Annotated in this window: 221 protein-coding genes, 4 tRNA genes, 1 other RNA gene and 2 pseudogenes (2 of these 228 running past the window's edge); 122 read left to right on the top strand and 106 right to left on the bottom strand. The window is 72.1% G+C overall.

All coding sequences use genetic code 11. The annotated features are described in order from the left end of the window. The 3 genes from BLU82_RS30460 to BLU82_RS30470 all read left to right on the top strand — a co-directional run. Positions 1 to 290 carry the 3' end of an AfsR/SARP family transcriptional regulator gene (locus tag BLU82_RS30460; protein WP_092624600.1) on the top strand. Its footprint begins 2,602 nt before the window's first position, so 290 of the gene's 2,892 nt are visible here — the last part of the coding sequence; its start codon lies off the left edge, out of view; the stop codon is at positions 288 to 290. Then, positions 287 to 3,172, top strand: a complete 2,886-nt coding sequence (locus BLU82_RS30465) for a BTAD domain-containing putative transcriptional regulator (RefSeq protein ID WP_092624601.1) — start codon at positions 287 to 289, stop codon at positions 3,170 to 3,172. Before BLU82_RS30460 ends, BLU82_RS30465 begins: the two co-directional genes overlap by 4 nt. Positions 3,173 to 3,439: 267 nt before the next feature. Beyond that, positions 3,440 to 5,620: an Ig-like domain-containing protein gene (locus BLU82_RS30470; protein ID WP_157741358.1), complete on the top strand. Its 2,181-nt coding sequence runs from the start codon at positions 3,440 to 3,442 to the stop codon at positions 5,618 to 5,620. Positions 5,621 to 5,920: 300 nt separating this feature from the next. Here BLU82_RS30470 and BLU82_RS30475 read toward each other — a convergent pair whose 3' ends face one another. Further along, complete coding sequence (locus BLU82_RS30475) at positions 5,921 to 6,604, bottom strand: DUF1707 domain-containing protein (protein WP_092624603.1); 684 nt, start codon at positions 6,602 to 6,604, stop codon at positions 5,921 to 5,923. A gap of 76 nt (positions 6,605 to 6,680) precedes the next feature. Next, positions 6,681 to 7,115, bottom strand: a complete 435-nt coding sequence (locus tag BLU82_RS30480; RefSeq protein WP_197682576.1) for a (deoxy)nucleoside triphosphate pyrophosphohydrolase — start codon at positions 7,113 to 7,115, stop codon at positions 6,681 to 6,683. Positions 7,116 to 7,350: 235 nt separating this feature from the next. On the opposite strand from BLU82_RS30480, the gene BLU82_RS30485 reads away from it, so the two are divergent. The 3 genes from BLU82_RS30485 to BLU82_RS30495 all read left to right on the top strand — a co-directional run bounded on the left by BLU82_RS30485 (position 7,351) and on the right by BLU82_RS30495 (position 10,125). Then, positions 7,351 to 8,307, top strand: coding sequence for a CAP domain-containing protein (locus tag BLU82_RS30485; protein ID WP_092624605.1), 957 nt, complete (start codon positions 7,351 to 7,353; stop codon positions 8,305 to 8,307). A 55-nt stretch (positions 8,308 to 8,362) separates the two neighbouring features. After that, positions 8,363 to 9,406, top strand: coding sequence for a GNAT family N-acetyltransferase (locus tag BLU82_RS30490; protein ID WP_092626545.1), 1,044 nt, complete (start codon positions 8,363 to 8,365; stop codon positions 9,404 to 9,406). A gap of 110 nt (positions 9,407 to 9,516) precedes the next feature. Beyond that, a complete protein-coding gene (locus BLU82_RS30495) occupies positions 9,517 to 10,125 on the top strand; it encodes a TetR/AcrR family transcriptional regulator (RefSeq protein ID WP_092624606.1) in 609 nt (202 codons plus the stop codon). 345 nt (positions 10,126 to 10,470) lie between these two features. Here the strand turns inward: BLU82_RS30495 and BLU82_RS34520 are convergent, their stop codons facing one another. Continuing rightward, the gene (locus tag BLU82_RS34520) at positions 10,471 to 11,286 is read right to left on the bottom strand and encodes an alpha/beta fold hydrolase (RefSeq protein ID WP_157741360.1); all 816 of its coding nucleotides are present in this window, start codon (positions 11,284 to 11,286) and stop codon (positions 10,471 to 10,473) included. Between the two features lie 204 nt (positions 11,287 to 11,490). Here BLU82_RS34520 and BLU82_RS30505 point away from each other — a divergent pair, with 204 nt between their 5' ends. Further along, positions 11,491 to 13,479, top strand: a complete 1,989-nt coding sequence (locus tag BLU82_RS30505; protein ID WP_197682577.1) for a DUF2786 domain-containing protein — start codon at positions 11,491 to 11,493, stop codon at positions 13,477 to 13,479. A 259-nt stretch (positions 13,480 to 13,738) separates the two neighbouring features. Here the strand turns inward: BLU82_RS30505 and BLU82_RS30510 are convergent, their stop codons facing one another. Together BLU82_RS30510 and BLU82_RS30515 are read right to left on the bottom strand one after the other, a co-directional pair. Continuing rightward, positions 13,739 to 14,521, bottom strand: a complete 783-nt coding sequence (locus BLU82_RS30510; protein WP_092624607.1) for a hypothetical protein — start codon at positions 14,519 to 14,521, stop codon at positions 13,739 to 13,741. A gap of 183 nt (positions 14,522 to 14,704) precedes the next feature. Continuing rightward, the gene (locus tag BLU82_RS30515; RefSeq protein WP_092624608.1) at positions 14,705 to 15,415 is read right to left on the bottom strand and encodes a TetR/AcrR family transcriptional regulator; all 711 of its coding nucleotides are present in this window, start codon (positions 15,413 to 15,415) and stop codon (positions 14,705 to 14,707) included. 83 nt (positions 15,416 to 15,498) lie between these two features. Between BLU82_RS30515 and BLU82_RS30520 the strand changes: the two genes are divergently transcribed. Further along, on the top strand, positions 15,499 to 16,443 hold the full coding sequence (locus tag BLU82_RS30520) for an NAD-dependent epimerase/dehydratase family protein (RefSeq protein WP_092624609.1): 945 nt from the start codon (positions 15,499 to 15,501) through the stop codon (positions 16,441 to 16,443). A 41-nt stretch (positions 16,444 to 16,484) separates the two neighbouring features. Continuing rightward, entirely contained in the window at positions 16,485 to 16,847 is a 363-nt protein-coding gene (locus tag BLU82_RS30525; protein WP_092624610.1) for an MmcQ/YjbR family DNA-binding protein, read from the top strand. Here BLU82_RS30525 and BLU82_RS30530 read toward each other — a convergent pair. The 9 genes from BLU82_RS30530 to BLU82_RS30570 are packed head-to-tail and all read right to left on the bottom strand — an operon-like array spanning position 16,811 to position 24,250. Then, positions 16,811 to 17,245, bottom strand: coding sequence for a pilus assembly protein TadG-related protein (locus tag BLU82_RS30530; protein WP_157741361.1), 435 nt, complete (start codon positions 17,243 to 17,245; stop codon positions 16,811 to 16,813). The two genes, BLU82_RS30525 and BLU82_RS30530, sit on opposite strands and share 37 nt — an antisense overlap. A 4-nt stretch (positions 17,246 to 17,249) precedes the next feature. Further along, positions 17,250 to 17,819 carry a TadE/TadG family type IV pilus assembly protein gene (locus BLU82_RS30535; RefSeq protein WP_092624611.1) on the bottom strand — a complete coding sequence of 190 codons (570 nt, stop codon included), beginning with the start codon at positions 17,817 to 17,819 and terminating at the stop codon, positions 17,250 to 17,252. Beyond that, positions 17,816 to 18,190: a TadE family protein gene (locus BLU82_RS30540; protein WP_157741362.1), complete on the bottom strand. Its 375-nt coding sequence runs from the start codon at positions 18,188 to 18,190 to the stop codon at positions 17,816 to 17,818. Before BLU82_RS30540 ends, BLU82_RS30535 begins: the two co-directional genes overlap by 4 nt. Positions 18,191 to 18,195: 5 nt before the next feature. Further along, entirely contained in the window at positions 18,196 to 19,236 is a 1,041-nt protein-coding gene (locus BLU82_RS30545) for a type II secretion system F family protein (protein ID WP_092624613.1), read from the bottom strand. Continuing rightward, positions 19,233 to 20,102 carry a type II secretion system F family protein gene (locus tag BLU82_RS30550; protein ID WP_092624614.1) on the bottom strand — a complete coding sequence of 290 codons (870 nt, stop codon included), beginning with the start codon at positions 20,100 to 20,102 and terminating at the stop codon, positions 19,233 to 19,235. Before BLU82_RS30550 ends, BLU82_RS30545 begins: the two co-directional genes overlap by 4 nt. Then, positions 20,099 to 21,913, bottom strand: coding sequence for a CpaF family protein (locus tag BLU82_RS30555; RefSeq protein WP_092624615.1), 1,815 nt, complete (start codon positions 21,911 to 21,913; stop codon positions 20,099 to 20,101). The genes BLU82_RS30550 and BLU82_RS30555 overlap by 4 nt, the downstream gene beginning before the upstream one ends. Beyond that, complete coding sequence (locus tag BLU82_RS30560) at positions 21,910 to 22,734, bottom strand: hypothetical protein (RefSeq protein ID WP_092624616.1); 825 nt, start codon at positions 22,732 to 22,734, stop codon at positions 21,910 to 21,912. The genes BLU82_RS30555 and BLU82_RS30560 overlap by 4 nt, the downstream gene beginning before the upstream one ends. Then, positions 22,731 to 23,426 carry an SAF domain-containing protein gene (locus BLU82_RS30565; protein ID WP_092624617.1) on the bottom strand — a complete coding sequence of 232 codons (696 nt, stop codon included), beginning with the start codon at positions 23,424 to 23,426 and terminating at the stop codon, positions 22,731 to 22,733. The genes BLU82_RS30560 and BLU82_RS30565 overlap by 4 nt, the downstream gene beginning before the upstream one ends. A gap of 38 nt (positions 23,427 to 23,464) precedes the next feature. Then, positions 23,465 to 24,250: a sigma-70 family RNA polymerase sigma factor gene (locus BLU82_RS30570; protein ID WP_092624618.1), complete on the bottom strand. Its 786-nt coding sequence runs from the start codon at positions 24,248 to 24,250 to the stop codon at positions 23,465 to 23,467. A 253-nt stretch (positions 24,251 to 24,503) separates the two neighbouring features. Between BLU82_RS30570 and BLU82_RS35345 the strand changes: the two genes are divergently transcribed. Both BLU82_RS35345 and BLU82_RS30580 read left to right on the top strand, forming a co-directional pair. Further along, positions 24,504 to 27,575, top strand: coding sequence for a hypothetical protein (locus BLU82_RS35345; protein WP_157741363.1), 3,072 nt, complete (start codon positions 24,504 to 24,506; stop codon positions 27,573 to 27,575). Positions 27,576 to 27,597: 22 nt separating this feature from the next. Beyond that, positions 27,598 to 28,056, top strand: a complete 459-nt coding sequence (locus tag BLU82_RS30580) for an aminoacyl-tRNA deacylase (protein ID WP_092624620.1) — start codon at positions 27,598 to 27,600, stop codon at positions 28,054 to 28,056. Here the strand turns inward: BLU82_RS30580 and BLU82_RS30585 are convergent. After that, positions 28,046 to 28,909: an NAD-dependent protein deacetylase gene (locus BLU82_RS30585; protein WP_231947616.1), complete on the bottom strand. Its 864-nt coding sequence runs from the start codon at positions 28,907 to 28,909 to the stop codon at positions 28,046 to 28,048. The genes BLU82_RS30580 and BLU82_RS30585 overlap by 11 nt on opposite strands. A gap of 50 nt (positions 28,910 to 28,959) precedes the next feature. Further along, the gene (locus BLU82_RS30590) at positions 28,960 to 29,652 is read right to left on the bottom strand and encodes an NUDIX domain-containing protein (RefSeq protein WP_092624621.1); all 693 of its coding nucleotides are present in this window, start codon (positions 29,650 to 29,652) and stop codon (positions 28,960 to 28,962) included. A gap of 85 nt (positions 29,653 to 29,737) precedes the next feature. Between BLU82_RS30590 and BLU82_RS30595 the strand changes: the two genes are divergently transcribed. Beyond that, positions 29,738 to 30,742: an SPFH domain-containing protein gene (locus BLU82_RS30595; protein WP_092624622.1), complete on the top strand. Its 1,005-nt coding sequence runs from the start codon at positions 29,738 to 29,740 to the stop codon at positions 30,740 to 30,742. Beyond that, a complete protein-coding gene (locus BLU82_RS30600) occupies positions 30,742 to 31,635 on the top strand; it encodes an NAD(+)/NADH kinase (protein WP_092624623.1) in 894 nt (297 codons plus the stop codon). Before BLU82_RS30595 ends, BLU82_RS30600 begins: the two co-directional genes overlap by 1 nt. A gap of 6 nt (positions 31,636 to 31,641) precedes the next feature. Here BLU82_RS30600 and BLU82_RS30605 read toward each other — a convergent pair whose 3' ends face one another. Beyond that, a complete protein-coding gene (locus BLU82_RS30605) occupies positions 31,642 to 32,019 on the bottom strand; it encodes a MarR family winged helix-turn-helix transcriptional regulator (protein WP_092626560.1) in 378 nt (125 codons plus the stop codon). A gap of 60 nt (positions 32,020 to 32,079) precedes the next feature. Between BLU82_RS30605 and BLU82_RS30610 the strand changes: the two genes are divergently transcribed. After that, positions 32,080 to 33,591 (top strand): MFS transporter, encoded by a 1,512-nt coding sequence (locus tag BLU82_RS30610; RefSeq protein WP_092624624.1) that lies wholly within the window; start codon positions 32,080 to 32,082, stop codon positions 33,589 to 33,591. Positions 33,592 to 33,645: 54 nt separating this feature from the next. Here BLU82_RS30610 and BLU82_RS30615 read toward each other — a convergent pair whose 3' ends face one another. Then, entirely contained in the window at positions 33,646 to 34,524 is an 879-nt protein-coding gene (locus BLU82_RS30615; protein WP_092624625.1) for a phosphatase PAP2 family protein, read from the bottom strand. Positions 34,525 to 34,697: 173 nt separating this feature from the next. Here BLU82_RS30615 and BLU82_RS30620 point away from each other — a divergent pair, with 173 nt between their 5' ends. The 3 genes from BLU82_RS30620 (at position 34,698) to BLU82_RS30630 (ending at position 39,627) form a co-directional block, all read left to right on the top strand. Further along, positions 34,698 to 35,285: a TetR/AcrR family transcriptional regulator gene (locus tag BLU82_RS30620; RefSeq protein ID WP_092624626.1), complete on the top strand. Its 588-nt coding sequence runs from the start codon at positions 34,698 to 34,700 to the stop codon at positions 35,283 to 35,285. Positions 35,286 to 35,454: 169 nt separating this feature from the next. Next, the gene (locus BLU82_RS30625; RefSeq protein WP_092624627.1) at positions 35,455 to 36,432 is read left to right on the top strand and encodes a hypothetical protein; all 978 of its coding nucleotides are present in this window, start codon (positions 35,455 to 35,457) and stop codon (positions 36,430 to 36,432) included. 111 nt (positions 36,433 to 36,543) lie between these two features. Continuing rightward, positions 36,544 to 39,627, top strand: a complete 3,084-nt coding sequence (locus tag BLU82_RS30630) for a glycoside hydrolase family 38 C-terminal domain-containing protein (RefSeq protein WP_092624628.1) — start codon at positions 36,544 to 36,546, stop codon at positions 39,625 to 39,627. Here the strand turns inward: BLU82_RS30630 and BLU82_RS30635 are convergent. Continuing rightward, positions 39,563 to 39,745 (bottom strand): hypothetical protein, encoded by a 183-nt coding sequence (locus BLU82_RS30635; RefSeq protein WP_069110143.1) that lies wholly within the window; start codon positions 39,743 to 39,745, stop codon positions 39,563 to 39,565. The two genes, BLU82_RS30630 and BLU82_RS30635, sit on opposite strands and share 65 nt — an antisense overlap. A 152-nt stretch (positions 39,746 to 39,897) precedes the next feature. Between BLU82_RS30635 and BLU82_RS30640 the strand changes: the two genes are divergently transcribed. From BLU82_RS30640 to BLU82_RS30650, 3 genes are read left to right on the top strand one after another with little or no spacing between them, the layout of a single operon-like run. Continuing rightward, positions 39,898 to 41,022 carry an NAD(P) transhydrogenase subunit alpha gene (locus tag BLU82_RS30640; protein ID WP_092624629.1) on the top strand — a complete coding sequence of 375 codons (1,125 nt, stop codon included), beginning with the start codon at positions 39,898 to 39,900 and terminating at the stop codon, positions 41,020 to 41,022. Further along, positions 41,019 to 41,330, top strand: coding sequence for an NAD(P) transhydrogenase subunit alpha (locus BLU82_RS30645; protein ID WP_092624630.1), 312 nt, complete (start codon positions 41,019 to 41,021; stop codon positions 41,328 to 41,330). Before BLU82_RS30640 ends, BLU82_RS30645 begins: the two co-directional genes overlap by 4 nt. Next, positions 41,327 to 42,697, top strand: coding sequence for an NAD(P)(+) transhydrogenase (Re/Si-specific) subunit beta (locus BLU82_RS30650; RefSeq protein ID WP_092624631.1), 1,371 nt, complete (start codon positions 41,327 to 41,329; stop codon positions 42,695 to 42,697). Before BLU82_RS30645 ends, BLU82_RS30650 begins: the two co-directional genes overlap by 4 nt. A gap of 7 nt (positions 42,698 to 42,704) precedes the next feature. Here BLU82_RS30650 and upp read toward each other — a convergent pair whose 3' ends face one another. Further along, positions 42,705 to 43,346: a uracil phosphoribosyltransferase gene (upp, locus tag BLU82_RS30655; RefSeq protein ID WP_092624632.1), complete on the bottom strand. Its 642-nt coding sequence runs from the start codon at positions 43,344 to 43,346 to the stop codon at positions 42,705 to 42,707. Between the two features lie 104 nt (positions 43,347 to 43,450). Between upp and BLU82_RS30660 the strand changes: the two genes are divergently transcribed. Together BLU82_RS30660 and BLU82_RS30665 are read left to right on the top strand one after the other, a co-directional pair. Beyond that, positions 43,451 to 43,660, top strand: coding sequence for a hypothetical protein (locus tag BLU82_RS30660; protein ID WP_092624633.1), 210 nt, complete (start codon positions 43,451 to 43,453; stop codon positions 43,658 to 43,660). Between the two features lie 15 nt (positions 43,661 to 43,675). Beyond that, positions 43,676 to 44,149 (top strand): tRNA adenosine deaminase-associated protein, encoded by a 474-nt coding sequence (locus BLU82_RS30665; RefSeq protein WP_092624634.1) that lies wholly within the window; start codon positions 43,676 to 43,678, stop codon positions 44,147 to 44,149. A 3-nt stretch (positions 44,150 to 44,152) separates the two neighbouring features. Here the strand turns inward: BLU82_RS30665 and BLU82_RS30670 are convergent, their stop codons facing one another. Further along, on the bottom strand, positions 44,153 to 45,424 hold the full coding sequence (locus BLU82_RS30670; RefSeq protein ID WP_092624635.1) for a Glu/Leu/Phe/Val dehydrogenase: 1,272 nt from the start codon (positions 45,422 to 45,424) through the stop codon (positions 44,153 to 44,155). Between the two features lie 187 nt (positions 45,425 to 45,611). Here BLU82_RS30670 and tadA point away from each other — a divergent pair, with 187 nt between their 5' ends. The 4 genes from tadA to BLU82_RS30690 all read left to right on the top strand — a co-directional run bounded on the left by tadA (position 45,612) and on the right by BLU82_RS30690 (position 49,344). After that, entirely contained in the window at positions 45,612 to 46,043 is a 432-nt protein-coding gene (gene tadA / locus BLU82_RS30675; protein WP_092626564.1) for a tRNA adenosine(34) deaminase TadA, read from the top strand. Positions 46,044 to 46,162: 119 nt separating this feature from the next. Continuing rightward, positions 46,163 to 46,252: transfer RNA gene (locus BLU82_RS30680), tRNA-Ser, on the top strand. 154 nt (positions 46,253 to 46,406) lie between these two features. Next, positions 46,407 to 47,651, top strand: coding sequence for an amidohydrolase (locus tag BLU82_RS30685; RefSeq protein ID WP_092624636.1), 1,245 nt, complete (start codon positions 46,407 to 46,409; stop codon positions 47,649 to 47,651). 181 nt (positions 47,652 to 47,832) lie between these two features. Continuing rightward, a complete protein-coding gene (locus BLU82_RS30690; RefSeq protein ID WP_092624637.1) occupies positions 47,833 to 49,344 on the top strand; it encodes a potassium/proton antiporter in 1,512 nt (503 codons plus the stop codon). 10 nt (positions 49,345 to 49,354) lie between these two features. Here BLU82_RS30690 and BLU82_RS30695 read toward each other — a convergent pair whose 3' ends face one another. From BLU82_RS30695 to BLU82_RS30715, 5 genes are all read right to left on the bottom strand, one after another. Next, on the bottom strand, positions 49,355 to 49,915 hold the full coding sequence (locus tag BLU82_RS30695; RefSeq protein WP_092624638.1) for a LytR C-terminal domain-containing protein: 561 nt from the start codon (positions 49,913 to 49,915) through the stop codon (positions 49,355 to 49,357). An 86-nt stretch (positions 49,916 to 50,001) separates the two neighbouring features. Further along, on the bottom strand, positions 50,002 to 50,307 hold the full coding sequence (locus BLU82_RS30700; protein ID WP_053203958.1) for a type II toxin-antitoxin system VapB family antitoxin: 306 nt from the start codon (positions 50,305 to 50,307) through the stop codon (positions 50,002 to 50,004). 103 nt (positions 50,308 to 50,410) lie between these two features. After that, positions 50,411 to 50,935, bottom strand: a complete 525-nt coding sequence (locus BLU82_RS30705) for a hypothetical protein (RefSeq protein ID WP_092624639.1) — start codon at positions 50,933 to 50,935, stop codon at positions 50,411 to 50,413. 97 nt (positions 50,936 to 51,032) lie between these two features. Next, positions 51,033 to 52,331 (bottom strand): RNA polymerase sigma factor, encoded by a 1,299-nt coding sequence (locus tag BLU82_RS30710; RefSeq protein ID WP_231947619.1) that lies wholly within the window; start codon positions 52,329 to 52,331, stop codon positions 51,033 to 51,035. A 198-nt stretch (positions 52,332 to 52,529) separates the two neighbouring features. After that, positions 52,530 to 52,862, bottom strand: coding sequence for a YciI family protein (locus BLU82_RS30715; protein WP_370246342.1), 333 nt, complete (start codon positions 52,860 to 52,862; stop codon positions 52,530 to 52,532). 77 nt (positions 52,863 to 52,939) lie between these two features. On the opposite strand from BLU82_RS30715, the gene BLU82_RS30720 reads away from it, so the two are divergent. The 7 genes from BLU82_RS30720 to BLU82_RS30750 all read left to right on the top strand — a co-directional run bounded on the left by BLU82_RS30720 (position 52,940) and on the right by BLU82_RS30750 (position 57,575). Next, the gene (locus BLU82_RS30720; RefSeq protein WP_092624641.1) at positions 52,940 to 53,719 is read left to right on the top strand and encodes an alpha/beta fold hydrolase; all 780 of its coding nucleotides are present in this window, start codon (positions 52,940 to 52,942) and stop codon (positions 53,717 to 53,719) included. Between the two features lie 76 nt (positions 53,720 to 53,795). Then, positions 53,796 to 54,773: a hypothetical protein gene (locus BLU82_RS30725; RefSeq protein ID WP_092624642.1), complete on the top strand. Its 978-nt coding sequence runs from the start codon at positions 53,796 to 53,798 to the stop codon at positions 54,771 to 54,773. Positions 54,774 to 55,017: 244 nt separating this feature from the next. Then, positions 55,018 to 55,566 carry a hypothetical protein gene (locus tag BLU82_RS30730; RefSeq protein WP_157741365.1) on the top strand — a complete coding sequence of 183 codons (549 nt, stop codon included), beginning with the start codon at positions 55,018 to 55,020 and terminating at the stop codon, positions 55,564 to 55,566. Between the two features lie 282 nt (positions 55,567 to 55,848). Further along, on the top strand, positions 55,849 to 56,400 hold the full coding sequence (locus BLU82_RS30735) for a hypothetical protein (protein WP_092624644.1): 552 nt from the start codon (positions 55,849 to 55,851) through the stop codon (positions 56,398 to 56,400). Beyond that, positions 56,397 to 56,711 carry a hypothetical protein gene (locus BLU82_RS30740; RefSeq protein WP_157741367.1) on the top strand — a complete coding sequence of 105 codons (315 nt, stop codon included), beginning with the start codon at positions 56,397 to 56,399 and terminating at the stop codon, positions 56,709 to 56,711. The genes BLU82_RS30735 and BLU82_RS30740 overlap by 4 nt, the downstream gene beginning before the upstream one ends. 163 nt (positions 56,712 to 56,874) lie before the next feature. Then, on the top strand, positions 56,875 to 57,237 hold the full coding sequence (locus BLU82_RS30745) for a type II toxin-antitoxin system RelE/ParE family toxin (protein ID WP_092624646.1): 363 nt from the start codon (positions 56,875 to 56,877) through the stop codon (positions 57,235 to 57,237). Then, complete coding sequence (locus tag BLU82_RS30750; RefSeq protein ID WP_092624647.1) at positions 57,234 to 57,575, top strand: XRE family transcriptional regulator; 342 nt, start codon at positions 57,234 to 57,236, stop codon at positions 57,573 to 57,575. The genes BLU82_RS30745 and BLU82_RS30750 overlap by 4 nt, the downstream gene beginning before the upstream one ends. A gap of 286 nt (positions 57,576 to 57,861) precedes the next feature. Here BLU82_RS30750 and BLU82_RS34525 read toward each other — a convergent pair whose 3' ends face one another. Further along, positions 57,862 to 59,211, bottom strand: a complete 1,350-nt coding sequence (locus tag BLU82_RS34525) for a HEPN domain-containing protein (RefSeq protein WP_157741368.1) — start codon at positions 59,209 to 59,211, stop codon at positions 57,862 to 57,864. A gap of 1,045 nt (positions 59,212 to 60,256) precedes the next feature. Between BLU82_RS34525 and BLU82_RS34530 the strand changes: the two genes are divergently transcribed. Next, a complete protein-coding gene (locus BLU82_RS34530) occupies positions 60,257 to 60,964 on the top strand; it encodes a hypothetical protein (RefSeq protein WP_157741369.1) in 708 nt (235 codons plus the stop codon). A 228-nt stretch (positions 60,965 to 61,192) separates the two neighbouring features. On the opposite strand, the gene BLU82_RS34535 is transcribed toward BLU82_RS34530, so the two are convergent. The 3 genes from BLU82_RS34535 to BLU82_RS30760 form a co-directional block, all read right to left on the bottom strand. Next, a complete protein-coding gene (locus tag BLU82_RS34535; protein ID WP_157741370.1) occupies positions 61,193 to 61,846 on the bottom strand; it encodes a hypothetical protein in 654 nt (217 codons plus the stop codon). Between the two features lie 61 nt (positions 61,847 to 61,907). Further along, complete coding sequence (locus tag BLU82_RS30755) at positions 61,908 to 62,774, bottom strand: protein phosphatase 2C domain-containing protein (protein WP_092624648.1); 867 nt, start codon at positions 62,772 to 62,774, stop codon at positions 61,908 to 61,910. Continuing rightward, positions 62,774 to 63,619 carry an RNA polymerase subunit sigma-24 gene (locus BLU82_RS30760; protein ID WP_092624649.1) on the bottom strand — a complete coding sequence of 282 codons (846 nt, stop codon included), beginning with the start codon at positions 63,617 to 63,619 and terminating at the stop codon, positions 62,774 to 62,776. The genes BLU82_RS30755 and BLU82_RS30760 overlap by 1 nt, the downstream gene beginning before the upstream one ends. Positions 63,620 to 63,762: 143 nt before the next feature. Between BLU82_RS30760 and BLU82_RS30765 the strand changes: the two genes are divergently transcribed. From BLU82_RS30765 to BLU82_RS30795, 7 genes and pseudogenes are all read left to right on the top strand, one after another. Continuing rightward, positions 63,763 to 64,242: a hypothetical protein gene (locus BLU82_RS30765; RefSeq protein ID WP_092624650.1), complete on the top strand. Its 480-nt coding sequence runs from the start codon at positions 63,763 to 63,765 to the stop codon at positions 64,240 to 64,242. Further along, the gene (locus BLU82_RS30770) at positions 64,242 to 64,775 is read left to right on the top strand and encodes a hypothetical protein (RefSeq protein ID WP_092624651.1); all 534 of its coding nucleotides are present in this window, start codon (positions 64,242 to 64,244) and stop codon (positions 64,773 to 64,775) included. Before BLU82_RS30765 ends, BLU82_RS30770 begins: the two co-directional genes overlap by 1 nt. An 84-nt stretch (positions 64,776 to 64,859) precedes the next feature. Further along, on the top strand, positions 64,860 to 65,024 hold the full coding sequence (locus tag BLU82_RS34540; protein WP_157741371.1) for a hypothetical protein: 165 nt from the start codon (positions 64,860 to 64,862) through the stop codon (positions 65,022 to 65,024). A 723-nt stretch (positions 65,025 to 65,747) separates the two neighbouring features. Next, positions 65,748 to 66,848 (top strand): hypothetical protein, encoded by a 1,101-nt coding sequence (locus BLU82_RS30780; protein ID WP_172885736.1) that lies wholly within the window; start codon positions 65,748 to 65,750, stop codon positions 66,846 to 66,848. Further along, positions 66,845 to 68,422, top strand: a complete 1,578-nt coding sequence (locus BLU82_RS30785) for a replication initiator (RefSeq protein ID WP_197682580.1) — start codon at positions 66,845 to 66,847, stop codon at positions 68,420 to 68,422. The genes BLU82_RS30780 and BLU82_RS30785 overlap by 4 nt, the downstream gene beginning before the upstream one ends. A 17-nt stretch (positions 68,423 to 68,439) precedes the next feature. Next, the gene (locus tag BLU82_RS30790; RefSeq protein ID WP_092624654.1) at positions 68,440 to 68,670 is read left to right on the top strand and encodes a helix-turn-helix domain-containing protein; all 231 of its coding nucleotides are present in this window, start codon (positions 68,440 to 68,442) and stop codon (positions 68,668 to 68,670) included. Continuing rightward, positions 68,670 to 69,917 (top strand): annotated as a pseudogene (locus tag BLU82_RS30795) (tyrosine-type recombinase/integrase). Before BLU82_RS30790 ends, BLU82_RS30795 begins: the two are co-directional and overlap by 1 nt. Before the next feature lie 75 nt (positions 69,918 to 69,992). Here BLU82_RS30795 and BLU82_RS30800 read toward each other — a convergent pair. After that, positions 69,993 to 70,080, bottom strand: a tRNA-Ser gene (locus BLU82_RS30800). 85 nt (positions 70,081 to 70,165) lie between these two features. Between BLU82_RS30800 and ffs the strand changes: the two genes are divergently transcribed. From ffs to BLU82_RS30835, 7 genes are all read left to right on the top strand, one after another. Continuing rightward, positions 70,166 to 70,262, top strand: an RNA gene (gene ffs, locus BLU82_RS30805) — signal recognition particle sRNA small type. A gap of 46 nt (positions 70,263 to 70,308) precedes the next feature. Further along, positions 70,309 to 72,687, top strand: coding sequence for a DNA polymerase III subunit gamma and tau (locus tag BLU82_RS30810; protein ID WP_092624655.1), 2,379 nt, complete (start codon positions 70,309 to 70,311; stop codon positions 72,685 to 72,687). Positions 72,688 to 72,818: 131 nt separating this feature from the next. Beyond that, complete coding sequence (locus tag BLU82_RS30815) at positions 72,819 to 73,253, top strand: YbaB/EbfC family nucleoid-associated protein (RefSeq protein WP_231947620.1); 435 nt, start codon at positions 72,819 to 72,821, stop codon at positions 73,251 to 73,253. 12 nt (positions 73,254 to 73,265) lie between these two features. Further along, entirely contained in the window at positions 73,266 to 73,865 is a 600-nt protein-coding gene (gene recR, locus BLU82_RS30820; RefSeq protein WP_069110126.1) for a recombination mediator RecR, read from the top strand. Further along, entirely contained in the window at positions 73,858 to 74,460 is a 603-nt protein-coding gene (locus BLU82_RS30825; RefSeq protein WP_069110125.1) for a DUF5063 domain-containing protein, read from the top strand. Before recR ends, BLU82_RS30825 begins: the two co-directional genes overlap by 8 nt. A 104-nt stretch (positions 74,461 to 74,564) precedes the next feature. Beyond that, positions 74,565 to 75,839: an aspartate kinase gene (locus BLU82_RS30830; RefSeq protein WP_092624657.1), complete on the top strand. Its 1,275-nt coding sequence runs from the start codon at positions 74,565 to 74,567 to the stop codon at positions 75,837 to 75,839. After that, positions 75,836 to 76,900, top strand: coding sequence for an aspartate-semialdehyde dehydrogenase (locus tag BLU82_RS30835; RefSeq protein WP_092624658.1), 1,065 nt, complete (start codon positions 75,836 to 75,838; stop codon positions 76,898 to 76,900). The genes BLU82_RS30830 and BLU82_RS30835 overlap by 4 nt, the downstream gene beginning before the upstream one ends. Before the next feature lie 341 nt (positions 76,901 to 77,241). Here the strand turns inward: BLU82_RS30835 and BLU82_RS30840 are convergent, their stop codons facing one another. Genes BLU82_RS30840 through BLU82_RS30850 form a run of 3 tightly spaced genes read right to left on the bottom strand, consistent with a single transcriptional unit; the run spans position 77,242 to position 79,825 of the window. Beyond that, positions 77,242 to 77,868 carry a hypothetical protein gene (locus BLU82_RS30840; RefSeq protein ID WP_092624659.1) on the bottom strand — a complete coding sequence of 209 codons (627 nt, stop codon included), beginning with the start codon at positions 77,866 to 77,868 and terminating at the stop codon, positions 77,242 to 77,244. A gap of 2 nt (positions 77,869 to 77,870) precedes the next feature. After that, entirely contained in the window at positions 77,871 to 78,323 is a 453-nt protein-coding gene (locus tag BLU82_RS30845) for a GatB/YqeY domain-containing protein (RefSeq protein WP_092624660.1), read from the bottom strand. Positions 78,324 to 78,337: 14 nt separating this feature from the next. Next, entirely contained in the window at positions 78,338 to 79,825 is a 1,488-nt protein-coding gene (locus BLU82_RS30850; protein ID WP_172885737.1) for an MFS transporter, read from the bottom strand. 46 nt (positions 79,826 to 79,871) lie between these two features. On the opposite strand from BLU82_RS30850, the gene BLU82_RS30855 reads away from it, so the two are divergent. Both BLU82_RS30855 and BLU82_RS30860 read left to right on the top strand, forming a co-directional pair. Continuing rightward, a complete protein-coding gene (locus BLU82_RS30855; RefSeq protein ID WP_092624662.1) occupies positions 79,872 to 80,792 on the top strand; it encodes a metallophosphoesterase in 921 nt (306 codons plus the stop codon). A gap of 73 nt (positions 80,793 to 80,865) precedes the next feature. Next, positions 80,866 to 80,942: transfer RNA gene (locus BLU82_RS30860), tRNA-Pro, on the top strand. Between the two features lie 14 nt (positions 80,943 to 80,956). Here the strand turns inward: BLU82_RS30860 and BLU82_RS30865 are convergent. From BLU82_RS30865 to BLU82_RS30880, 4 genes are read right to left on the bottom strand one after another with little or no spacing between them, the layout of a single operon-like run. Continuing rightward, positions 80,957 to 82,216 carry a site-specific integrase gene (locus BLU82_RS30865; protein WP_092624663.1) on the bottom strand — a complete coding sequence of 420 codons (1,260 nt, stop codon included), beginning with the start codon at positions 82,214 to 82,216 and terminating at the stop codon, positions 80,957 to 80,959. Next, positions 82,216 to 82,494 carry a helix-turn-helix domain-containing protein gene (locus tag BLU82_RS30870; protein ID WP_092624664.1) on the bottom strand — a complete coding sequence of 93 codons (279 nt, stop codon included), beginning with the start codon at positions 82,492 to 82,494 and terminating at the stop codon, positions 82,216 to 82,218. Before BLU82_RS30870 ends, BLU82_RS30865 begins: the two co-directional genes overlap by 1 nt. Continuing rightward, complete coding sequence (locus BLU82_RS30875) at positions 82,479 to 84,053, bottom strand: replication initiator (RefSeq protein ID WP_092624665.1); 1,575 nt, start codon at positions 84,051 to 84,053, stop codon at positions 82,479 to 82,481. The genes BLU82_RS30870 and BLU82_RS30875 overlap by 16 nt, the downstream gene beginning before the upstream one ends. Further along, positions 84,053 to 84,382: a hypothetical protein gene (locus BLU82_RS30880; protein WP_157741373.1), complete on the bottom strand. Its 330-nt coding sequence runs from the start codon at positions 84,380 to 84,382 to the stop codon at positions 84,053 to 84,055. The genes BLU82_RS30875 and BLU82_RS30880 overlap by 1 nt, the downstream gene beginning before the upstream one ends. Positions 84,383 to 84,545: 163 nt before the next feature. Between BLU82_RS30880 and BLU82_RS30885 the strand changes: the two genes are divergently transcribed. Next, positions 84,546 to 85,322: a GntR family transcriptional regulator gene (locus BLU82_RS30885; RefSeq protein WP_092624667.1), complete on the top strand. Its 777-nt coding sequence runs from the start codon at positions 84,546 to 84,548 to the stop codon at positions 85,320 to 85,322. After that, complete coding sequence (locus BLU82_RS34545) at positions 85,319 to 85,642, top strand: hypothetical protein (protein ID WP_157741374.1); 324 nt, start codon at positions 85,319 to 85,321, stop codon at positions 85,640 to 85,642. Before BLU82_RS30885 ends, BLU82_RS34545 begins: the two co-directional genes overlap by 4 nt. A 58-nt stretch (positions 85,643 to 85,700) precedes the next feature. Here BLU82_RS34545 and BLU82_RS30895 read toward each other — a convergent pair whose 3' ends face one another. Further along, positions 85,701 to 89,408, bottom strand: coding sequence for a P-loop NTPase fold protein (locus tag BLU82_RS30895; protein ID WP_157741375.1), 3,708 nt, complete (start codon positions 89,406 to 89,408; stop codon positions 85,701 to 85,703). 671 nt (positions 89,409 to 90,079) lie between these two features. On the opposite strand from BLU82_RS30895, the gene BLU82_RS34550 reads away from it, so the two are divergent. The 3 genes from BLU82_RS34550 to BLU82_RS34555 all read left to right on the top strand — a co-directional run bounded on the left by BLU82_RS34550 (position 90,080) and on the right by BLU82_RS34555 (position 92,109). Beyond that, a complete protein-coding gene (locus BLU82_RS34550) occupies positions 90,080 to 90,802 on the top strand; it encodes a hypothetical protein (RefSeq protein ID WP_157741376.1) in 723 nt (240 codons plus the stop codon). A 216-nt stretch (positions 90,803 to 91,018) separates the two neighbouring features. Continuing rightward, positions 91,019 to 91,726, top strand: coding sequence for an MrcB family domain-containing protein (locus tag BLU82_RS30900; protein WP_092624670.1), 708 nt, complete (start codon positions 91,019 to 91,021; stop codon positions 91,724 to 91,726). A 20-nt stretch (positions 91,727 to 91,746) separates the two neighbouring features. After that, on the top strand, positions 91,747 to 92,109 hold the full coding sequence (locus BLU82_RS34555) for a protein NO VEIN domain-containing protein (RefSeq protein ID WP_231947861.1): 363 nt from the start codon (positions 91,747 to 91,749) through the stop codon (positions 92,107 to 92,109). Between the two features lie 38 nt (positions 92,110 to 92,147). Here the strand turns inward: BLU82_RS34555 and BLU82_RS30910 are convergent, their stop codons facing one another. The 5 genes from BLU82_RS30910 to BLU82_RS30930 form a co-directional block, all read right to left on the bottom strand. Continuing rightward, a complete protein-coding gene (locus tag BLU82_RS30910; RefSeq protein WP_197682584.1) occupies positions 92,148 to 92,525 on the bottom strand; it encodes a PIN domain-containing protein in 378 nt (125 codons plus the stop codon). Next, entirely contained in the window at positions 92,525 to 92,770 is a 246-nt protein-coding gene (locus BLU82_RS30915; RefSeq protein ID WP_157741377.1) for a type II toxin-antitoxin system prevent-host-death family antitoxin, read from the bottom strand. The genes BLU82_RS30910 and BLU82_RS30915 overlap by 1 nt, the downstream gene beginning before the upstream one ends. Before the next feature lie 169 nt (positions 92,771 to 92,939). Then, the gene (locus BLU82_RS30920) at positions 92,940 to 93,233 is read right to left on the bottom strand and encodes a hypothetical protein (RefSeq protein WP_157741378.1); all 294 of its coding nucleotides are present in this window, start codon (positions 93,231 to 93,233) and stop codon (positions 92,940 to 92,942) included. Then, positions 93,230 to 93,754 (bottom strand): hypothetical protein, encoded by a 525-nt coding sequence (locus tag BLU82_RS30925; protein WP_092624674.1) that lies wholly within the window; start codon positions 93,752 to 93,754, stop codon positions 93,230 to 93,232. The genes BLU82_RS30920 and BLU82_RS30925 overlap by 4 nt, the downstream gene beginning before the upstream one ends. 1,119 nt (positions 93,755 to 94,873) lie before the next feature. Then, the gene (locus BLU82_RS30930) at positions 94,874 to 95,356 is read right to left on the bottom strand and encodes a MarR family winged helix-turn-helix transcriptional regulator (protein ID WP_197682585.1); all 483 of its coding nucleotides are present in this window, start codon (positions 95,354 to 95,356) and stop codon (positions 94,874 to 94,876) included. Positions 95,357 to 95,412: 56 nt separating this feature from the next. On the opposite strand from BLU82_RS30930, the gene BLU82_RS30935 reads away from it, so the two are divergent. From BLU82_RS30935 to BLU82_RS36070, 3 genes are all read left to right on the top strand, one after another. Next, positions 95,413 to 96,294, top strand: coding sequence for a haloalkane dehalogenase (locus BLU82_RS30935; protein ID WP_092624675.1), 882 nt, complete (start codon positions 95,413 to 95,415; stop codon positions 96,292 to 96,294). After that, the gene (locus BLU82_RS30940) at positions 96,291 to 97,265 is read left to right on the top strand and encodes a zinc-binding dehydrogenase (RefSeq protein ID WP_092624676.1); all 975 of its coding nucleotides are present in this window, start codon (positions 96,291 to 96,293) and stop codon (positions 97,263 to 97,265) included. The genes BLU82_RS30935 and BLU82_RS30940 overlap by 4 nt, the downstream gene beginning before the upstream one ends. Before the next feature lie 121 nt (positions 97,266 to 97,386). Continuing rightward, positions 97,387 to 97,512, top strand: coding sequence for a hypothetical protein (locus BLU82_RS36070; protein ID WP_255367093.1), 126 nt, complete (start codon positions 97,387 to 97,389; stop codon positions 97,510 to 97,512). Between the two features lie 192 nt (positions 97,513 to 97,704). Here BLU82_RS36070 and BLU82_RS30945 read toward each other — a convergent pair whose 3' ends face one another. Both BLU82_RS30945 and BLU82_RS30950 read right to left on the bottom strand, forming a co-directional pair. Beyond that, positions 97,705 to 98,088: a DnaJ domain-containing protein gene (locus tag BLU82_RS30945; protein ID WP_092624677.1), complete on the bottom strand. Its 384-nt coding sequence runs from the start codon at positions 98,086 to 98,088 to the stop codon at positions 97,705 to 97,707. A 579-nt stretch (positions 98,089 to 98,667) separates the two neighbouring features. After that, positions 98,668 to 99,105, bottom strand: a complete 438-nt coding sequence (locus tag BLU82_RS30950) for an Hsp20/alpha crystallin family protein (RefSeq protein ID WP_092624678.1) — start codon at positions 99,103 to 99,105, stop codon at positions 98,668 to 98,670. 117 nt (positions 99,106 to 99,222) lie between these two features. Between BLU82_RS30950 and BLU82_RS30955 the strand changes: the two genes are divergently transcribed. Then, on the top strand, positions 99,223 to 99,834 hold the full coding sequence (locus BLU82_RS30955; RefSeq protein ID WP_092624679.1) for a hypothetical protein: 612 nt from the start codon (positions 99,223 to 99,225) through the stop codon (positions 99,832 to 99,834). A gap of 531 nt (positions 99,835 to 100,365) precedes the next feature. After that, complete coding sequence (locus BLU82_RS30960) at positions 100,366 to 101,910, top strand: HD domain-containing phosphohydrolase (RefSeq protein WP_092624680.1); 1,545 nt, start codon at positions 100,366 to 100,368, stop codon at positions 101,908 to 101,910. Between the two features lie 197 nt (positions 101,911 to 102,107). On the opposite strand, the gene BLU82_RS30965 is transcribed toward BLU82_RS30960, so the two are convergent. The 3 genes from BLU82_RS30965 to BLU82_RS30975 form a co-directional block, all read right to left on the bottom strand. After that, complete coding sequence (locus tag BLU82_RS30965; RefSeq protein ID WP_092624681.1) at positions 102,108 to 102,977, bottom strand: alpha/beta fold hydrolase; 870 nt, start codon at positions 102,975 to 102,977, stop codon at positions 102,108 to 102,110. A gap of 216 nt (positions 102,978 to 103,193) precedes the next feature. Then, entirely contained in the window at positions 103,194 to 104,069 is an 876-nt protein-coding gene (locus BLU82_RS30970; protein WP_092624682.1) for an LLM class flavin-dependent oxidoreductase, read from the bottom strand. Further along, entirely contained in the window at positions 104,066 to 104,635 is a 570-nt protein-coding gene (locus BLU82_RS30975) for a hypothetical protein (protein ID WP_197683140.1), read from the bottom strand. The genes BLU82_RS30970 and BLU82_RS30975 overlap by 4 nt, the downstream gene beginning before the upstream one ends. Before the next feature lie 106 nt (positions 104,636 to 104,741). Here BLU82_RS30975 and BLU82_RS30980 point away from each other — a divergent pair, with 106 nt between their 5' ends. Next, positions 104,742 to 105,629, top strand: a complete 888-nt coding sequence (locus BLU82_RS30980; protein WP_092624683.1) for a LysR family transcriptional regulator — start codon at positions 104,742 to 104,744, stop codon at positions 105,627 to 105,629. A 66-nt stretch (positions 105,630 to 105,695) separates the two neighbouring features. On the opposite strand, the gene BLU82_RS34560 is transcribed toward BLU82_RS30980, so the two are convergent. Continuing rightward, positions 105,696 to 106,439 (bottom strand): IclR family transcriptional regulator, encoded by a 744-nt coding sequence (locus BLU82_RS34560; protein WP_172885738.1) that lies wholly within the window; start codon positions 106,437 to 106,439, stop codon positions 105,696 to 105,698. An 88-nt stretch (positions 106,440 to 106,527) separates the two neighbouring features. Here BLU82_RS34560 and BLU82_RS30995 point away from each other — a divergent pair, with 88 nt between their 5' ends. The 25 genes from BLU82_RS30995 (at position 106,528) to BLU82_RS31105 (ending at position 130,345) form a co-directional block, all read left to right on the top strand. After that, entirely contained in the window at positions 106,528 to 107,811 is a 1,284-nt protein-coding gene (locus BLU82_RS30995) for an FAD-dependent monooxygenase (RefSeq protein WP_092624684.1), read from the top strand. Then, entirely contained in the window at positions 107,808 to 109,493 is a 1,686-nt protein-coding gene (locus BLU82_RS31000; RefSeq protein WP_092624685.1) for a thiamine pyrophosphate-binding protein, read from the top strand. Before BLU82_RS30995 ends, BLU82_RS31000 begins: the two co-directional genes overlap by 4 nt. A 53-nt stretch (positions 109,494 to 109,546) precedes the next feature. Further along, positions 109,547 to 111,382, top strand: coding sequence for an iron ABC transporter permease (locus BLU82_RS31005; protein ID WP_172885739.1), 1,836 nt, complete (start codon positions 109,547 to 109,549; stop codon positions 111,380 to 111,382). After that, entirely contained in the window at positions 111,379 to 112,488 is a 1,110-nt protein-coding gene (locus BLU82_RS31010; RefSeq protein ID WP_092624687.1) for an ABC transporter substrate-binding protein, read from the top strand. The genes BLU82_RS31005 and BLU82_RS31010 overlap by 4 nt, the downstream gene beginning before the upstream one ends. Next, complete coding sequence (locus BLU82_RS31015; RefSeq protein WP_231947622.1) at positions 112,485 to 113,543, top strand: amidohydrolase family protein; 1,059 nt, start codon at positions 112,485 to 112,487, stop codon at positions 113,541 to 113,543. The genes BLU82_RS31010 and BLU82_RS31015 overlap by 4 nt, the downstream gene beginning before the upstream one ends. Continuing rightward, complete coding sequence (locus BLU82_RS31020) at positions 113,536 to 114,555, top strand: hypothetical protein (protein ID WP_092624688.1); 1,020 nt, start codon at positions 113,536 to 113,538, stop codon at positions 114,553 to 114,555. Before BLU82_RS31015 ends, BLU82_RS31020 begins: the two co-directional genes overlap by 8 nt. Then, the gene (locus BLU82_RS34565; RefSeq protein ID WP_157741380.1) at positions 114,552 to 115,700 is read left to right on the top strand and encodes an ABC transporter ATP-binding protein; all 1,149 of its coding nucleotides are present in this window, start codon (positions 114,552 to 114,554) and stop codon (positions 115,698 to 115,700) included. The genes BLU82_RS31020 and BLU82_RS34565 overlap by 4 nt, the downstream gene beginning before the upstream one ends. Continuing rightward, positions 115,697 to 116,392 carry an RraA family protein gene (locus BLU82_RS31030; RefSeq protein WP_092624689.1) on the top strand — a complete coding sequence of 232 codons (696 nt, stop codon included), beginning with the start codon at positions 115,697 to 115,699 and terminating at the stop codon, positions 116,390 to 116,392. Before BLU82_RS34565 ends, BLU82_RS31030 begins: the two co-directional genes overlap by 4 nt. 7 nt (positions 116,393 to 116,399) lie before the next feature. Beyond that, positions 116,400 to 117,050 (top strand): RraA family protein, encoded by a 651-nt coding sequence (locus BLU82_RS31035; protein WP_092624690.1) that lies wholly within the window; start codon positions 116,400 to 116,402, stop codon positions 117,048 to 117,050. Next, positions 117,047 to 117,712: an RraA family protein gene (locus BLU82_RS31040; RefSeq protein ID WP_092624691.1), complete on the top strand. Its 666-nt coding sequence runs from the start codon at positions 117,047 to 117,049 to the stop codon at positions 117,710 to 117,712. Before BLU82_RS31035 ends, BLU82_RS31040 begins: the two co-directional genes overlap by 4 nt. Then, positions 117,705 to 119,144 carry an NAD-dependent succinate-semialdehyde dehydrogenase gene (locus tag BLU82_RS31045; protein WP_197682587.1) on the top strand — a complete coding sequence of 480 codons (1,440 nt, stop codon included), beginning with the start codon at positions 117,705 to 117,707 and terminating at the stop codon, positions 119,142 to 119,144. The genes BLU82_RS31040 and BLU82_RS31045 overlap by 8 nt, the downstream gene beginning before the upstream one ends. After that, a complete protein-coding gene (locus BLU82_RS31050) occupies positions 119,141 to 121,039 on the top strand; it encodes an FAD-dependent monooxygenase (RefSeq protein WP_092624693.1) in 1,899 nt (632 codons plus the stop codon). The genes BLU82_RS31045 and BLU82_RS31050 overlap by 4 nt, the downstream gene beginning before the upstream one ends. Before the next feature lie 22 nt (positions 121,040 to 121,061). Continuing rightward, the gene (locus BLU82_RS31055; protein ID WP_157741381.1) at positions 121,062 to 121,985 is read left to right on the top strand and encodes a malate dehydrogenase; all 924 of its coding nucleotides are present in this window, start codon (positions 121,062 to 121,064) and stop codon (positions 121,983 to 121,985) included. Further along, positions 121,982 to 123,094, top strand: coding sequence for a mandelate racemase/muconate lactonizing enzyme family protein (locus BLU82_RS31060; protein WP_092624695.1), 1,113 nt, complete (start codon positions 121,982 to 121,984; stop codon positions 123,092 to 123,094). The genes BLU82_RS31055 and BLU82_RS31060 overlap by 4 nt, the downstream gene beginning before the upstream one ends. 38 nt (positions 123,095 to 123,132) lie before the next feature. Beyond that, complete coding sequence (locus tag BLU82_RS31065) at positions 123,133 to 124,203, top strand: cupin domain-containing protein (RefSeq protein WP_231947623.1); 1,071 nt, start codon at positions 123,133 to 123,135, stop codon at positions 124,201 to 124,203. Next, positions 124,200 to 125,036 (top strand): fumarylacetoacetate hydrolase family protein, encoded by an 837-nt coding sequence (locus BLU82_RS31070; RefSeq protein WP_092624697.1) that lies wholly within the window; start codon positions 124,200 to 124,202, stop codon positions 125,034 to 125,036. The genes BLU82_RS31065 and BLU82_RS31070 overlap by 4 nt, the downstream gene beginning before the upstream one ends. Further along, positions 125,037 to 125,777, top strand: a complete 741-nt coding sequence (locus tag BLU82_RS31075; protein ID WP_092624698.1) for a maleylpyruvate isomerase family mycothiol-dependent enzyme — start codon at positions 125,037 to 125,039, stop codon at positions 125,775 to 125,777. 287 nt (positions 125,778 to 126,064) lie between these two features. Continuing rightward, a complete protein-coding gene (ctaD, locus tag BLU82_RS31080) occupies positions 126,065 to 127,723 on the top strand; it encodes a cytochrome c oxidase subunit I (protein ID WP_092626584.1) in 1,659 nt (552 codons plus the stop codon). A gap of 92 nt (positions 127,724 to 127,815) precedes the next feature. Beyond that, complete coding sequence (locus BLU82_RS34570; RefSeq protein ID WP_157741382.1) at positions 127,816 to 127,974, top strand: hypothetical protein; 159 nt, start codon at positions 127,816 to 127,818, stop codon at positions 127,972 to 127,974. Between the two features lie 89 nt (positions 127,975 to 128,063). Continuing rightward, the gene (locus BLU82_RS31085; protein WP_092624699.1) at positions 128,064 to 128,372 is read left to right on the top strand and encodes a TraR/DksA C4-type zinc finger protein; all 309 of its coding nucleotides are present in this window, start codon (positions 128,064 to 128,066) and stop codon (positions 128,370 to 128,372) included. Between the two features lie 40 nt (positions 128,373 to 128,412). After that, positions 128,413 to 128,616 carry a hypothetical protein gene (locus tag BLU82_RS34575; protein ID WP_157741383.1) on the top strand — a complete coding sequence of 68 codons (204 nt, stop codon included), beginning with the start codon at positions 128,413 to 128,415 and terminating at the stop codon, positions 128,614 to 128,616. 157 nt (positions 128,617 to 128,773) lie between these two features. Continuing rightward, a complete protein-coding gene (locus BLU82_RS31090) occupies positions 128,774 to 128,986 on the top strand; it encodes a hypothetical protein (protein WP_092624700.1) in 213 nt (70 codons plus the stop codon). Further along, positions 128,983 to 129,354, top strand: a complete 372-nt coding sequence (locus BLU82_RS31095; protein ID WP_092624701.1) for a DUF488 domain-containing protein — start codon at positions 128,983 to 128,985, stop codon at positions 129,352 to 129,354. Before BLU82_RS31090 ends, BLU82_RS31095 begins: the two co-directional genes overlap by 4 nt. Continuing rightward, a complete protein-coding gene (locus tag BLU82_RS31100) occupies positions 129,351 to 130,010 on the top strand; it encodes a metalloregulator ArsR/SmtB family transcription factor (protein WP_197682588.1) in 660 nt (219 codons plus the stop codon). The genes BLU82_RS31095 and BLU82_RS31100 overlap by 4 nt, the downstream gene beginning before the upstream one ends. Then, the gene (locus BLU82_RS31105) at positions 130,007 to 130,345 is read left to right on the top strand and encodes a hypothetical protein (protein WP_092624702.1); all 339 of its coding nucleotides are present in this window, start codon (positions 130,007 to 130,009) and stop codon (positions 130,343 to 130,345) included. The genes BLU82_RS31100 and BLU82_RS31105 overlap by 4 nt, the downstream gene beginning before the upstream one ends. A gap of 5 nt (positions 130,346 to 130,350) precedes the next feature. Here the strand turns inward: BLU82_RS31105 and BLU82_RS31110 are convergent, their stop codons facing one another. Both BLU82_RS31110 and BLU82_RS31115 read right to left on the bottom strand, forming a co-directional pair. Then, a complete protein-coding gene (locus BLU82_RS31110) occupies positions 130,351 to 130,809 on the bottom strand; it encodes a dihydrofolate reductase (protein WP_092624703.1) in 459 nt (152 codons plus the stop codon). Beyond that, positions 130,806 to 131,603 carry a thymidylate synthase gene (locus BLU82_RS31115; RefSeq protein WP_092624704.1) on the bottom strand — a complete coding sequence of 266 codons (798 nt, stop codon included), beginning with the start codon at positions 131,601 to 131,603 and terminating at the stop codon, positions 130,806 to 130,808. The genes BLU82_RS31110 and BLU82_RS31115 overlap by 4 nt, the downstream gene beginning before the upstream one ends. 80 nt (positions 131,604 to 131,683) lie before the next feature. On the opposite strand from BLU82_RS31115, the gene BLU82_RS31120 reads away from it, so the two are divergent. From BLU82_RS31120 to BLU82_RS31135, 4 genes are all read left to right on the top strand, one after another. Next, positions 131,684 to 133,354, top strand: a complete 1,671-nt coding sequence (locus BLU82_RS31120) for a hypothetical protein (RefSeq protein ID WP_157741384.1) — start codon at positions 131,684 to 131,686, stop codon at positions 133,352 to 133,354. Continuing rightward, positions 133,270 to 134,121, top strand: a complete 852-nt coding sequence (locus BLU82_RS31125; RefSeq protein WP_092624706.1) for a helix-turn-helix domain-containing protein — start codon at positions 133,270 to 133,272, stop codon at positions 134,119 to 134,121. Before BLU82_RS31120 ends, BLU82_RS31125 begins: the two co-directional genes overlap by 85 nt. A gap of 53 nt (positions 134,122 to 134,174) precedes the next feature. Continuing rightward, positions 134,175 to 134,528 carry a VOC family protein gene (locus BLU82_RS31130; RefSeq protein ID WP_092624707.1) on the top strand — a complete coding sequence of 118 codons (354 nt, stop codon included), beginning with the start codon at positions 134,175 to 134,177 and terminating at the stop codon, positions 134,526 to 134,528. 93 nt (positions 134,529 to 134,621) lie between these two features. Further along, entirely contained in the window at positions 134,622 to 135,284 is a 663-nt protein-coding gene (locus tag BLU82_RS31135; RefSeq protein ID WP_092624708.1) for a response regulator transcription factor, read from the top strand. Here the strand turns inward: BLU82_RS31135 and BLU82_RS34580 are convergent. Continuing rightward, on the bottom strand, positions 135,262 to 135,423 hold the full coding sequence (locus tag BLU82_RS34580) for a hypothetical protein (RefSeq protein WP_157741385.1): 162 nt from the start codon (positions 135,421 to 135,423) through the stop codon (positions 135,262 to 135,264). The two genes, BLU82_RS31135 and BLU82_RS34580, sit on opposite strands and share 23 nt — an antisense overlap. Positions 135,424 to 135,608: 185 nt before the next feature. On the opposite strand from BLU82_RS34580, the gene BLU82_RS31140 reads away from it, so the two are divergent. The 4 genes from BLU82_RS31140 to BLU82_RS31155 are packed head-to-tail and all read left to right on the top strand — an operon-like array spanning position 135,609 to position 139,384. Continuing rightward, a complete protein-coding gene (locus BLU82_RS31140; protein ID WP_092624709.1) occupies positions 135,609 to 136,034 on the top strand; it encodes a hypothetical protein in 426 nt (141 codons plus the stop codon). Between the two features lie 43 nt (positions 136,035 to 136,077). Beyond that, entirely contained in the window at positions 136,078 to 136,446 is a 369-nt protein-coding gene (locus BLU82_RS31145; RefSeq protein WP_197682589.1) for a response regulator, read from the top strand. A gap of 40 nt (positions 136,447 to 136,486) precedes the next feature. After that, a complete protein-coding gene (locus BLU82_RS31150) occupies positions 136,487 to 138,415 on the top strand; it encodes a GAF domain-containing protein (protein ID WP_172885741.1) in 1,929 nt (642 codons plus the stop codon). Between the two features lie 24 nt (positions 138,416 to 138,439). Continuing rightward, the gene (locus BLU82_RS31155; RefSeq protein WP_092624712.1) at positions 138,440 to 139,384 is read left to right on the top strand and encodes an aldo/keto reductase; all 945 of its coding nucleotides are present in this window, start codon (positions 138,440 to 138,442) and stop codon (positions 139,382 to 139,384) included. Here the strand turns inward: BLU82_RS31155 and BLU82_RS31160 are convergent. Next, on the bottom strand, positions 139,371 to 140,255 hold the full coding sequence (locus tag BLU82_RS31160; protein WP_092624713.1) for a serine hydrolase: 885 nt from the start codon (positions 140,253 to 140,255) through the stop codon (positions 139,371 to 139,373). The genes BLU82_RS31155 and BLU82_RS31160 overlap by 14 nt on opposite strands. Further along, complete coding sequence (locus BLU82_RS31165) at positions 140,252 to 141,118, bottom strand: LysR family transcriptional regulator (protein ID WP_092624714.1); 867 nt, start codon at positions 141,116 to 141,118, stop codon at positions 140,252 to 140,254. The genes BLU82_RS31160 and BLU82_RS31165 overlap by 4 nt, the downstream gene beginning before the upstream one ends. 84 nt (positions 141,119 to 141,202) lie before the next feature. Here BLU82_RS31165 and bla point away from each other — a divergent pair, with 84 nt between their 5' ends. Continuing rightward, a complete protein-coding gene (bla, locus tag BLU82_RS31170; protein ID WP_092624715.1) occupies positions 141,203 to 142,129 on the top strand; it encodes a class A beta-lactamase in 927 nt (308 codons plus the stop codon). On the opposite strand, the gene BLU82_RS31175 is transcribed toward bla, so the two are convergent. From BLU82_RS31175 to BLU82_RS31220, 10 genes are all read right to left on the bottom strand, one after another. Further along, positions 142,130 to 142,900 (bottom strand): sugar isomerase domain-containing protein, encoded by a 771-nt coding sequence (locus BLU82_RS31175; protein WP_092624716.1) that lies wholly within the window; start codon positions 142,898 to 142,900, stop codon positions 142,130 to 142,132. A gap of 4 nt (positions 142,901 to 142,904) precedes the next feature. Continuing rightward, complete coding sequence (locus BLU82_RS31180) at positions 142,905 to 144,125, bottom strand: hypothetical protein (protein WP_092624717.1); 1,221 nt, start codon at positions 144,123 to 144,125, stop codon at positions 142,905 to 142,907. Beyond that, positions 144,122 to 144,787, bottom strand: coding sequence for an N-acetylmannosamine-6-phosphate 2-epimerase (locus tag BLU82_RS31185; protein WP_092624718.1), 666 nt, complete (start codon positions 144,785 to 144,787; stop codon positions 144,122 to 144,124). Before BLU82_RS31185 ends, BLU82_RS31180 begins: the two co-directional genes overlap by 4 nt. After that, positions 144,780 to 145,727, bottom strand: a complete 948-nt coding sequence (locus BLU82_RS31190) for an N-acetylglucosamine kinase (RefSeq protein ID WP_092624719.1) — start codon at positions 145,725 to 145,727, stop codon at positions 144,780 to 144,782. Before BLU82_RS31190 ends, BLU82_RS31185 begins: the two co-directional genes overlap by 8 nt. Beyond that, a complete protein-coding gene (locus BLU82_RS31195; protein ID WP_092624720.1) occupies positions 145,724 to 146,593 on the bottom strand; it encodes a carbohydrate ABC transporter permease in 870 nt (289 codons plus the stop codon). Before BLU82_RS31195 ends, BLU82_RS31190 begins: the two co-directional genes overlap by 4 nt. Continuing rightward, positions 146,590 to 147,504, bottom strand: a complete 915-nt coding sequence (locus BLU82_RS31200; RefSeq protein ID WP_092624721.1) for a carbohydrate ABC transporter permease — start codon at positions 147,502 to 147,504, stop codon at positions 146,590 to 146,592. Before BLU82_RS31200 ends, BLU82_RS31195 begins: the two co-directional genes overlap by 4 nt. Before the next feature lie 3 nt (positions 147,505 to 147,507). Next, complete coding sequence (locus BLU82_RS31205; RefSeq protein WP_157741386.1) at positions 147,508 to 148,800, bottom strand: extracellular solute-binding protein; 1,293 nt, start codon at positions 148,798 to 148,800, stop codon at positions 147,508 to 147,510. Positions 148,801 to 148,846: 46 nt separating this feature from the next. Beyond that, positions 148,847 to 149,608 carry a GntR family transcriptional regulator gene (locus tag BLU82_RS31210; protein ID WP_092624723.1) on the bottom strand — a complete coding sequence of 254 codons (762 nt, stop codon included), beginning with the start codon at positions 149,606 to 149,608 and terminating at the stop codon, positions 148,847 to 148,849. 173 nt (positions 149,609 to 149,781) lie between these two features. After that, complete coding sequence (locus BLU82_RS31215; RefSeq protein WP_092624724.1) at positions 149,782 to 150,498, bottom strand: NIPSNAP family protein; 717 nt, start codon at positions 150,496 to 150,498, stop codon at positions 149,782 to 149,784. Between the two features lie 195 nt (positions 150,499 to 150,693). Continuing rightward, a complete protein-coding gene (locus BLU82_RS31220) occupies positions 150,694 to 151,560 on the bottom strand; it encodes an alpha/beta fold hydrolase (RefSeq protein ID WP_092624725.1) in 867 nt (288 codons plus the stop codon). Between the two features lie 64 nt (positions 151,561 to 151,624). Between BLU82_RS31220 and BLU82_RS31225 the strand changes: the two genes are divergently transcribed. Both BLU82_RS31225 and BLU82_RS31230 read left to right on the top strand, forming a co-directional pair. Beyond that, positions 151,625 to 153,568, top strand: coding sequence for a BTAD domain-containing putative transcriptional regulator (locus BLU82_RS31225; RefSeq protein WP_092624726.1), 1,944 nt, complete (start codon positions 151,625 to 151,627; stop codon positions 153,566 to 153,568). Further along, a complete protein-coding gene (locus tag BLU82_RS31230) occupies positions 153,565 to 154,947 on the top strand; it encodes a pyridoxal-dependent decarboxylase (RefSeq protein WP_092624727.1) in 1,383 nt (460 codons plus the stop codon). Before BLU82_RS31225 ends, BLU82_RS31230 begins: the two co-directional genes overlap by 4 nt. On the opposite strand, the gene BLU82_RS31235 is transcribed toward BLU82_RS31230, so the two are convergent. The 4 genes from BLU82_RS31235 to xylA form a co-directional block, all read right to left on the bottom strand. Continuing rightward, complete coding sequence (locus tag BLU82_RS31235; protein ID WP_092624728.1) at positions 154,937 to 157,117, bottom strand: hypothetical protein; 2,181 nt, start codon at positions 157,115 to 157,117, stop codon at positions 154,937 to 154,939. The two genes, BLU82_RS31230 and BLU82_RS31235, sit on opposite strands and share 11 nt — an antisense overlap. A 29-nt stretch (positions 157,118 to 157,146) precedes the next feature. Further along, a tRNA-OTHER gene (locus BLU82_RS31240) sits at positions 157,147 to 157,217 on the bottom strand. Positions 157,218 to 157,227: 10 nt separating this feature from the next. After that, positions 157,228 to 158,088 (bottom strand): arginase family protein, encoded by an 861-nt coding sequence (locus BLU82_RS31245; protein WP_092624729.1) that lies wholly within the window; start codon positions 158,086 to 158,088, stop codon positions 157,228 to 157,230. 8 nt (positions 158,089 to 158,096) lie between these two features. Further along, on the bottom strand, positions 158,097 to 159,254 hold the full coding sequence (xylA, locus tag BLU82_RS31250; protein WP_092624730.1) for a xylose isomerase: 1,158 nt from the start codon (positions 159,252 to 159,254) through the stop codon (positions 158,097 to 158,099). 150 nt (positions 159,255 to 159,404) lie between these two features. Here xylA and BLU82_RS31255 point away from each other — a divergent pair, with 150 nt between their 5' ends. Next, complete coding sequence (locus BLU82_RS31255) at positions 159,405 to 160,319, top strand: fumarylacetoacetate hydrolase family protein (RefSeq protein WP_092624731.1); 915 nt, start codon at positions 159,405 to 159,407, stop codon at positions 160,317 to 160,319. Then, on the top strand, positions 160,316 to 161,308 hold the full coding sequence (locus tag BLU82_RS31260) for a LacI family DNA-binding transcriptional regulator (protein ID WP_092624732.1): 993 nt from the start codon (positions 160,316 to 160,318) through the stop codon (positions 161,306 to 161,308). The genes BLU82_RS31255 and BLU82_RS31260 overlap by 4 nt, the downstream gene beginning before the upstream one ends. 362 nt (positions 161,309 to 161,670) lie before the next feature. Here the strand turns inward: BLU82_RS31260 and BLU82_RS31265 are convergent, their stop codons facing one another. Beyond that, positions 161,671 to 162,336: a haloacid dehalogenase type II gene (locus BLU82_RS31265; RefSeq protein ID WP_092624733.1), complete on the bottom strand. Its 666-nt coding sequence runs from the start codon at positions 162,334 to 162,336 to the stop codon at positions 161,671 to 161,673. A 33-nt stretch (positions 162,337 to 162,369) separates the two neighbouring features. On the opposite strand from BLU82_RS31265, the gene BLU82_RS31270 reads away from it, so the two are divergent. Both BLU82_RS31270 and BLU82_RS31275 read left to right on the top strand, forming a co-directional pair. Beyond that, entirely contained in the window at positions 162,370 to 165,024 is a 2,655-nt protein-coding gene (locus tag BLU82_RS31270) for a LuxR C-terminal-related transcriptional regulator (protein WP_172885742.1), read from the top strand. A gap of 153 nt (positions 165,025 to 165,177) precedes the next feature. Beyond that, positions 165,178 to 166,491, top strand: a complete 1,314-nt coding sequence (locus tag BLU82_RS31275; protein ID WP_092624735.1) for an FAD-binding oxidoreductase — start codon at positions 165,178 to 165,180, stop codon at positions 166,489 to 166,491. A gap of 113 nt (positions 166,492 to 166,604) precedes the next feature. On the opposite strand, the gene BLU82_RS31280 is transcribed toward BLU82_RS31275, so the two are convergent. Next, on the bottom strand, positions 166,605 to 167,579 hold the full coding sequence (locus tag BLU82_RS31280) for an o-succinylbenzoate synthase (RefSeq protein ID WP_092624736.1): 975 nt from the start codon (positions 167,577 to 167,579) through the stop codon (positions 166,605 to 166,607). Between the two features lie 56 nt (positions 167,580 to 167,635). Between BLU82_RS31280 and BLU82_RS31285 the strand changes: the two genes are divergently transcribed. Beyond that, the gene (locus BLU82_RS31285; protein WP_092624737.1) at positions 167,636 to 169,045 is read left to right on the top strand and encodes a lipase maturation factor family protein; all 1,410 of its coding nucleotides are present in this window, start codon (positions 167,636 to 167,638) and stop codon (positions 169,043 to 169,045) included. Positions 169,046 to 169,099: 54 nt separating this feature from the next. On the opposite strand, the gene BLU82_RS31290 is transcribed toward BLU82_RS31285, so the two are convergent. Then, entirely contained in the window at positions 169,100 to 169,387 is a 288-nt protein-coding gene (locus BLU82_RS31290) for a WhiB family transcriptional regulator (RefSeq protein ID WP_092624738.1), read from the bottom strand. Positions 169,388 to 169,608: 221 nt separating this feature from the next. On the opposite strand from BLU82_RS31290, the gene BLU82_RS31295 reads away from it, so the two are divergent. Further along, positions 169,609 to 172,056, top strand: a complete 2,448-nt coding sequence (locus tag BLU82_RS31295; RefSeq protein WP_092624739.1) for a transglycosylase domain-containing protein — start codon at positions 169,609 to 169,611, stop codon at positions 172,054 to 172,056. An 18-nt stretch (positions 172,057 to 172,074) separates the two neighbouring features. Beyond that, positions 172,075 to 172,518, top strand: coding sequence for a hypothetical protein (locus BLU82_RS31300; RefSeq protein ID WP_157741388.1), 444 nt, complete (start codon positions 172,075 to 172,077; stop codon positions 172,516 to 172,518). Here the strand turns inward: BLU82_RS31300 and BLU82_RS31305 are convergent. Genes BLU82_RS31305 through BLU82_RS31325 form a run of 5 tightly spaced genes read right to left on the bottom strand, consistent with a single transcriptional unit; the run spans position 172,515 to position 178,085 of the window. Further along, the gene (locus BLU82_RS31305; protein ID WP_092624741.1) at positions 172,515 to 173,669 is read right to left on the bottom strand and encodes an ArsA-related P-loop ATPase; all 1,155 of its coding nucleotides are present in this window, start codon (positions 173,667 to 173,669) and stop codon (positions 172,515 to 172,517) included. The two genes, BLU82_RS31300 and BLU82_RS31305, sit on opposite strands and share 4 nt — an antisense overlap. After that, positions 173,666 to 174,643: an ArsA-related P-loop ATPase gene (locus tag BLU82_RS31310; RefSeq protein ID WP_092624742.1), complete on the bottom strand. Its 978-nt coding sequence runs from the start codon at positions 174,641 to 174,643 to the stop codon at positions 173,666 to 173,668. The genes BLU82_RS31305 and BLU82_RS31310 overlap by 4 nt, the downstream gene beginning before the upstream one ends. 11 nt (positions 174,644 to 174,654) lie before the next feature. Next, on the bottom strand, positions 174,655 to 175,491 hold the full coding sequence (locus tag BLU82_RS31315) for a phosphatase PAP2 family protein (protein ID WP_092624743.1): 837 nt from the start codon (positions 175,489 to 175,491) through the stop codon (positions 174,655 to 174,657). A gap of 21 nt (positions 175,492 to 175,512) precedes the next feature. Then, positions 175,513 to 177,162, bottom strand: coding sequence for an ABC transporter permease (locus BLU82_RS31320; protein WP_092624744.1), 1,650 nt, complete (start codon positions 177,160 to 177,162; stop codon positions 175,513 to 175,515). After that, on the bottom strand, positions 177,159 to 178,085 hold the full coding sequence (locus BLU82_RS31325; RefSeq protein ID WP_092624745.1) for an ABC transporter ATP-binding protein: 927 nt from the start codon (positions 178,083 to 178,085) through the stop codon (positions 177,159 to 177,161). Before BLU82_RS31325 ends, BLU82_RS31320 begins: the two co-directional genes overlap by 4 nt. An 81-nt stretch (positions 178,086 to 178,166) precedes the next feature. Between BLU82_RS31325 and BLU82_RS31330 the strand changes: the two genes are divergently transcribed. Beyond that, positions 178,167 to 178,679 (top strand): GbsR/MarR family transcriptional regulator, encoded by a 513-nt coding sequence (locus BLU82_RS31330; protein ID WP_197682590.1) that lies wholly within the window; start codon positions 178,167 to 178,169, stop codon positions 178,677 to 178,679. On the opposite strand, the gene BLU82_RS31335 is transcribed toward BLU82_RS31330, so the two are convergent. Beyond that, positions 178,636 to 179,469 carry a DMT family transporter gene (locus BLU82_RS31335; RefSeq protein WP_092624747.1) on the bottom strand — a complete coding sequence of 278 codons (834 nt, stop codon included), beginning with the start codon at positions 179,467 to 179,469 and terminating at the stop codon, positions 178,636 to 178,638. The genes BLU82_RS31330 and BLU82_RS31335 overlap by 44 nt on opposite strands. A gap of 188 nt (positions 179,470 to 179,657) precedes the next feature. On the opposite strand from BLU82_RS31335, the gene BLU82_RS31340 reads away from it, so the two are divergent. Then, positions 179,658 to 180,164 carry a GbsR/MarR family transcriptional regulator gene (locus tag BLU82_RS31340; RefSeq protein WP_092624748.1) on the top strand — a complete coding sequence of 169 codons (507 nt, stop codon included), beginning with the start codon at positions 179,658 to 179,660 and terminating at the stop codon, positions 180,162 to 180,164. Here BLU82_RS31340 and BLU82_RS31345 read toward each other — a convergent pair. Genes BLU82_RS31345 through BLU82_RS31355 form a run of 3 tightly spaced genes read right to left on the bottom strand, consistent with a single transcriptional unit; the run spans position 180,147 to position 183,981 of the window. Further along, entirely contained in the window at positions 180,147 to 181,856 is a 1,710-nt protein-coding gene (locus BLU82_RS31345; RefSeq protein ID WP_092624749.1) for a 2-oxo acid dehydrogenase subunit E2, read from the bottom strand. The two genes, BLU82_RS31340 and BLU82_RS31345, sit on opposite strands and share 18 nt — an antisense overlap. Then, entirely contained in the window at positions 181,853 to 182,857 is a 1,005-nt protein-coding gene (locus tag BLU82_RS31350; RefSeq protein ID WP_092624750.1) for an alpha-ketoacid dehydrogenase subunit beta, read from the bottom strand. The genes BLU82_RS31345 and BLU82_RS31350 overlap by 4 nt, the downstream gene beginning before the upstream one ends. Beyond that, positions 182,854 to 183,981: a thiamine pyrophosphate-dependent dehydrogenase E1 component subunit alpha gene (locus BLU82_RS31355; RefSeq protein ID WP_092624751.1), complete on the bottom strand. Its 1,128-nt coding sequence runs from the start codon at positions 183,979 to 183,981 to the stop codon at positions 182,854 to 182,856. Before BLU82_RS31355 ends, BLU82_RS31350 begins: the two co-directional genes overlap by 4 nt. A gap of 113 nt (positions 183,982 to 184,094) precedes the next feature. On the opposite strand from BLU82_RS31355, the gene BLU82_RS31360 reads away from it, so the two are divergent. The 5 genes from BLU82_RS31360 to BLU82_RS31380 all read left to right on the top strand — a co-directional run bounded on the left by BLU82_RS31360 (position 184,095) and on the right by BLU82_RS31380 (position 186,680). Beyond that, positions 184,095 to 184,607: an Lrp/AsnC family transcriptional regulator gene (locus BLU82_RS31360; protein WP_092624752.1), complete on the top strand. Its 513-nt coding sequence runs from the start codon at positions 184,095 to 184,097 to the stop codon at positions 184,605 to 184,607. A gap of 24 nt (positions 184,608 to 184,631) precedes the next feature. After that, on the top strand, positions 184,632 to 184,790 hold the full coding sequence (locus tag BLU82_RS31365) for a DUF4177 domain-containing protein (RefSeq protein ID WP_074946573.1): 159 nt from the start codon (positions 184,632 to 184,634) through the stop codon (positions 184,788 to 184,790). Further along, on the top strand, positions 184,787 to 185,251 hold the full coding sequence (locus BLU82_RS31370; RefSeq protein WP_092624753.1) for a RidA family protein: 465 nt from the start codon (positions 184,787 to 184,789) through the stop codon (positions 185,249 to 185,251). The genes BLU82_RS31365 and BLU82_RS31370 overlap by 4 nt, the downstream gene beginning before the upstream one ends. A 104-nt stretch (positions 185,252 to 185,355) precedes the next feature. Beyond that, positions 185,356 to 185,922, top strand: a complete 567-nt coding sequence (locus BLU82_RS31375; RefSeq protein WP_255367133.1) for an NUDIX domain-containing protein — start codon at positions 185,356 to 185,358, stop codon at positions 185,920 to 185,922. A gap of 56 nt (positions 185,923 to 185,978) precedes the next feature. After that, complete coding sequence (locus tag BLU82_RS31380; RefSeq protein WP_092626596.1) at positions 185,979 to 186,680, top strand: MBL fold metallo-hydrolase; 702 nt, start codon at positions 185,979 to 185,981, stop codon at positions 186,678 to 186,680. A 22-nt stretch (positions 186,681 to 186,702) separates the two neighbouring features. On the opposite strand, the gene BLU82_RS31385 is transcribed toward BLU82_RS31380, so the two are convergent. Then, positions 186,703 to 187,380 (bottom strand): Crp/Fnr family transcriptional regulator, encoded by a 678-nt coding sequence (locus BLU82_RS31385; protein WP_069110059.1) that lies wholly within the window; start codon positions 187,378 to 187,380, stop codon positions 186,703 to 186,705. Between the two features lie 229 nt (positions 187,381 to 187,609). On the opposite strand from BLU82_RS31385, the gene nth reads away from it, so the two are divergent. From nth to BLU82_RS31400, 3 genes are read left to right on the top strand one after another with little or no spacing between them, the layout of a single operon-like run. Beyond that, complete coding sequence (nth, locus tag BLU82_RS31390; protein WP_092626599.1) at positions 187,610 to 188,314, top strand: endonuclease III; 705 nt, start codon at positions 187,610 to 187,612, stop codon at positions 188,312 to 188,314. Next, positions 188,311 to 188,982, top strand: a complete 672-nt coding sequence (locus BLU82_RS31395; RefSeq protein ID WP_092624754.1) for a CoA pyrophosphatase — start codon at positions 188,311 to 188,313, stop codon at positions 188,980 to 188,982. Before nth ends, BLU82_RS31395 begins: the two co-directional genes overlap by 4 nt. Beyond that, positions 188,979 to 190,172, top strand: a complete 1,194-nt coding sequence (locus BLU82_RS31400; protein WP_092624755.1) for a MarP family serine protease — start codon at positions 188,979 to 188,981, stop codon at positions 190,170 to 190,172. Before BLU82_RS31395 ends, BLU82_RS31400 begins: the two co-directional genes overlap by 4 nt. A gap of 83 nt (positions 190,173 to 190,255) precedes the next feature. Here the strand turns inward: BLU82_RS31400 and BLU82_RS31405 are convergent, their stop codons facing one another. The 5 genes from BLU82_RS31405 to BLU82_RS31425 all read right to left on the bottom strand — a co-directional run bounded on the left by BLU82_RS31405 (position 190,256) and on the right by BLU82_RS31425 (position 194,204). Then, on the bottom strand, positions 190,256 to 190,768 hold the full coding sequence (locus tag BLU82_RS31405; protein ID WP_092624756.1) for a GNAT family N-acetyltransferase: 513 nt from the start codon (positions 190,766 to 190,768) through the stop codon (positions 190,256 to 190,258). 131 nt (positions 190,769 to 190,899) lie between these two features. Continuing rightward, complete coding sequence (locus BLU82_RS31410; RefSeq protein WP_197682592.1) at positions 190,900 to 191,829, bottom strand: alpha/beta fold hydrolase; 930 nt, start codon at positions 191,827 to 191,829, stop codon at positions 190,900 to 190,902. Further along, positions 191,826 to 192,239: a phage holin family protein gene (locus BLU82_RS31415; protein ID WP_092624757.1), complete on the bottom strand. Its 414-nt coding sequence runs from the start codon at positions 192,237 to 192,239 to the stop codon at positions 191,826 to 191,828. Before BLU82_RS31415 ends, BLU82_RS31410 begins: the two co-directional genes overlap by 4 nt. A 122-nt stretch (positions 192,240 to 192,361) precedes the next feature. Further along, on the bottom strand, positions 192,362 to 193,645 hold the full coding sequence (nhaA, locus tag BLU82_RS31420) for a Na+/H+ antiporter NhaA (protein WP_197682593.1): 1,284 nt from the start codon (positions 193,643 to 193,645) through the stop codon (positions 192,362 to 192,364). Positions 193,646 to 193,727: 82 nt separating this feature from the next. After that, entirely contained in the window at positions 193,728 to 194,204 is a 477-nt protein-coding gene (locus BLU82_RS31425) for a pyridoxamine 5'-phosphate oxidase family protein (RefSeq protein ID WP_092626607.1), read from the bottom strand. Between the two features lie 64 nt (positions 194,205 to 194,268). On the opposite strand from BLU82_RS31425, the gene BLU82_RS31430 reads away from it, so the two are divergent. Continuing rightward, positions 194,269 to 195,234, top strand: a complete 966-nt coding sequence (locus tag BLU82_RS31430; RefSeq protein ID WP_092624758.1) for a YafY family protein — start codon at positions 194,269 to 194,271, stop codon at positions 195,232 to 195,234. Here BLU82_RS31430 and BLU82_RS31435 read toward each other — a convergent pair. Further along, the gene (locus BLU82_RS31435) at positions 195,140 to 196,138 is read right to left on the bottom strand and encodes a LysR family transcriptional regulator (RefSeq protein WP_092624759.1); all 999 of its coding nucleotides are present in this window, start codon (positions 196,136 to 196,138) and stop codon (positions 195,140 to 195,142) included. The genes BLU82_RS31430 and BLU82_RS31435 overlap by 95 nt on opposite strands. A 70-nt stretch (positions 196,139 to 196,208) precedes the next feature. Here BLU82_RS31435 and BLU82_RS31440 point away from each other — a divergent pair. Continuing rightward, a pseudogene (locus BLU82_RS31440) lies at positions 196,209 to 197,356 on the top strand (TDT family transporter). A gap of 27 nt (positions 197,357 to 197,383) precedes the next feature. Here BLU82_RS31440 and acs read toward each other — a convergent pair. From acs to BLU82_RS31465, 5 genes are all read right to left on the bottom strand, one after another. Further along, complete coding sequence (acs, locus tag BLU82_RS31445; protein ID WP_092624760.1) at positions 197,384 to 199,345, bottom strand: acetate--CoA ligase; 1,962 nt, start codon at positions 199,343 to 199,345, stop codon at positions 197,384 to 197,386. Between the two features lie 142 nt (positions 199,346 to 199,487). Continuing rightward, positions 199,488 to 201,104 carry a cation acetate symporter gene (locus BLU82_RS31450; RefSeq protein ID WP_092624761.1) on the bottom strand — a complete coding sequence of 539 codons (1,617 nt, stop codon included), beginning with the start codon at positions 201,102 to 201,104 and terminating at the stop codon, positions 199,488 to 199,490. Then, positions 201,104 to 201,391, bottom strand: coding sequence for a DUF485 domain-containing protein (locus BLU82_RS31455; RefSeq protein WP_092626611.1), 288 nt, complete (start codon positions 201,389 to 201,391; stop codon positions 201,104 to 201,106). The genes BLU82_RS31450 and BLU82_RS31455 overlap by 1 nt, the downstream gene beginning before the upstream one ends. 246 nt (positions 201,392 to 201,637) lie before the next feature. Continuing rightward, complete coding sequence (locus BLU82_RS31460) at positions 201,638 to 202,321, bottom strand: response regulator transcription factor (RefSeq protein WP_092624762.1); 684 nt, start codon at positions 202,319 to 202,321, stop codon at positions 201,638 to 201,640. Next, positions 202,318 to 203,604, bottom strand: coding sequence for a sensor histidine kinase (locus BLU82_RS31465; RefSeq protein ID WP_092624763.1), 1,287 nt, complete (start codon positions 203,602 to 203,604; stop codon positions 202,318 to 202,320). Before BLU82_RS31465 ends, BLU82_RS31460 begins: the two co-directional genes overlap by 4 nt. A 206-nt stretch (positions 203,605 to 203,810) precedes the next feature. Here BLU82_RS31465 and BLU82_RS31470 point away from each other — a divergent pair, with 206 nt between their 5' ends. Next, on the top strand, positions 203,811 to 204,503 hold the full coding sequence (locus BLU82_RS31470) for an ABC transporter ATP-binding protein (protein ID WP_092624764.1): 693 nt from the start codon (positions 203,811 to 203,813) through the stop codon (positions 204,501 to 204,503). After that, positions 204,500 to 206,878 (top strand): ABC transporter permease, encoded by a 2,379-nt coding sequence (locus BLU82_RS31475; protein WP_172885744.1) that lies wholly within the window; start codon positions 204,500 to 204,502, stop codon positions 206,876 to 206,878. The genes BLU82_RS31470 and BLU82_RS31475 overlap by 4 nt, the downstream gene beginning before the upstream one ends. Here BLU82_RS31475 and BLU82_RS31480 read toward each other — a convergent pair whose 3' ends face one another. The 5 genes from BLU82_RS31480 to BLU82_RS31500 form a co-directional block, all read right to left on the bottom strand. Next, entirely contained in the window at positions 206,879 to 208,606 is a 1,728-nt protein-coding gene (locus BLU82_RS31480; protein ID WP_092624765.1) for a cation acetate symporter, read from the bottom strand. Then, complete coding sequence (locus BLU82_RS31485) at positions 208,603 to 208,965, bottom strand: hypothetical protein (protein ID WP_092624766.1); 363 nt, start codon at positions 208,963 to 208,965, stop codon at positions 208,603 to 208,605. Before BLU82_RS31485 ends, BLU82_RS31480 begins: the two co-directional genes overlap by 4 nt. A gap of 4 nt (positions 208,966 to 208,969) precedes the next feature. Further along, entirely contained in the window at positions 208,970 to 209,704 is a 735-nt protein-coding gene (locus BLU82_RS31490; RefSeq protein ID WP_092624767.1) for a LytTR family DNA-binding domain-containing protein, read from the bottom strand. 50 nt (positions 209,705 to 209,754) lie between these two features. After that, positions 209,755 to 210,936: a sensor histidine kinase gene (locus BLU82_RS31495; RefSeq protein WP_092624768.1), complete on the bottom strand. Its 1,182-nt coding sequence runs from the start codon at positions 210,934 to 210,936 to the stop codon at positions 209,755 to 209,757. 380 nt (positions 210,937 to 211,316) lie between these two features. After that, on the bottom strand, positions 211,317 to 212,354 hold the full coding sequence (locus BLU82_RS31500; RefSeq protein WP_092626615.1) for a threonine/serine dehydratase: 1,038 nt from the start codon (positions 212,352 to 212,354) through the stop codon (positions 211,317 to 211,319). Between the two features lie 74 nt (positions 212,355 to 212,428). Between BLU82_RS31500 and BLU82_RS31505 the strand changes: the two genes are divergently transcribed. Then, entirely contained in the window at positions 212,429 to 213,463 is a 1,035-nt protein-coding gene (locus BLU82_RS31505; RefSeq protein WP_092624769.1) for a LysR family transcriptional regulator, read from the top strand. Here BLU82_RS31505 and BLU82_RS31510 read toward each other — a convergent pair. The 4 genes from BLU82_RS31510 to BLU82_RS31525 all read right to left on the bottom strand — a co-directional run bounded on the left by BLU82_RS31510 (position 213,450) and on the right by BLU82_RS31525 (position 217,841). Next, positions 213,450 to 214,256 carry an ABC transporter ATP-binding protein gene (locus BLU82_RS31510; protein ID WP_069110038.1) on the bottom strand — a complete coding sequence of 269 codons (807 nt, stop codon included), beginning with the start codon at positions 214,254 to 214,256 and terminating at the stop codon, positions 213,450 to 213,452. The two genes, BLU82_RS31505 and BLU82_RS31510, sit on opposite strands and share 14 nt — an antisense overlap. Next, positions 214,249 to 215,337: an iron chelate uptake ABC transporter family permease subunit gene (locus tag BLU82_RS31515; protein ID WP_231947628.1), complete on the bottom strand. Its 1,089-nt coding sequence runs from the start codon at positions 215,335 to 215,337 to the stop codon at positions 214,249 to 214,251. Before BLU82_RS31515 ends, BLU82_RS31510 begins: the two co-directional genes overlap by 8 nt. Continuing rightward, entirely contained in the window at positions 215,334 to 216,452 is a 1,119-nt protein-coding gene (locus tag BLU82_RS31520) for an iron ABC transporter permease (protein WP_092624770.1), read from the bottom strand. The genes BLU82_RS31515 and BLU82_RS31520 overlap by 4 nt, the downstream gene beginning before the upstream one ends. Before the next feature lie 663 nt (positions 216,453 to 217,115). Further along, positions 217,116 to 217,841 carry a class I SAM-dependent methyltransferase gene (locus tag BLU82_RS31525; RefSeq protein ID WP_370246252.1) on the bottom strand — a complete coding sequence of 242 codons (726 nt, stop codon included), beginning with the start codon at positions 217,839 to 217,841 and terminating at the stop codon, positions 217,116 to 217,118. A gap of 98 nt (positions 217,842 to 217,939) precedes the next feature. On the opposite strand from BLU82_RS31525, the gene BLU82_RS31530 reads away from it, so the two are divergent. The 3 genes from BLU82_RS31530 to BLU82_RS31540 all read left to right on the top strand — a co-directional run bounded on the left by BLU82_RS31530 (position 217,940) and on the right by BLU82_RS31540 (position 220,143). Beyond that, positions 217,940 to 218,539 (top strand): PadR family transcriptional regulator, encoded by a 600-nt coding sequence (locus BLU82_RS31530; protein ID WP_092626621.1) that lies wholly within the window; start codon positions 217,940 to 217,942, stop codon positions 218,537 to 218,539. Continuing rightward, on the top strand, positions 218,536 to 219,177 hold the full coding sequence (locus tag BLU82_RS31535; protein ID WP_092624771.1) for a DUF1707 domain-containing protein: 642 nt from the start codon (positions 218,536 to 218,538) through the stop codon (positions 219,175 to 219,177). The genes BLU82_RS31530 and BLU82_RS31535 overlap by 4 nt, the downstream gene beginning before the upstream one ends. A 78-nt stretch (positions 219,178 to 219,255) precedes the next feature. Further along, positions 219,256 to 220,143 carry an oxidoreductase gene (locus tag BLU82_RS31540; protein WP_092624772.1) on the top strand — a complete coding sequence of 296 codons (888 nt, stop codon included), beginning with the start codon at positions 219,256 to 219,258 and terminating at the stop codon, positions 220,141 to 220,143. Positions 220,144 to 220,171: 28 nt separating this feature from the next. Here BLU82_RS31540 and BLU82_RS31545 read toward each other — a convergent pair whose 3' ends face one another. From BLU82_RS31545 to BLU82_RS31560, 4 genes are all read right to left on the bottom strand, one after another. Continuing rightward, complete coding sequence (locus tag BLU82_RS31545; protein WP_092624773.1) at positions 220,172 to 221,173, bottom strand: phosphotransferase; 1,002 nt, start codon at positions 221,171 to 221,173, stop codon at positions 220,172 to 220,174. A gap of 504 nt (positions 221,174 to 221,677) precedes the next feature. After that, complete coding sequence (locus tag BLU82_RS31550) at positions 221,678 to 223,135, bottom strand: MFS transporter (RefSeq protein ID WP_092624774.1); 1,458 nt, start codon at positions 223,133 to 223,135, stop codon at positions 221,678 to 221,680. Beyond that, a complete protein-coding gene (locus BLU82_RS31555) occupies positions 223,132 to 224,013 on the bottom strand; it encodes an SRPBCC family protein (protein WP_092624775.1) in 882 nt (293 codons plus the stop codon). Before BLU82_RS31555 ends, BLU82_RS31550 begins: the two co-directional genes overlap by 4 nt. Beyond that, positions 224,010 to 224,121 carry the final stretch of a helix-turn-helix domain-containing protein gene (locus BLU82_RS31560; RefSeq protein ID WP_069110032.1) on the bottom strand. The gene runs 467 nt beyond the window's last position, so the window shows 112 of its 579 coding nt (coding positions 468–579); its start codon lies beyond the right edge, outside the window; its stop codon occupies positions 224,010 to 224,012. The genes BLU82_RS31555 and BLU82_RS31560 overlap by 4 nt, the downstream gene beginning before the upstream one ends.

Here is a 224,121-nt window from a genome sequence, read left to right on the forward strand (position 1 = left end):
AGCTGGGCTCGGTGCCGCTGCAGGCCACCGGCCTGGTCAAGGAGGCCAACGCGCTGCGCCGGGCCGGGGGCGACGGCGCCGGACCGGCCGCCCGGGCGGCGGCGCTGGCCCGCGAGGGCCACCTCACCGACGTCGAGGCCGAGGCGCTGACCGAGCTGGGCCACAGCCGGGCCGGCGCCGGCGACGCCGAGGTCGCCCAGACCCACTGGGCCGCGGCGCTGCGGATCTTCGAGTCGCTCGGCTCGCCGCGCGCCAAGGAGCTGCGCGACCTGGTGGCGGAGCGGCCGTGACCCACACCCGTGACCTCGAGGCCGGGCCGCACGGCGGACCGGGCGAGGTCGCGGAACCCGGAGCCCTGGACATCCGGCTGCTCGGCGCGGTCGAGGTGCGCCGCGACGGCCAGCCGGTGCCGGTGCCGTCCGGGCGGCCGGCGGTGGTGCTCGCCGCGCTGGCGCTGCGTCCTGGCGGGGTCGTCTCGCACGGCACGCTGGCCCGGCTGCTCTGGCCCGACGCGCAGCCCGAGCATCCGCGGGCCGCGCTGCAGACGCATGTCACCCGGGTGCGGGCGGTGCTCGGCCGCACCGCGGTCGAGTCCACCGGCGACGGCTACCGCCTCGAGCTGGCGCGCGACGTCGTCGACGTGACGCGGCTGCGTGGCCTGTCCGCGGCGGCCCGCGCCCTCGACGACCTCCCCGGGCGGCTGGCGCTGCTGGACCAGGCGCTGCTGCTGTGGCGGGGCAACCCGCTGGCCGGACTCTGGCCCGACGTCCTGACCCGCCAGACGGCGCCGTCGCTGCTGGACGAGGTGCTGTCGGTGGCCGAGCGGGCGCACGAGCTCCGGCTGGCGCTGCATGGTCCCGACGACGGCGTGATCCGCGAGCTGCGGGCACTGGTGACGGCGTACCCGGAGCGCGAGCGCGCCGCCGGCCAGCTGATGATCGCGTTGTACCGCGAGGGCCGTCAGGGCGACGCGCTCGGCGTCTTCCACGGCACCGTCCAGGCGCTGCGTGCCGCCGGACGCCGTCCCGGCCCGGAGCTGGCCGCGCTGCACGCCCGGTTGCTGACCGGCGACGACCTCGCCGCACCCGACGACGCCCGCGGCCCCGCCACGGCGCCATCCGCGCCGTCCGCGCCGTCCGCCGCGCCGGCGCCGGCGCCCGTCGCCGTGCCCGCCGGACCGGGCACCCGGCCCGCCCAGCTGCCGTCCCGGCCGCCGTCCTTCGTGGGCCGCGCCGCGGAGGTCGCCACGCTCACCGCCGCCCTGTGCGACGACGCCGCGCCCGTGGGCCGGTGCCGGACGGTGGTCGTGTCCGGCCCCGGCGGCACCGGCAAGACGACACTGGCGCTGCGCGTGGCGCACGAGGTGCTCGACCGCTACCCCGACGGCCAGCTCTTCGCCGACCTCCGCACCAGCAGCGACGCCGCCGCCCTCGGCACCGACGCGCTGGCCGGGTTGCTGCGTGCGCTCGGCGTCGGCGGACCGGACCTGCCGCCGTGCCCGCAGGAGCGCGCGGAGCTGTTCCGGCGCCTGTGCACCGGCCGCCGGCTGCTGGTGCTCATGGACGACGCCGACCCCGACACCGTCGGCTCGCTGCTGCCGGCGGAGTCGGGGTGCGCCGTCATCGTCACCAGCCGGCGCCGGATCCCGGACCTCCCCGCCGACGCGCGGGCCGACCTCGGCATGTTCTCCGAGCCGGAGGCGCGCGAGCTGCTGGCGTCCGTCGTCGGCGCGGACCGCCTGGCCGCCGAGCCCGGCGCCACGACCGCCGTCCTGGACCGGTGCGCGGGGTCGCCGCTGGCCGTCCGCATCGCGGCGGGGCGGCTGGCCACCCGGCCCGCGTGGCCGATCGAGCACTTCGCCGGGCGGCTGAGCGACGGCGACCGCCTCGGCGAGCTGCGGGCCGGCGGGCTGGCCGTCCGCGCGATGCTCGACGCCACCTACGTCAGCCTGCAGCCCGTTCAGGCGCAGCGGTACCGGCTGCTCGCGGCGCTGACCGGCGCCGGCATCGAGGCCGAGACCGCCGCCGTCGTCTGGGAGGTCGACGTCGACGAGGCGCGGCGGCTCCTGGAGCGGCTGGCCGACATCCGGCTGCTCGAACCCGCACCCGGCGGCGGCTACGGCTGGCACGACCTCGTCGACGACCACATCCGCGCCGTGGCCGACCCGGTCGCGGCCGAGGCCGCCCGGCATCGGCTGCTCGGGTACCTGCTGCTGACCCTGCGCAACGCGCGGCTGCGGCTGCGTCCCTCCGACAGCGTCCCCGGCGTGCCGGAGCCGCCGGGCGACTGCCCGCCCGGACGTCAGTTCGCCGACCGGTGCGAGATCCACGCCTGGCTGCATCCACGCCGCACCCAGCTGGTCGCGCTGGCCCGGGCCGAGCTGGCCGCCGGCGAGTACCCGGCGGTCGACCACGCCGCCGGGCTGCTGGTCCTGCTCGACGCGGTCGCGCGCGAGTGCTGCGACAGCGGCGACGACGAGGAGGCGGCGCGGACGGTGCTCGCCGCGGCCACGCCGCCGTCGCACCCCGGCATCACCGCCGCCGCGTGGACGAACCTCACGCTGACCCTGGCGGCGCAGCACCGGCTGGACGAGGCGGTCGCGGCGGCCGACCACGCCGTCCGGCTCCGCCGCGAGCTGGGCGACCGGTACGGCGAGCTGATCATGTTCGAGAACCAGGCCTGCATCCACGTCGAGGCGGGCCGCTACCAGGACGCCGTCGACGTCATCGCCGCCTGCGTGGCCGACCGCGAGTTCCTGTCGGCCCAGGTCCGGGCCCGCTGCCTGCGCACCCGCGCCCGGGCGTACGCCGGACTCGGCCGGTGCGCCGACGCCCATGCCGACCTCGCCGCCGCCGACTCCGTCGAGACGCCCGCTCCGGTGTCGTACGACGCGCACTACGCCGCGGCCGTGACGACGGCGGTGCACCGGGCCGCCGGCGACCGCGACGCGGCGCTGCGCTCGTGCCGTCAGGCGGTCGACATCGCCGTCGCGCTCGGCTCGACGTGGATGCGGGCACTGTCGCTCCTGGACACCGCGCGGACGCTGCGCCACTTCGGCGCCGACGGGCACCAGGCCGCCGCCGACGCCGTCGCGGTCGCCGTCGAGAACCGGCACGTACGGCTGGCCGCGGAGGCCCGGGCGGAACTGACGCTGGCCGGCGCCGGGCGCTGATCCCGGGCTTGTCCGGATTTGCTCCGACAAAAGGCGTCTCGTTGTTTCTCGGGAGAATTGTTCCGCGAATTCATTGTGACCAGTTGGCGATGGTGCTGTCACACCGAGGCGGTCTTGTGTACCGTGATCTCGCCCGGGTTTCCGCACGTCAGACGCCAGATTCCGACTGAATGGGCGATTCCGGGCAACGCCATGTCAAGTGGAGTATTTGGAGAATTTGTGAGCGCAATGCTGCCGCGTCGGCGAGGCGCGGCACGGTTCGCCGGGGTGCTCGTGGCCTCGGCCGTGGTGGGTGGTGGCGTCTTCGCCTCCAGCACCGTGGCCCAGGCCGACGAACAGATCCCGGTGACCGTCCCGACCTTCGCCGCCGACGACTTCATCGAGCTGGCGGCGCAGCTGCCGGCCACTTTGCGAGAGGCGATCGAGCGCGACCTCGGCGTCGCTCCCGAGCAGTACCTGGCCAACGCCGAGCGGGCCCGCGCCGCGTCCGACGCGGCCACCGTGCTGCGCGACCGCGGCGTCGACGTTCTCGGCGCCTCGATCGACGGCCAGACCGTCACCATCAATGTCGGCAGCGACTCCGACGCCGCTGCCGTCGAGGCCACCGGCGCCCAGGTCGTCGTCGGCCCGCTGGACGCTCTGAACACCGAGCGTGAGGTCCAGCCGGCCCGCGACCACAAGGGCGGCTACGGCTACGCGTACCAGATCAGCGAGCCCGACGAGACCGGCGCGTTCGACCTCAGCCGCTGCTCCGTCGGGTTCAGCGGCTACGACCCCGACGGCAACTCGCGGTACCTCACCGCGGGTCACTGCGGCGTCGACGAAGCCACCGGCGAGCAGTTCACCTACCCGGTGCACCACATCGAGCTCGACGGCCCGATCTGGGCCACCGAGGAATGGGCGGCGGAGTTCCCCGGCCCCGACCTCGGCGAGTTCGTGCCGGGCTCGTTCCACTACGGCGACGAGCACGACGGTGGTCTGGTCGACATCACCAACCCCGACTGGACCGCGGTCCCGCAGGTCGCGGGCTGGGGCGGCGGCTCGGGCGCGCCCGACGACGCCTCCGTCACGATCCGTGGCCCGATCGACGCCGTCGCCGGCGCCCAGGCCTGCAAGTCCGGCGCCACCTCGGGCTGGACCTGCGGCGAGGTGCTGGTCCCGGTGCAGAGCACGCCGGTCGGTGAGCAGAACGTCACCGGCTTCATCTTCAACGCCTGCATGCTGGGCGGCGACAGCGGCGGCTCGATCGTCGTCGGCAACTACGCTCTGGGTGTCAACTCCGGTTCGACCCACGACGGTCGCACCGACTGCGACAGCTGGAACCCGGCGCAGGAGCCCAACAGCGACGGCGACTTCAGCATCGGCTACTCGCTGGCCACCGGCCAGTACAACGCGCTGACGCTGCTGGGTAGCGACTGGGAGCTGGCGGTCGCCGTCGCGACCCCGGTCGTCACCTCGCCCGAGGACGGCGCCGAGACCGGCCCGCGGCCGGCCTTCACCGGCACCGTCGAGGGCGCCCGCTCGACCCACAAGGTCAGCGTGGTCGTCGACGGCGAGACCACCTACGAGGGTCGCGTCAACGACGACGGCACGTTCTCCGTCGCCGTCACCGACGACCTCGCGCCGGGTGAGCACACCTACGAGGTCACCGCCTCGTATGGCAACTTCTCCCAGTCCGAGACCGTCGAGGGCACCTTCACCTCCACCGAGGTGCAGGCCGAGGCGCTCACGGTCGCGTCGCCCACCGACGGCCAGACCACCGGCAACGCCCGGCCGAGCTTCACCGGCACCGGCCAGCCCGGCGCCACGGTCACCCTGACCGTCGGCGACCAGAGCTACGGCGAGGCCACCGTCGGCGACGACGGCGCCTGGACCATCGAGCCGTCGGCGGACCTGCCGGTCGGCGAGCGGTTCGACGCCACTGTCACGCAGTCCTTCGAGGGCGACACCCAGTCCGTCACGGTGGCCGGCCTCGGCATCTCCGTGCCGGCGGTCACCATCGCCGAGCCGGAGGACGGCGCCACCGTCACCGGCGACGTCACGTTCAACGGCACCGTGTACCCGGGTGCCGAGCTGACGCTGGCCATCGAGGGCACCGTCACCCAGTCGTCCGAACGGGTCCAGACCGCCGCCGACGAGTGGGCCGGCGAGCTCGAGATCGGCGAGGACGGCGCCTGGACGTTCACCCCCGACGAGGCGCTGGAGAACGGCGAGTACACGCTCACCGCCTCCGCGGCCGTCGAGGGCGGCGACCCCGAGCTCACCGCGTCCGAGACCTCGGTCTCCTTCACCGTCGCAGCCGGCGACGACGAGGGCGACGAGGACGGCGACGAGCTCCCCGACACCGGTTCGTCCAACGTCTGGATGATCGTGGTCGGCGTCGCGCTGCTCGCCCTGGGCGGCGCCGCGATCGCGATCCGCGCCCGGCGCAACGGCAGCACCGCCTGACGTCAGGCAGCACCACGGCCCCGGCCCCCGCAACCCGCGGGGACCGGGGCCGTTTCCGTGCTGACCAGCAGTGAATGCGCGATGAAAGCGATCTGAAAGCGGGGCTGCCTAGTGTTTGAGCCAGCGCAGGACACGAGGTAGTCCTCCACCGCCTCGCATCCCGCGCTCGCCCACGGGCGCTTCCACGGGGGAGCTGTCCCGGATATAGACCGGCCCCGCAGGTCCGTGCCCGGCCTGCGGGGCCGCCCTATGTCCGCGGGCGGGCGGGCGCCGTTCGCCTGGCCCGCCGCCTCGGCGCCGTCACTCCGCGCGCTTGGCCAGCTTCTTGGCCTGCTTCAGCGGCATGTCCTTGGTCTCCTCCGGCAGCCGCCACACGTCGATGCCGCCCATGAGGTTGTAGGCGAGGATCTTGATCCGCGGCGCCCCCGCCCGCGCCGGTCGCCGGCTGCCGCGCTCGCCCGTCCCGCCCATCAGCGAGAACCCGCCGACCTCGACGTCGATGGTGTCGGGCACGTAGACGTCCATGCCGCCCATGACCGAGATGGCGACGATCGTCGTGTCGTCGGAGTCGAGCTCGGCGTGGCGCAGGTCGATGTCGTGGCCGCCCATGACGGCGACCGCGGTGATGCGCTCGGCCGCCCGCCACCGGCCGCGCTTCTCCGTCCCGCCCATGAACGCGACGATCCACTTGGTCGCGGAGCGGCGCTGGCCGGAGTCGGAGCGCACGACCGGCCCCGGGCTCGACGCCGGCGCCAGCCCGCCCGGCCCCGGCAGGTCCGCCGTCAGCCGGGCGAGGTCGTCCCTGGTGACCGACCGGTAGGCCAGCCCGATGCGCTCCTCGAGCTCGGCCAGCGTGAGCCGGCCCGTCGTGGCGTGCTCCGACAGCGCCTGGACGACCTGCTCGCGCTCGTCGTCGGAGGCGCGGACGCCGGGCAGGACGTGCGGCTCCTGCGGCTTGTCGGTCGGTTCGGGCTGGGTCGTCATACCGGCCAGGCTAGTGCCGCGAGCGAGCGCCGTCGTCCACCGCTCAGTTGACCCGGGTGCCGCCGGACCCGCGCCGTCAGACCCGCGCCGACGGGCAGCGCGCGATCAGCGCCTCCACCACCGCGACGTCGGCCGGCAGCCACGGCACCGCCGCCCACTCGCCGGGACCGAGCCAGCGCAGTTCGTCGTGGTCCTCCAGCGGCGCCGGCACGCCGTCGGCGACGACCGCGAGCCACAGCCGCATCGTCAGCCCCGGCCCCAGCGCCCACCGTCCGTCCAGCGGCCCGGTGATCTCGGCGCCGACCTCGACGGCGACGCCGAGCTCCTCGCGCAGCTCGCGGTGCAACGCGTCCAGCGGCCGCTCGCCCGCCTCGACCTTGCCGCCCGGGAACTCCCAGCCGCCGGCCAGCTCCGGCGGCTCGCTGCGCCGCGCCGTCAGCAGCCGCGTCGGCAGCGTGAGGTCGTCGACGATGGCCGCCGCGACGACGAGCCGCTCCTGCTGTTCGCTCATGCGAGACATCTTCGCCGACGGTGCGGCCGCGGAACTTCTTCGGATGGCGTGTTCACCGGTATGACCTCGACGCTCTCGTTCCATGACCGTCCTTGTTCATACCGGGTTCCTTGATCGATGTTTGAGACGCGTGGTTCCTGGACAAAACTGGCCGATGGCTACGGAATGTCGGTTCTCAGCGAAATGACCGGGATCCGGTGCGTGCGGCCGGCCCGGATGGAAAGGATCTGCCCCCGTGAGCTCGAACCTGCCGCGATACAGCCAACGGCGCGTCCGGGACGTGCCTCTGCTGGCCCGGGTCGGTGTGCTGCTGCTCGTCGGCTCCCTGGCGATCGCCGGGATCATCCTGGCGATCACGGACGGCCCGCCGGTGCTGCACGCGCGCGCCGAGGGCGGGGCGCGGGTCGACGACTTCACGACGGGCGAGACGCCGACGCCCGACACCGGCACCACGCCGTCCGACAGCCCCACCGAGCCCGGCGAGACCCCGTCGCCGTCCGGATCCGAGACGCCGTCCCCGGACGAGTCCGACGACGGGTCGGGCGGCTCGGGCGACGACTCGAACGGTCAGGAGGCCGAGGACTCCGACGACCACCTCGTCGCGACGACGCCGCCGCGCGAGCCCGACACGCCACGCCCGTCCGAGCCGACCGACGAGCCGTCGGACGAGCCGTCGGACGAGCCGTCCGAGGAGCCCTCGACCGAGCCGTCGGACGAGCCGACCGATGAGCCGCCCAGCAACGACCCCACGATCCAGCCGCCGGACCAGCCGACCGAGGAGCCGACGCCGCACTACCCCGAGCTGCCGCTGCTGGACCTGTCCAAGTCCGAGGCGCAGCTGCTGGACTCCGCCGAGCAGGCGCGCGCCGACGCCGGCTGCCCGGAGCTGCGGATCGACCCCCGGCTCACCACGGCCGCCCGCGAGCACAGCTCCGACATGCGCGACCGGTTCTACTACTCGCACGTCAACCCGGACGGGCAGACGCCGGAGGACCGCGCCGCCGCCGAGGGCTACACCGCGCCCGTGGGCGAGAACCTGTCGCGCGGGCTGCGCAACGCCGAGCAGGTCGTGCGCGACTGGGACGGTGAGGAACGCGACCGGCTGCTCGACTGCTCGTACACGTCCGTCGGCCTCGGGGTGGAGCGCGGGCTGCTCAACTCGTGGTGGACGCTCATGCTCGGCACCGACTGACGGTTCGCCGATATTCGTTCGCCCGCGCGCCCGGCCGGCGCCTACGGTGTGCACCGTGAGCACCGACCACCTCGAACCGCTCGCCGTCCGGGCCGCGGCACCGGCCGAGCTGCCCGAGCTGCCCGCCGATGCCGGCCTGACGTGGCGGCCGCTGACGCCCGGCGACATCCCGGCCTGGTTCGCGCTGTGCGAGGTCGTCGACGACCACGACGACGCGAACGAGCGGGTGGCGAAGTCCGAGCTGGCCGACCGGTTCAAGGGCGCCTGGCACGATCCCGCCCGCGACAGCGTCGCCGGCTTCGACTCCGACGGGAACGTCCGCGCCTATGCGTGGTCGGTGTACCGGCCGGTCACCGAGGGCACGCAGGCGCCGGTGCTGTTCGGCGCGGTGCACCCCGATTACCGGCGTCGCGGCCTCGGGCGGGCGTTGCTCGCGTGGTCCGAGGCGCGCGGGCGGCAGCAACTGGCCGCGGCCACGGTGAACCTGCCGGCCCGCATCCGGGTATACCTCGACGAGGCGCACACCGAGGCGCGCCGGCTGGCCGAGGCGGCCGGTTTCACGCCCATCCGCTGGTACGTCGACATGCGCCGCGATCTCGGCGTCGACCTGCCGGCCGGTCACGTGCCCGACGGCCTGCGTATCGAGCCGTACTCCCGCGACCGCGACGAGGACGTCCGCGTCACGCACAACGAGTCGTTCGCCCGCGACCACTGGGGCTCCAGCCCGTTCGACGCCGAGTCCTGGGCGGTCCATGTCGTCGGCGGCGAGAAGTTCCGGCCCGACTGGAGCTTCATCGCCGTCGAGGAGGCCACCGGCCGCGTCGTCGGCTACCTCATGTCCGGGGCGTACGACCAGGACTGGGAGCCGCAGGGGTTCACCGAAGGCTGGACCGACCTCGTCTCCGTCCGGCGCGAGTGGAGGGGCCGCGGGGTGGCCGGTGCGCTGCTCACGGCCGCCATGCGGGCCTACGCCGCCGGTGGCATGCAGTACGCCGGCCTCGACGTCGACACCGACAACCCGAGCGGTGCCCTCGGCACCTACACCCGTCTCGGCTACGAGCGCCGGCAGGGCAGCGTCCTGTTGACGAAGGAGATCTGAGCCGGCCTGCTTCGGTGCCCTGCTTCCGGGCCCTGCTTCCGGCCGCTATTTGCCCGCCGGAACTGCGAGCGACTGTCAGTTGACCGATATCGGCGCTACCATCGGCGCTGATGACCGAGACGACGATGCGCCCGCTGGGCCTGCGCGAGCGCAAGAAGCTCAAGGCGATGCGCCACATCCAGGACGTCGCGCTGGACCTGTTCGACCGCGACGGCTACGCGCACGTCACGATCGAACGCATCGCCGCCGTCGCCGAGGTGTCGCCGAGCTCGATCTACCGGTACTTCGGCACCAAAGAGATGATCATCCTCTGGGACGAGTACGACCCGATCATGCTCAGCGCGTTCGACGACAAACTGGGCGCCAAGGACCCGATCACGGCGCTCCGCGAGGTGCTCACCGAGGTCGTCACCGCGGCGATGTTCGATCAGGACGAGCGGACCATCCGGCGTCGCATGACGTACATCATGGAAGAGCCCGCGGTCCGCGCCGGCATGAACCGGCAGGCCGACGAGATGGCGCTCGAGCTGCGCAACACCATGGCCCGGCACACCGGCCGCGACCCCGAAGGCCTCGAACTGCGCGTCGTCACCGCCGCGTTGATCTCCGCGTTCCTCGAGGCGATCGCCTACTGGCACGCCACCGGATTCCGCGATTCCCTGCACACCATCGTCAACGGCGCCCTCGACGTCATCTCCCGAGGCCTCCTCGTCGAATAGCCCGTCCGACGCCGCCGCCTGCCGACCCGACCCGCTCGCCCTCCGCGCCCACCGCCCAGCCCACGCCACGACCCACCTCGCCGCCGTCCCGCCGCCTCGCCCCGTACCGCCGCGCTGCCGCTCCCCCGTACGGCCACGGTGCTGCCGCCTCGGCCCGTCCCGCGGCGGCGCCGTCCCCGCGACCCCCGGGCTCGCGTCCCCCGTCGGAGCGCGGCCAGCCGCGGTGCCGCCGCCTCGCCTCGTCCCGCCTCGCCTCGTCCCGCCCCGGCGCCGTCCCCGCGACCCCCGGGCTCGCGCGCTCGCGTCCCCCGGCCGGAGCGCGGCCGGCCGGCCGCGGTGCCCTCGTCAGCGGGCCAGCCGGGCCCGTTCGAGGAACGTCAGCACGGCGGCGTTGAACGCGGCCGGCTGTTCCATCGCCAGCGTGTGCCCGGTCCCCGGGACGACGGCGCTGGCGGCGAACTGCGCCTCGGCCTCGATGCGTCCGGCGACCGTGTGGATGTCGGACGAGTCGAGGTCGCCGACCAGCACCAGCAGCGGCGTCGTCAGCTCGCTGAGCCGTTCGAGCGCGCCGAGCTCCCGCAGCGCCCCCGTCCCCGCCGCGTGCGCGTCGATGACGTCGCGGGCCATCTTCCGGCACCGTTCCCGCAGCTCCGCGTCCACCGCGTCGGGCGTCCGCTGCGGGCCGTCGACCCAGGCGCGGAGGAAGTACTCCACGTACCCGTCGACGTCGCGGGCCTGCGCGGCCTCGGCCTGCTGCTGCATGAGCGCGAGGATGGCCGGGTCGGTGAACTGCATGCCGCTCACGCCAGGGCTGGCCAGCACCATCATCTCGACGGTGCTCGGGTACGCCAGCGCGAAGTCGATCGCCGTCCGCGCCCCGTACGACAGCCCGACCAGCGAGGCCCGGTTCACGTCCAGCCGTGCCAGCAGTTCGTGGAGGTCCTCGTACGCCGCGAAGTCGGACTTCGGCGTGGTCGACTGGCCGTGTCCGCGGGCGTCGTAGCGGATGACCCGGTAGCCGGCGCGGACGAACGGCCCGACCTGGCCGTCCCACATCCGGTGGTCGAGTGATCCGCTGTGCAGCAGGACCAGCGGGTGTCCTGCGCCCCGCTCGTCGAAGAACAGCTCGCCGTCGCGGACCGGGACTCGGCCACTGGTCATTGCACGCATCTCCCGTTCGGTCGTCGGTGGCAAGGCGACCTGACGCAAGGTATGACACCACACGACGACCTCGGTAGCGTCGTCCATCTCGTGGGCACCTCGGCTGCGGCCGGGCTTGCAGGACAACTGTGTCGGACCGAGCGGCGATGATGGGCCGGAATGCTCGGTTCGGGTGATCTTTTTCGGATTGACGAGAGGTGGTCGGTGTTCTCGCACGACGGCGCCCGGCGGCGCCCGGTGACGGCCGACGCCCAGGCCGACTGGCTGCTCACCATCGCCGCCGACGGTCTGCGCCGCGGTCCCGACGCCGTGGCGGCCGGCGTCGAGGCGGTGTCGGCGGCCGCGCCCGCCCGCCTCGTCGACGTCGCTCTCGTCCAGGTTCTCCGTGCCCAGGTCGACCGGCTCTGGGCCTCCGGCTGGCTCCCCGTCGACCTCTACGAAGTCACCCGGCGGCAGGCCACGAGCCTCGTCCTGCCCGTCGTCGTCGACGCCATGGCCGACGCCGCCGCGCAGTATCCCGTCGCGACGACGCATCAGCGGTGGCTGACGCAGTTGGCCTCGGTCGGCGCCGAGTTGTCGTGGGACCCTGGCGTGCCGTACCCGGCCAGCTGGCCCGACCGTCACGGCAGCTCGCGGCCGGAGCTCGTCGCGGCGGCACTGGAGTGGGTCGGGCTGGCGCTTCGGCTGCCGGCGCTGCAGGTCATCCTCCCGCCGCCCGGCCGGGCCACCGCTGCCGCTCCCGCGGCCGGCCACTCGGCCCGCGACGGCGCCGCATCCTCGTCTGGCGGGCCGGGTGACTGGTCCGCCGGTGGTGGCGACGCGCCCTGTTCGGCCCGCGCTGACGGCGACACCGGTGGGCCGGGCTCCGGCAGCGCCGGCCGGTCGACCGGTGCGGCCAGCGGTGCCGCCGGACGAGGCGGTGGCGGCGCGGGCGTGGGCGGCCGGTCGGGTTCCGGACATGGCGGGTCGTCCGGTTCCGACGACGCGGGCAGCGGGTCGGGTTCCGGGCATGGCGACTCGTCCGGTCCCGGCGGCGCAGGCGATGCGGCCGGCGGCGGCCATGGCGGGTCGTCCGGTCCCGGCGGCGTGGGCGGTGGGTCGGGTTCCGGCCACGGCGGGTCGACTGGTCCCGGCGGCGCGGGCGTGGGCGGCCGGTCGGGTTCCGGACATGGCGGGTCGTCCGGTTCCGACGACGCGGGCAGCGGGTCGGGTTCCGGGCATGGCGACTCGTCCGGTCCCGGCGGCGCAGGCGATGCGGCCGGCGGCGGCCATGGCGGGTCGTCCGGTCCCGGCGGCGTGGGCGGTGGGTCGGGTTCCGGCCACGGCGGGTCGACTGGTCCCGGCGGCGCGGGCGTGGGCGGCCGGTCGGGTTCCGGACATGGCGGGTCGTCCGGTCCCGGCGGCGCGGGCAGCGGGTCGGGTTCCGGGCATGGCGACTCGACTGGTCCCGGCGGCGCAGGCGACCGAACGGCCAGGCGTCGGCGTCCATCGCCGGAGAAGGTGCTGGGCCGGGTGCGTGCTCTGCTGGCCAAGGCCGAGTCGACGCCGTATCCGGAGGAGGCCGAGGCGTTGTCGGCGAAGGCGCAGGAGCTGATGAGCCGGTACGCCATCGAGGAGGCGCTCGCCGACGCCGTCACGCCGGAGCGCCGCACGGCGGTCGCGTCGGCGCGCCGGATCTGGCTGGACGCGCCGTACCTCGGACCGAAGACGCTGCTCGTGGCGGAGGTCGGCTCGGCGAATCACTGCCGTACGGTCTCCAGCGAGAAGCTCGGCTTCGTCACCGTCCTCGGCACCGGCCTCGACCTCGACGTCGTGGAGGTGCTGTCGACGTCGCTGCTGGTCCAGGCCGCCCGCGCCATGCTGGCGACCGGCTCCCAGTACACCCACCTCGGCACGTCGCGCACCCGGTCGTTCCGGCACTCGTTCCTGCTGTCGTACGCGACGCGCATCGGCGAGCGGCTCCGCGACACCGCCGCCCAGACTGCCGCGGCCGCCAGCACCGACCTCGTCCCCGTCTTCGCCGACCGCACCCGCGCCGTGGACACGCTCTTCGAGTCGCTGTTCAGCACCGCTACCGTCCGCCGCTCGTTCTCAGCAGGCAACGCGGCCGGCTGGGGCGCCGGGCGCAGCGCCGCCGACCGCGCCGTGCTGACCACGGAGCGGCGTGCGGTGCGTCGTCGCGGGCAGACCTGAGCTACCGGTCGCGGCCGTTCACGGCCCGCGCGCGAGCCCACAGGTGCCCCATCGGTCGGCGGCCGGCGCGGCAGTAAGGGGTCGGTGGCGACGGCGGCAAGGTGTCGCCGACAGCAGGAGGGGGCGGAGGCAGGGACGGCGGCAGGGGGTCGGCGGCGGGCGTCTGTTGGCCCACCCGCGTGCGGCCGCAGGCCGGGCCGTGGCTGACTCCTTGACCGTCGCCCACCCCGGGCCCGGGCGCGCCGCCTCGGTATAGGCATCACCCCGCTTCCGCGGCGTCGGCGAGTTCGATGCGGGCGACGAGCCAGGTGCCGGCGCTGGCGCGGTAGCTGAGGCCGACGGCCAGGATCATGCCGGTGTCGTAGGTCAGCGTGCCCTGGGCATGGCCAGAGGCGGGAGCGCCCACGTCGACGCGGACGAGGGTGCCGGTGGGGATGGCCTCGATCGGCACGTCGCGATACTCGGCGGCCTGCTCAGGCGTGAGCCACGACGCCAGCGACGCGAACCACGCCTCATGTCCGACGCCGGTGCGGGTGAACGCGAGCCCGAAGCCACGCGCCACCTCGGACCAACCCGGCGGCGGTCCATCGTCGCTCGCCGCCGGCTTGTCGCCCGGGGGTGCGTCGCCGCCCAGTGGCGTGTCGCCGTCGGGTGCCGCGTCGTTCGTGTTTGGCGACGCGTCGCTGGGGTTCGCGGGTGCGTCGCCGTCATGCGGCGGCGCGTCATCGTCGTCGACCGGTGACGGCGATGCGTGGTCGTCGGGGACGTCGTCGGTGCCGCCCGGTCCGGCGACCAGGCTGGGAGTGTCGCCGTCGCCCAGCGAGCCGCCGATTCTGCTGCCGGTGCCGGGTGGCAGGATGGCTTCAGAGGACGGGCCGGAGGTGAGGATCGCGCCGATGATCACCACGCCCGCCACCGCGACCGCCGCCACCAGCAGCCAGAGCGTGCGCTCGAGCCGCCGCTGTCGCTGCGCCGGATCGCGGAACGAGGCCAGCGTGGTCCAGCCGCCGTCGTCCGGTGCGGTCGCCGGGTCGGGCGGCAAGACCCTCCGCGGCGGCCGCACCGGCGCACTGGGGCGAGGCGCGCCGATGTCAGGAGTGTCGGCCCCGGCCATGTCCGCTCACCCCAATCTGTCGACGCGCCTCACCTTCTATGGGTGCTTTCGTGAGGCCGAATGTGACAGCGGTGGTGAAATTTCAGTGATCGATTTTCGGCGGACGCGGTGTCAGTCCAGGCCAACGGCGTCGGCGAGCGCGTCCATCTCCTGGGCGAGGACGGTGGCCGGCCGCAGGCCCATGCCGTTGAACAGGCCGACGGCCTCGATGCTGACGACGCCGTGCAGCCGCACCCACGCCGTCACCACGCCCGCGAGCGCGACGTCCGGTGCTGCCGTCGAGGTCGGGCCGAGGCCGTCGCGGACCCAGTCGGCTACAGCGGGCACGTCGGCGATCCACGCCGCCAGCTCGGCGCGCAACGCGTCGGCTCGCGGCCACGAGTCGCCGGCGGCCAGGATCTCCAGCAGCGGAGCGAGCACCGCCCGCGCCTTGTCGACGGTGTCGGACGGCGCCTCGTAGCGCGGCACGGGGGTGCCGGCCAGCAGCAGATAGCGGTGTGGCTGCGCGACCGCCCAGTCGCGGTAGGCGCGCGCGACGGCGTGCAGTCGGGCCCGGGCGGGCGACCCGGCCGACGTCGACGCTGCGGCGCCGAGCGCGTCGGCGAGTGAGGCGTAGCTGTCGGTGATCAGCTCGGTCAGCAGGTCGTCGCGCCCGGCGAAGTACTTGTAGAGCGCTGGTCCGGAGACGCCGATCTCCTTGGCCACCCCGGTCAGCGTCAGCGCGGCGGCGCCGTCGCGGGCGATCTGCCCGAGCGCGACCTGCTTGATCTCGTCGCGGACCTGCTCGCGGTAGCGCTTACGGCGCTCGACGACCTCGACCACGTGTCCTCCTCGCTGTTGATAGACATCCTAACCTGAGTTACAGTCTCTAACTATCGGTTACAGAGTCTAACCAAGGAGAAGTCATGACAGCGGAACTGCACGTCGTGCTGGGCACCGGCCCGGCCGGGACGACGCTCGCCGAGGATCTGCTGCGCCGCGGCCGTACCGTCCGGACCGTCGATCGCCGTGGCACCACTCGTCTGGACGGGGTCCAGCCGCACGCCGCCGACGTCCGCGATCCCCGGGCCGCCGCATCGGCCGTCGCCGGAGCCGCCGTCGTCTACCACTGCGTGAACGTGCCGTACGAGCAGCAGGTCGAGGTGATGCCGCGCATCCAGGAGTCGGTCCTGGTCGCGGCCGAAGCGGCCGGCGCGCGGCTCGTCGTCACCGACACGCTGTATCCGTACGGTCCGACCGGCGGCGAGGCGATGACGGAGGAGACGCCGTGGCGGGCGGTCGCGGTGAAGGGCCGGATGCGCGCCGACCTCGACGGTCGCTACCTCGACGCGCATCAGAGCGGGCGGGTCCGGGTGACGCTCGGCCGGGCCGCCGACTTCTTCGGCCCGCGGGTGTTCAACTCCAGCCTGGGCGCGGCGGTCTTCCCGGCCGCGTTGACCGGCGAGACCGCGCTGGCCATGGGCGACATCGACCTGCCGCACAGCTACAGCTACATCCGCGACGTCGCGGCCGGGCTGGCGCTGCTCGGCGAGCGGCCCGACGCGGCCGGCCGGGTCTGGCACCTGCCGACGGCTCCGGCGGTGTCGACGCGACGGGTGCACGAGCTGATCGCCGAGCTCACCGGCCGGCCGCTCTCTGTCGACGTCCTGAGCGAGCCCGGGCCATGGGGTCCGTTCGACGACGTGTTCATGGCCGAGTACGCCGAGTTGTTCTATCAGTACCTCGAGCCGCAGGTCATGGACTCGTCGGCCTTCGAGCGGACGTTCGGGGTGCGGCCGACGCCGCTCGCCGACGCTCTGGCCGAGACCGTCGCCTGGTACAGGACGACCCTGCGCGCGCCCGCCGGCTGACGCCGTCGACGCTGTCGGACCCGGGCGGCAGAATCGGACCCATGGTGACGATCGACGACGTGCGGCGGCACGCGCTGTCGCTGCCCCGCACCACCGAGGGGCTGGTCCGCGACAGCGTGAAGTTCCGCATCAGGAGCATCGTGTACGCGGCGATCTCGCCCGACGAGACGATCATGGGCTTCGGCTATCCCAGGGACGAGCGGGACGATCTGGTCGCGTCCGATCCGTCGAAGTTCCTCCCTCCGTTGAAGTCGGACGAGCGGTTTCAATGGGTGCGTGTGCGGCTGGCCGCCATCGACGAGGACGAGATACGCGAGCTGGTCACCGACGCCTGGCGCATGTGCGTCCCGAAGAAGGTCGCCGCCGCCTACGACGAGTTCGGCACCGAGACCCCGCCGGTCTGATCCAGTCCGGTGACGATCTCGACGCTGGCCTCGCCGGTCGCCTCCAGCGTCGTGATGCCGACCAGCGGCAGGATGGCCGCCGGTTCGGTCGCGTCTGTGCGCACCACGATCGTGCTGCCGTCGAGCGTGACGGTGCCGCTGATGCCCGCGGCCGCGAGGTGCTCCCGGGCCGCGGCGACCGCCCGCGCACGGTCAAGACCGGGCGAACCGAACAGCGTCGAACCGTCGATCTCCTGGCCGGCCGCCCTGGCCGCCTCGGCGGCGACGGCATCGGCCCGCTGCTGGGCGGTCAGCTGGCGTCGCCCGTCGTAGACGAGTCCGGCGACCGCGAGCAGCGCGATGGTCACGACGGCGAAGACCAGCGTGAAGCTGCCGGTCTGGTTGTCAAGGCGGCGCACGGGCTCACCTCTCTCGGTAGGTGTCGACGGGGCTGACGGCGGTCGCCGTGAGCGTGATGGCGGGGACGTGCAGCGGTAGATCCGCGACCCGCAGCGGGCAACGGACGGTGACGGTGACGCGGCCGCGCCGGCCGGGCGGCGCGCGCAAGCCGGCCACGTCGACGTCGATCTCGGTGTGCAGGCACGTGAGCCCCTGATCGGCGAGTGCCGCGCGCGCGACCTCGGTGGCGGCGTCGAGCCCGGCCGAAGTAGTGCGCTGCAGCGAAGCCGCGCGGGCCGCCTCGGCGGCGGCCTGGTCGACGACGCCGTCGGCGATCGCATACCGGCCCGCCAACGCGATCAGGGCGATGAGGAGCAGCAGGCCGGGCGCGAGGATGGCCAGTTCGAGCGTGGCCGAGCCGCGGTCGGGTCGGCCTGCTTGGCTGAGCCGCGGCCAGCGGGGCGCGCGGTCGTTGGGTCGGCCCGCACGGCTGCGCCTCGGCCAGTGGGGCGGGCGGCGCCCAGGCTGACCTGCGGGGCTGCGTCCGGGCCCAGGTCCGGGCCGGCGGTGCGCGCCGTGGCTGGGTGGGATCATGGGGCGCTCCAACGGCGGATGGGTGCGGTGGCCGACTGGCTGACGTCGACGCGCCAGCCGGGGATGAGGGTGGTCGAGGAGCCGGTGACCGTGACGGTCACGGTGTCGGCGTCGGTGGTCTCGCGGATGTCGCCGACCCGCATGACGGAGCCGTCGGTGGTCGCGGCGAGGAAGGCCGCTGCCCGCGCCGCACCGCCGCTGCCGTCGTGCAGGCTGGCCACCCGGACGCCTTCGCGCGCCGCCGACAGCGCGACGTTGCGGGCATGGAACCAGAGGCCGGCATGCACGATGCCGAAGATCAGCAGGAACACCGCCGGCCAGAGGACGACCGTCTCGAGTGTGGTCGAGCCGCGTTCGGAGGGACGGGTCATGGCGATCACCCGATCCGCATCGCGACGGGGGCGGCGAGGAGCAGCATGAACACGACCGCCGTGGCGGCCAGCGGCGCCGTCGCCCGCTCGGTGCGAGACCCGGCGCGTGCTTGATCGCTGGTCAGCAGCTCGCTGCGCATGGCCGACGCGCGGGTGCGGAGCACGTCATAGACGGTGGCGCCGTCGCGGGCGGACATGCGCATGACGTCGCCGGTGTCGGTCAGCTCGGGCAGCCGGAGCTCGCGGCCCACCGTCCGCAGCGCCTCCCAGGCCGGGACGCCGGCCCAGCGGGCGTGCGCCAGTTCGTCGCGCACGCGCTGGAACGCCCACGACTCGCCGATGCGGGCCGCCGACTCCAACGACTGCGTGGCGCCGGAGCCGGCCGCGCGTTCGAGGGCGACGAGGTCGACGTAGGTGGACATGGCCCGCCGGAACTCCGCGCGTTTGGCACGGGCGAGGTCGGCGACGGTGTAGAGCGGCAGGTACGACAGCAGCAGGGCCGTGACCAGGCCGGTCACCGCCGGCACGACGAACGGGAGCCTGGCGCCGCCGATCGACAACGCCGCCGAGGCCGCCGTCGGCAGCACGAGACCGACGGCCGCGCAGATGGCGCGCTCGCCGAGGAAGTGCGCCACGCTGCGCCGGAGCAGGGCGAGGTCGCGGTACGGGACGTGCAGCAACGACGACCCGGCGGCACGTCGCAGGACCACTCGCCCCAGCCGGCCCGCCAGCCCGCCATCGTCGATGCCGGATGGGTCGGGGCGGATGGACGGTGTGGTGACGCCGGCTGCGTTGGAGTGGATGGTCGGTGTGGTGACGCCGGCGGCGTTGGGGTGAGTGGTCGGTGGGAGGTCCGCATCGGCGTCCGCGAACGTCCCAGCGACGCGGGTGGGGTCGGCGCCGGGACCGGCCGTTCCGGTGAGCCGCTGCGCCGTGAACACCGGATGCGGGAGCCGGCCCACCCGTCCGACCAGTTCACGGAGCAGCACGAGGAGCCCGGCTCCAGCGCCCAGCCCGAGCAGGACCGCCAACTGCGTCGTCGTCATGGCGCACCGCCGGCGACGAGGATCCGGGGTTGCCGCGGTGTGGCGGTGATGCGGCGCATCCACACCAGACAGCCGACGTAGCCGATCAGCAGGCCGATGAGCAGCAGCTGGCCGGAGCCGCCGCGGTAGGGGTCGGCGTACGGCGTGACCAGCATGAGGCCGAGCCCGCCCGCGCTGATCGCCGTGACCAAGCGGGCCGTGGTGCGGCCGCGCGCCTGCTCGGCGTCGATGCTCCGCCGCGCGCGGACGTCGTCGCGCACGGCCGCGGCCAGGCCGTCGAGGACGCTGCTGAGCTGGTTGCCGCGACGACGGGCGCCGAGGATCAGCGCCGCGGCGAGGAGATCGCCGGTGGCGTCGTCGAGGTCGTCGGCGAACGTGCGCAGGGCTGTCTCGGTGTCCCAGCGGGCCCGCAACCGCGCCACGAGCCGGGCGACCTGCGGCCGGATGGGTTCGGGCGCCGTGACCAGGCTGCCGGCGACGGCCTGCTCGATGCCGACGCCGACCCCGAGCACGGTGGCGAGGTTCTGAGCCCAGTCACTCATGGCCTCCAGCCGGATGATGTCGGACTTCGCGGACGAGGTCTGCAGCAGCACTGGCAGCCCCCACACGGCCGCCGGAATGAGCGCGACGGCCAGCAACCAGCCCGTGACCAGCCACACCACCAGCCCGACGACGCCGGCTGCGGCGAGGCGGCGACGGGCCCGGCGGGCGGCCGGAGTGGCGCCACGGAGCGCCTTGGCGCAACGGGCGAGCACGGCGCGCTGGGGCGCCGCCGGATCGTCCGGCGCTCTGGCCAGACCGAACCCAGCGGCCGCCAGCCCGCCCAGCCCGGCGACCGCGGTGATGGCGGCGACGGCCGGCCTCATGACCGGCCTCCGGTGCGCCTGGTGAGCCGGGGCAGCGCCATGCGCGGCTGCGGACGCGGATCGCCTGCGCCGCGGCGGACGTTGCCGTCGGGCGGCGGGAGCTCGGGTGGTGGGGTGTCATGTGGGGCCACGGCGGTCGGCGGGTCGGTGCTCCTTCCGGATTCGGGCGGATGGGTGTTCTGTGACGCGGCAGTGGCCGGACGGCCAGCGCCCCATCCGGACGGGGGTGGTGGGGTGTTGTGTGGGGCGAAGGCGTTCGGCGGGTTGGTGCTCCATCCAGACTCGACCGGTGGATCGGCGGCCCAACTGGACGTGGCCGATGATGGGCTGGCGCCCCGGCGGTAGTGGGCCGGCGGGGGTTCGTGTGATGCGGTAGCGGCCGACAGGCCTGTAGCCCACGCCGACTCGGCCGGTGGCAGGCCGGCCAGCCAGGACGGTGTGGAGTCGGGCCGCAACTCACCGCCGGGGCCGATGCGGAACACGTCGGTGATGGCCGGTAACCCACGCTCGCCCGGCTCGAGCGCGATGATCTCGGTGACCACTCGCCGGCGCCGGCCGTCGGAGGGGGCGGTGCGGGTTTCGACGTGGACGACGAGGTCGACGTGCTGGGCGATCTGGCGGTAGGCGAACTCGGCGGAGACGCGGTGACCGGCCTCCATGGCGCAGGTGACCAGGCGTTCGATCGACGCGCGGGCGGAGTGGGCGTGGATGGTCGAGAGCGAGCCGGCGCCGGACTGCATGGCCTTGAACATCGGCAGCACCTCGCGCCCGCGCACCTCGCCGACGATGAGGCGGTCGAGGTTCATGCGGAGCGCGTCGTAGACGAGGTCGTCGAGGGTGATCTCGCCGACGGCACGACCGTCGGGGCCGCGTTCACCGCTGCCGGGCCGGGCCTCCCAGGCGATGATGCGCCGATGCCGCTCGCGCAGGTGATGCAGACCGAGCTCGTACTCGGTCTCGATGGTGCCGAGCTTCTCCTCGGGATCGATCTCGTTGGCCAGAGCCCTGGTCAGGGTGGTCTTGCCGGCGCCCATGGAACCGGACACGACGATGCTGCGGCGCGACCGGACCGCCGCCCGCAGGAACGCTGCGGCCTGAGGAGTCAGAGTGCCGCGCTCGACGAGGTCGTCGAGGTCGATGTCGACCAGGCGGTGGCGGCGGATGACCACGACGGGCTGGTGCGTCGTCCACCCCGACGCGGCCAGCCGGTGCCCGCCGTGCAGGTGCAGATGCAGGCTCGGGCTGGCCGTCGAGAACGTCCGCTCGCTGCTCCCGCCGCGCGAGGCGAGGAACGTCAGGAGGTCGACGAGCTCCTCGGGGGACTCGACGACCGGTGGCCGCCGGCTGATGCGGCCGTCGCCGTCGATGACGACCACGGGCTCGGCGCCGTAGACCTCGATGTTCTCGACGGCGGGATCGTCGACGAGCGGCTGCAGCCGGCCCAGGCCGAAGAGGGCGTCGAAGATCGCCTGGGCGAGCACGGCCTGGTGGTCGACGCCGACGGTGGCGCCGCCTGTGGTGACCGTCTGCCGGACGTGCTCGTCGAGGAGCTGGGCGATGATCTCGCGACCGGCCGCACGGCGCCCGGCTTCGGTGGTGGTGTCGTCGACGTGATCGGACAGCCGCGTGGCCGCCTGCTGGCGGAACGCGCGGACCAGGGCCCAGTCGACGTCGGGCTCGCCGCGTGGGGTGGCCAGCGGCAGCGCGGCGAGCGCCTCGCGGATGCTGCGCCGCGGCGGGCCGGTGCCGGCGGCCGTGGCGTCGGGCGGTGCCGTGAAGATCGGTAGTCCGGTGATCTGCGGATCGCTCATCGGACCCCCTTCCCACTGAGCACGGTGGTCTCGAGCGCGACGTCGAGGACGCGGCGGCGCCGGTCGTCGGCCGCGAGGAGCTCCGCGACCGCGCCGCGCCCGGAACGGACCAGCCGCGACGACATCAGCCGGGACAGGCTGGTGCGCAGGCGCTCGCGGCCGTTGATGCGCTCGGCCGCGGCAGGATCCCAGTCGACGCCGGCCCAGACCGGCAGTGTCGTGGCCTCGGCCGCCTCGCCGGCGCGGTGTGGTCGTCCGGGGCCGACGAGCAGGAGCCCGCGCCGATCGAGTGCGGCGTCGCCGGTGACGTCGGGCAGCTGGTCGGCGTTCGCGCGCACCGCGACGAGATCGTCGAGGCTCGTTCGGCACACGACGGCGAGGAGGTCGGCCGTACGGAGCAGCGCGTCGGGGCCGTGCCGCATGCCGAAGCGTCCGCCGTCGACGAGGACGTCGATGCCGTGCCGGGTGACACCGCGCAGCAGCGACGCGAACGTGGCCCAGAAGTCGTCGGTGAGGCTCGCGGCCTGCGCTTTCGTGGCCAGACCGGGGAGGGCGAGCCGTGCGCCGTCGTCGGTGAGGGCGATGGTCTGCCCGCGCAACGTGCTGAGGCTCAGGGCGCCGTTGCGGTGGGCGAGCGCGAGGTTGATGAGGCCGCGCTCGTGGTCGACCTCGCCACGCAGGTGACCCGCCTTGATGCTGCTGCTTCCGGCGACGTCGGCCTCGACCAGCAGCACCGGACGCGGCCAGGTCAACGCGGCGACCAGGGTGGTCGTGGTGACGCCGGGAGCACTGCGGACCGAGGTGAACGCGAGCAGCGTCATCGGTCGTCACCGCCCTGCGCGGCGTCGAGCACGATGGCGACCCGGCCGGTGGCGGCCTTCGCCACCAGCGTGCCGGCGATGTCGTTGGCGACCACGACGTCGACCACCACGTGCCCGGAGTCGAGGACCGCGGAGACGCCGACCACTGTGGCCGCGACCGCGCGGGGCGAGTCGGACGGCGGCGCGTCGCCGAGGCTCGGCGTGCCGAAGACGCGGACGTGGTCGCCCGGGACGAGGTCGGACTGCGGCAACTGCGCCTCGGTGACCGCAACGCCGACCACGCTCTGCCCCGCAGCCGGGACGTCGGCCGTGGTGAGCGCGGCGTCGGTGAGCAGCGTGCCGGCCGGCAGGTCGGTGCTGGCGCGCTGCCCGACGACGTCAGGGAGCCGGCTCGCCGCGACCGGCCGCACCGCTGGATCGGGCGCCGCACGCGCCGTGGTGAGCCGGGAGGCGTCGAGCACCTCGCCCCGGTGCACGGTGTCGGTGACCGCCAGCACCGGGACGGTGTCGCCGGACGTCTGTGCCAGGTAGGCCGCGCCCGCGCCACACGTGGCCAGCAGACCGACGCCCAGCCCGATGAGCGCGGGCCGCCGCCGGTAACGCCGCACGGGCGGGCCCGGGATGTCGAACCCGGCGTCGAATGGCTGGTCGAACGGGTCGTCGGCGCCTTCTGGCCGGATGCTCTGCGTCATGGTGTCTCCTTTCGGATCGGCGCGGTGATCCCGGCTGGTCAGGCCGCCGTGGTCAGCGCCGGTCCGTGGTCCTGGACGGCGGTGGAGAGCCGCTGGATCGCCCGGCTGCAGCGCTGCCGGACGGCGCCGGGGGACAGCCCGAGCTCGCGGGCGACGAGATGGGCGCCGCCGTGCTGCCCGGGCAGCGGGCAGTAGACGCGTACGAGCAGCTCGGCGTCATCGGCGGTGATGATCTGCTTGCCGATGCCCCAGGTCAGCGTGGCGAACACCTCGACGACCGGCGCCGGGGCGTGGTGGAACAGCGGTTCGGCTGTGTCGAGGACGGTGGGGTCGACGAGGTCGGGCGCGTCGTCGGCCAGCGACACGTTGAAGTAGCGCAGAGCGTCCATGCAGAGGTTCACCGAGACCTTGTGCCGCCGTCTGTCGACCGGGTACGTCGCGATGGCGTGCCACAGCGCGGCCACGGCGGCGCCGGTGAGCTGCGGGAGGTCGCCGCGGACCCCGGGCATGCCGAACCGGTGGGCGCGCCGGGCGAGCCGGATGGCGCGTCCGAGCATGACCTGGAGGACGAGACGGCCGGCGAGGTGGTCGTCGCACTCGGTGCGTTGGTCGAGCAGGCCGATCAGGAGATCGTCGGCGACAGAGGGTTGATCTCGGCGCGTGCGCCCGATGACGTCGGCGGCCTCGGCCAGCACCGTGCAGCCGGCGAGGGCGGGCAACGGCCAGCGCTTCGGGATGGGGCGAGCGCCGAGCCGGCGCCATTCGGCATTGAGTTGGTCGGTGACGAGAACGGACGAGTGGGTGGGGATGGCGAGCGTGTTCACCAGCGGGCTCCCAACGCGGATCGGAGGGGTGATGACACGCAGGAGTTCAGCCCGAGCGGTTAGCCCGGAAGTTAGCCCTGACGGTCGTTGAGCCGGGTCGAGCGGTTGCCCGTTTTTCGGCGACTCCTGGATTCCGCGTGCAAGACCGGGACATCTCGTGCATCCTGGAAGGCTTTGTCCGTCCCCGGCTGTCACATTCGCCGGCCCGAGCGCACCCATAGAAAGCAGACGGTGTGCTGGAGGGGAGTTGCACGTGATCGCTTCGTCGACACCGCGTGCCGTGCTGCGTGGTCTGGCGGCACTGCTCGGCCTCGCGGCCCTGATCCTGGGTGTGCCGGTGGTCCTGTGGGCTGCCGGCGGCTCACCGCTGCCCAGCGAGTGGCCCTCGCTGGCCGACGTCCGATCCGCCGCCGTTCGTCCCGACGACGGTGCGTTGTTCCTGGCGCTGCTGGTCGCCGCCGGCTGGCTGGGGTGGGGCACGTTCGTGCTCAGCCTCGTCGTGGAGATCCCTGCGGCGATCCGTGGACGGCCGGCGCCGCGGGTGCCCGGACTGCGTGCGCAGCAGCGACTCGTCGCCGGCCTGGTCGCGACGGTCGCCGCGGTCGGCGCGGGTGGTCACGTCGCGTTCGCCGCATCGGGTGCGCCGCCGCCCTGGGAACCGGCGCCGCCGGTCACCACCGACCTCGTCGGCGCGCTGCCCGCGGGCACGCACGTCGTGGTCGACGGCGACACGTTGTGGGACGTCGCGGGCGACCGGCTCGGTGATCCGCGCCGGTATCCGGAGATCGTGGCGGCGTCGGCGGCGACGGTACAGCCCGATGGGCGGCGGCTCGTCGATGCCGATCTCATCGCGCCGGGGTGGACGCTCACGCTGCCGGCCACGCGCGGAGACCTGCCCGATACCGGTGGCCCCGCACGGGCGGACGTCCGGAGCGGCCCGTCGTCGGCCTCGGCGGGTGTGGCCGGTGAGGTGGCTGAGAGCGACGAACAGCTGACGGAGGGCAGTGGGTCGGCGGAGGCCGACGACGACGGCGAACTGGTGCGCACGGCGGGCGGCGTGGGCGCGGTGTTGGCGGCGGCGCTCGTCGGGGTGCTGGCCGCCCGAAGGGTGCGCGAGCAGCGGCATCGGCGTCCGGGGCGGCGGCTCGGCGGAGGCAGCCCGTCCGATCAGCGCGCCGAGACCGAGCTGCGGCAGGCCGCCGATCCCGTCGCCGTCACCGTGGTCGACCGGGTGCTGCGTGGGCTGGCCGCCCGGCTGGCGCAGACCGGGCGCGGGCTGCCGCCGTTGCGCGCCGTCCGCCTCACCAAGCGCACCCTCGAGCTGTACCTCGCCGCGCCGGCGGAACTGCCGCCGCCGTTCGCGGGCACCGCGCACGGCGGTGTCTGGACGGCGCCGCTCGACGAGGTGGCCGACGTGGACGCGGACGTGCCGGCGCCGTACCCGAGCCTCGTCACGCTCGGGCACGACCACGACGACGCGCTGGTACTGCTCGATCTCGAGCAGGTCGGCGCGCTGGTGGTCGACGGCAGGACGGAGCTGGTGCGGTCGGCGCTGACGGCGGTCGCCGCGGAGCTGGCCACCAGCGCGTGGGCCGACGACCTGCGGGTCACCGTGGTCGGGGCGCCGGCGCTGGCCGACCTCGACCTGCTCGACACCGGCCGGGTCCGCCACGTCACCGACGTCGGGCGGTTGCTGGACGAGCTCACGGTGCGGGTGGCGGACGACCGGTTGCTGCTGGCCACGGCCGGTGTCAGCGGCCTCGGCGCGGCCCGCGTCACGCAGGTCGCCGACGCCACGTGGACGCCGGAGATCGTGGTGATCGCGGAACCACTGCCAGCCGATCAGTGGGATCGGCTCGAGGGGCTGATCGTCACGGCGCCGCGCGTGGCCGTCGCGGCGGTGGTCGGCAGCGGCGAGTCCGTCGGTCCGCCGTCACGCGGCCACCGACTTCGCGGCCATGTCCCGCACTCCGGTGGGGCGACCTGGGTGCTGCGGCTGGACGGGACGCCGGAGCGGCCGACGGCGATCCTCGATCCGCTCGGGGTGCCGATCCGGCCACAGCTCCTGGACGAGGAGACCCGCGGCCGCTTCGTCCGGTTGCTGCAGGCCGCCGCCGGGACGGACCGGTCCGACACGGAGGAGGCTGGTGTGCCGATGGTCGAGGTCTCGGCGGGCGGCGTCGGCGCGAAGCTGGGCCGCGGTGAAGAGGCCGCGGAGGCTCGGGGCGAGGCGGTTCGGGCGACGGGTGCCCCGTCAGTGCGGACGGATCGCCGTAGGCCGGTCGAGGCGGCCCGCCCGGTCCTGCCGCGGGCCACGGCGGCACCGGGACGGACGCTGCCGCGACTGCTGATGCTCGGACCGGTCGAGGTAGAGAACGCCGCTGAGCTTGGCGAACAGACGAAGCTCGGCCAGCTGACCGAGTTGGCGATGTTCATCGCGCTGAACCCGGGCTGCGACTCGACGGCGATCGACGAGGCGATCTGGCCGGGCTCGGCGGTGACGAAGACGACGCGCGGGACGGCGATCTCGAAGCTCCGACGCTGGCTCGGTACCGACGCGGCCGGGGCGTCGCTGCTGCCGCGCACCGACAGCGGCTACACGCTGCGCCCGGGCATCCGCAGCGACTGGGACGAGTGGTGCGACCTGCTCCCGGACGGTCCGGCGCGGGCCGGCAACGCCGAGTTGCGGGCCGCGCTCGACCTCGTCAGCGGGCGGCCGTTCTCCGGACGGGGCCGGCGTCGGTACACATGGGCCGATCACCTCGCGCAGGAGATGATCGCGAGCATCGTCGACGCGTGTCACGAGGTGGCGCTGCGGTCGCTCGTCGACGGCGACGCGTGGGAGGCGCTGCGTGCGGCGCTGCTCGGGTTGTCCGTCGAGCCGGGGGTCGAGCTCTTGTGGCGCGACCGGCTCAAGGCCGAAGCGGCGCTCGGCGATCCCGGCCGGCTGCTGGGGACGATCGACAAGCTGCGGGCCACGGCGGCGGACCTCGGCGGCGATCTGGAGGCCGAGACGGAGGAGCTGATCGAGCGACTCCGAGCGGGCGGCGAGCGGGGCGGTGATCGCGGCGGTGAACGTGGCGGTGAGCGCGGCGGTGAACGTGGCGGTGCGCAGGGCGCGGGCCGCCGGGCGGGTGCGCCCGGCGAACCGGGAGCGGCCGGCGAACCGGGAGCGGCCGGCGAACCGGGAGCGGCTGGTGAGCCGGGGGCGTCCGGTGAGCGGGCGGTGCCCGGCGAGTCCGGCCGCAGGTCGGTGGACGCGGCGGCGGACCCGGCGGCGGGATCGCACGGGCGCGGCCGGCCCCGGTCGACGGCGGGGAGGTGAGCGGCCGCATACGCTTCTGGACATGACCCAAGAACGCGGCGTCGAGGCCCTGCGCGAGTCGGGGCTGGCCCATGAGATCGTCCGTCACCCACCGGTGAACAGCCTCGAGGAGGCCGCCGCCGCGCGCGGGGTCGAGCCGGCCGCCGTCATCAAGACGATCGTGGTGCGGCGCGCCGACGACGACTACGTGTTCGTGCTGGTCCCCGGCGACCGCACCATCGCGTGGCCGAAGCTGCGCACGTTGTTCGGCGTCAAGCGGCTGTCGATGCCCGACGCCGAGACGGCGCGCGACGTCACGGGGTACGAACGCGGCACGATCACGCCGTTCGGGGCGACGCGGGCGTGGCCGGTCATCGCGGACGAGCGGGTGCTCGGGCGGACGGTGTCGATCGGCGCCGGCGCGTTCGGGGTGTCGGCCACGGTCGACGGCGACGACCTGGTGAAGACGCTCGACGCGACGGTCGCGGACGTCACCGACTGACGGCGGAGCCGGTCAGGACCGAGACGAACACCGTCAGCACGGGTGAACAGCCGGCGTCGACCTTGACGGTGGCGAGGTCGTCGCCGCGGGTGGCGCCGCGGTTGACGATGACCACCGGGCGGCCGGTGCGGTGCGCGTGCCGCACGAACCGCAACCCTGACATGACGGTGAGCGACGACCCGGCGACCAGCAGCGCCGCCGCGGAGTCGACCAGCGCGTAGGCCGCCTCGACCCGCGGCTTCGGCACGTTCTCGCCGAAGTAGACGATGTCCGGTTTGAGGATGCCGCCGCACACCTCGCAGTCGGCCACCCGGAAATGGGCGGTCGCCTCGATGACGGCGTCGGCGTCGGGCGCGATCTCGGCGTCGGCGACCTCGTCGGCGAAGTCGGGGTTGAGCGCCGTGAGCCGGGTGGCGACGTGGTCGCGCGGAACGACGCGGCGGCAGTTGAGGCAGATGACGCGGTCGTAGCGTCCGTGCAGGTCGATGACGTTGCGGCTACCGGCGGCGTCGTGCAGGGTGTCGACGTTCTGGGTGATGACGCCGACCGCGGCTCCGCCGGCCTCCAGGCGGCTGACGGCGACGTGGCCGGGGTTCGGCCGGGTGCGGTGGACGTGGCGCCAGCCGACGTGGTTGCGGGCCCAGTAGTGGCGGCGGCGGTCGGGGTCGCCGACGAACTGCTGGTAGGTCATGGGGGTGCGCGGCGGGGAGTCGGGGCCGCGGTAGTCGGGGATGCCGGAGTCGGTGGAGATGCCGGCCCCGGTCAGCACGGCGACCGGACGGCCCGACAGCACCGACGTCGCCTCGCCGACGGCCGGCCAGGCCGGGTGGCCGGGGTCGATGCGGTCGAGCACGCTTCGAGCCTATGCCGAGGACGGCGGCGAGAACACCCGAGCCGTAACCGTCAGGTGCGGAGGAGGGGCGGCATCAGTGTGCTCGTGGGTCCACGGCGGTAGAGCTGGGCCGGCCGGCCGCCGCCGCGGGTGGTGGAGGCGCCGGTGGGTGCGAGGAAGCCGGGCGTGCCGGTGACCTTGCGGTGGAAGTTGCGCGGATCGAGGTCGACTCCCCAGACGGCCTCGTAGACGGCGCGCAGCTCGCCCACCGTGAACTCAGAGGGGCAGAACGCCGTGGCCAGCGACGTGTACTCGAGCTTCGCCCGGGCGCGCTCGACTCCGTCGGCGAGGATCACCCCGTGGTCGAAGGCGAGGGAGTCCGCCGCTCGCAGCAACGAGTCGACCGGTAGGAACCGGCTGGCCGCGGCATCGCTGCCGGCGACGGGTTCGGGGAGGTCCGGCATCAGCCCGAGGTAAGCGACGGACACGACACGTTGGCGGGGGTCGCGTCCGGGGGCGCCATAGCTGGCCAACTGCTCGAGATGGCCCAGCGCCGGCGCCAGCCCGGTCTCCTCACGTAGCTCGCGCAGCGCCGCGTCGGGGAGGTCCTCGTCGGGACGGATGAAGCCGCCTGGAAGGGCGAGCCGGCCGCGGAACGGCTGCTCCCCGCGCTCGACGATCAGGGCGGCGAAGCGTCCGGAGCGCACCGTGAGGAGCACGAGGTCGACGGTGACCGCGAACGGTGGGTGGTCGGAACCGGCCATGCGGGCATCCTATCTCGTCACCTTGACGATTATTGATGAGCTCCTTTATCGTCGAAGCGACGATAAAGGAGAGAGGACACCAGAGATGGCAGAGATCCGCAGGTTCGGCCTCGTCCGGCACCTCCGGTCGACCCCGACCGAACACGTCGTCCATCAGCGCGGCGACCGTGTCGTGCACAGCGGCACCAGTTGCTCGTTCTGGTTCCGGCCACTGACGGCCGCGCTCAGCGAAGTTCCCGTCGACGATCGCGAGTTGCCGCTGCTGTTCCATGCCCGCACCAGCGACTTCCAGAAGGTGACTGTTCAGGCGACGGTGACGTACCGGTTCGCCGACCCCGAGCAGATCGCCGGGCGCCTCGACTTCGCCATCGACACCGCGACCGGCCGCTGGCGCTCGGCGCCGCTCGATCAGGTCGCCCACCTGCTGACGGAGACGGCACAGCAGCACGCCGCCGACCTGCTCTTGACGACCGCGATGGCTGACGCGCTCGGTGCGGGCGCGACCGCGATCCGCGAGCGGCTGCGCACCGGTCTCGTCGGCGACGCCAGGCTGGGCGACACCGGCATCGTGGTGCTGGACGTGCGCGTCGTCGCGGTTCGACCCGATCCGGACCTCGAGCGCGCGTTGCAGACGCCGGCTCGCGAGCTGATCCAGGAGGACGCCGACCGCGCCACCTACGAGCGCCGAGCGCACGCCGTGGAACGGGAGCGGGTGATCAGCGAGAACGAGCTGCAGTCGAAGATCGAGCTCGCCGCTCGTGAGGAACGGCTGGTCGCCCAGCACGGCGCCAACGAACGGCGACGGGCGACGGAGGAGGCGGCGGCCGCACGGATCGCCGCCGCGGCCGAGGCGGAGCGGATCGGGCTGGCCGCCGCGGCCGAAGCCGACCGCGTCCGGCGGACGGGGACCGCCGCGGCGGACGCGGAGGCCGCGCGGATGGCCGTCGTGTCTGAGCTGGACCATGGCACGCTGCTGGCGCTGGCGCTGCGGGAGCTGGCCGGCGGACTGCCCGAGATCGGCATGGTCAACGTGACGCCGGATCTGGTCACGTCGGTGCTGGCCAAGCTGACCGACGGTACGGCGCGCTGATGCTCGCGCCGCGGGTGGTGGTCGTTCACCGTCGCACCGAGTTGGAGGAACTGGTCGACCGGCACGGCACGCGAGGCCAGGCCGAGTTCTTCCTGCGGGGACGCGGCCGTGACCTCGCAGCCGTCCAGCACCGGCATGACGCCGACGAGGCGGCGCGGCAGGAGGTCGCGGTCGCGGTGCCGAGTGACTGGCGACGCGGCGCGGTCGAGCGGGCCGACCTCGACCGGTTCCGGTTCGAGGGCGGCGACATCGTGGTCGTCGTCGGACCGGATGGGCTGGTCGCGAACGTGGCGAAATACCTGGACGGCCAGCCGGTCGTCGGTGTGAACCCGGACCCGGACCGCAACCCGGGTGTCCTCGTCCGGCATGCGCCGAACCGGGCCGCCCGGCTGCTGGCGGACGTCGTCGCGGATCGGGCGGGCACCGAGCGGCGGACGATGGTCGCGGCGGAACTGGACGACGGTCAGCGCCTCGTCGCGGTCAACGAGGTCTTCGCCGGTCACGCCAGTCACCAGTCGGCGCGCTACCTGCTGACGGCGCCGGGTCGCGAGCCGGAGCGGCAGTCGTCGTCGGGGGTCATCGTCGGGACCGGCACCGGGGCGACCGGGTGGTGCGCATCGCTCGTGCGAGGCCGGCCCGCGCCGCTACGGCTGCCTGGTCCGGCCGACCGCACGCTGGCGTGGTTCGTCCGCGAGGCCTGGCCGTCGCCGTCGACCGGGACGAGCCGCGTCGAGGGGCTGCTGGCGGCCGGCGACCGGTTGGCGCTGACCGCCGAGACGGACGGCCTGGTGGTGTTCGGCGATGGCCTGGAGGCGGACCGGCTCGTGCTGAGTTGGGGCCAGCAGTTGCTGGTGGGCGTGGCGGAGACGACGCTCTGCCTGGTGACCGGGTGAGACCGCTCAGCCGAGGTGGTGGCCGAGGACCTTGCGGTGGGTGTCGCGGGCTTCGGCATGGCGGGCGCGGCCGTCGTCGGTGGGTTTGACGAACATAGCGCGGCGGTCGTCCATGCACATGGAGCGTCCGACCAGGCCGGCCCGTTCGAGCCGGGCGACGGTGCGGGAGAAGGCGCTCTGGCTGAGGTACATGCCTTCGGCGAGCTCGTGCATGCGGAGCTTCTCTTGCCCCGATTCGATCAGCCGGTCGAGCGCCTCGAACTCGCTGAGGCCGAGCCCGTGCTGGTCCTGCAGCTCGCGATCGAGGTCGCACGCGATCTTGTTGTAGCAGGTCATGAGGTCGCGCCACTGGCCTACCAGCTCACGCTCCCCGGTCCTGCCCATGCAGCGCACCATAGCACCGGGACCACATCTATGCAAGGACATTAAATGCTTGTGCATCTCATGCACGTGCATGTAACGTCTCGCCTCGTGACTGCAATCGCCGCACCGCGTTCCACCTCTTCCGCACACGACGATCAGCGTTGGACCCCGCGTCTGTGGGGCGTCCTCGGTGTGCTGTGCCTGGTGATGTTCCTCGACGGGCTCGATGTGTCGATGGTGGGCATCGCGCTCCCGTCGATCGGCACCGAGCTGGGGCTGTCGACCACCTCGCTGCAGTGGATCGTCAACGGCTACGTGCTCGGCTACGGAGCGCTGCTGCTCCTCGGCGGCCGCACGGCCGACCTGCTCGGCCGCCGCCGGGTGTTCCTGATCGCCCTCGCCGTCTTCGCCGTCGCCTCGCTGATCGGCGGGCTCGTCGACGACGGCACGCTGTTGATCGTCACGCGGTTCGTCAAGGGTGTCGCCGCCGCGTTCACCGCGCCCACGGCGCTGTCCATCCTGACCACCACCTTCCGCGAAGGGCCGGCGCGCAACAAGGCGCTGTCGATCTTCGCCGTCTTCGGCGCCAGCGGCTACTCGTCCGGGCTCATCCTCGGCGGCCTGCTGACCAGCGCCGGCTGGCGCTGGAACTTCCTCATGCCGGTGCCGCTCGCGATCCTGGCGCTGGTCGCCGGCATCGCGTTGATCCCGCGCGACCGTCCCGCCGACGCCGGTGGGCACGACCTCGCCGGTGCGGCCACGCTCACCGCGGGCATGCTGCTCGCCGTCTACTCCGTCGTGTCCGCGCCGGAACGCGGCTGGGCCGACCCCGTGACCATCGTCCTGTTCGTTCTGGCCGTCGCGCTGCTGACGGCGTTCGTGCTGATCGAGCAGCGGGTCGCGCATCCCCTGGTCCGGCTCGGCATCCTGCGCATCGCCACGATCGTGCGGGCCAACCTCGGGATGATCGCGCTGTTCGGGTCGTACCTGAGCTTCCAGTTCATGCTGACGATCTACTTCCAGGCGGCGCTCGGCTGGACGCCGCTGCGGATGGCGCTCGCGCTGCTCCCGGCCGGCCTGATCGTCGCGTTCGGCTCGCCGTACATGAGCCGGGTGATCGACCGTTACGGGACGCAGCGGCCGATCATCGCGGCGCTGGTGTCGCTGAGCGGGGCGTACCTGTGGTTCCTGGCCTTCGGCGGTGACCCGTCGCCGGCCTACGCGACGGACATCCTGCCCAGCGTGGTGCTGATCGGGCTCGGCTTCATGCTCGCGTTCTCCGCGCTCATGTCGCAGGCCACGGCCGGCGTCGACGACTCCGAGCAGGGGCTCGCGGCCGGGCTGGTCCAGACGTCCGGGCAGATCGGCGGCGCCGTGGTGCTCGCGGCGACCACGGCGCTCGTGACGGCCGGGTCGCACTCGGCCGAGGGCATGGACGCCGCGACGTTCGACCAGTTCCGGCCCGGCCTGGTGCTGGTGACGGGGGTCGCGATCGCCGGCCTGGCGGTGATGGTGCTCAGGCGGCGCCGTCGCGACGACGTCGAGCCGGACCCCGTCGAGGACGACAAGGTGCTGGAGCCGGCCGCGTCGTGACCAGAGGGTCCGTGGGGCCGGGGCCACCCCGGCCCCACGGACCAGCCGGGGGCTTCAGCGCACCCGCGAGAGGTTGGGGGTGCGTTGCGACGGGATGGCCCCGCCCGGCGAGCCGTCGTCCTCGTCGGACTCGGGCGAGGGTGAGGACGACTCGTGCGCGTCGTCGATGGCGGCCTGGACCGCGCGCTTGCGCTTGGTCCGCTCGATCAGCACGGCCACCCCGATGCCGGCGACGACCACGCCGCCACCGACCAGGGCGTCGACGACGTAGTGGTTGCCGGTGAGCACGATGGCGGCGAACATCAGCAGCGGCATCGTGGCGCCGATGATGCGGACGACCAGCACCCGCGACAGCGCCACCCACGCGATGCCCAGCAGCAGGATCCAGCCGAAGTGCAGGCTGGGCATGGCCGCGTACTCGTTGACGAACGTCGGCGAGTTCATCTCGCGGTACGTCGGCGCCTCGAGCGAGATGGTGTCGACGAAGCCGTGCCACGGCAGGAACCGCGGCGGCGCGAGTGGGTAGAACGCGAAGATGACCAGGCTGAACGCGCCGGACGCGAGCAGCGCGTTGCGGTAGAACGGATAGGCCGCCGGACGGCGGGCGATCAGCCAGACCAGCGTCAGCACGAACACCGGCCAGTAGCCGTAGATGTAGAACCCGTTGGCGGCGTCGACCGCCCATTCGTGGTCGAGGATCAGGCCCTGGAGGTCGGTCTCGACGTTGATGCCGAGCGTCTTCTCGAACGAGATGACGTCCTCGGCGTGACGGAACGCGGCGTCAACGCGGTCGCTGGTGAGACCGCGGACGAGCGTGTAGAGCAGTGCGGCGGAGAGCAGGAATCCGATCTCCTTCACCGCCGTGGCGAGTCGTGAGTCGGAGCGGACGCGGCGCAGCGTGGGTGGTCGCCGCGACATGGTGTCCGAGGCCATCGGTCCTCCAAGCTGGCGACGTGCGAGGAGCGCCAGCACCCCCTGAAGTGTGCCTCTACTTGTCGGCCGACAAGTGCTGTGGGTCTCACGCTACGACCGCACTTGTCGGCCGGCAAGTAGTTAACGTATTGTGTGGCCGCCCTCACTTCCCGATCAGCGAGGCGGCGACGGAGATGACCGACGAGGGACGACCCGGCGCGGATACAGCCGGAAACATCCGCGAGGTCGCGCTCGACCTGTTCTCCCGGCAGGGCTACGAGCGCTCGACGCTGCGTGAGATCGCCGACGCACTGGGCATCACCAAGGCGGCGGTCTATTACCACTATCGGACCAAGGTGGAGATTCTCGACGACCTGTTGCGGCCGATGGTCGACGGCGAGGACTGGATCATCGCCGACGCGGAATCCGACACCGCGGCCATCGGCAGCGCGGGCTGGCGGCTGACGCTCGTCGAGCGCTACATCGACCTCCTGCTGGCGCACCGGCGGGTCGCCACGTACGCGATGAACGATCTCGCCGGCGTGTCGAACTCGACCTTGCTCAGCCGCATGCGCGCCAACGACGCGCGGCTGGCGGCGCTGCTGGCCAACGGCGATCTGTCGGTCGAGCAGCGGGTGCGGACGTCGGCGGCGCTGGGCGTCATCGTCGCGATCCTGGCGCTGCCCGACGTCTCGAACGAGGAGCTGCGCCCGCAGCTGCTGCGGGTGGTGCGCGACGTGCTGGGGCTGACGGAGCACGTGCGCGACGTGGCGTCGGCCTGACGCGGGCGACACCAGGCCCGGGTACGCCCGAGCGGCACCACCCCGGGGGGCGAGAATGGTGCCGCTCTTGACACGAGGCTAGTCCGGCCGACGTCGAACGCGAAGGGAACAGGGGAAAAACTTGCGCGCCGCCGTGACACGTGGGGCAACGGGGAGTCGTGTGCTTGTCGTGACGCTTGCGGCGGTCCTGCCGCTGGCGGCCTGCTCGGATGCGACGGAGCCCGGCTCACCCTCCGGCGGGGGTACTCTCGGCGCGACCTCGGCGCCGTCGTCGCAGCCGCAGGAGGAGCCGCAGGAGCCCGACTGCGACAGTCCCTGCTACGGCGAGGCCGAGAACGTCGGCACGCTCGGTGACGACACCGTCGTCGAGGTCAGTGGCATGGCGGGCAGCGTCCGCACGCCGGGCCTCTACTACGTCGTCAGCGACGAGCCCGGCACGTCGGAGGTGGCCGTGGTCCGCGACGACGGCACGCTCGTCGCGACCATCGAGCTGGCCGGCATGGACACCGAGAACGCCGAGGCGCTCGCCGTCGGCCCATGCGGCGACGACGCCAGCACCTCGTGCCTGTACGTCGGCGACATCGGCGACCACGTCGGCCGCGACCACGTCGTCGTCTACCGCGCGCCGGAACCGGACCTCGACGACCCGCCGGGCAGCGTCGACGCCGACGCGCTGGAGTACCGCTACGAGGACGGCCCGACCGACGCCGAGGCGCTGCTCGTGGACCCGGACGGCCGCCCGCTGATCGTCAGCAAGGCCCCGTTCGACGAGGACACCGGCGAGACCGGCAGCACCCGGCTCTACCGGGGCCCGGCGGACGGCGGTGAGCTGGCGCTGCTGGGCGAGATCGCGCTGCCCGAGCCGGAGAACGGGTTCCTCGCGGGCATCGTCGGCAACGTCGTCACCGACGCGTCCGCCGACCTCGCCGCCGGCCGCGTCCTGCTGCGCACCTACGACGAGGTGCTGGAGTACCGGTCGCCCGATCCGGGCGCCGACGTCGCGACGTTCCCGGACTGGCCGTCGCGGCGGGTCCCGCCCGGGAACGTGCTGCAGGCCGAGACCGTCGCGTACGTCGTCGGCGGCTGCGGCTACCTGACGACGTCGGAGCTGACGGGGGCGCTCGACGCGGTCGGCTGCACGGACTGACCGACACCCTGTGGGGACGTTCCCACAAGGCCGTAACGTTGTCGTCCGGGCCGCCGTCCCCGCGTCGCGGCCCCCGCATCGCAGTCCGTCCGACGGAGGCTGGAACCCCGCATGCACGACAACCGAGCCCTGGTCGAGAAGCGCCTGAAGCGAGTCCTGGGCCAGCGGCTCAGGCCGGCCGTCCACCGCACGGTCGCTCCCTTGTCCCTGACGGTCTGGCACGTCGACGGCGGCCAGGGCGAGCCGGTGCCGCCGCGGGTCGCGCTGCCCGGCGGCGAGGCGGTCGCCGACGGCCGCTACGTCCCGGTCGAGGTGGGTGAGCGGTGGGGGCCGCCGTGGGGCACGTCGTGGTTCCACGTGACCGGCGAGGTGCCGGCCGGGGCGGCCGGCCGCCGGGTCGAGCTGGTGCTCGACCTCGGCTGGGAGAACCGGTTCGCCGGGTTCCAGGCCGAGGGCCTGGCCTACCGTCCGGACGGCACGGTCGTGAAGGGCCTGCACCCGCGCAACGTGTGGCTGCCGGTCGGCGACCCGGTGTCCGGCGGCGAGCTGATCGACCTCTACGTCGAGGCCGCCGCCAACCCGCGGCTGGAGGGCGACTCGCCGTTCGCCGTGACGCCGCTCGGCGAGAAGTCGACCGCCGGCAGCGAGCCGCTGTACCGCGTCAACCGCGCCGACGTCGCGGTGTTCGAGCAGGACGTGTGGGAGCTGTGGCAGGACCTCGAGGCGATCGGCGGCCTGATGCCGCAACTGCCCGAGGGCGAGCCGCGACGCTGGCAGCTGCTGCGCGCCGTCGAGCGGGCGCTGGACGCGCTGGACCTGCAGGACGTCGCCGGCACCGCGGCGGCGGCCCGGGCCGAGCTGATCGGCGTGCTCGCCAAGCCGGCCAACGCCAGCGCGCACCGGCTGTCCGCCGTCGGGCACGCGCACATCGACAGCGCGTGGCTGTGGCCGGTCCGCGAGACCGTCCGCAAGGTCGCGCGCACGACGTCGAACGTGGTCAACCTGCTGGACGAGTACCCCGACCTCGTCTACGCGATGTCGTCGGCGCAGCAGTACGCCTGGATCGAGGAGCACCGTCCCGAGGTGTTCGAACGCGTCGCCGAGCAGGTCGAAGGCGGGCGGTTCGTGCCGGTCGGCGGCATGTGGGTCGAGTCCGACACCAACCTGCCGGGGTCAGAGGCGATGGCCCGGCAACTGGTGCACGGCAAGCGGTACTTCCTGGACCGGTTCGGCATCGACACCCTGGAGGTCTGGCTGCCCGACTCGTTCGGCTACTCGCCGGCGTTGCCGCAGCTGGTGACGTTGTCGGGGTCGCGCTGGTTCCTCACCCAGAAGATCTCCTGGAACAAGCAGAACGTCTTCCCGCACCACTCCTTCTGGTGGGAGGGCCTCGACGGCACCCGCGTCTTCACCCACTTCCCGCCGGTCGACACCTACAACTCCGACCTGTCCGGCGGGGAACTGGCGCACGCCGTGCGCAACTTCCGCGACAAGGGCGACGCGAACCGGTCGCTGGTCCCGTTCGGCTGGGGCGACGGCGGTGGCGGCCCGACCCGCGAGATGATCGCGCAGGCCCGCCGGACGGCCGACCTGGAGGGCTCGCCGCGGGTCGCCATCGAGAAGCCGTCCGAGTTCTTCGCCGCCGCCGAGGCCGAGTACCCGAACGCGCCGGTGTGGACCGGCGAGCTGTACCTCGAGATCCACCGTGCCACGTACACGTCGCAGGCCAAGACCAAGCAGGGCAACCGGCGCAGCGAGCACCTGCTGCACGAGGCCGAGCTGTGGTCGGCGACGGCGGCCGTGGCGGGCGCGGCCGACTACCCGTACGACGACCTCGACCGCATCTGGAAGCTGGTGCTGCTCAACCAGTTCCACGACATCCTGCCCGGCTCGTCCATCGCCTGGGTGCACCGCGAGGCCCGCGACCAGTACGCGGCGATCACCGCCGAGCTGACCGAGATCGTCGGACGGGCGCAGCGCGCGCTCGCGGGCGACGGCGACACCACGGTCGCGTTCAACGCGGCGCCGCACGGCCGCCGCGACGTCCCGGCCTTCGCGGCGGCTCCGGTCGCGTCGTCGTCGCCGTCGACGGAGGTCGTCGCGGCCGACGGCGGCTACGTCCTCGACAACGGCCTGCTCCGGGTGACCGTCGACGGACGCGGGCTGCTCACGTCGGTGCTCGACCTCGAGGCCGGCCGCGAGGTGCTGGCCGGTCCCGGTAACCTGCTGCAGCTGCACCAGGACCTCCCCAACCAGTGGGACGCCTGGGACGTCGACGAGTTCTACCGCAACACGGTCACCGACCTCGTCGGCGTCGACGAGCTGAGCGCTGGCGGCGACACCGTCAGGGTGGCGCGCACCTTCGGCGACTCGCACGTCGTCCAGGAGCTCACCCTCGCGCCCGGCGCCAAGCGCGTCGACGTCAGCACCGAGGTCGACTGGCACGAGCGGGAGAAGTTCCTCAAGGCGGCGTTCCCGCTGGACGTGCAGACGCAGCGGGCGGCGTACGAGACGCAGTTCGGGCACCACTACCGGCCCACGCACGAGAACACGTCGTGGGACGCGGCGCGGTTCGAGGTGTGCGCGCACCGGTTCGTGCATCTCGAGGAGCCCGGCTACGGCGTGGCGCTGGTCAACGACTCCACCTACGGCCACGACGTCCGCCGCGGCGCGGCGCCGTCCGGCGGCACCACGACGACCGTGCGGCTGTCGCTGCTGCGGGCGCCGCGCTACCCCGACCCCGAGACCGACCAGGGCGTGCACACGCTGCGGTACTCGCTGGTGCCGGGCGCGTCCATCGACGACGCGGTGCGCGAGGGGTACGCGCTCAACCTGCCGGCGCGGCTGGTCGAGGGCGCCGGTCACGAGGTCGAGCCGCTGGTCCGGGTGAGCGGCGGGTCCGTCGTCGTGTCGGCGGTCAAGCTGGCCGACGACCGCTCCGGCGACGTCGTCGTGCGGCTCTACGAGTCGGGCGGCGGGCGAGCGACGGCGACGCTGACGGCGTCGTTCCCGCTGGCCGGTGTCGAGGAGACCGACCTGCTGGAACGGCCGATCGAAGCGTCGGCGCTGGTCACCGGGGGTGACGGCGTGACGCTTCGACTGCGGCCGTTCCAGATCGTGACGCTGCGGCTTACTGCCCGATCTGACGGTTCCGGCGCCCGCGCAGGCGACGCCGCTGGGATGGGTCGAGCATGAGGTAGCCGGCGACCGGGATGCCGATCAGCAGCACGACGAAGAGCCAGAAGGGCAGCAGCCAGAGCGCGAGGATCGCCGCGGCCGCACCTCCGACGATCCAACCGGTGTTCTTGCCCATGGCGGGTCCTTTCTCAAGGGTTGCTCCTTCCATTGTCCCCGGTGGAGGCCGTTTCGTCTCCATCCACGGGAGGGGCCGTCCCCTACGGGACCGACCAACACGTGGCAAACCCCTGTCGATCACCCCCGCCCGACCGGTAACGTCTGCGGGCGATGAAGGTCGTCGTCGCTGCCGAGACCCGTGAACACGAGCGCCGGGTCGCGCTGGTTCCTGACCTCGTCGGGCGGCTGACCAGCGCCGGCCTCGAGGTCGTCGTCGAGTCCGGCGCCGGGCTGGGCGCCCTGCACACCGATGCGGCGTACGAGGCGGTGGGCGCCGCCGTGGCCGGGCCGGACGCGTGGGCGAGCGCCGACGTCGTCGTGTCGGTGCAGCCGTTGCCGCCGTCGCGCCTCGCCGGACTGCGCTCCGGCGCCGTCACCGTCTCGTTCCTGCCCGCGACTCAGGAGCTCGACGTCGTCCGCGCCGCCCGCGACGCCGGGGTGACGGCGTTCTCGCTGGAGCTGGTGCCGCGCATCTCGCGGGCGCAGTCGATGGACGCGCTCACGTCGCAGGCGCTGGTCGCCGGGTACCGCGCGGTGCTCGTGGCGGCCGAGAAGCTGCCCCGGTTCTTCCCGCTGTCGATGACCGCCGCCGGCACCATCCCGCCGGCCGAGGTGCTGGTGCTCGGCGCCGGCGTGGCCGGGCTGCAGGCCATCGCGACGGCGCGCCGGCTCGGCGCCCGCGTCCAGGCCTACGACGTGCGCGCCGCGTCCGCCGACGAGGTGCGCAGTCTCGGCGCGAAGTTCGTCGAGCTCGACCTCCCCAGCCTCGAGGGCGCCGGCGGCTACGCCCGCGAGATGACCGAGGACCGCGCCCAGCTGCAGCGCGACCTGCTGGCGCCGCATGTGTCCGCGTCCGACGTGCTGATCACGACCGCCGCCGTGCCCGGCCGGGCGGCGCCGCTGCTGGTGGAACGGCCCGCCGTCGAGGCGATGAGGCCCGGCAGCGTCGTCGTCGACCTCGCCGCGGAGTCCGGCGGCAACGTCGAGGGCAGCGTCGCGGGTTCGGAGATCGCCATGGGCGGGGCACTGGTCTGGGGCGCGCGGAACGTGCCCAGCCAGCTGCCGGTGCACGCGAGCCGCCTCTTCGCCGCGAACGTCGTCAACCTGGTGCTGCTGATGACGGCCGACGGCAAGGTCACGCCCGACTTCGCCGACGAGATCGTCGACGGCGCCGCCGTCACCCACGACGGCGCCGTCCGGCACGCACCGACCCGCGAGCTGCTGGAGGCCGAGTGACCGAGGGCGTCGCGCTACTGACGGTGTTCGTGCTGGCGGTGTTCGTGGGGTTCGAGGTCGTGTCGAAGGTCTCGTCCACGCTGCACACGCCGCTGATGTCCGGCGCCAACGCGATCCACGGCGTCATCCTCGTCGGCGCGGTCATCGTGGCAGGGACGGCGGACGAGGCCGGCGTGCTGGTGGTCGCGCTGATCGCGGTCGTGCTGGCGACCCTGAACCTGGTCGGCGGGTTCGTCGTCACCGACCGCATGCTGGAGATGTTCGGCGGGAAACCGCGCTCCGCCCCTGACGAGGAGGGCGGCGCGTGATCCCCGTCTGGGCCCAGGTCTGCTACGTCGTCGCCGCCGTCTGCTTCATCCTCGCCCTCAAGGGCCTCTCGTCGCCGAAGTCCGCCCGGCGCGGCAACCTGATCGGCGCGGTCGGCGCGCTGCTCGCCGTCGTCGTCACGTTCATCGCCTACGACATCGACAACCTCGGCTGGATCCTGCTCGCCGTCGTGGTGGGTGCGGTCCCGGGCGCTCTGGGCGCCCGGCGGGTCGCGATGACGGCGATGCCGCAGCTGGTCGCCCTCTTCAACGGCGTCGGCGGTGGCGCCGCCGCCCTCGTCGCGATCCTCGAGCTGCGCCACGCCGACCTGCTGTCCGACGGCGCCCTCGCGGCGTCCGCGTTCACGATCCTCATCGGCGCGGTGTCGTTCTCCGGCTCTGTCATCACCTTCCTCAAGCTGCAGGAGCTGATGACCGGCCGCCCGATCACGTTCCCCGGCGGCCCGTTCGTGTTCGGCGGCGTGCTGGTCGCCGCGGTCGGCCTGGGTATCTGGACGGTCGCGACCGGCAGCGTGACGCTGGCGATCATCCTGGCGATCGTCGGGCTGCTGGCCGGTGTGCTGCTGGTGCTGCCGGTCGGCGGCGCGGACGTGCCGATCGTCATCTCGCTGCTCAACGCGTTCACCGGGCTGGCGGTCGCCGCCGGCGGGTACGTGCTTGAGAACGCGCTGCTGCTGGTGGCCGGCACGCTGGTCGGCGCGAGCGGCACGATCCTCACCCGGGCCATGGCGCGGGCGATGGGCCGCTCGGTGTCGTCGATCCTGTTCGGCGCGTTCAAGGGCGGCTCGTCCGCGGGCGGCGGCGAGGTGTCGGACCGCCCGGTCCGCTCGGCCGGGCCGGACGACGTCGCGATCATGCTCGCGTATGCCCGCAAGGTCATCGTCGTGCCCGGGTACGGGCTGGCGGTGGCGCAGGCGCAGCACACGATCCGCGAGCTGGTCGACCTGCTGGAGAAGCGCGGCGTCGAGGTAGGCTATGCCATCCACCCGGTGGCCGGGCGCATGCCGGGACACATGAACGTGCTGCTCGCCGAGGCGAACGTGCCGTACGAGCAACTGCTCGAGATGGACACCGCCAACGGCCAGCTGCGCACGGCCGACGTCGCGCTGGTGGTCGGGGCGAACGACGTGGTCAACCCGTCCGCGCGGACGTCGCCGGGGTCGCCGATCTACGGCATGCCGATCCTCGACGCCGACCACGCCGGCGCGATCGTGTTCCTCAAGCGCTCGATGCGGCCCGGGTTCGCCGGCATCGAGAACGAGCTGCTCTTCGACGCGAAGACGACGCTGCTGTTCGGTGACGCGAAGGCGTCGCTGACGGCGCTCGTGACGGCGTTGAAGTCGCTCTGAGCGGGCGTCAGTCGACGACGCCGTAGAGGCGGTCGCCGGCGTCGCCGAGGCCGGGCACGATGTAGCCCTTCTCGTTCAGCCGCTCGTCGATCGCCGCCGTGACGACGGTGAGCGGCACGCCCAGCTCTCGGGTCTCTCGCTCCAGGTGCTCGACGCCCTCGGGCGCGGCCAGCAGGCAGACCGCGGTGATGTCGTCGGCGCCGCGGTCGACCAGGAAGTGGACCGCCGCCGCCAGCGTGCCGCCCGTGGCCAGCATGGGGTCGAGGACGTAGCACTGCCGCCCGGTGAGGTCGTCGGGCAGCCGGGTGGCGTACGTGGTGGCCTGCAGGGTGTCCTCGTCGCGGATCATGCCGAGGAAGCCGACCTCGGCCGTGGGGACCAGCCGGGCCATGCCGTCGAGCATGCCGAGGCCGGCGCGCAGGATCGGCACGATCAGCGGCTTCGGCGAGCTGAGCTTCACGCCCGTGGTCGGCGAGACGGGGGTCTGGATCTCGACGGTGTCGACGCGCGCCTCGCGGGTGGCCTCGTAGGCCAGCAGCGTGACCAGCTCGTCGGCCAGCCGGCGGAACGTGGGCGAGTCGGTGCGGACGTTGCGCAGCACGGTGAGCTTGTGTGCGACGAGCGGGTGGTCGACGGCCAGCAGACGCATGCCAGGAACTTATATGAATACGGGCACGCTCTCGACCAGTTGGGTGTGCTGGTGCTAGCGTCCCCGAGAGTGTGCAGGGGTTGCGTCTGAAGAACGGAGGCCAGATGCCCGAGGGCGCCATAGCCGAGCCTGTCGGCTCGGGTACAGACGATCCCCCACCCGCCGGCGGCGAGCTCGTCGCCGATGCCGCACGCCTGCGTCAGCGGGCGGTCTTCCTCCGCGAACTGGCGGAGGCCCGCGCGCTGCTCGCCCGCTCGACCCCCTGGCACGGCCGCACCGCCGGCCTGCGCGGCCGGCTACGGCAGAGCATGTAGAAACCCGCTCCGCCGGTGTCCGACACTGAGGGCGTTGTCGACTTCGTGGTCGTGGCGTACCGCGAGGCCGGGCACTGGCTGGTCGAGACCGCGCCGCGAGAGCTCGGGAACGACCTCGGCAAGCTGGTCGGCCTGCTGCGCGAGCGGCCGGGCGACAACGGGTCGCTGGCGTTCGTCTCCGTCGACGAGGACTTCTTCTACGCGGCCCGGCTGATCGGCGACGACCTGCGGCTGCTGCTGTCCGACGTCACCGCCGCGACCGACTGGCCGATGGCCCGCGACGTCGTCGAGCGGCTCGGGCTGCCGTTCCCGGACGACGACGACCCGGCGCAACCGGCCGGTGACCTGACGATCTTCGCCGACCTCGGCGTCGACCCGATGTCGCTGGCCGCGATCTGTGACGACCTCGACACCTACCCCGACGAGCTGCTGCTGCGCATCGCCACCCGCGCCGGCTTCGGCGCGCAGCTGGACGACGCGCTGCCCTGATGGTCAGAGGCCGCCGCGCAGTTGCATGGCCGACGCGACGCGGTCGACGGCGAGCGCGTAGGCCGCCTGCCGGTAGCTGCCGTGGTGCTCCTCGCTGAACTCCGCGACCTCGGTGAACGTCCGCTCGAGGCGTCCGCGCAGTTCTGTCGCCAGCCGCAGCTCGTCCCACGGCACGCCCGCGACGCCCTGCGCCCACTCGGCGTACGCGGCGATGGCCGCCCCGCCCCCGGCCAGGAGGTCGGGCACGACCCGCACCCCGCGCGCGTCGAGGACGGCGTCGGCCTCCGGCGTGACGGGGTGTGCGGCGCCCTCGACCACGATGCCCGCGCGCACGCCGTCGACGTTGAACGCCGTCAGCACCTCGCCGGTGGCCGCCGGGATCAGCACGTCGCAGTCGAGCGTCAGCAGCTCGTCCGGCGCGATGCGCTGCAGCGGCGCCCGGGAGTCGGCGACGGAGTACCCGGCGGCGGTGGCGCGCAGCAGCTCGGGGACGTCCAGGCCGCGCTCGTTCAGCACCGCGCCGCCGGCGTCGCCGACCGCGACCACCCGCACGCCGCGCACGAACAGCTCACGCGCCACCCACGAGCCGACGTGGCCGAAGCCCTGGATCGCCACGCGTTGCGCACCGAGGTCGATGCCCCAGCGCCGGGCCGCCGCCTCGAGCACGTACACCAGCCCGCGCCCGGCCGCGGCGTCGCCGCCGGCCACGCCGCCGAGGCCGAGCGGCTTGCCCGTGACCACGCCCGGCGCGTGTCCGTATCGGCTGCCGTACGCGTCGAGGAACCACGCCATGACGCGCGCGTCGGTGTTGAGGTCGGGTGCGGCGATGTCGAGCCGCGGCCCCATGACGTGGCTGACGGCGAGCGCGTAGCGCCGCGTGAGCGCCTCCAGCTCCGTCGTCGAGTAGTCGGACGGGTCGATCAGCAGGCTGCCCTGGGCGCCGCCGAACGGCAGGCCGTGCAGCGCCGAGCGCCACGTCGTCAGCGCCGCCAGCGCGCGGGTCTGCTGGACGTCGGCGCGCGGGTGGAAGCGCAGCCCGCCGAGGTACGGCCCGCGGGCGGCGTTGTGCTGGACGCGGTACCCCTGCACGACGGCGATGCTGCCGTCGTCGCGGCGCAGCGGCAGCTGCACGCCGAGCTCGCGGTCGTGCAGTTTGAGCAGCTCGTTCACGCCGGGACGGAGTTCGAGCTGCTCGGCCGCGCGGTCGACCGACGCGGCCACGGCGATGTCGGGGGTGAGCCCGCGGTCGATCATCGAGAGGGAGGTGAGGGTCATGGAATCTCCCGTAAAGCGAACGCTCGTTCTTCTAAGCTTTGCATCAGATTGCGGATCTCGTCAAAGGATTTCGCGCGCTTCCTGTGGTGACGCTGAGAAGTCGCGGGGTGTGACACGTCTTACCGCCGCGGCACGTATCGTCGACGGCATGTCCGCGGGACCGGCCGGCCGGCGCTACGAGCCGCTCATGCGCCTCGCGCTGGCCGAGGCCGAACTGGCGCCGTCGACCGGCGACGTCCCGATCGGCGCCGTCGTGGTCGACGCGGACGGCGCGGTGCTCGGGCGCGGGCACAACCGGCGCGAGGCCGACGCCGACCCGACGGCGCACGCGGAGGTGCTGGCGCTGCGCACCGCGGCGGCCGCGGCCGGCACCTGGCGGCTGGAGGGGTGCACGCTGGTCGTGACGATGGAGCCGTGCTCGATGTGCGCCGGCGCGCTTGTGCTGGCCCGCGTCGACCGGCTCGTCTACGGCGCGCCCGACCCCAAGGCCGGCGCCGTCGGCTCGCTCTGGGACCTCGTCCGCGACCGCCGGCTCAACCACCGCCCGGAAGTGCTGGCGGGCGTCCTCGCCGACGAGTGCGGTGCGCTGGTTCGCGACTTCTTCGCCGCCCAGCGCTGACCCCCTGGGCCGCGCAGGTCGTGGCGGGGCAAGGCGATCGAGCCGGTCGTCCGCGGCGCCGTGCTGCGGCCGGCCGCCCGATTTCCTACAGCGCCCGAGGCTCCGGTACCCTCGACGGCGGTAGCGTGTCCGAGCGGCCTAAGGAGCACGCCTCGAAAGCGTGTGTGGGGGCAACTCCACCGTGGGTTCAAATCCCACCGCTACCGCCAGCCGAAGGGCCCCAGTCGCGCGACGTCGCGAATCTGGGGCCCTTTCGTCGTTCCCAGGTCAGCGCACACCCACCGGACCTTGCCGGACCAGACGACTCGCCGGTCCGTGGTCGCCTTCCTAGCCTGGTGGGAGAACCGGGAGCAGGGGGCAACCATGGCCGCGCACGAGAACATCGCCGTCGATCCGACCCTCACGGACCTGTACAAGGACCTGCATCGGCATCCGGAGCTCGGCTTCCAGGAGCATCGCACCGCCGGGATCGTCGCGCATCGGCTACAGGCATCAGGGTTCGACGTGACGACCGGCGTCGCCGTGACCGGGACCGTCGGCGTGCTGAGGAACGGGTCCGGCCCGACGGCGCTGCTGCGTGCCGACATGGACGCTCTACCCGTCGAGGAGGACACCGGACTGGACTACGCCAGCACCGCGACGACGACCGACCGGAGCGGCACGAGCGTCCCGGTCGATCACGCGTGCGGCCACGACCTGCACACCACCTGCCTGCTGGGTGCCGCCGCCGCGCTGGCCGCCGACCGGGCGAGCTGGACCGGCACGTTGCTCGTGGTGTTCCAGCCGGCCGAGGAACTCGGCGAAGGGGCGCAGGCGATGGTCGACGACGGCCTGTACGACCGCTTCCCCACGCCTGATGTCGTCCTCGGCCAGCACGTGGCGCCGTTGCCGGCCGGCAAGATCGCGGGACATCCCGGCGCGTCCTACGCGGGATCGGACTCTCTGCGCGTGCTTCTGGTCGGCCGGGGCGCTCACGGGTCGATGCCGGAGGCCTCGATCGATCCGGTCGTGATGGCCGCCGAGACGGTCCTGCGGCTTCAGGCAGTGATCTCCCGTGAGATACCGAGCACGGCGACGGCCGTTCTCACCGTCGGCTCGATCCATGCCGGCGACGCGGCGAACGTGATCCCCGGCGAGGCCGAACTGCAGCTGAACATCCGCAGCTACGACACCGGCGTGCGCCGGCGCATCCTCGACGGCATCGAACGCGTCGTCCGGGGCGAGGCCGCGACCGCCGGCGCGACCGACGAACCCACGATCACCGAGATCGAACGGTTCCCGGTCGTCGTCAACGACCCCGCGGCTCTCGGCACGACACTGGACGCGTTCGCCAAGTGGCTCGGACCGGACAACATCCTCGACCCTGGCGCCGGGGCGGGCAGCGAGGACGTCGGAATCCTGGCGACGAGCGCCGGCGCGCCCTTGTCCTACTGGCTGCTCGGCGGCACGGACCCGTCGCTGTTCACGACCGGTGACATGAGCGACCCGGCGCTGCTCACCGTGCCGTCCAACCACTCACCCCACTACGCGCCGGTCATCCAGCCGACGCTCGCGAACGGGATCACCGCGCTGGTCACCGCCGTCCGCACCTGGCTGCCACCGTCGTAGCGCGCCGGTCGCAAGGCACTGAGCCGCCGTCGGCGCGGCACTGAAGCACGCTCCGGCGCCGAGCGCACCGTTACCGCCGTGTATCGCTCTACCTGCTCGCCGCGCACCAGGGGTCGGTCGCACTTTAGGCTCTAGACCTGCCGCGACGTGGGTGCAGGGACAAGGGACGGGGGGTGCGGGCGTGACCGTTGACTCGCTCAACGTCTTCCTGCTCGCCGGCGCCCTCGTGCTCATCGCCGCCGTCGTCGCGGTCCGCGCCAGCGTGAAGCTCGGACTTCCGAGCCTCGTGCTGTACCTGCTGATCGGCGTCGTCATCGGCGAGTCCGGTCTCGGCGTCCAGTTCTCCGATCCGGAGATCGCGAGGTCGTTCGCCTACGCCGCGCTCATCGTCATCCTGGCCGAGGGCGGCCTCACGACGCACTGGGACGAGGCGCGACCGGTGTTCGGCATCGGGCTGTCGCTGGCGACCGTCGGCGTCGTCGTGAGCACGGCGGTCGTCGCGATCATCGGGCACTTCCTGCTCGGGCTCGACTGGCTGCCCGCGATCCTGCTCGGCGCGATCTTCGCCCCGACAGACGCCGCCGCCGTGTTCTCGACGCTGCGGCGGCTGCCGTTGAAACGGCGGATGTCCGGCGCTCTCGAGGCCGAGTCCGGTCTCAACGACGCGCCGGCCATCGTGCTGGTGACGATCCTCAGCGCCGAGCACGGTGCCGGCGAGGGGTTCCTGATGATCGGGCTGACGGTCGTGTACGAGCTGATCGGCGGCGCCGCGCTGGGCTACGTGGTGGGGCGGGTGGGTGCGGCCATCCTGCGCCGGACCGCGCTGCCGGCGTCGGGGCTGTATCCGCTGGTCGTGCTGACGCTGACGGTGCTGGCGTACGCCCTCGGCGCGTATGCGCACATGAGCGGGTTCGCGGCGGTGTACATCGCGGCGCTCGTGCTGGGCAACTCGCGGCTGCCGCACCGCGCGGCCACGCGGTCGTTCGTCGAAGGGCTGGCGTGGCTGGCGCAGATCGGGCTGTTCGTCATGCTCGGCCTGCTGTCGTCGCCGTCGGACATGCCGGGCGCGTTCGTCACCGCCGTCGTCGCCGGGGCCGCGCTGACGTTCGTCGCGCGGCCGATCTCGGTGTGGGCCGCGACGGCGCCGTTCGTGATGTCCGTCCGCGAGAAGGTGTTCGTGTCGTGGGCCGGGCTGCGTGGTGCGGTGCCGGTCGTGTTCGCGACCATCCCGCTGGCCGAGGGCGTCGAACGGGCCGCGTGGCTGTTCGCCGTCGTCTTCATCGTCAGCGTCCTCTACACGCTGATCCAGGCGCCGACGCTGCCCTGGCTGGCGACCCGCCTCGGCATGGTCCCGGCGTTCCCGACCCGCGACGCCGACGTCGAGTCCGCGCCGCTGGAGCGCCTGGACGCCGACCTCATCCACGTCCGCGTGCCGCCCGGGTCCAAGCTGCACGGCGTCGAGATCGGGGAGTTGCGCGTGCCGCCGGGGGTCGGCGTCGCGCTGATCGTCCGCGGCGACACGTCGATGGTGCCGGGTCCGCGGACCAAGCTGCAGCACGGCGACGAGATCCTCATCGTCGCGCCCCGGGCGCTGCGCCGCGCCACCGAGGCCCGGCTGCGCGCCGTCGGACGACGCGGCCGGCTGGCCGGCTGGTTCGGCGAGCGCGGCGGCGCACCGGACGAGGACGACTGACGCGCCGGCGTCAGGACGCGGCCTGGCACGGCGGCAGCTCGGCCGACGGTGTCGGCGGCGGCGCCGCGGGGTCGGTCAGCGCCTCGAACGTGTCGCCGAGGACGAGGTCGATGGTCGCCTCGGTGCGCTCGTCCGGCACGTACACCGCGCCGGGCACCAGCGTCGCGACGAGCTCGGCGGCGGCTTGGTCGTCGGGCCGCGACCGCACCTCGGCCGTCCCGGTGATGGACTTGCTCAGCGGGTCGTTGTCGACGTCGACGACGGTGAAGCCGCGGTCGCGGACCTGCCGGGCCACCGCCGACGCCAGCCCGTTGCGGTCGGTGGCGTTGTAGACGTTCACCTGCACGTCCGCCGGCGCCGGCGCGGACGTCGGCACACCCGGCGCGCACGGCTGGCTGGTGGAGCCCGCGGCGCCCGGCTCTTCCTCGCCGACGACGTTGGCCCAGCTGTACCAGGCGGCGCCGATGACCACGCCGATGAGGACCAGCAGCGTCACCGAGGTGCGGATGCGCCGCCAGTGATGCCGGCGTGCGCTCTCCTCCTCGGTGAGCTGCTCATCCTCGAACGCCATGGGTGCTCCGGGGTCGGCGGCGATGCCGCAGGGCAGGGGTCTGGGGTGATGTGATCAGCCTAGTGTGCAGGTCCCGTTTCCGCAGGTCATGCCTCGGCGTCGGGAACCAGGAGGACGCGGGCGTGGATGACCGGGCGCTGTTGCAGCGCCGCACGGAGCGCACGGTGCAGCCCGTCCTCGAGGTACAGCTCGCCGCGCCACTCGACCACGTGGGCGAAGAGGTCGCCGTAGAACGTGGAGTCGTCGGCCAGCAGGGTCTCGAGGTTCAGCGTGCGCTTGGTGGTGACCAGCTCGTCCAGGCGGATCTGGCGCGGGGGGAGCTCGGACCACGCCCGCAGACCCGTGTCGTGCTCGGGGTAGGGCTTGCCGTCTCCGACGCGCTTGAAAATCACCTAGCGCAGTCTAAACGGCGGGCGTCGTTTTGCCTGGCATATGCCGGACCACGTGCGAACGCGGCCGGCGAGGAGCTCGCCGGCCGCGTCCACGCCACGGTCGTCAGGACCATGCCTCCATGGTGTTCGAGCAGTTGCGCAGCTGTCCGGTGGACATCTTCTTCTCGCAGGCCCGGAAGATGACCCGGCGGCCTTCCTCGAACTCGTAGTCGTACCTCTGCTTGTCGACGGCGCCCTGGTCCGGGCCGCTGTCGCGGTGCTGCCAGCCGCTGGACGTCGAGGGTGACTCGCGCCAGACGCCCTGGCCGAGGAAGGGCCCCTCGCACCAGGTGAACAGGCCCACCACGCGCCACCCGTTGGACTTGGTGTCCGTCACCTCGAGGATCTCGCCGCGCTCGTAGAACTTCACGGACCCGCCGGAGGTCCACGCCGTCCAGGTCTTGCCGTCCGGGTTGGGGTGCTGCCAGCAGCCCGTGGTGGCGATGTCGCCGGGCTTCAACCCGCTCGGCGCGGCCACGCCCGGCAGCGCGACGGAGGTGAGGGCGACGGCGCCGGCGACCGCGACGGCCCATCGGGTCAGCCGGCGCGACCGCTGCGGCCGGGTGCGGGTCGTTGTACGTAGCGTCATGCGTCGTGCTCCAAGCTCGGTCGGACAGATGCTCGGAGTGTGCCGTCGGCCGCTTACCTGCTGCTTGCTCCGCACTTGTCGCCGCGACGTCCGGCGTTCAGCCCGGCGCCAGCTCGGCGATCCGCCGCGCCAGGTAGCGGCGCTCGCCGTCGTTGCCGGCCGCCGCCAGGGCCGCGCGATACTGCGTCGCGGCGGCCTCGTGGTCTCCGGCCCGGCGGAGCAGGTCCGCACGGGTCGCGGGCAACAGCCCGTAGCCGTCCAGCTCGGCCGCGACGGCGTCGACCTGCGCGAGCCCGGCCGCCGGGCCGTCCGCCATCGCGACAGCGACCGCCCGGTTCAGCCGCACCACCGGCGTCGGCTGATGCTCCAGCAGCTGGTCGTAGAGCCGGACGATGCGCGGCCAGTCGGTGTCCTCGGCCCGTTCCGCGACGGTGTGACAGGCGGCGATCATCGCCTGCAGCTGGTATGGGCCGGGACGCTCCCACGCCAGCGCCCGCTGCAGCAGCTCGACGGCGCCCGCGATGGCCGGGCGGTCCCAGCGGCCGCGGTCCTGCTCCTCCAGCGGGACCAGCTCGCCGTCCCCGCCGGTGCGCGTCGCCGCGCGGGCGTCGTGCAGGCGGAGCAGCGCGAGCAGACCGAGCGGCTCGGGCTCGCCGGGCAGCAGCTCGGTCACCAGGGTGGCCAGCCGCAGCGCCTCGCGGGTGAGCTCCGGCCGCATCAGGCCGTCGCCGCTGGTGGCGCCGTAGCCCTCGTTGAAGAGCAGGTAGACGACGCCGAGGACCGCGTTCGTGCGCTCCGGGAGCTCGTCCGGCGGCGGCACGCGGTACGGGATCGCGGCGGCCCGGATCTTGCCCTTCGCCCGGACCAGCCGCTTCGCCATCGTCGCCTCGGGCACCAGGAACGCCCGTGCGATCTCCGCCGTCGTCAGGCCGGTCAGCGTGCGCAGCGCCAGCGCGACCTGCGCCTCGAACGCCAGCGCCGGATGGCAGCACGTGTAGAGCAGCCGCAGCCGGTCGTCGTCGGGGCCGTCCGGCGCTTCGCCCGCGGGGCTGCCCGGCCGCTCGTCCGCGAGGCCGCCCGGCCGCTCGTCCGCGGACCCGCCGGACCGCTCGTCCGCCGTCGCCGCCAGCAGCCGCAGCTTCGCGGCGCCCGCCTTCGCCCGGCGCAGCCGGTCCAGCGCCCGGCGCCGCGCCGTCGTCGTCAGCCAAGCGCCGGGCCGGTCCGGGACACCGTCGCGCGGCCAGGTCTCCAGCGCCGCGGCGAACGCGTCGGCGGCTGACTCCTCGGCGAGGTCCCAGTCGCCGCCCCACGCGATCAACGTCGCGACGACCCGCCCCCACTCGTCCCGGAACGCCTCGGCCACGGCGGCGTCGACGTCCACCCGCGCGCCGCCCACCGCGGAACCATCCGCCCGTGCGCGGTCGACCCCGGCACCGTCCGCTCCTGCGCCGCCGGCCCTCGCGCCGTCCGTCCCAGTACCGCTCACCCCGGGCCGTCCCCCTCCGTCACGTCGGCTCGGCGTCGACGTTGGCATGACCCGCCCGGATCGGGAGGGATCCCACCCTACGGGCGGGAACTGACAACTCGGCGTCGTTCATCGGACCGGACGGATCTCGACCTGCCCGAACCGGGCGGCGGGGTGGCCGGCGGCGATCTCGACCGCCTCGTCCAGATCGGCGCACTCGATCAGCGCGAAGCCGCCGATCTGGTCCTTCGTCTCCATGAACGGCCCGTCCGTGCGCAGCACGTCGCCGTCGCGGACCCGTACCGTTGTCGCCGTCCGGCTCGGGTACAGGCCCTCGTGTGCCCGCAGCACCCCGCGTCGCTCGAGGTCGGCCATCCACGCGTGGAACCGGCGCAGCCCGTCGCCGTCGGCGATGTCGGACTCGCGCTCCTCGTCGGCGCTGATCAGCAGCAGGTACCGAATCGGCTGGCTCATGGTGTCCATCGTGCGCCATCCCGTTCGTCGTGGGGTCGACCCGTCGCTACTTCGAGGAGCATCCGATGTTCACCACCACGTCCGCCGACGGCACCACGATCGCCTACGACCGCTCCGGATCCGGCGCCCCGATCGTCTTCGTCTCCGGCGCGTTCAACGACCGGCACACCCTGGCACCCGTCGCCGCCGAGCTGGCCTCGTCCCACACCGTCGTCTGCTACGACCGGCGCGGCCGCGGCGACAGCGGCGACACCGCCCCCTACTCCGTCGACCGCGAGATCGAGGACCTCGACGCCGTCCTGGCCGACGTCGGCGGATCGGCGGCCGTGTTCGGCTTCTCGTCCGGGGCGAACCTCGCCCTGCTCGCCGCCTCCCGCGGCGTCGCCGTGTCCTCGCTGGTCCTCTACGAGGTGCCGTTCGCTCTGACGGCGGACGACCGGCGGCCCGCCGACCTGCCCTCCCAGCTCGCGACGCTGATCGCCGCCGGTCGCCGCGCCGACGCCGTCACGACGTTCCAGCTGGAGGGGATCGGGCTGCCGCCGGAGATGGTCGCCGGGATCAGGCAGTCGCCGTTCTTCCCGCAGCTCGAGGCGATCGCCCCCACCGTCGTCTACGACGCCACCCTCACCGCGCCCCCGTACGACCAGCCGACCCCGGAGATGCGGGCGGTGCGGGTGCCGGTGCTCGTCCTGACGGGTGAGGAGACCTGGCCGGTCCTGCGGCAGACGGCCGAAGCCCTGCCGTCCCTCCTGGCGGACGCCCGCTACCTCACCGTCGCCGGAGGCGCGGACCACACCATCTCGCCGCCCGACACCGCCGCCGTCGTGCGGGAGTTCCTCACCTGACCGCTGCTCGACGCGTTGTGTCGGACCCCGCCGCGAAGATCGAGCTCTCGATGTCGGCGAAGGGACGTGGATCGCGGTGGGCGTCTGCAACGAGGTCTACAAGAGCGACAGCGCGCTGCGGCGCTTTCTGGACGAGCGCCTTCCCGCCCGCCATCAGGTCGCTGACGAGTGGAGCCTCGTGGTCGGCAGATCGCGGCGGCAGCCGGTGCGACTCGGGATGTGCGGCGACTACGCAGCCATTGGGACGGCTCTGGAGATGCGGATCGGCCTCGACCTGGCATCGAAGCCGGCGTACCTGCCAGTACTGCGCAGTCTGACGGCCGAACGGTGCGAAAAGTTGCTGCGGGTCGCCGGCTTCGATCGCATAGCACCAGAGTGGCAGATGCCTGACATGACCGAGCCGACGATCTTGAGCTGGACGAGAGTGAAGCACCCGACGGTCGTCGATGACGATCAGATCGAAGCGCTTCTGGCCTGTTACGCCGCAGCTGCCGACGAGCGCATTGCGCGGGTGTGCCGGCACGAGTCCACAGAGATCCAGCGACGCATCGCTGTCAGGGGGCTCAACGGCGGCGGGCGCCAGAGACACCCTGATCACGACCGCGAGGTCACCCGGGCGATGACACCGCTCTGGCAGGCCTACCTTGACGTCGGTCGGTCCAGCCTGAGTGATCTCGGCGAGCTCTCGCTTGTCCAGATCGAGCTGGCCGCCGGCTACGCGGTTGCCGACCTGCTCATCGGGACGACTCTCGTCGAGGTGAAGAACTATGGTGATCCGGCTGCGGAGATGCGCGCCGTGCTCGACCAAGTGCTCACCTATGCTCTGCTCAACCGCTGGCGTCCGCATCTCGCCATCGATACCGTCGCCGCCTATTTCGGCTGGCATGCGGTGACGGTCTCGGTGCAACTGGATGACCTCCTGAACGTCTCGAGCCCAGGACCGACGCCGGGACTGCACGAGATCTCATCGGATCTTCGGCAGGCGATCGCCAACGACTTGGAGGACGCAAGGTACTGGCACGAGTGCGACGAACTCAGCCGCCGCCGGGTGTGACGTGACACACCAGGAAGGCTGAGTTCGGGACGTCATCACGCGCCCCCACTCGCTTGACTCGGGTGGCTGCTGACCGGGCGTCTGTGTTGCTGACTGTGGCAACATCTTCGGCATGCCAGTCGTCCCTGGCAGGAGAGCCATCGTACGAGGCCTCCGCGACCCGATGCAGACCTTGGGCTGGCGAGCCCGGGCGGCAGGTTGGTGGACTCTGGATGCCTCGGCTGGGTGGACCTACGTCGTCACCGTGGGAACGGCGGTCGCGGGCCTTCCTGCGGGGCATGCGCGTGCAACCTCGTACGTCGGAGCCCGCAGTGAATCCATCGAGGTTGAGGTCGCGCGCGCATGTGGCCTCGCCGACTCCTATCGCAACCGCACCCTTGTGATTCCACTTGGCTACATGTTGCCGAAGCGTCGGCGGCGTGAGTTGCTCGTCGCGCCCGAAACGGTGACCGACGTTGCGGGTGAACTGGCCGACGAGCTGGCGTCGTATGCCGTGCCCTACCTGAGCGATCTCGTCGAGAGTTCTGACGCCGTGCTGTCCGAGACGGCCAAGGGATGGCTCCAATTGTCCGTGGTCGAGTTGACCCGTCACCTGATTGCCACGGAGCACCTTCGGGGTCGGGACCCGGCCCTCGAACTCGTTCGAGAGGCCCGGCGAGCGTTGGCTGGCCAGAACAACCCTGCCGCTGCTCAGAAGCGCAGCCTGTTGGACGGGCTCATGCGCGGCGACCACCGGCCCGGTCCCGGTAGGGACCGGGCGATGCGTCCGCCCGGCAGCGTTGGCGGAGGATAGGGGATTCGAACCCCTGAGGGATTGCTCCCAACACGCTTTCCAAGCCCGTGACCAGCAGTTTTCCTGTGTCCGGAACCGTCCGACCTGCAGACGATGGCTAGCACCTGCCTGTGCTATGGACGGGTCTGAACGGGCCCGAATGAGACGGAAACTGAGACGGAAGCGGACGGCTCGCGGTCCGCCTGGAGGCGGGATCTGCCTCATCAGTTAGACGCCCCCGGCCGGTGCGGGAACACCGGACCGGGGACTTGATCCCAACCTGACTACACCAGGGAGAGACCCATGGTCACCGTATCGAAGCCGAAGAAGCGGGAGATCATCACCCGTGCTCCGTTCGTGAGTGATGACATCGGAGAGATCGTCGCGTACCACGATGAGGAAGGCCCGACCATTGATGTGACGATCCGCCCGGAGGACAGCGGTCAGTACGCGCAGTTCGGTCTCACTGCGGCCGAAGTGCACGAGCTGGCCGACGAGCTGCACCGCATTGCGAACAAGGTTCAGCGTGCCGGGTGGACCCCGACCATCCTCACGGACGCTCGGACGTACCTGCCGGGCATGACCGACGAGCAGATCATCGAGCGCCTGGACCGGCTCTACCGCCGCTGGGGCGGGCTCGTGATCGGGTTCCGCGGTCGCCTGGATCGCCGTGCCGGACGTGCGCTGGCGGTCGAGGTTCAGATGGAGACGCTGGAACGCTCTGTCGGCCTGGTCGAGCAGCACGCAGAGACCTTCTCCGGGGTTCCGGAGCTGGCGGACGGGCTGGCGGAGCTGCGGTCCTCGCTGGAGGCCGTGCGACAGTTGTACGTCGCGGAGTGGGAGCGTCAGCCGTGAGGGCCGTCGAGGACCGCAATGCTGCGTGCTCGGTGAAGTGGTGCGACGAGACCGGAACCCACGCCGTGCACCGCAAGTACGTGGCGTCGGTGCCCGGAGGGGTCCGCGGTGGCGGCCTCGTTGGCGTGAACCTCGCGCAGCGGGTCCAACCGCGGGCGTCGGTGTGTGTCGAGCTGACGGTGACTACGCCGTGGGCGTCGACGGCCGGCTTCCTGTTCGCCGCCGCGTCCGTGCCCGACATCGCGACGGCGCTGGCCGAGGCGGCTGAGCGAGCGATCGAGCTGGGCGGAACGCGTGAACGGCGCGATTGATCGCTAGCGGCTCCGTGACGGTGGCCGGTTCGTTGCCCCAGATTCCCATGCCGGGACGAGCGACGAGCCGGCCGCCGTGAGCGGTCCTCGTACGGATGGCTTGGCGATGACCGTGGGCTGACGTGAGATACCGCCTGCCTACTAGAAGTTGTGAGGTATATTGATGGGTGCCTGGGTGATTCACGAACACCCTGACGTGGCCAAGTGGTTGGAGGGCCTGACTGGGACGACGGCGGTGACTGTTGCCGCAGCCCTCGACCGGCTGGCCGAGGATGGGCCGGCGCTGGGTCGGCCGACGGTGGACAGCATCAAGGGCAGCCGGCACCACAACATGAAGGAGCTGCGTGCGCGCACGGTGCGGATCTTGTTCGTGTTCGATCCACGACGCGCTGCCATCCTCCTGGTGGCCGGCGACAAGCGTGGCGAGTGGGAACGCTGGTACAAGGCGTCGATCCCGCTCGCAGACGACCGATACGACGAGTGGCTGACCATGCTCGACGAGGGCAAGGCAAAGGGGGCGAGATGACACAGGAGATCGAGACCGCGACCAACACCGCGCGCTGGCCGACGTGGGCGGAGACCCGCGCGAAGCTGAACGTCGACGAGGTCGCCGTTGCTCAGGCTCGTGCGGAGCTGGAGGCGGAGGAAGCCGCGTACCGCCTGGCGGAGATTCGGCGTGAGCAGCACCGCACCCAGACTGACGTCGCCCGCGACATGGGCGTCAGCCAGAAGCGCGTTAGCGAGATCGAGCGCGGCGACTTGACCCGCACCGAGGTCGACACCATCAGCCGCTACGTCGCCGCCCTCGGCGGCCGCATCCGCATCGTCGCCGACTTCCCCGGACACAGCATCACTGTGCGTTGATGTCCGCCTGCCACTGCGGGCAGCGGAGCGCGTTGGTCCAGGACGGGTAGTCGTCCGGGTGGCTTGGTCGTGCACGCCAGGCGCGCCAGATGGCCACGCCGTTCTATGTTCACAGACAGGGCGGACTGACACCATGCGGACTGCCGATGTGCTCGCCGCAACCCTGACGGCGTTGGGTAGTGGTGAAGCGAACGAGGTCGCGGCGCCTGAGACCACCGTTCCCCGTCGACGCCTTCGTGACTGTCGCGCGGGTGGTGCGTGATCGTGTTCGTACTGCGCTGGCCAATCAATCGCCTTCAACATCCAGTAGGAGCGTGTTCCTCGCAACGTCTCGTAGTGAGTAGTAGTCCCGATGACGTTGTACTAGCTGATTCGCCGATTCCACTGGAAATCCAAGCTCTACAAGCCATCGAGTGTCGAAGAGGACTCGGAGTGCTGCCGTCGCGCCTTGGACCTGACGAACATCATTGACCAGCTCCTTAGACGGGGGCAGTCCGTGCGAAGCGATGTTGCGGAGATATGCCACGCGGTTAGCCCAGCGATCTTCATCGTCTTCGGGTATGAGGCTTCGTACGGGGTGACCCGCTTCACGTTCCATCGCAAGTAATCGTTGCTCTAGTGAAGGGCCCAGAATTGAATTGACTATCCCCTTCACGGGCTTTCGCCTGCGAGCATTCCACCCCATTTCCTGCAAGGCGCTACCGACAGCGCTAACGAGCACATCGCGGTCCCCCAGCTTTTCGGGAGGAACTCCATCGACACCCTCGTCGCCCTCGCGGCTGAATGACTCCACCATACGAACCCAAGACATGAAGGCCTCAACGTGTCGAGTTTGTCGACGCGACATCAGTGATGCATACTGCTCGATCGAGTATCTGTGTGAATTCACGATGGCCGAGGCGCGTGTGATGAGACTTGGAAAGTCGAGGTCCTTGAGAGTGTACAGCGTGTCATGGTGGCTTAGATCCGTCATGCCATCACGCGAGGAGTGACTAGTTCGGATTGTCATCCATTTGTTGGGACCTTTCAGATCCTTCCCGTCGACTTGCCAGGTCGAATTGGTGACAGCGAGGGACCGGATTCCGGATAGTCGCCGTGAGGAGGTTATGATCAGGAGCTCAATGGGGATGAGCCATACGTTCGTGATCTCCTCGAACGATAGGGGCTGGTCAAACTTAATTCGAATTGCACTTTCGTCCCTAAGCTCGACCGGGCGCCCGGCCGAAGGCATTGGTATTGTTGTCGCGTCCTCCAGCTGAATTCTGGCACCTGGGAACTCCGCGACGATTGGGTCGGGCGTGGTTCGCTTGATTGTGCTTTCGTGAAAGTCCTTACTTAGAACATACGAGTAGGCCGCCCATGCCGACCAGGGCTCTTGGTCCCAGAACTGAATTCTGAGCTCATCGTAACGGCACTCCTCAGGTTCAAGCCAGAGGCTACCTTCTAGCGCATACGTGGCTCGAACCGTTGCTTGAGTGCCACCAGGAACTACGGTCCGATGGTTAACGACACGTGTTCCGATCAAGGTCACGGCCTTGCCGAAAACTCTGCCGTATAGGTGGTTCGGAACCATGTGCCATGTGTCGATAGAAGCGTCTTGGATGTCTTCATCCCAGATCCCATCGAGCGCAGCCATGCCGGCGCCGGTCGTCGCGTCTACCCAGTAGCGTCCCGGGATACCAGATTCGTCATTAGGCTCTCGTACCCACTGTGCTGGCTCCTCAGTTGCGACCATGGTTAATGGTGGCACTTCAGAACTGCCGAGTCGAGACTGCCGACCCATTCTGAGGCGTCGTTCTCGTAGCTGCCCCGGTGTAGGTCGAAGCGGAGCGGGTCCAGGGTGCCGTAGGCATCGCGCAGCGACGGCTTGATGTTTCGTCTGCAAGGGGTGAGCTGTTCGTGCGAGCCGACAGCGCTTGACGAAACTTCAAGCCGCCCTTGACGCGCGTAGCGGAGGCCGCAGACTGGCCGCGTAGAGGGCGGAGCCGGGCGGTGACTGTTGAGGCTGGCTTGCATGGAGCGCGGTGCGACCCGTCTTCGTTCCGCCCGGTCGCGCCCCGGAACGGCCGCCAGGCCGCATGCCCGGGCGCGACCGGGCGGAGACGGCGCGTCAGCGCCGCTTGATCTCGAAAAGGTGGACTCGGCAACGGCGGCCTCGTTGGCCTTGTTGGCGTGCTGGCAAATAGGACCCTCCAGTCCGCGCAGCAGGATCTGGGACTATGCGCGCGGACTGTTGCCGTCCGAGGATGTGTCCGGCTCCTGTTGTACCGTCCGCGCGAGTGGGGAGCTCGGATCGCGGAAGGGGGACCTGTGGCGGGTTTGACGGTCGGAGACCTGGTCGATCTTGCTGTGGCCGAAGGGGAGAGCGACGATGAGCACATCTACAGGATCTTTCAATGGAGATTTGAGCGCTCGATGAGCCTGGCCCGTGCGCTGGCTGGTGGCGGTTCGGGTCTTCTAATTGCGCTGGCTTTAGCTGTTGCACAGGAGGACGCGCCGAGCTCATCATGGGTAGTGCGACTAGGGTTCGTGGGCGCGATCGTCGCAATAGTTATGGCAGCGGGCGTCGGATGGCGCGTGCGGAGCATGCATCGGGAGTTCATTGCGGCACAATTCCTGGCATCGGAGCTCAGGACGATAAGGCCATTCCTGAGGCTGTACCGTCTCGGACGGGGCACGCGATGAGCCTCGACGCGGTGATCAGCTTGTTAGCGATAGGCCTAGGCGCGACTTCAGTGGCAACTGCTCTTGTTGGATACCTGAAGGAACTACAATCACGCTCGACCTCGTCGAATGCGTTGGAAAAGGCCGACGTATCGACGGTACTCACTAATCCGGACATCGACAAGCTTGGTTCCGTGCTGCGCAATGATATCGGCAAGGTTAGAGTCAGTGATTACACACGAGATCAGGCCGTGAGGCGAAGGTTCAATGACCTTGTTGGGGAAATTCTGGATTTCGTAGGCGACGATAGGGAAGCAGAGTTGAGTCCTGCGCAAGGACGGGACAATAGGGAGCGTTTTGGCACACTCGACGGCGAGGTGTTTCCGGAGCTAACAGATGCCTACAGGGAGGTCGCTGGCGGTGAGGTCTGGAACGGTCTCGCTCGTGCCCGGAGAGCGGTTGAGATCGAGTTTCGCCAGCTGCTAGGTATTCCGCTGGAGGTTGCTGGCTCGTCCAAGCCCATATCTCTAGGCGCGATGACTGGCCAGCTGTTGGCTGGGGGCGCGTTGAACGAGGGCGACGCCATCGATCTCAGATATGCCATAGATCTATGCAACCGCGCGGTTCATGGGTATCCGGTGGGGATTGCGAATGCGGCCGAGGCATTGTCTATACTGAATCGCATTCTGCTCAATCTCCACGGCCGCAACGAGCCGTCGGTGTGATCGAGCCACGAACGCTCTATCTGAATCTCATCAGGCCATCGGATACGTGGTTATGCGTGCGAGCGCCGCTCTAAGGCTTGTCCGTTTGGGCAGTGAGCTTCGCTAAGATTTCTGGATCCGCTTCTTCTCGAAGAGGGATGTGGGACGCAAGCCAACGCTTCGCATCGTCTAGTAGTGCCTCGATGTTGGCGCCACAGAAGTCGGCGAATCGGAGCGTGCCGTACTTGGTCATGGTTCGGCCGCTTCAAGAGCCTCAGTCATGCCGACGACGTCCGGTATTCGTACGGTACGAAAATGGCCGGGCTCATATTCAGCCAGGGGAACGACATGCTGAAGGTCTATCGCTGGCCAAACTTTACCGTGAGCCGAACCGCTTGCCGCACGCCATATGCGCTCCAGGTCTTCGGGCACGTAATCAATTATTGGCGCTGTAGCTTGAAGGACGGTAAAGTGGTTAGGCCGTTTCAATTCGACTTCTTTATACGCGGGTGCAGTGCGCTCCAGCAAGAGCCTGTCCATTTCTTGCACGTGCTGCTTCGCGTTCGTGGTCGGCAGACTCTTTCGATGTTCCTCGTAGTCCCACCTTATAAGGCAAAGATGCCTCCGAGCGCACTCGCGCGCGGAGCCTCCCGCCATTGTCCACACTGCCTGTGAGGCTGATTCCAGCGCAGCGCGTGCGAGCGTATACGCTGGCCGGAAGCTGTGCGTCACCTCGTGGTCCGGTGGGAAATTGAGTGGAGCGACATACTCCGCCCAGAGAAGCAAATGCTCCAAGGCTGCCCGGAGGTAGGAGCGACACCAGTCGGATGCCTTCTCGTGGACATATATTTCGTTGATCTTCACGAAATTGGAGATGGGGGACGGGTCGCCGAGTTGCGTCATGATTCGATTGCATATGCGTGCGCTATGCGCCACTGCGGTCCATTTGAGAATTGTTACAGGGTCAATCGGAATCCGTGGCTCCATCCCACGATGATATAAGCTGGTCGAGGCGATCTGGCTGAATGTAGATCGCGGTGGCGTCGTCGCTCGCTTTGCCCCGGGGCCACCGGTGGCCCTTGGGATCGCTGGCTTCGGCTTCGCGTACCCGGTCGAGAAGCGCCGCCGGCCCGTGCGACCGGAGTTGAGCTAATAGGTCAGTCCAGTCCATCAGGTGGAAACGATCAACGGTCCTGCTAGCTCCGTCAGTTAGCAGCGCGGCGGCACGTAGATCGTGAGCCCGAACTGCACCTATCAAGGCATGTTCTGCAGCTATCGCTTCGGTGCTGGCCACCCAGAATCCGCCATCCCGGTTGCGATGGGCTCGCATGGCTTCGACGTAATCGCGCAGTGCGCTAGCGTGCTCGACGCTTCCGTTCGCAGTGGCGTCCATCGCGGGCCGGTAGCGAGCGCCGATGGCGGCTTCGCGGTCGTCGCAGATGATGACGAGACCGCTCGCGAGATCGAGGATGAGCGGTGAGTCGGCCAGGACGAGGTATTCGATGGTGTCACCTTGATCGCGGATGGCGGTGACAGTGGCAGACGGTGACCCAGGGTGTCCGAGATCGCAGGTGCTCGCATGGAGGGCATTGACGCTATTGATGGCGACGGCGAGGCAGTCAGTCATCGGCCGGTGGAGGTCAGCCAACTGGCCGACGTAGGAAGCGCCGAGCATGTGGCTATACCAAGCGACGCCATGGCGACAGCCAGATTCCGAGTCGGGAGGTACGCCTGCGCCGTCAATGACCACCGCGACGTTGCTTGTGACCGCGGCGAAGTCTTCGTTCTTCTGATCGGCGGTCGCGGGAATCGACGCGAGTTGAGCGCGCATCAGCCGCCTGCCTCGTGGCGGTAGAGAGGGGTAAGCAATCGAGCTGCTGTGGGGTCGTGCGTCGCGGGGTCGTAGTCGACCTCGACAAGCGCCGAGAACTGTTCTGTGCCGGCCTGTTCGTAGAGATCAGCTAGGTCCGCGGTGAGCAACTGTACGACGCCGAGTGAGCCCGGTGGATGGATGCCGGTGAAGAGCAGAAGTGTGCCCTTGCCGTCTGGGCGGCGCAGTCGAGCAAGGTACGCGGGGTCCGTGGCCCGGGGTGGTTCCTGGTCTTGTCCGGAGCGGTAGACGGCATCAGCTCGGGAGTCGCGTAGCGTCCACACGCCGTCAGCCGCTCGTTCGAAGCGGATCGCGGGGTCTTGTGCGAGCGTCGCGGCAACGGGCTCGGACAGTCTCGGGCCGCAGATGACGATGAGGTTGTCTCGGTTGAGGTCGACCTGACCGTCTGTCGGGATCTGCTCGTGCTCGACGTCAAGGCGGAGGGAGCGCGCGAGCTCGCCAAGGCGTTGCGCCGCTGTGAAGTCCTCCGCTGCGACAACGGGTCGGGAGTTGCCGGCCTCGTGCTTGAGAGGTGTCAGGATCACGACCCGGCCGCGCCCGAGGAACGCCGCTTCGGGTGCCGCTCCAGCCTGGCGGAGCTGGAAGATCCGTCCGCGGCTCAGTCCCGCGGCGTTGGCAATGTCGGCGTAGGACATGCCCTGATCGCGAAGGTCCTGGATTACCTTCCGGCGCAGACGAGCAAGCTCGGTGACTTCGCGCTGCGCGGTCGTGATCCGACCGCTTGCTTCCCGCAGCAGCTCGAAAGGGTCCTTGATCGCTGCGATGCGTTCTACCTCGTCATTCACTGTGCTCCCCGATCGCTCGTGCCGCTGAGTTTAGGGGGGATAGACGGGTCCATCGCAAGACGGCTGTGTAGGGGGTCTAGACAATCGTCGGCCTTGCAACTACCTTCGTTGTGTAGCCCCCCTATACAAATGGAGGTTGGATCATGGCGCTACAGCGAGGGCACCGGTTCCCGGTGGAGTTCGGTGAGGCGTTTCCGCGGGGTCTGGTGTTGGTCGGTGAGATCGAACCGGATCTGGAGTATCAGTCGCAGGAGGATCGCGCGCGCGGTCGTGAGGCGCGGCAGCTGATGGACGAGGTGACGGGGTTGCGGCAGTGGCGGGCGACGGTGACTGATCCGGATGAGCAGAAGGCGAAGCGGGCGTCGTTCGAGGTGATCTTCACTGCCGAGGTTCAGCCGGCGCCGCTGCCGGATGAGGTGTTGCCGGGGATGCGGCCGGTGGAGCTGGTCGGGTTGACGGCGTCGCCGAAGGTGATGGGTCAGGGCGAGTTCAAGTTCCTCGGGTACGAGTACCGCGCGACCGGCGTCAAGGCACCAGGTGCCGCTGAGACGGCTCGTCCGGCGGGGCGGTCCGAGGGATCGGCGCAGGACGCGGTCAAGGCCGGCGAGAAGAAGGCCGGCTGATGGCGGCCGCGACAGTGAAGGCGCCGTCGGACGTGTACCGGGCGGCGGAGTGGCTTGCGGAGCGGCATCCGTGGGTGCGGCAGCTGGCCGAGCGGATCGCCGGGCGCATCGATCTGCATCCGGACTGGCCGGACACCATCACGGCGGCTGTCAATGGGCACTTGGCGCACTCGACGGCGTGGGCGGAGTACGAAGACCGCTTCCCGCCGCCGGACGACGACGCGGCGTTCTGGGAGTGGCAGGCGGGAGGTCCGCAGGCGTCGCGTGAGGTGCGGGCGTACGGGGTCATGTCGAGCGGTGAGAAGAACCTGGTCCGGCTGGTCGCCACTCTGGGTGGCCGGGTGGCGTGGTCGCCGATGGATGTGTCGTTCGACCAGCGCGGCGCGGCTGTGCTCGCGGACTGGCTCGCGGTCGTGCACGCCCAGCTGCCGGCGTGGCTGTACCCGGCGGCGTCGGATGACGCGCTGGTGGTGCGGCTGGCTGCCGTGAGCGACGCGACGAACGGTGAAGGAGCGATCGCGCTCTCGCGATGAGTCCCCACCGGGGACGGGTCAAGGCCTAGGAAACCGCCCGTCCCCGGTGGCCCCAATCAACACCCCCGAATGGAGGGGATTGGTGTGTCCCAACCTACCTCGTGGCGACTCCCGCTCGCCGTCTACGCGGCCGTGGCGGTTGCACTGCTGATCGTCGCCCCATGGGTCGTCGCGACCGTCGACACCGACCTTGACCACACGTTCGAGCAGCAGACCACCGACGCGAACCGGTGTGGTGAGCGGGCATGAACGGCGACCCAGTCCTGTTCGGTGTCCTCCCGCACGACCTCACCGCGACGGCCTACCTGTTCCGCTGCCCGGCCTGTGGGCGTCACCTGGCTGCCGATCCCGAGACGCCGTGCAAGGGCTGCGCGAAGCCGTCTCGCCGGCCCACGCGCACAACCGCGCGGCGACGGACGAAGGCCGTGTCGTGATCACCGCACTCGTCGACTGCTCGCGCTGCCCGCGCCTCGTCACGACCGCTGAGGCGTGGTTCTACCCCGCCACCGGCGAACGGCTGTGCTCCGGCTGCCACGCGGCCGCACACGCCCGCCACCTGGCGCTGACGACTCGGCGCACCTCCGAGGTGACCCCGATGCCACGAACGAACGCGATGACGCCTGAACGGGGCGTCCCGAGCCCGGCCGGGAGGTGGGCGCGATGATGTGGCTGCTGAAGCTCGTGACCGGTGTCTGGCTGCTCCAGCTGGCCTGGCGATTCAAGCGCGCCCTGGCCGTAGCAGCTCTGGTCGTGCTCGTGTTCGCCGCCTACGGGTGGGCCAGCCTTGTCGTCCTGGTAGTGGGTCCGCCGCTGCTCGCTGTCGTGTGGCGGTGGGTGCACCCCTGGTCGTACTGGCGGTACGTGGGCTGGCTGATGGCCCGTCACCGCCTCCGCACGACATACGGGCTGCGCTGGGTCGAGGTCATACAGTCCTGCGGCCTGCACCGCCCGATCCCCGGACGGCCCGGTGACGTGGCGATTCCGCGGTTGGTGCGGGTGAGTGAGAGCGCAGTCGGTGACGTGCTGCACGCACGGTTGCTCACTGGTCAGGAGCCGGGTGACTTCGAACGCCAGGCCGCCGAACTCGCCCATGCTCTGGGCGCGACCGCCGTGCGGGTCACCTCCACCGGTCCCGGCCTGGTCGACCTGACCCTGGTCGAGCGTGACGTGCTCGATGACGGCGTCGTGTTGGAGGACGTCGAGCCGGTGACGGATCTCCGGGCGGTGCGGTTCGCGGTCGGTGAGGACGGCCAGTGGCGCACGAGGGATTACGCGAACATCGCCGCCGAGGTCGGCGGTGGTGTCCCCGGCAGCGGGAAGACGGCCGGCGAAACGGGCCTGGCGTGTGGGCTGATCCAGAACCCGGCCGTGCAGTACGTCGTGATCGACGGCAAGGGCGGCGAGGACTGGTCCTGGATCGCCCCACGCGCGGCCGCCTACACGAATGAGGACGAAGACCTGAACGTCGTTCTCGAGTTGGTGGAGTCCGTGCACCGGCTGATGCGGGCACGGTTGAAGACGCAGAAGACCCAGCGGGGACAGGCGAACTTCTGGAACCTGCCGCTCGATCCAGCCCACCCGGTCGTGTTCTTGGTCGTGGACGAGGTGCAGACGTTCACCGACTCCAAAGGCATGGACAAGGACACCAAGACCGTCGCGGCCACGATCACGGCCCGGTTGTCGGCGCTGGTGAAGAAGGGCCGCTCCGCCGGCATCATCACCCGGCTACTGACCCAGAAGCCCACCAGCGATGCCATCCCGACCGCCATCCGCGACAACGCCTCCGTCCGGACAGCCTGGCGAGTCCTCTCCGACGACGCAGCCGAAGCCATCCTCGGACCCGTCGTCCGCGGCTCCGCCGTATCTCCCGTCGACATCCCGGTCGGCATGCCCGGTGTCGCCGTGGTTGCCGACGCTGGCGGGCAGCTCGAACGGGTCCGCTTCCCCTACGTCGACGAGCACACCGCCGAACAGATCGCCACCCGGACAACGGAGCTGCGCCGCGACCTGGCCGACCTCACCGGCCCCACAGCGGCCGACAAGGCGCCCGCAGATGAGGAGGCGACGACGTGACGGCCCTGCCCGATGACGCGACCATGCGCGAGCTCGCAGCATCTGAGCGGGTGTGCGTGCGGCCGATCCTGCAACGCGTCACCGACACCATCACTGGCACCGTCCGCACCGTGGTTATCCCGTGTGGGGCCACGCGGGCGAAGGTGTGCCCCTCGTGCGCGGACGCGGCCCGCAGGCTGCGGATCCAGCAGTGCCGCGAGGGGTGGCACCTCACCGAGGACCCACCCAAGCCCGGCGACACCGAGCCTGACGACAGCGACACTGACGATGCGGACGGCGACGTTGACGGTGAGGACGCGGACGCTCACGATGTCGACGAGGCCGGTCGGCGGGTGCGCTCGACGCGGCGGCGGCAGGACGCACCGGACCTCCCGCGGCTGGCCGTCTCCGACCGCACGACGGGTCGCGTGTTCGAGTCGCCGGACGGGAAGACGTACCGGCCGTCGATGTTCGTCACCCTCACCCTGCCGTCCTACGGGCGCGTCACCAGCGAGGGCGTGCCCGTCGATCCGCGGTCGTACGACTATCGGCGGGCTGCATTGGATGCGATGCACTTCCCGAAGCTGGTCGACCGGTTCTGGCAGAACCTGCGCCGCGCGACCGGGTACTCGGTGCAGTACTTCGCCACCGTCGAACCCCAACGCCGCCTCGCCCCGCATCTGCACGCCGCCATCCGGGGAGCCATCCCCAGGAAGCTGCTCAAGCAGGTGGTGGCCGCGACCTACCACCAGGTGTGGTGGCCGCAGCTCGACGACCCGGTCTATACCGACCCGGACGAGCTGCCGGTGTGGGACGAGCTGGGCCAGGCCTACGCCGACCCGACCACCGGTGCGGTACTGCCGACGTGGGATGAGGCGCTGGATGCCATCGACGACGACCCGGAAGCGTCGCCGGCACACGTGATCCGCGCCGGGTCGCAGGTCGACATCCAGGGCGTCATCGCCGGAACACCGCTGGCGGATCGGGTCATCGGCTACCTCACCAAGTACCTGACCAAGTCGATCACGGACCCGCTCCACGACGGCGACAGCGACGGCGAAGCACCTGTCTCGGCAGCGCGCAGGGCGCACATCGACCGGATCGCCGAGGAGGTCCGTTGGTTGCCGTGCTCGCCGACGTGCGCGAACTGGCTCCGTTACGGCGTCCAGCCCAAGGACGCGAAGGGCGGTATGGAGCCGGGCCGGTGCGGGTCGAAGGCGCACGACCGGGATCATCTCGGCCTCGGCGGTCGCCGCGTCCTCGTCTCCCGGCGGTGGACCGGTAAGACCCTCGACGACCACCGCGCGGACCGCGCCGCCGTCGTCAGGGCCGTCCTGGCCGAGGCCGGGATCGAGATGGACGACCACGACGAGCTTTCGGCAACCGCGGCCCGTCCCGATGGCCTGCCTCGGTTCGTGTGGACGACGACGAAGCCCGGCGACCTCGACGCCCCGGCCTACGCCCGGCTCATCGCGCACGCCATCGCGCAGAAACACCGCTGGCGAACCCAGTACGAGGACGCCAAGACCCGCGCCGGCCCACAGGCGCCCGGTCCTTCGGCAACCGCAGCACGTGCCGCTGCCCCGGCGGCGTAACGGAAGGAACAGCTCGCATGAACGACGACGAGACGTTGATCGAACTGCGATCAGCCGGTGACGTCCTGACCATCGAGGAAGCTGCGCGCTATCTGCGCATCGGCCGGACCACGATGTATGCGCTGGTCATGGGTGGACAGGTCCGTTCCATCAAGATCGGCTACCTCCGCCGGGTTCCGCTGGAGTGCCTGCGTGAGTACGTCGCCGACCAGCTGCGCCACGCCGAAGCCGCGGGACAGGTGGTGTGATGGCCACGCGCAGACCCAACGGTGCGTCGAGCATCTACCTCGGGAAGGACGGCGACTGGCACGGCCGCGTCACCGTTGGCATCAAGGATGACGGCTCGCCGGACCGCCGCCACGTGCAACGCAAGACCGAAGCCGAGGTCATCGCCGCCGTGCGCAAGCTCGAACGTGACCGCGACGCCGGAGCCGTCCGCAAGGCAGGGCAACGATAGACCGTCGAGACCTGGCTCATGCACTGGATCGAGAACATCGCCGCTCCGCCCGCGATCAGCGAGTACACGCACGACGGGTATCGCCGGGACATCAGGGTTCACCTGGTGCCCGGTGTCGGGAAGCACCGCCTCGAACGCCTGCAACCCGAACATCTGGAGAAGCTGTACGCGACCATGCAGAAGGAGAAGGGTCGCAGCGCGGGAACGGCTCACCACGTGCACCGGACCATCCGGGCCGCGCTGAACGAAGCCGTGCGACGCAAGTACCTGACCTCGAACCCGGCCACCCAGGCGAAGGCTCCAAACGTCCAGGAGATCGAGGTCGAGCCGTACGACGTCGACGAGGTCAAGCGGCTGCTGAAGGTGGCAGGCGAGCGCCGGAACAGTGCTCGGTGGGCGGTCGCGCTGGCGCTGGGTCTTCGTCAGGGTGAGGCGCTGGGGTTGAAGTGGTCGCATCTCGACCTGGAGACCGGGACCTTGCGCGTCCGCCGTAGTCGGCTGCGGCCGAAGTTCGCCCACGGCTGCGGCGAGACGTGCGGACGGCAGAAGGCCGGCGACTGCCCGAAGCGCATCCAGGTCAACGCCGACACGAAGGACACGAAGTCGCGCGCCGGCCGTCGCGTCGTCGGACTACCGTCACAGCTCGTCACGCTGCTGGAGGAGCACCGTGAGGAACAGAACGCGGAGCGGGCCGCCGCTGGGGATGACTGGAAGGACGAGGGCTGGGTGTTCGCGAAGCCCAACGGGACCGCGCTCGCCCCGGCGACCGACTATCACGAGTGGAAGCGGCTGTTGAAGTCCGCCGGCGTTCGTGACGGCCGGCTGCACGATGCCCGGCATACGGCGTCGACCGTGCTGCTGATCCTCGGCGTGCCGGAACGCACCGTCATGTCCATCATGGGATGGTCGTCGACAGCGATGGCGGCCCGATACCAGCACGTCACCGACCCGATCCGACGAGCGGTCGCGGCGCAGGTGGACGGGCTGTTGTGGGCCGACCAGGGCGACGACGAGAAGCCTGTTGACGAGGGCAAATGAGACGAGAACTGAGACGAGCGACCTCACCGGCCCGACCTCGCTTGAGGCCGGTCGGTGCGTCTGCCCTGGTGAGCGTGGCGGAGGATAGGGGATTCGAACCCCTGAGGGATTGCTCCCAACACGCTTTCCAAGCGTGCGCCCTAGGCCACTAGGCGAATCCTCCGCCGGAGAGGGTATCGGACAACGGTGCTCCGCCTGAAATCGACGGTACGGATGTGGCTCCGGGCGGGCGAGCACGTACACTGGCAGCCGACCCCTCGCGTGGCGGCACCCCGCCTAACTCCCCCAGGGCCGGAAGGCAGCAAGGGTAAGTGGGCTCTACCGGGTGCGCGAGGGGTCCTTTCACGTCCGCGATGGGAATCTGTCGGTGCGGACGACTAGGGTTCGCAAGGTGTCGTCGCTCGCTCTGTATCGCACCTATCGGCCAGGCCGGTTCGCTGACGTGGTCGGGCAGGAGCATGTCACCGTCCCGCTGATGCGAGCGCTGGCCAACGACCGCGTCCACCACGCCTACCTGTTCTCCGGCCCGCGCGGCTGCGGCAAGACGTCGTCGGCGAGAATTCTGGCGCGGTCGCTGAACTGCGAGAAGGGCCCCACCGACGAGCCGTGCGGGCAGTGCCAGTCGTGCCTCGACCTCGCGCCGAACGGGTCCGGCAACATCGACGTCGTCGAGCTCGACGCCGCCACGCACGGGCTGGTCGACGACGCGCGCGACCTGCGCGAGAAGGCGCACTTCGCGCCGGTGTCGTCGCGGTTCAAGATCTACATCATCGACGAGGCGCACCAGCTCGGGCCGGGCGCGGCGAACGCGCTGCTCAAGCTCATCGAGGAGCCGCCTGCGCACCTCAAGTTCATCTTCGCCACCACGGCCCCCGACAAGATCATCGGCACCATCCGGTCGCGCACGCACCACTACCCGTTCCGGCTCATCCCGACGAAGACGCTGCAGCAGAACCTCGGCTGGATCTGCGAGCAGGAGGGCGTGCCCATCGAGCCCGCCGCGCTGGCACTGGTCGCCCGGGCCGGCGCCGGGTCCGCGCGCGACGCCCAGTCGATCCTGGGCCAGCTCATCGCCGGTGCGGGCGACGACGGCGTGACGTACGACCTCGCGGTGGCGCTGCTGGGGTTCACCGACGCCGCCATGCTCGACCAGGTCGTCGAGGCCGTGTCGGCGAGCGACGGGCGATCCGTCTACGCCGCGGTCGACCAGGTGATGGACGCCGGGCACGACCCGCGCCGGTTCCTCACCGACCTGCTCGAGCGGTTCCGCGACCTCATCGTCCTGCGCGCCGCGCCCGACGCCGTCGCCGAGGGCCTGCTCGATCTCCCGCGCGAGCAGGCGGAGCGCATGGCCATCCAGGCGTCGCAGTTCGGGCCGTCCGACCTCGTCCGGCTCGCCGCCGTGGTCGACGAGGGCATCACGGCCATGAAGGGCGCCACGCCCACGCGGCTGCAGCTGGAACTGGTGTGCGCGCGGCTGCTGCTGCCCGGCGCCGACGACACCGTGTCCGGCGTCCAGGCCCGCCTCGACCGCGTCGAGCGACGGCTGACCGGTGGCGAGCCGCTGCCGCCGGCCGCCACGAAGGCCGACGCCGCTCCGGCACCGGCGCCGGCTCCGGTGGCCGAGGGGGCATCGGGGATGTCCAAGCGAGCGGCCGCGTTCGCCCGGGTCAGCCCGCCTGCCGAGGCGTCGACGACGACGGCTGCGGCTCCTCCTGCGGCGGCCGGAACCCCCGCCGCTGCGCCGGCGACGCCCGAGCAGGCACCGAGCACGCCGCCGGCGGAACCGCCCGCCGACGTCGCGCCGCCGGCGCCCGAGCCCGTCGCCGAGCCGGGGCCCGACCCCGAGCCGGCCGCGCCCGAACGGCCGACGGCGCCCCCGGCCGACCAGGCGCCGCCCACCCAGGCGCCGCCCACCCAGAGCCCGCCTGTGCCGGCCACGCCAGCCGAGCCGGCCGCACCGGCGGCTCCGTCTGCGCAGACCGCGCCACCGGCGCAGACGGCACCGCCTGCGCAGGCCGCCCCGCCCGCGCAGGCCGCGACACCACCGCAGGCCGCACCGCCCGAACCGGCCACCACGCCGCAGCCGATCCCGTCGGCAGGCGCGTCCGCGGCCTCGGGCGGCGTCGCCGACCTGCGCCGCATGTGGCCCGAGGTGCTGGTCCGGCTCAAGGAGATCAAGCGCACCCCGTGGAGCCTGATCTCCCAGGAGTCCGTCGTCTCCGACGTCTCCGACGGCGTGCTGACGCTGGCCTTTCGCCAGCCGACTTTGCGAGACACGTTCGCCCGCCGCGCGGACTTCCAGGAGAGCCTGCAGCAGGCCATCAAGGACGTCCTGCTGCTCGACCTTCGCATCGACGCCATCGTCGACCCGTCCGCGGACCCGTCGGCGCAGAACCGCGCCGCCGCGCCGTCCGCACCGGCCCGCCCCGCGCAGCCGGCGGCGTCCCCACCGGCGGCCGAGCCCGCCGCCCCTACACCGCCCGCCGGCCCGGCGCCCAGCGCCCCACCGGCCGACGCTGAGGCACCGGCACCTGAGGCGCCCGCCGCCCAGGGCCGGGCCGCCGCGGCCAAGGCGGCCGCCCGCCGCGTCCAGGAGCAGGGCGCCGCCACGGCACCCGCCACCGGAACCGCGCCCACCCACCGCCAGGCCACCGACGACGATGCCGACCCCGATGACGAAGATCTGGCCGACGACGGCGTGTCCGAGCGCGAACTGCTCGAACGGACCCTCGGGGCCACCGTCATCGCGGAGATCGAGCACGAGTGATCAGTTCGTCAACGCACCTGGTCAGATCGGGCCGGGTCGGTGACGTAGGCTCGCTGTGACCATGTGCCATGACAAGACCCCGCGTGGGTGAGGAGGCAGCCGTGTTTCCGCCTGGTTCCGAAGGCTTCGACATGAGCCAGCTGCTGCAGCAGGCCCAGCGCATGCAGGAGCAGCTCCTCTCCGCCCAGCAGGACCTCACCGAGGCCGAGGCCACCGGCAGCGCCGGCGGCGGACTGGTCCGGGCCACCGTCACCGGGGCCGGCGAGCTCACCGAGCTGCAGCTCGACCCGTCCGTCGTCGATCCCGAGGACGTCGAGACGCTCGCCGACCTCATCATCGCCGCGGTCCGCGACGCGCACGCCGAGATCCAGCGCCGCGCCAACGAGCAGCTGGGCTCGATCAACGACGACGTCGCCGGCCTGCTGGGTGGTGCGGGCGGCGCCGGCAACCCCCTGGCCGGTCTGTTCGGCGGCGGCGCGCCCGGTGGTGCCCCCGGCGGCGCCCCAGGCCCCGACACCGTGCGCGGCGAGATCGAGGGCGACGACCGCCCCGGCCAGGGCAACTGAGCCGAGTTCGTCATGTACGAGGGCGTCGTCCAGGACCTGATCGACGAGCTGGGCCGGTTACCAGGCGTCGGGCCGAAGAGCGCCCAGCGCATCGCGTTCCACCTGCTCGCCGCCGACGCCGACGACGTCCGGCGGCTGGTCGCGGCGCTCACCGAGGTCAAGGAGAAGGTCCGGTTCTGCACGGTGTGCGGCAACGTCGCGCAGCAGGAGCAGTGCCGCATCTGCCTCGATCCTCGCCGCGACCCGTCCGTCCTCTGCGTGGTCGAAGAGCCGAAGGACGTCGTGGCGATCGAGCGCACACGCGAGTTCCGCGGCCGCTACCACGTGCTGGGCGGCGCGATCAGCCCCATCGAGGGCGTGGGTCCCGACGATCTGCGGGTACGTGAACTGATGACGAGACTTGCCGACGACACCGTGCAAGAGATCATCCTGGCCACCGACCCCAACCTCGAAGGCGAGGCGACGGCGACGTATCTGGCCCGGATGATCAAGCCAATGGGCTTGCGCGTCACGCGGCTGGCCAGTGGACTGCCTGTGGGCGGTGATCTCGAGTACGCCGACGAGGTCACTCTGGGCCGCGCATTCGAAGGACGGAGACTGCTGGATGTCTAGCGCTGTTGTACGACCTGCCGACGACCCTGCCGCCGAGTACGGCGACTTCGCCGCGGAGATCGCCGACCAGATCGAGAGCTTCCTGCTGGCCGTCCGTGAGATCGCCCGCGGCAACGACCCCGGCAGCACGCTGTCGCTGCTGCTCCTCGAGGTCAGCCAGCTGTGCTTGGCCGGCGGCCGCCTCGGCGCCATCAGCGACGTCGTGCCGGACGAGCGGTTCGAGCCCGACGCGGGCCCCGACGCCGACGTCGACGAGCTGCGGCTGCGCATCGCCGCCCTGCTCGAGCCGGTCGACGGGTACGTCGAGGTCGTCGACCCCGTCGACCCCGAGCGCGGCGCCACCGGGTTCCGGCTCTCCGACGACCTCGCCAGCATCGCCCAGGACCTCCTGCACGGCCTGACGCACTACAAGGACGGACGGGTCATCGAGGCGCTGTGGTGGTGGCAGTTCTCCTACCTGTCCTCGTGGGGCTCGACGGCGGGCTCGGCGCTGCGGGCGCTGCACTCGCTGATCGCACACACCCGTCTCGATCACCACGACGAGCAGATCGAGGTCACGCAGGAGGAACTGCTCCCCGCGCAGGCCGAACTGTAGGCCGGAATCTGAACAACCCGTCCCGCGATCCGGACGTCTCGGGGCACAGCCACCGGGTCGCCTAGACTGCCATGGGCACGTGCTGGCTGTGGGAGGAGTGTGCCGTGGGGCTGGTTGTGCAGAAGTACGGGGGTTCCTCCGTCGCTGACGCCGCGGCCATCAAGCGGGTGGCGCAACGCATCGTCGCCACCAAGAAGGAGGGCCACGAGGTCGTCGTGGTCGTCTCCGCCATGGGCGACACGACGGACGAGCTGCTCGATCTCGCGCAGCAGGTCTCGCCGCTGCCACCGGCCCGCGAACTCGACATGCTGCTCACGTCCGGTGAGCGCATGTCCATGGCGCTGCTGGCCATGGCCATCGGCGACCTCGGCCACGAGGCCCGGTCGTTCACTGGCAGCCAGGCCGGCGTCATCACCGACTCCGTGCACGGGCGGGCCCGCATCATCGACGTCACGCCCGGCCGCATCCGCCAGGCGCTCGACGGCGGCGCCATCGCCATCGTGGCCGGCTTCCAGGGCGTCAGCCAGGACAGCAAGGACATCACGACGCTGGGCCGCGGCGGCTCCGACACCACGGCCGTCGCGCTGGCGGCGGCGCTGAACGCCGACGTGTGCGAGATCTACACCGACGTCGACGGCGTCTTCTCCGCCGACCCCCGCATCGTGCCGACCGCGCGCCGTCTCCCGACCATCACGTACGAAGAGATGCTCGAGATGGCCGCCTGCGGGGCGAAGATCCTGCACCTGCGCTGCGTCGAGTACGCGCGCCGCTACGGCATCCCGATTCACGTGCGATCCAGTTTCTCGACGCTCACCGGCACGTGGGTGTCCGATTCCGACGGAAGCGAGCAGGCCGACATGGAGCAGGCGATCATCTCCGGCGTCGCGCACGACCGCAGCGAGGCGAAGATCACGGTCGTGGGCGTGCCCGACAAGGTGGGCGAGGCGGCCACCATCTTCAGCTCGGTCGCCGCCGCCGACGTCAACATCGACATGATCGTGCAGAACGTCTCGGCCGTCGACACCAACCGCACGGACATCTCGTTCACGCTGCCGGCCAGCGATGGGCGCAAGGGCGTCGAGGCGCTGACGGCCATCCAGGGCACGGTCGGCTTCGAGTCGCTGCGCTACGACGACGGCATCGGCAAGGTGTCGCTGATCGGCGCCGGTATGCGCAGCCACCCGGGGGTCAGTGCGAAGTTCTTCAGCTCGCTGGCCGACGCCGGCGTGAACATCGAGATGATCTCGACGTCCGAGATCCGCATCTCTGTGGTGGTCCGCGCCGACGACGTCGACGCCGCGGTCACCGCACTCCACCGAGCCTTCGACCTCGATGCCACCCAGGTCGAGGCGGTCGTGTACGGGGGTACCGGGCGATGAGCGACAACCTTCCCACCCTCGCCGTCGTCGGTGCTACGGGCGCCGTCGGCACCGTCATGCGCGACATCCTCTCGACCCGCCAGAACGTCTGGGGCGAGATCCGGCTCATCGCGTCGGCCCGGTCGGCCGGCCGTCGGCTCACCGTCCGCGGCGAGGAGGTCGAGGTCCAGGAGCTGACGGCCGACGTCTTCGACGGCGTCGACGTCGCCATGTTCGACGTCCCCGACGAGGTGTCCGCCGAGTGGGCGGAGGTCGCCGTCGAGCGCGGCGTCGTCGTGGTCGACAACTCCGGCGCGTTCCGCATGGACCCCGACGTCCCACTGGTCGTGCCCGAGGTCAACGCGCGCATGGCTCGCAACCGGCCGCGCGGCATCATCGCGAACCCCAACTGCACAACGCTGTCGATGATCGTCGTACTGGGCGCGCTGCACGCCGAGCTGGGGCTGACGGCGCTCAACGCGTCGTCGTACCAGGCCGCGTCCGGCGCGGGTCAGGCCGGCATCGACACCCTGCACGACCAGCTCAACAAGGTCGCCGGCAACCGCGAGCTGGGCACCCACCCGGGCGACGTCCGTCGCGTCGTCGGCTCCGACCTCGGCCCGTTCCCGGCACCGCTCGCCCTGAACGTCGTTCCGTGGGCGGGGTCGCTGAAGAATGACGGCTGGAGCTCCGAGGAGCTGAAGATCCGCAACGAGTCGCGGAAGATCCTCGACCTCCCCGACCTCAAGGTCTCGGCCACCTGCGTCCGGGTGCCGGTCGTCACCACCCACTCGGTGGCCATGCACGCCACGTTCGAGAACGAGGTCACCACCGAGCGGGCCTGGGAGATCCTGCGCGACGCCCCCGGCGTCGTGCTCTACGACGACCCCGCCCGCGGCGAGTTCCCCACCCCGGCCGACGTCGTCGGCACCGACCCCACGTGGGTCGGCCGCATCCGCCGTTCGCTCGACGACCCGAACTCGCTCGATCTCTTCGTCTGCGGCGACAACCTGCGCAAGGGTGCGGCGCTCAACACCGCGCAGATCGCCGAGCTGCTGGCGGCCGAGCTCACCACGGCCTGAGGACTCCTCGGGCAGCTCCTCGGCCGCCTCGACGAGGTGACGTGCTCGGCGGAGCGCGGCGGTCACGCGCTGGTGGCTGACGTTCAGGGCGCCGCAGTGGGCGTCGTCCTTGACGGAGAGCAGCCTGCCCAGGTCGCGTGCCATGGCGTTCCGAGAGAGGTCAAGATCTCGACCGCGGGCCACGCCAGGTGATCGCGATTGGCTACAGAGAAACGGCGGCAGCTCGTTCGTCAACGTGAACGACGCCCTGTCGCACCAGCGAGCGAGAGCCAAACGGATCCCGTTCGGGACCCGACCCCGGGCTTGTGCTCACCATTCTGCGCACCTTCGAAGACTGCACGTCAGGCCGGCGGCCGCACCGCGGCGAGCGTGGCCGGGCCGCCGTTAGCCCACGTGCCGGTCAGGACGTGCTCGGCGGCGGGCTCGGCGCCGACCACGCGGACGACGACGAGGTCGAGGTCGCCGGTTCGCACGACGGTGGCCGGGCCGTCGTCGTGCGGGGTGAGCGGAGCGTCGGCGGGCAGAGCGGGGTCGGCTTCGCGTCCACTGCCCGTCACCCGGGCCGACGGCTCGCGCGGGACGAGTTCGCCGTCGACGTCGACCAGTTCCTCGGCCTGCGGCGCGCCCGTCAGGACGGCGCGGGTCAGTGCCGCGACCCAGACGGGGTCGGCGCAACCGTCGTAGACCCAGCGGGTGCCGAGGACGGAGTGCTCCATGGTGCCGAGGAGCGCGTGCTCGGCACCGGGCAGCGGGGCGCCGCGGTAGCTGAGCGGGACGTGCAGCACCGCGCCGCCGTCGGTGCGCAGCAGGTGTGCCTCGAGGCCGACCTCGCCGGCGGGGTCGTCGTACCGGTAGGCGCCGGCCGCCTCGAGCCCCGCGGCGCCGGCGGCCCACGGCCGGCCCGGCAGCCACGTCGCCAGCAGTTCCAGCTTGCTCGGCCGCAGCGTCGCGCGGTGGAGGAGCGCCATCGTCAGGCCAGCTTCGCCTTGACGGCGGCGGCGACCTTGCTGCCCTCGACCCGGCCCAGGACCTGCGGCTGCACCAGCTTCATCACCTTGCCCATGTCGCGCGGCGACTCGGCGCCGGTCTCGGCGACGGCGGCCGTGACGATGGCGTCGAGCTCGTCGTCGGTGAGCGGCTGCGGCAGGTACTCGGCGATGACGGCGGCCTCGGCCTCCTCGTTCTCGGCGCTGTCGTCGCGGCCACCGGTGCGGAACGCCTCGGCCGCCTCGCGCCGCCGCTTGACCTCACGGGTCAGCAGGGCCGTGACCTCGTCGTCCGTGAGCTCACGGGCGGCCGAGCCGGCCACCTCCTCGGTGCCGATGGCGGCGAGCACCATGCGCAGCGTGGCCTTGCGCACGTCGTCCTTGGCGCGCATCGCGGCGGTGAGGTCGGTACGGAGTCGGTCCTTGAGGGCTGCCATGCGCCTAGTCTGCCTCAGCTGCCGTGCGACGGCGGCAGCCCCGGCGCCGAGCACGGCGCGGGCGCGGCGGCCTCGTGCTCGTGCAGTTCGGCGGCCGGCGCGGTGGTCGGCGGTTCGGTGAGCGCCCGCGGCCGCAGCGTCATGGCCGCGACGGCGCCGACGGCGAGCAGACCGGCGCAGACGCCCATGGCGATGCGGTAGGCGTCGGTGAGCAGCTCGGGGTCTTCGTACGCCGCGCCGGACAGCCCGGCGATGGCGGGCAGCGCCGCGACGGCGAGCAGGCCGGCCGCGCGGGCGACGCCGTTGTTGACACCGCTGGCGACGCCGGCCAGGTGCTGCGGCGCCGACGCCATGACCGTCGCCGTCAGCGTCGGGACCAGCGTGGTGAGGCCGATGCCGAGCAGCGTGACGCCCGGCAGCACGTCGGTCAGGTAGTTGTCGCCGTCGCCGACCGCCACCAGCAGCACCACCCCGGCGGCGCCGCACAGCGAGCCGACGACCAGCGGCGGCCGGATGCCGAAGCGCTTCGCGAGGTCGGCCGACTTGCCGGAGAACAACAGCATGAGGATGGTCGTCGGGATGGTCGCGATGCCGGCCTCGAGCGGCGACCAGCCCAGCGTCACCTGCAGCTGGATGACGATGAAGAACATGACGCCGGACAGCCCGGCGTACACGGCGAACGTCATGAGGTTGATGCCGCTGAACGTGCGGTCGGAGAACAGCGACAGCGGGACCATCGGGTGCGCGGCGGTGCGCTCGCGGTAGAGGAACCCGGCCGCCGCCGCGACGGACAGCACGGCCATGCCGACGTTGAGCGCCGAGGCGCCGTCCTCGGGCCAGCTGATCAGCGCGTACGTGCTGGCCCCGAGCGCGACGGCGCCGAGAGCCGCCCCCGAGACGTCGAACTTGCCGCTGGCTTGCTCGTCGCGGCTCTCCGGGGCGCTGACGACGATCAGCCACACCGTGACGACCGCCAGCGGGACGTTGATGGCGAACACCCAGCGCCAGTCGTACTCCAGCAGCCAGCCGCCGAGCAGCGGGCCGAGCACGCCGGAGACGCCCGTGAGACCGGCCCACGTGCCGATGGCCCGCGGCCGGTCGTCGGGGTGCATGGTGGTCTGCAGGATGGCCAGCGCGCCGGGCGTCAGCAGCGCGCCGCCGATGCCCTGCAGCGCCCGCGCCGCGATGAGCACCTCCGCCGTCGGCGCCAACGCGCACAGCACCGACGCCGCCGTGAACCACACCACGCCGACCAGATAGATGCGCCGCCGGCCGAGCCGGTCGCCCAGCGAGCCGCCGAGCAGGATCAGCGCGGCCAGCGTCAACGTGTACGCGTTGACGGTCCACTGCAGCGCCGCCAGGCTCGCGTCGAGCTCACGCCCGATGGTCGGCAGCGCGACGTTGACCACGGTGCTGTCGAGGAACGCCATACCGGACCCGAGGGCCGTCGCGGCGAGCAGCGCGCGGCCGCGCGGAGTGGCGAGGCGTACACCGTCGGTCATGGTGAAGGAGCGTACCCGCGGGGTCCGACTGTGGGACTCTAGACACATGGTCGTGAAACGGGTGGCGCTCGGACTGGCGGCGACGGCCGCCGCCGGGCTCGTCTACTCGGCCGGGTACGAGGTGCGGTCCTACCGGCTGCGTCGCTTCGACGTCCCCGTCCTGGCGCCGGGCAGCCGCCCGTTGCGGGTGCTGCACCTGTCCGACCTCCACCTCACCCCCGGTCACCGCGGCCGGGCGGCCTGGGTGCGCAGGCTCGCGGCGCTCGAGCCTGACCTCGTCGTCAACACCGGCGACAACCTCGCGCACCGCGACGCGATCCCGACGGTGCTCGACGCGCTCGGGCCGCTGCTCGACGTGCCCGGGGTGTTCGTCTTCGGCTCCAACGACTACTTCGCGCCGCGCCCCAAGAACCCGGCGCGGTACCTGCTGCCGCTCGAGCGCATCCGCCACCAGAACGCCCGCGACCACGCCGACGCCGTCGACCTGCCGTGGAAGGAACTGCGCGACGAGCTCAGCTCGGCCGGCTGGCTCGACCTCACCAACACCTTCGGCTCCCTCACCGTCGACGGCCGCCGCCTCGCCTTCGCCGGCGTCGACGACCCGCACCTGAACCGCGACCGCCTCGGCGACGTCGCCGGGCCCGCGGCCGACGCCGACCTGGCGATCGGTGTGGCGCACGCGCCGTACCGGCGGGTCCTCGACGCCTTCCATCGTGACGGGTATCAGCTGCTGCTCGCCGGCCACACCCACGGCGGCCAGCTGTGCGTCCCCGGCTACGGCGCGCTGGTCACCAACTGCGACCTCGACACCGCCCGCGTCAAGGGCGTCTCACGGCACCCCCGGGTCGGCGGCGCCGGCGCCGCCTGGATGCACGTCTCCGCCGGCCTCGGCACGTCGCCGTACGCGCGGGTCCGGTTCGCCTGCCCGCCCGAGGCGACGTTGCTGACCCTGACCGGCGAGCGCTGACGCGAGCGGCCCGCCCGAGTGCTGAACCGGATTTCGCTCCGAGGTCTGGCTCGGATATGCTGGCTCAGCACTTCGGGGTGTGGCGCAGCTTGGTAGCGCGCTTCGTTCGGGACGAAGAGGTCGCAGGTTCAAATCCTGTCACCCCGACCAGCCATCATCGCAGCTCACGAGCCCTCTTCGGAGGGCTCTTCCGTTTCTCCGGGCTCGCTCTCGTCGGCCGGAGTCAGCGGAAAGTCAGCGAAGGCGTCCGTGAGGCGCGGGTCGAAGCCCAGCCGCGCGTGCGTGTACAGGTCGAGCGTGGTCGACGGGCGCTCGTGGCCCATGACGCGCTGGACGTCATTGACGGGCACGCCGTCGGACACCAGCCAAGTCGCGTACGAGTGGCGCAGGTCGTGGAAGCGCAGCCCGCCCGAGCAGCGGCGGGCGACCTCGTGTACAGCGTGCTGCTCCTTGGCGAACGTTGCCGTGTGCTCGTGCCCGGCGTCGTCGCGCCAGGTGGCTTCGAACTGGTCGACCGCCACTTGGGCGACCTCACCCAGCAGCCCGGCCCGCACGAGCGACGGGCGCCACACCCGAGCCCGGAACAGCGTCCGGCGCGGCGGTCCGCCGACCTCGTTGGTGAAGACCTCGCCGGCCGGACCGGGCGCAAAGGTGCCCTGGTGGTGACGCAGCGCCTCGACGACGAACGGCGGCAACGGGACCACGCGGCGGCCAGCGCGCGACTTCGGGAACGGCTTGCCCGTCACGGTGCCCGCGACCTCGACGGCGACGCGGACGACATGCACCTGGCGGGCGGCCAGGTCGACGGCGTTCCAGCGCAGCCCGACGCACTCGCCCCACCTCAACCCCGTCCCGCCGGCCACCGCCACCAGGGCCACATACCGGTCCGGAATCACGGGCAGCAGCTTGTGGAGGAACGCCTCGCGGGTGATGGTGCGCTCGTCGGTGTCCTTGCGCCGCCGCTTCGGGAGGCGGACACCCTCAGCCGGGTTGTACGCGATCACTCGGTCACGTACGGCCGACCGCAGGATCGACGACAGAAGCCGGTAGCACTCCCGCACGGTCGCGGCGGAGCGTCGCGCCGACAGCTCGGCGACCCATGCCTGAACGGACGAGTGATCGATCTTTGCCAGCGGGACCGTGGCCCAGCGCGGGACCACGTGCGTGCGCAGGATCGAACGGTCGCGGGCATCCGTGGTGATCTCGTGGCTGCGACCGGCGAGCCAGGTCGGCAGGTAGTCACCGAGCTTTACTCGGCCTGCGTGCGGGTCGACGTAGAACCCGCGGTTCCGGGTCGACTCGACCTCGGCGAGGAACCTCGACGCGTCGCGCTTGGTCGGAAACGTCTTGGCGCGCTGGCGGCCGGACGGATCGCGCCAGTTCGCCCGCCAGCTCCCGGCATCGGTCTTGACGATGTGGCCCATCAGAACAGCCCGCCTTGGCCGGGGAGCAGCGGTCCGGGTTCCGGATCGGGCTCGACGGTGACGTCCTCGAGCCAGTCGTGGAACGCCTGTTTGGGGATCACCCAGCGTCCGCCGAGCTTGCGCGCCGGGATGTCGCCGGACCGGACGAGGGCGTAGGTGCCGCCGAGGGCGAGGTTCAGCAGCTCCGCGACTTCGGCGACGGAGTAGACCAGGGCGTCGACGCGGGGTTGTTGTCCTGGCGGTCTGTGGGCGTCGAGGCGGATCACGTTGTCGGGCATGGCGGGGTTCCTTCCGGGGAGGACGGGTCGGTTGCCGAAACATCACCGGACGGTGGTCCGGTGGCTTGTTTGGCGGTGTCGTACTGCTCGCGCCAGCGGCGACGTTGCTCGATCGACTTCGCGATGGCCCACACGTAGGAGGGCGCGTCGGGGTCGCCGGGTCGGACCGGTGTCCAGATGTAGCGGGGTTTGCCGTCCGGTGCGGTGGCGGTGGCCGAGAGCTGGTCGTGGTCGTCCATCTCGATGCCTGCTTCGGCGAGGGCGGCGCGGACGACGGCGGCCCGGTCGGCGCGGTGCTCGGTCAGGGTCTTGCCGGTCCACTTGCGTGAGACGAGGACGCGGCGGCCGCCGAGCCCGAGGTGGTCGCGGTCGTGCGCCTTGGACGGGCAGCGGCCGGGTTCCATGCCGGGCTTGGCGTTCTTCGGCTGGGTGCCGTAGCGCAGCCAGTTCGCACACGTCGGCGAGCACGGGAGCCAGCGGACTTCCTCCGCGAGGCGGTCGATGTGGGCGCGGCGGGCGGCCGAGATGCGGTCCGGGTCGTCGATGTCGAGCGGTTCGGCGATGGACTTGGTCAGGTACTTCGTCAGGTAGCCGACGCGTCGGTCAGCGGCCGGCGTCCCGGCGAGGATGCCTTGCAGGTCGACCTGGACGCCGAAGCGCAGCACGTGCACAGGCTCCGGTTCCTCGCCGACGTCGAGACCGTCGCCGTTGTCGACGTAGTCCATGGCCTCGTCCCAGGTGGGTAGCATCCAGCCGCCGCTGTCGACGTAGCCGCCTTGCTCGTGGTCCCAGACGGGTCGGCTGTCGCGGTAGTGGTGGACGTGGTCGATGTCGGGCCACCAGACCTGGTGGTACGTGGCGGCCGCGACCTGCTTGATGAGCTGGCGCGGGATGGCTCCGCGGATGGCGGCGTGCAGGTGTGGGGCGAGGCGGCGTTGCGGTTCGACGGTGGCGAAGTACTGCACGTTGTAGCCGGTGGCGCGGCGCAGGTTCTGCCAGAACCGGTCGACGAGCTTGGGGAAGTGCATCGCGTCGAGCGCGGCGCGCCGGTAGTCGTACCGGTCCGGGTCGACCGGGACGCCCTCGTCGGTCACGCGCCCGTAGGACGGCATCGTGAGCGTGAGGAACATCGACGGCCGGTAGGTCTTGCCGTCCGGTGCCTCGAAGGTCCGCCCGACGGTGTGGCCCGAGACCGGCAGCCGAGGCAGGTCCGGCACGTCCTCACGCCGCCTGGTGGACCGTACGCGCCGTTCTGTCGCGTCATCCTCGTTTTCGGCCGTGGGCGCGTCGTCGTCGCCCTCAGCGGCGCCGGGGTCGTCGAGCTCGGGTTCGGTGTCGAGGTGCCAGCCCTCGCGGCACTGCTGCATCCGCAGACGGCGAGCCCGCTCCGCACAGGACGGGCAGATCGCCTCACGGGTCGCGCCACACGCGATCGTCACGGTCCGCACGTCTCCGGTCGTCGTGTCGGTCACCCGCGACAGGATCGGACGCACGCAGGCGCCGAGGAGGACGGCGGCGCTACGGACCAGCTCGTCGGACAGCGCCGGGCCGAGCACCATCACTGCCGCCCCGCCGGTCGCGGCGTGACCATGAACGCTGGCTCGTCGTCCTCCGGCCGGTACACGGGCAGCGGCCGGCGCAGCTCGGCGGGATCGACGGCCGGCGTGGCCTCCATCAGGCCATGCACGCAGTGGCACGCGTCCAGCGGTCCGATCACGCCGAAGCCGTCGCAGTCGATGCACACGATCCACACCGACCGCTCGTGCAGGCCGATGCAGCGCGGCGAGGCGCACCACCGGTAGCCGCACCAGATGCACACCTGGGCGAAGTTCAGCCGCAACGGCCGCAGCGTCGCCGCCATGGCTTGGGCGAGTGTCTGGGTCGTCATCGTGACCTCCGGGGATAGGGGATGACTCCATCCAGCACTCAACACGTTATAACAAGTAGAACGACTGGACAACACGGATTCCGACACGCCACGCTGACCGCCTGAGTTACGCGGGCGACCGCCCAGGTGGAAGACTTGTTCTGTCGAGTAGAGGGGAGGGCCTGTGGCGGACTTCAGGGGTCGCCCTGCCTACCTGCAGATCGCTGACGACATCCGCAGCCAGATCCTCGACGGCACGTTGCAGGCCGAGGACCGGTTGCCCAGCGAGGCCGACCTCATGGCCGACTACGGCGTCTCGCGCATCGTCGTGCGCAACGCCGTCGAAGTCCTCCGCTCCGAAGGACTCGTGGTCAAGCAGCAGGGACGCGGCAGCTTCGTCCGAGCCCAGCGGCCACAGCGCACCCGCGTCGTCGGCGACCTCTACAGCGAGCGTCCCGAGGCATCGCCATTCGCCGCGTCCGCCCGAGCCTCCGGCCAGGTGCCGGAGTGGGAGTACCAGACCCGCCGCACCACCGCCTCCAAGACCATCGCCGACCGGCTCGGCATCCAGGCAGGCGACCCAGTGATGCGCACCAGCTACCGGTTCTTCGCCGACGGCGAGCCGGCGATGCTCTCCACGTCGTTCGAGCCGCTGGCCATAACCGAGGGCACGCCGGTAGAGCAGCCCGAAGGCGGCCCCGTGACCGGCGTCGTGCCTCGGATGGACGCCATCGGCATCCACATCACCCACGTCGTCGAGGACGTCACCGGCCGGTCAGCACGGCCCTACGAGGCCGAAACATTGAAGGTTCCGGTCGGCGTGCCCATCCTCGCGATCGAACGCACCTACTACGCCAAGAGCCGGCCCATCGAGACCGCCGACATCGTCGTCTCCTCAGACCGCTACGTCCTGTCCTACCGGCTCCCCGTGCCGCCACGGACGGATCAGCCGACGCAATGAAGCCCGAGGATGTGCGCGACGATGTTGCCAGGCTGGCGGAACTGCTGGGTGAGGCTGTCACTCTGCTGGAACGCTACGGCGAGACTCGTTGGGCGAGCCTGCTCTCGGCTTCGAAGCGCGAACTTCTGGCTGGTGACGCTCACGGGCTGCTCCGCCTGCAGAACGCGTTCGGAGGCATGGGCAGTCTCAATGACCTGCTGATCATGGAAGCGAACGGTCATCCCGTTCAGCGCGACGACGAACGAAACGTCAACGAACGGCTGACCGCACTCCGCTCCGAGATTTCACAATTGGCGCGTAAGCCCAGTTTCGATGCCTGAGTCCATCACTATTCGGGCGCATCGCCGGACGGATGTCGACTGTTCCAATGCCCACGACTTACGTCGAGGTATAGTCCACGCGCCTCGTTCTACCCAGGAATCCCTTGGACGTGGAGTATCCAAGTCGGGGCAGCACTCGCAACGCCTTTTCCTCAAGGGCCTTGTTGCCCTCGACGGCAGCCTTGAGTCGCTGCCCGAGCGCTCCCTTCACACCATGCGGCAAGGGGTTGCCAAGCTTGTCAAGGGCAGTTAGAGCAAGGTCCACCGCGCTGGCGTTTCCGTTGCTGCCGGCGTGGAGGTCAATGAGGCCATAGACAATGGTTTCGATGAGCCTCTTCCGCGCGGCCGTATCGCGAATGTTCGCCTTTGCCCACAGGGTCACAACGGCCTGGCGTTGGTTGTTGTTCGTAGCTTGGGAGAAACGGCCGCTGAGAAGGTCGGCAAGCTCACCGTCGTCAGCGGTGTCAAGACCGATCGTCCGAAGGGTGAGGTCTGCGGGAACCTCGGCATCGGCCTTTGCGAGGTAGATGTCCAGGAAGGCGCGGTGCTGAGCCGGCGACCAAGTCCGCTGCGCTTGCCGTGCCGCTTCGGCGAACTCGGCCGAGACCGCCTTCTCGAACAGCAGCCGATCAAGGACGAGCGCAAGTTCGTCCTGCTCGGGTTGGATGATGTCGACCCACAGTGTCGCAGCATGGGCAGCCGCACCTCCGTAGTTGCGCACGACTTCGGCGACAGCCTGAGCGGTCGGGAGCGCCTTGACCGCGGCTTCCGGCCGTCCAGCCTCAGTGGCGAGAATGAGCGGGAGCTCGCACTTCCCGAAGTCATCGAGCCACGGACTCGCCCCAGCTTCGCTCAGGATTCCGTTTAATTGCTCGTCGCTGATCGAACCGGAAAGGGCTGCCAAGGCGGCGGCTCCACGTACGGCGACGTACTTGTACATCGCGTCGTCGCGACCCACTGGACTCAAGGACTGAGCGAGGGTGTCCTGGAGCGTGGAGGCAACAGCCTCGGCGACACGTGAGTTGTTGACGAACCCGGCGATGGCGAACCTATCTGTTTGGACCAAGAGGCCACTACGCGCGGCTGCCCCCTCTGGCTCGGTGATCAGATCCTCAATCTTCTCCAGAACGTCAGAGGTGAGGTCTGGCCGACGATCCTCGGGCAAGGCTGCGACGAGTGGGGCGAGTGCGTCGAGGGCGGCATTCGTCTCATCCTCTGCGGGCTGTTGCGACCACAACTTCGACACGAGATGTCTGAGCCAAACAGCGTGGATTGGACGGATAGCCTCCGGAGCGATGCCCTTCAGCCAAATCGGCCACAGAGCGAATACACGGCGATAGGCGGCGGGGAGTATGGCGGTTGCGAGTTCAGGCTGTGCGGTGGGCTCGCTGCGACCGATGAGGCTCTCCGCGACGTCTCGTGCCTCCTGAACATCGATCGCGAGCATGAAACGAAGTGTCTCGTGTTGAACGGGTGTCTCGCGCGAACCAGCCTCGTCCGCCAGCGCCACGAGCAGCACCCTCGGATGGTATGGCTCCTCCTCGGGCTCTGGGGTCGATGCCTGCCTTGCAGCGGTCGGTCTGGTCGACGCCTGGGCGGCAGCAGCTTCCTTCCGTTCCGCGACCCAAGCCTCATGTTCTTTCACTGCGGCGTTGGCCTGCGCTGCAACGGGTGTGCGAAGGATCGTCAGGATCTGAACCACGTCGTCATCGGGAGCGGCGAACAGGCGAGTCAGCGTGCTACTGGCCTCATCGGAAACCAGCAACGACGCGAGGTACGCCGACATTTCCGTTGACGCAGCGTCCAGAGCGACAAGCGCATCGTCCATGAGGAAGTCCGTCGACGCCTTCGAGTCGGGCGCGATAGTCGCTGCGACTACACGGCCGCGTAGAGCAGCCGCGCCCGCTTCGGATCCGGTCTTGGCGAGAGTCCAGGCGCTGACGACGGTGTCCTCGTCGAGGACACCGGTGGCGTCGTCGTGGAGGACGCAGATCGCCTCTATTACGGCATCAACGACGTGCTTGATCGGAAGAGTGGGGACCGCCTCGATGAGCAGTAGGAAGGAACGTGCAGCGTTCGGTCCGGCCACGCCACTACCCGTTCGGATCTGTTGCGCCAGTAGTTCGAGTGCAGCCTGTCGTTCCGCCTCGCCTAGACCTTCGACACGACGGCGGAGGCTCGAGATGTCGCCGTCCTCCGCCGCCTGCTCGATGGCGAGTGCAAGTTCGCCGTCGAGACCAAACACCGTTCCGGTGCTCTGCATGTAAATCAGGTCTCGGGAAGGTCCACTGACTTGGCGCGTGCGACTCAGGTAGTTGAGCAGTTGCTTGTTGTGCGCCTTGACCGTCGGCTCGACCCGCTCGGCCTCCTCTTCGCCTGCTTCGTTCCCAGAAGGGAGGACAGTGGCGGGAGGAGCGCCATCCAACGCGTACGCCCGCGCCAGTTCCCGCGCACGATCGGAAACTCCCGAAGGGAATTCGGTTGCATTGTCACGAATAAGCTGGAGCACAAGGCTCGGGAGCTTCGCATCCACTTCCAAATGCCTGGCGAAGAGTGGGAACTCGACGCGCAAACAAACCAGGCGCGCGATGGCGGCCGCGCTGTCGCGTGGACTTTCCGACAGAAGACCCGCCCGATGACGCTCCTCAGCTAGTCGGTAGGTGAGCGCGAAGGTGTTCAGCAGATGTTTGACGCGCCGTGGGCTCGTCACATGAGTCGGCACCAGCACCGAGAGCACGTACTCGGTGTTGATCTCACCCCATACACCACCACGACCACCGACCAGTGTGTTCGCATACTTACTGACACTTTGGCTCAAGAGGGGCGGAAGGCTGACCTGATACTGGAAGACCTTGTCGAGGTAGGCACTGCCCGTACTGTAGTAGGGATTTGCCTCGTTGACGGGCGTCTCCTGCTTCGCGGCTCGCGTGAGTGCCTCTTCCAATACGTTCTGATCTGCCGCGATGATGAAAACGCAAGGCTCGATGCCGAGGAAGGTGCGCACCGTGTCGAGCGTCGCGACTACCTCGGTGGCCGAACATCGGTCCAGTTCGTCAACGAAGACCACCATTCGCTTCGCTCCGGTGTCTGAGACGAGGTCGCGAAAGAGTTGCTCGAACTGTTCGTCACTCTCCGGCTTGGCGAGACTTCGGTCGACGCTGAATGTCTTGCTCGCCAAAGTGATCAAGGCGGCGAGTAATGTCGCGGGAAGCAGACCCGCGAGAATGGCCTGCTTCGACAGGGATCGGAACGAGGGCCGGAAATCGCCCTGTTGAACGGCAGCGACGATCGCGACGATTGCACCAAGGATAAGAGTCAGTCCGACCATAAGGAGCGCAAAAACCCCGAGAAGCTTTAAGATCGTCGACGGAGGGACGCTGATGTCGGTCTTCGTACGCCCGCTGTACAGGTCGGCGTGGTACTTGCTGTCTTTACGGTCGAGGCCATTAGCGACCGCGCTAATGAAGTTGCGGCGCAGGGGCACATCGGCGTACTTGAACGCGTCGAAGCGGACGAAGCGTACCCCGTTCTTGCCATCGATTTTTCTTCGCAGCAGGTTCGCGACCCCGCTCTTACCAGAACCCCATGGGCCATAGAGCGCGACGTTCGAAGGCGTGTTGACCGATGTCACCAGCGCCGCGAGCTGGTCCACGATGCCTTCGTGGGCAAGGCGGTCATCTTCGACGGCGGCAAGCTCCCGGTCGTCGACGAGGTCACCAGGATGGAGCTTGACCGCTCCGGCATTGCCAGCCGCTCCTCGTGCCATTTGGTGTGCTCCGTCAGTAGGTCTCAGTAGGACTAGCCTCGACATGACATGGTTACCGGCCCTGATGAGTGGATACCGGGCATGTGTTGCGCCATATGCTAAGCGCTCGCCAATGGCCGCAATCTACCGCCGAATGAGCGGATCGGCCAATGGAAGCGAACCTAGGTTGTACTGCCCCGATCGAAGCTGCGCGCAGGCGAAGGAACTCGGCCGCGACCAGCGAGACCGAGCGCATCTCACGCTACGATCCGAGCGTTGACGTGCCAAGGTGTCCAGCATGGGGCTGCCACGATGCCGAGCAGCCCAAAACGCGACAACGACTCCGCGCCGCGCATTGCTGGATTGAGCTATTGAGGATCAAGGCGGCGCGCTCCGCGCGCCGCGTGGCCGCTCGCCGGCCCGCGTCCGGGCATGCGGCCTGGCGGCCGGTCCCTCCCGATCGCCGGTGGCGGCCACACGCACGGGCACGACCCTTGGCTAGACAACCGGAACAGTCACCGACCGCCGTCCCCCTCTACGCGGCCAGTCTCCGGCCTCCACTCCGCGCGTCAAGGGCGCTTCTCGTCACTACGTGACCGGCTTTCGCCGACCCTTGACCCGCTCCGCTCCGACCTACGATCGGCGGCTACGAGGACGACGGCTCAGCCCGGAAACGCCTAGGATCTTGGCTCATGACGGATGTAGTTGACGTCGATGATGAAGATACCTGGCCAGAACCTGTCCGGGAGTTCGTCAGGCGCCACGCGAAGACCTTCGGCGCGGATGAGGAGGATACGGGGGACCTAGAAGACTACGGTTTTGCTGCGGGCAACTACCTTAGAGGGCGCCTACTCAAGGCGTATCACTGCACCCGGCTCCTTGATCACGAGAAGGCAGACATCCAACAGGACGGCCTTCGAAAGCTCGACTCCGCCATGATTGAGAAGAGGCTGGCCAAAGCAAGGGCGTGCGGACAGTTGACGCAGGAACGAGAGATTGGCCTCTTCGACGGATACAACGACCACGATCAACAGTTCCGAAATGACCAGGTTTCCGCAGTAGTTGGCCGTCGAGCGTTCGACGACCAGCCAGAGGGATTTTGGCGACTTCTGAGCACCTGGGGTGGCGAGGCCATCTACCACTGGTATGACGATCACACGCCAGAACAACACTACCTTCGTAGCCTAGGGACACCAAGCATTGTCGTCGTACACCTCGACCTCAACCTACGCGGTTCGAAGGACCACTTCTTCAGTCCCGCCCTAGGCCGAACATTCCTGCGAGCACACCTCAAGCGAGACAACGCCCACTGTGCGGTGAGCTACGCGTGCTCCATCCCAAGCGAACACATCATCGAGATCCAACAACCTGGTGACCCGGCGTATGACGCTCACCCTCACCTGCCGTCGAAATAGCCGACAATATGACGAGCAGGCAAAGGAGGCACGGTCCGCCATACCGCCCGGCCAGAGGCGAGGTTGTGCCCCGCATGACCCCAGGCGGTTCGACGACATTATCCCCGGGTTGAGCATCGGGCGTCCGCTGGTCGAAAATGCCCCACCCCCTGCGCCCTGCCTCTCCGAGCGCGTGCCCGCGAGTTCGGTGTCAGGCCCTCCGACTAGGGTCGGCACATGCAAGCCGAGCTGAAAGAGACACTCCTCCTCCAGGAGGAATGGACAGCCGACAACACAGAGGCGATGCAGCGGCGCGGTGTCCTCGTTCGGCAGGTGATCCCTCAGTGGCTTCGACAACAGCTCAATGAACCGACCTCCACAGCCGTCATGAGTGACCTCGCCGTGGAGGGACGTGATGGCACCGGCAGGAAGACTGAGATCCCCTGGACTCGTGTCTACTCAGCGCGCCGGTCACCCTCCGCAACCCAGGGCTGGTACATCGTCTATCTTTTCAGCGCGTTCGGAGATCGGGTCTACATCTCCTTGAACCAGGGGACGACAAGGTGGGAAGGCGGCGAGTTCCGCCCGCGTGCTGGCGAGGAGCTTGCCGCCCGCGTCTCCTGGGCGCGGAGTGTCCTCGGCATCACCTGGGCCAATGAACTGGCCTTGGATATTTCACTGGAGGCTCGGCGGTCCAACCTGGGTCATCAGTACGAGCTCGGCAACGTGGTGGCTATTGAGTATCCGCTCAACAGCATCCCGGACGATGCCGCCCTGGCCTCTGACCTGTGGCGCATGATCGACTGGCTCGGGCGGATCTACGAGGCTGAGGAGACCTCACTGACGATTCCGGGTGAGCCGGCGGCCGAGATCGCGGACGCCCTCGTCGCGATACGTCAGGCCGCAGGCTCGGCTCGCAAGACCGGGCAGGGTTTCCGCGCCTGAACACCGCTGAGAAGCTCGCGATTGAGAAGCATGCCGTTCAGGTTGTCACGAAGCACTACGAGGATCTCGGTTACAGCGTCGATGATGTCGGAACCAGGCAGCCGTTCGATCTCGATGTGAAGCGAGGAGACATCGATCTAAGTGTGGAGGTCAAGGGCACCACATCCGTCGGTGCCGAGGTCATCCTGACCAGCGGCGAAGTGAATCACCACCGCGAGCGGTTCCCGAACAACTCCCTGGCCATCGTCCACTCGATCGAGCTCAACAGGTCTGATGAGGCCCCCATGGCCACCGGGGGCGAGCTGCACATCGTCAGCCCGTGGGAAGTCGAGGACTCCGACCTCATCCCACTGGCCTTCAAGTACCAGACCGGGCTGACCTGAGACGGTGCACGAGCGATATGACGACCGCGCTTAGGTGATTACACAGCGTGAAGACGGATGGGCTTGTTGAGTGCGTCGGCCAGATGAGCGAGGTCGCCGGGATCGCTGGTCACGGCCAGGTCGCCGCGTGACAGGGCGGAGATGACGACCGTGGCATCTACAACGTCGCTCGTCCCGGCCGCCGCGCAGGCTTGGCCGGCTTCGCGGGCGAGCTGTTCGGTCATCGGCTCGATCTTGCAGCCACGCAGCAAACGCGAGAGCTGGTGCTGCGGGCCACCGCGCCACGCCTGCGCCAGGACGGCAGCGGGGACGACAGGGCGGATCTCGTGGCGTAGCGCATCACGGTGCAAGGCCCAGATGTCGACTCGGTTCGCTTCCGCCGCCACCAACGCGCCGGTGTCGTAAGTGATGCCCATCAGTCGGTGATGACGCCCTCGCGGACCAGCACGTCGTGCGCCTTGCGTGCCTCGTCGGCGGGGATCGGTCCGTGCTCGGCCTCGAACTCCTCAACGGCAAGCAGGCCATCGAGGACGGCGGCTCGTTCCGCCGGCATGATGGCGGCCAGGCGCTCCCCGTGGTCGGTCAGGTAGATGACCTCCCCGGTGGACGTGGCTCGGCTGATCACCTCACTGAGGTGATCCTTCGCGTCCTGCACCGGCATCTCGGACATAGTCCCAGCGTACGGCAGAAGCTCAGCAGACACAGCAGTCCTCACTCTCGGTCGAGACGACGCACGCTCCGGAAGGATCGTGCATCGTCGCAGCTCGTACAGGGACACGGCTGGTCCCGTCGCGCCATCAGTGGATACGACGGGACCAGCCGGCGCATCGTCAGAGGTCGTCGCGGCCAGCTCGTCGATGGATACGGTCAACGGCCTCGCGGATCGCCTCGTGGAGTAGTTCGGCCTCACGGGTCCCGAGGCGGACCACGGTGCTGCGGCCGTGACGCGGCACGGTCGTCAGCTCTACCCCGGTCGTCGAGCTATGCGGGCGGACCACGTTGACCCCGAGGACCCAGCGTCCCGAGTCGGCCGGGATCGACCCCAGGTAGTGCCGGTGCACGGTGTGGGCGCCGGCCTCGTCGCACCACTTCACCGAGCAGTTCTCTCGTTCGCCGGCGGTCATGACGCGTTCTCCGTCTCCGCACGCTGGACCTTGCGAAGATCACGGACAACGGACTCCAGCTCGCGCAGCGTCAACCCGGCATCCGACAGCACGCCGGCGACGCGGTCGACCACCTGACGGTGGGCCTGGCGGGTGAGTTCGTAGCCGTCCTGCGGGTAGAGCACCCCCGGCTTCATCAGCTCCAGACCGCCGACACGCTCGACCATGCGATTGAGCTGTTCGACGATCTCGGCGTCGGTCGCTCCGGGTAGGTACCGCTCTCGGACGTTGGCGAGCAGCTTCGGCGTCCACATCGCCTGCTGCGCCACATCGGCGATGCGCACCAAGTCGGCGGCAAGCCGGCGGGCCTCCTTCGGCAGCAGGTCGAACTGCGCGTACATCTCGGTCTCGAACGGCTTGATCTCCACATCGATGTGGGCATCGCCGTGCAGGATGTGAGCGACCATCTCACCGACGCCCTCCTCGACGAAGGGGGCGCGGGTGATGATCTCTCGGGTATCGGGTTCGGGTAGCTTGACCACGGGTCTCTCCCTGGTTGAGTCAGGTTGGGATCAAGTCCCCGGTCCGGTGTTAGCGCACCGGCCGGGGGCGTCTAGGGATGAGGTCGATCAGCGACCGCGGCGGTCCGCGCGCCCTGGCCAGACGAGTCGCAGGAGTCAGCAGAAAGTCAGCACGTCCGCCGACGAGCACTCGACAAGTACGGCAACGGGCGACAGGACCGACCGGCCCGACCAGCCGCGATGAGCAACCGACGACAGCGGGCGACAAGACCCACCCGCGTTCGGGACGAAGAGGTCGCAGGTTCAAATCCTGTCACCCCGACCATGTGATGTCTCAGGACATCCCGGACAGCCGGACCTACGAAGTTGTAGGTCCGGTTTCTGTGTTTTGGCTTGAGGGCCGGGTGGGCGTCCTGTGCCCTGGTAGTCCTTGTTGGGGTCGAGGGCGAGTGCGCAGGATCTCGCCGGTGGTGGCGTTGGTGATGCGGATGTCGAGGTCTTGGATCAGGAGCAAGACGTAGGTTCCTGGTGTGGGTTCGTCCGACTCCGATGTGGTGGAGTTTGCCGTCGTTGCGCAGTGTGATGGTGCCGGCTTTGTCGACGCGGTCTTGGCGGACTCGTCCGTGGGTCGTGCTGGCGCTGCCAGGGCGGCCTTGGGGCGTGCGGCGTAGGCGGTGGCTGGGGTTCGAGGGGTTACGGCACGTTCCACGGCATCATGCCGGGCAACCCGGTTCACCGGGTGCGGTGGCCCGCCGCCGAGCTGCTGAAGGGCAACGTATCGGGCGGAGAGTGGAAGGACGGCGACGCCTGGCGACCGGCGGCGGACCTCAACGGCGCACCGCCGAGCGAAGCGGCCTTCACCTCCCGAACGTGTCCGAGGACGAGTCGACCTACTATCCGCGGTTCGTCAAGATCCACTACGCCTGACTGAACCGTCCGCCACCCAACGCGTGAAGGTGGCGGCGGGTCGCCAGAGGGACCTTCTCGACGTCGCTCGTGGGTGAGTGTTGAGACGCTCTGGAAGCCTGGCCGGCACGGATGGAAGCGGGCCGACGGCGAACGGCACCGGCGGCGAGGTCAACATCGAGCAGCGCGGCTACCGCCGCTACGTCGCGCGCACCCGATTCCGCGGACGGGCGATCAGGTGGCTCGATCAGATCGGTAGTCGCCGTCGTCGTCGATCGCGTGCAGCAGCGTCTGGAGGTCGGATCTGAGTCGCTCCACGAGCGTCGGGCTGGTCAGCTCGGCCCAGGATGCCTCGACGAGCTCACCGGTGGACATGGCGAGCGGTCGCGCCTGCTCGCCACGATCAGTCAGCATGACCAAGCGGGATCGGGCGTCGTGGGGGTTCGGCTCCGTGCGGATGTAGCCGTCGCGTTCGAGCTGGGTCACCATCTCCGCCATCGTCTGCTTGCGGACTCCTACCAGTGTGGCCAGCCGTCCGACTGCGATCCCGTCGTTGGGGACGAACGGGAGGACCTTGGCCCGTCCCCCGGAGAGGTCGAGGAACCCTGCTGCCACGAGGGCGGCGTCGACAGCACTGCCGTAGGAGTCGTGGAGGAGTCGCAGCATGCGCGAGATGCGCGGCTTGGAGCCACCGGCGTCGGCGATATTGACAGGCACCTGTCTAACCTTCTATCGTTGGTCAGGTCCCTGTCAGTCTAGGTGTTGGAGCCTTGATGGCCAACGTCGAAATCCTCGATACGCACGTCCATTACGAGTCGTCCGGCGTCGGCGTACCGGTGGTGTTCCTACACGGTAATCCGACCTCGTCCCACCTCTGGCGCAACGTCCTCCCGGCGCTCGGCGAAGGCATCCGTGCCCTCGCGCCGGACCTGGTGGGCATGGGGCAGTCAGGGAAGCCGACCATCGACTACACCTTCGACGATCACACCCGCTATCTCGACGCCTGGATCGAGGCGATGCACCTCGAAGACCTCGTCCTGGTCGGCCACGACTGGGGCGGTGCGCTCGCGTTGGACTGGGCCGCCCGGCACCCGGATCGGATTCGCGGCATCGTGTTCTTCGAGACGATCGTGCGGCCGATGAGCTGGCAAGACCTGCCGAAGTCCGCGCAACCGGTGTTCAAGATGCTGAGAACCCCCGGGGCCGGCGAGCAGGCAGTGGTCCAGGAGAATCTCTTCATCGAGCAAGCACTACCCGGCACGATCGCCAATCTCAGCGACCACGATCATCAGGTCTACCGGGCGCCCTACCCGACACCGAAGTCCCGCCAACCGCTGCTGCAATGGCCCCGTTCGATGCCCATCGAGGGCGAACCGGCAGAGGTGGTGGCCCGGGTCGAGGCCTACGACGAGTGGCTCGCCTCATCCGCGGAGATCCCCAAACTCATGCCCGTCTTCCGCGACGGGCCCGGCTTGATGGGGCCGGCCGTCCAGGACTGGGTCGTCTCGACCGCCGTCAACCTCGAGCTGGCCGACTGCGGCGTCGCCGGACATCACGCTCCCGAAGATCAGCCCGAGGCCATTGCGCGGGCCATCGACGGCTGGCTACGACGGCACGACCTCGTACGCCCCCAGTCCGAACGGGCGTCGAAATGAGGGCCATCCGGCAGCACCGCTACGGAGGACCAGAGGTCCTGGTTCTGGAGCACCTGCCCGACCCCCACCCTTCGCCGGGGCAGGTGCGCATCCGGGTGACCGCGGCCGGAGTGCACCTGCTCGACGTGCAGATTCGCAAGGGGCTCGGCCCACCGCGCACGCGTATGCCACTGCCGATGACGCCGGGACGCGAGGTGGCCGGGATCGTCGATGGCGTCGGTTCCGAGCAGCACGCGTCATGGCTCGGGAAGTTCGTGGTGGCCGACCTCGGGGTCGGCAGCGGCGGCTACGCCGAGCTGGCCGTCGCCAAGGTGGACAGGCTGCACGAACCCCCGGAGAACCTGGACCCGGCAGAGGCGGTCGCTGCGATCGGCACCGGACGCACGGTTCAGGCGATCCTCGAACTGGCCCACCTCACACCAGCAGACACGGTGCTGGTCACCGGCGCGAGTGGCGGCGTCGGCAGCACCTTGGTCAATGTCGCGAAGGGTGCTGGCGCACAGGTCGTTGGCCTGGCCACCGGCGAAGACAAGCGGCTGGCCGTATCCGCACTCGGGGCGGTCGCCATCGACTCCGGGACATCCGACTGGGCGACGGCGGCTCGCGCGTCCCTCGGCGACGGCGCCACTGTCGTCCTCGACGGTGTGGGTGGTGAGCTGGGCGCGGAGGCCATGTCGATGCTGAGCGTCGGCGGCCGCTTGGTCATGTTCGGGACGGCTTCCGGCGCTCCCATCCCGTTCGATGCCGACACCATCTACCGGCTGGGGATCACCGTCACGGCAGCGGCCGGCGCACGGCTGCTCGCCCGGCCGGGTGGGCTGCGTGATCTCGAGGACCGATCACTCTCGGCTCTCATCAGCCGAACCGTGGTCCCACCCGTGGGGCACCGAGTCCGACTGGAGAACGCAACACAAGCCCACCAGATCCTGGAGCAGCGCAGATCGCTGGGGAAGGTCGTCCTCACACCGTGATCGGCGGGCAGCGTCCGTTTCGCCGAGTTCGTCACCGACGGACTCCTCGGCGAGTACAACAGCCCGGAGGATCTGACGGCGCAGGTGCGTACCGCGATCGAGCAGCACGACATCACCGTGCATGGGTGGGGCACGGCTGGAACGCCGGCACCAGCAGCGCTACCCACTGGCGGCGATCGACGTCGTGGGCGACAACTGGACCCGGGAACTCCAGCACGTCGACCAGCATGAGCGCGACCGCACCTGATCGCACCTACGGCATACGCCATCGCACGCAGATCGCTGGAAACGAGTGCTCCACGGGGCCACGCCAGCTCCAACCACCCGCTTGACCTGAGGCAGCTGCGCAGCATACGCGTCCGAGTTCGACTGCCAGCCGCAGCTTCGCGGCGTTACAGCAGGTCAGAACCAGTAGTGCTGCTTCTGGTAGGCCGCGCTCTCAAGGCGTTGGCGCTGCGATGCGGGGTGGTTGTGCGTGGATGTCCGGTGGCCGGGTGACGGTGCCGGATCGGGGCGGGCTTGCGGCGAGGTAGGCGGGGCGGGTGTGGTGGTCCGTTCGAGGCGTGTCGGTGGTGGCCTCGTGCAGTGGTGCGTCGGTTTCCGGCCGAGGTTCGCGTTGTCGGGCGGTCTGGATGGTGCGGTAGGCCTCGATGACGTCGCGGATTCGGGTGGCGGCGGACGGCGCCGGCGTGGCTCGGGTGTCGGGATGGGCGTCGCGGACGAGTCGGCGGTAGGCGCTGGTGACGTCGTCTGCCGCGGCTGATGGTGCCAGCCCGAGGACGCCGTAGGCGTGGGTGAGGTCCTCAGCTGTGATCGTGGTCATGCGTGCTCCGGATGCGCCGGGTCGTGCGGGTGGTGTCGGGTGCGGTCGTCGCGGTCGACCTGATGGGCCGTGGCGCCACGAGGCGCGTGCGGCCGGCCACGGGGAGGATCGGTCGCTGGCTCGATCGGCATGCGTCGTCGTCGACGACCGCCCCGACGTCATGGGGTGTCTAGGTGGGCAGCGTGGGTGGCTCGCCCCTCCCTTTGTTGGTCAGGGGCTCCGCCCGGGAGTTTGCCCGGGTGACGGAGCCCGAGGGCTGACGGCCGGCTCCCGGGCGGAGGCCGTGGCCGCGGGCCGGGATGTCGCCGCCGCGGGGTGACGCTACGGTGCGGGACCGGGCCGGGGCGCGGTGCACGCGACCCTGCCTGCCGGGTGGGTGCCGCGGCGGTGCCGACTGCGCCGGGGGAGTCGTCGCCGGCGCCGTCGCCGAGGCTGGCGTGGACGAGCGCGTCGAACTGCGCGCGCAGCCACGCGTGCTCGGCGTAGACGATGGCGGCGAACTCGCTGTCCCAGTCGCGTGTCAACGGCAGCGTCATGGTGGGTCACTCCCGGCTGACCGCCGACCCCGGATCCACGGGGTCAGGCGTTGATCTGCTTGCGGTCCTGTGTGGCGTCGATCGCGATCTTGCGGGGCTTCGCGGCCTCGCTGATCGGAATGCGCAGTGTCAGGACTCCGGCGTCGTAACTGGCCTGGATGTGCTCGGCGTCGAGGGTGTCGCCCAGGAACAGCTGCCGGGAGAACACGCCCAGCGGACGTTCCGAGACCTGCATCTCGACCTCGTCGGCCCGGTGTGGCCGACGTTCGGCCTTGATCGTGAGGACGTTGCGCTCGACGTCGAGGTCGATCGAGTCCGGTGACACGCCGGGCAGGTCGAACTCGACCACGAACTCCTCACCCGAGCGGTAGGCGTCCATCGGCATGACCGCCGGACGGGACCACGTCCCGGGCGAGGCGGCGCCGAACACCTGCTGGGCCAGCCGGTCGAATTCACGGAACGGATCAGTGCGCATCAACATACGTCAACACCTCCCGAAGCTCTCGACTGCGGATGTCAACGCGCAGAACTCACGATAGTGTGTCGTCACAACGATGACAAGTCATGTCGTCGTCGAATTGACGACCGGAGGTGGGGAGTGGACGACGCATCCGTCGACGCGGCGATCGCCGGGCTCGTGGCCCGGCTCGCCGACCTGAGCCGGACCGTCGAGTCCGGCGCCGACAGCGCGCAGCTGCTCGGCGCGCTCGAAGTCCTCCGCGAGATCCGCGAGCGGGTCGCCGGCATCGAGGCCCCCTTGATCGCCGCCGCCCGCGACGCCGGCGCCAGCTGGGCACAACTGGCCCCCGCGCTCGGCGTCACCAGCCGCCAGGCCGCCGAGCGACGCTTCCTGCGCCTCGACCCCACCCCGGGCGGCACCACCGTCGAGGGTCGCGTGCGCGCCGTGCGAGGCAGGCGCGCCGGCCAACGCGCGGTGACCGCGTGGGCGCGCTCCAACGCCGCCGAACTACGCCGCGTCGCCGGCCAGGTCAGCACCACCAGCGGCCTCACCGACGCCGCACAGAACCACGCCGACGAACTCGGCGACGCCCTCGGCGGCGACGACCCCGCGACCCTCCTACCACTCCTGGAGACCGCCAGCGAGCACGTCCGCGACAGCCACCCAGACCTCGCCGACCACATCGACACCCTCACCACCGCCGCCCAGGACCGACGCGACGCCGCCACCGCCGACCACCACGACCGCTGATCCCGCCGACGACGGGGATGCCGACATCCCGCACTGACGTTCGCACACGGCGAGCTCGTCGCAGGAAGCCTGTGCGAGGCCGCCGCGCAGGCCGTCAACCGTGTTCTCCACCATCCACACGGCACCCTGGTCCGGTGCGTACTGGCTGTACAAGTCGGCGGAGTCTGCGTCCGTGAGGGAGGACGACCTCCCAGCCGGTGAACTGGAGCGGTGTCCCGGCCGGCAGCGGGTTCGTCGACGGTGCCGGCTCCGGCGGCATCGGTGCCACCAGCGGCGAAACGGTCGCGCCAGGTACCTCGCGTCCGGTTTCCTTCGTCGGGACGAAGAGGCCGCAGGTTCAAACCCTGCCACCCCGACACAGGTCAGACGTATGTTGATCACTTGTCTCATGATGTGGCCATGCTCTGTGGGAGTTCTTTGGGCTGATCTCGCCCGCAAGCGCCGCGAGCTCCTCTCCTGGGTGATGCCCGATTCGGGCCACTCATCGGGATGAATCGTCGACCCGGCGCATGGGAGGAGCAGCATGGTCTGGTGAGCGATCTGCGGGTGCGGCTGATGGATGTTCTCGCGGCGCTGTCGCTGGCAACCGATCTGGGAATGGGGCAGCCACCGGAGACGGCGCTGCGCTGTTGCGTGCTCGCGACCCGGCTCGCCCAGACCATGGACCTGGCGGACGGCACTGTGCGCGATGTCTGCCTGGGCACTCTGGTGCGGCACCTGGGCTGTACCGCGACAGCGGCGGTCGAGGCCCGTTCACACGGCGGTGACGAGTTGGTGTCGCGGGTGGCGGCCCAGCGGGCCGACTTCGGCGATCGGCGGGAGATGCTGGCGTTGACGCTGGCGATCGGGCGGGGTGCGGGAGCACGCCGGCCGTCGCTGATCGCCCGAGCTGTTCTCGGTGACCTCCGGTACGGCCGTCAGCTCCTCGGGACGATCTGCGACGCCGCGTCGCTCCTGGCCGCCCGGATGGGGCTGGGGATCGGTGTGCGCTCCTGCCTGGAGCAGCAGTTCGAGCGGTGGGACGGAAAGGGGCCACGTGCACTCGCCGGGGATGAGATCAGTCTCCCGGCCAGGGTGAGCGAGGTGGCCACGCAGGCCGTGCTGTGGTCGGCGGCCGAAGGGCCGGGTGGCGCCCTGGCGATGGTGGGGCGGAGAGCTGGTGGCTGGTTCGACCCGGCGATCGCCGCGGTCTTCGGCCGGGTGGGGCTCGACCTGATGCACCAGCTGGGAGCAGGAGATCCATGGCAGCTGCTGCTGGCCGTGGAGCCTGCGCCGGTCGCCTACGTCGGCGAGCAGGATCTGGACGGGCTGGCGCGGTGCTTTGCCGACATGGTGGACCTGAAGTCGACGTTCACGCTGGGTCACTCCACAGAGGTCTCCCTGCTCGCGGAGGGCACTGCGCGGCTGATGGGCCTCGACCGACGGGAGACCGTGGCGTTGCGTCGCGCGGCGCTGCTGCACGACGTGGGGCTGGTCGGTGTCTCCAGCGGGATCTGGGAGAAGCCCGGGCCGTTCACACGCGGCGAGCGGGAGCAGATGCAGTTGCACCCGTACTACACCGAGCGGATCCTGGCCTGCTCGCCTGTGCTCGAGCCGCTCGGGCGGATCGCGGGCCTGCACCATGAACGGCTCGACGGCAGCGGTTATCACCACGGGCTGACGGCGCCGGCGATCAGCACGCCAGCCCGGATCCTGGCCGCCGCAGACGCCTTCCAGACAGCGACCCAGTCGCGCCCGCACCGCCCGGCCCGCACACGCGAGCGGGCTACCGAGAGCCTGGCCGCAGCGGCCGCCGAGGGCCGCCTCGATGCCGACTGCGTGTCGGCCCTCGTCGAGGCGTCCGGACAGCCCCGGCCACGGCTACGCCGGACCTGGCCGGCCGGCCTGAGCGACCGGGAGATCGAGGTACTGCGGCTGCTGGCCGCTGGTCTGGCGAATCGGGAGATCGCGGCGCGCCTCGGCATCTCACGGCGTACTGCCGAGCACCACGTCCAGCACGTCTACGGCAAGATCGGCTACTCGACCCGCGCCGCGGCGGCGCTGTTCGCGATGCAACACGACCTCCTGCGCCCGTGACGTCCAGGGCCCGGACGAAGTCGCGGATGAATCCACCGACCAGTGTGGCTCGGTGTGATGGGCGGAGTGGCGTGCCCTTCGAGCAGCCGGACCGGTCACCGCTCGCGCCGCCGCCGCGACGGTCCACGCCATGGTCGCGACGTCGGGTCCCAGCTCGCCGACCCGGGAGGCGGAGATCGGGGGTCCTGCGCCGCCGGTCATGACCGTGCTCTCGTCCGGGCGCGCGCGAAGTCGATCAGGCTGGCGATGTACTGCTCGGAGTGCGTGACGTACGGAACGTGTCCGGCGCCGACATACGTCCGGCGCAGCGGGTGGGGGAGCACCTGTTCCAGCCGGTCGAGCACCGGACCGAAGAGCGGCGGACTCTGGTCACCCGACGTGAGGAGCACCGGGCCGGCGAATCGGGCGAGCGCGGCTTCATCGATCGTGGCAGCCTCCGGGTCGCGGCCCTCGTCAAGGAACGTCGGCGCGTTGTGCACCATCGTCTCGCGCATGCTCACGGGCAACTCTGGCCAGCAGCCCGCACCAAGCGCCACCTCCTCGACGAACAGCTCGGCCGCGCCGGCGTTGTCTCCCAACTCGATGCGCCGCAGGACCTCGGCCAGCGGCCCGTTCGCAGCCTCGGCGAATGCGGCACGCCCAGCGGTGCCCTCGTGGACGAGCGACCACATCGGGGGCTCGTGGACCACGATGCCCCGCAGAAGTTCCGGGCGTGCGGCGGCGAGTTTGAGGGTGATGACCGCGCCCGCTGAGTTCCCGACCACCCAGGCCGGCGCGAGCCGAAGGTGCTCGATCAGCTCCGCCAGATCGTCCACGTCCTCGGCGAAACTCCCTTGCCCCGGCGGCCGTTCACTCTCACTGTGCCCGCGCCGATCGTAGGCCACCACCTGGAAGTGCCCCGCTAGGCCCGGGATCACGGGGTCCCAATTGTGGCGCGACCCCCACGACCCGTGCACCAATACCAGTGGTTCGCCCGGACCCGCCGTCGATGCGTAGCTGATCCGGACTCCGTTGATGACCGCCGACGCCGATCGTGCGACCCCGGTGACCTCGCCCTTGGCGTTCATGGTCCCGCTCCTTCGGCTCCACGTCCCGAGATTCCGTCTCACCAGCGTCGCCGACCGCGGGTTCGGCACGCATCGGCAGACCTACCCATCGGGAGGGGGCTCCGACCTCGCGGTGCAGATCGGTCGGACGGCAGTGCAGACCGGGTCACCGTCGACGTCGAGGTGCGCAACGACAGCGTGACGATCGGGGCGCACCGCGGTTGGATCAGCAGCGCGTCAGGCTACCTCGGCGCGCACCACAGGGATGACGTCGTGGGCCAGCCGACGGGCTTGGTCGGCCTGGCCGGGACCGGTGAGGGAAAGGCTCAGCGTGGTGAAGCCGAGCTCGGCGAAGCCGGTGAGCCGCTTGGCGACCTCCGCAGCGGAGCCGGCGACCACGCCCGGCTCCGCGCTGGCAGGCTCACCGAGGTGGACCTCCAGGTGATACGCACACGTGACGTCCTCCGGGTCGCGGCCCGCCTCCTCGGCCGCCCGGCGGACGCGCGCCCGCATCACTGCGGCCCGCTCGGGTGGGGCGAACCCGTGCGACGGGATCCAGCCGTCGGCCAGCCGCCCGGTGACGGCCAGTGCCTGGTCGCCGAAGGTGCCGAGCCAGATCGGGATGGCCGGCTCCGGCCGGGGCGCGATGTTTGCCCGCTCGGTGTGGTGGAGCCGGCCTTCGTAGCTGAAGTCCGGCTCCGACCACAGGCCGCGGATGATGTCGATGGCCTCGACCAGTCCGCGGACCTTCTCTCCCGGTGTCGGCACCCGGAGGCCGAACGCGCGGAACTCATCGTCGGAGTACCCGCCGCCGAGGCCGAGGATCAGCCGGCCGCCGGAGAGCCGGTGGAACGTCTCGGCCATCTTCGCCACCAGCGCGGGCGGCCGGTAGGGCACGCCGAGCACGCGGGTGGCGATCCGGATTCGCGAGGTCGCCGCGGCGATCCACGACAGCACCGTCCACGCCTCGAAGTTCGGCACCACCCCGCACGGATGGTCGGAGACGGAGATGAAGTCGAAGCCGAGCCCTTCGGCCAGGACACCGTCACGGACCGGGTCCGCACCAGGCTGGGCCGAGGGCGACACGGCGAGCCCGAACTGTAGTTCCATCATGACCTTTCCGATGTAGCCGGTGCCGGACTGCGTCCTGGCACCGTGAGGCGGGGAAGGAGGACGTGGACGATCGGGCCGATGCTGACGGCGTACAGGACGGTTCCGGCTCCGACGGTGCCACCGAGCAGCCAGCCTGCGGCCAGCACCGCCACCTCGATCGACGTGCGCGCGACCCGGATCGAGTGTCCGCGCCCGGCCAGCCCGGTCATCAGCCCGTCACGCGGCCCGGGGCCGAGCCCGGCGCCGACGTACAACGCCGTCGCCAGCCCGTTGCCGACGATGCCGACGGCCAGGAAGGCCGCTCGGGCGGCGAGGTGCTCGGGCTCGGGCAGGACTGCCACCGCGGCGTCCGCGGTCAATCCGACCAGGACGACGTTGCTGACCGTCCCGATGCCCGGCCGGACGCGCAGCGGGATCCACAGCAGCAACACGACGATGCTCACGCCGATGACGACCCAGCCGAAGCGCAGCCCGGACCGCTCGGCCAGGCCCTGGTGGAAGACGTCCCACGGGCTCAGGCCCAAGCCGGCCTCGAGCATGAGCGCGATGCTGACACCGAACAGCATCAGACCGACGTAGAGATCGACCAACCGTGTGCGCACGGCTACAGGATGACCGACACGACGATGCAGTAGTAGTTCACATTTCTTCGTCCGGTCGTAAGCTGAGCTTATGCTCGATGTCCATCGGCTCCGGCTGCTGCGAGAGCTGGCGTATCGCGACACGATCGCGGCGGTGGCCCAGGCACTCTCGTACACGCCGTCGGCCGTGTCGCAGCAGTTGGCCATCCTCGAGCGTGAAGCCGGCGTATCGCTGCTGGAACGGTCCGGCCGGCGGGTGCAGCTGACCCCGATCGCTCGCCGGCTGGTCACGCACACCGAGGCGATCCTGGACCAGCTCGAACGCGCGGAGTCCTCGATCGCCGCGACGAAGGCACAGTTGACCGACGTGCTGAGGATCGGCGCATTTCCATCCGCCGCCCGGGCGATCCTGCCGCCGGCGCTGGCCATCCTCGGGCACGACCATCCCGGCCTGGAGTTCACCGTCGTCGAAGCCGACCCGGTCGTCGCCGCCGACCTGACCCGGACCGGCGAGCTGGACGTCGCTCTGACACACGACTACGACCACGTGCCGCAGCCGGACCATCCCGCGCTGACCTCGACCGTCGTGCTGTCCGAGTCGCTGTTCCTCGCCGCGACGCAGCCGCCCGACCCGTCCGGCAACCCGGTCGCGTCTTTCCGCGGTGCCGCCTGGGTGCTGGGCAGCCCGGGCACGCTGTGCCGGCTCGCCGTCGAGCGGATCTGTCAGGCCGCCGGGTTCACGCCCCAGGTGCGGCACCGGATCGACGACTTCCCCACTGCGCTCGCGCTGGTCGCAGCCGGCCAGGGGGTCGCCATCGTGCCCAGGCTGGCCACCGTCGATCCGCCGGCCGGCCTGACGTTCACCGAGCTGCCCGAGCAGCGCCGGGTCGCGCTCACGCACCGCCGCGGCGGCGAACAGCGCCCGGCGCTGGCCGCTCTGCACACTGTGGTCACCAGGGCCGTTGCGGATCTCGCCTGACGCGGCGCCTGTGGGCCGACATGGGCCAGGACGGGTGTGGCCGGCTCGGGCTGGGTCGCGACGACCTCAGAGATCCTTGGAGATGGCGGCCGCGGTCTGTTTGAGCGGCTCGACGAAACCGCGGAGCCGGCTGATCTTGCCGCGGGCGGTGGGCACGCTGATGGCGATGCTGGCCACGGCGCGGCCGGCGCCGTCGCGGATCGGGACGGCGATGGCTCGCAGCGCCTGGTCGCTCTCGCCGCGATTGAGGGCGTAGCCGAGCCTGCGGATCTCCTCGAACTCCTCGACCAGATCCGGGAGGGCGTGGATGGTCTGGTCGGTGACCGTCGGCAGGTCGGCGCTGAGGAGACGTTCCAGCTCCTTGCGCGGCATCTCGGCCAGGAGCACCTTCCCGCCGGAGGTGGCATGCGCCGGTAGCAGCGTGCCCGTCCGGATGGTCACCCGGATCAGCTGCTGACTCTCGACACCGTCGATGAACCGTGCCCCGGCCCCCTGGAGGACCAACAGGTGCACCGTCTCGTCCAGCCGGGCGGCGAGTCGAGCCATGTGGTGATGTGCGGATCGGCGAATGTCGAGATCGCCCAGGGCGGCGAGGCCGATCTCGACCAGCACCCGGCCCAGTCGGTAGTCCTTGGTGACGCGATCGCGCTCGACGAAACCCTCGTCCACCAGCGTCGTGAGCAGTCGATGGCTGGTGGACGTGCTGATTCCCAGCTCCCTGCTCGCCTCGGTGACCCGCAGGTGTCCGCGTTCGGCGAGTAGTTGCACCAGCCGGACGGCGTTGACGACGGAGGTCAGCGTTTCCCGCATGACGGGAAATCGTAGCAGCTTTGCCCGCATGCCGGAAACACGTCGGTAACGTGAGCGGCACGCTGGACGAGACGAGCTGGGAGGACGCGTGAGAACCGTTTCCATAGTCGGCGGCGGCATCGGGGGACTGGTGCTGGCGCTGGAGTTGGAGCGGCACGGCATCCGGAGCCGGATCTACGAGGCCGCACCTCGCCTGCAGGCACTGGGCGTCGGGATCAACGTGCTGCCGCACGCCTCCGCGGTCCTGGCCGGGCTCGGACTCGAGGAGCAGCTCACGGACAGGGCGGTGCTGACTCGCGAGGCAGCCTTCTTCAACCGTTTCGGTCAGCACATCTTCACCGAGCCGGCCGGCAGGTGGGCGGGGCACGAGCACCCGCAGTACTCCATCCACCGCGGCGACCTGCACTCCGTCCTGGTGGACGCGGTACGGCGCCGTTGCGGGGACGACGCCATCGTGACGAACAGGCGCCTCGAGCGCGTCCGAGAGGTCGGCGACCGCGTCGAGCTCCACTTCATCGACGACAACGGTGACCCGCTCGACCCGGTCGTCGCCGAGTCCGTCGTGGGCTGCGACGGGATCCACTCGGTGATCCGCAGGACGCTGCATCCGGACGAAGGACCCGCGCGCTACTCCGGGGTGATGATGTGGCGGGGCGTGGCCGCCCACCCGCGCTTCCTGAGCGGCGCCACGATGGTCCGCGCCGGCTGGCTCCAGCCCGGCAAGCTGGTCACCTACCCCATCCGCAACGGCCTGCCCGGCGGCCTTCAACTCGTCAACTGGGTCGCCGAGATCGAGATGCCTCGGCGGGGCGAGCGAGACTGGCAACGCCGGGGCCGGCTGACGGACTTCGCCGACCGGTTCGCCGACTGGCGCTTCGACTGGCTCGACGTTCCGGAGCTCCTCGGGCGCTCCGAGCAGATCCTCGAGTACCCGATGGTCGACCAGGACCCGCTCCCGTTCTGGAGCCGGGGACGGCTGACCCTCCTCGGTGACGCCGCTCATCCGATGGTGCCGCGAGGCTCCAACGGCGCCGGTCAGGCCATCCTCGACGCGGCCGCCCTCGCCAGGATCCTGGCCCGGGCGGACGACCCGGCGCAGGCCTTCGCCGCCTACGAGGACGAACGGCTGCAGGTGACCGCGGCGGTGGTGCGCATGAACCGCGCCGAACCGCCCGACGCCATCCTGCGGACCGTCTACGAGCGCAGCGGCGACGCGCCTGTGCGCGCGATGTCTGAGATCGTCACGGAGGCGGAAGCACAAGCCATCACGGGTCGCTACCTCAAGGTCGCGACGACCCGACATCCCGCTCCGGACACGTCCGCCTCCCTGTCCGGTGCCGGTGCGCGCGAGCGGAACGAGGAGTCACGATGAGAACTACGGCCGGAACGGAACTCGGCAGCGCGATCGTCGCCGATCGCGAGCTCGGCGGCACGCCGGTCACCCGGCAGGTGCTCGACATCCTGGTCGCCTGGGGCGTCGCGCGGGTCTACTGCTGCCCCGGCAGCACCGAGGCCGCCATGCTGGACGCCTTCGTCGGCCGGGACGACATCGAGCTCGTCCTCGTCAGCCACGAGTCGACGGCCATCGCGGCCGCCGACGCCGAGGCACGGCTCAGCGGCGGGCCCGCCGTCGTGTATGTGCACACCAACGTCGGCCTCGCCAATGTGCTGGCCCATCTGTCCGCCGCGCGGATCGCCTACGCACCGGTGCTCATCCTGAACGGGCTCAAGCCGTCGGTGCTCGCGGGCCGTGACGGGTTCACCACGCTGCCCCATCCCGACCTGGGGCTTCGTGACCTGGTCAAGTGGGACCGGGTACCCGCCACGCCCGACTCCCTGCCGGCCGACCTGGAGCGGGCCCTGAGCATCGCCACCGCCGAGCCGGCCGGGCCGGTCTGGCTGGGCCTGCCCCAAGAGCTGCTGGAGACGACCGACGCCGTCGATCCGCGCTACCCGCGTCCGCTGCCGGGACCGCGCCGGAGCCGTCCGTCGCGGGCGGAGCTGCGCGGCGTGGCGGACGTGCTCACCGCGGCGACCCGCGTCGTCCTCGTCTCGGGCGGGGAGGTCGCCCGTCACGGCGCGAGCGATCTCATGGTCACCCTGGCCGAGCGGCTCGACGCGACGGTGCTCCATGAGGACCGCCGCGGGTTCGAGCGCTCCAGCTATCCCACGCAGCACCCCGCCTTCCAGGGCAGCTATGACGTGCGCCATCCTGCGGTCGCGAACGCCGACCTGGTCGTCTTCGCCGGATGCCAGGTCTTCCGGGAGTTCGACGTCAACGGCGCTCCGGCGTTGCCCACCACGGCGACGGTGGTCCACGTCCACGTCGACCCGAGCCGCATCGGCCGGCTGCATCAGGTCGACCACGCCCTGGTCGGGCACACCGGTGAGGTGGTGCGGGACCTCCTCGACGCGCTCGGCCCGCGGCCGGCCACGACACCGGCTCGGGCGCCGACGCCGGCGAGTGGCGCCGGCCCTTCGCTGAGCCCGCACGGCTCACCCGCGCACCACGGTCTCGCCGGCTGGGTGAGCTCCGTGGCCGAAGCCCTCACCGGCGAGGAGAACTACGTCGTCGACGCGACGACGGCCGGCCCGGCCCTGCTCGGAGCCCTTCCCCAGACCCGGCCCGACCAGGTCCTGACCACCTCCTCCGGCTCGCTCGGGTGGGGTCTGGGCGCGGCGATCGGCGTCGCGCTGGCGCAGCCGGAGCGCCGGGTTCTGGCATTCCTGGGCGACGGCGTCTTCCAGTTCGGGCTGGCCGCGTTGTGGACGGCGCAGCGGTATCGAGCCCAGGTCACCTTCGTGGTCCTGAACAACGAGGCGTTCGCGGCGGTGGGCCTCGCTCTCGGGCGGTTCGGGGGCGAGGCGGTACGTCGCGGCGACTGGCTGGGCACGGACCTGAGTGGGCCGCACCTCGCCCAGATCGCGGGCGGGTTCGGGCTGCCCAGCGAACGGGTCCTGACGCCGGACGGGGTGGCGGCCGCGATCGAACGCGGCTCGCGCTCGCGTGGGCCGTCACTGGTGGAACTGATGACCTCGGCAAGGGAGGAATGATGCTGGGCAGGCTGCGGGAGCCCTCCACCGGTCCCTTCTCGAGCCGACGGTCGATGCTGCTCCTGACCGTGGTCGCCTTCTTCCTGTTCGCGATGCCCGTCGTCATGCTTGCCGTCGGCGCGATCCGAGACGCCACTCCGGGCCGGCCCGCGCAGTGGTCGTTCGACGCCTTCCGCCGCGCCTACGGCGACGCCGGCACGTACTCGGTGCTCGGCGACTCGGTGCTGCTGGCCCTGGGCGTCATGGTCATCTCCACCGTCACCGGGCTGTTGCTCGCCTTCATCGTCGCCAGGACGGACACCCCGCTGCGGCGGTTGGTCACACCGTCGATGATGCTGGTCATCGCCCTCCCGCCGCTGTTCTACGGAATCAGCTGGGCGATGCTGGGCAACCCGCGCATCGGCACGATCAACAGCTTCTGGCAGGACCTCACCGGCGCCGAGACGCCACTGTGGGACACCTACAGCTGGAGCGGCATCGTCGTCGTCACCTCGCTGAAGTCGACCGCGTTCGCCTACTTCGTCCTGCTCGGTCCGCTGATGGCCATGAACCGCAGCCTGGAAGAGGCCTCGCGGGTCTTCGGCGCCGGTCGCCTGCGCACCTTCCTCCGTGTCGACGTCCCCCTGCTCGGGCCGTCCCTGCTGGGCGTGTGCATCCTCAGCTTCGTCGCGGGCCTCGAGTTCTTCGACGTGCCACTGCTGCTCGGCACGCCTGCCGGCATCGACGTGTTCGCCACCGAGATCTTCAGCCAGATCCGGGACCGGACGCCGGCGGACTACGGCGCCGCGGGAGCGCTGTCGCTGCTGCTCGCCGTCGTGGTGGTCGTCCTCGTCGTGGTCCAGTGGCGGATCCTGGGCAGCCGCGACTTCACCACCGTCACCGGGAAGAACGACCGCACCGACCGCTGGTCGATCGGCCCTTGGCGCTGGGCGGGCACGCTGCTCATCGTCGGCTACATCACCCTCGCCGTGGCACTGCCCATGGCCCAGTTGGTCGCGGGCAGCTTCCAGCCGTACCTCGGCGGCGGGGTGTACTCGACGATCAACTATCAGTTGCTGTTCAGCGAGCCGACCACGACGGCGGCGCTGCGCACCACGGCGATCGTGGCCGTCGTGGGCGGTCTGTGCGCCATTCTGATGACCCTGCTGATCAGCTACGCGATCACGCACAGCCGCAGTCGCCTGCGCAGGGCGCTGGAGGTGATGACCTGGCTCCCGTTCGCCATGCCGGGCATCATCCTCGCGCTGGGCATCGCCTGGCTGTTCGTGAGCATCCCCGGGCTGCGCAGCCTGTACGGCTCGCTGGGCATCGTCGTGATCGGCCTCATGATCTCGGCCGTGCCGCTGGCCACGCGCGCGGTGCAGCCGGCGCTGCGCCAGGTGGGCCGTGAGCTCGAGGAGTCCGCTCGGGTCAGCGGCGCCCGCCCGGTACGGATGTTCTTCAGCATCGTGGTTCCCCTGATCGCTCCGAGCCTTCTGGCCGGGTGGTTCCTGGTCGCGATCCTGGTCTCGGGGAACCTCACCATCCCGATGCTGTTGTCGACGACCGACAGCGCGACCGTTCCCCTGGTCGTCTACAACCTGCACAGCCAGGGCGAGACCTCCCAGGCAGCAGCCCTGTTCGTCATCCTGCTCGGCGCCCTGCTGGTGCTGTTCGTCGTCGGCAGCCTGACGGTCCGGGTGATCAGCCGGTCGAATCGCCGGCGCCGTGATCGCTCCGGACCCGATGCGCCGAGCGCCGATCAGGTTCCCATGACGCGGACGATTCCCGTCGCGTCTGAGGCTGTCCGTAGCGCGTCGGAGGCCGATGTGGCCGCCGAGCCGTCAGCCGCCGTCCCCGGTGGACTCCCCACCGTCGTGAAGTCAGCGGGTTCCAGGAGAGAGCCATGAAGCGTTCCACCACAGCAGTGTTTGCCGGCGTCGTGTTGGCGGGCCTCGCCGCGTGCGGCACGCCCGACGAGAGCGCGGTGGCGCCCGAACCGACCGGGGTCGCCGACGAGGTCGAGGCTCTGGGCAGCCAGGAGGTCGTCGACGAGATGGATCGGCTCTACCAGGCGGCTCAGGACGCCGGTGAAGACCGCGTCACCATCTACGGCGCCGGCGAGAACGACCGCGGACCCGTGTACGAGGTCTTCATGGCGCGCTACCCGGGCATCCAGGTGAGTGGCGAGCACCTGACCGGGCCGGACTTCGACAGCAAGATCAGCAACGAGTTCGCCAGCGGTCAGCACGTGGGCGACCTCGTCCAGGGCGGCGACACCTCCGTCGCGGGCCATATCGAGGAGGGCAAGTACGTGCCGTACACGCCTCTCACGGCCGAGGGGCTGGACCCCCGCTGGACCGAACCCACCAACACCGTCCACGCCGCGGCCGCACTGCCGTTCGGCATCGGCTACAACACCAACGCCGTCGACTCCGGCGACGCCCCGCAGACGTGGGACGAGCTCAAGGACGAGACGTGGCGGGGCCGGATCGTGATGGACGATCCGACGGTGTCGGGTTCCTCGCTGTCGGCCTTCCGAGCGCTGCTCGCCGACGAGCGCTTCGGCCAGGAGTACCTGAACGCCATGGCCTCGCAGGAGCCGCACAACGAGAACGGATCCCAGAACACCGGTGCGGCCGTGGCCAGTGGCGAGTTCGACATCGCGGGCTACTACCCCTACAGCTTCTTCATCCGCGAGTCCGCGAAGGGAGCCCCGATGGGGTTCGTGTTCCCCACGGAGGGCGGCTCGTACGTGTCCGGGCACTACCTCGGCCTGATCGACGGCGCTCCCAACCCCAACGCCGCCAAGCTGCTGATGAACTGGCTGTTCACTCCGGAGGGCCAGCAGGCCCTGGCCGCGGTCGGCTACTACCCGACGATGCCGGACAGCGACGGGCCCGCGGACTTCCCGCCGATGCGTGACCTCGACCTGATCCGGAGCACGCCGCTGGAGACCGTGGCGAGCGAGACGCAACAGGCACTCGAGACGATCCAGGAGGTCTGGCCGAAGTGAACGCGCCGAGCAAGATCGACTGTCACGGCCACGTGTCGGCCCCGGCGGAGCTGTACGCCTACAAGGCGGGACTGCTCTCCCACCGCGGGGCGCACGGGCGGGGCAGACCGCACATCAGCGATGACCAGATCGCCGCCGCGCTGCGGGCGCCGAATCCCAGCTTCGGGAACGTCTCCCACCTCGACCATCTCGACGAGGCCGGCATCGACCTGCAGCTGATCTCGCCGCGGCCGTTCCAGATGATGCACAGCGAGACTCCGGCCAAGCTCGTCGAATGGTTCACCGAGAGCACCAACGACGTCATCGCCCGGGTTTGCGCGAGTGAGCCCGGACGTTTCCAGGGCATCGCCGGCCTGCCGCAGAGCATGGAACTCGCCCCGGAGACCTGGGCCGCCGAACTCCGGCGCTGCGTCACCGACCTCGGCTTCGTCGGCGCGGTGCTGAACCCCGACCCGTACGAGGGGACGGCGGTGCCGCCCGCGCTCGGAGATCGGTTCTGGTACCCGCTCTACGAGGTTCTCTGCGAGCTCGATGTTCCGGCGTTCATCCACTCTGCCGCCTGTCGGCCGCCGGCCCGGGAGAGCTACTCGTTGCACTTCATCCAGGAGGAGACGCAGGCGGTCATCGGCCTGCTCCAGTCGCAGGTGTTCCAGGACTTCCCCGACCTCAAGATCGTCGTCTCGCATGGTGGCGGGGCCGTTCCCTACCAACGCGGCCGGTTCCGCCCCGGACCGATCCGCCGCGCGGGCGCGGCGTCGTTCGACGAACAGCTGCGCAAGCTGTGGTACGACACCTGCCTCTACACGCAGGACTCGATCGAGCTGCTGCTGCGCTCGGTCGGAGTCGACCGATGCCTGTTCGGCACCGAGAAGCCGGGCACCGGTTCTGTGCGCGACCCCGAAACCGGCCGGTGGATCGACGACATCCATCATCTCGTCGACGCGATCGACTGGCTCGACGACCATCAGCGCCAGGCCCTCTACCGCGACAACACCGTGGAGTTGTTCAAGCTCGACCTGGCCGGCGCCGACAGCGAAGGAGCCACCCGTGGCTGAACTCGTGCTGGGCATCGGCACCTCCCACGGGCCGATGCTGAACACGCCGCCGGAGCAGTGGGGCGCTCGTCGACCAGCCGACGAGGCCAATCCCGCGCTGATCTTCCGCGGCGAGGCGCACACCTACCCGGAGCTGGCCCAGGCGCGCGGAAACGCCTTCGCCGACCACTGCAGCGAGGAGGTGTGGCGGGCCAAGCACGCCGCCTGCCGAGCCGCCATCACCGCGCTGGGCGCGCTGGTCGACGACGCCCGTCTCGACGCCCTGGTCGTGGTGAGCAGCGACCACAAGGAGGTCTTCGGCGACGACCTTCTCCCGCAGTTCGCCGTCTACTGGGGCGAATCGATGGACCACGTGCCGTACAGCCAGGAACAACTGGACGGCATGGGCCCTGGGCTGGCGGTGGCCGAGATCGCGAATCAGCCGGACACCCACACCCTGCGCCGCGGGCATCCCGAGCTCGCCCTGCAGCTGGTTCGGCACACCTCACGGGCCGGGTTCGACCCGGCGGCGTCCCAGCGCCTCCCCGGCGGGAAGTGGGACAACCACGGGATTCCGCACGGGTGGGGATTCGTGTTCCAGCAGATCCTGGGCGGCGGTCCGGACCTGCTGCCGGTGGTGCCGGTCTTCGTCAACACCTTCTACAGCCCGAACCCGCCATCGGCGGCCCGCTGCCTGGACTTCGGCGCGGCCGTCGGCGAGGCCATCGCGCAGTTCCCGTCCGATCTGCGCGTCGGGCTGGTCGCATCCGGCGGCCTCAGTCACATGGTGGTCGACGAGGATCTCGATCGCGCGACCCTCGACGCCTTCGCCGGCGGCGACCACGAACCCCTGCGGGACCTGCCGGACGCGGTACTGCGGTCCGGCTCCTCCGAGATCCGCAACTGGCTGGTCGTCGCGGAGGCCATGCGATCGACGGGCGCCACCGCCACGGTGCTCGACTACCAGCCCTGCTACCGCAGCCCGGCCGGTACTGGTTGCGGGATGGCCTTCGCGGCCTGGGAGCCGGCATGAAGAGCATCGCCATCAACGCGCTGACCAAGACGTACTCCGCCGGGGCCGCCCCGGCGGTGGACCGGCTCGACCTGGACGTCGCGCCCGGGGAGTTCCTCACCCTGCTCGGCCCCAGCGGGTGCGGGAAGACCACCACGTTGCGCTGCATCGCGGGGCTGGAGGCGCCCACCCACGGGTCCGTCCGGATCGGCGATCAGTTGATCGCGGCCCCCGCCGACGGCGTCTTCGTCCCGCCGGAGCGGCGTGGCGTGGGCATGGTCTTCCAGAGCTATGCCCTGTGGCCGCACATGAGCGTGTTCGGCAACGTCGCCTATCCGCTGAAGATGGCCAGGACACCGCGTGCGGAGATCGGGTGGGCGGTCGACGAAGCCCTCACCCGGGTGGGTCTGGGCGGGCTGCACACCAAGAACGTCTCGGCGCTGTCCGGCGGGCAGCAGCAGCGGGTCGCCCTGGCCCGTGCCATGGTCGGCCGGCCCGACGTCATGCTGTACGACGAACCGCTGTCCAATCTCGACGCCAAACTGCGCTTCGCGATGCGCGACCACATCAGGTCAGTGCACAACTCCCTCGGCACCACCTCGGTCTACGTCACCCACGACCAGGAGGAGGCGGTCGCGCTGTCCGACCGCATCATCGTGATGCGGGCCGGCCGGATCGAGCAGGTCGACACCCCGCGCGACCTCTACACCAGGCCGAAGTCGACGTTCGTCGCCGATTTCATGGGATTCCAGAACATCCTGCCCGCCACGGTGGAGTCGCGAGACGGGGACCACTGCCACGTTCGTCTCGACCACTGCCCCGACGTCGTGCGCTCGGCCTACCCCGCGCCGGCCGATGGCCGGGTGAGTGTGGCGTTTCGCGCCCAGCACCTGCGGTTCAGCCAGCCGGACGCGCGCTGCATGGCTGTCAACGGAGTGGTGACGAAGGCCACCGACTGGGGCAGCGCCCTGCGACTGCAGATCGACGTCGGCGGCCATGTCGTCAAGGCGATCGTCGACGAAGAGCAGTTGGTCAGCCAATCGCTGTCGATGCGGCCAGGAGATCCCGTGACGTTCTATGTCCGGCCCGAACACGTCATCGTCCTCGCGAGCCGGCGCGACGACCACGACGATGCCGGTCTCGAGCAGGCCGGGGAGGGCGCATGAACGATCTGGGCGTGCTGCGCGACGTTACCGGCCTGGACGCCTGCGCGGTCTCCGATGCCCTGGACACGCTGGCCCTGCCCCCGTCCGTGCTCACCGGGATCAGACCGATCTGGCCGGTCCGCGGTGTCGTCATCGGACGCGCCCGGACCGTTCAGGCGGGCGAGCGCACCGGGACCGGACCCAGTGCGCACATCGCCGCCGCCACCGTCGAGGACGGCGCTCCCGGCGACATCATCGTCGTCGCCAACGGTGGACGGACCGATGTCTCGTGCTGGGGCGGCATCCTCACCGAGGCGGCCCTGAAGAAGGGGGTGGACGCCGTGATCGTCGACGGCGCCTGCCGCGACGTCGCGGAGAGCCACGAGGCCGCCTTCCCCGTCTTCGCCCGTGCGTCGGTGCCGACCAGCGCCCGTGGCCGGATCGTGCAGCTCTCCTCCGGTGAGCCGATCGAGGTCGGCGGCGTGGAGATCCGGGACGGCGACATCGTCGTCGCCGACTCCACCGGCGTCGTCGTGGTGCCGCAGGCGTGGGCCGGCCAGGTGGCCGTCTGGGCGGAACGCATCGTCACGCGGGAGGCACGGATGCGCGACCAGGTGCGGTCGGGAGCCTCGATCGTCGAGGTCATGCACGACACCGCGTTTCCGACGCCCGAGCACCGGCCGACGCCCGGTGACCTCGACGAGGAGCAATGAGGACGCCATGAGTGATACGAGGTTCGCCGGCCTGACGACCGCGACGGTCTCCGACGCGCTGGACCGGCTCGGCATCCCCGGTGCCCTGCTCGGCCTGAGGCCCCTGGCCGATGGCATCCGGATGTGCGGACCGGCCTTCACGGTCAGATACGTCCGGGTGGGCGCGGTTCCGGGCACGGTGGGTGACTACCTCGACGACGTGCCCTCCGGCTCGGTCGTCGTCCTCGACAACGGCGGTGCCGAGGACTGCACGGTGTGGGGCGACATCCTCACCGCGATGGCGGTCGACCGCGACGTCGCCGGCACCGTCATCGACGGCGTGTGCCGCGACGTGAACCGGGCGCTGGAGGTCGGCTACCCGATCTTCTCCCGCGGCAGGTTCATGCGCACCGGCAAGGACCGGGTCGAGGTCGCCGAGGTCAACGGTCCGGTGACCGTGGGTGGGGAGCGCGTGGAACCCGGCGACTGGCTGCTCGGTGACTCCGACGGGGTCGTGGCGATCCGTCGCGACGTGGTCGACGACGTCGAGATGATCGCCCGCGAGATCGACGAGCGAGAGTCCGCCATCGTCCAGCAGGTGCTGTCGGGCCGCACACTGGCAGTGGCCAGGTCCAGCCAGGGGTATCACGAGCTGCAGCGGACGCGGGTGAGCCCATGACGACGCCTTCCGCCGGTGCCGCCGTCGTCGATGACGACGTGCTGGCCGCGCTCGGCGACCTCGGCTCCGCCACCGTGCTCGAGGCATCGGGTCTCCCGATCGACCTTCCCAGCCGGCTGCGGCCGGTCGGCGCCCGCCGGGCACTCGCCGGCCGCGCGCTGCCCGTTCAGGCCGCCGAGGGTGACAACCTGCCCCTGCATCTCGCCCTCGAGCAGGCGTGCGCCGGCGACGTGCTGGTGGTGAACGCGGCCGGCGGAGAGCACGGCTACTGGGGCGAGGTCCTGACGGTCGCCGCGCAGGTCCGCGGCGTCCGCGGCCTGGTCATCGACGGCGGGGTCCGCGACACCGAGGCGATCGCGGACCTCGACTTCCCGGTGTTCGCCTCGGCCATCGCGATCCGCGGCACCAGCAAGCGCGACGCTCGCGGAGCCGTCGACGAGGTCGTCCTGGGCCGGACGCGGGTCCGCAGGGGTGACGTGATCGTCGGCGACGCCGACGGGGTGGTCGCGATCCCCGCCGGTCGGGCCGTCCAGGTCCTGGCCGCCGGACGGGCTCGCCAGGCGGCCGAGGCCGGGTACCTGGATCGACTGCGCTCCGGCGAACTGACCTTGGACATCTATGACCTGCGGCCCACGACGGAGAGCGGAGACGACGTTGACTGAGAACTACCCGGAGCTCCGTCACTTCCTGGCCGGAGCATGGGTGGGCGCCGAGGCGGGCCGCACCACCCGCGAGGTCACGAACCCGGCCACCGGCGAGGTGCTCTCGGCGCTTCCGCTCGCCGAGCCCCAGGACCTGGATGCGGCGGCCGAGGCGGCAGCGGCGGCGTTCCCCGAATGGCGTCGGACGCCGGCGCTGCAGCGATCCCGGATTCTTCGCCGCGCGGCCGACGTCCTGCGCTCCAGAGCCGCCGAGATCGGCCGGCTGACGAGCCTCGAGCAGGGCAAGCCGATCGCCGAAGCCACTTCGGAGGTCCATGCCGCGGCCGGCATCTTCGACTGGTTCGCCGAGGAGGGACGCCGGGCCTACGGCCGGGTGGTGCCCGCCAGCAGGGCGGACCGCCAGGACCTCGTGCTCCGCGAGCCGGTCGGTCCCGTGCTCGCACTCACCCCCTGGAACTTCCCGATCACGATTCCGGCCCGCAAGATCGGCGCCGCTCTCGCCGCGGGGTGTACCTGCGTGATCAAGCCGGCGGAGGAGACCCCGGCCACCGCGTTGGCCCTGGCCCAGGCGTGCCAGGACGCCGGTCTGCCGGCGGGCGTCCTCTCGATGGTCTTCGGGGAACCGGCACAGGTCTCCGAGCGGCTGATCGGGCATCCCGCGATCCGCAAGGTGACGTTCACCGGCTCCACGGCGGTCGGCGCCGAGATCGCCGGGCTGGCCGCGCGACGCGTCATCCGAACCTCCTTGGAACTCGGCGGGCACGCGCCGGTCCTGGTGTTCGAGGATGCCGACCTCGATCTGGTGCTCCGCACCGCGGGCGCGGCCAAGTTCCGCAACGCGGGCCAGGTGTGCATCTCACCGACCAGGTTCGTCGTGCACGAGTCTCTGCACGATGACCTGGCCGCGCGACTGGCCAAGCACGCCGCCGGCCTGGTGGTCGGCCCCGGCACCGATCCGGACACCACGATGGGGCCGCTCGTTCACGACCGGCGGGTCGCCGCGATCCAGTCCCTCGTCGACGACGCCGTGGCGCGCGGCGGCCAGCTGCTCGCCGGCGGCACGGCGGGCGAGCCACGAGGGAGCTACTACCGGCCCACCGTGATCGCCGCCGCCGCGCCGGACTCGCGCGCGATGCATGAGGAGCCGTTCGGACCGCTCGCGCTGCTCACGCCGTTCGGTTCCGACGACGAGGCGTTCGACATCGCCAACTCCACCGAGTACGGGCTGGCGGCGTACGCGTTCACCGACTCGCTGCGGACGGCTCGGCGAGTGGCCGCCGAGGTCCAGGCCGGGATGATCGCCATCAACCACGCACAACTGGTGGGGCCGGAGACCCCGTTCGGCGGGCTCAACCAGAGCGGTTACGGCTCGGACGGCGGGGCCGAGGCCCTGGACGACTACCTGAACGTGAAGCTGGTGAGTCAGGCATGAGAGACGATCTGGCGACCCCCGTCGACGTCCCGGTGCTCATCGTGGGCGGCGGGCCGGCCGGGCTGACGGCGGCACTCCTCCTGGCGCGGTCCGGCGTCAGATCGCTCGTGCTGGAGCGGCGGTCCGAAGCCCCGCGGCTGCCGCGCGCGCACCTGCTCAACGTGCGCACCATGGAGGTCTTCGCCGACATCGGGATCGCCGATCGCGTCTACGAGCTCGGGCCGCAGAACGAGCGCTGGCACAAGGTGGCCTGGTACACGTCGCTGGGCGGGCCGACGCCACTGCACGGTCGGAAGATCGGCGAGGTCCAGGCCTGGGGCGGTGGAACCGACGAGGCCCGATACCGGGCCGCCAGCCCTCAGCGGTTCTGCAACGTTCCGCAGATCCATCTCGACCGGGTGCTGTGGGACAAGGCCAGGGAGATCCTCGGCGATTCCGTCCGCGCCGGCCAGGAGGTCGTCGACCTGCGCGTCGACGACGACAGCGCCGTCGTCGTCGCGCGCGACCTCGCGCGTGGCACGACCTATGAGGTGTCCGCACGCTACGTCATCGTCGCCGACGGTGGCCGCACCTGTGCCGCGGCCCTCGGTGTCGCCATGGACGGGCCGCAGCGGATGCGAACGATCTCCAGCCTCTACTTCACCTCCGACCTGTCCGGCTACGCGGATCCGGACGCACTGATCACCCACTTCATCAACCCTCGCAGCCATGGCCGCGTGGGTGGCGTGCTGCAGGCTCTGGGACCCGGCCGCTACGACGCGTCGTCGCCACAGTGGGCCCTCGCGCTCTCGGGTGCGTCGATGACCGACGCGGTGGCCGCGGCGCCGGAGGTCGCGGCCAGGGACCTGCTCGGGTTGCCACCCGACCACCACCTGGAGGTCCACGCGATCAGCCAGTGGCAGTACGAGGCCGTCGTCGCGCGGCGGTTCCGGCGGGGACCGGTGTTCCTCGTCGGCAACGCCGCTCACCGCCACCCGCCGACCGGCGGACTCGGACTCAACTGTGCCGTCCAGGACTCGGCCAACCTCGCCTGGAAGCTCGCGGCGGTCATGAGCGGGTGGGGTCACGACGCCCTGCTCGACAGCTACGAGACCGAGCGTCGCCCCGTCGCGGCCCTCTACACCGCCCACGCCATGGAGAACTCGAACCGGCACCTGCCGATCGCGGCCGCGATGGGCCTGTCCGCCACGATGCCCGAGGACGAGGGCTGGCAGCAGGTCGCGATCTGGGCCTCGGACACCTCGGAGGGCCGCCGACGCCGAGCCGAGGCATCGGCTGCTGTGGCCGAGAACGCTCTCGACTACAGCCAGCTCAACATCGAGGCCGGGTACTCCTACGCCTCCGGGGCACTCGTCCCAGACGGGACGCCGCCGCCCGACGGCCATCAGTCCAGCATCACGTATGTGCCCACCGCCCGTCCGGGACACCATCTGCCGCACCTGTGGGTGACGCGCGACGGCTCGCGGATCTCGACGCACGACCTCGTCGTCCACGACGGGCTCACCCTGCTGGTGCGCGACAGTGCCGCCAGCGCCTGGGCGGACGCCCTGAAGGCGGCGTCGCCCGTCCTCGCGGCCCCGGTCGCCGTCGCCGTCGTCGGACTCTCGGACGGTGTGCGAGAACCCGGCGGGTCGACGGCCGTGGACTCCTGGACGGTTCTGTCCGGGACGGCGGAGGACGGCGCGCTGCTGGTTCGTCCGGACCGGCACGTCGCCTGGCGCACACCGACCATGCCGGCAGACCCGGCGGATGCGCTGATCAACGCGGTGACGCTGGTCGTCGACCCGGATCCGGGGTCCGTTCACGAGGTCGATCCGCTGCTCGAGCGGGTCAACGAGGCGGCCCGTGTCGTCGTCGGTCACGGAAGGGCGGTCACCCGTGGTTCGACCTCGTGATGGTGCGGGTCCGCTGGTCGCCGTGATCGGCGCTGCGGGGACGGTCGGGTCGGCCTTCGCCTTCCACTGGCTGGTCTCGGCTCCGGCGGGCGAGCTGGTCCTCGTCGACGTCAACGCCGGCGCCCTGCAGGCCCAGCTGATGGATCTGGACCACCTTCGCGGACTCGGGGCACACCCTGGAGTGCGCATCGGGTCGCGCGCCGCGCTCGCGGAGGCCGACGTGGTGGTCCTGGCCGCTTCGCTCTCGGCGCCGGCGGGCCCGGACCGCGCCGCCATGGTGACTCGCAACGCGGGACTCCTCGCCGGGCTGCTGCCCGATCTCCGGCTCGCTCGACCCGACGCCCTCGTGGTGGTCGCGACCAACCCGGTCGATGCGATCACCACCCTCGTCGTCGACTCCGGATCGCTGCGTGCCGACCAGGTCCTCGGGTTCAGCCTCAACGACACGCTCCGATTCCGGGCAGCGCTGGCGAGGCACTTCGGCGTCGAGATCGGCCGGGTCGAGGGCTGGAACCTCGGTCAGCACGGTGGCGCTCAGGTGCCCGTCTACTCCGCCGTGACGGTCGACGGACGCGCACGCTCGATCTCTCCACGCGACCGGCCGCCGATCGACAGCTACCTGGCCGAATGGTTCCGCTCCTACCAAGGGCTCCAGCCGGGTCGGTCCACCGGCTGGGCGTCGGCGGCGGGGCTCCATCGGGTGATCGACACCTGGTGGAACCGCCGGTCGGCACCGCTGCCGTGTTCGAGGCTGCTGGGCGGTGAACACGGCCTGACCGGCGTCGCCCTCGGCGTTCCGGTCGACCTGTCCGGCGACCGGCCGGCGGTGGTCGAGTTGGGGCTCACCGGCGCCGAGGAGGCGGGCATGCACCGCGCCGGCGCCGCGGTGGGCCGGGCGGTCGACGCCCTGCGGGACGCCCTCGCGCGGGAACGGGAGGACGCGTGAGGATCACAGCCCTCCGGGCGCGCCGGCTCGAGGTCCCGGTCACGCTGCCGCTGAGCCCGGCTCCCCGTCTCGTTCCGTTGCTCCTGGCCGAGGTGGACACCGACGCCGGGGCGAGTGGGCACGCGTTGTTCTTCGCTCCGATGGCATCGGCCGTGCTCGCGTATCTCCGCGACGAGGCCACACCACTCCTGGTGGGAGCCCCCGCCCGGCCCGAAGCAGTCCGCGAGATCCTCGAACAACGGATGCCGCACCGCCCGACGACCGGGGCCTGGGCGACCGCCGCGAGCCTGGTCGACATCGCCGTCTGGGACGCACTGGGCCAGCGGACGCAGACCCCGGTGTGGCAGCTCCTCGGGGGCGCCCGCGCCGAGGTCGAGGCCTATGTGACCTTCGGCCTGCCGGCCTACTGCCGGACCGAGCTCGTGCGGCTGGCCGAGCAGTTGGTGGGCGATGGGCATCGGGGCCTGAAACTGGTGGTCGGCGCGCAGGCCGGGCAGGGCGCGAGCCGGCGGAACCAGAGCCTGCGCGCGGACGCCGAGCGGATTCATGCGGTCCGTGCCGCCGTCGGACCCGACGTCGACCTCATGATCGACGCGAACAAGCGGCTCACCCTGCCCCAGGCGGTCGCGCTGGCCGACGCCGTCGGCGAGTGCGATCTGACGTGGTTCGAGGATCCGGTCACGCTCGGCGATCCGAGCCTCATGGCGCAGGCACGAGACCGGATCGCCATCCCGATCGCGGGAGGAAGCCTGGGCATGGGGAACGTGGCCACCTTCCATCACCTCGTCTCGTCGGGCGCGATCGACATCGCCCAGCCCAACGTCCGTGACCTGGGCGGCTTCACCGGCGCCCGGCGGGCCATGGCCATCGCCGAGGCACATCACCTCCCGGTGGCCATGGGCGGCAACTGGCCCCATCTGAACGCCCACCTCTACGCCGGCGTGGCCCGCAGCGGACCGGTCGAGTTCCACCTCCAGGGCTGGGAGGTGGCGCGGCTGATCTATCACGACGCGGTCGAGCCCCACGAAGGGCGCTTGGCCGTCGGCGATGCGCCGGGACTTGGACTGACGCTGCGCCAGGACCTGGTCGAGCGCTTCACCGTGCCGTAGAAGACGATCACCACGACTCGGAGGTAACGATGCAGGAGATGACGTCTGACGTGGACTCTCCGGAGCTTGCTCAGCTGTACCAGGACATCGAGGACAACGACCTGGCCCCCTTGTGGACCCAGCGCGAGGACCTGCAACCGCTCACGCCGACGCCTGCGGCGGTACCGCACGTGTGGCGGTGGACGAGACTTCTCGACATCGCCGAACGATCCGGGCGGCTGGTCCCTGTCGGGCGAGGTGGCGAACGACGGGCGATCGGCCTGGCCAACCCCGGGCTCCCCGGGACCGGCTACGCGACGCCGACGCTCTGGGCGGCGATCCAGTATCTCGGTGGACACGAGACCGCGCCGGAGCACCGGCACTCGCAGAACGCGTTCAGGTTCGTGGTCGAGGGCGAAGGGGTCTGGACCGTCGTCAACGGTGACCCGGTCGCGATGCGCCGAGGCGACCTGCTCCTGACGCCCGGATGGCACTTCCATGGGCATCACAACGACACCGACCGGCCGATGGCCTGGATCGACGGCCTCGACATCCCGTTCGCGGCCAAGACCGACGTCGGGTTCTTCGAGTACGGATCGGACCGGGTCACCGACGAGGCGTCGCCATCGGTCGCCCGAGCCGAGCGGCTGTGGGCTCATCCAGGGCTGCGGCCGATGTCCGTCCTCGACGACAGCAGCAGCTCGCCCCTGACCGCCTACCGATGGGAGCACACCGACGCCGCGCTCACCGAGCAGCTGCTGCTCGAGGACGAGGGCCAGCCGGCCACGGTGGAGCAGGGCCACGCGGCGATCCGGTACTCCAACCCCACGACCGGCGGCGACGTGATGCCCACGATCCGGTGCGAGTTCCACCGGTTGCGCGACGGCGCCAGTACCCGCGCCCGCCAGGAGGTCGGGTCGTCGGTGTGGCAGGTCTTCGACGGCGCGGGCCGCGTCACCCTCGACGGCGTCGAACACGCCATCACCAAGGGCGACCTGTTCGTCGTCCCCAGCTGGACCGCTTGGTCTCTTTCAGCCCAGACGTCGTTCGACTTGTTCCGATTCAGCGACGCCCCGGTGATGGAGCGACTCGGATTCGCACGGACCCTGATCGAGGGAGTGTCACGATGAGACTGGCGACCCTGCGAGTCGGCGATCACACGGTGGCCGTGCGCGTCGATGACGCCGCGGTGGTGGAGATCGCCGATGCCGCCGACGTCGGCGCCCTGTTGCGCGATCCGCAGTGGCGTGTGCGCGCGGAGACCGCGGTCGGGCCGGCCCAGGCGCTCGATGGCATCGAGCCTCGGCGGTGGGCCCCGGTCGTCCCGCGGCCCGGCAAGGTGATCTGTGTCGGCCTGAACTATGCCGCGCACATCCGCGAGATGGGCCGCGAACGACCCGAGTACCCGACCTTGTTCGCCAAGTTCCCCGAGGCGGTGACCGGGCCATACGACGACATCGTGGTGCCCGGCCGCCTGGCGCGGGCCTTGGACTGGGAGGGCGAGCTGGCGGTCGTCGTCGGCTCGCCGTGCTTCCGCGTCGACAGGGACACCGCGTCGGCCTGCATCGCCGGATACGCCGTCCTCAACGACGTCACGATGCGCGACTACCAGTACCGCACGGCGGAGTGGCTCCAGGGCAAGACGCTGCAGGCGTCGACGCCCTTCGGTCCGTTCCTCGTGACGCCCGATGTGCATTCGACGTCGGCGGAGGTGCGCACCACGGTCGATGGCGAGGTGATGCAGTCGGCCCGGATCGACGATCTGGTCTTCGATCCGGCCGACCTGATCGCCTACGTGTCGGAGTTGGTCACGCTGAACCCCGGGGACGTCATCGCCACGGGCACGCCCGGTGGCGTCGGCCATGCGCGCACACCCCCGCGCTTCCTCGTGGACGGATCCCGGCTGCGGACCACCATCGACGGTCTGGGGGAGCAGTCCAACCTCGTCCGGATCGAGGGTTAGGTGGCGGCGCGCACCGACCGGACCGACGATCCGGCGCTGGCCGGGGCCCTGCTCCTCGCCCGCCGCGGACAGGCGTACTTCTCCCGTTTCCTCCGTGACCTCCGCGACGAGGAACTGGACGCCCCGTCGCTGGTGCCGGGATGGAGCCGCCGCCACATCGTCGCCCACGTCGGCCTCAACGCCCGCGCACTGACCCGGCTCACGGCGTGGGCCGCCAGTGGCGTGGAGACACCGATGTACTCGTCGCCGGCAGCACGGGATCGGGAGATCGACCTGGCGGCGACCCTGCCGGCGACCGCGCTGCGTCACCTCTCCGATCACGCCGCGATCCACCTCAACGTGGAATGGCGCGATCTCGACGACGCGTCGTGGGGGACCGAGGTCGTCACCGCCCAGGGCAGACGAGTGCCGGCCCGGGAGACCGTGTGGATGAGGACGCGAGAGGTGTGGATCCACGCCATCGACCTCGACGCAGGGGGCCGCTTCGAGGATATGCCGGCGCCGCTCCTCGACCGGCTGCTCGACGATGTGCGAGCCGCATGGTCACGGCGTCGGACGCTCCCGCCCACCCTCGTCATCACCGACCGGAAGCTCGACGATGGTCGTGACGTGCCGCCGCACATGGACGCCGGTGTCGTCGGAACCGCTGCGGCCGTGACGCGATGGGCGACCGGCCGCGGAGCCGCCGGTGTCAGTGCCCTCGACGGAACGGCGGTGCCGACGGCGCCGGTCTGGCTCTGACCGGCGCCGACCCGACGTGGTGACGACGGACCCTGCTGCCCGTCCCGGGACGCCTGGCAACTCTGCGCCGGTGGAGGGGTGGTGGAGGGCGAGTGACGGTCGCAGAATGGGGAACTGGCGACGATGGGCTGACGGGTCGATCGAGGACTCAGGTCGCGGCCGGTCGGCGACGGGGGTGGCACGGCGATACCGGGAGGTGACCGGTGACCACGTTTCTGGAGCGCACAGCCGCCGCACGCGACGGGGTCGTCAGGTCCAGGCGGAAGGGCAACGTGGTGGTGCGGTGGATGACGTCCACCGACCACAAGATCATCGGGTACATGTACCTGATCGCGTCGTTCGGGTTCTTCCTGTTCGCCGGGGTGCTGGCGCTGTTCATCCGCGCGGAGCTGTATTCGCCCGGGCGTCAGGTGGTCAGCGACGAGCTGTACAACCAGCTGTTCACCATGCACGGCACGATCATGCTGCTGCTGTTCGCGACGCCGCTGTTCATCGGGTTCGGCAACATCATCGTGCCGTTGCAGATGGGAGCGCCGGATGTCGCGTTCCCGCGGCTGAACATGTTCAGCTTCTACCTGTTCGTGTTCGGCGGGCTGATCGTCTGCGCCGGCTTCATCACCCCTGGCGGTGCGGCCGATTTCGGCTGGTTCGCCTATGCGCCGTTGCACAACACCGTCTACAGCCCGAGTATCGGCGGCGATCTGTGGGTCGCGGGTCTGGCGATGAGCGGTTTCGGCACCATCTTCGGTGCGGTCAACTTCATCACCACCATCGTGTGCATGCGCGCGCCGGGCATGACGATGTTCCGGATGCCGATCTTCACCTGGAACATCCTCATCACCAGCATCATGGTGCTGATCGCGTTCCCGCTGCTCGCGGCCGCGCTGTTCGCGATGCTCGCCGACCGGACCCTCGACACCCACATCTACGACCCCACCGTGGGCGGCGCCATCCTCTGGCAACACCTGTTCTGGTTCTTCGGCCATCCCGAGGTCTACATCATCGCGTTGCCGTTCTTCGGCATCATCACCGAAGTCATACCGGTCTTCAGTCGAAAACCCTTGTTCGGTTACAAGGGCCTGGTGTTCGCGACGTTGTTCATCGCCATGCTGTCGGTGTCGGTGTGGGCGCACCACATGTACGTCACGGGGGCGGTCAACCTGCCCTTCTTCGCGGCGATGACCATGCTCATCGCCATCCCGACGGGGCTGAAGTTCTTCGCCTGGATCGGCACCATGTGGCGTGGGTCCATCACGTTCGAGACACCCATGCTGTTCGCGCTCGGGTTCCTCGTGACGTTCCTGTTCGGTGGGATGACCGGTGTCATCCTGGCGTCGCCGCCGCTCGATTTCCAGGTGTCCGACACCTATTTCGTGGTGGCGCACTTCCATTACGTGGTGTTCGGCACCGTCGTGTTCGCGATGTTCTCCGGGTTCTATTTCTGGTGGCCGAAGTTCACCGGCCGCATGCTGGACGAACGCCTCGGCAAGATCCATTTCTGGCTGTTGTTCATCGGCTTCCACGGCACGTTCATGGTGCAGCACTGGCTGGGTGTCGAGGGCTTCCCGCGTCGTTACTCCGATTACGCGCCCGAGGACGGTTTCACCTTCCTCAACCAGTTCTCGTCGGTGTTCGCGTTCGTTCTCGCCGCGTCGACGCTACCGTTCCTGTGGAACGTGTGGCAGTCGCGGCTGGCGCCGAAGGTCGAGGTCGACGACCCGTGGGGCTTCGGCAACTCGCTCGAGTGGGCGACGTCGTGCCCGCCGCCGCGGCACAACTTCACCTCGCTGCCGCGGGTGCGCAGCGAGCGGCCGGCGTTCGATCTCAAGTACCCCGAGGCCGCCGGCCTGGCCGAGAAGAAACCCACGCGTGCGGGGCCACTCACCCAGACGCTCGGCCCGCCGGACGTCGGAGACGACGACGGGGAGAACCCGGATACGGCTTGAGAACGTCCGTGATCGCCGGAATGGAGTCCACGGCTCCCGAGGCTTGGTGTCCGTACTTCGCCGACGTCGAGATTCGTTGCTATGGTCGAAACATGATCCACACCTGGGCGTCGGCGCAGAAGGCCTCGGCCGAGCCCGCCCACGTGCCGTCGGGAGCCGCGCTTCTGGCGCTCGAGCTGGCTCAGTCGGCTCGCGGCATGCGCGGCCTCGATGTCCTGCGCCGCAGCGTCGACCGCGCGCCGCCGGCGTAGTCCTGCTCCGAAACCGTGCCCGCCTGCCGCAGGCGCACGGTGGCCGAGCGCGCCCTCGGGCGCGCTGATCCAGCTGCCGAGGACAGGACATGAACACCCACGAACCCCAGACCATCCCTGCCGACGTTCGTCAGGGCATCGACACAGTGTTGAAGGACGCCGAGACCAGCCGGCAACGTCAGTTCGACGACCTGCCGCCGCCGTGCGATGGAGATCCGACGCCGGCCTCGGCCCACAGGCAGACGGTCGCACGGATCCTGGCCGAGATCCGGGCCGCCAGGCAACGGCTGGCGGACGGCACTTTCGGTCTGTGTGAACGCTGCCGGAAACGCATTCCGGCGGAACGTCTCGAACTGCGTCCCTGGACGAGCGTCTGCGTCCGCTGCGCGGGCGTGTAGTCGCGCCTTTTCCGCGGCCATTTTCCGGGAAGAATGGAGAATGGCCTTTTCTCGACGCGTGGGCTATGGTCGGGATGAGCCCGCCAACCGACGAGGGGAAGCGAGTGAAATGGCTGGCAAAACGCCACGCGGAAGCAACACCAAAAAGCCTGCGAAGCTGACGCTGAAAGAGAAGCGAGCGGCCAAGCGCGAAAAGAACGAAGGCACGCCGTTCATCAAGCCGCGGAAAGGCGCGACGGGCTGATTCCTCTGGTGGCAGCCGCGCCGAGTACTCACACAGGCCGGGGCCGCGACGGTCTCCTGTTGCCCATTCGGGTAGCCGTCGCCGGCCCCGGCCGCCTCCCGAGGCCGGACGTGGCCCGCCCGAGTTTACACAACAGCACGTTGTGTAAACTCGACGTATGACAGCTGAGCACGGCGTCACGAGCACCGCACTGGAGGCGCTGGCGTTGGCCGGCGTCGCCGACGAGCAGCTGGCCGCGGGCTGGCGGTCCGCGGAGGGGAGTGCGGGTGACGTCCTGATCATCCCGCCCGAGCGGCACAGCCTCGCCGCGGCCGAGGACTCTGTCGTCCTCCTGACCGTCGTGGCGGCACCGGCCCAGGCCGTCTTATGACCACGAGCGGCGCTGACGGCGTGCGGATCGGCCGGGTCTACGACGAACCGGACGGGCGGGGCCGGCGGGTCCTCGTCGACCGGCTGTGGCCGCGCGGCGTGCGGCGCGACGACCCCAGGATCGACCGCTGGATCCCCGAGGTCGCGCCGTCGACCGAGTTGCGGCGCTGGTACGACCACCGGCCCGAGCGGTACGACGAGTTCGCGCACCGCTACGAGCGGGAGCTGGCCGACGGCGATGCCGCCGCCGCGTTCGCCGAGGTGGCGGCTCTCGTCGCGGAGGGTCCGACGATGCTGGTGACGGCCACGCGCGCGGTGGAGCTGAGTCATCTGACGGTGCTGGCGCGGCTACTGGCGGAGGCCCCGTGAGCCCGGCCCTCGCTCCGCCGCAGGGGCGTCGCCGCGACGTGCTGCGGGTGGTGCGGCAGGCGGACGCGCCGGTGGGTATCGCCTCCATCGCCGACCGGCTGGACGTGCACCCGAACACCGTCCGCTTCCACCTGAACGCGCTCACCGAGAGCGGTCAGGTCGAGCTGGTGCGGCCCGTTCGGCACTCACCCGGCCGGCCACCGCTGCTCTACCGCGCCGTACGGGGGATGGACCCGACCGGCCCCAGGCACTACCGCCTGCTGGCGGAGATCCTCGCGCAGCAGCTGCTGGGAACGCCGGACGCGCGCTCGCGCGCGGTCGAGGCGGGCCGGGCCTGGGGCGAACGCCTCGCCACGAGCGACGCGGCGGAGACCTCGGCGCCCGCGGCGCCCGTCGACCGGCTGGTCGAGCTGCTCCACGGGCTGGGCTTCGCCCCGGAACGCCAGGTCACTGACGGCCAGGAGCAGATCGGGCTGCGGCACTGCCCGTTCCTGGAACTCGCCGAGACCGGCGCCGACGTGGTCTGCCCGGTGCACCTCGGCCTCATGCGCGGCGCGCTCGACGCCTGGGACGCGGGCACGACGGTCGACCGGCTAAACCCGTTCGTCGAACCGGACCTGTGCGTCGCCCAGCTCGGACCGAGGCCGCGGCGATGACGGGCGCCATGGCGACGACCGCCGCCGTGACGTTCGTGTGGCTGGGCATGGTGGTCGCGATCTCCTTCGTCGAGGCGCCGCTGAAGTTCCGCGCTCCCGGCGTGACCGTGCGCATCGGGCTCGGCATCGGACGGCTGGTCTTCCGCGCGCTGAACACCATCGAGGCGGTGCTCGCGCAGCTCGTCGTCGTCCGGCCGCGGCTGACCCGCCGCTCCGACGCCGTCCTCGCCGGCGCGGACCCGCCGCGCTCGCGGGTGCACTACGCCTACGTGGCGCTCGAGGGCGTCAAGGCGGTCGCGCTGCTGGCCGGCGGCGTGCTGGTGATCTCGGCCTGACGGGCTCAGCCCCAGGTCAGCAGCCGGTAGTGCAGCCCGGTCGACGACTCCTGCCAGGGGCCGGTGGAGTCGGGCGGACGTCCGACGTCAGGGGCGTAGGTGTCGCCGTCGAAGGACTCGCGCAGCTCGGTGACCACGACGCGGTCCGCCAGCGGCAGCGCCGCCCGGTACACCGCCTCGCCGCCCATGACCCACACGTCGCCGGACGCCGCGGCGAGCGCCTGCGCCAGGCCGGGGAAGGTCTCGACGCCCTCCTGCGGCGTGCGCGACAGCACGAGGTTGCGCCGGCCCGGCAGGGGCCGGAACCGCGGCGGCAGCGACTCCCAGGTGCGCCGGCCCATGAGCACGGTCGCGCCCGCGGTCAGGGTGCGGAAGTGCTTCAGGTCCTCGGGCAGGTGCCACGGCAGGGTGCCGTCGCGGCCGATGACGCCGTTGGCGGACTGCGCCCAGACGAGCCCGATCACACCGCCACCGGCGCCTTGATGCCGGGGTGCGGGTCGTAGCCGTCGAGCGTGAAGTGGTCGTAGGTGTAGTCGAACAGGCTGTCCGCCGGCTTCAGGCCCAGCGTCGGGAACGGCCGCGCCTCGCGGGCCAGCTGGGTGCGGACCTGCTCTTCATGGTTGTCGTAGATGTGGCAGTCGCCGCCGGTCCAGATGAAGTCGCCGACGCCGAGGCCCACCTGGGCGGCGATCATGTGCGTCAGCAGCGCGTAGCTGGCGATGTTGAACGGCACGCCGAGGAAGAGGTCGGCGCTGCGCTGGTACAGCTGGCAGGAGAGCTTGCCGTCGGCGACGTGGAACTGGAAGAGCGCGTGGCACGGCGGCAGCGCCATGCGCGGGATGTCGGCGACGTTCCAGGCGGACACGATGATGCGCCGTGAGTCGGGGTTCTCGCGCAGCGTGCGCAGCACCTCGCTGATCTGGTCGACGTGCCCGCCGTCGGGTGTCGGCCAGGAGCGCCACTGCACGCCGTAGACCGGACCGAGGTCGCCGTCGGGCGCGGCCCACTCGTCCCAGATGGTGACGCCGTGGTCGCGCAGCCAGGTGACGTTGGAGTCGCCGCGCAGGAACCACAGCAGCTCGTACGCGATGGAGCGGAAGTGCACCTTCTTCGTGGTGACCAGCGGGAAGCCGTCGGCCAGCGGGTACCGCAGCTGGTGCCCGAAGACCGACCGCGTGCCCGTTCCCGTGCGGTCGCCCTTGCGGGCGCCGGTGTCGAGCACGTGGCGGAGCAGGTCTTCGTACTGCGTGTCCGGCATACCCCGAGCCTAGACGAGGCAGTCGCGTTTCCCGGGACGATGGACGCCCGTGCGCCGCTACGGTGGGTATCGGGGGCATCGTGGTCACTGAGCGGGTCGTCGGCACGGCCGAGGTGACGCCGCGGGTGGCGCGCGAGGGCGCCGGCGTCAGGCGCCCGGCCGGTCCCGTCGTCGCGCTCGCGGCCCTGCTCACGCTCGTCCTGCACCTGCTCTACGTGACCGGCCCGCTGCTGTCCGACGAGGGCGGGCTGGCGATGGTGGCGCGCTGGTGGAGCAGCGGCGGCGAGTACCTGTACGGCCCGCAATGGGTCGACCGCCCGCCGGGGCTGATCGCCACGTTCTGGGTCGCGAACCTGCTGGGCCCGTACGGGGTCCGCCTCGTGGCGGGTCTCCTGGCGGCGGCCTTCGTGCTGGCCGCGGGCTGGGCCGGGTGGGCCGCCCGCGGCGCGCATGCGGCCATGTGGTCGGCCTGGGCGGCGTTCTTCCTGATGAACACCCCGCTGACACAGACGTTCGCACTGAACGGCGAGCTGGTGGCGGCGACCTGGACGATGGTCGGCGTCGCCGCGGGGATCCACGCGTTCCGCGGACGGGTGTCCGGCCGCGCCGCGTGGGGATTCGGCGCGCTGGCCGGGGTCGCGGCCGCGGCGGCCGTGCTGGCGAAGCAGAACTTCGCGGACGCGGCCGTCTTCCTGCTGGTGTTCGGGCTCGCCGAGGGCTTGACGGCGCGCGTGCGGCGCCGCCGGCTGCTGGCCGTCGCGGGGGCCGCCGGGGCCGGGTTCGCGCTGCCGACGGCGGCCGCCGCCGGATGGGCGTACACGCACACCGGGCTCGGCGACCTCGTGTACGCCATGTACGGCTTCCGGGTGGACGCGTCGATGGTGATCGCGCGGTGGGCGCACGCCGGGACGGACATCCGTCTGCGCGAGTTGCTGGGCATCGCGCTGCTCAGCGGCATCGTCACGCTCGCGATCGCCGTCGTGGTCGCGGGCCGCCGGCAGGTCCGCCGGCGCTCGCCGCTGTTCCTGGCCTGCGCGGCCGCCGGGCTGGTCGAGGTCGCGGGCGTGGCCCTCGGCGGTAACTACTCGCCGCACTACCTCATCGGCCTCGCCCCGATGCTGGCGCTGGCGGCCGGGGTGCTCGCGGTCCAGCCGAGCCGCGGCCGGTGGCTGGTGCGGCTGTTCGTCGTCGTGCCCGTCGTCGCGGCCTTGGTCGTCTCTCCCGCGGCCGCTGTCCAGGTGACCAGGGAGAACACCGTGCAGGCCACCGGCGAGTGGCTGGCGCGGGCCGCGGAGCGCGGCGACTCGGTGGTGGTCCTCTACACCCATGCGAACGTCGTGAACGCCTCGGGCCTTCGCCCCGCCTACCCGTACGCGTGGAGCCTCCCGGCCCGGACCCTCGACCCGCGGCTCGCCCTGCTCACCGCGACGCTCACCGATCCGCGTCGCGCCCCGGCCTGGGTCGTCGGGTGGGACGCGCTGGGGACGTGGGACCTCGACGCCCACCGTGTCGCGGCGGCGCTCGCCACGGACTACGTCAGGTTCGCGACCGTCTGCGATCACCCGGTCTGGCTGCGCCGCGGCCTCGACCGGACCGAACCGCCCGACCCCTGCACGGGGACGGGGATCCAGGAGTCGCGCATCGAGTCGGCCGGTAGCCTGCCGGTATGGACGTCGTCTCCCGTCGCGAGGAGTCGGAGCTGGGCGCGTGGACGCAGCTCACCTGCCGGCCCAGCGCGCTCGCGGGGCTAGTCGAGTCCATCTGGCTGTTCGACGGGCGGCTCAACCGGCGCGAGCGCTACTACCCGACGGGCGAGCTCGACCTGATCGTGCGGGTGGACGAGCCGTCCGCACCGTTCCGCATCGTCGAAGGACAGCCCGCCGACGCGTGCCCGCCGGCGTCGCTCACCGGGCTCCTCGTCGCGCCGTTGGTGATCGAGGCGCCCGCCACGAGGTCACGCCTGCTCGGCGTGCGGCTGCGCCCCGCGGGTGCGCTCGCCCTCTTCGGCCTGCCGCAGCAGGAGCTGACCGGCACCGCCGTCGACCTGCACGACATCATCGGCGGCGGCGAGGCGCGCCGGCTCACCGAGCGCCTCGCCGCGGCCGGTTCCGACGAGGCCCGCCTGCGCCTCGTGCACCGCTGGATCGTCGACCGGCTCGGCGACGGCGCCCGCACCGACCCGGGCGTGGCCTACGCCGTCGCCGAGATCGAGCGCACCGGCGGCACGACACCCATCGCCGGCCTCATCGAACGCGTCGGCGCCTCCCCGAAACGTTTCGCCACGTCGTTCGAGCGCCAGGTGGGTGTGAAGCCCAAGCTGTTCTCCCGGATCGTCCGGTTCAGCCGCCTGGCGGCCGCGCTCCCCAGCGCTGAGGACAGCCTGAGCCAGACGGCGCTCGCGTACGGCTACTACGACCACTCGCACATGGACGCGGACTTCCGGGAGTTCGCGGGGGTCTCGCCGCGCCGCTTCCTGGCCGCCACCGCGTTCCCGGAGTCGTCGAGCCTGACCGACTGAGCGGCGGACTTTTCTCCAAGACACCGTCCGCCGGCGTCCCTACGGTGGTGTCCATGGAATCGAACCTCCTCAACGTCGTCGGCGTGCTGCCCGTCACCGATCACCCGGCGGCCGTCGCCTGGTACCAGAAGTGGATCGGGCGCGGCCCCGACGTCGAGCCCATGGACGGTGTCGCCGAGTGGCAGCTCGCCGAGAACGCGTGGATCCAGGTGTCCGCCGACCCCGGCGCCTCCGGTAGCAGCACCGTCGTCGTCGGCGTCCGTGACCTCGACGTCCAGCGCTCGGCCTGCGCGGTGGCCGGGGTCGCCGTGGGCGAGGTGGCCGACTACGGAGTCGTGAAGTCGGCCGAAGCGGTCGACCCGGCCGGCAACACCGTCGTCTTCGTGCAGGACCTGACCCAGGCGTAGCCGACGGCCGTCCCCTGAAATCGCACCCACCCCATCGGCCGGTTCGCTGTCAGACTGGGGTGAGGGTCCGTGCGCGGGCGCGGGGGGCAGGAGATGGCCGGAACGAGCGGCACACGGGTCGTCATCGCCGACGACGACGTCCTGCTGCGCGAAGGGCTGGCCAGCCTGTTCGACCGGTCCGGCATCGTGGTCGTGGGTCAGGCGGGCGACGCGCCGGAACTGATGGAGCTGGTGGCGGGCACCGAGCCCGACCTCGTCGTCGTCGACATCAGGATGCCGCCCGAACACGGGACCGAGGGGCTGGTGGCGGCGCACGCGATCCGGCGCGACCACCCGGCGACGGCGATCCTGGTGTTGTCGGCGCACGTCGAGGTGGAGCACGCGATGCAGCTGCTGGCCAGCGGCGAGGGCATCGGCTACCTGCTGAAGAGCCGGGTGACGGACGTCGCGGAGTTCGTCGACACGGTGGAGCGGGTGGCCAGGGGCGCGAGCGTCGTCGACCCGGCGCTGGTGCAGGAGCTGGTCGGCGTGAACCGGCGGCACGATCCGCTGGCCGTGCTGACGGAGCGCGAGCGGGAGGTGCTGGCGCTGGTCGCCGAGGGACGCTCGAACGCCGGCGTGGCGCGTCGGCTCTGGGTGACCGAGGGCACCATCGAGAAGCACGTGCGCAGCATCCTCACCAAGCTCGACCTGCCGGAGGGCGAGGACGATCACCGGCGGGTGCTGGCGGTGCTCACCTTTCTGGAGCAGCGGTAGCGTCGTCGGCGGACGCGGCGGAGATGCGCGCGGCCAGCAGCCGGCCGGTCTCCTGGACGACCGCCGGCACGGCCTCGAGCGGCACGTTGAGCATCGACAGCAGGTCGCGGGTCGACAGGTCCTCACGGTGGGCCAGCATGGTTCGGCTCCTTTCACCCCGTCCGTCCAGCATCGCGCCGTACCGGCGTCCGCGTCGTCAGGGTCAGCGGGTGCCTCGTCTACCGGCTAGCTGGAAGCCCGGAACTCCTGCTGGCCACGATGTGCCGTCCGCCGCCCAGGACGAGGCTCGATGCAAGCGTTCCGTTCGAGTGTGAGGAGGTCCCGATGAGCCGCGTGGCCCACGCTTTCCACGGCCCGGCGACGGCCGTCGCGCCCCATGCCCGTCCGGATCGCACCCTTGATGTCGTGATGCCCGGCCGGAAGCCGGATTCCCCCGACGTTGACCCCTGGCGCCACGACCCCGCAGCCGGCCACCCCCGCGCCGGCTCACCCCAGGCCGGCGCCCCCCTCGAAGCCGGCCAGCTCGCCGCCGTCCCCACGGCCGACCCACGCTTGTCGGCGACCGTGCACGGCGAACACCACACCGGTCTGCTGCGGGTTCGGCTGACCGGGGACGGCGGCGAGGTGGGGGAATACGACCTGGACGTCGAACAGGCGCTGCACCTGGCGCAGCGGCTGCGCGACGCCGCCGCGGCCATGCGGGAGTTTCATGCGGAGCGGACCTTCGGCCCTCGCCGGTTTTCCCGTTAGCAGCAATGCCGGACCGATGCTCTGGTGCAATGCTGGTGCGGTGGTGCGGCGCTGTGTCATCGTTGATGACAACGAGAGATTCCTGGCCGTGGCGCGTTCCAGCCTCGAACGCGGCGGCCTGGAGGTGGTGGGGACAGCGACCACGACGACACAGGCACTCGAACTCATCGGCGCCGTGCGACCCGACGTCGTACTGGTCGACATCGCCCTCGGTACGGAGAGCGGTTTCGACCTCGTCCACCGGATCGCGGCGGCCGACCCGTTCGGCCGCCCGCATGTGGTCCTGATCTCGACCCGCCGCGAGGACGACGTCGCGGAGCTGGTGTCGGCCAGCCCGGCGGCGGGATTCGTCTGGAAGGCCGATCTCTCGGCGAGGGCCGTGCGAGATGTGGTGGCGTCAGGAGAGCAATGAGGCGTCAGGATCACTGACCGACTCGCCGCTGCGGCGGTGGGTGGGTGGGGCGATCATCGGCGTCGGCCTCGTCGGGCTGGTCACCGGCCTGGTCGCGTTCCTGAACCTGCACCTGCCGCCGCGCGCGCTGCTGATCCTGTACCTGCTGGCCGTCGTGCCGGTGGCGCTCTGGTGGGGCGTGGGCCCCGCGGCGCTGGTGTCGGCGTTGAGCGTCATCACGTTCGTGCTGCTCATCGCGCCGCCGCAGAGCGAAGGGACGGCCGTGGTGGCGTTCGCGGTGTTCGTGGCGACGGCGGCGGTGGTGGCCGGGCTGGCAGCGGGGCTGCGCCAGAGCGTGCGGCGGTCGCAGGAGCTGGCGGCCGAGCAGTCGGCGCTGCGGCGGGTCGCGACGCTGGCGGCGAAAGGGGTACCCGCGACGGAGTTGTTCGAGGCCGTGACGCGGGAGATCGGCGAGCTCTGCGGGGCCGACCTCACCCGGCTGGGGCGCTACGAGGACGGCGGGACGGTGGTCCGGGTCGCCGCGTGGACGCGGATACCGGCGCGGCTGCCGGTCGGCGCGCGAGTCCCGGTGGACGAGACGCGTGTCGCCCGGGACGTGCTGCGGACCGGCGCGCCGGTCCGGGTCTCCGACGCGGCGGCCACCAATGGCGCCGGCGGCCCGCTGGCCCGCGAGCTGGGCATCCGCTCGTCCATCGGCTGCCCGGTCGTCACCGGCGGGGGCATGTGGGGCGTCGTCGTCGTGTCGGCGCGGCACCCGCGCGCGTTCCCGCCGGGGACCGAGGACCGGATCCTGCATTTCACCGAGCTGCTGGCGACGGCTATCACGAACGCCGAGGCCAGCGCGGAGCTGATGCGCAACGCCGAGGAGCAGGCCGCGCTGCGCCGGGTGGCGACGCTGGCCGCGCGCGGCGGCGCCGACCCGAGTCCGGTGTTCCGGGCGGTCGTCGACCAGGTGTGCGGGCTGCTGGGGGCGGATTGCGCGTCGGTGCTGCGGTTCGAGAGCGACGGGACGGCGACGTACCTCGCGGCGCGCGGCTGGCGCGACACGCGGCGCCGCGGACCGGGCGCGCGCTGGCGGCCGGAGACCCCGTCGGTGATCGAGCGGGTGCTCCGCACCGGACGGTCGGCCCGGATCGACTACACCGACGGCGGCGAGCAGCCGCCCAGCCTGTCCGGCGAGGACATCACGTCGACGGTGGCCAGTCCGACCATCGTGGAGTCGCGATGCTGGGGCAGCATCGGCGTGGCGTCACGCACCGGACTGCTGCCGCCTGACACGGAGGAGCGGCTGGTCGCGTTCACCGAGATCGTCGCCGCCGCCATCGCCAACACCGAGAACCGCAGGCAGCTGGCCGCCTCGCGGGCCCGGGTCATCGCCGCCGCCGACGCCACCCGGCGGCGGCTCGAGCGCGACCTGCACGACGGCGCGCAGCAGCGGCTGGTCTCGCTCGCGCTGGAGCTGCGCAACGTCCAGGCGGAGGTTCCGGCCGAGCTGCCCGGCCTGGGCGCGGCGCTCGGCCGGCTCGCCGAGGACGTCACCGCGGTGCTGGACGAGCTGCGCGAGCTGTCGCGCGGCATCCACCCGGCGATCCTCTCCGAGGGCGGGCTCGGCCCGGCGCTGCGCACGCTGGCCCGCCGCTCGCCGGTCCCGGTGGACCTGACGCTGCGGCTGGAGCGCCGCTACGGCGACGCGGTCGAGGTCGCGGCGTACTACGTGGCCTCGGAGGCGCTCACCAACACCGTCAAGCACGCCGACGCGACGCACGTGGAGCTGGCCGTCGAGGAGCGCGACGGCGAGCTGTGGCTGCTGGTCAGCGACGACGGCCGCGGCGGCGCCGCCCTGACCCGCGGCACCGGGCTGACCGGCCTGTACGACCGGGTCGAGGCGCTCGGCGGCAGCATCGTGGTGAGCAGCCCGGCCGGCGAGGGCACCCGGCTCGAGGCGGCGCTGCCACTGACGCCGGGGTGACGCCGTCGTCGCTACGCTGGCCGGGTGACGACGCAGGGGACGCGGCCGGCGGCGCGCGGCATCGGGCTCGGGCTGGCGGCGCTGGGGCGGCCCGGCTACCTCACGCTCGGCCACGGCGACGACTTCCGCGACGGCGTGACGGTCGACGACCTGCGGGCGCGCACGCACGCGGTGCTCGACGCGGCGTGGGCCGCCGGCGTGCGCTACGTCGACGCGGCGCGGTCGTACGGCCTGGCGGAGCGGTTCCTCGGCGAGTGGCTGGCCGCGCATCCGGGCCGCCGCGCCGAGTTGACCGTCGGCTCGAAGTGGGGCTACACGTACACCGCCGGGTGGCGCGTCGACGCCGACGTGCACGAGGTCAAGGACCACTCGCTCGAGACGTTCGAGCGGCAGTGGCAGGAGACGCTGGCCGCGCTCGGCGGGCCGCCGGACGTCTACCTCGTGCACAGCCTGACCTCGGACAGCCCGGCCCTGGGCGACGACCGGCTGCTGGCCGCGCTGGCGCGGCTCGCGCGCGACGGCGTCGCGACCGGGTTCTCGGCCAGCGGCCCGGACCAGGGGGCCGTCATCGAGCGGGCGCTGGCCCTGACGGCCGACGGCCGGGCGCCGTTCCGCGCGGTCCAGGCCACCTGGAACCTGCTGGAGCCATCGGCCGGGCCGGCGCTGACCCGGGCCCACGACGCCGGCTGGTACGTCGTCGTCAAGGAGGCCGTGGCGAATGGGCGGCTCACCGATCGCGGCGACGTCACGGGGGTCCGTGCCGCGGCGCACGCGGCCGGGACGAGCCCCGACGCGCTGGCGCTGGCCGCCGTGCTCGCGCAGCCGTTCACCGACGTCGCGCTGAGCGGCGCGACCTCCGTCGACCAGCTGCGCAGCAACCTCGCCGGCGGCGCGGCGGACGACCTACCGGACGTCGCCGAGGACCCGGAGGCCTACTGGGCCGGCCGCTCCGCGCTCACCTGGACCTGAGCTCGTCGTGCAGGCCGCGGGCGACGCGGCCCATCGCGATCTCCGCGGCCGGCTGGGCCGCCGCCGCGACCCTCGACCTTGTCAGCGCGACGACGGCGAACCGCCCGCCGTCGGCGTGCTCGACGACGCCGGCCTCGTGCCGCAGGTTGAGCAGCGTCCCGGTCTTGGACGACCACGTCGAGGCGTCGCTGACGAACTCCGGCGCGAGCCGGTTGCGGTGCACGTTCGCCGCCAGCAGCTGCCGGAGCCGCGCCGCCACGCCGGGGTCGATCGCGTCGCCGGTCCACAACGCGGCGAGCAGCGCGGCCAGCGACCGCGCGGTCGCGGTGTTGGCCCGCGCGACGTCCAGCTCGGCGATCGGGCTGCCGCCGCCACGCCCCGTCGTGCCGATGGCGAGGTCGTGCCGCAACCCGCCGTCGAGCGCCTCGGCCGGCGTCGCCATGAGCACGTCCATGCGGTGCCGCAGCGAGAACCCGTCGATGCCGAGGTCGCGCAGGACCGCGGCCACCCGCGCCGGCGGCGTGAGGTCGAACAGCGCGTCGGTGGCGGCGCTGTCGCTCAGCGACGTGCTCAGGTAGACGAGGTCGGCGACGGCGACGCGGGCCGGGTGCTGGAACCGGGTGATGCCGGTCGGGCCGGGGGTGTCGACGCGGCCGGGCGCGACCTCGACCGGCGCCGCGCCGTCCAGCTCGCCGCGCCTGACGCGCTCCAGCGTCGCGAGCGCCAGCGGCAGCTTGACCAGCGACGCGATCGGCAGCTCGACGTCGGCGTCGAGGGCCAGCTCGGTGCCGTCGTCGAGGTCGCGGACGAGGAACGAGCCGGCCAGCCCGGCGTCGACGAGGTGGTCGCGCCACTCGTGCAGGGACGTCACGACGCCTCCAGACAGCGGGCCAGCAGTGGCCCGAGCGTCGTCGTGAGGTGGTCGGCGTCGAGCACCGAGGCGGCGGTGACGGCGTACCCACGGACCAGCGAGGCGTCGCCGATCGGCCGCCACGTCAGCCCGCAACCGGCCGCCTCGCGCGGCGTGCACAGCAGGGCGTCGTCGGTGCGGATGACCTCGGCCACCGCACCGGCCAACGACGACACCCGCAGCTGGGACGGGCGCAGCCCAGCGGCGACGGCGAGCCGGGCCAGCGCGTCGCCGACGTGCGGCACGTCGTCCTCGGGCCGCAGCCAGATGCGGCGGTCGGGCACACCGGCGTCGCGGGCCGGCCGCAGCGAGGCGAGGAACACCCGCCGGGCGCCGGACGGCCGCAGCGTCGCGAGGCCGAGCGGCACCGTCCACCGCGCCTCGGGCTCGGGCACCGGCAGGACGGCGGCGCGGACGGCGCGGTCGCGGACCAGCTCGCGCCGACGCTCCGGCTCGGCGTGCTCGACGACCAGCGCGACCCCGGCGTCGCGGGCGTCGGCGACGAGGTCGACCAGCGCGGCGAGCGGGAGGTCGACGGGCAGCGCGAGGCCGACCGGCGCGGAGCCGGCCCGGGCGGCGCCCGCGCGCAGGTCGTCGGCGGCGTCGAGGACGCGGCGCGCGGCGGGCAGCATGGTGCGGCCGAAGTCGGTGAGCGCGGCGCGGCGGGTCGTGCGGTCGAAGACGACGCCGCCGAGGTGCTGTTCGAGCGCGGCGACCCGGCGGCTGGCGACCGGCTGCGGGATGCCGATGGCGGCCGCACCCTGGGTGAAGCTGCCGCGCTCGCTCACCGCGACGAACGCGGCGCAGGCGGCGACGAGGTCCATGACCGCACCGTACTATGCCGGATCGGCATGGAATCGTCCGTATCCGTCTTTGCACGCATGGTGAGTGGCGGCGAGGCTGGTCGCATGCGACTCACCGCCCTGCCGGTCCTCGCGGCCGTCGCCGCCCTCCTCGCCGGGTGCGGCGCGGACGACGCCCCGCCGGCCTCGGCCCCGGCCGCGTCCAGCCCGGCCGCACCGAGCACCACGAACCCGCCGACGACGGATCCGGCGGTCGCCGCCGCCCTGACCGCGCTGGAGGACGACTACGCGGCCCGGCTCGGCGTCTACGCGATCGACACCGGGACCGGCCAGGTGGTCGAGCACCGTCCCGACGAGCGGTTCGCGTTCGCGTCGACGCACAAGATGCTGTCCGCCGCCGCGGTGCTGCAGGTCACCGAGCCCGCGGACCTCGACGAGCTGATCGAGGTCGACCCCGCCGAGGTGGTCGGCTGGTCGCCGGTCACCGAGCCGGCCGCCGGCGTCGGGCTGACCCTGCTGGAGATCATCGAGGCCGCGATCACGCTCAGCGACAACACCGCGGCGAACCTGCTGTTCGAGCAGGTCGGCGGCCCGGACGGGCTGGAGGCCGCGGTGCGCGGATTCGGCGACGAGACCACGTCGTTCGACCGCATCGAGCCGGGCCTCAGCGACTGGGCGCCCGGCGAGGAGCGCGACACCACGACGCCGCGGGCGATGGCCGGCAACCTCCGGGACCTGCTGCTCGGCGACCTGCTGACCGACGAGGACCGGACGCTGCTGCACGACACCATGCGGGCCAACACCACCGGTGACGAGCTGATCAGGGCCGGTGTGCCGGACGGCTGGGTCGTCGCGGACAAGACCGGCTCCGCGACGCATGGCGGGCGCAACGATGTCGCCGTCATCGAGCCGCCGGGCGCCGCGCCGATCGTGCTCGCCGTCTACTCCAACCGGCTCGATCCGGAGGCGGAGTCCGACCCCGCGCTGATCGCCGCCGCGACGGAGATCGTCGTCGACGCGTTCAGCGACTGATCACGGCTCGGACGGGCGCAGCCGCGAGCCGTAGCGGGCGAACAACGCCTCGTTGTGCGCGTCGCCCTCCGGCACGTTCGCCGAGACCAGCACCGGCACATCCGCGCCGGCCGCGAGCAGCAGCCCGCACACCTCCGTCACCATCAGCTGCGCGATCAGCACGCCGGTCAGCGAGGACGTCGGCGTGATGCGGACGCCCGTGGGCAGCTCCAGGGTGGCGTCGCCACGCGGCGAGCCGTTGTCGATGACCACGTCGGCCAGCTCGAACAGCCTCTGGCCGGACGGGTGCCGCGAGGTGATCTGCCTGCTGTGCTCAGCCGACGTGATCGCGATGACGGGGTGCCCGCCGGCCTTGGCCAGCCGGGCCAGCTCGACGACCGAGCCGTTGCCGCCGGAGTTCGACGTGATGACGAAGACGTCGCTCGGGTGCAGCTCGGCGAGGTCGAGGATGCGCTGTGCGAGCGCCGGGTCCCGCTCGACGGTGGGGTCGAGGATCTCGCGCGGGTCGGCTCCGCCGTACATGACGAGGTCCTTGATCGACAGCGCGTTGGCCGGGACCAGCCCGCCGGCCCGGCCGACGATCTCGGCCGTGATCGAGCGGGAGTGTCCGGTGGCGAACGCCTGGATCAGCCCGCCGCCGCGCAGTCCGTCGGCGATCAGCCGGGCGGCCGCGGAGATCGCGTCGGCCTGGGTGGCGATCAGCCGGTCGGCCGCGGCCAGCAGGATCCGCGCGGCGGCGTTCTGGTCGATCGTCTCGGCGTCGGTGGTCATCGTGTCAGCCTCCGTGGATGGTGCGGTGGACGAGTTCGTGCAGGACCCCGGCGGCACGCTCGGCGGCGTCGGGACGGAACGGTGAGATCAGCACCTCGTAGCCAGGGCTGGCGAAGTCGGCGGCGGCGGGCAGGTAGCCGGCGTAGCCGTTTGCGTACCCGAGCAGCACCGACGGCGCCGCGGTGTCGCGCAGCGACAGGAACGGCTCGCCGCCGATGCCCTGCAGCGTCAGCCCGCCGAGCCGGACCGCGGCCAGTTCCAGCGGCACCGTCTCCGGGCCGCCCACGCGGCGCGCGGCCGCCTCGACACCCTGCAGGGCGGTGACGGCAGCCCGCCCGGCCGGGTCATCGTCGGTCAGGCCGGCCAGCCGGCCGGTGAACTCCGTGCGCAACCCGGTCAGCCGGTCGCCGTCGTCGTGCCGGGCCGGCAGCGGCAGCGTGGCGTGGGCCGCGGCGATCCCGTCGTCGGCGGTCCAGGCCCGGCCCGGCGCGGCGACGAGCTCGGCGACCTGGTCCGCCGCCAGCGCGGCCAGCCTCCGGCCGTCGGCCTCGGTCTGGGCGTGACGGGTCCAGCGGGTGCTGACGTCGCCGGCCGCTCCCGTCACGACGACCACCCAGGCCGACCCGCCGAGCCGGGCCTGCAGCTCGTCCCGGATCCACGCCGTCAGATCCCCGCTCACCACCGACGACGCCGCCGGCAGCACGGTCGGGTGCACCGGCACGACGGCCACCACGCCGTCCACCCGATCGGCGCCGAAGCGCAGCACGTCGACCGGCACCCGGTGGTCGCCGGTGTCGGCGCCGCGGCGCGACCCGACGCCGTCCAGCCGGCCCGAGTGGTGGCTCGCGGCGCAGTCCGTCTCGGCCGCGACGGCGTCCCGTGCCGCCGCGACCGCCGCGTCGGCGACGGCGGACAGCCAGCCGGACGGCGTCGTCCCGCCGCCCGGCCCGGATCCGACGTCGGGGCCGGAGTGCGTGTGCGTGGCGCACAGCCAGACCTCGCCGACGCCGGCCAGCCGGCGGCGGACCTCGGCGGCCAGGTCGGCGTTCACCCCGACCAGCTCGGCGACGACCAGCAGGAATCGGTTCGTCTCCGCGGCGATCGATACGCAGCCGACCCGCAGCGGCGCCAGCGTCCCCGCCGACGGCGCGGTCCGGGCGGCGTACCCGCCCAGCGGCGTGCCGTCCGGGACGGCCAGCGTCGCGGACCCGTGCCCGACCCTCACCGCACCGCCTCGACCAGCCGCCGGGTGATCGCCATCGGGTTCGTGACGGCGGTCCCGACGACGACGGTGTGCGCGCCGGCGTCGAAGGCGGCCAGCACGTCGTCGCGGGTCCAGTACCGGCCCTCCGCGACGATCGGGCAGTCCAGCTCGTCCACCAGCGTCCGGACCAGCGCGAGGTCCGGGCCGTCGACACGCTCGCCGCCGGTGTACCCGGACAGCGTCGAGCCGACGAGGTCGGCGCCCGCTGCCCGCGCGTACCGGCCCGCGGCGAGCGTGTCGACGTCGGCCATGACGGGCACGCCCAGCCGGTCGTGGATGGCGGCGATCAGCTCGGCGAGGTCGCCACCGGGCCGGGGCCGATCGGTCCCGTCCAGCGCCACCACCGTCGCGCCGGCCCGCACCACCGTGGCCGCCGACTCGAACGTCGGCGTGATGTAGACGCCGTCGCGGTCGCCGGTCTTGTTGATGCCGAGCACCGGCACCGAGACGACAGCGCTGATCGCGGCGACGTCGGCCGGGCCGTTCGCCCGGATGCCGGCCGCGCCGCCGGCCTCGGCGGCCCGCGCCATGAGCGCCATCGGCTCCGGTCCGTGCAGCGGGTTGTCCGGGCCGGCCTGGCACGAGACCACGATCGAGCGGAACGGGAACACGGTGTCAGACATGGGCTTCACTCCCAGCGGTCAGCATCAGCGGCTCGTAGGGGCCGAGCCCGGCCAGCAGCCGGACGGCGCCGTCGAGCGGGTTGCCCAGCGGCTCGCGCACGTCGACGCCCGGGCAGCGGGCCCGGATGGCGTCGGTGAACGGCTGTCGCACGAGATCGTCCATCGCGAACAGGCCACCGGCGTAGGACACCGGCACCCGGGCCGTGGTGGGGAACGAGCGGGCCAGCACGGCCGCCGTCGTCGCGACCAGGCCGTCGACGGCGTCGGCCCAGATGCCCTGGGCCACCGGGTCGCCGGCCCGGGCCACCGCGGCCACCCACGGCGTGCACCGGGCGACCATCCGCACCGGCGCCGGCGACGTGTAGATGCGCTGCGACAGCCCGGCGAGGTCGCCCAGCGCGTCCTGCGCGGCCTCCGTCAGCGCGGTCGCCGGGCCGCGGCCGTCCCGGGCGGACAGCACCGCCCGCAGCGCCGCCCGCCCGATGGAGAAACCGCTGCCGGAGTCGCCGAGCAGGTAGCCGTGGCCGTCGCCCTGGTGCGCCCCGCCGTCGGCGGCGATGCCCAGGCAGACGACGCCGGTGCCGGCCGTCGTGACCACACCGGGGGCGCCCCCGAGCGCCCCGGCGTGCGCCGTCACCATGTCCGGGCCGAGCCACACCTCCGGGTCGCCGAGGCGATCGTGGATGCGCGCGGCCAGCCGGCGGCGCCGGTCCGGCTGCAGCGGCGCCGCCGTCAGGCCGAGGCAGACCCGCCGCACCCCGGGCGGCGACCCGAGCCCCTCGTACGCCTCGGTCACCGCGTTGGCGACGCTGTCCAGCAGGTCCGTCTCGGCGCTGTAGGCGAACCCGCCGGCGTGCGTGATCTCGACGACGACACCGTCGCGCACCAACGCCATCCGCAGATTCGTCTGCCCGCCGTCGACGGCCAGCTCCAGGCTCACTTGATCCCCGCCGTCATCGTGATCCCTTCGACGAACTTGCGTTGGAGGACGAGGAACAGCAGCAACGTCGGCAGCAGCGCCAGCAGCGCCGCGGCCATCATCATCGGGATGCCGCCGGAGCCGAGGTTGTTGGCCTGCATCGCGGCCAGCCCGACCGGCAGCGTCCGGTGCTCCTCGTCGTTGCCGACCAGCAGCGGCCACAGATGGCTGTCCCAGTTGGTCATGAAGATGAACAGCGCCAGCGCGGCCATCGGCGAGGCCATCATCGGCGCGACGACGTTCCACAGGATCCGCAGCTCGCCGGCGCCGTCGATGCGCGCGGCCTCCAGCAGCTCGTCCGGCAACCCGTCGATGCTCTGCCGCATCAGGAAGATCCCGAACGCGCTGGTGGCCGACGGGATGATCAGGCCGGCGAAGCTGTTGACCCAGCCGAGGTCGAAGACCAGCGCGTACAGCGGCACGTAGATGACCTCGAGCGGCACCATCAGCGTCGCCAGCACGACGAAGAACAGCAGGTTCCGGCCGCGGTAGGCGAACTTGGAGAAGCTGTACCCGGCCAGCGTGCAGGTGACGACGTTGAGCAGCGTCACCGAGACGCCCACGACGGTGCTGTTGAGGTAGTACCGCGGGAACGGCGCCTGCTCGAACGGCAGCGTGAAGTTGCCCCACAGCCACTGCGTCGGCAGCCACCGCATCGGGCTGGCCAGCACCTCGTCGGCCGGCTTCACCGCCGACAGCGCCGCATAGACGAACACCGACGCGAACACCAGACCGCCGGCCAGCAGCAGCACGAAGACGACGACTCGGCCGACCGGCCGGCGCCTGCGCGACGGCGCCGCCGGACGCGCGACCACCCCGGCGCTCATGCCGACCTCCGTAGCGCGCGGAGTTGCACGAACGTCACCATGAGCAGCAGGACGAACATGAGGACGGCGACGGCGGAGGCGCGGCCCATGCGGGCGCTGGCGAAGGCCGTCTTGTACACGAACAGGTTGATCACCTCGGTGCCGAAGCTGCCGCCGGTGAGCACGACCTGCGGGCTGAATGACTGGAAGCCGCGGATCACGGCCATCACCAGGACGACGACGGTGATCGGCTTGAGCAGCGGCAGCGTGACGTAGCGCAGCCGGCGCAGCGACCCGGCGCCGTCCAGGGCGGCCGCCTCCTGCAGGTCCTTCGGGATGTTCTGCAGCCCGGCCAGGAAGATGATGAGGAAGAAGCCGACCTCCTTCCAGATCGCCGCGATCGCGATCGCCCATTTGGCCCACGTCGAAGACGTCAGCCACGGGATGTCGGTGTTCAGCGTCTGGTTGAGCAGGCCCTCCGGCTGCAGGACGAGGCGCCAGATCACCGACACCGCGACCCAGGACGTCGCGACCGGCGCGAAGTACAGTAGCCGGACGAGCGCGCTGCCGCGCATGCGGGTGTTCAGGCCGAGCGCCAGCACCAGCGCCAGCAGCACCGCCGGACCGTACGTGACGACGACGTAGAACAGCGACGCGCCCAGCGAGGCGAGGAAGCGCTCGTCGCCGAACAGGAAGCGGAAGTTGTCCAGCCCCACCCAGACCGGCGCGCTGGTCAGGTTGTAGTCGTAGAGGCTGAGCTGAAACACCCGCAGCATCGGGTAGATCGCGAACGCCGCGAACAGTGCCAGCGCCGGCAGCGCGAACACCAGCCCGACGGCGTCGCGGCGGCGTCGCCAGCCGGCCCGGCCGGTGCCCGGAGGCCGGGCCCGCGCGACGCGGGCCCGGTCCGGTGCGGTTCGGGTCAGGGCCATGCGCTAGCTCGAGACGCTCTGGTCGACCGACTCGGAGGCCTCCTCGAGGCTCTCCGCCGGTGGCTGGCCGTCGAAGACCGACCGCTCGACGGCCGCCTTGATCGCGTCCTGCACCTCGCTCCAGTGCGGCCCGACCTCGTCGAACTTGCCCTGCTGGTAGGCCTGAGACCACACGTCCAGGAACGGGATGTTCGCGGCGGCCTCGGACTGCTCCCAGCCCTGCAGGGGCTGGACGAAGTTGACGTCGGTGAGCCAGCGCTCGTGCTGCGACGTCATGTACTCGATGAACTTCCACGCCTCCTCCTGCTGCTCGGAGGCCTTGTTCACCGCGAAGTAGTAGCCGTACCAGCGTCCGGACGGGTTCGCCGGGTCCACCTGCGGGAGCGGGACGACCGCCAGGTTCTCGAACGTGTCGGGGTTGTCCTGCGCGATCTGCTCGACCGCCCACGGGTAGATCATCGTCATCGACCGGCGGCCGGAGGCGAAGTCCTCGAACGGCGACGTCGCCTCGCGCGAGGCGGTGTCGGCGTTGCCGACCTGGTCCTCGCGGATGAGGTCGTGCCAGATCTGCAGCGCCTCGACGGACTCGGGCTCGGTGAGCGCCGAGCCGGTGCCGTCCTCGTTGAGGATCGAGCCGCCGGTCTCGTTCAGCAACGTCTGCAGCTGCTGGGTGTACCAGCCGGAGTGCAGGTAGACGAAGTTGAAGCCCTCGTCTCCGGCCGCGACCAGCTGCTGGCCGTACTCGGACACGTCGTCCCAGGTCTGCGGCGGGCTCGCCGGGTCGAGGCCGGCGTCGGCGAAGTGCTGGGTGTTGATGGCGAACGCGGTGGCATTGAACTCGCTGGGGACGCCGTAGAGGGTGCCGTCGTCGCCCTTCGCGCCGTCGAGCGTGCCGTCGACGTAGAGCGCCTCCAGCTCCTCGGCGGACTCGACCCCGAACGCGGCCGGGTCGATCGGCGCCAGCAACTCCTTCGGGATGTACTCGCCGCGCAGCGCGCTGTCGTCCATGTTGATGATGTCCGGACCGGAACCGTTGCTCAGCGACGTCAGCATCTTGGTGCCGAAGTCGTTGTTCGGGATGGTCTCGTAGGTGATGTCGACGTTCGGGTTCGCCTCCTCGTACTCGGCGATGAGCTGCTCGTTGAGCTCCGTCATCGGCGGATGGGTGTGCGTCCAGTAGGTCAGCTCGATGGTGTCGCCGCCGGTCGACCCGCCGTCGGAACCGCAGGCGGCGGCGACCGCCAGTACGGCCGCGGCCGGGATCAGCACCACGCGGGCGCGCGCTCGTACGCTCATGGGTTGCTCGCTTTCGTCGGTCCGCCCGGACGGGCGGAGCGGAAGGTCAGGCGGAACGCCGGGCATGCCTGCGCAGCGCCGGGGCGGGCACTGGCCGGAGCTCGGCGGTCAACTGGAAGCGGTCGCCGCGGAACAGGTCGGTGCCGCACTCGACGACCCGCCCGTTCGGGCCGAACGTGACGACGTCGAGCTGGAACGCCGGCCGTCCCGGCTCCGTGTGCAGCACGGCGGCGATCCGCTCGTCGAGCAGGGTCGGCTCGATGATGGTGCGGCCGGTCAGGATCGGGATGCCGTAGCGGTCCGCGAGCAGGTCGTACCAGGACCCGTTCAGGTCCGCCGGCGTCAGGTCCGGCACGATGTCGTCGGCCACCCACGTGGTCTCCACGCCGATGGGGTCGCCGTCGGCGGTGCGGAGCCGGGTGAACCGGACGATCGTCGTGTTGACGGGGATGCGCAGCGTCCGGGCCTGGCGCGGACCGGCCGGCAGCCGCCGGAACTCCAGCGTCACGCTGCCAGGCACGAGTCCGCGGTTGCGCATCTCCTGGGAGAACGAGGTCATCGCGAGGCGGCGGGTCAACTTCGGTCGCGCGACGAAGTTGCCCCTGCCGTGCTCGCGTACGACGAGCCCGGCCGTCGCCAGGTCGTCGAGGGCCCGCCGCAGTGTCATGCGGGCCACGCCCCAGTCGTGCGCCAGCCGGCGCTCCGACGGGAGTGCGACACCCTCGTCGCCGTGGTCGATGAGCTCCAGCAGGCGACCGCGTACCTGCGCGACCTTGCCGGTCGCGGACCCGAAGCCGTCGTTCGCCATGGTGTGAGCTCCTCGACATGAGGTGAGGTGCGCACCTTTATAGTCCGTGCCGCAGAACCGCACCAGGGCGTCGGCGAAGCCCGAGTAGACCAGTGGCGGGGCTGCGGTCGGCGGCGATGCCGCAGGCCACGGGCTTTTGTATCTCTGAGGGCGGCAACTGGTCCAAACGGAGGTCAGCGCAGCAGCGACCGCTCCGTGGGCGCCAGCCGCAGCACGGCGGGCGGCCCGGACAGCCGTCGGCGGAGCTCGGCGCGCAGGCCGGGCCGCTCGGTCCACCCGGCCCGGTGCGCCGCATGCGCGTCGGCGTCGGGGAAGCGCGCCACCCACACGAACACGTTGGCGTCGTCGTGCACGGGCAGCGCCGGGAAGGTGTTGGGCGACGAGTCGGTCTCGAGGCGAGCCACCGGTGCGGCGCCCAGGGCGGGCTCGGCCTCGGTGGTGAAGAACTCGGCGAACTCGCGGAGGTCGCCGGCGACGGGGTAGACCTCGACGGCCACGAGCGCGGACGTCGCGGCGGCGGGCGGCCGGTCGACGGCGCCGCCGACGCCGGGGAGCGGGAAGCCCGACCCGGCGTCCACGGGATGCAGCAGGTGGACGTCGTCGGAGTCGATCATGGTGACGTTGGCGGCCGCGCCGTGCCGGGCCCACACCGGGCCGTGGTAGAACGCCGTGAGCGCCTCGTGCCGGGTGGCCATGTCGGCGAAACCGCGCAGCCAGACGAACCGGCCAGGTGCGTCGAGGTCGCGGAACTGGCCGATCAGCCGGGCGCCGAGCACCTCCTGCGACTCGACGAACTCGCGATCGAACAGCGCGACGAGGTCGTCGCGGCGGTCGGCGTGCACGGTGTACTGCCGCAGCTCGACGATGGGGCAGCACAGGTCGGTCGTCATGCCGGGCACGGTAGTGCCCGGCACCGACAGCCCTAGGGGGTGTCTGACGGATCTTCGGCGGCGCGGATCGACGCCCAGGAACCGACCAGCTGCGTTGTCGTCGTCGCCCGATGGCACAGCATCGAACTCCTCCTCCGCCTTGCTGGACCTGCACCTGGACGCCGCCCGCATCCACCAATATCCGTCAGACACCCCCTAGCGGCGCAGCAGCGCCCGCAGCTCGGCGACGACCGCGGCCGGGTCCTGCTCGGCCATGAAGTGCCCGGCCGTCGTGGTGCTGTGCCGCAGGTCGTCCGCCCACGCCTTCCAGAGCCCGGCCGCGTCGTAGCCGAGCGCCGCGCCCCAGTCCTGTTGGACGACGGTCACCGGCATCGCCAGCCGCCGCCCGGCCGCCCGGTCCGCCGCGTCGTGCTCGACGTCGATGCCGGCAGAGGCGCGGTAGTCGGCCACGATCGACGGGACGGCAGCGGCACAGGCCCGCAGGTACTCGGCCCGCACGTCGGCCGGGATCGCGGCCGGATCGGCGCCCCACTGGTCCAGGAAGAAGCCGAAGAACTCGTCCGGAGCCCCGGCGATCAGCCGTTCCGGCAGCCCCGGCGGCTGCGCCATCAGGTACAGGTGGAACGCCACCGCCGCGGACGCGCCGTGCAGCACGTCCCACATGTCCAGCGTCGGCAGCACGTCGAGGATCGCGAGGTGGGTCACGCGGTCCGGGTGGTCCAGGCCGGCCCGGAACGCCACCAGCGCGCCGCGGTCGTGGCCGGCCAGCGCGAACCGCTCGTGCCCGAGGTGCGCGGCCAGCGCGACGGCGTCGGCGGCCATGGTCCGCTTCGCATAGCCGTCGACGGGCTTGTCGCTGCGGCCGTAGCCGCGCAGGTCGGGCACGATGACGGTGTGGTCGGCGGCCAGGTCGGCGGCGACGTGCCGCCACATCAGGTGGGTCTGCGGGAACCCGTGCAGCAGCACGACCGGACGGCCGCTGCCGCCGAGGGCGACGTTCAGCGTGACGTCGCCGTCGCCGGGCACCCGCCGGTACTCGAAGTCGGCGATGGTGGGCGTCATGGCTCTCCTCTGGGTGATCCTGGGGTGTGTGTCTCCCAGCGTCCGGCCCGCCGATGAGCGTTCGATGAGCACCCGGTTCGGCGTGCTCGGCCCCGTGGCGGCGTGGTCCGGCGATCAGGACGTCGACCTCAAGGGGCCGCGGCACCGCGAGGTGCTGGCCCGGCTGATCGTGGCGCGCGGCCGCGTCGTCCCGGTGCGGCGGATCGTCGCCGACCTGTGGGAGTCGCCGCCCGACGGCGCCGTCGTCGCGGTCCGTACGTTCGTCGCCGCGCTGCGCCGGGCGCTGGAGCCGCACCGCGCACCGCGCTCTCCGGCGACGTTGCTGGTCACCGAGGGTCCGGGCTACGCGCTGCGGGCCACCGCGGACGCCGTCGACGCGTGGCGGTTCGCGGCGGCGGTCGACGCGGCGGGTGGCGCGGCGCCGGCCGAGGCGCTGCCGCTGCTGGACGACGCGCTCGCGCTGTGGCGCGGCCCCGCCTACGCCGACTTCGCCGCGGCCGCCTGGGCGGCGCCGGAGCGGACCCGGCTGACCGAGCTGCGGCTGACGGCGGTCGAGCGGCGGGCCGAGGCGCTGCTGGCGCTGAGCCGCCCCGCCGACGCCGTCCCCGACCTCGACGCGCACGTCGCCGAGCACCCGTGGCGCGAGGACGCGTGGCGGCTGCTGGCGCTCGCGCTGTACCGCACCGGGCGCCAGGCCGACGCGCTGGACGTGCTGCGGCGGGCCCGGTCCTTGCTCGGCGACGAGCTCGGCGTCGACCCCGGGCCGCGGCTGCGGCAACTGGAGACCGACCTGCTCCGCCAGGAGGTGCCGGTCGACGCCGTCGGCCGGGTGTGGGCCGACGCCGCCGCGGCGTACGACCAGACGGTGGCCGCGGGCGCGCCCGGGCGGCTGGAGTCGACCGTCGGGCTGCTGCGGGTGCTCGCGCTCACCGGCGGTCACGGGCTCGCGGCGGCGCAGGAGCAGCGGGTGGCCGCGGTCGCCGCCGCCGAGCAGCTGGGCGATCCGGAGCTGACGGCTCGGGTCATCGGCAGCTACGACGTGCCCGGCGTCTGGACCCGGTCGGACCATCCGGACCGCTCGGCCCGCGTGGTCGCGGCGGCCGAGCGCACGCTGGCCGCGCTGCCGCCGTCCGCCCCGCCCGCGACCCGCGCCCGGCTGCTGGCGACCGTCGCGATGGAGTCGCGCGGCGCCCGCTCACCCCGTCCGGCCGAGGCCGCCGAGGCGGAGCGGATCGCCCGGGAGCTGCACGACCCCGCGCTGCTGGCGTTCGCGCTGAACGCGGCGTTCCTGCAGACGTTCCAGCGGGCCGGGCTGGCGCCGGCGCGCGACGCCATCGGGGCCGAGCTGGTCGCGCTGGCGTCGGCGCACGGGTTGTCGGCGTTCGAGATCCTCGGCCGGCTGGTGCGCATGCAGGCGCGGGCCGCGCTGGGCGACTTCGCGTCGGCCGACGAGCACGCCGCCGCGGCCGACGAGCTGGGCCGCCGGCACGAGCGGCCGCTGGTCGACGTGTTCACCCGCTGGTACCGGGCGGTGCGGCTGGCGTCCACGGGCGGTGCCGACGCCGTCGACGACGCCGAGGCCGCCTACCGCGCGGCGGCAGCCCGGCTGGAGGGCGCCGGCATGCCCGGCCTGGAGCGCGGGCTGCTGCCGCTGGCGCTGCTCTGCCTGCGGGTCTGGCGCGATCGGCCGCTGACCTTCCCCGACGACACAGACTGGGGCCCGTACGCGCCCTGGGCCCGGCCGCTGCTCCTGCTGGCCCGCGGCCGCCGCGCCGACGCCGCCGCGGCACTGCGGGTGCTGCCCGAGCCGCCGCGCGACCTGCTGGTCGAGGCCACCTGGTGCCTGGCCGGGCGGGCCGCCCTGCAGGCAGGCGACCACGCGCTCGCGGCCCGGGCCCGGGCCGCCCTGGCGCCGGCGGCCGGCGAGCTGGCCGGGGCCGGCAGCGGCGTCCTCACCGCCGGACCCGTGGCGCTGCACCTCGCCGCGCTGGACACTGGACTGTCATGAGCGCTCCACGCGATGACTTCGACGCCGCCCTGGAGGTCGCCAGCGCGCGCGCCCGGGCCTGGCTGCACGGATTGGACGAGCGGATCGTGCGTGCCGAGGTGGGCGCCGACGACGTCCGGGCGGCGCTGGGCACGTCGTTGCCCGACGGGCCGTCCGACCCGGCCGAGGTGGTGCGGCTGCTGGCCGACGCGGCGGAACCGGGGCTGGTGGCGACGCCGTCGGGGCGGTTCTTCGGCTTCGTCATCGGCGGCACGCTGCCGGCCGCGCTGGCGGCGGACTGGCTGGTCAGCGCGTGGGACCAGAACGCCGCCCTGCGTGCCGCCAGCCCGGCCGGCACCGCCGTCGACGACATCGCGGCGGCCTGGCTGCTCGACCTGCTGGGGCTGCCGTCCGGCGCGGGCGTCGGGTTCGTCACCGGCGCGACCATGGCGAACTTCGCCGGTCTGGCGGCCGCACGCGACTTCGTCCTGGCCCGGGCCGGCTGGGACGTCGGCGAGCACGGGCTGGCCGGGGCGCCGCGGGTCCGGGTACTGGTCGGCCGGGAGCGGCACGACTCCGTCGACTCCGCGCTGCGCTACCTCGGGCTCGGCGCGCCCGAGACCGTCGCCGTCGACGACGAGGGCCGCATGCGGGCCGACGCGTGCGCCGAGGCGCTGCGGGACGGCCCGCCGACCATCGTCTGCCTGCAGGCCGGCAACATCCACTCCGGCGGCTTCGACCCGTTCGCCGAGATCATCCCGGCCGCTCACGCCATCGGCGCCTGGGTGCACGTCGACGGCGCGTTCGGGCTGTGGGCGGGCGCGTCAGGGCGGACCCGCGGGCTGCTCGCGGGCGCCGAGACCGCCGACTCGTGGGCCACCGACGCGCACAAGACGCTCAACGTGCCGTACGACAGCGGCATCGTCGCGGTCCGCGACCCCGCGGCCCTGCGCTCGGCCATGAGCTACCACGCGGACTACCTGGTCACCGACGCGAGCTACCTCGAGCCTTACGAGCGGGTGCCGGAGCTGTCGCGGCGGGCGCGGTCGGTGCCGGTGTGGGCGGCGCTGCGTTCGCTCGGCCGGTCCGGGCTGGCCGAGCTGGTCGACCGTCTGTGCCGGCACGCGACCGCCTTCGCCGACGGCATCCGCCGCGACGTCCCCGGCGCCGAGGTGCTCAACGACGTCGTGTTCACCCAGGTCTGCCTCGCCTTCGGCGACGACGCCCGTACGCGCGAGGTCGGCCGGCGGCTGATGGCCGACGGCACCGTCTGGATGACCGGCTCCCGGTGGCGCGGGCGCGAGGTGTTGCGCATCTCGGTGAGCAACTGGTCCACCGACGACGCCGACGTCGCCCGCGGCATCGACGCCCTGGTTCGGGCGGCCGCGTTCAGCCGGTGAGGTACCAGTGCGGGCCGGCGGCCCAGCCGAGCAGCCGCCGCCCGCCGCCGGTTGTCGTCCCGTCGGCGCCGAACCGTCCGCCGTCCACCACGTGGGCGAGGCCGTCGACCGCCGGGGCGAAGCGGGTCAGCCCGGCGGCGTCGACGAGGGTGCGCAGGCGGCCGACGGCGGCGCGCTGCTCGGCGGCGTCGCAGAAGGACGCGAAGAAGATCGCCTGCCGCCACGCGTACGCCACGTTCTTGACGGTGATCAGCGCGGCGTGGTGGCCGGGCGCGGGCCGGGCCAGCCGGCGGACCAGCCAGGCGAAGGCGCGGCCGGTCAGATCGGGCGCGGCGCCCCGCAGCGCGTGCGGGTCCAGCACGCGCAGCAGGGCCGCGAGGTTGTGCGTGGTGAGAATCTGGCTCTGCTCGATCACGGTCCCGTTGGCGGCGACGTGGCTGCCGCCGCCGGTACGGGCCTCGGCCGCGCGCTCGGCGCAGAGTGCGGCGAACGCGTCGGCGGTGACGGGGCGGGCGTCCGGGCCTGGCGGCTCGGGCGGGTCCGGCGGCGGCTCGTGGGCGCGCCAGAACGCCGCGTCGGGCAGGTCGTAGTACCGGGCGTACAGCGTGCCGGCCAGTTCCGTGCTGGCGAGCGCGGCGGCGTCGTGCCACTTGCGGGCGAACGTGCCCATGAAGATGTCCGCCGCGACCTCCTCGACCAGCGGCAGCCGGACATCGGCGTGCGCGGCGAGCGCGCTCAGCTCGCGCACCAGCGGGTTCGGCAGGATCGCCTGCGGGAAGGCTGTCAGCGCGAGCAGCGCCGTCCGCCGCAGCGTCGCCCGGGCGGCCTCCGTCACCGGCGCCCGCAGCGGCGCGAGCGCGCTCACCCAGGGCAGCTCCTCGAACCGGACCTGGTGCTCCAGGTTCAGCAGCAGCAGGCCGCGCCGGCGACGGAACGCGGCGTAGGTCTGCGCGTACAGCCGGCGCAGGGCGGGATCGTCGAACCCGGCGGCCAGCAGCGGCCCCGTCAGCTGTGGCAGTACGCCGGCGAGCACGTCGCCGGAGCCGATGATCCCGCGGTCGACCAGCGTCTCGGCGGGCGCGGCCCAGGCCCGCTCGACCTTCGCGGCCAGCCCGCGCGGCACCGGCCGCCCCTCGGTGACGGTGTCCACGGACGGCACGCCGTCGTCGGCCGGGTACGGCTCCAGCCGGTCGGCGAGCACGTGCGCGATCGCGGCGTGCGTCGGCCGGGCGGCGACGTCGGCCTGGACGGCGCGCAGCGCGGCCCGCCGCGGCGACCCGGGCGCGCCGTGCGCCGTGACGGTGTTGGCCAGTGCGCGCCGGATCCAGCCGACCTCGCGGCCGGTGAGCGACGAGCTGTCGTCGGGGCAGCGTTCGAGCGCGGCCCGCAGCCGGGCGGCGTTGCTCTTCGGGTGCCGGGGCGGCAGTGCGGCGGCGTCGGCCAGCCAGCCGGCGCGACGCTCGGCCCAGTCGTCCGGCCAGCGGCGGCATGGCCAGCCGCCGCGTACCACGCCGTCGCCGTCCAGTTCGGGCAGCGGCCCCTCGACCGTGTCGCACCACAGCTCGACCAGCCGGTCGTCCAACGGCGCGGCCGCCAGTGTCGCGCGCATCGCGTCGATCTGCGGCGGCACCCGCCGCGAGCGCAGCGCCGCCTGGACCGCGCCGGCCGACTCCAGGTGCACCGCCGTCCCGTCCGGAGGAGCGGTCGCGGCGGGCGGCGGGGTGAACCGGAGCCGGTCCAGCCAGGGCCACAGCTCGGCGACGAGGTCGAGCGCGGCCTCGTGGTGTCCGTGTGCCAGCAGCCAGGCGACCGTCGGCAGCGCGGCGTCCTCGGGCAGCTCGACCCGGTACCGGCCGGACTCCAGCAGCGCCAGCAACTCGGCCTGCCCCTCGTCGCCGAGATACCAGCGGTTCGGCTGTTCACCGGCCGGCCGTTCGGCCAGCAGCCGGCCGGTCGCGAAGCCGCCGTGCACGACCTCGAGCGTCGCCCACGCCGGGACGTCCGCGACCGGGGTACGCGAGCCGATTCTCAGCCGGCCACGGGCCATCCCGTCGAGCACCGCGTGCCAGCGCCCGGCCTTGGCCAGCGACCGCTCCCGCACCGCCGGGTCGTCGTGCTCGACCGCCATCCGCAGCGCGCGGCGGAACCGGCCGAAGGCGTAACCGCCCACGAGACCCCCGTCCGGTCGGCCGGCATTCGACATGGAGGCAGGACTCGAACCTGCGCCCTCCCGGTCCCAGCCAGGCGATCTGCCACTGATCTACTCCATGTGGTTCGCGCTCATCGTACGATCCCGTGCAGCAGTTTCACGATGCGTTTTGCGTACTCGCCGGACGGGTCGAGGTCGGCTCGGAAGTCGGCGACGCTGATGCCGAGCAGCCGGGGTGACGCGGCCAGCGGCGCGAGCGCGTCGGCCAGTTGTGCCGACGACGGCCCGCCCGGCTGCGGGTACGACACCGCGGGCAGCGCCGACGGGTCGAGCACGTCGAGGTCGATGTGCAGCCAGATCCCGGCGCCGCCGAGGAGGTCGCGCGCCGCGTGGCCGGCCGCCGCCGGGTCGGCCAGCAGCTCCGGCGCCGCGATCCGGTGCATCGCGTCCGGCAGCCGGGCCACCTCGGCGGCCGACGCCGGGTCCAGGTCCTCGGTCCGGTGCCCGAGCAGGACGACGGCGGACGGGTCCAGCATCGGCACCGTCTCGCCCAGCGCGATGAGCGACGGCGCGCCGGACCCGGTGAGGATCGCCAGCTCCATGTCGGCGGTCTCGCCGGTGTCCGACGCGGCGCCGTCCAGGTAGTCGGGGTGGCCGTCGAGGAACCACAGCCCGTCCGGGCGCAGCGCCGGGACCACACCGAGCAGCAGGCTGCAGTCGCCGCCCACGACCAGTGGCCGCGAACCGGGCCGGCCCCGCAGCGCGGCGGTCAGCGACGCCGTCAGCGCCCGCGCCGCCGCGATGGTCGACGGCAGCGCCAGCACCCCGGTCTCCGGGTCCCGGACGGCGCCGGCGATGACGGTGTCCGCGTCGCCCAGGTCCGCCTCGACCAGCGACGTCAGTCCGGCCGCCCGCAACGCGGCGGGCGCCGCCGCCTCACCCCGTCCGGACGCGGAGCAGTCCCACGGGGCGCCGAGCAGGAACCAGCTCACCCTCGATCTCAGCGGACCCCGTACAGGTAGTCCAGCGCCAGCTGGTCGAGCCGCTCGAACGCCATGCCGCGCTGCGCCGCCTCCTCGGGGTCGAACACGTCGGCCCGCAGCGAGTCGACGGTCTCGCCGGGCGCCGCCGTGGGCGTGGCCAGCTGGTCCAGCCGGGCCGCGGCCAGCGCCTCCTGGACCTCCGGGTCGGCGCGGAACGCGGCGGTCTTCTCGCGCAGGATCAGGTAGTTGCGCATGCACCCCGCGGCCGATGCCCAGACGCCGTCCATGTCCTCGGTGCGCGGCGGCTTGAAGTCGAAGTGCCGCGGGCCGTCGTAGCCGCCGGACTCGATGACGTCGACGGTCCAGAACGCGCCGCGGGCGTTGCCGGCGCCGAACCGGAAGTCCTGGTCGTAGCGCGGGCCGGTCTGGCCGTTGAGGTCGATGTGGAAGAGCTTGCCGTGCCACAGCGCCTGGGCGATGCCGTGCGCGTAGTTCATCGACGCCATCTCCTCGTGCCCGACCTCGGGGTTGAGGCCGACCAGCTCGGGGTGCTCGAGCTCGTTGATGAACGCGATGGCGTGGCCGATGGTCGGCAGCAGGATGTCGCCGCGCGGCTCGTTCGGCTTCGGCTCGATGGCCACCCTGAGGTCGTAGCCGCGGTCGAGGATGTACTGGCCGAGGAGGTCGAACGCCTCCTTGTAGCGGTCGAGCGCGGCCCTGATGTCCTTGGCGGCGCCCGACTCGGCGCCCTCGCGGCCGCCCCAGGCGACGAACACCTTGGCGCCCAGCTCGGCGCCGAGGTCGATCTGGTCGGCGGCCTTGCGGACGGCGAAGCGGCGCACGTCGCGGTCGTTGTTGGTGAACCCGCCGTCGCGGAAGACCGGGTGCGAGAACAGGTTCGTGGTGACCATCGGGACCTGCAGGCCGGTCTCGTCGAGGGCCGCGCGGAACGGCTTCAGCGCGGCGTCGCGCTCGGACGGCGACGCCCCGAACGGGATGACGTCGTTGTCGTGGAACGTGATGCCGTAGGCGCCCAGTTCGGCCAGCTTGTGCACGGCGTGCGCGGGGTCGAGCCGCGGGCGGACGGCGCCGCCGAACACATCGACGCCCTCCCAGCCGACCGTCCAGAGGCCGAAGGAGAACCTGTCCTCACGGGTGGGGGTGTAGTCGTTCATGAGCGCGGCCTCCAGCCGAAAGTTTCTAGCGTGTGACGCCACCCTAGGCCTGGGCCGAATGGCATCGCAAGGGCTGGACGTGGGTCATTGACGTCGTTCTGTGACCCTCGTTACGGTGGCGGTTCCGAAACTTTCGGCGAACGGAGTCTCATGGTGCTGCTGGTCAGGTTCGCGACGTCCGCGTCGGCGGTCGCGAGCGTCGGCGTGCTCGACGGCGACACCGTCACCACGCTCGACGCGGCCGGGTCGCTCGGCGAGCTGTGGCGGTTGCCGCTGGCGTCGCTGCGCTCCGTCGTCGAGGGCGCGTCCGGGCCGGCGTTCCCCGTCGACGGCGTGTCGCTGCTGCCGCCCGTCGACGGTGCCACCGAGGTGTGGGCCTGCGGCGTCACGTACAAGGTGTCCGAGGAGGCGCGGGTCGAGGAGAGCGAGCGGGCCGCGTCGGTCTACGAGCAGGTCTACGACGCCGAGCGGCCGGAGCTGTTCTTCAAGTCCGTCGCCTGGCGGGTGGTCGGCGACGGCGAGCCCATCGCCGTCCGCGCCGACTCCCACCTCGACGTCCCGGAGCCGGAGGTCGCGGTCGTCGTCACCGCGCACGGCGAGATCGCCGGGTACACCGTCTGCAACGACGTCTCGTCGCGCACCATCGAGGGCGAGAACCCGCTCTACCTCCCGCAGGCCAAGGCCTACCTCGGCGCGTGCGCCGTCGGCCCGGGCGTCCGGCCCGCGTGGGAGGTGCCCGACCCGTACGCGCTGCCGGTCTCGATGCGTATCACCCGGTCCGGGGCGGAGGACTGGTCGGGCGAGGCGAGCACGTCGCAGCTGCGCCGCCGGTTCGACGAGCTGGTGTCGTTCCTGGTGCGCGCCGACGTCTTCCCCGACGGCGCCGTGCTGTCCACCGGCACCTGCCTGGTCCCGGCCGCGCCGTGGACGCTGCGGGCGGGCGACGTCGTCCGCATCGAGGTCGGCGGTGTCGGCGTGCTGGCCAACCCGGTGGTCGAGGGCGTCGAGGCGATGTCGTGGCTGGTCGACGCCCGCGACGACGTCAGGCTGCGTGCGGCGCCGTGACGACCACCCGGGTGACGATCGCCGAGATCGCCCGCGAGGCCGGGGTCTCCGAGGCGACGGTCAGCAAGGTGCTCAACGGCCGGACGGAGGTCGCGCCCGCCACCCGCGCCCGCGTTCAGGACCTGCTCGACGCGCGCGGCTACGAGCGTCGCGGCACTCGCGTCGAGGAGCGGACCGGCCTCATCGACCTCGTCATCTCCGAGCTGAACACCCCGTGGTCGATGGACGTGCTGCGGGGTGCGGAGCAGGAGGCCCGCCGCGCCGGCGCCGCCGTCGTCGTCACCGCCACCGAGGGCCGCGACGACGCGAGCTGGCTCGACCGCGTCACCGCCCGCCGCTCCGACGGCGTGCTGCTCGCGCTGGCGCCGCTGCCGGCCGGCGGCGCGCGCCGGCTGACCGCGGCCGGCATCCCGTTCGTACTGGTCGACCCCGTCGGCGGGTTCGACGCCGCCATCCCCACCGTCGGCGTCACGAACTGGGCCGGCGCGCTGGCGGCCACCGAGCACCTGATCGGCCTCGGGCACCGGCGCATCGGCGTCATCACCGGCCCGCCCGAGCTGGTCTGCAGCCAGCAGCGGGTCGAGGGCTACCGCGCGGCGCTCGGCCGGGCCGGGCTGCCGTCCGACGACGCGCTCGTCCGCTACGGCGACTTCCGCCCGGACGGCGGCGAGGCGCAGGCGCGCGCCCTGCTCGACCTCCCCGACCCGCCGACCGCCGTCTTCGCCGGCTCGGACCTGCAGGCCACCGGCGTCTACGCCGAGGCGCACCGGCGCGGGCTGCGCATCCCCGACCACCTCAGCGTCGTCGGCTTCGACGACGTCGCCCTGTGCGAGTGGGTCTCGCCGGCACTCACCACGGTGCGCCAGCCGCTGATGGAGATGGCCCGCATCGCCATCCGCACCGTCCTCGACCCGCCCGGCACCGACGAGCCGCTGCGGATCGAACTGGCCACCAGCCTGATCACGCGGGAGAGCACTGCCGCTCCCTAGACGACTGAGTCCTCTTGATCGTGAGTGGTCGTCGGCGGTGATGGCGTTTGGTTGGGGCGCCGGTGTGCGTTGTGCCAGATGGTCGTGTTCCAGCAGTGCGCGGGTGGGGTCGCGTTCGCCGATCTTGGGGCGGCCAGGCCCCAGATGATGGGCATGCCCTCGGTGGTGCAGATCAGCTGCGGGCCCCCGGGTGGTGGGCGTGCGGCGGGGCGACACTCGTGCCAACAGTTGGCGCTGGTGTCACCGCGCCGGAACAGTACTCCCGGCGGGCGACGGGCCGGCCGGGTCCAGGACGTGCCGCCTGACCACGTCCTCGCCGTACCGGCAACGACACATCCGCAAGATCAATACGACTCACTCATCTAGCAGCCCAGCTGGCTCGCGAGGTCGTCAAGGCCGGTCGCGGTCAGGTCGAAGGCGTCGTCTGCCGCGGGTGGGTCGCCGACCGGGCGGGCCACGTACGCGGTGCGCATGCCGACCGCTTGGGCGCCGCGCAGGTCCCAGGCGTGGGCGGCGACCATGAGCAGGCGCTCGGGCGCGCTGCCGGTGGCCCTGCTCGCCAGCCGGTACACCTCGGGGGCGGGCTTGTAGGTGCGGGCGTCCTCGCCGGACAGCAGCTGGTGCCAGCGCAGCCCGGCGTGCGCGCCGATGCGGGTCAGCGCGGACGCGTCGGCGTTCGACAGGCCGATGACGGGGAACCGGGCGGCGAGGCGGTCCAGCGCGGCGACGGAGTCGGGCCACGGATCCAGCCGGAGCGCGTCGGCCGCCACGGCGTCGGCGCCCTCGGCGGTCCCGATCGCGGCGGCGGCCGCCTCGCGGTCGATGACGCTGCTGGCGGCGTACTGCCGGCGGCCCGCGACGATCGCGCGCTGCTGCTCGTCGACGTGCGCGGCCCACCGTTCGGCGGCCGCCGCGTCGTCGGCGTCGGGTCGCGCCGCGCGCAGGGCCCGCCGGATGCCGCCGGGTTCGTCGACCATGGTGCCGAGGATGTCGAAGACGATGGCGTCGAAGTCGGGGTGCGGCGTCATCCACACCACCCTAGGTTGCGCCACAATGGCCGGGTGGTGGCCCCGGAGATCTCGGCGCGCGAGGCCGAGGTGCTCGCGGCGCTCGGCGAGCACCTGACCAACGCCGAGATCGCCGCCCGGTTCGTCATCTCCGTACGCACCGTCGAGAGTCACGTGTCGGCGCTGCTGCGCAAGTTCGGCGCGAGCGACCGGCGCGCGCTGGCCGCGCTGGCGCCGTCCGTGGTGTCCGCCGGCGCCGCCGCGCCCGCGCTGCCCGCGGCGCTGACCTCGTTCGTCGGACGTGAGGCCGAGCGGACCGCGCTGCTGTCCGCCGTCACGGAGCGGCGGCTGGTGGTGGCGGTCGGTCCCGGGGGCGTCGGCAAGACCCGGCTCGCGCTGGCCGTCGCCGCCGACGTCGCGGACCGTTTCTCCGGCGGCGCCTGGTACACCGACCTCGTCCCCGTGCCCGACGGCGACGCAGTCCCGGCCGCGGTCGCGGCGGCGCTGGGCCTGGGCGAGCAGCCCGGCCGCGGCGTGCCGGAGACGGTGGCCGGGTGGGCTCGCGGGCGGTCCGCGCTGCTCGTCCTGGACAACTGCGAGCACCTCCTCGACGGCGTCGCCGGGTTCGTCGAGCCGCTGCTGGCCGCCGCGCCCGGGTTGACGGTGCTCGCGACCAGCCGGTCGCGGCTGCTGCTGCCGTTCGAGTGGGTGGTGCCGGTCGGTGGCCTCGGTGCCGACGCGGTGGCGCTGTTCGATGAGCGGGCCCGCGCGGCCGGTGCGCCGCTGCCGTCCGAGTCGGAACCGCGGGTGGCGGCGATCTGCGCGGCGCTCGACGGGAACCCGCTGGCGATCGAGCTGGCCGCGGCCCGGCTGCCGGCCGTCGGGCTGGACGGGCTGGAGAGCGGCCTGGGCGACCGGCTCCGGTTGCTCGACGGTGCGCGCCGCGGCGGCGGGCGGCACGGGTCGCTGCGGTCGGCGCTGGACTGGAGCCACGACCTCCTCGACGAGTCCGGGCGGACGGTGCTGCGGCGGGTGTCGGTGTTCGCGGCGCCGTTCCGGGCCTCCGACGCCGCCGTGGTGGCCGGGGGCTCCGCCGCGACGCTGGCCGCCCTGGCCGACGACAGCCTGCTGGTGCCCGTGGCCGGCGGCGACGCGACGCGGTACCAGGCGCTGGAGACGATCCGGCAGTACGGCGCCGAGCGCCTGGTGGAGGCCGGCGAGGACGAGTCGGTCCGGGTCGCGCACCTGCGCTGGTGCACCGACGAGGGGACCGCGCTGCTGGCCGCGGACCCGTCCGCCCCGGGCTGGCGCGCTCAGGTCGACCGCCTCGCCGACGACCTGCATGCCGCGCTCAACTGGAGCGTGACGCACGACGCCTCGGCCGCCGCGGAGACGGCGCTGCTCGTCGGCCGGTTGTGTCACCGGCGGGGGCTGCCGGCCGAGGCGCAGCGCCGGTTCGAGCAGGCCGCCGCCCTCGCCGCCGACGACGCGGGGCGGGCCGCGGCCCTGACACTGGCCACCGGGTCGGCGCGGGCCCGGCTGGCCGGCGCCGACGCCCTGCGGCTGCACCTCGCCGCCGCCGAGGCCGCGCAGCGCGCCGGCGACTCCGTGCTCGCCGCCCACCAGTACGCCCACGCCGCCGAGCTGGTACACCGTTCCGCCGGCATCCTCGCCGAGGTCCCGCCCGCCGCGACCGCCGCCGGCTGGCTGGCCACCGCCCAGACGCTCGCCGACGATCCCGGCACGCTGGCCCGCTGCGCCGTCGTCGAGGCGTTCGCCGCCGCCGACGACCAGCCGGGCACCGCCGCCGCCACGGAGCAGGCGATCGAGCTGGCCCGCGAGAGCGGCGACCCGGTCGTCGAGAGCGCCGCCCTCGACCAGCTGACCGGTCTGCGCCTCGCTCGCGGCGAGGCCCGCGCCGCCCTGGAGAGCGCGCTGCGCCGGACCGCCCTGCTGGCCGGCTCGCCCGACCCGGAGCAGGGCTTCGAGCTGTCCGACGCCTATGGGATGGCGGCGGAGTCGGCGATCGCGGCGGGCGACCTCCGGCAGGCCCGGCAGGCGGCCGAGACACTGCGGGACCTGCCGTCGCAGCGCGAGGTCGCGCACGCGGGCGCCGCCCGGCTGATCGTCGTCATCGTGCTGGCGGGGGACTGGGACGAGGCGGTCGCCGTCGGCGAGCTGTTCCGGGAGAGCTGGGAGCGGGCCGGGCGGCCGCGCATCCCGTCGCTGCGCCGGGTGGCCGCCGCGCTCGCGTCCGTGCACGGCGCCTGGGGCGACGCCGCCGCGCAGGCCGCCTGGCGCGACGTCGAGGTGGGCATCGGCTCGGCCGAACGGCGACCGCACGACCAGCGTTCCGTCGAGAGCTTCTTCGCCGCCCTCGAGGCGCTGCACCTGGACCGCCCGGCCGACGCCGTCGCCGTCCTGCACCGGCCGCCGGAGGAGTTCCGCAGCTGGTTCGAGCTGATCTGGCGGCCCTGGTACGCGGCGCTCTGGGCGGAGGCCGCCGTCCTGGCCGAACTGCCCGACGCCGGCGAGCGGATCGCCCGCGCCCGCCCGTTCACCACCGACAACGTCGTCGCCGCCGCGATCGTCGACCGCGCCGCCGCACTGGCCGCCGGCGACCGCGACGGTGTCCTCGCGGCCGCCGAGACCCTCGACGCGGCCGCCTGCCGCTACCAGTGGGAACGCAGCCTCCTCCTCGCCCACTGAGCGTCTTTTCCGTGGTCGATCCGTGGTCGGCACGGATGTCCGGACCCACCCCGCGGCCCGATCGTGAAGTCATCGCAAAAAAGTTCGCCGCGGATGTCGAGAACCCGCCCCAGGCATCGACGTACCGGGTGAGACGCCCAGAGGGAGACGACGATGACCATCACGATCCAGCACCAGCAGACCACCGCCGCCACCGCCCTGCGCGGCGCCATCGCGGGCGCCGTCCACGAGCCCGGCGACGCCGGGTACGACGCGCACCGCAAGCCGCTGCTGCCCACGCTCGACCCGCGACCGGACGTCGTCGTCGAGGCGCGGTCGACGGCGGACGTGCAGGCCGCCGTGCGTGCGGCCCGCGAGCACGGGCTGGCGTTCTCGGTCCAGGCGACCGGCCACGGCACCTACGTCCCCAACGACGGCGGGCTGCTGCTCAAGACGACGGCGATGTCGTCGGTCTTCGTCGACCCGGCCCGGCAGGTCGTTCGCGTCCGCCCCGGCACCGTGTGGGGCGACGTGCTGGCCGCGACCCGGCCGTACGGGCTGGCGCCGCTGTCCGGCTCGTCGCCGGCCGTCGGCGTCACCGGCTACACGCTCGGCGGCGGCATGGGCTGGCTGGCCCGCAAGCACGGCTTCGCCGCGGACAGCGTCCTCTCCGCCGACATCGTGACCGCCGACGGCGAGCTGCTCACCGTCGGGCCCGACCGGCACCCGGACCTGTTCTGGGCGATCCGCGGCGGTGGCGGCGGCTTCGGCGTCGTGACGTCGCTGGAGTTCCGCGTCTACCCGGTGGCGCAGGTCTACGGCGGCATCTCCTGGTTCGACGTGTCCCGCGCCGGCGACGCGCTGCGGGTCTACCGCGACTGGGCCGCCGCCGCGCCCGACGAGATGAGCTCGGCCGTCGTGCTGACGACCATCCCGGACGTCGAGGCCGTGCCGGCCGAGCTGCGCGGGCGCCGTGCGCTGGGCGTCAAGGCCCTGTACGCCGGCCGCGCCGACGACGCCGAGCGGCTGCTCCGCCCGCTGCGGCTGGCCGCCGGTCCGGCGCTGGTCGACGGCTACCGGAGCATGGAGTACGCCGACGCCGCGATGGGCGGCACGCCGGCCCGGTTCTTCGACTTCTTCCCGGCCCTCGGCGACGACGTCGTCGACACCGTGGTCGAGGCCGCCGAGGCGGGGTCGGCGGTGGAGATCCGCAACTACGGCGGCGCGACCGCCCGTCCCGGCCCCGGCGCCGGCCCGGTCTCGCACCGCGGCGTGCCGTTCAGCGTCATCCTCGACCGGCCGACGCCGGAGTTCGTGGACCGGCTGCGTCCGCACGGCATCGGCGGCGCGTTCCTCAACTTCCTCGCCGACACCACCCGGACGGCGGCCGCCTACACCCCGGCCGACTACGCCCGGCTGCGCACCGTCAAGGCCGCCTACGACCCGGACGGCTTCTTCGGCCAGGGTCACGCCGCCCTCGGCCGCTGATCACCCGGCGGTTGTCCCCGTCCTCCTTGCAATCAGCACCCATACGCATCGGTGCCGGCGCACAGCCCGCGATGCGTATGGGTGCTCATTGCAAAGGGACGCTCTCGCCTGCATCAGGCCAGGGCGCGGACGCGGGCCAGGCGCTCGCGCCACCAGCGTTCGCGTGCGGGGTCGGTCAGGCGGTACTCCTCCAGACGCGCGGGGTGCGGCGACGGCGGCAGCTGCGGGACGGGGAGCGACCCGCCCACGGGCCGCAGGCTGACGTCGTCGCCGACGAGGTCGCCGGTGAACAGCGAGAGGGTCCCGAGGCCGCACGCGTACGGCAGCTCCGGCAGTGCCGCCGCGAGCGCCAGCTGACCGGCCAGCCCGACGCTGGTCTCCAGTGCCGACGACACGACGCACGGCAGGCCGGCCGCCTCGGCGACCCGCAACGCCCGACGCACCCCGCCCAGCGGCGTCCCCTTGATGACGGCGACGTCGGCAGCGCCCGCGACGGCGACGCGCAGTGGGTCGTCGGCGCGGCGGATCGACTCGTCGGCCGCGATCGGCACGTCGACCGCCCGCCGCACCGCCGCCAGCTCGTCCAGCGTCCGGCACGGCTGCTCCGCGTACTCCAGCCCACCCGCCGACCCATCCAGCAGCCGCAGCGACCGCACCGCCGTCGCGACGTCCCACGCCGCGTTGGCGTCGACCCGGACCCGACCGCCCGGCCCGAGCGCGGAACGCACCGCCTCGACCCGCGCCACGTCGTCGGCCAGCGAGTCCGCGTGGTCGGCGACCTTCACCTTCGCCGTCGTGCACCCCGACGCCGCGACCAGCTCGTACGCCCGCTCCGGACCGACCGCCGGGACCGTGCAGTTCACCGGGATCCGGTCCCGCAGCGGCGACGGCGGTGGCCGCGTCGCCTGCTCCACGGCCGCAAGCAGCCAGGGCACGGACTCGGCGTCGTCGTAGTCGGCGAACGGGCAGAACTCGCCCCAGCCGGCCGGGCCCTCGATCAGCACGCCCTCGCGGACGGTGATGCCGCGGAACCGGGTGCGCAGCGGGATCGCGTAGACCAGTGCGCCCGCGAAGTCGAGGTCGGCCACGCGTCCATGCTGCCAGGGGGTTTGATCAGCCCACCGCCGGGCACACCTTCGGTGACATGGACTGGTTCGCCGCCGAGGGGTACTGGTTGAGCCGGCTGGTGTTCCAGCGGGCTCTGGCCGTCGTGTACCTGCTGGCCTTCCTCGGCGCCGTCCGCCAGTTCCGCGCGCTGATCGGCGAGCACGGCCTGACGCCGGTGCCGCGGTACGTGGCGCGGGTGCCGTTCCGGCGGGCGCCGAGCCTGTTCCAGTGGCACTACTCCGACCGCTTCTTCGCCGCCGTCGCGTGGCTGGGCGTGGCGTGGTCGGCCGCTCTCCTGCTCGGTCTCGCCGACGGCCTGCCGGTGTGGGCCAACCTGCTCGCCTGGCTGGTGCCGTGGGCGCTGTACCTGTCGATCGTGCAGGTCGGGCAGGTCTGGTACGGCTTCGGCTGGGAGTCGCTGCTGTGCGAGGTCGGGTTCCTGGCCGTCTTCCTCGGCCCGGCGGACGTGGCGCCGCCGCTGCTGGTGCTGGTCGCGCTGTGGTGGGTGCTGTTCCGGCTGGAGTTCGGCGCCGGGCTGATCAAGCTGCGCGGCGACCCCTGCTGGCGCGACCTGACGTGCCTGTACTACCACCACGAGACGCAGCCGCTGCCGAACCCGCTGAGCTGGTGGTTCCACCGGCTGCCCCGGTGGGCGCACCGAGCGGAGGCGGCGGCGAACCACGTCACCCAGCTGGTCGTCCCGTTCCTGCTGTTCGCGCCGCAGCCGGTGCGCACGGTCGCCGCCGTCGTCGTCATCGTGACGCAGGGCTGGCTGGTGCTGAGCGGCAACTTCGCCTGGCTCAACGTGCTGACGATGGTGGTGGCGACGACGGCGGCCGGCGGCGGGCTGTGGGGCGCGCTGCTGCCGGTCGGCCCGCCGGCCGGGCTGGACGACCCGCCCGCCTGGTACGCCGTCGCCGTCGTCGCGCTGGCCCTGGCGCTGGTCGTCATGAGCTACTGGCCGGTGCGGAACCTGCTCTCCCGTGGGCAGGTGATGAACACCAGCTTCAACCCGCTGCTGCTGGTGAACACGTACGGCGCGTTCGGCAGCATCACGCGGGTCCGGCGCGAGGTCGTCATCGAGGGGACCTCCGACCCGGTGCCGGGGCCGGACACCGTCTGGCAGGAGTACGGGTTCCGCGCCAAGCCGGGCGACGTGCGCCGGCGGCCGCCACAGGTGGCGCCGTACCACCTGCGGCTGGACTGGCTGATGTGGTTCGCCGCGATCGCACCGGCCTACGCGCAGCCGTGGTTCCCGGTGCTGCTGGCGAAGCTGCGCGACAACGACCCCGACGTGGTGGCGCTGCTGCGGCACAACCCGTACCCGCACCTGCCGCCCGCGCACGTGCGGGCGCGGCTCTACCGGTACCGGTTCACCGACCGGCGGGAGCGTCGCGACACCGGCGCGTGGTGGCACCGGACGCTCATCGGCGACTACCGGGCCTGAACATACGCTGGCCCCGGGCTCGGCGCCCGGGGCCTCAGCGTTCTGTGCGTGGTGTCAGCCTGCCTTGACGGCGTACTCGTCGCGTGCGGCCTCGAGCAGCCCACGCCACGAGTCGACCTCGGGCCGACGGCGGAGGAGGGCGCGACGCTCTCGCTCCGTCATGCCGCCCCAGATGCCGAACTCAGTGCGGTTGTCCAGCGCGTCGGCCAGGCACTCGGTGCGCACCGGGCAGCCGAGGCACACGGCCTTGGCCCGGTTCTGCGCCGCGCCCTGGACGAACAGCTCGTCCGGCTCGCTGCTCCGGCACGCCGCCAAGCTGGTCCAGTCATCGATCCATGTCATCCGGCTGTCACCCCCGTCAACTTGGTGAACACACCAAACCCTCTCTAGTTCACCCCGATGACGTGACGCTATGCAAACACGAGGGTCATGACCAGACCCTGATTGACCGAAACTAATATCAACCGGTTGGACGATGGCGGGGACCTCGAACTTCTGGTAGTTCCCGGCGCGCCGACTGTCGGTTAGAGCCAGTGTGGCATAAGCACGTAAGCTTGCCGTCCATGGCGATACGTCCCTCCGCCGTGGTTGCCACGGTACGCCGTGTCCTCCTCGTGGCGGGCGTCGCCGCGCTGTGCGGCGTCCTGCTCGCTGGCCTCGCCCTGCCCGTCGTGGCGGGCCTCGGCCTCACCGCGCGCGAAAGCGCCGACACCTTCGCGGCCATGCCGGCCGACCTCGAGCCCGGCCCCATGGCCCAGACGTCCTACATGTACGACGCCGACGGCGCGCAGCTGGCCACGTTCTTCGAAGAGAACCGGGTCGAGGTCGGGCTCGACGCCATCGCACCGGTCATGAAGGACGCCATCCTCGCCATCGAGGACGACCGCTTCTACGAGCGCGGCCCCATCGACATCCAGGGCACGTTGCGCGCGCTGCTGCGCAACGTCGAGGCCGGCGAGACCCAGGGCGGCGGCTCCACGCTCACTCAGCAGTACGTCAAGCAGGTGCGCGTCTCGCAGGCCACCACGCCCGAGGAGGTCGCCGAGGTCCAGGCCAGCACCGGCACCGAGGGCTACCGCCGGAAGCTGGAAGAGCTGCGCATGGCCGTCCAGGTCGAGCAGGAGCTCAGCAAGGACGAGATCCTCCAGCGCTACCTCAACATCGCCTTCTTCGGGTCCCGCTCGTACGGCATCGAGGCGGCGGCACGCACGTACTTCTCCACCTCGGCCGCGGAGCTGACGCTGCCGCAGGCCGCGCTGCTGGCCGGCATCGTGCAGCAGCCGGTCGCCTACGACCCCACCAACGACCCAGAGGCCGCGCTCGGCCGCCGCAACGTCGTGCTCAACCGCATGGCCGCCACCGGGCGCATCACCGAGCAGGAGGCCGCCGAGGCGCGCCAGACCGACCTCGGGCTGAACCTCAGCGCCACGCCCAACGGCTGCGTGGCGTCCTACGCCGGCTACTTCTGCGACTACGTGCGGCGCGAACTGCTCACCATGCCCGAGCTGGGCGAGACCCGCCAAGAGCGCGAGGCCATGCTCGAGCGCGGCGGCCTGCGGGTCGAGACCACCATCAGCCCGTCCGCGCAGCAGGCGGCCCAGGCCGCGGTGTCCGACCGCGTCGCGCCCACCGACTCCGTCATCGGCTCGCTCGCCACGGTGCAGCCCAACAACGGCTACATCCGGGCCATGGCCAACTCCCGCAACTTCGGCGTCGAGGGCGACGGCGTCAGCAACCTCAACTACGCCGTCGACGAAGTCATGGGCGGCGGCAGCGGCATCCAGTCCGGTTCGACGTTCAAGACGTTCGTGCTGGCGGCCGCCATCGACCAGGGCATCCCGCTCAACACGTCGATCAACTCGCCGCAGCAGGTCAACCTGCGGGTCAACTCGTTCAGCACCTGCGACGGCCGCATCCGCAGCAGCGAGACGTGGTCGCCGAAGAACTCCACCGGCAGCGGCACGTTCAACCTGCGCACCGGCACCGAGCGCTCGGTCAACACGTTCTTCGCCCAGCTCGAGCAGCGCACCGGGCTGTGCCTGCCGGCCACCATCGCCCAGGGCGCCGGCGTCATGCGCGCCGACCTCGACGAGGACGGCGCGGTGCAGCCGCTGAGCCAGGTGCCGTCGTTCACGCTGGGCGCCAACGAGGTGTCGCCGCTGTCCATGGCCGCGGGCTACGCGATGTTCGCCAACCGCGGCGCGCACTGTCCCACCACCTCGGTCGCCCGGGTGCTCGACAGCGAGGGCAACGTGCTGGTCGACCACACCCAGCCGACCTGCGAGCAGGTCGTCAAGCCCGAGGTCGCCGACGCCGTCAACTCGGTCCTGCAGGGCGTCGTCCACAACTCCGGCGCCACCGGCAACCGCATGCGGCTCGACGACGGCCGCATCGCCGCCGGCAAGACCGGTACCACCAACGGCGCCATCGCCGTCTGGTTCGTCGGCTACACGCCGCAGCTGTCCACCGCCGTCGCCGTCGCCGACGTCGAGGCGCCGCAGCAGTCGCTCGATGGCCGCACGTACAACGGCGAGCGCATCGGCGAGGCGTGCGGTGGCTGCATCCCCGGTCCCATCTGGAAGACGATGATGGACCGCGCGCTCGACGGCGCCGAGAAGGTCAACTTCACCGCGCCCGACCCCGAGACCATCCGCGGCGTCACCGTCCCGGTGCCCGACGTCCGCGGCATGGGCACCGACGAGGCCATCCAGACGCTTCAGGAGGCCGGGTTCAGCGCCTCGGTGGCCGGCGAGGTGAACTCAGACTTACAGGAAGGCCTCGTCGTCAGCACCGAGCCAGGTGCCGGCGCCGAGGTCGGCTCGGGTTCGAGCATCGCGATCACGGTCAGCAACGGCGAGCCAGAAGAGCCGTCCAACGAGCCGACCATCGGCATCCCCACCGAGCCGCCGAACTTCGGCGACGAAGACGGTGAAGGCGGTGGCGAGGACGGCTGGCGCGACGGCTTCTCACCGGGCGAGCTGTTGCCGGGCGAGCTACTCCCCGCGAACTAGCGCGGCCGGACGCCCGCCATGGCCCGGAGCAGACGCAGGCGCGTCTGGTCCGTGCTGGCGGGCGTCCTTGCCGTTGTGGTCCTCGTCGTCGCGACGTTCGCCGTCATGGTCTGGCGCGACTGGCGGCAGGGCGAAGACGACGCTCGGGACGACCAGGCCCGGCACGCCGAGATCGTCCGCGGGAAGCTGGAGCGGCTGCGCGACGACGGACCGCTCGAGGAGGCGGACGTCGACGCTCTGCTGTTCACGGTCCAGGGCAGCAGGCTGATCTCGATGACCGAGCGGCCAGATGACGTCCGCGTCGTTGCGTACGTGCCTGGGTTCGGTGCGCCGGCGCTGGGTGTATCGGGTCCGTCCTACGCCTGGTTCGGATTCACGATTCCTTCGTCGTCAGCGCCCGTCACCGTTGAGCGACTGTCGGCCGGCGGCGGATCCGGCCGGCCGGAGGAGTGCATCGGTTAGCGGCGGGCGTCGAAGAGGGCGCCGATCTGGCGGAGACCGTCGAGGTCGTGGACGTCGCCGGCGAGGGCGGGGATGCGGGTGACCGGGACCTCCGGGTGCGCCCCGCTGAACCGTTCGCCGATCCGCTCGTCGCGGGCGGCCAGCTTGAGGCGGTCGGCGTGCAGGCGCAGCAGGGCCGCCGTCAGCGCGTGCGATCCGGACGACTCCAGCCGCTCGGCCGCGGCCACCGCCTGCTCCGCGCCGATGCCCGCCGCCTCGGAGGCGTGCACCCGGTTGAGCACGAGGCCGGCCAGCGGCATCGCGTCGCGGCCGAGGCGGTCGACGAAGTAGGAGGCCTCGCGCAGGGCGTCGTGCTCGGGGGCCGCGACGACGACGAAGGCGGTCTCGGGGCGCTTGAGCAGTGCGTACGTCTGCTCAGCCCGTTCCCGGAAGCCGCCGAACATGGTGTCGAGCGCGTTGACGAACGTCGACACGTCGCGCAGCAGCTCGCCGCCGAGGATCTTGGTGAGTGCCGACGTGACGACGTTGAACCCGGCGTGCAGCAGCTTGAGGTACGTCCGCCCGCCGGCCCGCGCCGTGCCGCCGAGCAGCCGGATCAGCCGTCCGTCGAGGAACGAGCCGAGCCGCTCCGGGGCGTCGAGGAAGTCCAGTGCCGACCGCGCCGGCGGGGTGTCGACGACGATGAGGTCCCAGTCGGACCGGGCCCGCAGCTGGCCCAGCTTCTCCATGGCCATGTACTCCTGCGTCCCCGCGAACGACGACGACAGCGCCTGGTAGAACGGGTTGGCCAGGATCTGCTTGGCGCGGTCCGGCGTGGTGTGCTCCTCGACCACCTCGTCGAACGTGCGCTTCATGTCCAGCATCATCGCGTCGAGGCTGCCGCCGGCCGCGCCGTCGACACCCTTGACGGCGCGCGGGGTGTTGTCGAGCTCGGACAGCCCCATCGACTGCGCCAGCCGCCGGGCCGGGTCGATGGTCAGGACGACGGCCTTGCGGCCCCGCTCGGCGGCGCGCAGCGCGATGGCCGCCGCCGTGGTGGTCTTGCCGACGCCGCCGGAGCCGCAGGTGACGACGATGCGGATGCGGCGGTCGTCGATGAGGCGGTCGACGTCGAAGTGGGCGGGCTTCGCGGCCCGAGGTCCGGGGTTCACACGGCACCCTGCTCGGCCAGCGCGTCGGCCAGTTCGTAGAGGGCGGTGGGGTCGATGCCGTCGGCGACGCGCGGCAGCTCGTACACCGGCCGGCCGAGGTCGTCGACCAAGGCCCGCTGGGTCTGCTCCAGCGCCGTGCGCTCGGCGTGGTCGGCGGCCTCGCCGGTGAGGAGGCCGACGACGGCGTCGGTGGCGGGCAGCCCCGCCGCGCGCAGCCCGGCCAGCACGTCGTCGTGGTCGAGCCGGCGGCGCCGGGCGGCGGGCAGCGACCGGGCGGCGAGGTGCGGAGGGCGGACCTGGTTGACGACGACGGCGCCCACCGGGATGCCCGCGGCGTGGAGGTCGGTGACGGCGTCGGACGTCTCCTGGACCGGCATGTCCTCGAGCAGCGTCACGACGTGCACGGCCGTGCGCGGGCTGTGGATGAGGTCGGTGATGGAGTTGGCCTGCCGGTTGATCGGGCCGACCCGGGCCAGCGACGAGACCGACGTGGTGACGTCGAGGAACCGGACCACCCGGCCGGTCGGCGGCGCGTCGAGCACGACGGCGTCGTAGGCGAAGTGGTCGCCCGTGCGCCGGCGGGTGGCCTCGTACGCCTTGCCGGTGAGCAGGACGTCGCGCAGGCCCGGCGCGATGGTGGTGGCGAAATCGACGAAGCCGAGCTTGTCGAGCGCACGGCCGGCCCGGCCCAGCCGGTAGAACATCGCGAGGTACTCGTGCATGGCCTCGCGCGCGTCGATGGCCAGCGCATACACCTCACCGCCACCGGGCGCGGAGGCCACCCGCTGCTCCTCGTACGCCAGCGGTGGCACGTCGAACAGCTGGGCCAGGCCCTGCCGCTCCTCGACCTCGGCGATGAGCACGCGGCGCCCGCCTGCCGCCAGCGCCATGGCCAGTGCCCCTGCCACGGTCGTCTTCCCGGTGCCACCCTTCCCGGTGACGACGTGCAGCCGCACGCCCTCCCAGTCGCCCATACCCCCAGAGCCTACGGAACCGCGCGCACGTGCTGCGTGAAGGATCGGATCGACCGTCCGTGCAGCAGCCGCTGCAGCCCGAACCCGGCCGCCAGCGTGAGCCAGCCGCCGACCGCGTCGAGCACGTAGTGGTTGCCGGTGGCCGTGATGACCAGCACCGTCGCCAGCGGGTACAGCACGCCGAGGGTGCGCAGCCACTTGTTGCGGGCGAACAGGAACAGGGTGATGCCGCACCACATGGACCAGCCGGCGTGCATGGACGGCATGGCGGCGTACTGGTTCGACAGGCTCTGGAGGTCACCGGACGTCAGCGCGCCCACGGTCTGGTGGATGGCGACAGTGTCGTAGAACAGGCCGGACGGCAGCAGCCGCGGCGGCGCGAGCGGGTACAGGTAGTAGCCGAACAGCGCCAGCGCGGTGGTGAGCACCAGCACGGTGCGGGCCGCCCGGTAGCGGCCGGGGTGGCGGACGAACAGCCAGATCAGCACCGCACCGGTGACCACGAAGTGCAGGGACACGTAGAAGTAGTTGACGGTGAGGGTCAGCCACTGCACGGCGTGCACGGTGTGGTTCAGCCAGAGCTCGAAGTCGATGCTCAAGCTCTGCTCGGTGCCCCAGAGACGGACGCTGTTGGCGACGGCGCGGGCGCGGTCGTCGGGCACGCTGTTGCGGATGACGGAGTACACGGCGTAGAACGCGACGAGGATGCCGAGCTCGACGATGAGGATGGGGCGTCGCGGCGTGCGGATGTGGCGGACGACCCACCGCAACAGATCGGACGGGGTACGCGGAGGCGCCGGCGCGGGCGTGTCCCGCGCCGGCTCGTCCACGAGCGACGGATGTGCCACCCTGGTTCCCCCAGTACAGGTTCAGGTCGTCGTCAGGTCACGCCGGCGGAAGCCGAGCAGACCGATCCAGATGAGGGCGACCGCTAGCACACCCATTATGACAACCGCTGCCGTGTCGAGGTCTCCTCCTGGAAGAGTAGATGCGGCGTCGAAGGGCGAGATCTTCGTCACCCAGTCGGGGAACTGGAAGAATCCGCCCAGCACACCGACCACCACGCCGAAGGTCAGCACCACCCAGCCGAGGTGCACCAGCTGGGGCGCCCACCCGAACAGCGCGACGACGATCGCGACCACCAGCCAGACGCCCACCACGTGCGCCAGCGCGGTCCCGAGGAGCTTGCCGACCATGCTGCCGTCGTCGAGCGTGAGGGCGCCGGTGATGCCCAGGCCGAGGCCGCCCACCAGCATGATCAGCAGGCTGCCGCCGAGCGCGACGATCAGGTGACTGGCGGCGAACCGGGTGCGCGAGACCGAGGTGGCCAGCACCGGTTCGGCGCGGCCGGAGGTCTCCTCTGTGCGCAGCCGCAGCATGGACGTCAGGCCGTAGGCGGCGGCGAGCAGCGCCATCATCATCACGACCATGCCCATGAACCCGTCGATCAGGCTGCCGGCGTCGCCCAGGAAGTCCTGGATGGTGGAGTTGTCGGAGACGAACTCCTCGATCGACGGCGCGAGGCTGCCGTAGGCGACCCCGAACACCAGCAGGCCCACGCCCCAGCCGATGAGGCCGCCGCGCTGCAGCCGGACGGCCAGGCCCAGCGGCGACGCCAGGTCCTTGCCGGCGCGCGGGCTGCCCGGGCTCGGCTGCACCAGGCCGGCGCCGACGTCGCGGCGGCTGGTGGTGGCGTACGCGACGGCCATCAGGACCGCGGTGAGGGCGACCGCGATCAGCAGCGGCCACCACCGGTCGTCGACGTAGACCCGGGTGCGCTGCGCCCAGCCGATGGGCGACAGCCAGGACAGCCACTCCGCGCCGACGTCGCCGATGGCGCGCAGCGCGAACGCGACGCCCAGCGCGGCGGCGGCGAGCCCCGTCGCGGTCCGGGCGTGCTCGGTGACCTGCGCCGTCAGTGCGCCGACGCCGGCGAAGACGAGACCGACCGAGGCGACGGCGGCCCCGAACAGCAGCGAGCTGGACGTGGACAGCTCGTCCAGGGCGCTCGGCATCAGCAGGCCGAGCAGCAGGCCGATCAGCAGGTTCGCCCCGGCGACGACCGTGAACGCGGCCGTGGTGCCGGCGTGCCGGCCGAGGACCCCGGCCCGCAGCAGCTCGGTGCGGCCGGTCTCCTCCTCGGCGCGGGTGTGCCGGACCATGAGCAGGATGCTCATCAGCGCCATGGTGATGGCGACCCACAGCAGCAGCTCGTTCGCCGTCATGGCGCCGAACGTGTAGTTGTCCGTCCCGTAGGCGGGACCGGTCAGGGCGACCGTGGCGGGGTTGTCGAGCAGGTCGGCGCGGGCCTGCCGGTCGGCCTGCGTCGGGTAGGTCTCGGGGAAGGTCGGCAGGCTGCCGACCACCAGCAGGACGATGGCGCCGATCCAGATGGGCAGCCGGACGCGGTCGCGGCGCAGGATGAACCGGATCATCGTCGCCGTGCCGGTGAGCGTGGACCCGCCCTGGCGCCGCTGAGCGGCGTGCTGACGAGGCCGGTCGGCGGTGGTGACGCTCACGACGAGGCACCCGCCTCGGCCGCGACGCCCTCGGCGGCCAGCTCGTCGCCGTAGTGGCGCAGGAACAGCTCTTCCAGCGTGGGCGGCTGGCTGGTGAGGGTCTGGATGCCGAACCCGCTCAGGTGCCGGACGGCGCCGTCGAGCTGAGCGGTGTCGACGTCGAAGGTGACGCGGTGGTCCTCGACGACGAGGTCGTGGATGCCGGGCAGCTGGTCGATGCCGGTGACGGACCGCTCGGTCTCGGCGTGGATGGACGTGCGGGTGAGGTGACGCAGCTCGGCCAGCGTGCCGCTCTCGACGATCTTGCCCGCGCGGATGATGCTGACGCGGTCGCACAGCTTCTCGACCTCGGTGAGGATGTGGCTGGACAGCAGCACCGTCTTGCCGTCGTCCTTCCACTCGTCGATGACCTCGTTGAAGACGGCCTCCATCAGCGGGTCGAGGCCGGAGGTCGGCTCGTCGAGGATGAGCAGCTCGACGTCGGAGGCCAGCGCCGCGACCAGCGCCACCTTCTGCCGGTTGCCCTTCGAGTAGGTGCGGCCCTTCTTCGTCGGGTCGAGGTCGAACCGCTCGAGCAGCTCCTGGCGGCGCTTCTCGTCCAGCCCGCCGCGCAGCCGGCCGAGCAGGTCGATGGCCTCGCCGCCGGTGAGGTTGGGCCAGAGGTTCACGTCGCCCGGGACGTAGGCCAGCCGCCGGTGCAGCGAGACGGCGTCGTCCCAGGGGTCGCCGTCGAGCAGTCGTGCGGTGCCGGAGTCGGCCCGCAGCAGCCCCAGCAGGACGCGGATCGTCGTCGACTTGCCGGCCCCGTTGGGGCCGAGGAAACCGTGGACCTCGCCGGTGGAGACCCGGAGGTCGAGCCCGTCGAGAGCGCGGACCGTGCCGAAGGTCTTCACGACGCCGGCGACGTCGATCGCAGTTGTCATGCTGGCGACACTACACACTCTTCACAGTTTTGTGAATTGCTTTAAGTCAGTTATGGTCGGGTGCACAGGGGGTGGTCCGGAGTGTCCGCTGACGATCGCGAGCGCGCGCGCAGCCGGTTCGTCGAGCAGTTCGCGATGGTGCTCAACGACGCCGGCATGCAGCGCATGCCGGCCCGCGTGTTCGCCTACGTGCTGGCCTCCGACGCCGATTCGCACACCGCGACCCAGCTCGCCGACGGCCTGCAGGTCAGCCCGGCGGCCATCTCGGGGGCGGTGCGGCCGCTGATGGACATGGGGGTCCTGGTGCGCGAGCGGGTCCCGGGCGAACGGTCCGATCACTACCGCGTCTACAGCGACGATGTGTGGTCGACGCTCATCGAGCGGCAGGATCCGATGTTCCGCCACATCGACGTGCTGCTCACCAGCGGCTTGGGCGTCCTGGCGCCGGGCGCCGGTCGCCGGCGGGTCCGCGAGACGCGCGAGTTCTACCGCTTCATGTACACGCAGATGGACACACTGTCGGCGCGGTGGCGAGCGCACCGGGCCGAGGTCACGGCGTCACCGGAACCTGTTCGGGCCGCGTCGGGCGAGTGACCGGCGCCCGGCTGCCGCGCGCCAGCAGCACCACCCCGGCCATGGCGGTCAGCGCGGCCGCCACCGACAGCGTCACCTCGACCGGGCCGCCGGTGAACCGCTCGCCGAGCAGCCCGATGCCGATGGCCGAGGCCGTCACCGGGTTGACGATGGTCGCGGTGGCCAGTGGGGCCCCGAGCCCGCCGCGGTACGCCCGGCGGGCCAGCAGCAGCCCCGTCGCCGCCAGCACCAGCACCACGGCGCTGGCCGGCTGCAGGGCGGCGGACATGCCGGAGTCGCTGACCCGGATGGTCACCGTCTGGGTCAGCGCCGACGACACCCCAAACGTCGCGCCGGCGGCGAGCGCGAACAGCAGGCTGCGCCGGACCGGCCGCAGTGGGAGCCGGGCCGCGCCCGCGATGGCGACCGCGGTCAGCGCGACGACGGCGAGGGTGAGGAGCAGGATCTGCGTGGAGGTCAGCTCGCTGCGTGGTCGCGTCGGCGCGGCCAGCAGCAACAGGCCGGCGAGGCCGGCCATGCTCAGCGCCATGCCGCGCCACTCGCGCGGCGTGACTCGGCGCCGCGTCAGCGCCCACGACAGCACCAGCGCGAACGCGAGGCTGAGCACGCCCAGAGGCTGCACCAGTGTCAGCGGGCCGAAGTGCAGCGCGCCCACGTGCAGTGCGGACGCGCCGACGGTGAGGGCGGTGGGGTACCACCAGCGGCGCTGGGCGACCATGCCGAGCGCGGCCAGCGCGTGCAGGCTCGCAGCACCGGCGGCGAAGGCCACCGCGAAACCCGTGCTGCTCACCGCCGTCCCCCAATCCACGGCCGTGAGGCGGCTCGACCGCAACGCCCACGGCTCCACCGAGAATACGGTGGTTCGCCGGAGCGCGCGGCCTCGGCACCCCCGCCTGGAAGCCAACCTAGCGTGCATTCACGAAGTTGTGAAATGGCTGAACGTATGATGATGGTGCTCACTGCGAAGGAGGACGCCCGATGACCAGTCCGGCCACGGACGACGACCAGGACGCCCTGCTGCGGTTCGTCGAGCAGTTCGCGCTGGTGCTCACCGAGTCCGGACTGCCCCGTATGCCGGCGCGGGTGTTCGCCTACGTGCTGGCCGAGGACGCCGAGCGCTACACGGCGTCCGAGCTGGCCGAGGGCCTGCGGGTCAGCCCGGCCGCCATCTCCGGCGCGGTGCGCGCCCTGGTGCAGGCCGGTCTGCTGGCCCGCGAGCGCGAGCCGGGGTCGCGGGCCGACCACTACCGCATCTACGACGACGACGTCTGGGCGCACATCATCATGCAGCGCGAGCCGCTGCTGCGCCGCTACATCGCCGTCCTCTCCGAGGGCATCGACGCCCTGGGCGAGGGCCGCGGCGCGCAACGGATCACCGAGACCATCGACTACATGCAGTTCATGCGGGCCGAACTCCCGCTGATGATCGAGCGCTGGCAGCGGCACCGCGCCCAGTACGCCCAGTCCTCAGAGGTCGAGGAGTAGCCCGAGCGGCGACTCCACGCGGTCGGCGACGTAGCGCAGGAAGCCGCCGGCGACGCCGCCGTCGCAGACGCGGTGGTCGAAGCTGAGCGAGAGCTGGGCGACCTTGCGGACCGCCAGCTGCCCGTCGACCACCCAGGGCTTGTCGACGATGCGCCCGACGCCGAGCAGCGCCGCCTCGGGGTGGTTGATGATCGGGGTCGAGCCGTCGACGCCGAAGACCCCGTAGTTGTTGAGGGTGACGGTGCCGCCGGTGAGGTCCGCCGGGGTGAGCGTGCCGGCGCGGGAGGCGTCGGTGAGGCGGGCCAGCTCCGCGGCCAGCTCGGCGGTCGTGAGCTCCTGGGCGTTGTGGACGACGGGGACGACGAGACCGCGGTCGGTCTGCGCGGCGAAGCCGAGGCCGACCTGCTGGTGGCGGACCAGGACGAGGTCGTCGCCGTCCTGTTCGACGGAGGCGTTGAGCTCGGGGAAGCGGGCCAGCGCGGCGACCGTGATGCGGCCGAGCAGCGCCAGCAGGCCGACCGGACTCTGTGGCGCCGCCGCCCGCAGCGCGTCGCGCGCCTCCACCAGCCCCGTCGCGTCGACGTCGACCCACGTGGTGGCGTCGGGGATCTCGCGCCGGCTGCGGGACAGCTTCTCCGCGACGGCGCGGCGCACTCCGCGCAGGGGTTCTCTCCGGTCTGACGGGGCCGGTGGCGAGGTCCGCTGAGGCGCTTGACGTGCTGCCGTGGCGGTCCCGTTGATCGCGGCGGTCCCGTTCGTCGCTGCGGCCTCGACGTCGCGGCGGAGGATCACGCCGCCGGGACCCGAGCCCCTCACCACCCGCACGTCGACGCCGTGGTCGCGTGCCAGTCGCCGGACCACCGGCGAGAGCACCCGAGGCGCGCCGCCGGCCGCCACTGGGCTGCTGTGCGCTGCTGGACTGCCGGTCGCCGCCGGGTCGCCGTGCGCCGCCAGGTCGCCGGTCGTCGCGCGTTCAAGGTTGTCGGTGCCCGCCCGTAGGGTGGGGGCCCTCCCGGCCGGGCGGGGTGTCACCTCGGCCGAAATCGGCGCCGACGCCGGCCCGCTGGCCGCCACCGCGCCGGACGCCGATGGATTGCCGGCCGCTGGGCTGCCGTGCGCCGCCGGGCCACTCGTCGCCGCCGGGTCGCCGTGCGTCGCGCTTTCGAGGTTGTCGGTGCCCGCCCGTAGGGTGGGGGCCCTCCCGGCCGGGCGGGGTGTCACCTCAGCCGAAATCGCCGCCGACGCCGATGCCGGCCCCGACGCCCCAACCAACGTCGGATCCGTCGCCGATGCCGCGACCGGCGTCGTTCGCCCGCGCGAACGCCGGGCCAACGTCGCGTTCCCGGTGCCGTACCCGACCAGCACGGCGCCCGACTCCGCCGCGTCGCCGCCACTACCCGCCTCACCGGCGCCGTCCGCCCCACCGGCGTCGGGCCCGGCGACGGTGATGAGCGGCGCGCCGACCTCGATCGTCGACCCCGCGTCGCCGTGCAGCGTGACCACGCGACCGGCGTGCGGGCACGGCACCTCGACCGTCGCTTTCGCGGTCTCCACGTCGACGACCACGTCGTCCACTCCGACGACGTCGCCGACCGAGACGCGCCAGGCGACGATCTCGGCCTCGGTCAAGCCCTCGCCGAGGTCGGGCAGCCGGAACGTACGCTCCTCACCGGGGATCGGATAGTCCGTCATGGCGCCCCCACGAATCGCGGGTCCGGCGCGTCCTCGAACTGCAGCCGGTCGACGGTGTCGAGGACGCGGTCGACGCCGGGCAGCTGGTACTTCTCCAGCACCGGCGGCGGGAACGGCACGTCCCAGCCCGTCACCCGCAGCACCGGCGCCCACAGCGAGTGGAAGCAGCGCTCCTGCACGCGAGCGGCGATCTCGGCGGACACGCTCGCGAACCCCGTGGCCTCGGCGACGACGACGCAGCGGCCGGTCCGGCGCACCGACGACGCGACCGTCGCGTCGTCGAACGGCACCAGCGTGCGCAGGTCGACGACCTCCAGCGACCGGCCCTCGGCCGCAGCGGCCACAGCGGCCTCCAGCGCCACCGGCACCGACGGCCCGTACGCCAGCAGCGTCGCATCCGTACCGGCGCGACGCACGACGGCGGTCCCGAACGGCGGCGCCACCACCGGCAGCGTCACCTCGTCCTTGGCCCAGTACAGCTTCTTGGGCTCCATGAACACGACCGGGTCGGGGTCGGCGATCGCCTCACGCAGCAGCGAGTACGCGTCCGCGACGGTGGCCGGCGTGACGACCTTGAGGCCGGGCGTGTGCGCGTAGTACGCCTCGGAGGAGTCGGAGTGGTGCTCGACGCCGCCGATGCCGCCCGCGTACGGGACCCTGATGACCATCGGCAGGCCGATGGCGCCGCGGGTGCGGTTGCGCATCTTCGCGACGTGCGAGGCGATCTGCTCGAACGCCGGGTACGCGAACGCATCGAACTGCATCTCGACGACGGGGCGGAAGCCGTTCATCGCCATGCCGACGGCCATGCCGACGATGCCGCTCTCGGCCAGCGGGGTGTCGAAGCAGCGGTCGTCGCCGAACTCGGCGGTCAGGCCGTCGGTGACGCGGAAGACGCCGCCGAGCGGGCCGACGTCCTCGCCGAACACGAGCACGGTCTCGTCCTCGCGCATCGCGTCGCGCAGGGCGGCGTTGAGCGCCTTGCCCAGGGTCACCGTCATCGGGCCAGCTCCTCCGCCAGCCACGTCGCCTGCTCCTTCAGCTGCGGGGTCGGCGAGGCGTAGACGTGGGCGAACAGGTCGGCGGGGTCGCCGGTCGCCTCCTCCGCGAGCCGGGTACGCACCTCGCTCGCGTACGCCTCCGCCGCCTCACGCGCGGCGGCCACGTCGGAGTCGGTCAGCTCGCCGGACGACCGCAGGTGCGCCTCGAGCCGCGCGATCGGGTCGCGCCGCTTCCACGTCTCGACCTCGTCGTGGTCGCGGTAGCGGCCGTCGTCGTCGGCGTTGGTGTGCGGCTCGACGCGATACGTGTGCGCCTCGACGAGCACCGGCCCTCCGCCCGCTCGCGCGGACTCGACGGCGTCGGTCAGCACCGCCAGCATCGCCACCGGGTCGTTGCCGTCGACCCGCTCGCTGCGCACGCCGTAGCCCACGCCCTTGTGCGCCAGCGACGGCGCCGCCGTCTGCCGCGACAGCGGGACGGAGATCGCGTAGCCGTTGTTCTGCACGAGGAACACGACCGGCGCGTGGAAGACGGCGGCGAAGTTGAGCGCCTCGTGGAAGTCGCCCTCGCTGGTGCCGCCGTCGCCGATCAGCACCAGCGCGACGGTGTCCTCGCCGCGCCGGCGGGCGGCGTAGGCGACCCCGACGGCGTGCGGCGCGTGCGTCGCGAGCGGCGTGCACTGCGGCGCCGTGCGCGTGGCCACCGGGTCGTAGCCGCAGTGCCAGCTGCCGCGCAGCAGCGTCAGCGCCTCGACCGGGTCGATGCCGCGGGCGATCAGCGCCATCGAGTCGCGGTAGGTCGGGAACAGCCAGTCGGTCTCGCGCAGCGCGAGGACGGCGCCGATCTCGCCCGCCTCCTGGCCCCGGCTGGACGGGTAGACGGCGAGGCGTCCCTGCTTCGTCAGCGCCGTGGCCTGGGCGTCGAACCGCCGGCCGAGCACCATCGCGTCGTAGGCGCGGCGCAGCAGCTCGCCGGGCGGCCGTTCGTACCGGCCGTGTGCGTCGCCCGGCGCGGGGGAGCCGTCGTCGTCGAGGAACCGGACCGGCTCGGCGGACGGCAGCAGCCCGGCCTCGGCGGGCGGCGCGGCGGGCGCGGGCATCCGGTGTTCGGCCTGCGTGGTCATGACTCTGTCACCTCTCCGGCAGGCGGACGCTCTATCCCCGAATAGTGCTCCTCGTGAGATGGTCATCTCTACAACCGGCCGAAAACGGTGACAGCTGGCAGTGAGGAGCGCCGATGAGCGACCAAACGTCTCCGAGTGACGGCGGTCACACCTGGAATACCGGCCGTTCGTCTGCCCGCGATCTCGACGAGGTCGACCGCCGCATCCTCGCCGAGCTGGTCGACCAGGGCCGGCTGTCCATCCGGCAGCTGGCCGAACGCGTCCACGTGTCGCGGGCCAACGCCTACGCGCGGGTCGACCGCCTGCTCGCCGACGGCGTCATCACCGGCTTCTCCGCCCAGGTGAACCCCGAGCGCGCCGGCCTCGCCACCAGCGCCTACGTCATGCTGTCGATCCAGCAGAACGCCTGGCGCGAGGTGTCGGCCGCGCTCGGCTCGCTGCCGTACGTCGAGCACTTCGCGTTGGTCGGCGGCGACTTCGACGTGCTCGCGCTGGTCCGTGCGCCCAACAACAGCGAGCTGCGCCACGTCGTGCTCGAACACATCCAGGACGTCGCCGGCGTGCTGAGTACCCGCACGTGGCTGGTCTTCGACGAGCACCTCGGCCAGGGGTCGCGCTGGGCCTGACGGCCGCCCAGTAGGCTCGCGCCCATGGCCAAGTGGGAGTACGCGACGGCACCCGTGCTGGTGCACGCGACGAAGCAGATCCTGGACAACTGGGGCGAGGACGGCTGGGAGCTGGTCCAGATCGTTCCGGGCATGAACCCCGAGAACGTGGTGGCTTACTTCAAGCGGGAGAAGGCGGAATGACGGGCACCCCCGAGGAGCGGCTGGCCGAGCTGGGCCTGAGCCTGCCGGACGTCGCCAAGCCGGTGGCGGCGTACGTGCCGGCCGTGCGCACCGGCTCGTTCGTGTTCACGTCCGGCCAGGTGCCGGTGCGGGGCGGCGAGCTGATCCACAAGGGCAAGGTCGGCGGCGAGGTGACGCCCGAGCAGGCGTACGAGTGCGCGCAGCAGTGCGCCCTCAACGCTTTGGCGGCGGTCCGCGCCGAGGTGGGCGACCTGTCCGCCGTCACGCGCATCGTGAAGGTGCTCGGGTTCGTCGCGTCGACGCCCGACTTCACCGGCCAGCCGCAGGTCGTCAACGGCGCCAGCGAGCTGCTCGGCAAGGTCTTCGGCGACCTCGGCCAGCACGCCCGCAGCGCGGTCGGCCTGACGGTGCTGCCGCTCGACGCGCCGGTCGAGGTCGAGATGATCGTCGAGGTGGGCTGACGGACCGGCGCGCGCTGCCCGCACCCATCGCGGAGCGGGCCCGGGCGTTCGCCGCGGGCGGCCTTCCGGTCGTCCCGGCCCGGCCGTCGTCGACGGTCGCGCTGCTGCGCGACACCCCGGGCGGCGTCGAGGTGTACGTGCACGTCCGGCATGTCGGCATGGCCTTCGCCGCCGGCATGCTGGCCTTCCCGGGCGGCAAGGTCGACCCCGCCGACGGCGCCGACCCGGACGAGGCGTTCGTCCGGGCGGCGATCCGTGAGACGCACGAGGAGACCGGCGTCGAACTGACGCCCGGCGACCTCGTGCCGTGGGCGCACTGGATCACGCCGCGGTTCGAGGAACGTCGCTACGACACCTGGTTCTACCTGGCGGCGCTGCCGTCCGGCCAGGCGACCGCCGACGTCTCCGGCGAGGCGTCGACGGTGGAGTGGGTGCGGCCGGCCGACGCGCTGGCCCGCGGCGACGCCGGCGACTGGGTCATGCTGCCGCCGACGGCGGTGGTGCTGGCCTCGCTCACCGGCTTCGCGACGACGGCCGAGGCGCTGGCCGCGGGCGCCGGGCGGGCCGTCGACACCGTCGTACCCGGCTGGCTCGACGACGGCGAGCGGGTGTGGGCGCTGCTGCCGGGCGACCCCGACTTCCCCGGCGACGACCCAGGAGACGTTCAGTGACCGAGGTGGAGCTGCCGGTGTGGTGCCGGCTGGTGCGGGCCGACAACCCCGGCCCGATGACCCTCGACGGCACCAACACCTACGTGCTGCGCACCGGCGACGGCAACGTCGTCATCGACCCCGGGCCGTGGCTGGAGGAGCACCTCGACGCCGTCCTGTCGCTGGGTCCAGTGTCGGTCGCGCTGATCACCCACCACCACGCCGACCACTGCGGCGGCGTCGACCTGTTCCGCGAGCTGACCGGCGGTGCGCCGGTGCTGGCCCGCGACCCCGCCGCCAGCGGCGCCGACGCCGAGCTGCCGCCGCACGGGCAGCGGCTGGACGACTTCGGCCTCACCGTGCTGGACACCCCGGGCCACACCGCCGACTCCGTCTCGTTCGTCGCCGACGACGGCGAGTCGGTCTTGCTGTTCACCGGCGACACCGTGCTCGGCCGCGGCACCACGATCGTGTCGCACCCCGACGGCGACCTCGGCGACTATCTGGCGTCGCTGGAGCTGCTGCGCACCGCCGTGCCGGCCGACGCGCTGCTACTGCCCGGCCACGGACCGCTGCGGCCGGGCGCCGCCGGCGTCGTCGACGAGTACGTGGCGCATCGGCGGCAGCGGATCGAGCAGGTCCGGACCGCGCTGGCCGGTGGCGCGCGGACCGCCCGCGACGTCGTCGAGGTGGTCTACGCCGACGTCGACCCCGCGCTCTGGCCGGCCGCCGAGCGCACCGTCGAGGCCACGCTCGCCTACCTGCGCGCGGGCGACTGACCGGACGGCCGCGCGGACGGCGTCAGCGGGCCCGGCGGCGCAGCCGGTCGACGTCGAGGACGACCACCGAGCGCTGCTCGAGCCGCAGCCAGCCGCGCGACACGAAGTCGGCCAGCGCCTTGTTGACCGTCTCGCGGGACGCGCCGACCAGCTGGGCCAGCTCTTCCTGCGTGAGGTCGTGGACCACCCGCATGCCCTCCTCGGACGGCACGCCGAAGCGCGTCGAGAGGTCCAGCAGCTGCTTGGCCACCCGGCCCGGCACGTCGGAGAAGACGAGGTCGGTCTGGATGTCGTTGGACCGGCGCAGCCGCGACGCCAGCTGCAGCAGCAGGCCGCGGGCCACCTCGGGCCGCCCCGTCAGCCAGGGCGTGAGGTCGGCGTGGCTGAGGCTCCACAGCGTGGTGTCGGTGACGGCCGTGGCCGTGGCCGAGCGGGGACCGGGGTCGAACAGCGACAGCTCGCCGAACATCTGACCCGGGCCGAGCAGCGCCAGCAGGTTCTCGCGGCCGTCGGGCGCGGTGCGGCCCAGCTTGATCTTGCCCTCGGTCACGACGTAAACGCGGTCGCCCTCGTCGCCCTCACGGAACAGGGTCTCGCCCCGGCTCAGGTGCACTTCGGTCATCGACGCACGCAGCGCGCCGGCCGCCTCGTCATCGAGTTCGCGGAACAGAAGCGCGCTCCGTAGAACGTCGTCAACCACTGCCAGATCCTCCCTGCCGTCGAGCCACGCGCGGTCAACGGTCTGGTGTTTCGCGTCACGTCGGCCGCAACCCATTGTGCCGTGGGCCCATCATGGCGGACCATTCGCCCCCACACAGCGGAATCGCCCGCCGAAAGACGGACGGATTCGCGCCGAATCCCTGGGCAGGTGGGTTTCGCGGCGCAAACGCCGGCCTGTCGGTCCCAGAACGTAGAGTGAAGTGGTGTCGATGGTCGCTACCGAGTCCAAGCTCGCCCTCACGCGGCGGGCCCGCAAGATCAACCGTGAGCTCGACGCCCTCTATCCCGACGCTCACTGCGAACTCGACTTCACCACGCCGTTCGAGCTGCTCATCGCCACGGTGCTGTCAGCGCAGACCACCGACGTGCGGGTCAACGGCGTCACGCCCACCCTGTTCGCGCGCTACCCCAACGCCGTCGCGCTGGCGGCCGCCGAGCGCGACGACGTCGAGAAGATCATCCAGCCCACCGGGTTCTTCCGGGCGAAGACACAGTCCATCCTCGGGCTGTCGCAGGCGCTGGTCGACCGCTTCGGCGGCGAGGTGCCCGGCACGCTGAAAGACCTCGTCACGCTGCCCGGCGTGGGCCGCAAGACCGCCAACGTCGTGCTCGGCAACGCGTTCGGCGTCCCCGGCATCACCGTCGACACCCACTTCGGACGGCTGGTGCGCCGGTTCGGCTGGACCACGCAGACCGACCCCGACAAGGTCGAGGCCGAGATCGGCGCGCTGTTCCCGAAGAGCGACTGGACCATGCTGTCGCACCGCGTCATCTGGCACGGACGCCGCCGCTGCCACGCCCGCCGTCCGGCCTGCGGGGCGTGCCCGCTGGCCCGGCTGTGCCCGGCCTACGGCGAGGGCCCCACCGACCCCAAGGCGGCCGCCAAACTGGTCCGCGAAGGGCCGCGTGCATGACGACCGCCGACGGCCCGCCACCATGGCTGCGGCGCGTCGCCGACGCCGCCACGGGCGCGTGGGCCGACCACGCCGGTCGCTGGTCGGCTCCTGACGACACCGCCCGCGAGTCGGCCGTCCTGCTGCTGTTCGGCGAGACCGACGGCCGCTCCGATGTCCTGCTGATCGAGCGGGCGGCCGGGCTGCGCAGCCACGCCGGCCAGGCGGCGTTCCCCGGCGGCGGCGCCGAGCCCGGCGACGCCGGCCCGGTCGGCACGGCGCTGCGCGAGTGCGCCGAGGAGACCGGCGTCGACCCCGCCGGCGTCGACATCATCGCCACGCTGCCGCCGCTGTGGATCTCCGTCTCCAACTACTCGGTCACGCCGGTGCTGGCGTGGTGGCGCGAGCCGTGCGAGGTGCGTGTCGCCGATCCCGGCGAGGTGGCGTCGGTGCAGCGTGTCCCGGTCAGCGAGCTCACCGACCCCGCCCACCGGCTGCAGCTGCGCTACCCGTCCGGCCGGTCCGGTCCCGCGTTCCGGGCCGGGGGCATGCTCATCTGGGGGTTCACGGCGGGCGTGCTGTCCGCGTTGTTCGACGCGGCGGGGCTCGCCGAGCCGTGGGATCGTACTCTGGTCGAGCCGCTGCCCACGGGGATGGGCCTGAGCCGTGAAGGTCGAGGTGGGTCGTGACGCTGGGCTTGAACGCCGTCGACCTCATCATCATCATCCTTGCGGTCGTGGTCGGCTACACCGGCTGGACCCACGGCTTCGTCGTCGGCCTCCTGTCCTTCGTCGGGTTCGTCGGCGGCGCGGTCGCCGGGCTGCTGCTGGTGCCGCTGGTCCTCGGCGGCTTCGACCCCGGACTCGGGGTGTCGGTGCTGGCCGTCCTGCTGGTGCTCGGTGTCGCGTCCATCGGGCAGGGCGTGCTGGCCTGGGCCGGCGGCTGGGTGCGCTCCAAGGTGTCGTCGCAGCCGGCGAAGAAGTTCGACGCCGCCGGTGGCGCGGTCCTCGGCGTGGCCGGGCTGCTGCTGGCCGCCTGGGCCGTCGGGCTGGCCATCTCGACGGCGGCGGTGCCGTACGCGTCGCCCGGCGTCCGTGAGTCGCGGCTGCTCGACCTCGTCGACCGTGCCGTGCCCGTCTCGCCCGACCGTCTGCGCGACGCCTTCGAGGACGTCGTCGCCGCCGGCGGGTTCCCGCAGGTCGTGGTCCCGTGGGCGGCGGAGCCCATCGTCGACGTCGGCCCGCCCGGCAGCCTGCTGCGCCGCGATCCCGAGGTGCGCACGGCGGCCCAGAGCGTCGTGCAGATCACCGGCCGGGCCGACGCCTGCGAGCGGGTCATCACCGGCAGCGGGTTCGTGGTCGCGCCCGAGCGCATCCTCACCAACGCCCACGTGGTGGCCGGTGTCCGCGAGCCGGTCGTCACCTTCCCCGACGGCGACCCGTTGGCCGCCCAGGTGGTGGCGTTCGACCCCGAGACCGACCTCGCCGTGCTGTCCGTTCCCGGGCTGACGCTGCCACAGCTCACCATGACGGCCGACGATCCCGCCAACGGCGACGATGCCGCCGTCATCGGCTACCCGAACAACGGCCCGCTGCGCAGCGAGGAGGTCCGCGTCCGCGACGTCCACGAGCTGATCGGGCACGACATCTACGACGAGAACACCGTCACCCGCGAGGTCGTCTCGCTGCGCGGCAGCATCCGGCCGGGCAACTCCGGCGGCCCGCTCATCTCGCCCGACGGCACCGTGCTGGGCGTGGTGTTCGCGGCGTCGCTGACCGACCCCGACACCGGCTACGCGCTGGCGCCCAGCGAGTTCACCGACGTCGCCGCCGACGCGGCCGAGGCCACCGAGCCGGTCTCGACCGGCTCCTGCACCTGACGCCGGTCAGGGAGGCCTAATGCGGCGGGGGCGGCGATGCTGCGCCGGCTCCGCATCACCCGCCCCCGCCGCGTGTCAGCCGCCTAGCCGACGCCGAACGGCGCGGCGTACCGGATGGTGCCGGACGGCAGCGGGTGCGCGTCGTCCAGCGTGAGCGCCATCAGCGCCTCGTCAGGCACCTCGAAGCCCGCCCGGATACCGTGCGCCGACGCGCGCTCGAAGCCGAACCGCGGGTAGTACTCCGGGTGCCCGAGCACCGTGACGAAGCGTTCGCCGTGGTCGTGGGCGGCCCGCAGCGCGGCCCGGATGGCGGCCGAGCCGGCGCCGGACTTCTGCTGCCCCGGCCGCACCGAGCACGGCCCGAGGCACAGCGCCGGGGTGTCGCCGATGTGGCAGCGGGTCAGCAGAGCGTGCCCGACGACGGTGCCGCCGGGTGCGGACGCGACGATCGACAGGCCGTCGATCCACGCCTCGTCGGCGCGGAGCAGGTCGACGAGGTCGGCCTCGTCCGGGCGGTCGAACGCCGCGATGGTGATGTCGCGGATGGCCGCGATGTCGGCGCCGGTTTCGGCGCGCGTGATCCACTGCGAAGGCATGGTGAGGAATCCCGTTCGTGTTCGGGGGGTGACTGAGGTCAGGGTGAAGTCAGGCCGCGGCCTGGCGCGCCGACATCAACCCCACTTCCTCTCAGTTCCTCGCAGCGACACGAACGGAGACGATCATACCGTCAGTCGTGCCGGTCGCGCTGCTTGACCAGCCAGTCAAGCAGCGCGTCGGTGACGGTGTCGGGCGTCTCCTCGTGCGGGAAGTGCCCGGCCGCCTCCACCGACAGCCAGTGGTACTCGCCGGCCACCAGCTCGCGCGACGCCGCCGCCAGCTCGATGTCGAAGTTGGAGTCCTGGACGCCGTGCACCTGCAGCACCGGCATGGTGAGGGGGTCCTGGACGCGCTTGGCGAACCGGCGGCCGTCGCCGCGGAACAGCGAGCGGAACAGCCAGCGCTGGTACTCCAGCGCGCAGTGCGGGGCGGGCCACAGCTGCATGGCCGCCCGGTAGTGGCGCGATGCCTCGTCGTCGGGGAACGCCGACCCCGGCGACGACCAGCGCCGCAGCAGTGTCTCGACGTGCGCGCCGTCGTCGGCGATGAGCCGGCGCTCCGGTGCCATCGGGGTCTGCACCCAGGCCAGCGAGCCGCTGCGCCGCAGCCGGCCCTTGAGCAGGTGCCGGCGCAGGACCAGCGGGTGCGGCATCGACAGGACGGCGAGCGCGTCGACGTGCGCGGGCCGCATGGCCGCCGCCGTCCACGCACCGTAGGCGCCCCAGCCGTGCCCGACGAGCACCGCGCGGCGCTCGCCGAGGGAGCGGATCGCGCCGGTGATGTCGGCGGCGTACGTGAACGCGTCGTACCCGCGCGGGGTCTTGTCGCTGCCGCCGGCGCCGCGCAGGTCGAGCGCGACGGCACGCCAGCCGGCCGCGGCGAGCGCGGGCAGCTGGTGCCGCCAGGCCCACCAGAACTCCGGGAACCCGTGCAGGAGCAGGACGAGCGGGCCGTTCCCCATCTCCGCCACATGGAACTGCGCGCCGTTGGCGGCGACGGTCCGATGCGTCCAGGGGCCGGGGATCTCGACCGTCTGGCGATGTGCGTCGTTGGTGATCACGTGCTGCTGCTGGACCTCTTCAGAGCGCGGGCGGCGTCGCGGGCGGTGGTCTTCGTCCGCTCGGCCTTGGAGATCCTGCCGAGACGGCCCCGGGCCACCAGCAGCAGGAGGAGTGCGACGAGCAGGTAGAACCCGGCCACCACGAGGAACGACCAGCCGAGGGCCAGCCCGAGCGCATGGACGCCGTACACGAGGGCGAACGAGCCGAGGACGACCGCCAGCAGGCCGAGGAACGCGGCCGCCGCGATCAGGCCCATGCCGAGGCCGGCTTCCTTGGCGTCCGCCTTCAGTTCGGCCTTCGCCAGCTCGATCTCGTCGCGGACCAGCCCGGTGACGTCGTCCTTGATGGAGGCCACGAGCTGGCCGATGGAGGCCGAGCCGTCGGCCTCACTGGTTGCCCGCGCGGCCATCCGGAACCCCCTCGTCGCAGTTATCACGAATCACGTCGGCCGCGGCGGCGAGCTGCCGGCGTGGCCTCGTGTTCGACTCTAGAGCAGGTCGAGGGGGCTGGTCGCGTAGACGGGCCGACCGGTCACGGTCGAGTGCCCGGTTCCTCGGCCTGGTACACGTCCGGGATGCCGTCGTGGTCGTCGTCGCGGGACTCCTCGTCGGCCAGCCGCTTGTAGATGACGTTGCGCCGGCCGAGCACGATCGTGGCCAGCAGCGCCGCCAGCAGCGAACCGACCAGCACCGCCGTCTTCACCAGCTCCGCGTTGTGTGCGTCGTCGCGGAACGCCAGCTCGCCGATCAGCAGCGACACGGTGAAGCCGATGCCCGCGATGGTCGCCAGCCCGAACACGTCGCCCCAGGTCAGGTCGTTGCTCAGTTCGGCACGGGTGAACCGGGCGGTGAGGTACGTCCCGCCGAAGATGCCGATGGCCTTGCCGACGACCAGCCCCATCGCGACGCCCAGCGCCACGGGCTGCGTGAACACCTCGCGCAGGGAGTCGGTCGAGATGGTGACGCCGGCGGCGAACAGCGCGAAGACCGGCACGCAGAGCACCGCGGAGAACGGCCGGACCCGGTTCTCGATGCGCTCGGCCGGCGCCTGCTCCTCGCCCTCCTTGCGGTGTGCCCTGGTCAGCAGCCCGAACGCGACGCCGACGACGGTGGCGTGCACGCCGCTCTCGTGCATGAGCGCCCACGCGACCACGCCCATCGGGACGTACAGCCACCAGGCCCTGATGTCGCGGCGCTGCATGAGGTCGTACGCGACGAGAATGGCGGCGGCGCCCAGCAGCGGCCAGATGCGCACGTCGGTGGTGAAGAAGATGGCGATCAGCAGGATCGCCAGCAGGTCGTCGACCACGGCCAGCGTCAGCAGGAACGCCCGAAGCGCCGACGGCAGCCGCGACCCGATGACGGCCAGTACGGCCAGCGCGAACGCGATGTCGGTGGCCGTCGGCACCGCCCAGCCCGTCATGGGGCCGCCGCCGATGGCGTTCACCACCACGTAGACGACGATCGGCCCGGCCATGCCACAGACGGCCGCGATGATCGGCAGCGCCGCCTCGGCCGGCCGGCGCAGGCTGCCGACGACCAGCTCGCGCTTCAGCTCCAGCCCGGCGACCAGGAAGAAGATCGCCAGCAGCCCGTCGGCCGCCCACGTCGCGAGGTCGAGGTCGAGATGCAGCGCCGACGGCCCGATGGTCGCCGTGCGCAGCGCCTCGTAGGAATCGGTGCCGACGTTCGCCCAGACGATGGCGGTGGCCGCCGCCACCAGCATGAGGAACCCGCCGGTGGTCTCGCTGCGCAGCACGGACGCGACGTACTGCGCCTCGGGCCAGGTGGAGCGGGCGAACAGACGGCGGGGCACGGGATCACCTCATCTGATAGCGGACATGACGATGTCACGCCGACCAGACTTCCCGGCACACCGGTGGATATTTTAGCGTTCCCTAGGATCGGGCGAACGTCCGCACCGACTGTCCGGGCCGCCAGAGGGTGATCGCCATGCCGGTGCGGGTGTCGTTCAGGCCGGCCAGCACCACCTCGTCGATGCCGAGCCGGAACAGGTGGAACGGTCCCGGCGGTAGCGCGCCGGCGTGCGCCGCCTGGTAGGCGTCGAACTCGGGGCCGGTGACCTCGACGGCGCGGCCGGAGATCTTCACGTCCGGCACCGTCATCGATCCGTCGCCGGGGTTGTTGTGCACCGAGTAGCGCGGGTCGCGCTGCAGGTCGTGCGCCTTGCGGGCCTCGGGCATCGAGCCGAGCGTGAGATGGTCGCCGTCGAAGTCGACCTCGGTGCCGCTGACCCGCGGTGAGCCGTCCGCCCGCAGCGTCGCGAGCACGTGGTGCTTGGTGGCCGTGAGCTGCGCGTGCACGATCGCCGCCAGCTCGGGTACTTCGTCGTCGAACTGCTTCCAGGTCGCCATGACACCCATGCTGCCGACCCATGACTGACATCCGCTGTCAGCGATCTGGCGTAGGTTCGATGTCGTGAGAGCCAGCAGGTTGATGGCGATGATGCTGCTGATCCAGCAGCGCCGCACCATGACGGCTGCCGAGGTGGCCGGCGAGCTCGAGGTGTCCGTCCGCACGGTGTACCGCGACATCGCGGCGCTGCAAGCCACCGGCGTCCCGCTGTGGACGGAGTCGGGGCCGGGCGGCGGCATCAGGCTGGTCGAGGGCTGGCGCACGACGCTCGACGGCCTCACCGGCGACGAAGCGGCCGCGCTGTTCGTCGGCGGTGTCCCGAGCGCGGCGGCGGACCTCGGGCTGGGCACCGTCCTCGTCGCGGCGCAGACGAAGGTCATCGCCATGCTGCCGCCCGAGCTGCGTGGCCGGGCCGCCCGCCTGCGCGAGCGCTTCCACGTCGACGCGCCGGGCTGGTTCGGCGAGGTGGCGCCGCCGGAGGCGCTGGCCACGGTGTCCGACGCGGTGTGGTCAGGCCGGCGGCTCGACGTCTCGTACCAGCGGTCCGACCGGACGGTGGCGCGGCTGCTCGACCCGCTCGGCCTCGTGCTCAAGGCCGGCACCTGGTATCTCGTCGCGGCGCACCGGCAGCAGGTGCGGACGTACCGCGTCAGCCGCATCGACGCCGCAGCCGTCCTTCCCGACGCCGCCTGGCGCCCGGACGACTTCGACCTCGCCACCTGGTGGGCGGAGTCGTCGTCGCAGTTCGACCGGTCGCTGCTGCGCTACCGCTGCCGCGTCCGGCTGTCCGCGCCCGCGCTGCGGCGCCTGCACACGGCGGTCGGCGCCCTCGCGGCGACGTGGGCGCGCGACGCCGCGTCCGACCCCGACGCGGACGGCTGGATCGAGACCGACCTGTGGACCGAGTCCGAGGAGGTCGCCGCCCACCAGCTGTTCACGTTGATGAACGAGGTCGAGGTGCTGGAGCCCGCGTCGCTGCGGGCGACTCTGCGCTCCGTCGCTCTGGAGCTGGCCGCCCGGAACGGCTGAGCCGCTGGGCGATGTCCGACAGCTCCAGCGCCGGTCCGACGAGCCGGCGGCCGCGGCGGTGGACCATGCGCAGGTCGCGGGTGAGGTCGAGGTCGCGGACGGGCACCGCCACGACGGCGCGGGCGGCGCGGTCCGCGGCCACCGCCAGGGAGCTGAGGACGGCAGGAGCGACGCCTTCCGCGACGGCGGTCTTGATCGCCGTGGTGGACGGCAGCTCCAGCAGCGGCGGCGCCAGCGCCACGTCCGTCGCCGAGCCGATGGCGCGCTCGAGGTGGCGGCGCGTTCCGGACCCGCGTTCCCGGCTGACCAGCGGCGTGGCAGCGAGCTCCGCCGGCGTGATCCCGGACCGGCGCCGGGCCCACGGGTGACCGGGCGCGACGATCACCGTCAGCTCGTCCCGGGCGACCCGCCGGCTGGTCAGCTCGGCGGGGACCTGCGGGCGTTCGACGAAGCCGAGCTCGACCTCGTCGTCCAGCACGGCCCGGGCGACGTCGTCGGAGTTGCCCGCGACCAGCGCCACGGCGGTGTCCGGCGCGGACGTCTGCAGGGCCACCAGCCAGTGCGGGAGCAGGTACTCGGCCACGGTCAGGCTGGCCGCCACCCGCAGCCGGCTGTGCGTGCCGGTGCGCAAGGACAGCAGGCCGGCGTCCATGGCCGCCGCGGCGTCGACGGCCGCGCGGGCCCAGTCGGCCACCAGCGCCCCGTGCTCGGTCAGGCGCGACCCGCGCGCGGAGCGGTCCAGCAGCTGCAGTCCGAGCTTGCGCTCGAGGTGGCTCAGGCGCGCGCTCGCCGCCGGCTGCGTCACGTCGTGCGCCCTCGCGGCGGCTCCCACGCTGCCCAGACGGGTCACCGACAGCAGCAGGTCGAAGGTCGCGAGGTCGCTCACCCGTGGGGACAGAGGCATAAGGCGACCCTATGAGCTCATCGGCGATCCGGCTCTACCGGGCGGCCGCCGCCTGCGTGACGGTGGGACCATGACGGCCGAAGGCACCACCGCGACCCGCTGGCCGGCCGGCGCCCGCCGCCCCTCCGGCCTGCTACGCGACCTCGACCACCCCGCCCAGGTGTTCGAGCACCTCGGCCCGAACTGGTTCGCCTCGGTCATGGGCACCGGCATCGTGGCCGTCGCCGCGGCCGGCCTGCCGGTCCAGCCGCCGGGGCTGCGCCCGGCCGCGACGGTGGTGTGGGCGCTCGCCGCGGCCTGGCTGCTGGCCCTCGCCGCGACCTGGGTCGTGCACTGGACCCGGCACCGCGACCGGGCCAGGGGACATGCCGCGAACCCCGTCCTGGCGCACTTCTGGGGCGCTCCGGCGATGGCGCTGCTCACCGTGGGCGCCGGCACGCTGACCCTGGGACGCGACTGGATCGGCCACCAGGCGGCGGTCGCCGTCGCCGTCGCGTTGTGGTCGGCCGGCACCCTGCTGGGGCTGGTCACGTCCGTCTGGATTCCCTACCGCGCGATGACGGGGCACACCGTCGCCGCGAACGCCGCTTTCGGCGGCTGGCTCATGCCGGTGGTGCCGCCGATGGTCTCGGCCGCCACCGGCGCCGCGCTGGTCCCGCACGTGCCGGCCGGGCAGGCCCGGCTCACCCTGCTCGTCGCCTGCTACGCGATGTTCGGCGCCAGCCTGATCGCCGGCTTCGTCGTCATCGCCCAGATCTGGTCCCGGCTGATGCACCACGGTCCCGGCGCGGCGGTCATGGCGCCGACGCTGTGGATCGTGCTCGGCCCGCTGGGGCAGTCGGTGACCGCCGCGAACCTGCTCGGCGACGTCGCGGCCGACGCGCTGCCCGTCCGTACGCCACCGGCGCCGAGGTCTTCGGGGTCCTGTACGGCGTGCCCGCCTGGGGCTTCGCGATGTTGTGGCTCGCGCTCGCCGCGGCGCTGACCCTGCGCGCCGCTCGGTCGGCGCTGCCGTTCGCGCTGACCTGGTGGAGCTTCACCTTCCCGGTCGGCACGTGCGTCACCGCGGCCAGCACCCTGGCCCTGCGCCTGGACTCGGCGGCGTTGAGCGCCGCCGCCGTCGCGCTGTTCGTCCTGCTCGTAGCCGCGTGGGTCACGGTCGCGACCCGCACCGTTCGCGCCGGCGCCCGCGGCACGCTGTTCCTGCCCCCGCGATGAGCCTCGCGGGGGCAGGAACGTGCGGCGTCAGTCCTCGGACGAGCCCTTCGACAGGCCGTCGCTGATGAGGTTCATGACCGTCGGGTCGGCCAGCGTCTGGACGTCGCCCAGCTCGCGGTTCTCGGCGACGTCGCGCAGCAGACGGCGCATGATCTTGCCGGAGCGGGTCTTCGGCAGCTCCGGCACGATCATGATCTGCCGTGGCTTGGCGATCGGGCCGATCTCCTTGGCCACGTGGTTGCGCAGTTCCTGGACGACGTCGGCGCCGCCGTCGCCCGCGGCCGTGCGCAGGATGACGAACGCGACGATGCCCTGGCCGGTGGTCGGGTCGGAGGCGCCGACGACGGCGGACTCGGCCACCTTCGGGTGCGACACCAGCGCCGACTCGACCTCCGTCGTGGAGATGCGGTGGCCCGACACGTTCATGACGTCGTCGACGCGGCCGAGCAGCCAGATGTCGCCGTCGTCGTCCTTCTTGGCGCCGTCGCCGGCGAAGTAGCGGCCCTCGAAGCGCGACCAGTAGGTGTCGATGAACCGCTCGTCGTCGCCCCAGATGGTGCGCAGCATGGACGGCCACGGCTCGGTCAGCACGAGGTAGCCGCCGTGGCCGTCGGGCACCACGTTGCCGGCGTCGTCGACCACGTCGGCCACGATGCCCGGCAGCGCGGTCTGCGCCGAGCCGGGCTTGGCGGCGGTGACGCCGGGCAGCGGGCTGATCATGATGGCGCCGGTCTCGGTCTGCCACCACGTGTCGACGACGGGGGTGCGGTCGCCGCCGATGACGCGGCGGTACCAGATCCACGCCTCCGGGTTGATCGGCTCGCCGACGCTGCCCAGGACACGCAGCGACGAGAGGTCGCGGCGGCCGGGGATCTCGTCGCCCTGCTTCATGAACGTGCGGATGGCCGTCGGCGCCGTGTACAGGATGCTGACCTTGTACTTCTCGACGATGTCCCACCAGCGGCCGGCTTCGGGGAAGTCGGGCGTGCCCTCGTACATCACCTGCGTGGCGCCGTTGGCCAGCGGCCCGTAGACGATGTAGCTGTGGCCGGTGACCCAGCCGACGTCGGCCGTGCACCAGTACACGTCCGTCTCGGGCTTGAGGTCGAAGACGTTGCGGTGGGTGTACGCCGACTGCAGCAGGTAGCCGGCCGACGTGTGCTTGATGCCCTTCGGCTTCCCGGTGGTGCCGGACGTGTACAGGATGTACAGCGTGTCCTCGGCGTCGTGCGGCTGCGGGTCGTGCTGGTCGGACTGGCGGTCGACGAGGTCGTGCCACCACACGTCGTGGCTGTCGTCCCAGTCGACCTCCTGCTCGGTGCGCCGGACGACCAGCACCTTCTCGATGGACGGCGACTTCGCGACGGCTTCGTCGACGGCCGGCTTCAGCGCCGACGGCTTGCCCCGCCGGAACCCGCCGTCGGCCGTGATGACCAGCTTGGCCTGCGCGTCCTCGATGCGGCTGCGCAGCGCCTCGGCCGAGAACCCGCCGAACACCACCGAGTGGATGGCGCCGATGCGGGCGCAGGCCAGCATCGAGATGGCCGCCTCGGGGATCATCGGCAGGTAGATCGCGACGCGGTCGCCGTGGCCGACGCCCAGCTCCGTCAGCGCGTTGGCGGCCTTCGAGACCTCGCGCTGGAGGTCGGCGTAGGTCAGCGCGCGGCTGTCGCCGGGCTCACCCTCCCAGTAGATGGCGACGCGGTCGCCGTGGCCGGCCTCGACGTGCCGGTCGACGCAGTTGTAGGCGACGTTGAGCTTGCCGCCGACGAACCACTTCGCGAACGGCGGGTTGCTCCAGTCGAGCACCTGAGACCACTCGGTGTTCCAGCTCAGCAGCTCACGAGCCTGGCGCTCCCAGAACGCCAGGCGATCCGCCGAGGCCTCCTCGTACAGCTCTGCTTTGGCGTTGGCCTGGGCGGCGAACTCCGCGGACGGGGGGAAGCTCCGGTCCTCGTGCAGCAGATTGGAGAGAGCGTCATTGGTCACGTTCGGTCTGCTCCTCATTGTCAGTGATCCTGGGCAACCGTGACTGCCCGGCGGCGCATCGGGGCGCGCTGCCGTCTAACCTCACCATCGCATGGCCCTGCTGGGCAAGGACGAGAAGGGTCGGCGGCAGCGCGCTCCGGTGTCAGTGGGCGGACGTGGCCTTCTCTGCTCCGGCGCCGGTCAGGGACCTGACTTCCATCTCGGCGTACTTCGCCTTGTTGTATTCCTTGGACAACCGGGCGCCCACGAAACCGAACAAGAATCCGGCCGGGATCGAGATGATGCCGGGGTTGTCGAGCGGGAACCAGTGGAAGTCGACGTCCTGCAGCATCGACGGGCTGCGGCCGGTCGTGGGGTTCACCGGCTTGCCCGACACCACCGGCGAGAACACGATCAGCGTCACCGCCGTCAGCAGGCCGCCGTAGATGCTCCACACCGCGCCCTGGGTGTTGAACCGCCGCCAGAACAGCGAGTACAGGATCACCGGCAGGTTCGCGCTGGCGGCGACGGCGAACGCGAGCGCCACGAGGAACGCGATGTTCTGGCCGTTGGCGAAGATGCCGCCGACGATGGCCACCGCGCCGATGACGACGGCGGTGATGCGGGCGACCCGCACCTCGTCGTTCGGCTCCACCTCGCCCTTCTTGATGACGTTGGCGTACACGTCGTGCGCGAACGAGGCCGACGCGGTGATCGTCAGGCCCGCGACGACGGCGAGGATGGTCGCGAACGCGACCGCCGCGATGACGCCGAGCAGGATCGTCCCGCCCAGTTCGTAGGCCAGCAGCGGCGCCGCGGAGTTCACGCCGCCCGGTGCGCCCAGGATCTCCTCCGGGCCGACCAGCGCGCCCGCGCCGTACCCGAGCACCAGCGTCAGCAGGTAGAACAGGCCGATCAGCGCGATCGCCCACGTCACGCTGTGCCGGGCGTCGCGCGCCGTCGGCACCGTGTAGAAGCGCATCAGGACGTGCGGCAGGCCGGCGGTGCCGAGCACCAGGGCCAGCGCCAGCGAGATGAAGTCCAGCTTCGTGGTGTCCGACGCGCCGTACTGGTTCATCGGGTCCAGCAGGCCCGCCGCGCCGCCGGCGCTGTCGACGGCCGCGCCGAGCAGCTGCGACAGGTTGAAGTCGTGCTGCGCCAGCACCCAGATGGTCATGACGAAGGCGCCGCTGATCAGCAGGATCGCCTTGACGATCTGCACCCAGGTGGTGCCCTTCATGCCGCCCACCAGGACGTAGAACACCATCAGCGCGCCCACGACGGCGATGACGACGCCCTGGCCGCCGCGGTCGGTCACGCCCAGCAGCAGCGCGACGAGGCCGCCGGCGCCGGCCATCTGGGCCAGCAGGTAGAAGAACGACACCGCGAGCGTCGACGTCGCGGCCGCCGTCCGCACCGGGCGCTGCCGCATCCGGAACGACAGCACGTCCGCCATCGTGAACCGGCCGGTGTTCCGCAGCAGCTCGGCGACCAGCAGCAGCGCCACCAGCCAGGCCACCAGGAAGCCGATCGAGTACAGGAAGCCGTCGTAGCCGTAGATCGCGATGGCCCCGGCGATGCCGAGGAACGACGCCGCGGACAGGTAGTCGCCGGCGATCGCGATGCCGTTCTGCTGACCGGTGAACGCCCGGCCGCCGGCGTAGAAGTCCGCCGCGGTCCGGTTGTTCTTCGACGCGCGCAGCACGATGACCAGCGTGATCGCGACGAATACGGCGAAGATCGTGATGTTGACGCCAGGACTGCCGACATGGGTCTCCATCAGCGCACCTCCTCCAGCTCGTCGCGGATCTGCTTGGCGATCGGGTCCAGCTTCCGGTCGGCGTGGCGGATGTACAGCCACGTGATCAGGAAGGTCGACGCGAACTGGCCGAGACCGAACAGCAGGCCGACGTTGATGTTGCCGACGACCGGTTCGGACATGAAGTCGACCGCGTACGTCGACAGCAGCACGTACAGCAGGTACCAGGACAGGAAGGCGGCGGTCATGGGGAACGCGAAGTTGCGGAACCGCCGGCGGAGTTCGGCGAACTCCGGGCTGGCCTGCATGCGCTCGTACTCCTCGGCGGTGGGCACGGCGCGTTCGGGCGGGGGTGTCTCGAGACTGGCCACGCTCCGACCTCCTCGTCGTCATGTGGTCCGGGTCACAGTGATCCGGTGGGGCGCCACGGTAGGGCCGTGGCCTCCTGCCTCGGGAGACGCCGCACGGGGGCGTGCGGTGAGCGGCACATGGGTGCGGCGTGCGGGGTTCGCCGCTGCGATGAGCGGTCGTTACGGTGCGACGAGCGGTCGGCCCTAGCCTCCGCTCGGCTGCGTGTCCCCGACGGTGACCAGGCCGGTCTCGTAGGCGACCACGACGGCCTGGACGCGGTCGCGCACGCTCAGCTTGGCGAGGACGCGCGCCACGTGCGTCTTGACCGTCGCCTCGGAGATGTGCAGCCGCTGCGCCAGTTCGGCGTTGCTCAGCCCGCGGGCGACGAGCGTCAGCACCTCGACCTCGCGCGGCGTCAGCTCGGACAGGTCACGATGCCGGGCGGCCGAATCGCCGTCGCGGTGGGCGAACCGGGCCACCAGCCGCCGGGTGATGGCCGGGGCGAGCAGGGCGTCGCCGGCCCGGACGGTGCGGACGGCGGTCACCAGCTGCTCGGGCGTGACGTCCTTGAGCAGGAAGCCGCTGGCGCCGGCGGACAGCGCGGCGTAGACGTACTGGTCGAGGTCGAACGTGGTCAGGATGATGATCCGCGGCTCGCCGGCCGCGTTGGTCAGGATCCGCCGGGTCGCCTCGAGGCCGTCGAGCTCCGGCATCCGGATGTCCATCAGGACGACGTCGGGACGGGTCCGCCGGACGGCGTCGACGGCCTCCGCGCCGTTCGTCGCCTCGGCGACGACGTCGATGCCGCCGGCGGTCAGGATCATCCGGAACCCGGTGCGGACGAGCGTCTGGTCGTCGGCGACGACGACGCGCAGGGTCTCGGTCATGGCGCCTCCACCGGCAGCTCGGCCTGGACCCGGTAGCCGCCGGTGAGCCGGCGCCCGGTCACCAGCGTCCCGCCGTGGACGGCCAGCCGGTCGCCCAGCCCGGTCAGGCCGCGGCCGCCGCCGGACTTCGCGGGCACGACGGGCGTGCCGCCGGTATCGGCGACGTCGACCCGCAGGCGATCTTCGCCGTAGTCGAGCGTGACCGTGGCGGCGGAGCCCTGTGCGTGCGTCATCGTGTTGGTCAGCGCCTCCTGCACCACGCGGTAGGCGGCCAACTCGATGCCCGGCGGCAGCGGCCGGACCCGTCCGGTGACCGTCAGCTCGACCGGCAGACCGGCGGCGCGGACCCGGTCGACCAGCGCGTTCAGCCGGTCGAGGCCCGGCTGCGGGGCGAGGTCGTCCGGGCCGTCCGGCTCGGCGCCGGCGTCGTCGCGGCTCAGCAGCCCCATGACCTGGCGCAGGTCGGCCATCGCCGCCCGGCCGCCGGCCTCGACGGCGAGCAGCGCCTCGTTCGCCTGCTCCGGCGCCGTCGCCATCACCGTCCGGGCGGCGCCGGCCTGGATGACCATGACGCTCACGTTGTGGGTGACGACGTCATGCAGCTCGCGCGCCAGCCGGGCCCGCTCGTCCTCCGCGGCGCGACGCACCGCCGCGGCCTGCTCGCGTTCCAGCTCCGCCATCCGGACCCGGCCCTGCTCGACCCGCAGCTTCCACCGGCGCAGCCCGTCGGCGGCGACGGCGATCGGCACCAGCACCAGCAGCGGCACGTACTCGGCGGACACGACCGGCAGCGCGGAGTCGTGCGCGAGGGTGACCGCCACCGCCGTCGCGCCGATGGCCGCGATCGTCGGAACCCGGTACGGGCTGTACGCCGCAGCGCTGTACGCGGCGATGACCAGCGCGTAGAACGTGAGCCGCGGCTCGTCGGAGATGACGATGGTGGTGATCGCCAGCACGACGCACAGGACGGTCAGCGGGAACCGCCGGCGCAGCACGAGCGCCGCCGAGCAGGCCAGCGCCGTGAGCGTCCCCTGCAGCCGGGTGTCGGAGTCCGGGCCCTCGGGCGGCGGCGGCAACGGCGGCTCCGGCGCCCGGGCGTCCTGCACGACGAGGAGCGGGCCGTCGGAGCCCTCGAGCCCGTACCAGACCGCGGCGACGGCCACCGCCAGGGCCAGGCCGGCGTCGAAGAGCAGGTTGCGCCGGGTCGGCCGCGGCGGCGGGCCGGACGGCCGCACGACCAGCGTCGCCCAGCCGCGCAGCCGCTGCGCGATCGACAGCCACATCACCGGTCCATTCTGGCCGACCACCGGGTCGCGGGCGACGTCATCAGGGAGGAGCCGGGCTGCACCCGTGGACTACATCCGAAGGATGACGTCGGCCGACGTCGTCCGATCGCGGTATCCGAGATGGCTCCCGCGGCAGACGCGGACGGCGCCGGCGCACTCCTAGCGTCGAGCAGGCCACCCGGCGGACCCGAAGGGAACCGACCATGACCGAACCGATGATCGCCGTACGCGCCGTCACCCGCCGCTACGACGAGGGCCCACCGGCCCTGGACGACGTGACGCTCACCGTCGTCCCGGGGGAGGCGGTCGCGATCCTGGGACCGTCCGGCAGCGGCAAATCGACGCTGCTCAACCTGGTCGCCGGGCTGGATCGCCCGGACTCCGGCACCGTGACGGTGAACGGCGTGCGCGTCGACTCCCTGGGCGAGACCGCGTCCGCACGCTACCGGCGCGGCACGCTCGGGATGATCTTCCAGTTCTTCAACCTGCTCGACGACCTCACCGTGACCGAGAACGTCGTGCTGCCGGCACAGCTCGCCGGCATGCCCCGGCGGGAGGCCCGGCGCCGGGCCGGCGAGTTGCTCGAGACGCTCGGGATCGACCGGCACGCCGACGCCTATCCGGGCCGGCTGTCCGGCGGCGAGCGGCAGCGCGTCGCGGTCGCCCGGGCGCTGATGAACCGGCCGCCGCTGCTGCTCGCCGACGAGCCGACCGGCGCCCTGGACACCGCGTCGGGTGAGGACGTCATCGGGCTGCTCGCGGACCTGAACGCCGACGGGCAGACGATCGTCGTCGTCACGCATGACGTCCGGCTGGCCCGGGCCTGCACGAGCCGCACGGTCGAGCTGGTGGACGGGCGGGTCGTCTCCGACGCCAGGGCGGAGCCGGTCCGGTGAGCGGGCTGGGCACGGTGGTGCGCTCCGGCGTCGGACGGCGCCGGGTGCAGACCGTCGTGATCACGTTGGCGACGACGATGGCGGTGACGGCGACGATCCTGGGCGGGTCGCTGCTGGTCGCGTCCGACGACCCGTTCGACGACGCGTTCGGCCGGTACGACGGCGCGCACCTGTCGGCGCAGTTCGACGGCGGCGTGGTGAGCACCGCGGACCTGTCGGCCAGCGGTACGGCCGACGGCGTGACCGCGACGGCCGGGCCGTTCCCGGAGGTGTCGAGCGCACCGACGATCGAACTGCCGGCCGACGAGGAACCTGGCGAGGCGCCGGGCGGCCCCGGCGGCGGGACGACCGGGCCGATCACGGTCGTCGGCCGCGATGACCCCGGCGGCGACGTCGACGAGCTCGCGCTGACCGAGGGGGAGTGGGCGGACGCCGCGGACGAGATCGTCGTCGCTGCCGACCGGCCCGAGCCGCTCGGCTCGACGCTCACCTTCGCCGAAGCGCCCGGCAGCCCGACGCTGACGGTCGTCGGCAAGGCCCGCTCGGCGACCCGGACGGCGGAGGCGTGGACGACGCCGGCGGCGGTCGAGGCCTTGACAGCGCCCGATTCCGACGTCGCCTACCAGATGCTCTACCGGTTCGCCGACGCCGAGACCGCGGCGGACGTGGCCGCGGGCCGGGACGCCGTCGCCGCCGCCGTCGACGCCGAGGCGCTGACCGGGTCGCAGTCGTGGCTCGCCGTGCGCGAGGACCTGACCCGCGAGACGGCGCTGTTCGTGCCGTTCCTCGCCGCCTTCGGCCTGATCGGCCTGCTCATGTCGGTGTTGATCGTCGGCAACGTGATCGCGAGCGCCGTCGGCTCCGGCGCGCGCCGCATCGGCATCCTCAAGTCGCTGGGCTTCACCCCGTCGCAGGTCGTGCGCGCCTACGTCGTGCAGGCGCTCGTGCCCGCCGTCGTCGGCACGGTGCTCGGCGTCGTCGCCGGCAACCTGCTCGCGGTGCCGATCCTGGACCAGACGGAGACCGCGTACGGCGCCTCCGGGCTGGCCGTCGCCTGGTGGGTGAACGTCGCCGCGTCCGCCGCGATCCTGCTGGTCGTGGCCGTCACCGCGCTGGCCGCCGCGTGGCGGGCCGGCCGGCTGCGCACCGTCGACGCGCTCACGGTCGGGCGCACGCCGGCCGCCGGTCGGGGACTCGGCGCCGCCCGCCTGGGCGCCCGGCTGCCGGTGCCGCGGCCGCTCAGCCTCGGCCTGGTCCGCCCGTTCGCGCGGCCGGCACGTGCCGTCGCGATGCTGGCCAGCGTCGCGTTCGGCGCCACGGCCATCACCTTCACCGTCGGGCTGAGCTCGTCGCTGAGCGAGGTGCTGGCCGCGACGGCCAACGACAGCGCCGACGTGCGGGTCCAGCCGATCATGATGGGGCCGGGGCCCGCGCCGGAGGGCGGCGCGACCCCCGACCATGCCTCCGTCGCCGCCGTCATCGAGGCCCAGCCGGAGACGGCCGCGTACTACAGCACGGCGCGGGCCGAGGTGACGGTGTCCGGGCTGACCGGCGCGGTGCCGGTCGAGGCGTTCGCCGGCGACGCGTCGTGGGGCGGCTACGAGATGGTCTCCGGCCGGTGGCTCGAGGGGGCCGGCGAGGTGGTCCTCCCGACGCCGTTGCTCACGGCGAGCGGTGCCGCCGTCGGCGACACCATCACGCTGAACCACGAGGGCGTCGCGATCCCGGCGCGGATCGTCGGCGAGGTGTTCGACACGACCGACGGCGGCAAGACGGTGTTCGCCGACGCGGCCACGTTCGCCGACGCGGGCCGGCCGCTCGCCCCGTTCGACTACCGCGTGGCCGTGACGGACGGAACCGACGTCGGCGCCTACCTCGACGCCGTCACCGCGGAGCTCGAGCCGCTCGGCTTCGCGGCCGTGCCGGGCAGCGAGGAGCAGGAGAGCACCGTCACCGCCACGCTGAACGCGCTGGCCGCGATGCTGTCGCTGCTGCTCGTCACCGTTGCGGTGCTGGGCGTCCTCAACGGCGTCCTGCTCGACATCCGCGACCGGGTTCGTGAGCTCGGCATCCACAAGACGCTCGGCATGGCGCCGCGCCAGACCATCACGCTGGTGCTCGCGTCGGTCGTGCTGCCCGGCGTCCTGGGCGCCGCGATCGGTGTCGCGCTCGGGTACGCCCTGCACGCCGTGGTCATGCCCGCCATGGGCGACAGCGCCGGCCTCCGGCTCCCCGAGGTGGTGACGGACGTGTACGGTCCGGGCCTGCTGATCGCCCTCGGCGTCGCCGGTGTGCTGGTCGCGATCGCCGGCTCGCTCCCACCCGCCGGCTGGGCCGCCCGTACGCGCACGGCGACCGCGCTGCGAACCGAGTGATCAGGTGCGCCAGCGGTCCTCGGGATCCCAGTCGCCGCGGTTGAGATCGAGGTTCTCGGGGGTGTGCAGGCGGACCATGGTGCGGTTCACGCCCGGCGCCATGTGCTGCCGCGTCGCCAGGGAGACGGCGATCATCACGAGGAAGGCGAGCGGCATCGTCCAGGCGGCCGGTTGGGCGAGGAGGGCCCCGATCCACCCGGACTGCGGCCCGCCGAGGATCGTCACGACGACGGCGACGGTGGAGGCGCCACCGCCCACGAGCAGGCCCGCCACGGCGCCCGGCCAGGTCAACCGCCGCCACCAGATGCCGAGCAGCAGCAGCGGGCAGAACGACGACGCCGCGACGGCGAAGGCGAGGCCGACCACGTCGGCGATCCCGAGGAACGGGCTGGTCAGCGCGAGCCCGATCGGCACCAGCAGCGCCAGGAACGCGCCCAGCCGGAACCCGGTGACGGGGTTGCGGACCCGCCCGTGCAGCAGGTCCTGCGACAGCACGCCGGCCACCGAGACCGTCAGCCCCGACGACGTCGACAGGAACGCCGCGAACGCGCCCGCCGTCACGAGCATCGACAGCGCCTCGCCGGCCGCACCGTCGATCAGCCGCCCGGGCAGCACCAGCACGACGGCGTCCGTCCGGCCGGTGAGCAGCAGCTCCGGCGTGTACAGTCGGCCCAGCGCTCCGTACAGCCCGGGCAGCACGTAGAACACGCCCAGCAGCCCGAGCACCGCCAGCGTCGTCCGCCGAGCGGCCCGTCCATCGGGGTTGGTGTAGAACCGCACCAGCACGTGCGGCAGCCCCATCGTGCCGAAGAACAGCGCGACGATCAGCGAGTACGTCGCGTACAGCGGATGGTCGCCGCCCGAGGTCAGCGGCAGCGCCCACGCCTCGCCGGTCATCGGCGTCAGCGACGACGCGTGCGGGATCGGCGCGCCGGCCGGGAAGTCCAGGACCGTCCCGGCCTCGATGTCGTGCTCTCCGGGCTCCAGCACCAGCGGCGCCCCGTCCGCGACGACCGCGACCCGCGACGGCACGTCCACCGTCACGTCGATCGTCACCTCGACCGACGTCGCCTCCTCGAACACCGGCTCGCCGGGCGCCGCCAGCTCCGGCCGTCCGTCGCCGGCCCACACCAGCAGCAGGAAGATCACCGGCACCAGCAGCGCGGTCAGCTTCAGCCAGTACTGGAACGCCTGGACGAACGTGATGCTGCGCATGCCGCCGCCGAGCACGCTCACCAGCACGACCAGCGCGACGACGACGGGGCCGGCCCACTGCGGCGCCCCGGTGACGGTGCGCAGCGTCAGCCCGGCGGCCTGGAACTGCGGCAGCAGGTACAGCCAGCCGATGGTGACGACGAGGATGCTGGCCACCCGCCGCGCCGCCGCCGACTCCAGCCGCGCCTCGGCGAAGTCGGGCAGCGTGTACGCGCCGGATCGCCGCAGCGGCGCCGCCACCAGCACCAGCAGCATGAGGTACCCCGCGGTGTAGCCGACCGGGAACCACAGCATGTCCGTCCCGTACGCCAGCACCAGCCCGGCCACGCCCAGGAACGACGCGGCCGACAGGTACTCGCCGCCGATCGCCGACGCGTTCCACCACGGCGTCACGGTCCGGGACGCGACGTAGAAGTCGCTGGTCGTGCGGGCGGCGCGGACGCCGTACATGCCGATCAGGACGGTCGCGACCGCGGTCAGGGCGACCGCGACGATGCCGACGGTGGTGCTCACCGGCGGTTCACCATGTCGCCGAAGTCGCGCTCGACCCGTTCGGCGGCGCGGACGTAGAACCAGGCCGCCGCGACCAACGCAGGATAGATCAGCCCGCCGAGCACCAGCCACGGCAGCGGCACGCCGGCCAGCTCGATCGCGCTGACCCGCGGCGCGACGGCGAACAGCAATGGCAGCGTCGCCAGCAGCCCCAGCACGACGCCGGCGACGGCCAGGCTGAGCCGCAGCTGGGCGCGCAGCAGCGCCCGCATGTACACCTCGCCGAGCTGTGTTTGCGCGTCGATCTCCGCGGTGACGGCGCGACGGCGGGCGGGTGGCCGGCGGCGCCGCGGCCCGGTGACGGTGACGCGCTCCGTCACGGCGTCACCGGGTCCCGCCGGCCCGCCGGACCAGGCGGTCGCGCAGCTCGCGGGTGTGCCGCCGGCTCACCGGCAGCGTGGTCTCGCCGATGACGACGGTGTACCGCCCGGCGTCGGCGCGCAGCTCCTCGATGGACGTCAGCGCGACCAGGTAGCTGCGGTGGATGCGGACGAACCCGGCCGGCGCCCAGCGGTCCTCGAGCGTCGCGAGCGGCATCCGCAGCAGGTGGCTGCCGCCGTCGGCGGTGTGCAGCCGCGCGTAGTCGCCCTGCGCGCTGACGTAGGCGACCTCGCTGCGCCGGATGAACCGGGTGACGCCGCCCAGCTCGACGGAGATGGTCTCGTCGTACCTGGAGTCGCCGGCCGCCCGCGCGTCGCTCACCGCGTCCGTCGCCCTCCGGATCGCCTCGAACAGCCGCTCGCGCCGGTACGGCTTCATCACGTAGTCGACGGCATTGAGGTCGAACGCGGTGACAGCGTGGTCATCGTAGGCCGTGACGAACACGACGGCGGGCGGACGGCGGAACCGGGCCAGCACGCGGGCGAGGTCGAGGCCGGACAGGCCGGGCATCCGGATGTCGAGGAAGACGGTGTCGACGTGCTGCTGCTCGAGCAGGCGCAGCGCCGCCGCCCCGTCACCGGCCGTCAGCACCTGGCCGACGTGCTCGTTCTGCTCCAGCAGGTAGGCGAGCTCGGCCAGCGCCGGTGGCTCGTCGTCGACCGCCAGAACGCTGAGCATGGCGGCGAGGCTAGTGCCCGCCGCCCGTTCGAGGCCAGCGTCGTGCGGCGTCACGTCGCGTGCACGCCGGGACGGTACTTGGGCACCCGCAGACTGACCTTCGTCCCGGCGCCGTGCGCGGTCTCGATGACCAGGCCGTATTCGTCGCCGAAGACGGCCCGCAGCCGCTCGTCGACGTTGCCGAGGCCGACCCGGTCGCCGGCGTCGCCGCTGAGCAGGCCGCGGGCCAGCTCGGGGTCCATGCCGACGCCGTCGTCGTCGATGCTGATCAGGGCCTCGTTGCCGGCGTCCTCGGCGATGATCGTGATGTGGCCGGGGTCGGCCCGGCCCTCCAGCCCGTGCCTGACGGCGTTCTCGACCAGCGGCTGCAGGCACAGGAACGGGACGGCGACGGGCAGCACCTCGGGCGCGACCCGCAGCGTCACCGACAGCCGGTCGCCGAACCGCGCCTTCTCCAGCGTCAGGTACCGCTCGATCGAGCGCAGCTCCTCGGCCAGCGTGGTGAAGTCGCCGTGCCGCCGGAACGAGTACCGCGTGAAGTCGGCGAACTCCAGCAGCAGCTCGCGCGCATGCTCGGGGTCGGTGCGGACGTACGACGCGATGGCGCCGAGCGCGTTGTAGATGAAGTGCGGCGAGATCTGCGCCCGCAGCGCCCGGATCTCCGCCTCGGCCAGCTTGGCCCGTTCGCGGTCGAACTCGGCCAGCTCCAGCTGACCGGACACGAACCGGGCGACCTCCTCGACGGCGCGGACGAGGCCGGCGGAGGGGCGTGCCGACGTGTACGCGATCAGCGCGCCGGCCACCCGCTCGTCCGTCGTCAGCGCGGCGGCGACGGCGTGCCGGACGGGGCAGTCGACGCGGTCGCACTCGACCGCGGGCGGGCCGAGGACGTCGGTGTTGCCATCGAGCGCGCGGGCCGCGTGCCGCCGGACGTCATGCACGTGCTGGTTCGCGCCGACGCCGTCCCACGTCACGACGTCGTCGCCGTCGGTGAGCGCCATGGCCGGCGTGGCCAGCAGTTCGCGCAGGTGCCGGACGGCCTTGTCGGCGCCCGCGGTCAGCCCGGCCCGCAGTTCCGGTGAGGCGAGGCTCGTCGTGTGCAGGATGCGGTACGTCGTCTGGTCCTCGGTGGTGCCCAGCACCAGCCGCGACCGGACCAGCCGCGTGAGCAGCACGGCCGCCAGCGACACCGCGACGACCGCGACGGCGACGACGATGACCGGCTGCTCCATGCACCGGACCCTACTGGGCCGCGGAGATCTCCCCGGGCCGCTCGGCGGCCGCCGCCTCGCTCGCGTGACGCCTCGCTCGCGTGACGCCGCGCTCGCGTGACGCCGCGCTCGCGTGACGTGGTAGGTCCACCCCTCCCGGCCCGGGTGGGGCCCACCCTACGGGCGGGCACCGACAACGTCGGCTCGCGAACGCGCCGCCGCGACATCGGTGACGGCGACGACGATGACCGGCTGCTCCATGCACCGGACCCTACTGGGCCGCGACGACCTCCCCGGGCCGCTCGGCGGCCGCCGCCTCGCTCGCGTGACGCCTCGCTCACGAGACGCCGCGCTCGCGTGACGTGGTAGGTCGACCCCTCCCGGCCCGGGTGGGGCCCACCCTACGGGCGGGCACCGACAACGTCGGCTCGCGAGCGCGCCGCCGCGACATCGGTGACCGTCGCGCGCCCTGCGGCCGCGTCGCCGAGCCCGGCGCTGCGCCGGATCTCCGCCTCGCTGGCGTTGCCGCCGGTGCAGACGACGGCGACCCGGCGGCCGGCGAACCGGTCCGGATCGGCCAGCACCGCCGCGAGCGCGGCCGCCCCGGCGCCCTCGGCCAGCGTGTGCGCGTCGCACATGAGGCACCACTGCGCCGCGGCGATCTGGTCGTCGTCGACCAGCACGAAGTCGGCCAGCCGCTCTCGCATCACCCGCTGCGGCAGCGCGAAGCCCGATCCGGTCGCAAGGCCCTCGACGGCGGTCCGGTTCGGCCGTTGCCGCAGCTCGCCGTCGCGCCAGGAGTCGTGCGCCGCCGGCGAGTCCGCCGCCTGCATCGCGATCACCTCGCACCCGGGTGCCAGCGCGGCCGCGACCAGGCAGGCCGCCGCCGCGCCGCTGCCACTCCCGACCGGGACGACGACGGCGTCCAGGTGCGGCTGCTGCGCGAACAGCTCGGCGTACGCCGTCGCGACCCCGGCGATGATGTCCGGCTCGTTCGCCGCGCTGACCAGCCGCATCCCGCGCTCGTCCGCCAGGGCCCGGGCGTGCGGCGCGGCGTCGTCGAAGGTCGCGCCGTGCTCGACCAGTTCCGCGCCGAGCCGCCGGACGGCATCGGCCTTGGCCGGGTTGGGGTGCTCCGGCATGACGATGGTGCACGGGACGCCGAACAACTGCGCCGCGTACGCCAGCGACTGTGCGTGGTTGCCGGTCGAGTACCCGACGACGCCGCGGCGGCGCACCACCGGGTCCAGCCGCGACAGCAGCGTGATCCCACCGCGCACCTTGAACGCTCCGGTCGGCTGGGCGTTCTCGTGCTTGACGAACACCGTCGCGCCGGCCGTCGCGTCCAGCGCCGGGTAGTTCCACGTGGGTGTCGGCGGCAGGTGCGCGGCGAGCAGCCGCTGGGCGTCGAGGACGTCGGCGAGGGTGGGTGGCTCCATGTCGTCCACCGTCGCTCGCGGCCGCTCATAGGTCCAATGCCGGCTTTCTGGGTTTCCATCGATACTGTCTATGCATGCTGGATCTCACCCGGCTGCGGGTGCTGGTCGCGGTCGCCCGCGAGGGGTCGGTCACGGCCGCCGCCGACGCGCTGCACTACGCGCAGCCCTCCGTCAGCCACCATCTCGCCCGGCTCGAGGCGGAGGTGGGGCTGCCGCTGACGCAGCGGGCCGGTCGCGGGGTGCGGCTCACCGAGGCCGGCGAGCTGCTGGCGCGGCGGGCCGAGGAGATCTTGGGCCAGGTCGAGGCGGCCGAGACGGAGCTGTCGGCGCACGCCGGCTTGCGCACCGGCCGGGTCCGGCTGGCCGCGTTCCCGTCGGCGCTGGCCACGCTGGTCCCGACGGCCGCGGCGCGGTTCGCGGCCGCCCATCCGGACGTCGAGCTGGCGCTCACCGAGGCCGAGCCGCCGGCCGCACTGACGGCGCTGCGCACCGGCGCCGTCGACGTCGCGGTCGTCTTCGCGCACGGCCCGCTGGAGGAGCGCGGCGTCACCGTCGAGCCGCTGCTCACAGAACCGCTCTACCTCGTGACGCCCGCCGATGACGCGCCCGCCGGTGACGTGCCTGCCGGTGGCGCTCTGGCGGGTGACGCGCGCGTCGGCGACGCGGAGTTCGGTCCCCGCCCGGCTGGGAGGGTGCCCACCCTACGGGCGGGCACCGACAGACTCACGCGCGCCGCGCCCGCCAGCGGACGTGCCGCGCCCGCCAGCGGACTTGCCGCGTTCGCCGGCGCCCGCTGGATCGCCGGCTGCGAACGGTGCCGCGAGCACCTCGTCGGGTCCTGCGAGCGTGCCGGGTTCACGCCCGCCATCGCGTTCGAGACCGACGACTACGTGGCGGTCCAGGCGCTGGTCGCGGCCGGCCTCGGCGTGAGCACGCTGCCCGGGCTGGCGCTGGCGGCGAACCGTCACCCCGGCGTCCGGGCCGACCCGCTGCCCGGCGACGGCCGCACCGTCGCCGTCGCGACCTACGGCCGCTCGCCCGCCCCGCTGCCCGTCCAGGCGTTCCGGACGGCGCTGCGCGAGGCGGCCGCCGAGTTCACGCGGTGGTGACGACCGGCTGCTTCGCGGCCGGGATGACCAGCGGCGTCCCGGTCTCGGGGTCGTCGATGATGCGGCAGGCCAGCCCGAACACGTCACGCACCAGCGTCTCGTCGACGATGGCCGACGGCGCGCCCTCGGCGACGATCTCGCCGTCGCGCATCGCGATCAGGTGGGTCGCGTAGCGGCAGGCGTGGTTGAGGTCGTGCAGGACGGCGACCAGCGTGCGGCCGTGCGACACGTGCAGGTCGTGGCAGAGGTCGAGCACCTCGATCTGGTGCGCGATGTCGAGGAAGGTCGTCGGCTCGTCCAGCAGCAGGATCGGCGTCTGCTGCGCCAGCACCATCGCCAGCCAGACCCGCTGCCGCTGCCCGCCGGACAGCTCGTCCACCCGGCGGTGCCGCAGGTCGGTGATGCCGGTGTTCGCCATCGCGTCCGCGACCGCCTCGGTGTCGGCGCCGGACCACTGGCGGAACAGCCGCTGGTGCGGGTACCGGCCGCGCGACACGAGATCGGCGACGGTGATGCCCTCGGGCGCGATCGACGACTGCGGCAGCAGCCCGAGCCGGCGCGCCGCCTCCTTCGTCGAGTACTGGGTGATCAGCTGGCCGTCCAGGTGCACGGCGCCGGCCGACGGCTTGAGCATGCGGGCCAGCGCGCGCAGCAGAGTCGACTTGCCACACGCGTTCGGCCCGACGATCACCGTGAACGACCCGTCCGGGATCGACACGGACAGCTCGCGGGAGATGACCCGCTCGTCGTATGCGAGCGTGAGGTCGTTCCCGTGCAGCCGGGGTTCAGACATGGTTGCGCCGCCCTTCCCGCGCGAGGAGCCAGACGAGGTACAGACCGCCGATACACACCGTCACCACGCCGACCGGCAGCGGCGTCGGCAGCACCCACTGGGCGACGAGGTCGCTGGCGCCCAGCAGCGCCGCGCCCATCAGCGCCGCCGCGCCGGTCGCCGCGCCGGACGCCCCGGTCAGCCGGCGGGCCAGGTGCGGCGCCGACAGCGCGATGAACGCGATCGGGCCGGCCGCCGCGACGGCGATCGCCGCGAGCACCGTCGCGGCGAACAGCATGCCGATCCGGGTCCGCTCCGCGTTGACGCCGAGGCCCGTCGCGGCCTCGTCACCCATCTCGATCAGCCGCATCGGCCGCGACAGGACGGCGAGCAGCGGCGCGACCAGTGCGACGCCGATGCCGACGGCGATGACGTGGTCCCAGGCGCGGGTGTTGAGCGACCCGGTGAGCCAGACCTGCGCGCTGGCCGCCTGGATCAGCTCCGCGCGCATCAGCATGTAGTGGACCGCCGACGTGAGCATGGCGCCGGCCGCGATGCCGACGAGGATCAGCCGGAAGCCCTGGACGCCGCGCTTGTAGGCCAGCAGGTAGACGGCGATCGCGGTGGCCAGTCCGCCGATGACGGCGCCACCCGCGACCTGCAGCATGCTGCCGCCCGTCACCAGGATCACGAACACCGCGCCGGCCGACGCGCCGGACGTGAAGCCGATGACGTCCGGGCTGCCCAGCGGGTTGCGCGACAGGCTCTGGAACACCGCGCCGGACGCGCCCAGCGCGCCGCCGACCAGGAACGCGACCAGCACCCGCGGCAGCCGGCGGCCGTTGACGATGAAGTCGGCCAGCGGGTCCGGCGGGTTCCCGAACAGCGTCCTGACCACGTCGCCGGGCGAGATCGTGAAGTCGCCGACCGCCAGCGACGTCAGGAACACCGCGACCAGCACCGCGACGAGCAGCCCGCACATCAGCACGACGCGGCGGTCGAACCGGACGGACAGCTCGCGCGGTCCGCGCAGCACGTGGTCGGTGGGCGACAGGTCGGTCGGTGCGACGGTGAACCGCCGGGCCGTCGTCGGGGCCGTCACGACGCCACCATCCGCTTGCGGCGCACGAGCGCGATCAGCACCGGTCCGCCGATGACCGTCGTGACGATGCCGACCTGCAGCTCGCCCGTCGACAGCACCACCCGGCCCACGATGTCGGACGCCAGCAGCAGGATCGGCGAGACGACCAGGCAGAACGGGAGGATCCAGCGCTGGTCGGGTCCGGTGAACGCGCGCACGATGTGCGGCACGATCAGCCCGACGAACGCGACCGGGCCCATCGCCGCCGTCGCCGCGCCGCACAGCAGCGTCACCGCCAGCACGCCGACGACGCGGGCCAGCAGCACGTTCACCCCGAGCGCCGCGGCGGTGTCGTCGCCGAGCGCCATCGCGTCCAGCGTCCGGGCCAGCCCCAGCGCGAGCAGTACCCCGACCACGATGAACGGCAGCACCGACCCGACGGTCTCGACGTCGCGCCCGGCCAGCGACCCGACCTGCCAGAACCGATAGACGTCGAGCACCTCCGGATCCATGATCACCATCGCCTGGGTGAACCCGAGCAGCACCGCCGCCAGCGCGATGCCCGACAGCGCCAGTCGCACCGGCGACGCCTGACCCCGTCCGAGCGACGCCAGCGCATAGACGACGACGCTGGCCAGCGCCGCGCCGCCGAACGCGAACCAGATGTAGCCGTACAGGCTCATCGACCCGAACAGCGTCACCCCGAGCACCACGGCGAACGCGGCGCCGGCGTTGACGCCCAGGATCCCGGGGTCGGCCAGCGGGTTGCGAGTGAGCGCCTGCATGAGCGCGCCGGCCAGGCCGAGCGCGATGCCGCAGATCACGCCGAGCAGCGTCCGGTTGACCCGCATGTCCCCGACGATGACCTGGTTGTTCGCGTCGCCAGAGTCGAACAGTGCGCGCACGACCTCGTCCAGCGGGATGTATTTCGCGCCGATCGCGATGCTGGCCAGGCAGGTCACGGCCAGCACGGCCGCGCAGACGCCCAGCCACAGCAGCCGGCCGCGGGTCGTGCGCACCAGCCCGGCGGCCGCCCTCGCCGCGTCGTCGCTCGTGACGGCGGTGCTCGTGCCGGTTGCGGCGCCGGATGCGCTGCCGGACGGCTCGGGGGGCCGGTCGACGGCGGGAGCGGGCATGAGCAGAGGCTAGCCTTACCTACCCCAACTGCGCGAATCCACCCCCGTCCGACACCGGCGCGGCGGCTGGGTTCGGTCGGCGGGTGTGGCGGGTGCCCAGCCGGTCGCACGTTGGTGTGGCGGCGGGGTGGGGCCGTCCGGCGCTGGCCCGGGCGCTCGGTCCGGCTGTGCGGCTTTGCGGTGCGTTGTCAGTGCCCGCCCGTAGGGTGGGCCCCACCCGGGCCGGGAGGGTCATGCCTACCGCGGCGCGGCTCGTTGGGCTCCCGTGCACCGCTGGCGCGGCTGTCGGGTGTGGGGGTCTGGCGCTGGCCCGGTCGCCGGATGCGGTGGCTGGTCGGCGGCGGCGCGGCGGGATGCGGCCGGTCCGGCTGCCGGGGTGTGGCGGCCTGGCGCTGGCTAGGTGGGCGGATGCGGTGGCTGGTCGGCGCCGGCGCGGCGGGATGCGGCTGGTCTGGCTGGCGGTCTGGCGCTGGCCCCGGTCGCCGGCGGTGGCCGGTCCGGCTGTGCGCCATTGCGCTGCGTTGTCGGTGCCCGCCCGTAGGGTGGGCCCCACCCGGGCCGGGAGGGTCATGCCTACCACGGCGCAACTTGCTCGGCTCCCGTGCACCGCTGGCCCGGCTGCCCCGGCGCCGGCTGCCGGGTGCGGCCGCGCCGCGAACTCCGTCAGCCGCGGGTCGAGCGGTAGCAGTGCGTCCGGTACGGCAGCACGACGCCGCCGGGGGCGGCGACGCGGTCGTAGAGTGCGCCGACCCGGGCCAGCAGCGCGTCCCGCTCGGGCGCCGCGAGGATCGCCACGTACGAGCGCGACGCGATGAGGCCGAGCAGGCCGTCGCGGTCCAGCCGCTGCTCGTGCCCGAACGTCCGCTGCTCGACCGGCCCGAACGGCGGGACGACCTGGGGGTCGTCGGCGCGCCGGCCCTCGTGGTCGCCGAACATCGACCACAGCTCGTCCACCCAGCCGATGGAGTCGTCGCGCAGGTTCCACACCAGTCCGAGCCGCCCGCCCGGACGCAGCACGCGCGCGATCTCGGGCAGCGCCGTCGCCGGGTCGAACCAGTGGTACGCCTGGCCCGCCGTCACGACGTCGACGGATGCGTCGTCCAGCGGCAGCCGCTCCGCCGTCCCGGCCCGCGCGTCGACGTCGGGGAGCGCCGTCCGTAGCTGGGTGAGCATCGGCTCGGACGGGTCGACCGCGACGACCTGGTGACCGGCGGCGACGAGCGACCTGGTCAGCTTGCCCGTCCCGGCGCCGAGGTCGAGGACCCGGACCGGCCGCCCGCCGGTCAGCCAGCGCACGGCGTCGTCGGGGTAACCGGGCCGGGCGCGTTCGTAGACGTCGGCGACCCCGCCGAAGGAGCTGGCGCGCAGATGGAACTCGTCGGTCGTCACCTCGTGAGCGTAACCCCGCCTGAGGGGTTGCCACTCGAACAATCGCGATATATCGTCTGAGTATCGCGACCGTTCGATGGAAGAGTAGGTGAAGAACGATGCACGGACGACGCGGAGGACACGGCTTCGGGCCGTGGGACATGTTCGGAGGGGGCCGTGGCTCCTGGGGCGGACCGCCGTGGGGCGGCGGCCCGTGGGGCGGGCCGCCGTGGGCACGACGAGGCCCGAAGGCGCGCCGTGGCGACATCCGCGCGGCGATCCTGGGGGTGCTGGCCGACCGGCCGATGAACGGCTACCAGATGATCCAGGAGATCGCCGAGCGCAGCGGCGGCGCGTGGAAGCCGAGCCCCGGCTCGATCTACCCGACGCTGCAGCAGCTCGAGGACGAGGGGCTCATCGAGGCCGACGAGGCGAGCGGCCGGCGCACGTTCCGGCTGACGTCCGATGGCGAGACGTACGTCCAGGAGCACGCGGCCGAGGTCAACGCGCCGTGGGAGTCGATGTCGGCCAACGCCGAGGACGACGACGCCGCCGGTCTGCGTCCGCTCGTCGGGCAGACGGCGCAGGCGCTGTGGCAGATCATGGCCACCGGCAGCCCTGACCAGCAGGCCCGCGCCCGCGAGGTGCTGGCCGACACCCGCCGCAAGCTGTACGGCATCCTCGCCGACGGCGACGACCCGGAAGGTGGCCCCCGATGAGCGGGCCGGCCTTCCGGGTCGGCGACGCCGAGCGCGACGCCGCCGTGTCGGCCCTCGGTGAGCACTTCGCCGCGGGCCGGCTCAGCAAGGACGAGTTCGACGAGCGGTCCGGCCGTGCCTGGGCGGCGCGGTACGCCGACGACCTCGACGAGCTCTTCACCGACCTGCCGCAGCCGGTCGCCGTCCAAGCGGGCTTCTCGCCGGAACCGCGGGCGCGTGCTCCGTGGGCGCGCGGGCCAAGGTCGCTGCCGCGACTGCTGCTCCTCGCGCCCGTGGCGATGATGGCGTTCGGCGGGCTGCTGTTCCTCATCGTCTGGACGGCGCCGTGGCTGTTGTTCGTGTTCGGCCTGCTGTTCCTGTTCGGCGGGCCGCCTGGTCGGCGCCGCCACTGGCACCGCCACGACGGCGGCGGCCCACGGTCCGGCTGGGGACCTCCCGGCTGGGGACCGCCCGGTCGCTGGGACGGTCCGAGTCGGCGCGGCTGGGACGGTTCGAGCCAACGTGGTTGGGACGGTTCGGGCCGACGGGGCTGGGCGTCGCCGGGTCGCGAGGACCGGTCCGCCGAGCGGCGCGACTGGCCGCCGGCCCGTCCCGGCTGGGGGCCGCAACCCCGCGGTGGCTGGGCGTCGAGCCACTAGCCGTTCGTTGTCCTGACCGGCGCCGCCCTGAGATCACGGCGGCCCGGTCGGCGGCTCCGGCGCCGGAGGAGGCGCGACATGAGTGGATGGACCGCAGGAGACCTATCTGACCAGCGTGGGCGCACGGTCATCGTCACCGGCGCCAGCAGCGGACTGGGCGCCGAAATGACGCGGGTGCTCGCCGGCGCCGGCGCGACGGTGATCATGGCCTGCCGCGACGTCGACAAGGCGCGGGCCGTGGCCGCCGGCATCGGGGGCACCGTCGAGGTGCGTCGGCTCGACCTCGGCGATCTGTCGTCGGTGCGGGCCTTCGCGGACGGCCTCGACCGCGACGTCGACGTCCTGATCAACAATGCCGGGGTCATGGCCGTGCCGCGCGGCGCGACGGCGGACGGCTTCGAGACGCACCTCGGCGTCAACCACCTCGGGCCGTTCGCGCTGACCGGCCTGCTCGCAGGTCGCGTGCGTGAGCGCGTCGTGACGGTGTCCAGCGGGTTGCACGTGCTCGGCCGGGTCGGCGACGACCTCCAGTGGGAGCGCCGCCGGTACCAGCGCTGGCTGGCCTATGCGCAGTCGAAGCTGGCCAACCTGCTGTTCTCGTACGAGCTGCACCGGCGGTTGGCCGCGGCGGGCCGGCGGACGGTGTCCGTGGCGGCGCACCCGGGCGTCGCCGCCACGGAGGGCCAGCGCCGCGACACGTCGCTGCAGGGCCGACTGCTGGCCGGCGGACCCGCGCAGCGTCCCGAGATGGGCGCCCTGCCCGTCCTCTACGCCGCCGCCGCGCCCGATGTCCGCGGTGGCGTCTGTATCGGGCCGGACGGATTCCTGCAGCGCCACGGCTTCCCGGCGACCGTCGGGACGAGCCGGCGGTCGCGCGACGTCGAGCGTGCGGCTTGGTTGTGGGCGCGGTCCGAGGAACTGACGGGCGTGAGCTACCGCCTCGGACCGGCCGGGGCCGTCACGTGAGGCTGGTCTGGTGGGCGGGGTCGCTGCGTCAGCCGAGGTCGAACGGCGACGCCGCCAGGAGCGCGGCCAGCGTCTCCAGCGGCGCCCGGGCGAACGCGCCGGCCTGCTCGAAGCCCTCGGCCCGGACCGCGCGGAGCCACACCAACGACCGCGCGATCGAACCGACCCGGCAGGCCAGCTCCAGCTCCGTCACCAGCGCCGTCCGCGAGCCCAGCTCGGCGAACCCCGCGAGGTAGGCGTCGCGCACCCGCAGCAGCCGCGGGTCGTCGTCGGCGAGGTGGAGTTCGGAGCGCAGGAAGCCGAGCGTCACCAGCATGCTGGCGAACGGGTGCGCCACGACGGCGTCGCCCCAGTCGTAGAAGCGGGGCCGGCCCGACGGCGTCGTCAGGATGTTCCAGACGTGTAGGTCGTTGTGGTCGATGCTGGCCGGCGCGACTCCGTCCGTCAGCCGGTCGCACCACTCCACCACCGCCGGCCGGGCAGCGGCGACCCGGCGCAGGGTGGCGCGGTCGTCGTCGGAGGCGTGCCGGCCGAGGTAGTGACCGATCGCCTCGACGGCCTCGTCCAGCCGCTCGGGCAGCGCAGCCGGCCGCATGTCGGCCAGGCCGAACTCGAAGAGGTCGTCGACGTGGGCGGCGAGGGCGCGCTGTAGCTCGGCGTACTGCGGCACGACGGTCGCCAGCGCGTCCGGAAGATCCCCGGCCGCCAGTCCGTCGCCCAGCGGCGCACCGCCGTCGGGGAGCAGCAGCCGGCGGTGCTCGACGTCGGCGGCGATCGGCACCAGCACGCTGTCGGGCGCGACTCGCGCCAGCAGCCCATACAACGGCACCTCGAACGCCGTCTCAAGGCCCGGCGCCTTGAGCCAGACCTGGCCACGGTCGGTCGACGCCGTGAGGACGGTGCCCCACGGGCGCAGATGCGGCTGGCTCACCGGACCGGTGCGGACCCACCCCGCGTCGGCGAGCCGGTCGTCGAGCCAACCGGTCGCCTCCGCCAGCCAGGCTGCGGACGACCACGTCGCGGTGGTCATCCGGCCGCTGCCCCGGCGCGGATGATCCGGACCGCCCGGCCGCTCGCCTCGTGCCGGCGCCTCGTGTGGGCGCAGGTCGTCCCGGCACGCGTTGCCGGGCCGCTTGGCCCATGCTGACGCGCACTCATGCGGCCGCCGAATCGCCTGGATCCGCGCACCGAAACCACGGGCACGGGGACTGCGGCCACCGGGACTGCGGACTGTGGGCACCGGGGCTTCGGGACCACGGGCTGCGGGGCTGCGGACTGTGGGCTCCGGGGCTGCGCGGCTCCGGGGCTGCGGACTGTGGGCTCCGGGGCTTCGCGGCTCCGGGGCTGAGGGACCACGGGTTCCGGGCTGCGGGGCTCCGGGACTGCGGGGCTGCGGGACCACTGGCTGCGAGACCACGGGCTGCGGGAGTGCGGGCTGCGAGCTCGGGACTGTGGGCTCCGGGACTGTGGGCACCGGGACGGCGGGGCACCGTGCTGGATCGGCGGACCGGAAACGCCGGAGCCGGACGGGCTGTCATGTCGGCTCCTGGGCGCCGACCGGACGAACGTGGCGCAGACCGGCCAGCGCCAGGACGCCGAGGCCGACGGCGATCGCCGCGCTCACGGTGGCCGTGCCGTTCAGGGCGCCGGCCAGCGCGTCGCGCACTCCGGCGGCGAGGCCGACGCCAGGGGCGGGCAGTTGGTCGGCGTCGGCGCCGTGGCGGTAGATCGCGGTGCCGATGACCCCCATGACGGCGACCCCGGCGGCGATGCCGAACTCGCCCGCGGTCTCGGACATGGCCGCCGCGGAGCCGGCCTGCTCGGGCCGGACGGAGCCGAGCGCCAGCCCCATGCTGAGCCCGGCCATCGGCCCGATGCCGACCGCCGTCACCACGAGGCCGGTGATCAGCAGCCCGAGCGAACCGGATCCGTCGACCCGCGTGAGCAGGACGTATCCCGCGGCGACGAGGACCAGCCCGGCGGCCATGACCCGCGCCGGTGCGAACCGTCGGGCCAGCAGCGGCGCGACCTGCAGGCTGACGATCGTCACCAGCGCCGATGGCAGCAGCCACAGCGCGGCGTCGAGCGGCGACAACCCGGCCACCAACTGGAGGTACAGATAGACGAACAGCTGGCTGCCGGCCATGACGCCGGCGATCGTCGAGATGGTCAGCCCGGCGGTGAACGTCCGGTTGCCGAACAACCGGAGGTCGAGCATCGGCTCGGCCAGTCGCCGCTGCCGCCGGACGAACGAGCGCCCGGCCAGCAGGCCGACGAGGACCGCCACCGCGGGCAGCACCCTGACGCCGTCGCGGGAGATCTCCTTCAGCCCGTAGACCAGCGGCAGCACCGTCCCCAGGCAGAGCACGACGCTGGCTGGGTCGAGCCGCCCGCCGGCCGGGTTGCGGTACTCGGGCAACACCGCAGGCCCCGTGGCCAGGAGCAGCAGCATGACCGGCACGCCGAGCAGGAACACCGAGCCCCACCAGAAGTGCTCGAGCAGCACGCCGCCGATGATGGGGCCGAGCGCCAGACCGCCCATGAAGCAGGCCATCCAGATGGCGATGGCCATGCCGTGCTGGCGTGGGTCGCGGAACATCGTGCTGATCAGGGTCAGCGTCGACGGCATCAGGGTCGCGCCCGCGACACCCAGGAGCGCGCGGCTGACGATGAGCATCTCGGCGCTGGTGGAGTAGGCGGCCACCACCGACGCGACGGTGAACGCGGCGGCGCCGATGAGCAGCAGCCGGCGCCGGCCGATGCGGTCGCCGATGGTGCCCATCGTGATCAGCAGCCCGGCGACCATGAACCCGTACACGTCGGTGATCCACAACTGCTGCAGGCTGCTGGCGCCGAGGTCGGCGCCGAGATGCGGCAGCGCGAGGTACAGCACGCTCATGTCCAGCGAGACGAGCGTGGTGGGCAGTGTGAGGACGGCCAGGCCGGCGTACTCGCGGCGTCCGGCCCGCGGCGCGACGTCGGTGGTGGTCATGGCTCGGTCGCCAGCATGCCGTCGGGGAGACCGGGCAGACGGACGTCGACCCAGATGATGTCGTGACGCACCTCGTGGTAGCGCCTGAGCGACGCGACGCCGCCGAGCCAGCCGAGCCAGCCGCCGTACGGCGGGCGCTCCTCGTCGAAGCCGCTGTTCACGAACGTCAGCCGGGTGCCGCCGTCGGTGCCCTCGAGCTCCCAGGTGGCGACCAGCGACGGCCACTCGAGCACCACCTTGCGCTCGGGTTCCAGCTCGACGATGATCGCCGGCTCGTCGTCGAGGTCGAAGCTGCCCATCGCGAACCGGCCGCCGACGCGCGCTTCGATGTCGACGTTGGCGCCGAACCACCGCCGGTACCTCTCGGGATCGATCAGCGAGTCGTAGACCTCGCCGGGGGCCGCGCCGATGGTCACCTCGCCGCGCATGCGCAGCGTGGTGAAGTCGCACTTCGGGGTGAGTTCGCGGCCCTCGACGTAGTCGACGAGGTTGGCGATGGACAGTTCCCAGAACGTCGGGAGCATGCCGCGGACGTGCGTCTCGGCCACGGCGACGCTCCACGGCGGCACGTGGCTCTGCGTGAGCGTGATGAGCGTGGCGTCGGGCCCGTCCTCGGCGAGCGAGATCTCCGTCGTCGTGTCCTCACCGCCGAGCGGCCAGATGAACCGGATGGTGGTGTCGTCGAGATGGACGAGGCGCTGCCGAGGGTCGACGCCGTCGGGGGTGTAGCGGCCCCAGAACACGTACCGCTGTCGCGCGAGGTCGACGTCGGCGTGCTCGGCCAGCCAGACGCGCATGGCGTCGGCGTCGGTGAGCGCGCGGTGCACCGTGGCCAGCGGGGCCTGCGCGCGGGCGCGCAGCAGGGTGGGCGGGGTCATCGTGGGTTCTCCTTGACGAGGCGTGGGTACAGCGCGACCGCGAGGCGGAACTCGTCGCCCTCGGCGCCGCCGTAGCGGGTGAAGAGGTCCTGAAGGGTGGACTGGAGG

The organism is Jiangella sp. DSM 45060 (assembly GCF_900105175.1).
Classification (GTDB): domain Bacteria; phylum Actinomycetota; class Actinomycetes; order Jiangellales; family Jiangellaceae; genus Jiangella.

Coding starts and splice junctions, on each gene's coding strand:
- BLU82_RS30970 (WP_092624682.1), bottom strand. CDS start 104,069: ATGATGGAACTACAGTTCGGGCTCGCCGTGTCGCCCTCGGCCCAGCCT.
- BLU82_RS30610 (WP_092624624.1), top strand. CDS start 32,080: ATGCACGTGCATGTAACGTCTCGCCTCGTGACTGCAATCGCCGCACCG.
- BLU82_RS31350 (WP_092624750.1), bottom strand. CDS start 182,857: ATGACGGTGACCCTGGGCAAGGCGCTCAACGCCGCCCTGCGCGACGCG.
- BLU82_RS31505 (WP_092624769.1), top strand. CDS start 212,429: ATGCTGGATCTCACCCGGCTGCGGGTGCTGGTCGCGGTCGCCCGCGAG.
- BLU82_RS30540 (WP_157741362.1), bottom strand. CDS start 18,190: ATGACCCGTCCCTCCGAACGCGGCTCGACCACACTCGAGACGGTCGTC.
- BLU82_RS31285 (WP_092624737.1), top strand. CDS start 167,636: ATGGACTGGTTCGCCGCCGAGGGGTACTGGTTGAGCCGGCTGGTGTTC.
- BLU82_RS31030 (WP_092624689.1), top strand. CDS start 115,697: ATGAACGATCTGGGCGTGCTGCGCGACGTTACCGGCCTGGACGCCTGC.
- BLU82_RS30975 (WP_197683140.1), bottom strand. CDS start 104,635: ATGCTGTTCGGTGTCAGCATCGCGCTCATGCTCGAGGCCGGCTTGGGC.
- BLU82_RS30630 (WP_092624628.1), top strand. CDS start 36,544: ATGCACGACAACCGAGCCCTGGTCGAGAAGCGCCTGAAGCGAGTCCTG.
- BLU82_RS30835 (WP_092624658.1), top strand. CDS start 75,836: ATGAGCGACAACCTTCCCACCCTCGCCGTCGTCGGTGCTACGGGCGCC.
- BLU82_RS30590 (WP_092624621.1), bottom strand. CDS start 29,652: ATGGCCGGTTCCGACCACCCACCGTTCGCGGTCACCGTCGACCTCGTG.
- BLU82_RS31555 (WP_092624775.1), bottom strand. CDS start 224,013: ATGACCCCGCCCACCCTGCTGCGCGCCCGCGCGCAGGCCCCGCTGGCC.
- xylA (WP_092624730.1), bottom strand. CDS start 159,254: ATGAACGACTACACCCCCACCCGTGAGGACAGGTTCTCCTTCGGCCTC.
- BLU82_RS31290 (WP_092624738.1), bottom strand. CDS start 169,387: ATGACATGGATCGATGACTGGACCAGCTTGGCGGCGTGCCGGAGCAGC.
- BLU82_RS30915 (WP_157741377.1), bottom strand. CDS start 92,770: ATGCCGGTGCAGGACGCGAAGGATCACCTCAGTGAGGTGATCAGCCGA.
- BLU82_RS30870 (WP_092624664.1), bottom strand. CDS start 82,494: ATGCCCGACAACGTGATCCGCCTCGACGCCCACAGACCGCCAGGACAA.
- BLU82_RS30900 (WP_092624670.1), top strand. CDS start 91,019: ATGCAAGCCGAGCTGAAAGAGACACTCCTCCTCCAGGAGGAATGGACA.
- BLU82_RS31195 (WP_092624720.1), bottom strand. CDS start 146,593: ATGAGCGCCGGGGTGGTCGCGCGTCCGGCGGCGCCGTCGCGCAGGCGC.
- BLU82_RS31450 (WP_092624761.1), bottom strand. CDS start 201,104: ATGGAGACCCATGTCGGCAGTCCTGGCGTCAACATCACGATCTTCGCC.
- BLU82_RS31040 (WP_092624691.1), top strand. CDS start 117,047: ATGACGACGCCTTCCGCCGGTGCCGCCGTCGTCGATGACGACGTGCTG.
- BLU82_RS31175 (WP_092624716.1), bottom strand. CDS start 142,900: ATGACCACCGACGCCGAGACGATCGACCAGAACGCCGCCGCGCGGATC.
- BLU82_RS30670 (WP_092624635.1), bottom strand. CDS start 45,424: ATGACCCTCACCTCCCTCTCGATGATCGACCGCGGGCTCACCCCCGAC.
- BLU82_RS34580 (WP_157741385.1), bottom strand. CDS start 135,423: ATGCTGGCCCACCGTGAGGACCTGTCGACCCGCGACCTGCTGTCGATG.
- BLU82_RS30910 (WP_197682584.1), bottom strand. CDS start 92,525: ATGGGCATCACTTACGACACCGGCGCGTTGGTGGCGGCGGAAGCGAAC.
- BLU82_RS30525 (WP_092624610.1), top strand. CDS start 16,485: ATGGTGACGATCGACGACGTGCGGCGGCACGCGCTGTCGCTGCCCCGC.
- BLU82_RS34565 (WP_157741380.1), top strand. CDS start 114,552: ATGAAGAGCATCGCCATCAACGCGCTGACCAAGACGTACTCCGCCGGG.
- BLU82_RS31050 (WP_092624693.1), top strand. CDS start 119,141: ATGAGAGACGATCTGGCGACCCCCGTCGACGTCCCGGTGCTCATCGTG.
- BLU82_RS34525 (WP_157741368.1), bottom strand. CDS start 59,211: ATGGCTGCGCTCGATGGGATCTGGGATGAAGACATCCAAGACGCTTCT.
- BLU82_RS31370 (WP_092624753.1), top strand. CDS start 184,787: ATGACGGGCACCCCCGAGGAGCGGCTGGCCGAGCTGGGCCTGAGCCTG.
- BLU82_RS31090 (WP_092624700.1), top strand. CDS start 128,774: ATGACAGCTGAGCACGGCGTCACGAGCACCGCACTGGAGGCGCTGGCG.
- BLU82_RS30765 (WP_092624650.1), top strand. CDS start 63,763: ATGGCGCTACAGCGAGGGCACCGGTTCCCGGTGGAGTTCGGTGAGGCG.
- BLU82_RS30535 (WP_092624611.1), bottom strand. CDS start 17,819: ATGATCCCACCCAGCCACGGCGCGCACCGCCGGCCCGGACCTGGGCCC.
- BLU82_RS30480 (WP_197682576.1), bottom strand. CDS start 7,115: ATGAGCGAACAGCAGGAGCGGCTCGTCGTCGCGGCGGCCATCGTCGAC.
- BLU82_RS31200 (WP_092624721.1), bottom strand. CDS start 147,504: ATGGCCCTGACCCGAACCGCACCGGACCGGGCCCGCGTCGCGCGGGCC.
- BLU82_RS30935 (WP_092624675.1), top strand. CDS start 95,413: ATGGCCAACGTCGAAATCCTCGATACGCACGTCCATTACGAGTCGTCC.
- BLU82_RS31215 (WP_092624724.1), bottom strand. CDS start 150,498: ATGACGACCGACCTGTGCTGCCCCATCGTCGAGCTGCGGCAGTACACC.
- BLU82_RS31225 (WP_092624726.1), top strand. CDS start 151,625: ATGAGCACCCGGTTCGGCGTGCTCGGCCCCGTGGCGGCGTGGTCCGGC.
- BLU82_RS31325 (WP_092624745.1), bottom strand. CDS start 178,085: ATGACAACTGCGATCGACGTCGCCGGCGTCGTGAAGACCTTCGGCACG.
- BLU82_RS31010 (WP_092624687.1), top strand. CDS start 111,379: ATGAAGCGTTCCACCACAGCAGTGTTTGCCGGCGTCGTGTTGGCGGGC.
- BLU82_RS31035 (WP_092624690.1), top strand. CDS start 116,400: ATGAGTGATACGAGGTTCGCCGGCCTGACGACCGCGACGGTCTCCGAC.
- BLU82_RS31310 (WP_092624742.1), bottom strand. CDS start 174,643: ATGGGCGACTGGGAGGGCGTGCGGCTGCACGTCGTCACCGGGAAGGGT.
- BLU82_RS31220 (WP_092624725.1), bottom strand. CDS start 151,560: ATGACGCCCACCATCGCCGACTTCGAGTACCGGCGGGTGCCCGGCGAC.
- BLU82_RS31070 (WP_092624697.1), top strand. CDS start 124,200: ATGAGACTGGCGACCCTGCGAGTCGGCGATCACACGGTGGCCGTGCGC.
- BLU82_RS30825 (WP_069110125.1), top strand. CDS start 73,858: ATGTCTAGCGCTGTTGTACGACCTGCCGACGACCCTGCCGCCGAGTAC.
- BLU82_RS31125 (WP_092624706.1), top strand. CDS start 133,270: ATGGACGTCGTCTCCCGTCGCGAGGAGTCGGAGCTGGGCGCGTGGACG.
- BLU82_RS31530 (WP_092626621.1), top strand. CDS start 217,940: ATGCACGGACGACGCGGAGGACACGGCTTCGGGCCGTGGGACATGTTC.
- BLU82_RS31405 (WP_092624756.1), bottom strand. CDS start 190,768: ATGCCTTCGCAGTGGATCACGCGCGCCGAAACCGGCGCCGACATCGCG.
- BLU82_RS31550 (WP_092624774.1), bottom strand. CDS start 223,135: ATGACCACCACCGACGTCGCGCCGCGGGCCGGACGCCGCGAGTACGCC.
- BLU82_RS30845 (WP_092624660.1), bottom strand. CDS start 78,323: ATGGCAGCCCTCAAGGACCGACTCCGTACCGACCTCACCGCCGCGATG.
- BLU82_RS31105 (WP_092624702.1), top strand. CDS start 130,007: ATGACGGGCGCCATGGCGACGACCGCCGCCGTGACGTTCGTGTGGCTG.
- BLU82_RS31535 (WP_092624771.1), top strand. CDS start 218,536: ATGAGCGGGCCGGCCTTCCGGGTCGGCGACGCCGAGCGCGACGCCGCC.
- BLU82_RS30880 (WP_157741373.1), bottom strand. CDS start 84,382: ATGACGACCCAGACACTCGCCCAAGCCATGGCGGCGACGCTGCGGCCG.
- BLU82_RS34545 (WP_157741374.1), top strand. CDS start 85,319: ATGAAGCCCGAGGATGTGCGCGACGATGTTGCCAGGCTGGCGGAACTG.
- BLU82_RS34530 (WP_157741369.1), top strand. CDS start 60,257: ATGAGCCTCGACGCGGTGATCAGCTTGTTAGCGATAGGCCTAGGCGCG.
- BLU82_RS31510 (WP_069110038.1), bottom strand. CDS start 214,256: ATGTCTGAACCCCGGCTGCACGGGAACGACCTCACGCTCGCATACGAC.
- bla (WP_092624715.1), top strand. CDS start 141,203: ATGCGACTCACCGCCCTGCCGGTCCTCGCGGCCGTCGCCGCCCTCCTC.
- BLU82_RS30745 (WP_092624646.1), top strand. CDS start 56,875: ATGGGTGCCTGGGTGATTCACGAACACCCTGACGTGGCCAAGTGGTTG.
- BLU82_RS31365 (WP_074946573.1), top strand. CDS start 184,632: ATGGCCAAGTGGGAGTACGCGACGGCACCCGTGCTGGTGCACGCGACG.
- BLU82_RS31540 (WP_092624772.1), top strand. CDS start 219,256: ATGAGTGGATGGACCGCAGGAGACCTATCTGACCAGCGTGGGCGCACG.
- BLU82_RS30875 (WP_092624665.1), bottom strand. CDS start 84,053: ATGGTGCTCGGCCCGGCGCTGTCCGACGAGCTGGTCCGTAGCGCCGCC.
- BLU82_RS30755 (WP_092624648.1), bottom strand. CDS start 62,774: ATGCGCGCTCAACTCGCGTCGATTCCCGCGACCGCCGATCAGAAGAAC.
- BLU82_RS30615 (WP_092624625.1), bottom strand. CDS start 34,524: ATGGCCTCGGACACCATGTCGCGGCGACCACCCACGCTGCGCCGCGTC.
- BLU82_RS30520 (WP_092624609.1), top strand. CDS start 15,499: ATGACAGCGGAACTGCACGTCGTGCTGGGCACCGGCCCGGCCGGGACG.
- BLU82_RS31495 (WP_092624768.1), bottom strand. CDS start 210,936: ATGGAGCAGCCGGTCATCGTCGTCGCCGTCGCGGTCGTCGCGGTGTCG.
- BLU82_RS31360 (WP_092624752.1), top strand. CDS start 184,095: ATGAGCGACCAAACGTCTCCGAGTGACGGCGGTCACACCTGGAATACC.
- BLU82_RS31255 (WP_092624731.1), top strand. CDS start 159,405: ATGGTGCTGCTGGTCAGGTTCGCGACGTCCGCGTCGGCGGTCGCGAGC.
- tadA (WP_092626564.1), top strand. CDS start 45,612: ATGCGCCTCGCGCTGGCCGAGGCCGAACTGGCGCCGTCGACCGGCGAC.
- BLU82_RS30750 (WP_092624647.1), top strand. CDS start 57,234: ATGACACAGGAGATCGAGACCGCGACCAACACCGCGCGCTGGCCGACG.
- BLU82_RS30855 (WP_092624662.1), top strand. CDS start 79,872: ATGGTCGTGAAACGGGTGGCGCTCGGACTGGCGGCGACGGCCGCCGCC.
- BLU82_RS31545 (WP_092624773.1), bottom strand. CDS start 221,173: ATGACCACCGCGACGTGGTCGTCCGCAGCCTGGCTGGCGGAGGCGACC.
- BLU82_RS30790 (WP_092624654.1), top strand. CDS start 68,440: ATGAACGACGACGAGACGTTGATCGAACTGCGATCAGCCGGTGACGTC.
- BLU82_RS30685 (WP_092624636.1), top strand. CDS start 46,407: ATGGCCGCGCACGAGAACATCGCCGTCGATCCGACCCTCACGGACCTG.
- BLU82_RS30895 (WP_157741375.1), bottom strand. CDS start 89,408: ATGGCACGAGGAGCGGCTGGCAATGCCGGAGCGGTCAAGCTCCATCCT.
- BLU82_RS30635 (WP_069110143.1), bottom strand. CDS start 39,745: ATGGGCAAGAACACCGGTTGGATCGTCGGAGGTGCGGCCGCGGCGATC.
- BLU82_RS30495 (WP_092624606.1), top strand. CDS start 9,517: ATGACCGAGACGACGATGCGCCCGCTGGGCCTGCGCGAGCGCAAGAAG.
- BLU82_RS34570 (WP_157741382.1), top strand. CDS start 127,816: ATGATCCACACCTGGGCGTCGGCGCAGAAGGCCTCGGCCGAGCCCGCC.
- BLU82_RS31355 (WP_092624751.1), bottom strand. CDS start 183,981: ATGACCACGCAGGCCGAACACCGGATGCCCGCGCCCGCCGCGCCGCCC.
- BLU82_RS30965 (WP_092624681.1), bottom strand. CDS start 102,977: ATGAACGCCAAGGGCGAGGTCACCGGGGTCGCACGATCGGCGTCGGCG.
- BLU82_RS30640 (WP_092624629.1), top strand. CDS start 39,898: ATGAAGGTCGTCGTCGCTGCCGAGACCCGTGAACACGAGCGCCGGGTC.
- upp (WP_092624632.1), bottom strand. CDS start 43,346: ATGCGTCTGCTGGCCGTCGACCACCCGCTCGTCGCACACAAGCTCACC.
- BLU82_RS30580 (WP_092624620.1), top strand. CDS start 27,598: ATGACCCAAGAACGCGGCGTCGAGGCCCTGCGCGAGTCGGGGCTGGCC.
- BLU82_RS30735 (WP_092624644.1), top strand. CDS start 55,849: ATGGTCACCGTATCGAAGCCGAAGAAGCGGGAGATCATCACCCGTGCT.
- BLU82_RS31005 (WP_172885739.1), top strand. CDS start 109,547: ATGCTGCTCCTGACCGTGGTCGCCTTCTTCCTGTTCGCGATGCCCGTC.
- BLU82_RS30555 (WP_092624615.1), bottom strand. CDS start 21,913: ATGAGCGATCCGCAGATCACCGGACTACCGATCTTCACGGCACCGCCC.
- BLU82_RS30815 (WP_231947620.1), top strand. CDS start 72,819: ATGAGCCAGCTGCTGCAGCAGGCCCAGCGCATGCAGGAGCAGCTCCTC.
- BLU82_RS30695 (WP_092624638.1), bottom strand. CDS start 49,915: ATGGCGTTCGAGGATGAGCAGCTCACCGAGGAGGAGAGCGCACGCCGG.
- BLU82_RS31460 (WP_092624762.1), bottom strand. CDS start 202,321: ATGACCGAGACCCTGCGCGTCGTCGTCGCCGACGACCAGACGCTCGTC.
- BLU82_RS31490 (WP_092624767.1), bottom strand. CDS start 209,704: ATGCTCAGCGTTCTGGCGGTCGACGACGAGCCACCGGCGCTGGCCGAG.
- BLU82_RS30950 (WP_092624678.1), bottom strand. CDS start 99,105: ATGTTGATGCGCACTGATCCGTTCCGTGAATTCGACCGGCTGGCCCAG.
- BLU82_RS31210 (WP_092624723.1), bottom strand. CDS start 149,608: ATGGCGAACGACGGCTTCGGGTCCGCGACCGGCAAGGTCGCGCAGGTA.
- BLU82_RS31340 (WP_092624748.1), top strand. CDS start 179,658: ATGACCAGTCCGGCCACGGACGACGACCAGGACGCCCTGCTGCGGTTC.
- BLU82_RS31165 (WP_092624714.1), bottom strand. CDS start 141,118: ATGGACCTCGTCGCCGCCTGCGCCGCGTTCGTCGCGGTGAGCGAGCGC.
- BLU82_RS30565 (WP_092624617.1), bottom strand. CDS start 23,426: ATGACGCAGAGCATCCGGCCAGAAGGCGCCGACGACCCGTTCGACCAG.
- BLU82_RS31500 (WP_092626615.1), bottom strand. CDS start 212,354: ATGGAGCCACCCACCCTCGCCGACGTCCTCGACGCCCAGCGGCTGCTC.
- BLU82_RS34575 (WP_157741383.1), top strand. CDS start 128,413: ATGGCCTTTTCTCGACGCGTGGGCTATGGTCGGGATGAGCCCGCCAAC.
- BLU82_RS31275 (WP_092624735.1), top strand. CDS start 165,178: ATGACCATCACGATCCAGCACCAGCAGACCACCGCCGCCACCGCCCTG.
- BLU82_RS31185 (WP_092624718.1), bottom strand. CDS start 144,787: ATGTCTGACACCGTGTTCCCGTTCCGCTCGATCGTGGTCTCGTGCCAG.
- BLU82_RS31000 (WP_092624685.1), top strand. CDS start 107,808: ATGAGAACTACGGCCGGAACGGAACTCGGCAGCGCGATCGTCGCCGAT.
- BLU82_RS31470 (WP_092624764.1), top strand. CDS start 203,811: ATGACCGAACCGATGATCGCCGTACGCGCCGTCACCCGCCGCTACGAC.
- BLU82_RS30705 (WP_092624639.1), bottom strand. CDS start 50,935: ATGACGCTACGTACAACGACCCGCACCCGGCCGCAGCGGTCGCGCCGG.
- BLU82_RS31425 (WP_092626607.1), bottom strand. CDS start 194,204: ATGGCGACCTGGAAGCAGTTCGACGACGAAGTACCCGAGCTGGCGGCG.
- BLU82_RS30720 (WP_092624641.1), top strand. CDS start 52,940: ATGTTCACCACCACGTCCGCCGACGGCACCACGATCGCCTACGACCGC.
- BLU82_RS31380 (WP_092626596.1), top strand. CDS start 185,979: ATGACCCTCGACGGCACCAACACCTACGTGCTGCGCACCGGCGACGGC.
- nth (WP_092626599.1), top strand. CDS start 187,610: ATGGTCGCTACCGAGTCCAAGCTCGCCCTCACGCGGCGGGCCCGCAAG.
- BLU82_RS34550 (WP_157741376.1), top strand. CDS start 90,080: ATGACGGATGTAGTTGACGTCGATGATGAAGATACCTGGCCAGAACCT.
- BLU82_RS31435 (WP_092624759.1), bottom strand. CDS start 196,138: ATGCCTCTGTCCCCACGGGTGAGCGACCTCGCGACCTTCGACCTGCTG.
- BLU82_RS31095 (WP_092624701.1), top strand. CDS start 128,983: ATGACCACGAGCGGCGCTGACGGCGTGCGGATCGGCCGGGTCTACGAC.
- BLU82_RS30605 (WP_092626560.1), bottom strand. CDS start 32,019: ATGGGCAGGACCGGGGAGCGTGAGCTGGTAGGCCAGTGGCGCGACCTC.
- BLU82_RS30475 (WP_092624603.1), bottom strand. CDS start 6,604: ATGACGACCCAGCCCGAACCGACCGACAAGCCGCAGGAGCCGCACGTC.
- BLU82_RS34560 (WP_172885738.1), bottom strand. CDS start 106,439: ATGCGGGAAACGCTGACCTCCGTCGTCAACGCCGTCCGGCTGGTGCAA.
- BLU82_RS34535 (WP_157741370.1), bottom strand. CDS start 61,846: ATGACGCAACTCGGCGACCCGTCCCCCATCTCCAATTTCGTGAAGATC.
- BLU82_RS31520 (WP_092624770.1), bottom strand. CDS start 216,452: ATGCCCGCTCCCGCCGTCGACCGGCCCCCCGAGCCGTCCGGCAGCGCA.
- BLU82_RS30560 (WP_092624616.1), bottom strand. CDS start 22,734: ATGACGCTGCTCGCGTTCACCTCGGTCCGCAGTGCTCCCGGCGTCACC.
- BLU82_RS31300 (WP_157741388.1), top strand. CDS start 172,075: ATGGCCCGGAGCAGACGCAGGCGCGTCTGGTCCGTGCTGGCGGGCGTC.
- BLU82_RS31140 (WP_092624709.1), top strand. CDS start 135,609: ATGAGCCGCGTGGCCCACGCTTTCCACGGCCCGGCGACGGCCGTCGCG.
- BLU82_RS30620 (WP_092624626.1), top strand. CDS start 34,698: ATGACCGACGAGGGACGACCCGGCGCGGATACAGCCGGAAACATCCGC.
- ctaD (WP_092626584.1), top strand. CDS start 126,065: ATGACGTCCACCGACCACAAGATCATCGGGTACATGTACCTGATCGCG.
- BLU82_RS31395 (WP_092624754.1), top strand. CDS start 188,311: ATGACGACCGCCGACGGCCCGCCACCATGGCTGCGGCGCGTCGCCGAC.
- BLU82_RS30550 (WP_092624614.1), bottom strand. CDS start 20,102: ATGAGGCCGGCCGTCGCCGCCATCACCGCGGTCGCCGGGCTGGGCGGG.
- BLU82_RS30945 (WP_092624677.1), bottom strand. CDS start 98,088: ATGACCACGATCACAGCTGAGGACCTCACCCACGCCTACGGCGTCCTC.
- BLU82_RS31135 (WP_092624708.1), top strand. CDS start 134,622: ATGGCCGGAACGAGCGGCACACGGGTCGTCATCGCCGACGACGACGTC.
- BLU82_RS36070 (WP_255367093.1), top strand. CDS start 97,387: ATGGGTGGGGCACGGCTGGAACGCCGGCACCAGCAGCGCTACCCACTG.
- BLU82_RS30545 (WP_092624613.1), bottom strand. CDS start 19,236: ATGACGACGACGCAGTTGGCGGTCCTGCTCGGGCTGGGCGCTGGAGCC.
- BLU82_RS31065 (WP_231947623.1), top strand. CDS start 123,133: ATGACGTCTGACGTGGACTCTCCGGAGCTTGCTCAGCTGTACCAGGAC.
- BLU82_RS30840 (WP_092624659.1), bottom strand. CDS start 77,868: ATGGCGCTCCTCCACCGCGCGACGCTGCGGCCGAGCAAGCTGGAACTG.
- BLU82_RS31345 (WP_092624749.1), bottom strand. CDS start 181,856: ATGACGGACTATCCGATCCCCGGTGAGGAGCGTACGTTCCGGCTGCCC.
- BLU82_RS30595 (WP_092624622.1), top strand. CDS start 29,738: ATGGCAGAGATCCGCAGGTTCGGCCTCGTCCGGCACCTCCGGTCGACC.
- BLU82_RS30920 (WP_157741378.1), bottom strand. CDS start 93,233: ATGACCGCCGGCGAACGAGAGAACTGCTCGGTGAAGTGGTGCGACGAG.
- BLU82_RS31415 (WP_092624757.1), bottom strand. CDS start 192,239: ATGGCCGCGCGGGCAACCAGTGAGGCCGACGGCTCGGCCTCCATCGGC.
- BLU82_RS31205 (WP_157741386.1), bottom strand. CDS start 148,800: ATGAGCGTACGAGCGCGCGCCCGCGTGGTGCTGATCCCGGCCGCGGCC.
- BLU82_RS31230 (WP_092624727.1), top strand. CDS start 153,565: ATGAGCGCTCCACGCGATGACTTCGACGCCGCCCTGGAGGTCGCCAGC.
- BLU82_RS31130 (WP_092624707.1), top strand. CDS start 134,175: ATGGAATCGAACCTCCTCAACGTCGTCGGCGTGCTGCCCGTCACCGAT.
- BLU82_RS30940 (WP_092624676.1), top strand. CDS start 96,291: ATGAGGGCCATCCGGCAGCACCGCTACGGAGGACCAGAGGTCCTGGTT.
- BLU82_RS31295 (WP_092624739.1), top strand. CDS start 169,609: ATGGCGATACGTCCCTCCGCCGTGGTTGCCACGGTACGCCGTGTCCTC.
- BLU82_RS30980 (WP_092624683.1), top strand. CDS start 104,742: ATGCTCGATGTCCATCGGCTCCGGCTGCTGCGAGAGCTGGCGTATCGC.
- BLU82_RS30600 (WP_092624623.1), top strand. CDS start 30,742: ATGCTCGCGCCGCGGGTGGTGGTCGTTCACCGTCGCACCGAGTTGGAG.
- BLU82_RS31265 (WP_092624733.1), bottom strand. CDS start 162,336: ATGACGCCGCACCCCGACTTCGACGCCATCGTCTTCGACATCCTCGGC.
- recR (WP_069110126.1), top strand. CDS start 73,266: ATGTACGAGGGCGTCGTCCAGGACCTGATCGACGAGCTGGGCCGGTTA.
- BLU82_RS30660 (WP_092624633.1), top strand. CDS start 43,451: ATGCCCGAGGGCGCCATAGCCGAGCCTGTCGGCTCGGGTACAGACGAT.
- BLU82_RS30850 (WP_172885737.1), bottom strand. CDS start 79,825: ATGACCGACGGTGTACGCCTCGCCACTCCGCGCGGCCGCGCGCTGCTC.
- BLU82_RS30770 (WP_092624651.1), top strand. CDS start 64,242: ATGGCGGCCGCGACAGTGAAGGCGCCGTCGGACGTGTACCGGGCGGCG.
- BLU82_RS31465 (WP_092624763.1), bottom strand. CDS start 203,604: ATGTGGCTGTCGATCGCGCAGCGGCTGCGCGGCTGGGCGACGCTGGTC.
- BLU82_RS31085 (WP_092624699.1), top strand. CDS start 128,064: ATGAACACCCACGAACCCCAGACCATCCCTGCCGACGTTCGTCAGGGC.
- BLU82_RS30865 (WP_092624663.1), bottom strand. CDS start 82,216: ATGGGCCACATCGTCAAGACCGATGCCGGGAGCTGGCGGGCGAACTGG.
- BLU82_RS31455 (WP_092626611.1), bottom strand. CDS start 201,391: ATGCAGGCCAGCCCGGAGTTCGCCGAACTCCGCCGGCGGTTCCGCAAC.
- BLU82_RS34520 (WP_157741360.1), bottom strand. CDS start 11,286: ATGACCAGTGGCCGAGTCCCGGTCCGCGACGGCGAGCTGTTCTTCGAC.
- BLU82_RS31115 (WP_092624704.1), bottom strand. CDS start 131,603: ATGCCGGACACGCAGTACGAAGACCTGCTCCGCCACGTGCTCGACACC.